The 230,686-nt window shown below is 60.4% G+C and carries 195 protein-coding genes, 1 tRNA gene and 5 pseudogenes (2 of these 201 only partly in view); 95 read left to right on the top strand and 106 right to left on the bottom strand.

Features of this window, described 5'->3' with window-relative positions; genetic code table 11:
• Positions 1-611: the 5' portion of a LysR family transcriptional regulator gene (locus ACOYXI_RS12410; protein WP_134787159.1), read on the bottom strand. Its footprint begins 262 nt before the window's first position; the window shows 611 of its 873 coding nt (coding positions 1-611); it begins with the start codon at positions 609-611; its stop codon lies beyond the left edge, outside the window.
• Between the two features lie 122 nt (positions 612-733).
• On the opposite strand from ACOYXI_RS12410, the gene ACOYXI_RS12415 reads away from it, so the two are divergent.
• The 3 genes from ACOYXI_RS12415 (at position 734) to ACOYXI_RS12425 (ending at position 3,440) form a co-directional block, all read left to right on the top strand.
• Complete coding sequence (locus ACOYXI_RS12415) at positions 734-1,174, top strand: PACE efflux transporter (RefSeq protein ID WP_202368821.1); 441 nt, start codon at positions 734-736, stop codon at positions 1,172-1,174.
• Between the two features lie 125 nt (positions 1,175-1,299).
• Complete coding sequence (locus ACOYXI_RS12420) at positions 1,300-2,724, top strand: MFS transporter (protein WP_461674897.1); 1,425 nt, start codon at positions 1,300-1,302, stop codon at positions 2,722-2,724.
• A gap of 155 nt (positions 2,725-2,879) precedes the next feature.
• Positions 2,880-3,440: a hypothetical protein gene (locus ACOYXI_RS12425; RefSeq protein WP_097086278.1), complete on the top strand. Its 561-nt coding sequence runs from the start codon at positions 2,880-2,882 to the stop codon at positions 3,438-3,440.
• A 126-nt stretch (positions 3,441-3,566) separates the two neighbouring features.
• On the opposite strand, the gene ACOYXI_RS12430 is transcribed toward ACOYXI_RS12425, so the two are convergent.
• From ACOYXI_RS12430 to ACOYXI_RS12440, 3 genes and pseudogenes are all read right to left on the bottom strand, one after another.
• Positions 3,567-4,106, bottom strand: a complete 540-nt coding sequence (locus tag ACOYXI_RS12430) for a methyl-accepting chemotaxis protein (protein ID WP_256214240.1) — start codon at positions 4,104-4,106, stop codon at positions 3,567-3,569.
• A 3-nt stretch (positions 4,107-4,109) separates the two neighbouring features.
• Positions 4,110-4,943 (bottom strand): annotated as a pseudogene (locus tag ACOYXI_RS12435) (PAS domain-containing protein); the annotation flags it as partial.
• A gap of 348 nt (positions 4,944-5,291) precedes the next feature.
• Positions 5,292-6,182, bottom strand: coding sequence for a LysR family transcriptional regulator (locus ACOYXI_RS12440; protein ID WP_139054347.1), 891 nt, complete (start codon positions 6,180-6,182; stop codon positions 5,292-5,294).
• A gap of 99 nt (positions 6,183-6,281) precedes the next feature.
• Between ACOYXI_RS12440 and gstA the strand changes: the two genes are divergently transcribed.
• On the top strand, positions 6,282-6,875 hold the full coding sequence (gene gstA / locus ACOYXI_RS12445; protein ID WP_461674898.1) for a glutathione transferase GstA: 594 nt from the start codon (positions 6,282-6,284) through the stop codon (positions 6,873-6,875).
• Positions 6,876-7,000: 125 nt separating this feature from the next.
• On the opposite strand, the gene ACOYXI_RS12450 is transcribed toward gstA, so the two are convergent.
• The 4 genes from ACOYXI_RS12450 to ACOYXI_RS12465 all read right to left on the bottom strand — a co-directional run bounded on the left by ACOYXI_RS12450 (position 7,001) and on the right by ACOYXI_RS12465 (position 10,553).
• Positions 7,001-8,014: an ABC transporter substrate-binding protein gene (locus ACOYXI_RS12450; protein WP_098965226.1), complete on the bottom strand. Its 1,014-nt coding sequence runs from the start codon at positions 8,012-8,014 to the stop codon at positions 7,001-7,003.
• Positions 8,011-8,538 (bottom strand): sigma-70 family RNA polymerase sigma factor, encoded by a 528-nt coding sequence (locus tag ACOYXI_RS12455; protein WP_461674899.1) that lies wholly within the window; start codon positions 8,536-8,538, stop codon positions 8,011-8,013. Before ACOYXI_RS12455 ends, ACOYXI_RS12450 begins: the two co-directional genes overlap by 4 nt.
• A gap of 124 nt (positions 8,539-8,662) precedes the next feature.
• Complete coding sequence (locus ACOYXI_RS12460) at positions 8,663-9,454, bottom strand: phosphate/phosphite/phosphonate ABC transporter substrate-binding protein (RefSeq protein WP_098965229.1); 792 nt, start codon at positions 9,452-9,454, stop codon at positions 8,663-8,665.
• 157 nt (positions 9,455-9,611) lie between these two features.
• Positions 9,612-10,553 carry a fatty acid desaturase gene (locus ACOYXI_RS12465; protein WP_461674900.1) on the bottom strand — a complete coding sequence of 314 codons (942 nt, stop codon included), beginning with the start codon at positions 10,551-10,553 and terminating at the stop codon, positions 9,612-9,614.
• 324 nt (positions 10,554-10,877) lie between these two features.
• On the opposite strand from ACOYXI_RS12465, the gene ACOYXI_RS12470 reads away from it, so the two are divergent.
• Positions 10,878-11,288 (top strand): GNAT family N-acetyltransferase, encoded by a 411-nt coding sequence (locus ACOYXI_RS12470; RefSeq protein WP_134787165.1) that lies wholly within the window; start codon positions 10,878-10,880, stop codon positions 11,286-11,288.
• 32 nt (positions 11,289-11,320) lie between these two features.
• On the opposite strand, the gene def is transcribed toward ACOYXI_RS12470, so the two are convergent.
• The 3 genes from def to ACOYXI_RS12485 all read right to left on the bottom strand — a co-directional run bounded on the left by def (position 11,321) and on the right by ACOYXI_RS12485 (position 13,168).
• On the bottom strand, positions 11,321-11,860 hold the full coding sequence (gene def, locus ACOYXI_RS12475; protein ID WP_003227403.1) for a peptide deformylase: 540 nt from the start codon (positions 11,858-11,860) through the stop codon (positions 11,321-11,323).
• 2 nt (positions 11,861-11,862) lie between these two features.
• Complete coding sequence (locus ACOYXI_RS12480; RefSeq protein WP_098965233.1) at positions 11,863-12,813, bottom strand: YihY/virulence factor BrkB family protein; 951 nt, start codon at positions 12,811-12,813, stop codon at positions 11,863-11,865.
• A gap of 163 nt (positions 12,814-12,976) precedes the next feature.
• On the bottom strand, positions 12,977-13,168 hold the full coding sequence (locus ACOYXI_RS12485) for a CsbD family protein (protein ID WP_027612573.1): 192 nt from the start codon (positions 13,166-13,168) through the stop codon (positions 12,977-12,979).
• Positions 13,169-13,365: 197 nt separating this feature from the next.
• On the opposite strand from ACOYXI_RS12485, the gene ACOYXI_RS12490 reads away from it, so the two are divergent.
• On the top strand, positions 13,366-13,743 hold the full coding sequence (locus tag ACOYXI_RS12490; protein WP_007969330.1) for a hypothetical protein: 378 nt from the start codon (positions 13,366-13,368) through the stop codon (positions 13,741-13,743).
• A 164-nt stretch (positions 13,744-13,907) separates the two neighbouring features.
• Here the strand turns inward: ACOYXI_RS12490 and fadD1 are convergent, their stop codons facing one another.
• Both fadD1 and fadD2 read right to left on the bottom strand, forming a co-directional pair.
• Positions 13,908-15,605 (bottom strand): long-chain-fatty-acid--CoA ligase FadD1, encoded by a 1,698-nt coding sequence (fadD1, locus tag ACOYXI_RS12495; RefSeq protein WP_003227414.1) that lies wholly within the window; start codon positions 15,603-15,605, stop codon positions 13,908-13,910.
• A 361-nt stretch (positions 15,606-15,966) separates the two neighbouring features.
• Complete coding sequence (gene fadD2 / locus ACOYXI_RS12500; RefSeq protein ID WP_210558840.1) at positions 15,967-17,655, bottom strand: long-chain-fatty-acid--CoA ligase; 1,689 nt, start codon at positions 17,653-17,655, stop codon at positions 15,967-15,969.
• A gap of 242 nt (positions 17,656-17,897) precedes the next feature.
• Here fadD2 and ACOYXI_RS12505 point away from each other — a divergent pair, with 242 nt between their 5' ends.
• Complete coding sequence (locus ACOYXI_RS12505; RefSeq protein WP_027612571.1) at positions 17,898-18,842, top strand: alpha/beta hydrolase; 945 nt, start codon at positions 17,898-17,900, stop codon at positions 18,840-18,842.
• A gap of 43 nt (positions 18,843-18,885) precedes the next feature.
• Positions 18,886-19,356, top strand: coding sequence for a MaoC family dehydratase (locus tag ACOYXI_RS12510; protein ID WP_003227420.1), 471 nt, complete (start codon positions 18,886-18,888; stop codon positions 19,354-19,356).
• Between the two features lie 128 nt (positions 19,357-19,484).
• Here the strand turns inward: ACOYXI_RS12510 and ACOYXI_RS12515 are convergent, their stop codons facing one another.
• Positions 19,485-19,952 carry a ferritin-like domain-containing protein gene (locus ACOYXI_RS12515; protein WP_003227422.1) on the bottom strand — a complete coding sequence of 156 codons (468 nt, stop codon included), beginning with the start codon at positions 19,950-19,952 and terminating at the stop codon, positions 19,485-19,487.
• A 206-nt stretch (positions 19,953-20,158) separates the two neighbouring features.
• Between ACOYXI_RS12515 and ACOYXI_RS12520 the strand changes: the two genes are divergently transcribed.
• Both ACOYXI_RS12520 and ACOYXI_RS12525 read left to right on the top strand, forming a co-directional pair.
• Entirely contained in the window at positions 20,159-20,395 is a 237-nt protein-coding gene (locus ACOYXI_RS12520; RefSeq protein ID WP_003227425.1) for a DUF3820 family protein, read from the top strand.
• Positions 20,396-20,422: 27 nt separating this feature from the next.
• Entirely contained in the window at positions 20,423-21,604 is a 1,182-nt protein-coding gene (locus ACOYXI_RS12525; RefSeq protein ID WP_461674901.1) for an aminotransferase class V-fold PLP-dependent enzyme, read from the top strand.
• A 5-nt stretch (positions 21,605-21,609) separates the two neighbouring features.
• Here ACOYXI_RS12525 and ACOYXI_RS12530 read toward each other — a convergent pair whose 3' ends face one another.
• The 4 genes from ACOYXI_RS12530 to zwf form a co-directional block, all read right to left on the bottom strand.
• Positions 21,610-22,335, bottom strand: coding sequence for an intradiol ring-cleavage dioxygenase (locus tag ACOYXI_RS12530; RefSeq protein WP_098965238.1), 726 nt, complete (start codon positions 22,333-22,335; stop codon positions 21,610-21,612).
• A gap of 175 nt (positions 22,336-22,510) precedes the next feature.
• Positions 22,511-23,176, bottom strand: a complete 666-nt coding sequence (locus tag ACOYXI_RS12535) for a bifunctional 4-hydroxy-2-oxoglutarate aldolase/2-dehydro-3-deoxy-phosphogluconate aldolase (protein ID WP_003227433.1) — start codon at positions 23,174-23,176, stop codon at positions 22,511-22,513.
• Positions 23,177-23,193: 17 nt separating this feature from the next.
• Positions 23,194-23,907, bottom strand: a complete 714-nt coding sequence (gene pgl, locus ACOYXI_RS12540; RefSeq protein WP_095137060.1) for a 6-phosphogluconolactonase — start codon at positions 23,905-23,907, stop codon at positions 23,194-23,196.
• On the bottom strand, positions 23,894-25,360 hold the full coding sequence (gene zwf, locus ACOYXI_RS12545) for a glucose-6-phosphate dehydrogenase (RefSeq protein ID WP_135296407.1): 1,467 nt from the start codon (positions 25,358-25,360) through the stop codon (positions 23,894-23,896). The genes pgl and zwf overlap by 14 nt, the downstream gene beginning before the upstream one ends.
• Before the next feature lie 226 nt (positions 25,361-25,586).
• Here zwf and ACOYXI_RS12550 point away from each other — a divergent pair, with 226 nt between their 5' ends.
• Positions 25,587-26,447, top strand: coding sequence for a MurR/RpiR family transcriptional regulator (locus ACOYXI_RS12550; RefSeq protein WP_169842436.1), 861 nt, complete (start codon positions 25,587-25,589; stop codon positions 26,445-26,447).
• A 208-nt stretch (positions 26,448-26,655) separates the two neighbouring features.
• On the opposite strand, the gene ACOYXI_RS12555 is transcribed toward ACOYXI_RS12550, so the two are convergent.
• The 11 genes from ACOYXI_RS12555 to edd form a co-directional block, all read right to left on the bottom strand.
• Complete coding sequence (locus ACOYXI_RS12555) at positions 26,656-27,510, bottom strand: D-hexose-6-phosphate mutarotase (protein WP_007969321.1); 855 nt, start codon at positions 27,508-27,510, stop codon at positions 26,656-26,658.
• Between the two features lie 287 nt (positions 27,511-27,797).
• A complete protein-coding gene (locus ACOYXI_RS12560) occupies positions 27,798-29,147 on the bottom strand; it encodes a carbohydrate porin (RefSeq protein WP_461674902.1) in 1,350 nt (449 codons plus the stop codon).
• 194 nt (positions 29,148-29,341) lie between these two features.
• Positions 29,342-30,502, bottom strand: coding sequence for an ABC transporter ATP-binding protein (locus ACOYXI_RS12565; RefSeq protein ID WP_097085915.1), 1,161 nt, complete (start codon positions 30,500-30,502; stop codon positions 29,342-29,344).
• A gap of 2 nt (positions 30,503-30,504) precedes the next feature.
• Positions 30,505-31,350 (bottom strand): carbohydrate ABC transporter permease, encoded by an 846-nt coding sequence (locus ACOYXI_RS12570; protein WP_007969317.1) that lies wholly within the window; start codon positions 31,348-31,350, stop codon positions 30,505-30,507.
• Entirely contained in the window at positions 31,343-32,251 is a 909-nt protein-coding gene (locus ACOYXI_RS12575) for a carbohydrate ABC transporter permease (RefSeq protein WP_007917874.1), read from the bottom strand. Before ACOYXI_RS12575 ends, ACOYXI_RS12570 begins: the two co-directional genes overlap by 8 nt.
• Before the next feature lie 140 nt (positions 32,252-32,391).
• Positions 32,392-33,693: an ABC transporter substrate-binding protein gene (locus tag ACOYXI_RS12580; RefSeq protein WP_027612563.1), complete on the bottom strand. Its 1,302-nt coding sequence runs from the start codon at positions 33,691-33,693 to the stop codon at positions 32,392-32,394.
• A gap of 118 nt (positions 33,694-33,811) precedes the next feature.
• A complete protein-coding gene (locus tag ACOYXI_RS12585) occupies positions 33,812-35,071 on the bottom strand; it encodes a D-mannose isomerase (RefSeq protein WP_461674903.1) in 1,260 nt (419 codons plus the stop codon).
• Positions 35,072-35,366: 295 nt separating this feature from the next.
• The gene (locus ACOYXI_RS12590) at positions 35,367-36,836 is read right to left on the bottom strand and encodes an ATP-binding protein (RefSeq protein WP_134787168.1); all 1,470 of its coding nucleotides are present in this window, start codon (positions 36,834-36,836) and stop codon (positions 35,367-35,369) included.
• Complete coding sequence (locus ACOYXI_RS12595; protein ID WP_007917879.1) at positions 36,826-37,557, bottom strand: response regulator; 732 nt, start codon at positions 37,555-37,557, stop codon at positions 36,826-36,828. Before ACOYXI_RS12595 ends, ACOYXI_RS12590 begins: the two co-directional genes overlap by 11 nt.
• A 214-nt stretch (positions 37,558-37,771) precedes the next feature.
• A complete protein-coding gene (locus ACOYXI_RS12600; protein ID WP_461674904.1) occupies positions 37,772-38,731 on the bottom strand; it encodes a glucokinase in 960 nt (319 codons plus the stop codon).
• The gene (edd, locus tag ACOYXI_RS12605) at positions 38,728-40,554 is read right to left on the bottom strand and encodes a phosphogluconate dehydratase (protein WP_461674905.1); all 1,827 of its coding nucleotides are present in this window, start codon (positions 40,552-40,554) and stop codon (positions 38,728-38,730) included. The genes ACOYXI_RS12600 and edd overlap by 4 nt, the downstream gene beginning before the upstream one ends.
• Positions 40,555-40,774: 220 nt before the next feature.
• On the opposite strand from edd, the gene gap reads away from it, so the two are divergent.
• The 9 genes and pseudogenes from gap (at position 40,775) to ACOYXI_RS12650 (ending at position 51,642) form a co-directional block, all read left to right on the top strand.
• Entirely contained in the window at positions 40,775-41,776 is a 1,002-nt protein-coding gene (gene gap, locus ACOYXI_RS12610) for a type I glyceraldehyde-3-phosphate dehydrogenase (RefSeq protein ID WP_095137054.1), read from the top strand.
• A 191-nt stretch (positions 41,777-41,967) separates the two neighbouring features.
• Positions 41,968-42,486 (top strand): RNA polymerase sigma factor, encoded by a 519-nt coding sequence (locus tag ACOYXI_RS12615; protein ID WP_027612557.1) that lies wholly within the window; start codon positions 41,968-41,970, stop codon positions 42,484-42,486.
• Positions 42,487-42,610: 124 nt separating this feature from the next.
• Entirely contained in the window at positions 42,611-43,576 is a 966-nt protein-coding gene (locus tag ACOYXI_RS12620) for a FecR family protein (RefSeq protein WP_134787170.1), read from the top strand.
• A gap of 122 nt (positions 43,577-43,698) precedes the next feature.
• Positions 43,699-46,284 carry a TonB-dependent receptor gene (locus ACOYXI_RS12625; RefSeq protein ID WP_461674906.1) on the top strand — a complete coding sequence of 862 codons (2,586 nt, stop codon included), beginning with the start codon at positions 43,699-43,701 and terminating at the stop codon, positions 46,282-46,284.
• Between the two features lie 112 nt (positions 46,285-46,396).
• The gene (locus ACOYXI_RS12630; protein WP_135296414.1) at positions 46,397-46,993 is read left to right on the top strand and encodes a biliverdin-producing heme oxygenase; all 597 of its coding nucleotides are present in this window, start codon (positions 46,397-46,399) and stop codon (positions 46,991-46,993) included.
• 163 nt (positions 46,994-47,156) lie between these two features.
• Entirely contained in the window at positions 47,157-47,552 is a 396-nt protein-coding gene (locus tag ACOYXI_RS12635) for a YbaN family protein (protein WP_097085930.1), read from the top strand.
• Positions 47,553-48,224: 672 nt separating this feature from the next.
• Positions 48,225-49,241, top strand: a pseudogene (locus ACOYXI_RS12640) (methyl-accepting chemotaxis protein); the annotation flags it as partial.
• A 330-nt stretch (positions 49,242-49,571) separates the two neighbouring features.
• A pseudogene (locus ACOYXI_RS12645) lies at positions 49,572-50,099 on the top strand (methyl-accepting chemotaxis protein); the annotation flags it as partial.
• A gap of 196 nt (positions 50,100-50,295) precedes the next feature.
• A complete protein-coding gene (locus ACOYXI_RS12650) occupies positions 50,296-51,642 on the top strand; it encodes a CoA transferase (protein WP_461674907.1) in 1,347 nt (448 codons plus the stop codon).
• Between the two features lie 120 nt (positions 51,643-51,762).
• Here ACOYXI_RS12650 and arcD (ACOYXI_RS12655) read toward each other — a convergent pair whose 3' ends face one another.
• Entirely contained in the window at positions 51,763-53,190 is a 1,428-nt protein-coding gene (gene arcD / locus ACOYXI_RS12655; protein ID WP_461674908.1) for an arginine-ornithine antiporter, read from the bottom strand.
• 588 nt (positions 53,191-53,778) lie between these two features.
• Here arcD (ACOYXI_RS12655) and arcD (ACOYXI_RS12660) point away from each other — a divergent pair.
• The 12 genes from arcD (ACOYXI_RS12660) (at position 53,779) to ACOYXI_RS12715 (ending at position 68,629) form a co-directional block, all read left to right on the top strand.
• Entirely contained in the window at positions 53,779-55,206 is a 1,428-nt protein-coding gene (arcD, locus tag ACOYXI_RS12660) for an arginine-ornithine antiporter (protein ID WP_047599542.1), read from the top strand.
• Positions 55,207-55,237: 31 nt separating this feature from the next.
• Positions 55,238-56,494 carry an arginine deiminase gene (gene arcA, locus ACOYXI_RS12665; protein WP_461674909.1) on the top strand — a complete coding sequence of 419 codons (1,257 nt, stop codon included), beginning with the start codon at positions 55,238-55,240 and terminating at the stop codon, positions 56,492-56,494.
• Positions 56,495-56,563: 69 nt separating this feature from the next.
• On the top strand, positions 56,564-57,574 hold the full coding sequence (locus ACOYXI_RS12670; RefSeq protein ID WP_003227481.1) for an ornithine carbamoyltransferase: 1,011 nt from the start codon (positions 56,564-56,566) through the stop codon (positions 57,572-57,574).
• Between the two features lie 192 nt (positions 57,575-57,766).
• On the top strand, positions 57,767-58,696 hold the full coding sequence (gene arcC / locus ACOYXI_RS12675; protein ID WP_461674910.1) for a carbamate kinase: 930 nt from the start codon (positions 57,767-57,769) through the stop codon (positions 58,694-58,696).
• A 62-nt stretch (positions 58,697-58,758) separates the two neighbouring features.
• Entirely contained in the window at positions 58,759-59,121 is a 363-nt protein-coding gene (locus ACOYXI_RS12680) for a DUF5064 family protein (RefSeq protein ID WP_041068604.1), read from the top strand.
• Between the two features lie 267 nt (positions 59,122-59,388).
• A complete protein-coding gene (locus ACOYXI_RS12685; protein WP_027612544.1) occupies positions 59,389-60,897 on the top strand; it encodes a sigma-54-dependent transcriptional regulator in 1,509 nt (502 codons plus the stop codon).
• Between the two features lie 439 nt (positions 60,898-61,336).
• A complete protein-coding gene (gcvH, locus tag ACOYXI_RS12690) occupies positions 61,337-61,720 on the top strand; it encodes a glycine cleavage system protein GcvH (protein WP_027612543.1) in 384 nt (127 codons plus the stop codon).
• A gap of 11 nt (positions 61,721-61,731) precedes the next feature.
• A complete protein-coding gene (gene gcvP / locus ACOYXI_RS12695) occupies positions 61,732-64,584 on the top strand; it encodes an aminomethyl-transferring glycine dehydrogenase (protein ID WP_461674911.1) in 2,853 nt (950 codons plus the stop codon).
• Between the two features lie 207 nt (positions 64,585-64,791).
• Positions 64,792-66,168, top strand: coding sequence for an L-serine ammonia-lyase (locus tag ACOYXI_RS12700; RefSeq protein ID WP_027612541.1), 1,377 nt, complete (start codon positions 64,792-64,794; stop codon positions 66,166-66,168).
• A 134-nt stretch (positions 66,169-66,302) separates the two neighbouring features.
• Complete coding sequence (gene gcvT / locus ACOYXI_RS12705; protein WP_461674912.1) at positions 66,303-67,427, top strand: glycine cleavage system aminomethyltransferase GcvT; 1,125 nt, start codon at positions 66,303-66,305, stop codon at positions 67,425-67,427.
• A 403-nt stretch (positions 67,428-67,830) separates the two neighbouring features.
• Positions 67,831-68,043 carry a cold-shock protein gene (locus ACOYXI_RS12710; protein ID WP_007934683.1) on the top strand — a complete coding sequence of 71 codons (213 nt, stop codon included), beginning with the start codon at positions 67,831-67,833 and terminating at the stop codon, positions 68,041-68,043.
• 97 nt (positions 68,044-68,140) lie between these two features.
• A complete protein-coding gene (locus tag ACOYXI_RS12715; protein WP_098965267.1) occupies positions 68,141-68,629 on the top strand; it encodes an RDD family protein in 489 nt (162 codons plus the stop codon).
• Positions 68,630-68,765: 136 nt separating this feature from the next.
• Here the strand turns inward: ACOYXI_RS12715 and nadA are convergent, their stop codons facing one another.
• The 19 genes from nadA to ACOYXI_RS12810 form a co-directional block, all read right to left on the bottom strand.
• Positions 68,766-69,824, bottom strand: coding sequence for a quinolinate synthase NadA (gene nadA, locus ACOYXI_RS12720; protein WP_003227499.1), 1,059 nt, complete (start codon positions 69,822-69,824; stop codon positions 68,766-68,768).
• 271 nt (positions 69,825-70,095) lie between these two features.
• Positions 70,096-70,171: transfer RNA gene (locus ACOYXI_RS12725), tRNA-Lys, on the bottom strand.
• Between the two features lie 62 nt (positions 70,172-70,233).
• The gene (gene queC, locus ACOYXI_RS12730) at positions 70,234-70,926 is read right to left on the bottom strand and encodes a 7-cyano-7-deazaguanine synthase QueC (protein WP_135296423.1); all 693 of its coding nucleotides are present in this window, start codon (positions 70,924-70,926) and stop codon (positions 70,234-70,236) included.
• Between the two features lies 1 nt (position 70,927).
• The gene (gene queE, locus ACOYXI_RS12735) at positions 70,928-71,575 is read right to left on the bottom strand and encodes a 7-carboxy-7-deazaguanine synthase QueE (RefSeq protein ID WP_282413507.1); all 648 of its coding nucleotides are present in this window, start codon (positions 71,573-71,575) and stop codon (positions 70,928-70,930) included.
• A gap of 166 nt (positions 71,576-71,741) precedes the next feature.
• Entirely contained in the window at positions 71,742-72,575 is an 834-nt protein-coding gene (gene ybgF / locus ACOYXI_RS12740; RefSeq protein ID WP_097085952.1) for a tol-pal system protein YbgF, read from the bottom strand.
• Positions 72,576-72,581: 6 nt separating this feature from the next.
• On the bottom strand, positions 72,582-73,079 hold the full coding sequence (gene pal / locus ACOYXI_RS12745) for a peptidoglycan-associated lipoprotein Pal (protein WP_003178634.1): 498 nt from the start codon (positions 73,077-73,079) through the stop codon (positions 72,582-72,584).
• A gap of 52 nt (positions 73,080-73,131) precedes the next feature.
• Positions 73,132-74,412, bottom strand: coding sequence for a Tol-Pal system beta propeller repeat protein TolB (gene tolB / locus ACOYXI_RS12750; RefSeq protein WP_164747834.1), 1,281 nt, complete (start codon positions 74,410-74,412; stop codon positions 73,132-73,134).
• Between the two features lie 17 nt (positions 74,413-74,429).
• Positions 74,430-75,506 (bottom strand): cell envelope integrity protein TolA, encoded by a 1,077-nt coding sequence (gene tolA, locus ACOYXI_RS12755; protein WP_139054324.1) that lies wholly within the window; start codon positions 75,504-75,506, stop codon positions 74,430-74,432.
• The gene (tolR, locus tag ACOYXI_RS12760) at positions 75,506-75,958 is read right to left on the bottom strand and encodes a protein TolR (protein ID WP_161794900.1); all 453 of its coding nucleotides are present in this window, start codon (positions 75,956-75,958) and stop codon (positions 75,506-75,508) included. Before tolR ends, tolA begins: the two co-directional genes overlap by 1 nt.
• 23 nt (positions 75,959-75,981) lie before the next feature.
• Positions 75,982-76,677, bottom strand: coding sequence for a protein TolQ (gene tolQ / locus ACOYXI_RS12765; protein ID WP_007912733.1), 696 nt, complete (start codon positions 76,675-76,677; stop codon positions 75,982-75,984).
• On the bottom strand, positions 76,667-77,134 hold the full coding sequence (gene ybgC, locus ACOYXI_RS12770; RefSeq protein ID WP_027612533.1) for a tol-pal system-associated acyl-CoA thioesterase: 468 nt from the start codon (positions 77,132-77,134) through the stop codon (positions 76,667-76,669). The genes tolQ and ybgC overlap by 11 nt, the downstream gene beginning before the upstream one ends.
• A 127-nt stretch (positions 77,135-77,261) precedes the next feature.
• Positions 77,262-78,323, bottom strand: coding sequence for a Holliday junction branch migration DNA helicase RuvB (ruvB, locus tag ACOYXI_RS12775; protein ID WP_003227521.1), 1,062 nt, complete (start codon positions 78,321-78,323; stop codon positions 77,262-77,264).
• The gene (gene ruvA / locus ACOYXI_RS12780; protein WP_003227522.1) at positions 78,324-78,932 is read right to left on the bottom strand and encodes a Holliday junction branch migration protein RuvA; all 609 of its coding nucleotides are present in this window, start codon (positions 78,930-78,932) and stop codon (positions 78,324-78,326) included.
• A 114-nt stretch (positions 78,933-79,046) separates the two neighbouring features.
• On the bottom strand, positions 79,047-79,574 hold the full coding sequence (gene ruvC / locus ACOYXI_RS12785; RefSeq protein ID WP_103303956.1) for a crossover junction endodeoxyribonuclease RuvC: 528 nt from the start codon (positions 79,572-79,574) through the stop codon (positions 79,047-79,049).
• A 158-nt stretch (positions 79,575-79,732) separates the two neighbouring features.
• Entirely contained in the window at positions 79,733-80,479 is a 747-nt protein-coding gene (locus ACOYXI_RS12790; protein ID WP_007912738.1) for a YebC/PmpR family DNA-binding transcriptional regulator, read from the bottom strand.
• Positions 80,480-80,606: 127 nt separating this feature from the next.
• The gene (gene aspS / locus ACOYXI_RS12795) at positions 80,607-82,382 is read right to left on the bottom strand and encodes an aspartate--tRNA ligase (protein WP_003227530.1); all 1,776 of its coding nucleotides are present in this window, start codon (positions 82,380-82,382) and stop codon (positions 80,607-80,609) included.
• 100 nt (positions 82,383-82,482) lie between these two features.
• Positions 82,483-82,704, bottom strand: coding sequence for an FmdB family zinc ribbon protein (locus ACOYXI_RS12800; protein ID WP_003227532.1), 222 nt, complete (start codon positions 82,702-82,704; stop codon positions 82,483-82,485).
• Between the two features lie 133 nt (positions 82,705-82,837).
• The gene (locus tag ACOYXI_RS12805) at positions 82,838-83,173 is read right to left on the bottom strand and encodes a ribbon-helix-helix domain-containing protein (RefSeq protein WP_027612532.1); all 336 of its coding nucleotides are present in this window, start codon (positions 83,171-83,173) and stop codon (positions 82,838-82,840) included.
• Between the two features lie 186 nt (positions 83,174-83,359).
• A complete protein-coding gene (locus tag ACOYXI_RS12810) occupies positions 83,360-83,830 on the bottom strand; it encodes a Dps family protein (protein WP_007912745.1) in 471 nt (156 codons plus the stop codon).
• Positions 83,831-84,140: 310 nt separating this feature from the next.
• On the opposite strand from ACOYXI_RS12810, the gene ACOYXI_RS12815 reads away from it, so the two are divergent.
• On the top strand, positions 84,141-84,743 hold the full coding sequence (locus ACOYXI_RS12815; RefSeq protein ID WP_134787184.1) for a cold-shock protein: 603 nt from the start codon (positions 84,141-84,143) through the stop codon (positions 84,741-84,743).
• A gap of 72 nt (positions 84,744-84,815) precedes the next feature.
• Here the strand turns inward: ACOYXI_RS12815 and ACOYXI_RS12820 are convergent, their stop codons facing one another.
• A complete protein-coding gene (locus tag ACOYXI_RS12820) occupies positions 84,816-85,022 on the bottom strand; it encodes a SlyX family protein (RefSeq protein WP_007962092.1) in 207 nt (68 codons plus the stop codon).
• Positions 85,023-85,025: 3 nt separating this feature from the next.
• Complete coding sequence (locus ACOYXI_RS12825) at positions 85,026-85,451, bottom strand: HIT family protein (RefSeq protein ID WP_027612530.1); 426 nt, start codon at positions 85,449-85,451, stop codon at positions 85,026-85,028.
• A gap of 897 nt (positions 85,452-86,348) precedes the next feature.
• On the opposite strand from ACOYXI_RS12825, the gene ACOYXI_RS12830 reads away from it, so the two are divergent.
• The gene (locus ACOYXI_RS12830; RefSeq protein WP_098965276.1) at positions 86,349-87,707 is read left to right on the top strand and encodes an OprD family porin; all 1,359 of its coding nucleotides are present in this window, start codon (positions 86,349-86,351) and stop codon (positions 87,705-87,707) included.
• Positions 87,708-87,951: 244 nt separating this feature from the next.
• On the opposite strand, the gene ACOYXI_RS12835 is transcribed toward ACOYXI_RS12830, so the two are convergent.
• The gene (locus ACOYXI_RS12835; RefSeq protein ID WP_027612528.1) at positions 87,952-88,794 is read right to left on the bottom strand and encodes a mechanosensitive ion channel family protein; all 843 of its coding nucleotides are present in this window, start codon (positions 88,792-88,794) and stop codon (positions 87,952-87,954) included.
• 150 nt (positions 88,795-88,944) lie between these two features.
• The gene (locus tag ACOYXI_RS12840) at positions 88,945-89,430 is read right to left on the bottom strand and encodes a YajQ family cyclic di-GMP-binding protein (RefSeq protein WP_003227548.1); all 486 of its coding nucleotides are present in this window, start codon (positions 89,428-89,430) and stop codon (positions 88,945-88,947) included.
• A gap of 140 nt (positions 89,431-89,570) precedes the next feature.
• Between ACOYXI_RS12840 and ACOYXI_RS12845 the strand changes: the two genes are divergently transcribed.
• The 3 genes from ACOYXI_RS12845 to ACOYXI_RS12855 are packed head-to-tail and all read left to right on the top strand — an operon-like array spanning position 89,571 to position 93,158.
• Entirely contained in the window at positions 89,571-90,488 is a 918-nt protein-coding gene (locus tag ACOYXI_RS12845; protein ID WP_461674913.1) for a putative 2-dehydropantoate 2-reductase, read from the top strand.
• 45 nt (positions 90,489-90,533) lie between these two features.
• A complete protein-coding gene (locus tag ACOYXI_RS12850) occupies positions 90,534-92,570 on the top strand; it encodes a sensor histidine kinase (protein WP_461674914.1) in 2,037 nt (678 codons plus the stop codon).
• A 3-nt stretch (positions 92,571-92,573) separates the two neighbouring features.
• Positions 92,574-93,158 carry a cob(I)yrinic acid a,c-diamide adenosyltransferase gene (locus ACOYXI_RS12855; protein ID WP_223007791.1) on the top strand — a complete coding sequence of 195 codons (585 nt, stop codon included), beginning with the start codon at positions 92,574-92,576 and terminating at the stop codon, positions 93,156-93,158.
• A gap of 123 nt (positions 93,159-93,281) precedes the next feature.
• Here ACOYXI_RS12855 and ACOYXI_RS12860 read toward each other — a convergent pair whose 3' ends face one another.
• The 4 genes from ACOYXI_RS12860 to secA all read right to left on the bottom strand — a co-directional run bounded on the left by ACOYXI_RS12860 (position 93,282) and on the right by secA (position 99,111).
• Entirely contained in the window at positions 93,282-94,226 is a 945-nt protein-coding gene (locus ACOYXI_RS12860; protein ID WP_098965280.1) for a Nudix family hydrolase, read from the bottom strand.
• Positions 94,223-94,855, bottom strand: a complete 633-nt coding sequence (locus ACOYXI_RS12865) for a glutathione S-transferase family protein (protein WP_098965281.1) — start codon at positions 94,853-94,855, stop codon at positions 94,223-94,225. Before ACOYXI_RS12865 ends, ACOYXI_RS12860 begins: the two co-directional genes overlap by 4 nt.
• A 180-nt stretch (positions 94,856-95,035) precedes the next feature.
• Positions 95,036-96,253 (bottom strand): bifunctional glutamate N-acetyltransferase/amino-acid acetyltransferase ArgJ, encoded by a 1,218-nt coding sequence (gene argJ / locus ACOYXI_RS12870; protein WP_096795097.1) that lies wholly within the window; start codon positions 96,251-96,253, stop codon positions 95,036-95,038.
• A gap of 122 nt (positions 96,254-96,375) precedes the next feature.
• A complete protein-coding gene (gene secA / locus ACOYXI_RS12875) occupies positions 96,376-99,111 on the bottom strand; it encodes a preprotein translocase subunit SecA (protein ID WP_027612522.1) in 2,736 nt (911 codons plus the stop codon).
• 307 nt (positions 99,112-99,418) lie between these two features.
• On the opposite strand from secA, the gene ACOYXI_RS12880 reads away from it, so the two are divergent.
• On the top strand, positions 99,419-99,892 hold the full coding sequence (locus ACOYXI_RS12880) for a DUF721 domain-containing protein (protein ID WP_027612521.1): 474 nt from the start codon (positions 99,419-99,421) through the stop codon (positions 99,890-99,892).
• Positions 99,893-100,000: 108 nt separating this feature from the next.
• Here ACOYXI_RS12880 and ACOYXI_RS12885 read toward each other — a convergent pair whose 3' ends face one another.
• Positions 100,001-101,488, bottom strand: coding sequence for a helicase HerA-like domain-containing protein (locus ACOYXI_RS12885; protein ID WP_096795099.1), 1,488 nt, complete (start codon positions 101,486-101,488; stop codon positions 100,001-100,003).
• 186 nt (positions 101,489-101,674) lie between these two features.
• Between ACOYXI_RS12885 and ACOYXI_RS12890 the strand changes: the two are divergent.
• The 5 genes and pseudogenes from ACOYXI_RS12890 to ACOYXI_RS12910 all read left to right on the top strand — a co-directional run.
• Positions 101,675-102,706 (top strand): annotated as a pseudogene (locus ACOYXI_RS12890) (HAMP domain-containing protein); the annotation flags it as partial.
• Positions 102,707-102,799: 93 nt separating this feature from the next.
• Positions 102,800-103,564, top strand: a complete 765-nt coding sequence (locus ACOYXI_RS12895; protein ID WP_371043227.1) for a methyl-accepting chemotaxis protein — start codon at positions 102,800-102,802, stop codon at positions 103,562-103,564.
• 285 nt (positions 103,565-103,849) lie between these two features.
• Positions 103,850-104,941 (top strand): glycosyltransferase family 4 protein, encoded by a 1,092-nt coding sequence (locus ACOYXI_RS12900; protein ID WP_210558887.1) that lies wholly within the window; start codon positions 103,850-103,852, stop codon positions 104,939-104,941.
• Positions 104,934-105,710 (top strand): DUF2334 domain-containing protein, encoded by a 777-nt coding sequence (locus ACOYXI_RS12905; protein ID WP_461674915.1) that lies wholly within the window; start codon positions 104,934-104,936, stop codon positions 105,708-105,710. The genes ACOYXI_RS12900 and ACOYXI_RS12905 overlap by 8 nt, the downstream gene beginning before the upstream one ends.
• A complete protein-coding gene (locus tag ACOYXI_RS12910) occupies positions 105,707-106,726 on the top strand; it encodes a lysylphosphatidylglycerol synthase transmembrane domain-containing protein (RefSeq protein ID WP_096795101.1) in 1,020 nt (339 codons plus the stop codon). Before ACOYXI_RS12905 ends, ACOYXI_RS12910 begins: the two co-directional genes overlap by 4 nt.
• Here the strand turns inward: ACOYXI_RS12910 and ACOYXI_RS12915 are convergent.
• Both ACOYXI_RS12915 and purU read right to left on the bottom strand, forming a co-directional pair.
• The gene (locus ACOYXI_RS12915) at positions 106,689-106,865 is read right to left on the bottom strand and encodes a hypothetical protein (protein WP_167797083.1); all 177 of its coding nucleotides are present in this window, start codon (positions 106,863-106,865) and stop codon (positions 106,689-106,691) included. The genes ACOYXI_RS12910 and ACOYXI_RS12915 overlap by 38 nt on opposite strands.
• A gap of 88 nt (positions 106,866-106,953) precedes the next feature.
• On the bottom strand, positions 106,954-107,802 hold the full coding sequence (purU, locus tag ACOYXI_RS12920) for a formyltetrahydrofolate deformylase (RefSeq protein WP_003227580.1): 849 nt from the start codon (positions 107,800-107,802) through the stop codon (positions 106,954-106,956).
• 338 nt (positions 107,803-108,140) lie between these two features.
• Here purU and mvaT point away from each other — a divergent pair, with 338 nt between their 5' ends.
• Positions 108,141-108,518 carry a histone-like nucleoid-structuring protein MvaT gene (mvaT, locus tag ACOYXI_RS12925; protein ID WP_003227581.1) on the top strand — a complete coding sequence of 126 codons (378 nt, stop codon included), beginning with the start codon at positions 108,141-108,143 and terminating at the stop codon, positions 108,516-108,518.
• A 102-nt stretch (positions 108,519-108,620) separates the two neighbouring features.
• On the opposite strand, the gene sbcB is transcribed toward mvaT, so the two are convergent.
• Positions 108,621-110,051: an exodeoxyribonuclease I gene (gene sbcB / locus ACOYXI_RS12930; RefSeq protein WP_134787192.1), complete on the bottom strand. Its 1,431-nt coding sequence runs from the start codon at positions 110,049-110,051 to the stop codon at positions 108,621-108,623.
• Between the two features lie 181 nt (positions 110,052-110,232).
• On the opposite strand from sbcB, the gene ACOYXI_RS12935 reads away from it, so the two are divergent.
• From ACOYXI_RS12935 to ACOYXI_RS12960, 6 genes are read left to right on the top strand one after another with little or no spacing between them, the layout of a single operon-like run.
• Positions 110,233-110,958: an RDD family protein gene (locus tag ACOYXI_RS12935; protein WP_098965287.1), complete on the top strand. Its 726-nt coding sequence runs from the start codon at positions 110,233-110,235 to the stop codon at positions 110,956-110,958.
• Positions 110,955-111,932 carry a stage II sporulation protein M gene (locus ACOYXI_RS12940; protein ID WP_210558823.1) on the top strand — a complete coding sequence of 326 codons (978 nt, stop codon included), beginning with the start codon at positions 110,955-110,957 and terminating at the stop codon, positions 111,930-111,932. The genes ACOYXI_RS12935 and ACOYXI_RS12940 overlap by 4 nt, the downstream gene beginning before the upstream one ends.
• The gene (locus ACOYXI_RS12945) at positions 111,919-113,463 is read left to right on the top strand and encodes a DUF4129 domain-containing protein (RefSeq protein WP_461674916.1); all 1,545 of its coding nucleotides are present in this window, start codon (positions 111,919-111,921) and stop codon (positions 113,461-113,463) included. The genes ACOYXI_RS12940 and ACOYXI_RS12945 overlap by 14 nt, the downstream gene beginning before the upstream one ends.
• Positions 113,460-114,623: a DUF4350 domain-containing protein gene (locus ACOYXI_RS12950; protein WP_461674917.1), complete on the top strand. Its 1,164-nt coding sequence runs from the start codon at positions 113,460-113,462 to the stop codon at positions 114,621-114,623. The genes ACOYXI_RS12945 and ACOYXI_RS12950 overlap by 4 nt, the downstream gene beginning before the upstream one ends.
• The gene (locus tag ACOYXI_RS12955; protein WP_443534157.1) at positions 114,620-115,621 is read left to right on the top strand and encodes an AAA family ATPase; all 1,002 of its coding nucleotides are present in this window, start codon (positions 114,620-114,622) and stop codon (positions 115,619-115,621) included. The genes ACOYXI_RS12950 and ACOYXI_RS12955 overlap by 4 nt, the downstream gene beginning before the upstream one ends.
• Positions 115,618-116,949, top strand: a complete 1,332-nt coding sequence (locus ACOYXI_RS12960; RefSeq protein WP_098965292.1) for a DUF58 domain-containing protein — start codon at positions 115,618-115,620, stop codon at positions 116,947-116,949. Before ACOYXI_RS12955 ends, ACOYXI_RS12960 begins: the two co-directional genes overlap by 4 nt.
• Here ACOYXI_RS12960 and ACOYXI_RS12965 read toward each other — a convergent pair.
• The 5 genes from ACOYXI_RS12965 to ACOYXI_RS12985 are packed head-to-tail and all read right to left on the bottom strand — an operon-like array spanning position 116,946 to position 132,538.
• Positions 116,946-121,283, bottom strand: coding sequence for an Ig-like domain-containing protein (locus ACOYXI_RS12965; RefSeq protein WP_461674918.1), 4,338 nt, complete (start codon positions 121,281-121,283; stop codon positions 116,946-116,948). The genes ACOYXI_RS12960 and ACOYXI_RS12965 overlap by 4 nt on opposite strands.
• Positions 121,276-125,352, bottom strand: a complete 4,077-nt coding sequence (locus tag ACOYXI_RS12970) for a Tc toxin subunit A-related protein (RefSeq protein WP_461674919.1) — start codon at positions 125,350-125,352, stop codon at positions 121,276-121,278. The genes ACOYXI_RS12965 and ACOYXI_RS12970 overlap by 8 nt, the downstream gene beginning before the upstream one ends.
• A gap of 46 nt (positions 125,353-125,398) precedes the next feature.
• On the bottom strand, positions 125,399-129,025 hold the full coding sequence (locus ACOYXI_RS12975) for a Tc toxin subunit A (RefSeq protein ID WP_461674920.1): 3,627 nt from the start codon (positions 129,023-129,025) through the stop codon (positions 125,399-125,401).
• Positions 129,022-129,759: a hypothetical protein gene (locus ACOYXI_RS12980; RefSeq protein WP_461674921.1), complete on the bottom strand. Its 738-nt coding sequence runs from the start codon at positions 129,757-129,759 to the stop codon at positions 129,022-129,024. Before ACOYXI_RS12980 ends, ACOYXI_RS12975 begins: the two co-directional genes overlap by 4 nt.
• A complete protein-coding gene (locus ACOYXI_RS12985; protein WP_461674922.1) occupies positions 129,644-132,538 on the bottom strand; it encodes a carboxypeptidase-like regulatory domain-containing protein in 2,895 nt (964 codons plus the stop codon). The genes ACOYXI_RS12980 and ACOYXI_RS12985 overlap by 116 nt, the downstream gene beginning before the upstream one ends.
• Positions 132,539-133,029: 491 nt before the next feature.
• On the opposite strand from ACOYXI_RS12985, the gene ACOYXI_RS12990 reads away from it, so the two are divergent.
• The gene (locus ACOYXI_RS12990; RefSeq protein WP_095137008.1) at positions 133,030-133,404 is read left to right on the top strand and encodes a DUF6124 family protein; all 375 of its coding nucleotides are present in this window, start codon (positions 133,030-133,032) and stop codon (positions 133,402-133,404) included.
• Between the two features lie 147 nt (positions 133,405-133,551).
• On the opposite strand, the gene ACOYXI_RS12995 is transcribed toward ACOYXI_RS12990, so the two are convergent.
• The 3 genes from ACOYXI_RS12995 to ACOYXI_RS13005 form a co-directional block, all read right to left on the bottom strand.
• Positions 133,552-133,911: a PilZ domain-containing protein gene (locus ACOYXI_RS12995; protein WP_443534145.1), complete on the bottom strand. Its 360-nt coding sequence runs from the start codon at positions 133,909-133,911 to the stop codon at positions 133,552-133,554.
• 228 nt (positions 133,912-134,139) lie between these two features.
• Positions 134,140-134,526, bottom strand: coding sequence for a tetratricopeptide repeat protein (locus ACOYXI_RS13000; protein WP_095137006.1), 387 nt, complete (start codon positions 134,524-134,526; stop codon positions 134,140-134,142).
• A 76-nt stretch (positions 134,527-134,602) separates the two neighbouring features.
• Positions 134,603-134,953, bottom strand: a complete 351-nt coding sequence (locus ACOYXI_RS13005) for a hypothetical protein (RefSeq protein WP_461674923.1) — start codon at positions 134,951-134,953, stop codon at positions 134,603-134,605.
• Positions 134,954-135,186: 233 nt separating this feature from the next.
• Between ACOYXI_RS13005 and pyk the strand changes: the two genes are divergently transcribed.
• Positions 135,187-136,638 carry a pyruvate kinase gene (gene pyk / locus ACOYXI_RS13010; protein WP_003227610.1) on the top strand — a complete coding sequence of 484 codons (1,452 nt, stop codon included), beginning with the start codon at positions 135,187-135,189 and terminating at the stop codon, positions 136,636-136,638.
• A 227-nt stretch (positions 136,639-136,865) separates the two neighbouring features.
• Positions 136,866-138,146: an NHL repeat-containing protein gene (locus ACOYXI_RS13015; RefSeq protein ID WP_461674924.1), complete on the top strand. Its 1,281-nt coding sequence runs from the start codon at positions 136,866-136,868 to the stop codon at positions 138,144-138,146.
• Between the two features lie 254 nt (positions 138,147-138,400).
• Here ACOYXI_RS13015 and ACOYXI_RS13020 read toward each other — a convergent pair whose 3' ends face one another.
• From ACOYXI_RS13020 to ACOYXI_RS13030, 3 genes are all read right to left on the bottom strand, one after another.
• Positions 138,401-139,150, bottom strand: a complete 750-nt coding sequence (locus ACOYXI_RS13020; protein ID WP_461674925.1) for an enoyl-CoA hydratase-related protein — start codon at positions 139,148-139,150, stop codon at positions 138,401-138,403.
• A 158-nt stretch (positions 139,151-139,308) separates the two neighbouring features.
• Complete coding sequence (locus ACOYXI_RS13025) at positions 139,309-140,244, bottom strand: iron-sulfur-binding ferredoxin reductase (protein ID WP_027612506.1); 936 nt, start codon at positions 140,242-140,244, stop codon at positions 139,309-139,311.
• Positions 140,237-141,343 (bottom strand): GGDEF domain-containing protein, encoded by a 1,107-nt coding sequence (locus ACOYXI_RS13030; RefSeq protein WP_135296442.1) that lies wholly within the window; start codon positions 141,341-141,343, stop codon positions 140,237-140,239. Before ACOYXI_RS13030 ends, ACOYXI_RS13025 begins: the two co-directional genes overlap by 8 nt.
• A gap of 522 nt (positions 141,344-141,865) precedes the next feature.
• On the opposite strand from ACOYXI_RS13030, the gene ACOYXI_RS13035 reads away from it, so the two are divergent.
• The 7 genes from ACOYXI_RS13035 to ACOYXI_RS13065 all read left to right on the top strand — a co-directional run bounded on the left by ACOYXI_RS13035 (position 141,866) and on the right by ACOYXI_RS13065 (position 158,405).
• Entirely contained in the window at positions 141,866-143,389 is a 1,524-nt protein-coding gene (locus ACOYXI_RS13035; RefSeq protein WP_027612504.1) for a fumarate hydratase, read from the top strand.
• Positions 143,390-143,579: 190 nt separating this feature from the next.
• Complete coding sequence (locus tag ACOYXI_RS13040) at positions 143,580-148,115, top strand: SpvB/TcaC N-terminal domain-containing protein (protein WP_461674926.1); 4,536 nt, start codon at positions 143,580-143,582, stop codon at positions 148,113-148,115.
• The gene (locus tag ACOYXI_RS13045; RefSeq protein ID WP_461674927.1) at positions 148,115-150,892 is read left to right on the top strand and encodes an RHS repeat domain-containing protein; all 2,778 of its coding nucleotides are present in this window, start codon (positions 148,115-148,117) and stop codon (positions 150,890-150,892) included. The genes ACOYXI_RS13040 and ACOYXI_RS13045 overlap by 1 nt, the downstream gene beginning before the upstream one ends.
• A gap of 26 nt (positions 150,893-150,918) precedes the next feature.
• Complete coding sequence (locus ACOYXI_RS13050) at positions 150,919-153,588, top strand: RHS repeat-associated core domain-containing protein (RefSeq protein WP_461674928.1); 2,670 nt, start codon at positions 150,919-150,921, stop codon at positions 153,586-153,588.
• A gap of 83 nt (positions 153,589-153,671) precedes the next feature.
• Positions 153,672-155,432, top strand: a complete 1,761-nt coding sequence (locus ACOYXI_RS13055; RefSeq protein WP_115984308.1) for an ATP-binding protein — start codon at positions 153,672-153,674, stop codon at positions 155,430-155,432.
• Positions 155,432-156,763, top strand: a complete 1,332-nt coding sequence (locus ACOYXI_RS13060; protein WP_139054299.1) for a sigma-54-dependent transcriptional regulator — start codon at positions 155,432-155,434, stop codon at positions 156,761-156,763. The genes ACOYXI_RS13055 and ACOYXI_RS13060 overlap by 1 nt, the downstream gene beginning before the upstream one ends.
• A 322-nt stretch (positions 156,764-157,085) precedes the next feature.
• Positions 157,086-158,405 carry an MFS transporter gene (locus tag ACOYXI_RS13065; RefSeq protein ID WP_098965312.1) on the top strand — a complete coding sequence of 440 codons (1,320 nt, stop codon included), beginning with the start codon at positions 157,086-157,088 and terminating at the stop codon, positions 158,403-158,405.
• A gap of 130 nt (positions 158,406-158,535) precedes the next feature.
• Here ACOYXI_RS13065 and ACOYXI_RS13070 read toward each other — a convergent pair whose 3' ends face one another.
• Positions 158,536-159,294: a COG4705 family protein gene (locus tag ACOYXI_RS13070; RefSeq protein WP_461674929.1), complete on the bottom strand. Its 759-nt coding sequence runs from the start codon at positions 159,292-159,294 to the stop codon at positions 158,536-158,538.
• Positions 159,295-159,637: 343 nt separating this feature from the next.
• On the opposite strand from ACOYXI_RS13070, the gene ACOYXI_RS13075 reads away from it, so the two are divergent.
• Entirely contained in the window at positions 159,638-160,000 is a 363-nt protein-coding gene (locus tag ACOYXI_RS13075; RefSeq protein ID WP_134787203.1) for a heme utilization protein, read from the top strand.
• 259 nt (positions 160,001-160,259) lie between these two features.
• Positions 160,260-160,889, top strand: a complete 630-nt coding sequence (locus ACOYXI_RS13080; protein WP_461674930.1) for a flavin reductase family protein — start codon at positions 160,260-160,262, stop codon at positions 160,887-160,889.
• Between the two features lie 6 nt (positions 160,890-160,895).
• On the opposite strand, the gene ACOYXI_RS13085 is transcribed toward ACOYXI_RS13080, so the two are convergent.
• Positions 160,896-161,138, bottom strand: a complete 243-nt coding sequence (locus ACOYXI_RS13085) for a hypothetical protein (RefSeq protein ID WP_103486312.1) — start codon at positions 161,136-161,138, stop codon at positions 160,896-160,898.
• Between the two features lie 43 nt (positions 161,139-161,181).
• On the bottom strand, positions 161,182-161,535 hold the full coding sequence (locus ACOYXI_RS13090) for an antibiotic biosynthesis monooxygenase family protein (protein ID WP_095136993.1): 354 nt from the start codon (positions 161,533-161,535) through the stop codon (positions 161,182-161,184).
• A 338-nt stretch (positions 161,536-161,873) separates the two neighbouring features.
• Here ACOYXI_RS13090 and ACOYXI_RS13095 point away from each other — a divergent pair, with 338 nt between their 5' ends.
• Complete coding sequence (locus tag ACOYXI_RS13095) at positions 161,874-162,803, top strand: AraC family transcriptional regulator (RefSeq protein WP_115984310.1); 930 nt, start codon at positions 161,874-161,876, stop codon at positions 162,801-162,803.
• Positions 162,804-162,928: 125 nt separating this feature from the next.
• Here ACOYXI_RS13095 and ACOYXI_RS13100 read toward each other — a convergent pair whose 3' ends face one another.
• From ACOYXI_RS13100 to ACOYXI_RS13125, 6 genes are all read right to left on the bottom strand, one after another.
• Positions 162,929-163,984 (bottom strand): ABC transporter ATP-binding protein, encoded by a 1,056-nt coding sequence (locus ACOYXI_RS13100; RefSeq protein ID WP_135296447.1) that lies wholly within the window; start codon positions 163,982-163,984, stop codon positions 162,929-162,931.
• Positions 163,985-163,997: 13 nt separating this feature from the next.
• Positions 163,998-164,846 (bottom strand): ABC transporter permease, encoded by an 849-nt coding sequence (locus ACOYXI_RS13105; RefSeq protein ID WP_096795112.1) that lies wholly within the window; start codon positions 164,844-164,846, stop codon positions 163,998-164,000.
• Positions 164,843-165,751: an ABC transporter permease gene (locus tag ACOYXI_RS13110; protein ID WP_025111659.1), complete on the bottom strand. Its 909-nt coding sequence runs from the start codon at positions 165,749-165,751 to the stop codon at positions 164,843-164,845. Before ACOYXI_RS13110 ends, ACOYXI_RS13105 begins: the two co-directional genes overlap by 4 nt.
• A gap of 243 nt (positions 165,752-165,994) precedes the next feature.
• Entirely contained in the window at positions 165,995-167,104 is a 1,110-nt protein-coding gene (locus ACOYXI_RS13115) for an ABC transporter substrate-binding protein (protein ID WP_461674931.1), read from the bottom strand.
• A 218-nt stretch (positions 167,105-167,322) separates the two neighbouring features.
• Positions 167,323-168,774, bottom strand: coding sequence for an aldehyde dehydrogenase family protein (locus ACOYXI_RS13120; RefSeq protein WP_461674932.1), 1,452 nt, complete (start codon positions 168,772-168,774; stop codon positions 167,323-167,325).
• Complete coding sequence (locus ACOYXI_RS13125) at positions 168,771-170,408, bottom strand: 5-guanidino-2-oxopentanoate decarboxylase (RefSeq protein WP_461674933.1); 1,638 nt, start codon at positions 170,406-170,408, stop codon at positions 168,771-168,773. Before ACOYXI_RS13125 ends, ACOYXI_RS13120 begins: the two co-directional genes overlap by 4 nt.
• 228 nt (positions 170,409-170,636) lie before the next feature.
• Between ACOYXI_RS13125 and ACOYXI_RS13130 the strand changes: the two genes are divergently transcribed.
• Positions 170,637-171,518 carry a LysR substrate-binding domain-containing protein gene (locus ACOYXI_RS13130; protein WP_139054292.1) on the top strand — a complete coding sequence of 294 codons (882 nt, stop codon included), beginning with the start codon at positions 170,637-170,639 and terminating at the stop codon, positions 171,516-171,518.
• Between the two features lie 124 nt (positions 171,519-171,642).
• On the opposite strand, the gene ACOYXI_RS13135 is transcribed toward ACOYXI_RS13130, so the two are convergent.
• The gene (locus ACOYXI_RS13135) at positions 171,643-172,257 is read right to left on the bottom strand and encodes an NAD(P)-dependent oxidoreductase (protein ID WP_210558451.1); all 615 of its coding nucleotides are present in this window, start codon (positions 172,255-172,257) and stop codon (positions 171,643-171,645) included.
• A 220-nt stretch (positions 172,258-172,477) separates the two neighbouring features.
• The gene (locus ACOYXI_RS13140; RefSeq protein WP_461674934.1) at positions 172,478-173,356 is read right to left on the bottom strand and encodes an MBL fold metallo-hydrolase; all 879 of its coding nucleotides are present in this window, start codon (positions 173,354-173,356) and stop codon (positions 172,478-172,480) included.
• A gap of 114 nt (positions 173,357-173,470) precedes the next feature.
• Between ACOYXI_RS13140 and ACOYXI_RS13145 the strand changes: the two genes are divergently transcribed.
• Both ACOYXI_RS13145 and ACOYXI_RS13150 read left to right on the top strand, forming a co-directional pair.
• Entirely contained in the window at positions 173,471-174,376 is a 906-nt protein-coding gene (locus ACOYXI_RS13145) for a LysR family transcriptional regulator (protein WP_209318218.1), read from the top strand.
• A gap of 200 nt (positions 174,377-174,576) precedes the next feature.
• A complete protein-coding gene (locus ACOYXI_RS13150) occupies positions 174,577-174,753 on the top strand; it encodes a hypothetical protein (RefSeq protein WP_007964044.1) in 177 nt (58 codons plus the stop codon).
• A 136-nt stretch (positions 174,754-174,889) separates the two neighbouring features.
• Here ACOYXI_RS13150 and ACOYXI_RS13155 read toward each other — a convergent pair whose 3' ends face one another.
• Positions 174,890-175,774, bottom strand: coding sequence for a helix-turn-helix domain-containing protein (locus tag ACOYXI_RS13155; protein ID WP_097086010.1), 885 nt, complete (start codon positions 175,772-175,774; stop codon positions 174,890-174,892).
• 177 nt (positions 175,775-175,951) lie between these two features.
• On the opposite strand from ACOYXI_RS13155, the gene pobA reads away from it, so the two are divergent.
• Positions 175,952-177,145, top strand: a complete 1,194-nt coding sequence (gene pobA, locus ACOYXI_RS13160) for a 4-hydroxybenzoate 3-monooxygenase (RefSeq protein ID WP_098965328.1) — start codon at positions 175,952-175,954, stop codon at positions 177,143-177,145.
• 79 nt (positions 177,146-177,224) lie between these two features.
• Positions 177,225-178,742 (top strand): MDR family MFS transporter, encoded by a 1,518-nt coding sequence (locus tag ACOYXI_RS13165; protein ID WP_461674935.1) that lies wholly within the window; start codon positions 177,225-177,227, stop codon positions 178,740-178,742.
• Positions 178,743-178,863: 121 nt separating this feature from the next.
• On the opposite strand, the gene ACOYXI_RS13170 is transcribed toward ACOYXI_RS13165, so the two are convergent.
• The 4 genes from ACOYXI_RS13170 to ACOYXI_RS13185 form a co-directional block, all read right to left on the bottom strand.
• Positions 178,864-179,712, bottom strand: a complete 849-nt coding sequence (locus ACOYXI_RS13170) for a cache domain-containing protein (protein ID WP_007964035.1) — start codon at positions 179,710-179,712, stop codon at positions 178,864-178,866.
• A 230-nt stretch (positions 179,713-179,942) separates the two neighbouring features.
• Positions 179,943-180,797 (bottom strand): ATPase, encoded by an 855-nt coding sequence (locus ACOYXI_RS13175; RefSeq protein ID WP_097086018.1) that lies wholly within the window; start codon positions 180,795-180,797, stop codon positions 179,943-179,945.
• A 116-nt stretch (positions 180,798-180,913) separates the two neighbouring features.
• On the bottom strand, positions 180,914-181,906 hold the full coding sequence (locus ACOYXI_RS13180; RefSeq protein ID WP_098965333.1) for an NAD-dependent epimerase/dehydratase family protein: 993 nt from the start codon (positions 181,904-181,906) through the stop codon (positions 180,914-180,916).
• Between the two features lie 53 nt (positions 181,907-181,959).
• Entirely contained in the window at positions 181,960-182,853 is an 894-nt protein-coding gene (locus ACOYXI_RS13185) for a LysR family transcriptional regulator ArgP (protein WP_095136979.1), read from the bottom strand.
• 96 nt (positions 182,854-182,949) lie between these two features.
• Between ACOYXI_RS13185 and ACOYXI_RS13190 the strand changes: the two genes are divergently transcribed.
• The 10 genes from ACOYXI_RS13190 (at position 182,950) to ACOYXI_RS13235 (ending at position 196,968) form a co-directional block, all read left to right on the top strand.
• A complete protein-coding gene (locus ACOYXI_RS13190) occupies positions 182,950-183,351 on the top strand; it encodes an ACT domain-containing protein (protein ID WP_098965335.1) in 402 nt (133 codons plus the stop codon).
• Between the two features lie 5 nt (positions 183,352-183,356).
• Positions 183,357-183,959 carry a LysE/ArgO family amino acid transporter gene (locus ACOYXI_RS13195; protein WP_134787215.1) on the top strand — a complete coding sequence of 201 codons (603 nt, stop codon included), beginning with the start codon at positions 183,357-183,359 and terminating at the stop codon, positions 183,957-183,959.
• A gap of 176 nt (positions 183,960-184,135) precedes the next feature.
• Complete coding sequence (locus ACOYXI_RS13200; protein WP_003227660.1) at positions 184,136-184,732, top strand: superoxide dismutase; 597 nt, start codon at positions 184,136-184,138, stop codon at positions 184,730-184,732.
• A gap of 320 nt (positions 184,733-185,052) precedes the next feature.
• Entirely contained in the window at positions 185,053-187,104 is a 2,052-nt protein-coding gene (locus ACOYXI_RS13205) for a putative bifunctional diguanylate cyclase/phosphodiesterase (protein WP_461674936.1), read from the top strand.
• A 139-nt stretch (positions 187,105-187,243) separates the two neighbouring features.
• Positions 187,244-188,587 (top strand): imelysin family protein, encoded by a 1,344-nt coding sequence (locus ACOYXI_RS13210; RefSeq protein WP_027612472.1) that lies wholly within the window; start codon positions 187,244-187,246, stop codon positions 188,585-188,587.
• 276 nt (positions 188,588-188,863) lie between these two features.
• Entirely contained in the window at positions 188,864-190,291 is a 1,428-nt protein-coding gene (locus ACOYXI_RS13215; protein WP_461674937.1) for a di-heme oxidoreductase family protein, read from the top strand.
• A gap of 26 nt (positions 190,292-190,317) precedes the next feature.
• Complete coding sequence (locus ACOYXI_RS13220) at positions 190,318-191,382, top strand: imelysin family protein (RefSeq protein ID WP_096795126.1); 1,065 nt, start codon at positions 190,318-190,320, stop codon at positions 191,380-191,382.
• 14 nt (positions 191,383-191,396) lie between these two features.
• On the top strand, positions 191,397-192,497 hold the full coding sequence (locus tag ACOYXI_RS13225; protein WP_135296454.1) for a DUF1513 domain-containing protein: 1,101 nt from the start codon (positions 191,397-191,399) through the stop codon (positions 192,495-192,497).
• 282 nt (positions 192,498-192,779) lie between these two features.
• The gene (locus ACOYXI_RS13230; RefSeq protein WP_097086027.1) at positions 192,780-193,928 is read left to right on the top strand and encodes an efflux RND transporter periplasmic adaptor subunit; all 1,149 of its coding nucleotides are present in this window, start codon (positions 192,780-192,782) and stop codon (positions 193,926-193,928) included.
• Between the two features lie 13 nt (positions 193,929-193,941).
• Positions 193,942-196,968: a multidrug efflux RND transporter permease subunit gene (locus ACOYXI_RS13235; RefSeq protein WP_225136153.1), complete on the top strand. Its 3,027-nt coding sequence runs from the start codon at positions 193,942-193,944 to the stop codon at positions 196,966-196,968.
• A 639-nt stretch (positions 196,969-197,607) separates the two neighbouring features.
• On the opposite strand, the gene ACOYXI_RS13240 is transcribed toward ACOYXI_RS13235, so the two are convergent.
• From ACOYXI_RS13240 to colR, 5 genes are all read right to left on the bottom strand, one after another.
• Positions 197,608-197,835, bottom strand: a complete 228-nt coding sequence (locus ACOYXI_RS13240) for a hypothetical protein (protein WP_025111684.1) — start codon at positions 197,833-197,835, stop codon at positions 197,608-197,610.
• A 2-nt stretch (positions 197,836-197,837) separates the two neighbouring features.
• Positions 197,838-198,551 carry a lipopolysaccharide kinase InaA family protein gene (locus ACOYXI_RS13245; protein ID WP_096795130.1) on the bottom strand — a complete coding sequence of 238 codons (714 nt, stop codon included), beginning with the start codon at positions 198,549-198,551 and terminating at the stop codon, positions 197,838-197,840.
• Positions 198,552-198,555: 4 nt separating this feature from the next.
• Complete coding sequence (locus ACOYXI_RS13250) at positions 198,556-199,224, bottom strand: class I SAM-dependent methyltransferase (RefSeq protein ID WP_098965345.1); 669 nt, start codon at positions 199,222-199,224, stop codon at positions 198,556-198,558.
• 141 nt (positions 199,225-199,365) lie between these two features.
• A complete protein-coding gene (locus ACOYXI_RS13255; protein WP_098965347.1) occupies positions 199,366-200,649 on the bottom strand; it encodes a sensor histidine kinase in 1,284 nt (427 codons plus the stop codon).
• The gene (gene colR, locus ACOYXI_RS13260; RefSeq protein ID WP_007964011.1) at positions 200,639-201,322 is read right to left on the bottom strand and encodes a two-component system response regulator ColR; all 684 of its coding nucleotides are present in this window, start codon (positions 201,320-201,322) and stop codon (positions 200,639-200,641) included. The genes ACOYXI_RS13255 and colR overlap by 11 nt, the downstream gene beginning before the upstream one ends.
• Before the next feature lie 203 nt (positions 201,323-201,525).
• On the opposite strand from colR, the gene ACOYXI_RS13265 reads away from it, so the two are divergent.
• Positions 201,526-203,475 (top strand): LTA synthase family protein, encoded by a 1,950-nt coding sequence (locus ACOYXI_RS13265; RefSeq protein WP_225136157.1) that lies wholly within the window; start codon positions 201,526-201,528, stop codon positions 203,473-203,475.
• Between the two features lie 259 nt (positions 203,476-203,734).
• On the opposite strand, the gene groL is transcribed toward ACOYXI_RS13265, so the two are convergent.
• From groL to ACOYXI_RS13285, 4 genes are all read right to left on the bottom strand, one after another.
• Positions 203,735-205,381 carry a chaperonin GroEL gene (groL, locus tag ACOYXI_RS13270; RefSeq protein ID WP_007964008.1) on the bottom strand — a complete coding sequence of 549 codons (1,647 nt, stop codon included), beginning with the start codon at positions 205,379-205,381 and terminating at the stop codon, positions 203,735-203,737.
• 51 nt (positions 205,382-205,432) lie between these two features.
• Complete coding sequence (locus ACOYXI_RS13275) at positions 205,433-205,726, bottom strand: co-chaperone GroES (RefSeq protein WP_007916610.1); 294 nt, start codon at positions 205,724-205,726, stop codon at positions 205,433-205,435.
• Positions 205,727-205,984: 258 nt separating this feature from the next.
• Entirely contained in the window at positions 205,985-206,461 is a 477-nt protein-coding gene (locus tag ACOYXI_RS13280; protein WP_096795133.1) for an FxsA family protein, read from the bottom strand.
• Between the two features lie 65 nt (positions 206,462-206,526).
• The gene (locus ACOYXI_RS13285) at positions 206,527-207,258 is read right to left on the bottom strand and encodes a HugZ family pyridoxamine 5'-phosphate oxidase (RefSeq protein ID WP_461674938.1); all 732 of its coding nucleotides are present in this window, start codon (positions 207,256-207,258) and stop codon (positions 206,527-206,529) included.
• A gap of 224 nt (positions 207,259-207,482) precedes the next feature.
• Here ACOYXI_RS13285 and ACOYXI_RS13290 point away from each other — a divergent pair.
• Positions 207,483-208,180 (top strand): annotated as a pseudogene (locus ACOYXI_RS13290) (SDR family oxidoreductase).
• A 143-nt stretch (positions 208,181-208,323) separates the two neighbouring features.
• Here ACOYXI_RS13290 and apbC read toward each other — a convergent pair.
• Positions 208,324-209,418, bottom strand: a complete 1,095-nt coding sequence (apbC, locus tag ACOYXI_RS13295; RefSeq protein ID WP_027612056.1) for an iron-sulfur cluster carrier protein ApbC — start codon at positions 209,416-209,418, stop codon at positions 208,324-208,326.
• A gap of 321 nt (positions 209,419-209,739) precedes the next feature.
• On the opposite strand from apbC, the gene metG reads away from it, so the two are divergent.
• The 8 genes from metG (at position 209,740) to ACOYXI_RS13335 (ending at position 216,776) form a co-directional block, all read left to right on the top strand.
• Entirely contained in the window at positions 209,740-211,791 is a 2,052-nt protein-coding gene (gene metG, locus ACOYXI_RS13300) for a methionine--tRNA ligase (protein ID WP_098965356.1), read from the top strand.
• Positions 211,792-211,923: 132 nt separating this feature from the next.
• Positions 211,924-212,493, top strand: a complete 570-nt coding sequence (locus tag ACOYXI_RS13305; RefSeq protein ID WP_103367379.1) for an electron transport complex protein RnfA — start codon at positions 211,924-211,926, stop codon at positions 212,491-212,493.
• Positions 212,490-213,704 carry an electron transport complex subunit RsxB gene (rsxB, locus tag ACOYXI_RS13310; RefSeq protein ID WP_461674939.1) on the top strand — a complete coding sequence of 405 codons (1,215 nt, stop codon included), beginning with the start codon at positions 212,490-212,492 and terminating at the stop codon, positions 213,702-213,704. The genes ACOYXI_RS13305 and rsxB overlap by 4 nt, the downstream gene beginning before the upstream one ends.
• Complete coding sequence (locus tag ACOYXI_RS13315) at positions 213,691-214,674, top strand: RnfABCDGE type electron transport complex subunit D (RefSeq protein ID WP_461674940.1); 984 nt, start codon at positions 213,691-213,693, stop codon at positions 214,672-214,674. The genes rsxB and ACOYXI_RS13315 overlap by 14 nt, the downstream gene beginning before the upstream one ends.
• Positions 214,671-215,276 carry an RnfABCDGE type electron transport complex subunit G gene (locus ACOYXI_RS13320; protein ID WP_098965363.1) on the top strand — a complete coding sequence of 202 codons (606 nt, stop codon included), beginning with the start codon at positions 214,671-214,673 and terminating at the stop codon, positions 215,274-215,276. Before ACOYXI_RS13315 ends, ACOYXI_RS13320 begins: the two co-directional genes overlap by 4 nt.
• The gene (locus ACOYXI_RS13325; RefSeq protein WP_461674941.1) at positions 215,273-215,854 is read left to right on the top strand and encodes an Rnf-Nqr domain containing protein; all 582 of its coding nucleotides are present in this window, start codon (positions 215,273-215,275) and stop codon (positions 215,852-215,854) included. Before ACOYXI_RS13320 ends, ACOYXI_RS13325 begins: the two co-directional genes overlap by 4 nt.
• Positions 215,851-216,489 carry an endonuclease III gene (nth, locus tag ACOYXI_RS13330; protein ID WP_003227707.1) on the top strand — a complete coding sequence of 213 codons (639 nt, stop codon included), beginning with the start codon at positions 215,851-215,853 and terminating at the stop codon, positions 216,487-216,489. The genes ACOYXI_RS13325 and nth overlap by 4 nt, the downstream gene beginning before the upstream one ends.
• A 107-nt stretch (positions 216,490-216,596) precedes the next feature.
• Positions 216,597-216,776, top strand: a complete 180-nt coding sequence (locus tag ACOYXI_RS13335) for a PA3496 family putative envelope integrity protein (protein WP_027612063.1) — start codon at positions 216,597-216,599, stop codon at positions 216,774-216,776.
• Between the two features lie 87 nt (positions 216,777-216,863).
• On the opposite strand, the gene ACOYXI_RS13340 is transcribed toward ACOYXI_RS13335, so the two are convergent.
• The gene (locus tag ACOYXI_RS13340) at positions 216,864-217,490 is read right to left on the bottom strand and encodes a response regulator transcription factor (protein ID WP_003227711.1); all 627 of its coding nucleotides are present in this window, start codon (positions 217,488-217,490) and stop codon (positions 216,864-216,866) included.
• 505 nt (positions 217,491-217,995) lie between these two features.
• On the opposite strand from ACOYXI_RS13340, the gene ACOYXI_RS13345 reads away from it, so the two are divergent.
• Positions 217,996-218,700 carry a hypothetical protein gene (locus ACOYXI_RS13345; protein WP_461674942.1) on the top strand — a complete coding sequence of 235 codons (705 nt, stop codon included), beginning with the start codon at positions 217,996-217,998 and terminating at the stop codon, positions 218,698-218,700.
• 150 nt (positions 218,701-218,850) lie between these two features.
• On the opposite strand, the gene ACOYXI_RS13350 is transcribed toward ACOYXI_RS13345, so the two are convergent.
• Both ACOYXI_RS13350 and ACOYXI_RS13355 read right to left on the bottom strand, forming a co-directional pair.
• The gene (locus tag ACOYXI_RS13350) at positions 218,851-220,068 is read right to left on the bottom strand and encodes an argininosuccinate synthase (protein ID WP_027612065.1); all 1,218 of its coding nucleotides are present in this window, start codon (positions 220,066-220,068) and stop codon (positions 218,851-218,853) included.
• Positions 220,069-220,197: 129 nt separating this feature from the next.
• Complete coding sequence (locus ACOYXI_RS13355; protein ID WP_098965368.1) at positions 220,198-221,106, bottom strand: flagellar protein MotY; 909 nt, start codon at positions 221,104-221,106, stop codon at positions 220,198-220,200.
• Positions 221,107-221,266: 160 nt separating this feature from the next.
• Here ACOYXI_RS13355 and pyrC point away from each other — a divergent pair, with 160 nt between their 5' ends.
• Complete coding sequence (gene pyrC, locus ACOYXI_RS13360) at positions 221,267-222,313, top strand: dihydroorotase (protein ID WP_095136952.1); 1,047 nt, start codon at positions 221,267-221,269, stop codon at positions 222,311-222,313.
• Positions 222,310-222,987: a ribonuclease T gene (gene rnt / locus ACOYXI_RS13365; RefSeq protein ID WP_007916667.1), complete on the top strand. Its 678-nt coding sequence runs from the start codon at positions 222,310-222,312 to the stop codon at positions 222,985-222,987. The genes pyrC and rnt overlap by 4 nt, the downstream gene beginning before the upstream one ends.
• Positions 222,988-223,060: 73 nt before the next feature.
• Here rnt and ACOYXI_RS13370 read toward each other — a convergent pair whose 3' ends face one another.
• A complete protein-coding gene (locus ACOYXI_RS13370; protein WP_007963972.1) occupies positions 223,061-223,663 on the bottom strand; it encodes a peroxiredoxin in 603 nt (200 codons plus the stop codon).
• Positions 223,664-223,976: 313 nt separating this feature from the next.
• Here ACOYXI_RS13370 and ACOYXI_RS13375 point away from each other — a divergent pair, with 313 nt between their 5' ends.
• Together ACOYXI_RS13375 and bfr are read left to right on the top strand one after the other, a co-directional pair.
• Complete coding sequence (locus ACOYXI_RS13375) at positions 223,977-224,195, top strand: bacterioferritin-associated ferredoxin (protein ID WP_003227725.1); 219 nt, start codon at positions 223,977-223,979, stop codon at positions 224,193-224,195.
• Positions 224,196-224,397: 202 nt separating this feature from the next.
• Entirely contained in the window at positions 224,398-224,871 is a 474-nt protein-coding gene (gene bfr, locus ACOYXI_RS13380) for a bacterioferritin (RefSeq protein ID WP_003227727.1), read from the top strand.
• Positions 224,872-225,003: 132 nt separating this feature from the next.
• Here the strand turns inward: bfr and grxD are convergent, their stop codons facing one another.
• The 3 genes from grxD to ACOYXI_RS13395 all read right to left on the bottom strand — a co-directional run bounded on the left by grxD (position 225,004) and on the right by ACOYXI_RS13395 (position 227,973).
• Positions 225,004-225,345 carry a Grx4 family monothiol glutaredoxin gene (gene grxD, locus ACOYXI_RS13385; RefSeq protein WP_003227729.1) on the bottom strand — a complete coding sequence of 114 codons (342 nt, stop codon included), beginning with the start codon at positions 225,343-225,345 and terminating at the stop codon, positions 225,004-225,006.
• A gap of 97 nt (positions 225,346-225,442) precedes the next feature.
• Positions 225,443-227,548: a molybdopterin oxidoreductase family protein gene (locus ACOYXI_RS13390; protein ID WP_461674943.1), complete on the bottom strand. Its 2,106-nt coding sequence runs from the start codon at positions 227,546-227,548 to the stop codon at positions 225,443-225,445.
• Between the two features lie 134 nt (positions 227,549-227,682).
• The gene (locus tag ACOYXI_RS13395) at positions 227,683-227,973 is read right to left on the bottom strand and encodes a hypothetical protein (protein ID WP_027612069.1); all 291 of its coding nucleotides are present in this window, start codon (positions 227,971-227,973) and stop codon (positions 227,683-227,685) included.
• Positions 227,974-228,376: 403 nt separating this feature from the next.
• Here ACOYXI_RS13395 and argF point away from each other — a divergent pair, with 403 nt between their 5' ends.
• Positions 228,377-229,297 (top strand): ornithine carbamoyltransferase, encoded by a 921-nt coding sequence (argF, locus tag ACOYXI_RS13400; protein WP_047296204.1) that lies wholly within the window; start codon positions 228,377-228,379, stop codon positions 229,295-229,297.
• The gene (locus ACOYXI_RS13405) at positions 229,294-230,403 is read left to right on the top strand and encodes an ABC transporter ATP-binding protein (protein WP_096795147.1); all 1,110 of its coding nucleotides are present in this window, start codon (positions 229,294-229,296) and stop codon (positions 230,401-230,403) included. The genes argF and ACOYXI_RS13405 overlap by 4 nt, the downstream gene beginning before the upstream one ends.
• A gap of 120 nt (positions 230,404-230,523) precedes the next feature.
• Here ACOYXI_RS13405 and ACOYXI_RS13410 read toward each other — a convergent pair whose 3' ends face one another.
• Positions 230,524-230,686: the 3' end of a PhzF family phenazine biosynthesis protein gene (locus ACOYXI_RS13410; RefSeq protein WP_461674944.1), read on the bottom strand. It continues 620 nt past the right edge of the window; only the last 163 of its 783 coding nucleotides appear in the window; the start codon falls outside the window, past its right edge; its stop codon occupies positions 230,524-230,526.

The following is a 230,686-nucleotide window of genomic DNA, read 5'->3' on the forward strand; positions in this document are numbered from 1 at the left end:
ATCGGCAAGTCGCGACTGGCGACGAAGATCTGCCGCACATGCACCAGGTCTTCGAGAAACAGATCCTGCCCCTGCAACAACGGACTGTCCGCCGCGAGCGTGGCGATCATCCGTTCGCTGCCGACAAACTGAAAACGCTCCAGCACGTTCATGCTCAACCCGGCAAACGCCAGACACACGCTGACGCGGCCACTGTGCAGCATCGCCAGCACATCGTCCTGCGGCGCGGTCAGTACCTCAATGTCGAGCAACGGATGACGCTCGGCAATCACCTTGATCGCGGCGAGCAAGCGGCGCCGGTCGATGTCCGCCACCACGCCAATCGACAGCTTGCTCTCCAGCCCCAGGGACAACTCCACCGCGTGCACCTGCAGTTGCTTAAGCTGCTCGGCAATCAGCCGCGCGTGGGGCACCAGTGACAGCGCCATCGCTGTCGGCTGCGGTTCGCGGTGGCTGCGATCGAACAAGGCATAGCCAAGCTCCGCCTCAAGGTTGCCGATGCCCATGCTGACCGCGGAAGGTACCCGGCCCAAAGCGCGGGCGGCTGCAGAGAAGGAGCCGCGCTCAATCACGGCGAGGAACAGTTCGATGCTGTCGCTGTTGAAATTCACTTCATCTACCTATCACCAAAACTGAAAGCTACTGACTTTTTCTGTCACGCCTATTGAAGCTATCTTTCGCCGTCTTCGCCAGTCTCGCTGGCCAACACGTTGCAAGAAAGAGGCAAATCCCCATGCAAGGCGTCAAACGCAAACTGGTCTACGTGTCGCTTTATGAAGTGATCGGCATGACCTTCTCCGCCCTCGGCCTGGCGCTGTTGTCCGGCACGTCGCCCGGCAGCACAGGCCCGCTGGCAGTGATCATTACTACCATCGCGGTGACCTGGAATTTCATCTACACCTCGCTGTTCGAGCACTGGGAAAGCCGCCAGAAGTCGCGCACCCGCACGGTCAAACGGCGAATCGCCCACGCCGTGGGTTTTCAACTGACGCTGATCGTGTTCCTGATTCCGCTGATCGCCTGGTGGATGAACATCAGTCTGGTGCAGGCATTCCTGCTGGATCTGGCACTGATCATCTTCATCCCGTGCTACACGTTTGCCTTCAACTGGCTGTTCGATCGCGTCTTCGGCTTGCCGGCCTCGGCGCTGCCCGATTCGACCGCTGCGGCATAAATCGTTAATTGGTAAGCAGTTATTGCAAGAAATCGGCGGTTCTCCGGGGCTAACCGCCGAAATTCACAATCCGCGAACTCCGATAGCAGGCTAATCTTTTCCATCAATAAAAAATGGATCCGCAGATGACTGCTCACGCCCCCGCCGCCGCGCAAAGCGACGGCATCGACCCGATACGCGCCGCCGAGATTTCCGCCCGCATCGACCGCCTGCCCTCCGTCGCCACCATCTGGCGACTGGTGGCGCTGTTGTCGATTGGTGGTTTCTTCGAACTCTACGATTTGTTCCAGACCGCCTACATCAGTCCGGGGCTGATCCGTGACGGGATCTTCGCCACCGGCAATCAGGGCGTGTTCGGCTTCTCCGATCAGGCAGCGTTCGCGTCGGCGACCTTCCTCGGCCTGTTCCTCGGCGCGAGCCTGCTCAGCCCGTTGGCCGATCGATTCGGCCGTCGCGCGATCTTCACCTTTGCGCTGGTCTGGTACACCGTGGCCACGGTGCTGATGGGCATTCAAAGCTCGGCGTTGGGGATCATCTGCATGCGCTTTCTGGTGGGCATCGGCCTCGGTATCGAGCTGGTGACCATCGACGCCTACCTCTCGGAACTGGTGCCCAAACGCATGCGCAGTTCGGCGTTTGCCTTCGCCTTTTTCGTGCAGTTTCTCTCGGTGCCGGCGGTGGCACTCATGTCCTGGTGGCTGGTGCCGCAGGCGCCGTTCGGTGTGTCCGGCTGGCGTTGGGTGGTGTTGGCGAGTGCGGTGTTTGCGCTGTTCATCTGGTGGCTGCGCAAGCGTCTGCCGGAGTCGCCACGCTGGCTGGCGCAGCATGGGCGTTTCGATGAAGCGAACAGGATTCTCGACGACATCGAAGCCCGCTGCGAGAAGGATCACCGCCAACCGCTGGATGCCCCCGAAGCCGTCGCGGTGGATGTCGAAGGCAAGGGTCGCTTCGCCGACATCTGGCAGCCGCCATATCGGCGCCGGGCATTGATGCTGATCGTGTTTCACGTGTTCCAGGCGATCGGTTTCTTCGGTTTCGGCAACTGGCTGCCAGCGCTGCTGTCCGGCCAGGGCGTGAGCGTCACCCACAGCCTGATGTACGCGTTCATCATTACCCTCGCCTACCCGCTCGGGCCGTTGCTGTTCGTGAAGTTTGCCAACCGTTTCGAGAACAAATGGCAGATCGTCGGCTCAGCCCTCGGCGCGATGACCTTCGGCACTCTGTTCGCGTTGCAGACCAGCGCCTTCGGCCTGATCTTCTGCGGGGTGATGATCACCTTCTGCAATGCCTGGCTGAGCTTCAGTTATCACTCTTACCAGAGCGAACTGTTCCCGACCAACATCCGCGCCCGGGCGGTGGGCTTCTGTTATTCGTTCAGTCGCTTGTCGACGGTGTTCAGCAGCCTGTTGATCGGGCTGTTCCTCGACAACTTCGGCACGCCCGGGGTGCTCGCGTTCATCGTCAGCAGCATGCTGATCGTGATGCTGACCATCGGCTGGTTCGGCCCGCGCACGCGCAATCTGGCGCTGGAAAACATTGCCCACCGCTGAGGCTACACGGTCATCCTCTGCCGCCCGACGGCAAGGGATGACCGCTTTGTTGCACATGCAAGATCACTAGCACGTTGAAACAAAAGAACTTTCTTTAAAGGCACGCTAATTGCTCGGATATGCCCGTCAGCAATTATCCAAAGGTCTCCATCATGATGTTGGTCAGTGCCAAACAGCAGCAGCTCATCCACCTGCCCAAGCGGCTGGCGGATGACGCGACCACGACCGCCGCTGCCGGTCTGCAAAGCGGCCTGCACGGCGCCATGCTGCAATCGCTGCAGAACCAGGCCCAGTCGCAGGCGACCGACGCGACCTCCAAGGTTGAGGATTCGGCCACGCAGATCGCCACCCAGCAAGTGGCCGCCGCCACGCGCATCAGCGATAACGTCGACGAAGCCTTCGCCAAGACCCGTGTCGGCCTGCAAACCACCGACGCCACAGCGGCCGGCACCACCACCGGGACCTCGGCCACCGACGCGTTCAAGGACTACATGAGCAAGTCGCCGGAACAGCGCCTGCGCGACAGTATCCTTCAGAGCATGGGCATCACCGAAGACGACATCAAAGCCATGCCGCCGGAGAAACAACTGGCCATCGGCAAAGAGATCGCCGAGCGTCTGCAGGACAAGATGAAGCTGGCGCAAGCGGAAAAAGACAACGTCAATGACGTCAAGGACAGCGACAAACTGGCGGACAAGTTTCTCGCGGCGCTGTGATCTGAAAGTTGCTTAGGAACCAATGTAGGAGTGAGCCTGCTCGCGATAGCGATACATCAGTTACTTATCCAGTGACTGACGCACCGCAATCGCGAGCAGGCTCACTCCTACCGTTGTTGATGGGTGTCAGTTCAGCTGCAACGTCGCATTGAACTGCCCGATCGCATCCACCACATGCCGCGATCCTTGCTGAATTTCGAGAATCACCTCCCCCGCCTCATTCGCCAGTTCCACACCCAGCCCGGTGCGGCTCAGGCTCGACTGCATGCTCGACACCGCGCTCAGCGACAGGTCATGGTTTTTGCGTACCACTTCGACAATCTCCAGGGTCGCCTGACTGGTGCGTGCCGCGAGACTGCGCACCTCGTCCGCCACCACCGCAAAACCGCGTCCGTGTTCACCGGCTCGCGCCGCTTCGATGGCCGCGTTGAGCGCCAGCAGGTTGGTCTGGTCGGCGATGCCGCGGATGGTCTGGACGATGGTGCCGATGATGTCCGACTGCTTGCTGACCGCATCGATGCTCAGCGCCGCCTCATTTAGGTCGCGGGAAATGTCCTGAATGATCTGCACCGTCTGCTGCACCACCTGTGAGCCCTTTTGCGCGCAGGCGTCGTTTTGTACCGAGGTGCTGTGGGCCGATTCCGCGGCGTTCTGCAAGGTAGTCATCTGCTGGGTGATGTCGCTGGCGAACTTCACCACTTTGTACAAACGGCCCTTGGTGTCGAACAGCGGGTTGTACGAGGCTTCGAGATAAACCATCTGTCCGGACTTGTTCTTGCGCTCGAAACGGTGCGAGTGATATTCGCCGCGATTGAGCGATGCCCAGAATGCCTTGTATTGCGCCGACTCGGATTCGGAACGGTGACAGAACATGCTGTGGTGATGGCCAACGATTTCGTTGAGCGAGTACTGCATGGTTTTCAGAAAGTTGTCGTTGGCGGTAATCGCGTTGCCGTCCGGGGTGAACTCGATCACCGCCATCGAACGGCTGATCGCCGCCAGCATGCTTTCTTCTTCGTGCTCTTTGTTGACCCGGGCGGTGATGTCCGAGGCCACTTTGATGACACTTTTGACTTGTTTGTCCGGGCCGTACACCGGCATGTAACTGGCTTCCAGCCAGATCTCCTTGCCGGACTTGTTCAAGCGCAGAAACGTGCCGCTGATCGGCTCACCCCGGGCCAGGTCGCGCCACAATTTGGCGTACTCCTCGCTGCGGTAAAACGCTTCTTCGCAAAAGATACGATGATGTTTGCCGCGCACTTCCTCGGCGCTATAACCCATGGTCTTGCAGAAGTTTTCGTTGGCATCCAGAACAATGCCTTCGGGGGTAAATTCGATCATCGCCATCGAACGGCTGATCGCTTCGAGCTTGGCGTTGGCTTCGGTCAAGGCGCAGCTGAAACGCTCGATTTCCTGCAGGTCAGCCTTGTGATGTAGGTTGAACATGGTTGTATCACCTTCCGCGCGGTCTTTTGATTTGATGAAAGTCAGGTCTTTCAGCATCCACCACTACGTTCCACAGAACAGGCACACGCATTCCTCCACGGGAGGAAGTTGTCAGGTGATAAATGATGTTTTAATCCGAGGGTCCATGCAGCAACGCTCTAATCAAGACATCCTTCTCTTGATAGCCCAGCAGCGGGCCAGCCCTAACGTGCAGAAAACTTCCATGTACAACTGCTCCTTGTTGGTTCAGTGTCCGGTGCCTTGGGTTGCGCACTCTGGCAGCGTTGAAATCACGGCTAACAGATGACGGTCGACATAGTTAGTTACAGCTAGCATAGCCAGCGCCATGCCGTGCGCAAGGCCACTAGTCGGCCAGTATCTGGCACTTTTTGCACAAGAAACGGTTCAGCGAGCTGTCGCGACTGCCGTCTCCGCCACCAGATCCAGCAATGCCTGCACCGTCGCTGACGGCGTCTGCCCCGAAGGCAGCACCAGCGAAAACACCCGTTCGATACGTGGCTGCAAGGCAATCACGCGCAAGCCCTGACGCTCGGCCGGCAAGGTCATTTCCGGCACCAGGGTCACGCCGAGATTTTCCCGCACCAACGTGAAGGCGCTGCTCCATTCGCGCACCTCGACCCGCACGTCCTGCAACTGCAACCCGGCTTCAGCGGCGAGGCTGCGGGCGTTGGTCGAGCAACCGCCGGTGGCCAGCACAAAGGGCAGCGCCGTCAGTTCTTGCAGGCTGACGCCCTGCTCGATCCCCCGCAGCGCCAAAGGGTGCCCTGCCGGCACGACCGCCACCCATTCATCACGGCCCAACGGCCCGGCATTGCGCTCGGGCGCCGGGTTGAGCACCACACCAACATCCACCAGACCGGCCGCCAGCAAGGTTTCCACCTCGTCGTCGCTGACCTCCAGCGCCACCACTTCGATCCCCGGATACAGCCGATTGAACTGGCGCAACAGCGGCGGCAGAAAACTCGCCAGCACCATGGGAAAACTCGCCAGACGAATTGTCCCGCGCAGCATCGGGCGCACGCTGTCGACGGTCTGGCGAATGGTCTCTAGGGCGCCGAGCATCAGCCGCGCCTGCTCGATCACCGGCAGGCCGATGGCGGTGGGCAAGGTCTGTCGGCTTTCGCGGCTGAACAGTTGCACGCCGAGGGTTTCCTCCATCAACGCCAAAGCCTGGCTCGCGCCGGACTGGGTCATGCCGACCCGCTCGGCCGCGCGGGTGATGTTGCCGTGATCGGCGACGGCGACCACCAGCCGCCAATGCATCAGGTTCATCATGGCAGTAGCTGTCCTTATGGCTGCTTTCTGAAAGATTAATTTTACCGAAGGTGCGGCGCACTATGACACTGGCGCCAAATCCCCACCAGAGAGCTGCCGATGAAGCTGTATTACGCCCCGCAAGCCTGTTCACTGGCGCCGCACATTGTGCTGCGCGAACTGAAACTGCCCTTCGTGCTGATCCGCGTCGACAATCGCAGCAAGCGCACGGCCAGCGGCGAAGACTTTCTCGCGATCAATCCCAAGGGCTACGTCGCGGCCCTGCAACTGGACGACGGCGCGGTGCTGACCGAAGGCCCGGTGATCCTGCAATATCTGGCGGATCTTCAACCACAGTCAGGGCTGGCGCCGGCGCCCGGCAGTTTCGAACGGCTGCGTTTGCAGGAGTGGCTGAATTTCATTTCGAGCGAGATCCACGGCAGCCTCGGCGCGCTGTTCGATGAGCGGTTGCCGGCCGAGGTGATCAAGGAGAAGTTGTTCAAGCGTTTTGCGGTGTTGGTCAGGGTGCTGGAGCAGCAGGAGTATCTGTTGCCGAGCGGCTTCAGCGTGGCGGATGTGTTGCTGTTTGTGGTGTTGCGTTGGGCCGGGTTGTTCGGGATCGAACTGGCGCAGTGGCCGGCACTGGCGCGGTTTCAGGCGCGCGTCGAGCAGCGGCCGACCGTGATCGCGGCGTTGGCGGCGGAAGCGGCGTAAGTCTTTAGATCATTCGCGAGCAAGCCCGCTCCCACACTGGATTTGTGGCGTGCACGATCCCCCTGTGGGAGCGGGCTTGCTCGCGAAGGCGTCCGTTCAAACAACGCAGATCAACCGGGAGAAACTCAAAGCCCCGCCGTCACCTTGCTCGCCACCTCACCCGGCACCCACGCCCTCCACACCTGCGGCTGATCGCGTAAAAATGCTTCGGCTACCTGCCGTGGTGGCTGGCGTTTTTCGCTCATCCCGGCCAGCGTCTGGTTCAGCAGATCAATCGGCAAATCGACTTTCTCGAAGAACGACACCAGCTCCGGGTATTGCGCCTTGAACGGCGCCGACACGCCAATCGCCAGGCTGGCCGGCATCGAGCGGGTGCCCTTGGGATTCGGGTTGTTGGCATCGGCCAGGGTTTTCCAGGCTTCAGCATCGAACGGTGGCTCTTCGAGCTTCACCAGTTTGAAGCGACCGAGCAGCGGCGTCGGCGACCAGTAATAGAACAGCACCGGTTTGCCGCGTTTGATCGACGACGCCACCTCGGCATCCAGCGCCGCGCCGGAGCCGGTGCGGAAGTTGACGTAGCTGTCGGTCAGCGCATAGGCCTTGAGCTTCTGGCTGTTGACGATCTCCGAAGTCCAGCCGGTCGGGCTGTTGAGGAAGCGTCCACGGCGCGGGTCTTCCGGGTCGCGGAACACGTCCTTGTAGCGCGGCAGGTCGGCCACCGATTTCAGCTCCGGTGCCAATGGTTTGATCCCGCGCTCGGGGTCGCCCTTGATCACGTATTCCGGCACCCACCAGCCCTCGGTCGCGCCCTTGACCGTGTCGCCAAGGCCGAACACCTTGCCTTCATTGGCGGCCTTGACCCACGCCGGACTGCGCCCGGCCCATTCCTCGCCGATCACCTGAATGTCGTTTTTCGCCAGCGCCGCTTCCAGGCTGACGGTGCTGCCCGGCAGCGTGTCGGTCGGGTAGCCATAACCTTTCTCGACGATCAGGCGCAGCACTTCGGTGATGAAACTGCCGCTTTCCCAGGTGATGTCACCGAAGTGGATCGGTGCGGTTTTTTCCGCCGCCGAAACAGCGCCGACGCTCAGGCTCAGCGCCAGTAACGAATGGCCGAGCAGGGTTTTGATTGATCTCATGCGGACCTCTTGTCTGTCAGGATTTGGTTGGCGCTGTGGCGGTCGCACAGGGCTTGGGAGCGGCTCATGTAAACGCTGACCGAACGCTGAGAGATGCCCAGTTCGGCGGCGATTTGCGGATAGGTCAGGCCATCGATCCGTGCCAGCAGGAAGGTCGAACGGACCTTGCCGGGCAGGCGTTGCAGGCTGTGATCGAGGCGCTTGAGGGTCTGGCTCAGTTGCGCGAGGTCTTCAGGCGAGATAGCGACCTCGACGTCGATCTGCTGCGCATGCCGGCGCTCCAGATCCGCCCGGCGCCAGCGCTGATAAAGCAAACACTGAGCAATCGTGGTGAGCATGGCGCGGGGTTCGCGAATCGCCGTGATACTGGGCGCCTGAAGCAATTGCGCGAAGGTTTCGGCGGCTATGTCTTCCGCGCCTGCGGAGTCGTGCAGATGTCGGCTCAGGTAAGTGCACAGCCAGCGGTAATGGGCGCGGAACAGAGCGTCGAGATGATTGCGGTGAGCGGTGTCGGCGCCGGACATAAGGGCTCCTGGGTAAGGGTCGCTGAATGTCCGGTGATCCGGTGGCGCGATCGTAGCAAGGCGCCTTATGCATTAATAATATTTATATTTCATTTTTATATTCTTTTTGGAGATATAAGGCTGTTCAGCGCAAGCGGCCGTAGCCCAGCTCTTCAGCCTCACGTTGATAGTCGAGCAAGATCTGATAATCGCTTTCGCTGGCGGGCAAAACTTCAGGCAAGCCGAGGATCTGCGCCACATCAGGCAATTCACGCAACGCCTGATTCATTACCCGGCGCAACTGTTCGATCTGCTCATCCGTAGCAGTCGCGGCGGTGATAAAAGGCAAGGTCGGGCTGAGCGCAGTGCGTGCCACAACTCGCAATCCAGTGACGTCTTCAGGCGCATGCCGAGCGAGGTACGCATAGGTCACGCTGTCGATCGCCGCCAGATCAGCGCGCCCCTCACGCACCCAACGCAGACTCTCGCGGTGCGCGCCACTGATGCCGAGCGCGCCGAAGAACTGCCCGTCGCGGTGCAGCGGCGCCAGACAATGGCGCAACAGGTTCATGCCGCTGTTGGAGTCGTCACTGTTGATCACCCCGCGACTGCCGCGAAAGTCCGCCAGGGTTTCGCGCGAATCGTCAGCACGGCTGAGGATCAGGCTGCAGTGATTGCCGGCAGTGGCGTCGGGCAATTCGTAGCGCGGGCGACCGACGATGCGTACTTGACCGCGCAGCAGGGTCATCAAGGGATAGCCGCAGGTCTGGGTCAGCAGCAGATCCGGCGATAACCAAAGCTCGGGGAGCGACAGGCTTGCGGCGTTCAGGCGGGAGTGGCCGAGATGTTCGAGAATGCGTGAGATCCAGCGTTCGTTGGCCAAGCGGATGGGCTCGGGGGCGGTGTACATCAGCAGTTCGAGATGGTGTTGGGTCATACACGTTATTTCCCTGCAAATACTTACCCCTGTGGGAGCGGCGGTGCGACGATTCGACTTGCTCGCGAAAGCGGTGTGTCAGACACCAGACATGTCACTGTTCTACCGCATTCGCGAGCAAGCTCGCTCCCACAGAGGTTTTGTGGTGTTTTTGAAGTCAGTGGAAAGGATGCTGCGGACTGTCGATCGGCCTGAATCCATGCTGCCGCCACAACTGCCCATAACCCTGCACCAGAAACCCGCCACTGCGCGCCACCCACTGCTCGCGGCGCATCCGGTAGGCCGCCGGCAAGTCGTACCACGCCAGCCCCGGCAGGTCGTGATGCACCAGATGGAAGTTCAGATTCAGAAACAGCCAGCGCCACGGCCAACCGGCCTCGTTGAGCACGGTGCGCTGCTCCGGTTGAGCGTGCGGGCGGTGTTCATAGTAGGAGCGGATCATCGCGATCGACAGTACCGGCACACTGATCAGCAGCAGGTAATGCCAGACCGGCAACACGCTGAAGCGCGCGATAAACCACAGCATTAACACGCTGAACGCACCGTGGGTCAGCCACATCAACCAGGTCTGACGCTCGCGGTTTTTCAGGCGTTGCAGTTCTTCGGCAGCCAGCGCGATCAATCCCAGCGGCGCACCAATGATGAAGCGGCCGATTACGGTTTTATTCAGCCAGTGCAGGCTGCGTTCAAACAGCGAACTGCCCTGCCAGCGTGCTGCCGTAAGGTAGCGACTTTCCGGATCAATGCCGGGCACGGTCAGGTCTTCATCGCGGTGATGCAGCAGGTGGCTGTCGCGGTAGAGCGTGTACGGATACCACACCGCAAAAGGTGCGTAGCCGAGGATTTTATTGAAAAGCACCGAGCGGGTCGGATGCCCATGCAGCAATTCATGCTGAACCGACAGCCACAGCACCAGCAGCGGAATCAGCAGCAATGTGCTCAAGCCGCGACCGAGCCACTGACTGTTGATGATGATCGCGAACCAGCCGCCATACACGCCGATCAGCAGCAGCCAGGTCGGCCATTCGGTGCGAGCGGTGAAGCGCTGGCGCAGGGTTTCGATCTGCTGGCGATGGTCGGCGTCGAAGTAATTCGGCATGGCGTGGCTCGGAACGGGAATCTTCCCCTTCTGTGCAACGAAGCCGAGCAATCTTGCAGATTATTTTTGCGCTGAAACGGGAGCCCGGGGGACGGGCTCCCGAAGGACGTGATCAATGACCGAAAATATCGACCTTCTTGGCTTTCTTCTCTGCACGCTTTTCAATCGCCGTCTTCACCGGTTTCTTCTTCGCGGCTTTCTTTGAATCCATACCTTTGGACATGATGCGTACTCCACTCACAGGGATGTAGGCTCAGGTATACACCTATCGCGCGGCGCGCGTTCTTTTATAATCGGCGCTTTGCCCGCCGCCAGTCCGATCCCATGCCCGATACCCGATACGTCCTGCTCGACGAGCCTTTGTGGCCGTTGATGAACAAGTTTTACCGCAGCCACCAATCGTCGATGAAGGCGGTGCGCGATGCCCAGTTATGGGTGGCCCGTCGAGAGGACATCGTTGCCGCATTGTGCTTGCGGCCGGTGGCGGGCGGGTACTGGTTGACCGGATTGTTTGTTGATCCGGGTTGCCGTGAGCAAGGGATCGCCGGAGAGTTGATCACGGCGGCGGTGAAGGATTTGCAGGAGCCGGTGTGGCTGTTCTGTCATCCGGACTTGCGCGGGTTTTACGAGCGGCGCGGTTTCAGTTTCGATCCCGCCCTGCCCTACGCACTGGCCGAGCGGTTGAGCCGGTATGCGCGGAGCAAGCCGATGATTGCGATGGAACTGGAACCATAAAAATCAATTGTGGGATAGAGGTGTTCTCAGGATCAGTCGTCAGCCGTTGGATCGAGATCCGGGAACATCACTTCGGTAAAGCCGAACTTGCTGAAATCGGTAATCCGCGACGGATACAAGCGGCCGATCAGATGATCGCACTCGTGCTGCACTACCCGCGCATGGAAGCCTGACGCCACGCGTACGATCGGCTCGCCCTTGGGATCAAAGCCTTCGTAGCGAATCTGCTGATAACGATCCACCGCACCGCGCAGGCCGGGCACCGACAGACAGCCCTCAAAGCCCTCCTCGGTCAGCGGACTCAGCGGCGTGATCAGCGGATTGATCAGGATCGTCTGCGGCACCGCTTCGGCGTCCGGATAACGTTCGCTGTGCTCGAAACCGAAGATCACCAATTGCAGGTCGACGCCGATCTGCGGCGCGGCGAGGCCGACGCCACCGACACTTTCCATGGTCTGGAACATGTCATCGATCAGTTGCCACAGCTCGGGGCTGTCGAACATTTCCGGCGGCACCGGTGGAGCAATGCGCAGCAGGCGTTCGTCGCCCATTTTGAGGATTTCACGGATCATGGTCAGGCTTCGTCAGTGTCCGGCTTGAGCGAGTGGTCGCGCCCCAGGCCAGAGACATGTTGTTTGGGATGTTCATCGAGTTCGCCGGGGACTTTCTCGCCCTCGTCCTTGCCCTCGCTGGACATGTGTTCGATCACCGCATTCATCTCGGCGCCGAGCAGCAGCACCGCCGAGGAAATGTAGAAATACAGCAACAGCACGATGATCGCCCCGATGCTGCCATACATCGCGTTGTAGTTGGCGAAGGTTTTGACGTAGAACGCAAAGCCCAGTGAGGCGATGATCCACACCACCACGGCAAGTACCGAGCCGGGGGTGATGAAACGGAATTCCTGTTTGACGTCGGGCATCACGTAATAGATCAGCGCCACGGCGACCATCATCAGGATCACGATCACCGGCCAGCGCGCAATCGTCCACACAGTGACGATGAAATCTTCCAACCCTACCTGCGCGGCAATCCAGCCCATCACTTGCGGCCCGAGCACCATCAGTGCGGCCGCCACCAGCAACATGCCGGCAATGCCGACGGTGTAGAACACCGACAGCGGAAAACGCTTCCAGATCGGCCGGCCCTCGACCACGTCGTAAGCGGCGTTCATCGCACTCATCATCAGCCGCACACCGGCAGACGCGGTGTACAGGGCGATGACGATACCGACCGAAAGCAAGCCGCCCTTGGACTGCTGCAACTGATCGATCACCGGGTTGACCTGTTCCAGCGCCTGCGGCGGCAACACCAGTTCCGACTGCAGGCGCAGCCAGGTGAAGAAGTCCGGCAGATGCAGGAAACCGATCAGCGCAATCAGGAACAGAATGAACGGGAACAGCGAGAACAGCATCTGGTAGGCCAGTGCCGAGGCGTAGGTCGACATCTCGTCGTCGACGAATTCAGTGACCGTGCGCACCATCACCCGGTGCAGTGGCAGACCTTTCATGTCTGGAAAAATCATTCGCGTCTCCTTTCGCCGCATTACAGGTTGAAGTCGTGGCGACTCAGGGGCCGTTTTCTACATCACGGTAGCCTACTTGGCGACCTTCGTGGATGGCTGTCGGGTTTTGACACAAAAACGGCCATCCTTGGATGGCCGCTCGTGTGTTTCGTTCAAGGCGGAATTACGCCTTGTCGACACCTTTCTTGATGGCGTCTTTGGCTTTGCCGACAGCTTGCTGGGCTTCACCTTTTTTCTCTTGCAGTTTGCCTTCGGCTTGCAGCTTGGTGTTGTCGGTGGCTTTGCCGACGCCTTGCTTGACGTTGCCGACTGCTTCGTTGGCCATGCCTTTTACTTTATCGCCAGTGCTACTCATGGTGTTTCTCCTTGGTGCATTGAAGGGGAAAAGTCAGTACGTAATGATTGACTGGCCGGGTTTGCCACGAGTTTCATTTATTTTTGCCCTTCATTTCGTCGTGCCCATGCAGGTTGGGCTTTATGTTTGCCCCGCAAGCCCCGAGAATGCGCACCTATGGGCGCCGTGCGCCAACGATCAGATCCCGCAGGAATGTTATGAAACTCGATAAAAAGCAGGCCATTGCCCGTCGCAACCAGGAACTGGGCGGCGCTGTGCTCGGCACCAACAACTGCCACTTCGCCGAATTGAACCGCAACCGCAACATCTGGTGGTTCGACCTGCCGGTGACGCGCCTCGCCGTCGGTCAGTACGAGTGGATTCACCTGCTGATGCACACCCCGGCCACCGACGAACTGCTGCACCTGAAAGTGCCGACGGTGTTCCTGCGGGAAAAGCTCGAAGGTCTGGTGATTCGCAACGAGGGCAAGCGCAAGGCGGCGTTGAGCCTGGAATTGAGTGCAGACAAGGATTCGTATCTGCAGGACATGCGTCCGGCGGGAACCAATGTGAATTTCGCGCCGTTCCGGCAGTAACCGAAAAGCTTCGCGAGCAAGCCCGCTCCCACATTTGACTGTATTCCAACTGGAGGAACGCGGTTGAATGTGGGAGCGGGCTTGCTCGCGAAGGCGGCATCACAGTCACTACAGATCCACCACCTACTCCAACAAAAAGCCCCGCATCTGCGGGGCTTTTTGCTTCAGGCGGCGGACTTGGCCTTGATCTTCTTCAGCTCTTCGTCACGCAACTCACGACGCAGGATCTTGCCGACGTTGGTCGTCGGCAGCGCATCGCGGAATTCCACCGAACGCGGCACCTTGTAACCGGTGACGTTGGCACGCATGTGCTCCATCACGGTTTCCTTGGTCAGGGTCACGCCCGGCTTGGCCACGATGAAGATCTTGATCGCCTCGCCCGACTTCTCGTCCGGCACGCCGATGGCCGCGCACTGCAATACGCCCGGCAGGGTCGCCAGTACGTCTTCCAGTTCGTTGGGGTAAACGTTGAAACCAGATACCAGGATCATGTCTTTCTTGCGATCGACAATGCGCATGTAGCCATCGGGCTGGATCAGCGCGATGTCGCCGGTCTTCAGCCAGCCTTCGCTGTCGAGGATCTCGTCGGTGGCTTCCTGACGCTGCCAGTAGCCCTTCATTACTTGCGGGCCCTTGACGCACAGCTCGCCGATTTCGCCCATGGGCTGCTCGACACCGGCATCATCGATGACTTTGCACAGGGTCGACGGCACCGGAATGCCGATGGTGCCGATCTGGATGTTCTGGATCGGGTTGACCGTGGCCACCGGGCTGGTTTCGGTCATACCGTAACCTTCGCAGATCGAGCAACCGGTCACCGCTTTCCAGCGCTCGGCGGCCGCCAGTTGCAGGGCCATGCCGCCGGACAGGGTGACTTTCAGGTTGGAGAAATCCAGCTTGCGGAAACCTTCGTTGTTGCACAACGCGACGAACAGCGTGTTGAGGCCGACGAAGCCGCTGAACTTCCACTTCGACAGTTCCTTGACCATCGCCGGCAGGTCGCGCGGGTTGCTGATCAGGATGTTGTGGTTGCCGATCAGCATCATCGCCATGCAATGAAAGGTGAACGCATAGATGTGGTAAAGCGGCAGCGGCGTGATCAGGATCTCGCAACCTTCATTGAGGTTGGACCCCATCAGCGCCTTGCACTGCAGCATGTTGGCGACGAGGTTGCGATGGGTCAGCATCGCGCCCTTGGCCACGCCGGTGGTGCCGCCGGTGTACTGCAACACCGCGACATCGCTGCTGTGCGGATTGGCTTCGGCCACAGGCTGGCCCTGGCCCTTGCTCAGCACGTCGTTGAACTTGACGGCTTTAGGCAGGTGATAGGCCGGGACCATCTTCTTCACGTACTTGATCACGCTGTTGATCAGCAGGCGCTTGACCGGCGGCAGCAGGTCGGCAACTTCGGTGACGATAACGTGTTTGACCCCGGTTTTCGGCACCACGGCTTCCGCCAGGTGCGCCATGTTGGCCAGGCAGACAAGCGCCTTGGCGCCGGAGTCGTTGAATTGGTGTTCCATTTCCCGCGCGGTGTACAGCGGGTTGGTGTTGACCACGATCAGCCCGGCGCGGATTGCACCAAAGACGGCGACCGGGTACTGCAGAACGTTGGGCAGTTGCACGGCGATTCGATCACCGGGCTGCAAGTCGGTATGCTGTTGCAGATACGCGGCAAACGCACCGGACAATTCGTACAGTTCACCGTAGGTGATTGTCTTGCCCAGGTTGCTGAAAGCCGGCTTGTTGGCGAAGCGTTGGCAGGATTGCTTCAACACTGCCTGAATATTCGGGTACTCGTCTGGATTGATGTCGGCAGCAATTCCAGCCGGGTATTTATCCTTCCAAAAGTCTTCGATCATGGAAGCCCACTCCTCAGCAACGCGAATTCTTCACCGCATTTGATGCGATTATTATTGGTGTGTGTTTTGTATTGGTGAATCTGGCTTTTCTACAGGCCGAGAAGTCACAAAGCGCGCCGAGAGTAGCAGCTTTGCCGAGGGCCGACTAGAGCCAAAAGCGGCCTCCATGGTCACTTTAGTGACTCAAGACTTTCCAGCAGTCATTTTAGAGCAAAAATCCTATACACCCCTGAAAGCCCCGGTTTTCCGGGCCTTCCCCCCCAAAAAGCATCGCGGGCAAGCCCGCTCTCACAAGGTTGATGGAGATCCCTGTGGGAGCGTGGCTTGCCCGCGATCCGCGCAACGCGCGGCCATTCACCGATCAGGCGATATCGCGCAACTCCCGCCGCAGAATCTTGCCGACCGGCGTCATCGGCAACGACTCACGCAGTACGATGTGTTTCGGCACTTTGTAAGCGGTGAAATTCTCTTTGCAGTACGCCTTCAGCTCTTCGAGGCTGACCCCGGTTTCCCGCGCCACCACAAACAGCTTCACCGCTTCGCCCGAACGCTCGTCCGGCACGCCGATCACCGCGCAGTTGGCGACTTTCGGGTGGGCCATGACCACATCTTCGATCTCGTTGGGGTACACGTTGAAACCGGAGACGATGATCATGTCCTTCTTGCGATCGACGATGCGTACGAAGCCGTCCGGGTCGATCACCGCGATATCACCGGACTTGAACCAGCCCTCGGCATCCAGCACTTCGGCGGTGGCCTCGGGTTTGTGCCAGTAGCCTTTCATGATCTGCGGGCCTTTGATACACAACTCGCCGCGCTCACCCATCGGCTGCTCGACACCCTCGTCATCGATGACCTTCAGCAGCGTACCCGGCACCGGCAGACCGACCGTGCCCAGACGCGACTTGTCGCCATACGGGTTAGTGCAGGCCACCGGCGACGTTTCGGTGAGGCCGTAACCCTCGGTGATGCGGCAACCGGTGATCTGCTCCCAGCGCTCGGCGGTGGCCTTGACCAGCGCGGTACCGCCGGAGTTGGTCAGCTTGAGGCTGGAGAAATCCAGGGTCTTGAAGTCCGGGTGCTCCATCAGCGCGACGAACAACGTATTCAGGCCGAGCAGCGCCGAGAAGCGCCAGTTCTTCAGTTCCTTGATGAAGCCTGCGATGTCTCGCGGATTGGTAATCAGCACGTTGTGGTTGCCGGAAACCATCATGCACATGCAATTCGCGGTGAAGGCATAGATGTGGTACAGCGGCAGCGGCGCGACCATCACCTCCTGCCCTTCGCGCAGCAGCGGCTGACCGTCAGGCCCCAATTGCGCAAGACACGCGCGCACCTGCTGCATGTTCGCCACGAGGTTGCCGTGGGTCAGCATCGCGCCCTTGGCCAGCCCGGTGGTGCCACCGGTGTATTGCAACACGGCGATGTCGTCGAGGCTGACTTTCAACGGCTTGATCCCCAGACCACGGCCCAGGCGCAGCGCACTCTTGAACGAGATCGCCTGCGGCAGCGAATAGTCCGGGACCATTTTCTTCACTTTGCTGACCACGGTGTTGATCAGCCAGCCCTTGGCGGTGGGCATCATGTCGCCCATCTTCGCTTCGATCAGGTATTGGATGTCAGTGTCCGGCAGCACTTCCTGAACCTTCTGCCCGAACATGTTCAGGTACACCAACGCGCGGGCACCGGAGTCCTTGAACTGGTGGCGCATCTCGCGCGCGGTGTACAGCGGGTTGGTGTTGACCACGATCAGCCCGGCGCGCAAGGCACCGAACACGGCAATCGGATATTGCAGCACGTTGGGCATCTGCACCGCGATGCGATCCCCCGGCACCAGATCGGTGTGGGCTTGCAGGTAACCGGCGAACGCCGCGCTGTAGCGCTCGAGTTCAGCGTAGGTCAGGGTCACGCCCATATTGCTGAAGGCCGGACGGTCCGCGAATTTCTTGCAGGAACGCTCAAACACCTCGATCACCGACTTGAACTCGCCCATGTCGATGTCCAGTGGTACGCCGGCGGGGCGTTTGTCATTCCAGAAATCAGGTTGCATTGTTCTTGTCCTCTTTACCTGAATCGATCCGGGAGCCGCTTTTCTGTGGTTTCGCGCTGATCCCTGAGGGCACAAAGCAAAAAGCGGAGCTTCACGGACACTAGCAGTTATGGCCATTGAGGCAAATATGGGCGATGGCGACATTGATCGTATGAATCTTCCTGCCGTGGCGTGAGCTGATCGGACGCGCTATACAATGCTACGACTGCGGGCCGATACCGCTCGATAAAAAAGGAATTGCCATGATCCACCGAGGCTTTTGGCTGGACGCGAGTGACCGCAGCCGCCTGTTCGTCAACCAGTGGTTGCCTGCCGCGCCCTTGAAAGCGCTGATCCTGCTGGCCCACGGCATGGCCGAACACAGCGCCCGCTACGAGCGGCTGGCGAATGCGTTCTGTGCTCAAGGCTATGGTGTGTACGCCCCGGATCTGCGCGGCCATGGCAAAACCGCCGAACACGGGACGCTCGGGCATTTCGCCGATGACGACGGCTGGTGCAAGGTGATCGGCGATCTGGCCAGCCTCAATCAGCACATCGGCCAGCAGCATCCCGACGTGCCAATCATCCTGCTCGGGCACAGCATGGGCAGCTACCTCGCTCAGGGTTACCTGCTGCATCACAGCGCCAGCCTGCATGGGGCGATTCTCAGCGGTTCGAACTTCCAGCCGGTGGCGCTTTACGGCGCGGCGCGACAAATCGCCCGTTTCGAAAAACTGCGTCAGGGCGGCAAGGGCCGCAGTGCGCTGATCGAGTGGTTGTCGTTCGGCTCGTTCAACAAAAAATTCAAACCGGCGCGCACGCCGTTCGACTGGCTGAGCCGCGACCCGGTCGAGGTCGATCTGTATGCCAACGACCCGTTGTGTGGCTTCCGCTGCACCAATCAATTGTGGATCGACTTGCTCGGCGGCTTGCAGCAGATCAGCAAAGCGTCCAATCTCGCCCAGATCGACCCGGGCCTGCCGCTGCTGGTGATCGGCGGTGAATGTGATCCGGTGAGCGAAGGCAAGCGTCTGACAGATCTGGCCGAAGCGTTGCGCTCGGCCGGCAGCCAGAACCTGCAACTGAAGATCTACCCGCAGGCGCGGCACGAATTGTTCAATGAAACCAATCGCGACGAAGTGATTGCCGATGTGCTGACCTGGATCGACCAGGCGCTGAGCCATCGCCGCCCCCATCGCAGCGAATAATTTTTTGTGGATTCACTTTAATCCGTCACAGGAATCAAGACCGATGACCCAGGTTACCAACATCCCTTACGAAGCCCTCGAAGTCGGCCAGACCGCCAGCTACAGCAAGACTGTCGAAGAGCGCGACATTCAGCTGTTCGCCGCGATGTCGGGCGACCACAACCCGGTGCACCTGGATGCCGAGTTCGCCGCCGCCAGCATGTTCAAGGAACGCATCGCCCACGGCATGTTCAGCGGTGCACTGATCAGCGCCGCCGTAGCGTGCGAGCTGCCTGGGCCGGGCACTATCTACATCGGTCAGCAGATGAGCTTTCAGAAGCCGGTGAAGATTGGCGACACCCTGACCGTGCGCCTGGAAATCCTCGAGAAGCTGCCGAAGTTTCGCGTGCGCATCGCCACTCGCGTGTTCAACCAGCGCGATGAGCTGGTGGTGGATGGCGAGGCCGAGATTCTGGCACCGCGCAAGCAGCAGACCGTGACCCTGCCGACTCTGCCGGCGATCAGCATCGGCTGATCATCAGGTACACAAAAAACAAAAGTGGGAGCGGGCTTGCTCGCGAAGCGGTTATGTCAGCAACATCATCGTTGCATGACACAGCGCATTCGCGAGCAAGCCCGCTCCCACAGTTTTACCAGCGTGGCTTACGAACGAGCGCGAGCCTGGTTACGCAGGGCTTTCACCTGGTCGTGGTTGCGTTGTACGCCGTGGTACTGACGCTCAACCAGGTCACGGATGCCGACCAGGCCGTGTTTGTTGATTTTCTCGATGGCTTCACGATAAGCCTTCAGGGCGTGGTCTTCACCGCGCTCGGCTTCGTTCAGCACAGCCTCTTCATCCTTGCCAGTGAACATGGCTTTGACGTCGACCCAGCGACGGTGCAGGTCACCGCTGACGCTGGTAGAGGTTTCCGGATCACCGCCCAGTTTACGCACTTCAGCCTGCAGTTCTGCGGCGGCAGTCGCGCAATCGGCAGAACGGGTCACGAACAGAGTCTTGAGTTCTGGGTGCTTGATGTCTTCAGCGCAAGTCTTGAACCCTTCCTGGCCGTCCTTGCAGGTTTCGATCAGGTCGTTGAGTACAGAGATGGCTTCTTTATTCATGTCAGTCATTTTTTCAATTCCTTGCGGTTGGTTGAAGATGCAAGGGTTATTGCAGTGTGCGTGCCAGCTTTCTTATAAAAAATAAATCCTTATATTTCAATAGCTTAAAGATATTTGAACTATCTGTATCACGGTTATTTGCATGATCTGTCATTTGGCCTGCATGCAGAATGCCTGTATTTTCCTGACTGATTGAATCCAGATGATCGCCACTGATGAATCCTGAAAAACTTGAGCTGTTGATCACCCGTGAAATGCCCTTCGGCAAGTACAAGGGCCGGATCATTGCCGACCTGCCGGGGCCTTACCTCAACTGGTTCGCCCGCGAGGGTTTTCCTCACGGCGAACTCGGCGGACTGCTGGCGCTGATGCAGGAAATCGACCATAACGGCCTGTCGGATCTGCTCGAACCACTACGCGCCAAACACGGCAAACCTGCCCCGCGCCACTGAAGCGCCCTCCTCCCTAGAGCCTCGACCATGCCTGATAACACCCGCCGTGCCCGTGACGAAGCGTTCTGGCAAACCTTCGCCGATCGTTACGAAGCGCAAACCGGCCCGCTGAACCTGGAGAACGGTTACTTCGGGCGCATGTCGCGCACAGTGATCGAGGACTATCAGCGCAATATCGAGATGATCAACACCAGCAACTCGGTGTACGTGCGCCAGCGTTTCGAACAGCACGACAGCCTGGAGATCCGTGCACAACTGGCCGAGACCATCGGTGTGCGCGCGCAGAGCGTGGCTTTCACGCGCAACGCCAGTGATGCGCTGCAATCGCTGATCCGCAATTACAATCGCCTGCTCCCCGGCGATCAGGTGCTGATCAGCGACCTGGAATACGACACGGTCAAGGGCGCGATGCGCTGGCTGTCACGCCATCGCGGCGTCGATGTGATCGAGATCAACCATGCGCATCCGGCCAGTTTCGACAGCCTGCTGGACAGTTACCGCGAAGCCTTCGTCCGCTATCCGAAACTCAAGCTGATGGCCCTGACCCATGTCACCCACCGCACCGGTCTGGTGATGCCGGTGCAGGCCATCGCCGAACTGGCGAAACAGCATGGCGTGGACATCATCCTCGACGGCGCTCACGCCCTTGGCCAGATCGAGTTCAATCTGGAAGCGATGGGCATCGCCTTCGCCGGTTTTAACCTGCACAAGTGGATTGGCGCGCCATTGACCCTGGGCTTTCTGTACATCGCCCCGCAGCGCCTGGCCGACATCGATCCGGACATGGGCGAAATGCACTTTCCGGCCACCGACATACGCGCCCGCACGCCGTACAGCACGCCGAACATTCCGGCGCTGATGTCACTGCCGTTGGCACTCGAGGAGCACCGTTCGCTCGGCGGCGCTGCGGCCAAAAGCGCCCGGCTCAATTACCTGCGCAACCTGTGGGTGAGTGCCGTGCGGCACCTGCCGGGGATCGAGGTGATGACCCCGGACGATCCGCGCCTGTATTGCGGAATCACCTCGATGCGTTTCACTCGCCACGCCGATCAACAGGCAATGGTCGAGCGCCTGCTCAACGAGTACAACCTGTTCACCGTGGTACGCAACGGCGCAGCGAGCGGGCCGAGCATTCGCATCACGCCGGGGCTGACCACCACGGCGGCTGACATGCAGTTGCTGACCCGTGCACTCAACGAGCTGCGTTGATCGGTTCACACGGTGTACTTGTCGAAGTCCTCGGGTTTGATCTGCGACGAGGCGGCAAAGGTGTCGATGCCGATGGTCAAATGGCCGAAAAAGCCGTCCTCGTGAGAGTCGCGGCCGATCGGCCACACGGTCAGGGTCGAATCTTCGCCGCGCATGTTGCTGTAGTAGCTGTCATCGGCATTGTTCAAGGGTGTCGAGGCTCGCCCGCGATAGTCACGGGCATTGAGCACCGCGCGTGACACCACTTCGGGGAAATACAGCTGACCGACCCAGGCCACGTTGCGCTCCTCCAGATATTCACTGCCGCTGACCATGCGCACCGCCACATGAATGTGCAGCGCCCGACCGGCATAGAACCCCGGATAGATGGTGGTGAAGCGCACCCGCCCCTGCTGATCGCAGAACTGGCTGCCACGCAGATAGGTGTCATCGTCGGTGCGCGGCACCGAGCCGATGGCATCGGAGTCGACCTCCAGATCCGGATTGATCCGGCTCCACCCCGAATAGGCGCCTCGTGCATTGCAGTGCCAGATGTCCACCAGTGCCCCGCTTACCGGCTGGCCGGTCATCGCGTCGACGATGCTCAGGCGCAGCAGCAAGGGTAGCCCTTCGGCGCCTTCGCTGATGTTGCGCCGCAGCAATTTGGGATTGCGAAAGTACGGCCCGGCGATCTGCTCGGGGGCCAACTGATAGATCGATGGTGACGGTGCGGTTGAAGTGTCTCGTTCCATGACGCGTTCTCTTTTCCATAAGATGAACGCAGATTAACGGCGCACGAGCCCCGCGGTGCGGTAACTATGTGTCGCGCCGTTTCCATGAGTATTTTTGCCGGGCAAAAAAAAACGGTGCACCGACCAAGCGCACCGTAAAGCCGTAGAACACACAACGAAGTGTCAGGTAAAACGTTTAGTCCAGCAGCGCCAGGGCCTCGGCGGTGCATTCCTGAATGCGCGCCCAGTCGCCGTTCTTGATCCATTCGGGATCGAGCATCCAGCTACCGCCCACGCACATGACGTTTTTCAGCGCCATGTAGCTCTTGATGTTGGCCGGGCCGACGCCACCGGTCGGGCAGAATTTCACTTCGCCGAACGGGCCGCCTAGCGCCTTGATCGCTGCCACGCCACCGCTGACTTCCGCCGGGAACAGCTTGAAGCGGCGATAGCCCAGGCCATAGCCTTCCATGATGCCAGAGGCGTTGCTGATGCCCGGCAGCAGCGGAATCGGGCTGTCGACGCTGGCTTCGAGCAGGTCACGGGTGATGCCCGGGGTGACGATGAATTGCGAACCCGCCGCTTCCGCTGCTGCAAGCATGTTGCGATCAAGCACGGTGCCGGCACCGGTCACCAGTTCCGGACGCTGCTCACGCAGGATCTGGATCGCCTTGAGCCCGAACTGCGAACGCAGGGTCACTTCCAGCGCGGTCAGGCCACCGGCGGCCAGAGCGTCGGCCAGTGGCAGCACGTCCTGTTCACGGGCGATGGTGATCACTGGCAGGATCCGCGCCTTGGCGCAGAGGCTGTCGATCAGGGCAACTTTGTCCGCCATGGAAACGGTCGGGGATGGATTTTTCATAGCGGCTGATCCTTGGCTCATGGGCACCAGTAAATCTCTAACGTAGGTTGCAGAAACGCGCGCACCGGCATGGCCGCGACGTCGTCGGATGCCAGTGCGGCATTCAGAGTGGTCAGTTTCGACTGACCGGAAATCGACAGAATCTTGTGCTTCGCCGAAGCCAGCAGCGCGCGGCTCATGGTCAGGCGTTGACGCGGCACACTCGGCGCCAGCATCGGCCAGCAGCGACGGCTGCCGTCAGCCTGCAAGGCTTCAGTCAGGTTCGGGCTGTCGGGGAACAGCGACGCGGTGTGACCGTCATCGCCCATGCCCAGCACCAGCACGTCGATCGGCGGCAATTCCGCGAGCAGACGGTCGGCCTGTTCCGCAGCCTGCTCGACGTTGGCCGCCGCGCTGTAGAGGCTGAGGAACTGCGCCTTGGCGGCCGGGCCTTTGAGCAGATACTGCTTGAGCAGGCCGGCGTTGCTGTCGGCGTGTTCGACCGGTACCCAGCGTTCGTCGGCGAGGGTCACGACGACCTTCGACCAATCCAGCTCCTGCTTGGCCAGGTGCTGAAAAAACGCCACTGGGCTGCGACCGCCTGAGACCACCAGCACCGCGTTGCCGCGTGCAGCGATGGCATCGCTCAACTGCTTGGCGACGTTCAGCGCCAGACCTTCGGCCAACAGCACCGGGCTCTTGAATTCGTGGGCATTCACGCCCGCGGGCAGTTTCACATCAGATATCGCCATACCACGACCTCCCGTCCCGCGTGATCAGTGCAATCGAGCTCATCGGCCCCCACGACCCGGCCGCATACGGCTTGGGCGCGTCACCGGACTTCTTCCAGCCGGCGATCAACTGGTCACACCACTTCCACGCGGCTTCGATTTCATCTTTACGGACAAACAGGTTCTGATTGCCGTTCATCACTTCCAGCAACAACCGCTCGTAGGCATCGGGGATCCGCGCGCTGCGCCAGGTGTCGGAGAAATTCAGTTGCAGCGGCCCGCTGCGCAGTTGCATGCCCTTGTCCAGACCCTGCTCCTTGGTCATCACCCGCAAGGAAATGCCTTCGTCCGGTTGCAGACGGATGATCAGTTTGTTGCTGATCTGCAGGCGCTGTTCCGGCGCGAAAATGTAGTGCGACGGTTCCTTGAAGTGGATGACGATCTGCGACAGTTTCTGCGGCATGCGCTTGCCGGTGCGCAGGTAGAACGGCACACCGGCCCAACGCCAGTTGCGGATGTCGGCACGCAGGGCGACGAAGGTTTCGGTGTCGCTCTGGGTGTTGGAATTCGGCTCTTCGAGGTAGCCCGGCACGGACTTGCCTTCGCTGTGCCCGGCGATGTACTGGCCGCGCACCACCTGAGTGGTCAGGCCTTCCGGGCTGATCGGTGCCAGCGCCTTGAGCACTTTTACCTTTTCGTCACGGATGCTGTCGGCGGACAGGTCGGCCGGCGGGTCCATGGCGATCAGGCACAGCAGCTGCAGCAGATGGTTCTGGATCATGTCGCGCAGCTGGCCGGCCTTGTCGAAGTAGCCCCAACGGCCCTCGATACCGACCTTCTCGGCCACGGTGATTTCCACGTGGGAGATGTAATTCTGGTTCCACTGGGTTTCGAACAGACTGTTGGCGAAACGCAGGGCGATCAGGTTCTGGACGGTCTCTTTGCCCAGGTAGTGGTCGATGCGGTAGGTGCGGTTCTCCGGGAAGAACTGGGCCACGGCGTCATTCACCTTGCGCGAGGATTCCAGATCGGAGCCGATCGGCTTTTCCAGGACCACACGGGTGTTTTCTGCCAGACCGACTTTCGCCAGGTTCTCGCAGATCGCGCCGTACACCGCTGCCGGTGTGGCGAAGTAGGCAATCATGCGTTGCGCGCTGCCGGTCGCTTCGGCCAGCGCCACATAGTCTTCAGCCTTGAGGAAGTCGACGTGCAGGTAGCTCAGGCGCGCCAGAAAGCGCTCGGCCACGGCCTCGTCCAGCTCTTTGCCGACGTAACGGCGCAATTCGGCGGCGATGAACGCCAGGTGCTGCTGCTCGGAACCGGGTTCACGGGCCAGCGCGATGATGCGCGTGTCTTCGTGCAACAGGTCGGCGCCATCGAGGTGATAAAGGGCAGGAAACAGCTTGCGCAGGGCCAGATCGCCCAGAGCGCCGAACAAGGCAAAGGTGCACGGTTCAACCGTAATCGAAGGCATGATGTTTGTTCTTTTATCAAGTTAAGCTACAAATACCTTTTTTCAAGGCATCACTCAAGGGAAAATGTAGTAATAACCACAACATTTTCGCAAAATACAGATTCCGAGTGGTGGTCGGTCGGAGCCACCAGTAGGATAGGCCACCGTTACGGGCCACATCAAAGGCCCAATTTGCATAGCCCGGCGCACCTTTGCGCAGGTGAATTAGGAATTCCATATGGACCGCGTGCGAAATTTACTGGAACAGATCCAGAGTCGCCTTGAAGAGCTGAACAAGGCCGAACGCAAAGTCGCCGAGGTGATCCTGCTCAACCCGCAGCAGGCCACCCGCTTCAGCATCGCCGCCCTCGCCCAGGCCGCATCGGTGAGCGAGCCGACGGTCAACCGCTTCTGCCGTTCGTTCGGTGTCAGCGGCTACCCTGAACTCAAGCTGCAACTGGCGCAAAGCCTGGCCAGTGGCGCGGCATATGTCAGCCGCGCGGTGGAGGCCGATGACAATCCCGAGGCGTACACGCAGAAGATTTTCGGCAGCGCCATCGCCTCGCTGGACAGCGCTTGCCAGGCGCTCGACCCGAACCTGATCAGCCGCGCCGTCGACCTGTTGATTCAGGCGCGGCAGATCCACTTCTTCGGTCTCGGTGCTTCGGCCCCGGTGGCGCTGGATGCGCAGCACAAGTTCTTCCGTTTCAACCTGGCGGTCACCGCGCATGCCGATGTGCTGATGCAGCGGATGATTGCTTCGGTGGCGCATACCGGTGAACTGTTCGTGATCATTTCCTACACCGGCCGCACCCGCGAACTGGTGGAAGTGGCGCGCATCGCCCGGGAAAACGGCGCTTCGGTGCTTGGCCTGACCGCCGAGAATTCACCGCTGGCCAAGGCCAGTACCCTGAGCCTGAACATTCCGCTGCCGGAAGACACCGACATCTATATGCCGATGACTTCGCGGATCATTCAGTTGACGGTGCTGGATGTGCTAGCGACCGGCATGACGCTGCGTCGCGGGGTGGATTTCCAGCCGCATCTGCGCAAGATCAAAGAGAGCTTGAATGCCAGCCGGTACCCGGTTGGGGATGAATTCAACTAAAGATCAGAAGCACCCTCACCCCAGCCCTCTCCCGGAGGGAGAGGGAGCCGACCGAGGTGTCTTGCGCGGTACATCGACCTGAAACACCGAGTCGATTATGGATTCACCGACATTCGTTCAGGTCGGTGAATCTCTCGAATATCCCCGATTCGGTCCCCTCTCCCTCCGGGAGAGGGCTAGGGTGAGGGTAGCGGTGAACTTGACGCACTCAAGCCGCCGCCCACGCCTGCAAACTCAAATGCGCCTTCTCCCCCGGCGCCAGATGCAGGCTATCGGTACCGCCCGCCGCCGCTTCGACACAGACAAACTCCGTCACTTCATCCCAGCTCACGCCCAACAGGGGGCGCGAGCCAGGATGCCAGACCACCGTGTCGCCGCTATCACCGGTATCGATGCACAACTCGCGCTGCCAGGCGTGATCCTTGAGCTGTAATTCGCCGTCGTGCTGGAACACCCGCTGACAGCCGCCATCGACGCGCAACTCGCCTTCCTGCTGACAGGACTGGCGACTCAGTTGGTCATAACCCTGCGCACCTTCGAGCCCAGACAGCGCTATCTCACCGACATCACCAATACGCCAGTAAGCGTGCAAAGCCTGGCTCAATTGGCACGGCATGTCGTCCTGATGCTCGGTGCTCAGGCGTAATTCCATGCGCTCACCGAGGTGCGCGTGCAGGTCAACCTGCCAATCGCACAGCTGCAATTGCCAATGCAGTCGCACGCCGTCTTCGGCGCTGCTGCTGTCGAGCAATTTCCAGTCGAGCAGCCGCGCCCAGCCATGAGATGGCCAGGCGTTTTCGCTCGGATGGCGGCCATACCACGGCCAGCACACCGGCACGCCGCCACGAATGGCGCCAACGTGCGGCCACTTCGCCGCACACCACAACCACGGTTTCTGCCCGCGCGGCTGAAAGTGCAGCAACTGCGCGCCCTGCCGACTGAACACCGCCTGACACAGCGGATGGTCGATCACCAGCACATCGCGCATCTGATAGCGCTCCCAGGCAAACACCGGTCGTTCGCGCAGGGATTTGAAGAAGCGTTGCAGCGGATGCTCATGCATTGGCCACGGTCCTGAAAATCATGGGGGTACTCAATTACCTTTGTGCTCAGTGAGAGTGAACCCTGTGGCGAGGGGATTTATCCCCGATGGGTTGCGAAGCAAACCCAAACCTGCAACCGTTTTCCCACTGACATATCGTATGCAATGGGTTCAGGGCCGCTTCGCGCCCCATCGGGGATAAATCCCCTCGCCACAGGTATAACATCGGACGTCTATCGCAAAAAAAAGCGGACAGCCTTGGCTGTCCGCAAATATGCGCACATAGAGAGGAGCTTATCGCAACAGCGTTAGAACGTAGACTGAATTTTCAGACCGGCGACCAAAGCGTTGTCCACTGCATCCACACCACCCGGGTGAGTGATGTACTGCAGGTTAGGACGTACGGTCAGCCAGTTGGTGACGTGGAAGCCGTAGTTGATCTCGTAGTTGTATTCGGTTTCACGAATCGGCGAGAACACCGGATTGTCGTAGTCCGAAACACCGTTGGACGCATTCAGGAACTCGGCGTTTTTCTTCACGTCATCGTTGACGTGGATACGCGCCGCACCAATGCCGACGTCATCTTTAGGACGCGCGTCGAACGGGCCCTTGTAGACAAACATCACCGACTGGTAGTTGTCGATGAAGTTGGTGTCCTTGTCGTGGAAGGTCGCGTTGGCGGCGATGTTCAGACCGCGCGAAGCATCACCGTTGTGGCTGGTGAGTTGCTGCTGCGCGACGAACCAGTAGCCGTGTTTGCTGCTGTGGGTCTTGTACGCGTCGCCAGTGGTTGCAGCGTCGAAGCCGTTGACGTCTTCACGGACGTCATTGGCGTTAGCCGTGCTCTTGTAGTAACCGACGCGGTATTCGCCCGGCAGGCTGTTGACCTTCGGCGACCAGACCAGTTCGACTGGCAGAACAGTCCCTTTGGTGCCGCTGCCGCTGAGCTTGAAGCCGTTGCCGTGTTCCAGTTGCGACGGGTTCTGGTTGTAAGCACCGATCTGCGCGTAGAGCTCGTCGTTGATGTTGTACTTCACACGGATCGCGGCCTGGCTGACGGGCCAGTTGTACCAGATGTTGGTCGCCCAGTTACCCACTTGCGAGCCGCAGAACGCCAGGTTCTGGAAGTCGCACGGGAAGGTGTTGAAGTCTTCGCCTTCACCGAAGTAACCGGCCTTGACGTCGAGCTTGTTATCGAAGAACTGGTGCTGAATCCACAACTGGGTCAGACGCACCATGTGGCCACGACCGTAGACTTCCTGCGACGACGACAGAGTGCCGGCACGCGGATCGCCAACGCGATCGTTGGAGATGTTTTGCCCGTTACGGTTGGTCAACTGGATCTTGGCCTGAGTGTTGTCCCAGCCCCAGAGTTTTTGCAGGTCCAGCGCCACGCCCAGACCGAACTGATCGCTGTAGCGACCGGTCTTGTCGTCGTTGTAGCCGCCATGCAGGTTGGCGCCCATTTCCCCAACGTAGTCAGCCTTGATGTCGATACCTTGCTCGATCAGCTTGGTCCGCTCGCCACCCCAGTCACCGGTCATCCATTTCGAGTCGGAGCTGAAGGCATCCGCCGCCATGGCGTTACCGGCCAGCACCAATGCCGCCGCAGCTGACACTTGGCAGATCAACCGGGCATTGACGTGTTTCTTTTTCATCCCTACATCCTCGTCTTTATTGTTATTAACTGTTTTTTTCCAACGCGGTTTACATAAATTGCGATGCTCGACAGGCCGAACACCACTTTTCCCCTGTGGGAGCGGGCTTGCTCGCGAAGGCGTCATGTCAGTCGCCATGTGTGCTGCCTGACACTCCGTTTTCGCGAGCAAGCCCGCTCCCACATTTTTGATCTTCAGCGCCCCTTGAACTGGGCGACGTTGGCGCCGTGCGCTTCGGTCTTCGGTTGCCCCGCAGTCCCCAGACGCTCGCCAGTCTTGGCATCGAACAACAACACTTTCGACGGATCGAATTGCAGGGTCAGGGTCTCGCCCACCTGCGGTGCCACGTCCGGCGCCAGGCGGCAGCAGACTTTGGTTTCATTCAGGTTGACGAACACCAGGGTGTCCGGACCGGTCGGCTCGGTGACCTGCACTTCCGCCTTGATGCTCGGCAGACCATTGCCCTCGCCGTTCGCCAGAACGATCTGTTCCGGGCGCAGGCCGAGGATCACTTCGCGATCTTCCAGCCCTGCATCCTGCATGCTCATCGGCAACTCGCAACGCGCCTGGCCGCTGTCAAGCAGTGCCAGCAGACGACCGTCCTTGCGTTGCAGGCGCAGCGGAATGAAGTTCATCGGCGGCGAACCGATGAAGCTTGCGACAAACAGGTTGGCCGGGTCGTTGTAGATCTCTTTCGGCGTGCCGAACTGCTGAATGATCCCGTCCTTCATCACCGCCACTTTGTCGCCCAGGGTCATCGCTTCGATCTGGTCGTGGGTCACGTAGACCGTGGTGGTTTTCAGGCGCTGGTGCATCAGTTTCATTTCGGTACGCATCTCGACGCGCAGCTTGGCGTCGAGGTTCGACAGCGGTTCGTCGAACAGATAGATCTTCGGCCTACGCGCCAACGCACGGCCCATCGCCACGCGCTGTTGCTGACCACCGGAGAGCTGGCCCGGCTTGCGGTTGAGCAAGTGTTCGATCTGCAGCAGCTTGGCCACGCGCGCGACTTCTTCGTCGATCGCCGACTGGCTCATCTTGCGGATCTTCAGACCGAACTCGATGTTCTCGCGCACGCTCATGGTCGGGTACAGCGCGTAGGACTGGAACACCATGGCGATGTCGCGATCCTTCGGGCTCATGCCGCTGACGTCCTGATCGCCGATCATGATCGCGCCACCGGTGATGGTCTCGAGGCCGGCGATGCAGTTCATCAGGGTCGATTTGCCGCAGCCCGACGGGCCGACCAGGATCAGGAACTCACCGTCCTTGATCGACAGTTCGATGTTCTTCAGGGTGTCCGGCAGGCCGGCACCGTAGGTCTTGTTGACGTTGCGAAGTTCGAGCGTTGCCATGATTACCCCTTGACTGCGCCGGCCGTCAGCCCGCGCACGAAATACTTGCCTGCGACCACATAGACCAGCAGGGTCGGCAGGCCGGCGATCATCGCCGCTGCCATATCCACGTTGTATTCCTTGGCGCCGGTGCTGGTGTTGACCAGGTTGTTCAGCGCCACCGTGATCGGTTGCGAATCACCGCTGGAGAACACCACACCGAACAGGAAGTCGTTCCAGATCTGGGTGAACTGCCAGATCAGGCAAACCATGATGATCGGGGTCGACATCGGCAGAATGATCTGCCGGAAAATCGTGAAGAAACCCGCGCCATCCAGCCGTGCAGCCTTGATCAGCGCATCGGGAATGCTCACGTAGTAGTTACGGAAAAACAGCGTGGTAAACGCCAGACCATAGACCACGTGAACGAAGACCAGGCCGGTGGTGGTGCTCGCCAGGCCCATCTTGCCGAGGGTGAACGAGGCTGGCAGCAGCACGGTCTGGAACGGCAGGAAGCAGCCGAACAGCAGCAGACCGAAGAACAGCTGCGAACCGCGGAAGCGCCAGAACGACAGCACGTAGCCGTTCAACGCGCCGATGGCAGTGGAGATGACCACGGCCGGCACGGTGATCTTGATCGAGTTCCAGAAGTAGCCGTCCACCGTGGCCCAGGCCTTGACCCAGCCGATGCCGCTGACCACGGTCGGCCAACTGAGCAGGTTGCCGGTGCTGATGTCTTCCGGGGTCTTGAAACTGGTCAGCAGCATCACCACCAGCGGAATCAGGTACAGCAGGACCGCGAGGATCAGCACCGCGTAGATCGCGACGCGACTCAGGCTGAAAGCGGGTTTGGCAGCGAGACTAGTCATTACGCTTGGTCCTCAGCTCGGAGTACAGGTAAGGCACGATGATCGCGAGAATCGCACCGAGCATCAGAATCGCACTGGCCGAGCCCATGCCCATCTGGCCGCGACTGAAGGTGAAGGAGTACATGAACATCGCCGGCAGGTCGGAGGAATAACCCGGGCCACCCGCCGTCATCGCCGCGACCAGGTCGAAGCTCTTGATCGCGATGTGCGCCAGAATCATCACCGCACTGAAGAACACCGGACGCAGGCTTGGCAGCACGACTTTCCAGTAGATGGTCGGCATGCTCGCGCCATCGATCTGCGCGGCACGAATGATCGACTGATCGACCCCACGCAGGCCGGCAAGGAACATTGCCATGATGAAGCCCGAGGCTTGCCACACAGCAGCGATCACCAGGCAGTACACCACGCGATCCGGGTCGATCAGCCAGTCCAGACGGAAGCCTTCCCAGCCCCAGTCACGCAATAATTTGTCCAAGCCCATGCCCGGGTTGAGCAGCCATTTCCACGCGGTACCGGTGACGATCATCGAGAGTGCCATCGGGTACAGGTAAATGGTGCGGATAAAGCCTTCGCGACGGATGCGCTGGTCGAGGAACACTGCCAGCAGCACACCGATCACCAGGGTGATGCCGATGAACATGCCACCGAACACTGCAAGGTTCTTGCTCGCCACCCACCAGCGATCGTTGTCGAACAGCCGCGCGTATTGCGCCAGGCCGGCCCACTTGTAGTTGGGCAGGAACGTCGAGGTGGTGAACGACAGCACGAACGTCCACAGGATGTAGCCATAGAAGCCCACCAGCACGATGAACATGCTCGGCGCCAGCACCAGTTTCGGTAGCCAGCGCTGCAGTGCATCGAACGGCGAGGCTTTGCTGAACACAGCAACAGAACTCATGGGGAAATCCAGAATAATTATGTACGAGGGCATTCCCCTTGTAGGAGTGAGCCTGCTCGCGATTGCGGTGTGTCAGTTGATGAATCCTTTACCTGACAGATCACTATCGCGAGCAGGCTCACTCCTACAGGGGCCAAGGATTACTTGGCCGACTGAACCGCCGCGCCCAGTTTCTTGGCCGCATCGGCCGGGTCGGCTTTCGGGTCGTTGATGTAGTTGGTCACGACATCAAAGAACGCGCCCTGCACCGCCAGCGTGGTCGCCATGTTGTGCGCCATGCTCGGCTGCAGGCCACCGGACTTGGCGTCTGCCAGGAAGTCCTTGGCAGCGGTCTGCGCGCAAGAGTCGAAACCGAGTTTGTCCATGTTGTTCAACATGTCGTTACGTACCGGGATCGAGCCTTTGTTGATGCTGAAGACTTTCTGGAAGTTTTCACCCAGCACGACTTTGGCGATGTCCTGCTGACCGGCCGCAGTGCCTTTGTCTTTCTGCTTGAACACCGCGAGGGAGTCGATGTTGTAGGTGAATGCCTTGTCGGTGCCAGGGAACGCTACGCACTCGTAGTCCTTGCCGGCGACTTTCTTGGCGGCGGTCCATTCGGACTTGGCCCAGTCACCCATGATCTGCATGCCGGCCTTGCCGTTGATGACCTTGGCCGCTTCCAGGTTCCAGTCCTGACCCTTGCCGTCCTGGTCCATGTAGGTCGCGACTTTCTTCAGCTCGGTCAGCGCCTTGACCATTTCCGGACCGGTCAGCGCTTTGTTGTCCAGATCGACCAGGGCTTTTTTGTAGCCATCAACGCCCATGACCGAGAGCACCACGGCTTCGAACACGGTGCTGTCCTGCCAAGGCTGACCGCCGTGGGCCAGCGGGATGAAGCCCGCAGCCTTGAGCTTGTCGCCGGCGGCGTAGAATTCTTCGAGGGTGGTCGGGTTCTTGGTGATGCCGGCCTTTTTGAAGACTTCCGGGTTGATCCACAGCCAGTTCACCCGGTGAATGTTCACCGGTACGGCCACGTAATCACCGTCGTACTTCACGGTATCGGAGACTTTCTTGTCGAGCAGGCTGTCCCACTTCTCTTCTTTGGCCACGTCCTTCAGGACGTCGGTGTCGAGCAGACCGGTGGAAGCCCACTCCTGGATGTCCGGGCCCTTGATCTGGGCGACACCCGGCGGGTTACCGGCAACGGCGCGGCTTTTCAGCACGGTCATGGCCGTGGCACCGCCACCGCCGGCGACAGCGCCGTCTTTCCAGGTGAAACCGTCTTTTTCAACTTGCGCCTTGAGCACATCGACAGCGGCTTTTTCGCCACCGGACGTCCACCAGTGCACGACTTCGACCGAACCTTTGGATTCGGCAGCGGAAACACTGAGAGGCAGAATTGCGAGCGGGAACAGGGAGGCGACAGAAATGACAGTAGCGAGGCGAGAAATCGCATTCATCTGAGATGTACCTTTCTTGTTGTTATGCATGCAAGTCTGGTGCTTGCGCTGCACAGGAGTTTAAACAGGGCGATTCCCTTCGCAGGTAACGAAGGGACGCGCAAATGTCACCACATGGTTACACAGGAACAGGCCGGGATATTTGCGCCAGAGCTGTCGCCATACTCGGTGACAAGGGTAGACGAGGGATCAATACCGCCTGCCAGGCATGATACAGATCGGGTTTGCCCGGCCAGATATCGGCGCTCGGACGGTTTTGCGGATCGAGTTCGTGATGCCAGCTGCCGTCGCAGCGATCGATGAAATGGCCTTCACAGAATTCCCAGAACCGCCGGTACCAGGTTTCGTATTGCGCATCACCGGTGCGTTTGAGCAAGGCGCTGGCCGCCGCGCTGGCCTCGGCATGGGTCCAATGCAAGCGATGACGCACCACGGCTTTGTTGCCCCAGTCGAGGGTGTAGACGATCCCCGGGGCGCCATCGACGTCCCAGCCGTGTCGGCAGTTCTGCTCGAAGAGTTTTTGCGCGTCGGTCGCCAGCCAGCCCGGCGTGAGCATCCCGGCCTGGACCCGCGCCGCTTCCAGATGCAACAGCAGCCGCGCCCACTCGAAACCGTGGCCCGGGGTGGTGCCGTAAGGGCGGAAGCCGTCAGCGGGATTGTCGTGGTTGTACTCGCGCAGCGGTTGCCAGTCGCGGTCGAAATGCTCGATGACCATGTAGCCGTTGGCGGCGGCGTGACCGTGGATCACCCGCTCGACGATGCGCTGCGCACGTACCAGCCAGCGCGGATCTTCAGTGACATCGGCCAGCGCGAGGAACGCTTCGGTGGCGTGCATGTTGCTGTTGGCGCCGCGATAGGCCTCTTCTTCGCGCCAGTCGCGATTGAAGAATTCGCGCATGGCGCCCTCTTCTTCGCTCCAGAAATAGGTGTCGATGATGTCGATCGCGTCATCCAGCAGCGCCTGGGCGCCGGGACGCTGCGCGACCACCGCCGAGCTGGCCGCGAGCGCGACAAAGGCATGCAGATAGGCGTTCTTGCCGGTGTTGCCATCGCGGTGTTCAGCGACCGCAAACCAGCCGCCGTGCAGCGCATCCCGCAACGGGCCGCGCAGGGCCGCGATGCCGTGATCGACCAGTTCGGCAAACCCCGGCAGCCCCTGAATATGGGCCATGGCGAAACTATGGGTCATGCGCGCGGTGTTCATGGTTTCGGCTTGCGCATGCGCCGGCAGATGGCCGCGTTCGTCGAGGTTGCCGAAACCTTCGGGCAGTTTTGCCGCTCTGGCGAATGCCAGCAGGCGCAGACCTTCGTCGGCGAGCCATTGCTGGTGGGCAGGGGCATTCAGCCAACTGCTGAAGTCTGGGTGAAAGGTGTCCATGAGTGGCCCTTTTTTGTTGTTATGACTGCGGGGAGTCTAAACAACGGGTCGGGGTGGGCTTGTAACGAAGGGGGCGGGGTTTGTCACCAGGCTGTGACAAAGAGCAACCCCTCACCCCAGCCCTCTCCCAGAGGTAGAGGGGGCCGACCGAGGGGTATTGAAGAGTTACGCCGACCTGAAAGTTTTTCAGCGAATCCATAATCGACACGGTGTTTCAGGTCGATGTATGACGCAAGACAACTCGGTCAGTCCCCTCTCCCTCCGGGAGAGGGCTAGGGTGAGGGGCTCTTTTGATCTAATCCGCCGAACGCGGCAACTGCAGGGTCACGCGCAACCCGCCCTCACGCAAATTCTGCAACGTCACCTCACCGCCATGGCTGTGAGCAATGTTGCGCGCAATGCCCAAACCGAGACCATAACCCTGCTGCTGCCCGGCCAAGCGAAAGTGCGGCTCGAACACCTGCTCCAGCCGCTGCTCCGGCACCCCTGGGCCTTCGTCGTCGACGTGCAGGACAAACGCGCGCTCATCGTCATCGATGTGCAGATGTGCGTTTTGTCCGTACTTCAATGCGTTGTCGATCAGGTTGCCGATGCAGCGCTTCAACGCCAGAGGTTTGCCTGGATACGCCGCCAGCGCCTTGCCCTGCTGGGTCACGCGGCCATTGCCGTTGGGCGCCAGGTACGGTTCCACCAGGCAGTCGAGCACATGATTGAGATCCACCGGCTCGATGTTCTCGTGGATGTCGGTGTCTTTCACGCACTGCAGCGCGCCTTTGACCAACAACTCCAGTTCATCCAGATCGCGACCGAACTTGGCCTGCAACTTCTCGTCTTCGAGCAGTTCGACTCGCAAGCGCAGGCGGGTAATCGGCGTGCGCAGGTCATGGGAAATCGCGCTGAACAACTGGCTGCGTTCGGTCAGGTAACGGCTGATGCGTTCGCGCATGGTGTTGAACGCACGGCCCACTTCCACCACTTCGCTGCCGCCGCCCTCGGCCACCGGCTCGACATCGGCACCCAGCGACAGATCCCGCGCCGCCCGCGCCAGACGCTTGAGCGGCCGGCTCTGCCAGTGCACCAGCAGGCCGATGAACAGCAGCAAAAAGCCGCTGGTGAGGACGATGAACCACACCTGCTGTGCCGGCAGGCCTTGCTCTTCGAGACTGGTGTAGGGTTCGGGCAGCAACGAGGCGATGTACAGCCATTCGCCCGGCGCCATTTGAATCTGCGTGACCAGCACCGGCGGATTCACCGGTTCCAGCGTCAGTGCGTAATGCGCCCACGAGCGCGGCAGCTCATCGAGTTTCAGCCCGGCATTGAAGATCCGCAGATCCTCGGGGCTGACGAAGGTTACCGAGATATCGGTATCGTGGCCCAGCGACTGGCGCAACACTTCGTCCACCGCTTGAATCACCGCAGCCTTGCGCGGGGTGATCGGCAGCACGTCCATACCCAGCGGCTTGTCGTTGAGCGTCACCACAAAACGGGTGCCGCCCATGCTGCGCAACTGGTCGAGTACCAGCGGCCGGTACGCCACCGGCAACGAGCGGAAATAGCTGACGCTGGCGGTCATCGAATGGGCCAGGCTGCGGGCGCTGGTGACCAGGCCTTCGAGCTGGGTGGCGCGCAGTTGCGAGACCCAGATCACGCTCGACAACGTCTGCGCAAACAACACCGCCAACAAGGTCAGCAGCAGCATCCGCCCAAGCAGCGAACGCGGCACCGGCACCTTGCTGGCGAGCCGGCGCAGCGACTCAGTGAGCATTGCCGGCAACCACATTGGCTGCCAGTTGGTAGCCGCTGCCGCGCACGGTGCGGATCAGTCGTGGCGGTTTTTCTGTATCGCGCAGACGTTGGCGCAAGCGGCTGACGGCCATGTCGACAATCCGGTCGAGCGGCATCAGGTCACGGCCACGGGTGGCGTTGCCGATGGTGTCGCGGTCGAGAATTTCCTGCGGATGATCGAGAAACAACTTCAGCAGCGCAAAGTCGGCACCGGAGAGAATCACCTCTTCGCCGTCGGTGTGGAACAGTCGATGACTGACCATGTCCAGCCGCCACTCGTCGAAGGCCAGTACGTCGCTACCGCTGCGTTCCTGACCGAACTGCGCGCGACGCAGCAGCGCCTTGATTCGGGCTTGCAGTTCGCGGGGGCTGAAAGGTTTGCCGAGGTAGTCGTCAGCGCCGAGCTCCAGCCCGATTACCCGGTCGGCTTCGTCGGAACTGGCGGTGAGCATGATGATCGGCACCTGCGCCTGGCGCGGATGCTGGCGCACCCACCGGCACAGGCTGAAACCGTCTTCATCGGGCAGCATCACATCGAGGATCACCAGATCGCTCGGCGCCTCGTTGAGTGCCTGGCGGAAACTGGCGCCATCGGCGGTGGCCCGCACCTGAAACCCGGCGCGGGTCAGGTAGGTTTCCAGCAACTCGCGTATTTCCTGGTCGTCATCGACCAACAATATCGACTTGTTGACTGAGCTCACTTCGAAGGCATCCTTGTTGTTGGAATTGGGGCGGATTATGCCTTAAGCATCGAACTTGCAAACACCACAGAACCACTGTGGGAACAAACCTGTGGTGAGGGGATTTATCCCCGATGGGTTGCGCAGCGACCCTGGAAAAACCGGGCCTGCTTCGCAGGCCATCGGGGATGAATCCCCTCGCCAAAAAGGCTCGCTCCCACAATTGGATTGCATTTCAGGTCGGGATTGCTTGTTCCAGTGCGACACCGGCACCCACCAACCCGGAATACGGCGCCGTCACCAGCCACACCGGAATGCCCTTGAAGTAATCGCTCATGCAGCCCTTGTCGGCGAAGCTGCGGGCGAAACCGCTGTTGACGAAGAAGTCGGCAAAGCGCGGAATCACCCCGCCTACGATGTACACGCCGCCACGACCACCGGTGGTCAGCACGTTGTTGCCCGCCACACGACCGAGCCAGCAGCAGAATTGTTCCAGCACTTCCAGCGCGATCGGATCGCCAGCCAGGCCGGCTGCGGTGATCGCTTCCGGCGTATCGAGTGTCGGCTCATACCCATCCACCGCGCAGATCGCCCGATACACCCGAGGCAAGCCGCCGCCGCTCAACGCAGTCTCGGCGCTGACGTGGCCGATCTCGTTGTGGATGTGCTGCCAGAGCTGGGTTTCACGCGGACTGCTCAGCGGCAGATCGACGTGTCCACCCTCCCCCGGCAACGCGGCAAACCGGCCTTCGCCGAGATCGAGCAAGGTGCCGACGCCCAAGCCGGTGCCCGGGCCGATCACCACCGCCGGGCGCAAAGGCTCCGGCGTGCCTTCGCAGACCACACGGAATTCGCCGGGCTGCAAGCGGGTCATGCCCAGCGCCATCGCCGAGAAGTCGTTGATCAGCAGCAACTGCTCGACCTGCAAGGTTTTGCAGAACGCCGTGCGGCTCAGGCGCCAGTGGTTGTTGGTGAATTTGAATTCATCACCACTCACCGGCCCCGCCACCGACAGGCACACCGAACCGATCGAACCCGGCGCCAGACCGAGGCCGCTCAGGTACAGGCTGATCGCCTCTTCCGGGCTGGCATGGTCGGCTGTCGCCAGCACCTGAACCGATTGCAGTTGCTGGTTTTTCCACAACGCGAACCGCGCGTTGGTGCCTCCGATATCACCGACCAAAGCCAGTTTCAATTAAGCGTCTCCAGGGCAGAAGTGAAGGCGCTGGCGCCCTGCTCCGCCGAGCTGAAGGCCAAACGCATGAAGCCAAACAGTTCGCGACCGCTGCCGATGTTGTTGCCCAACAGGCCTTTGGCAGGTCCGCGCGCTGCAAATTCGGCGGCGTCGACCTTGAGTTCCAAAGTGCCTTTGACGCCATCGACGCGGATGATATCGCCCTCTTGCACCCGCGCCAAAGCACCACCGACATAAGCTTCAGGACTGACGTGAATCGCCGCCGGGATTTTCCCCGACGCGCCGGACATGCGCCCGTCGGTGACCAGCGCGACTTTGAAGCCGCGATCCTGCAGCACGCCGAGGAACGGCGTCATCTTGTGCAGTTCCGGCATGCCATTGGAGCGCGGGCCCTGGAAGCGCATCACCGCGACAAAATCTTTCTCCAGCAAACCGGCCTTGAACGCATCGGCCAGATCCTGCTGATCCTGGAACACCATGGCCGGTGCTTCGACAATCTGATTTTCCAGCGCCACGGCGGAAACCTTCATCACCCCGCGACCGAGGTTGCCTTCCATCACCCGCAAGCCACCCTCGGCGGAGAATGCACGGGCAACCGGGCGCAGGATGTTTTCGTCGAGGCTTTCGATCGGGCCTTCGCGCCACACCAGCTCACCGTTATCGAGGAACGGCTCTTTGGTGTAGCGGCTCAAGCCATGGCCGAGCACGGTGTTGACGTCTTCGTGCAGCAGGCCCGCTTCAAGCAGCTCACGGATCAGGAACGACATACCGCCAGCGGCCTGGAAGTGGTTGATGTCGGCTTTGCCGTTCGGGTAGACGTGGCTCAGGGTCGGCACGACTTCGGAGAGGTCGGCCATGTCCTGCCAGGTCAATTGAATACCCGCGGCCATGGCGATGGCCGGCATGTGCAAGGTGTGGTTGGTCGAGCCGCCGGTGGCGTGCAGCGCGACGATCGAGTTGACCAGCGCCTTCTCGTCGACGATTTCGCCGATCGGCATGAAGTTGCCGTTCTGCTTGGTAAGGCGTGTGACCTGATGCGCGGCTTCGCGGGTCAGGGCATCACGCAGCGGAGTGTTCGGGTTGACGAAAGACGCGCCCGGCAAGTGCAGGCCCATGACTTCCATCAACAACTGGTTGGTGTTGGCGGTGCCATAGAAGGTGCAGGTGCCCGGGCTGTGGTAGGACTTCATCTCCGACTCCAGCAGCTCTTCGCGGGTCGCCTTGCCTTCGGCGTATTTCTGCCGAACGTCGGCTTTTTCCTTGTTGGAAATTCCCGAAACCATCGGCCCGCCCGGGACGAAGATCGTCGGCAGATGGCCGAAGCGCAGCGAGCCCATCATCAGGCCTGGAACGATCTTGTCGCAGATGCCGAGCATCAGCGCGCCGTCGAACATGTTGTGCGACAGCGCCACCGCCGTGGACATCGCGATCACTTCGCGGCTCGGCAGGCTCAGCTCCATGCCCGGCTCGCCCTGGGTCACGCCGTCGCACATTGCCGGCGTACCGCCGGCGAACTGGCCGACCGAGCCGATTTCGCGCAAGGCGTTTTTGATCTGCTGGGGAAAGACTTCGTACGGCTGGTGCGCCGAGAGCATGTCGTTATACGAAGAAACAATGGCGATGTTCGCCGAGTTCATCATCCGCAAGCTGTGCTTGTCTTCGCTGCCGCACCCGGCCACGCCGTGGGCGAAGTTGGCGCATTGCAGCTTGCCGCGCATCGGCCCGTCGGTAGCAGCACCGCGAATCAGTGCAAGGTAAGCCTGACGCGTGGCGCGGCTGCGGGCGATAAGCCGTTCGGTGACCTCAAGAACGCGGGGATGCATGTGTAGAACTCCAGGCTAACGGATGTGGCGACCTGATTGTCTATGCTGATCAAACGCCGTTGTTGTTGGAATGACAGACGGCTTTTTTGACCATTCGGACCAGTTGATTCAGGTCACTCGTTGTAGATAAAACAAAATATTGCCACTAAAAAGGCTTGTTTTCTATTTTTATGCGAATAATCTTGTAATTCCAACAACAAAACGACGGCGGCGCTGTTCAATGACTCTTCGAATCGCAATCAATGGTTTTGGCCGCATCGGCCGTAATGTCCTGCGCGCACTGTATACCCAAGGCTATCGACAGGATTTGCAGATCGTCGCCATCAACGATCTGGGCGACAGCGCCATCAATGCCCATCTGCTCAAATACGACACCGTTCACGGCACATTCGACGCCGAAGTGGCCCATGACAATGAGAGCCTGACGGTCAATGGCGACCGCATTGCGGTCAGCGCCATTCGCAACCCGGCCGAGCTGCCATGGGCGGCGGAAAAGATTGATGTGGTGTTCGAATGCACCGGTCTGTTCACCGACCGCGCCAAAGCGGCTGCGCATCTTACTGCCGGCGCGCGCAAAGTCATCATCTCGGCCCCGGCCAAAGGCGCCGACGCTACGGTGGTTTATGGTGTGAACCACGACATTCTGCGCCAGTCGCACCAGATCATCTCCAACGCTTCGTGCACCACCAACTGCCTGGCGCCAGTGGCGCAGGTGCTGCACCGCGAGCTGGGGATCGAAAGCGGCCTGATGACCACGATTCATGCCTACACCAACGACCAGAACCTGACCGACGTTTACCACACCGACCCGTACCGCGCGCGTTCGGCCACGCAGAACATGATCCCGAGCAAGACCGGCGCCGCTGAAGCGGTAGGCCTGGTGCTGCCGGAACTGGCGGGCAAACTGACCGGCATGGCGGTGCGCGTGCCGGTGATCAATGTGTCGCTGGTGGACCTGACCGTGCAGTTGAAGAAGGAAGCCACGGCCGACGAGGTCAACGCGCTGATGAAAGCCGCCAGCCAGCATTCGAAAATTTTGGGTTACAACACGTTGCCGCTGGTTTCCAGCGACTTCAACCACAACCCGCTGTCGTCGATCTTCGACGCCAATCACACCAAAGCCAGCGGCAAACTGCTGAAGGTGCTGGCCTGGTACGACAACGAATGGGGCTTTTCCAACCGCATGCTGGATAACTGCCTGGCGCTCTGCAACGCGGAATAATCCCCTCCTCCCATGTGGGAGCGGGCTTGCTCGCGAAGGCGTCGTGTCAGGCAATTGATGTATCGACTGACTCACCGCATTCGCGAGCAAGCCCGCTCCCACAGGTTTCTGATTTCAATCTGAAATCAACACTTGACCACTCGACTAGATGATAAGCATTATCATTCGCTCGAAATGGATCAGGTTTCCCCGTGAGTCAATCGCGCTTCAATCATGTCTTTCTCTCTCAGCGCACGTCCCTGCTGCGCACGATCGAGCGCATGGTCAACAACCACAGCACCGCCGAAGACCTGTTGCAGGAAACCTACCTGCGCGTGACGCGGGCGTTGAGCGAGCGCGCCATCGATCACCTTGAACCCTTCGTGTTCCAGACCGCGCGCAATCTGGCGCTGGATCACCTGCGTGCGCGCAAGATCCATTCGCGCACCATGGTCGATGACGTGCCACAGGACGTGGTGCACAGCGTCGCCGCCCCCGCCAGCAGCGCCGAAGACGCCGCCCACGCCGAACAATTGCTGGAGCGCCTGAACGTGAGCCTCAGTCAACTCAGCCCGCGTCAGCAGCAGATTTTCATCCTCAGCCGCCTGCACGGGCACAGCTACCAGGAAATCGCCGACGAATTGAATGTGTCCCTCAGCACCGTGCAGAAGGAACTCAAGCTGATCATGTCGATCTGCATCGGTGTCGCCGAGCGCTTGAATGGCGATTGAGGCCAAAGGCGTTTGCTGTCATCCACAGGATCGACTGCACTGATCATTGGGCTTTGCTACCCTTGCCCGACTTTTACGCTTCACTAAAAAAACAGCCGTGCACAGACACTGCCGAGGAAACACCGTGACGGACACCCACCGCTCGCCTTCGCCCGCAACGGCGCAGGACGCCGCCCGTGCAATGGACCAGGCTCTGGACTGGCTCATCGTGCTCGGCAGTGCGGACGAAGAGCAGACCCGGCAATTTCACGCATGGCTGGCGGCCGATCCGTTGAATGCCGAGGCGTTCGCCAAGGCTCAGGCGATCTGGGACGGGCCGCAAGTCGCCCTATGCGCGCAAAGCCTCGCGGCCAAACCGGCGAAAGTCACCGTCCTCAAGCGGTTGCGTCCGCACTGGAAACCGTTGGCCACCGCTGCGGTGCTGATTCTGGGCCTGTTCAGTTTCAGCAATCTGCCGATGCGCCTGCAGGCCGATCACCTGACCGTGGTCGGCGAGCGTCAGCGCCTGCAACTGGAGGATGGCTCCAAAGTGTTGCTCAACACCAACTCGGCATTCTCCAGCACCATCAATGACCGGCAGCGCGTGGCGCGGCTGTATCAGGGCGAAGCGTTTTTCGAAGTGGCTGCCAACCGTGGCCAGCCGCTGCAAATCGATGCCGGCCCGGTGCAGGCCAGCGTGCGCGACACCGCGTTCGCCGTGCGCTATCTGGACGGCGTCGCGCAGGTCAATGTGCAACGCGGTGATGTCGATCTGCGCGCCACGCACAACGACGCACGAGTGCGTTTGAGCGCCGGCGAAAGCATTCGCATCGGCCCCAACGGTTTCGATCGTCCGGCCAAGCTCGATGCCGCCACCGATCTGGCCTGGGTTCAGGGCCGACTGGTGTTCGAGAACTGCCCGTTGAATCAGGTACTGGCCGAATTGCGCCGCTACTACCCGGGCTGGATCATCAACACCAACGAGCAGTTGGCCGACGTCAACGTCACCGGCAACTACCGCCTCGACCAGCCGCTGGACGTGGTGCGTTCCCTCGCCCACATCACCTCGGCGCGCCTGCAGGAATTCCCCGCGCTGGTGATCCTGAACTAAATGAGAATTATTTTTACTCGATAGCCAAAGCCCGTTCGTCTCGTTATAGCCAATGCAATTGATTCGCATCTTCGGAGACGGATCAGCACCTATAAAGATTCGTGCGACACGGAGCGCTATCGATGTCCTCTCGCCTTACCCGCCAGACTGCTTCCCCTTCCCGCGTATTGTCGCTGCTGACGGCCGCCATCCTCATGGCCGGCACCGCACCGCTGATGGCTGCCAGCGAACAACCGGCGCGCAACATGGGTGATTATTCGTTCTCCATCGGCCAGCAACCGCTGGTGTCGGCGCTCAATGCCTTCACCAGTGTGACCGGCTGGCAGGTCGGCTTGCCGGCAGAACTGGGTCAAGGCGTGTCGTCGCCGGGCGTGCGCGGTTCGCTGCCGCCGGAAAAAGCCCTGGAGCGCCTGTTGGTGGGGACCAACCTGAGCTTCCGCAAGCTGAGCAACAACAACGTGGTGCTGGAAAAGCGCAATAACAGCGGCGCGCTCAATCTGGATCAGGTGACCATCAGCGCCACCCGCCAGGAACAGTCGGTCAACAGCGTGCCGGCCACCGTCACCGTGCAGACCCGCCAGGATCTGGATCGCAACAACGTCAACACCATCAAGGATCTGGTGCGCTACGAGCCGGGCGTGTCCGTCGGCGGCGCCGGCCAGCGTGGCGGTATCAGCGGCTATAACATCCGCGGCATCGACGGCGACCGCATCCTGACGCAGGTTGACGGCGTCGAAGTGCCGGACGGTTTCTTCAATGGCCCGTACGCCAAGACCCAGCGCAATTACGTCGACCCGGAAATCGTCAAACGCGTGGAAATCCTCCGTGGCCCGGCCTCGGTGCTGTACGGCAGCAACGCCATCGGCGGCGCCGTCAGCTACTACACCCTCGACCCGGACGACATCATCAAGCCCGGCAAAGACGTCGGCGCTCGCCTCAAAACCGGTTACAGCTCCGCCGATGAGAGCTGGCTGAAATCCGCCACCGTTGCCGGCCGTGCCGAGCAGTTCGACGGCTTGCTGCACTTCAGCCAGCGCGACGGTCACGAAACCGATTCCTACGGCAGCAACAACGGCACGGGCCTTGCGCGCACCGCCGCCAACCCGGAAGACGTCAAAGCGACCAACGTACTGGCGAAGATCGGCTGGAACTACAACGAAGATTCGCGTTTGGGCCTGACCTACGAGAAGTACAAGGACGATCGCGACACCGATCAGAAAAGCGCCTACGGCGGCCCGTACTTCAATGGCGCGCCGACCATTCCCAACAGTGTGCTGCCCGGCGGCATGTACCAGTGGCGTACCGGCAACGACACCATCACCCGCGAGCGTTTCGGCCTGGAGCACAGCTTCGCCCTCGACAGCCTGCTGGCCGATAACGTGAAGTGGAGCCTCAATCACCAGATCGCCAAGACTGACCAGAGTACCGAAGAGTTCTACTACCCGATGACCCGTAAAGTGCTGCGCACCCGCGACACGATCTACGAGGAAAAACAGTGGGTATTCGATGCGCAGCTGGACAAGGCCTTCGCCATCGGTGACACCGATCACGTGCTGACCTACGGCACCACGATCAAACAGCAGAAAGTCACCGGTTCGCGCAGCGGCGACGGCAAGTGCCTGGCAGTCGGGCGTGGTTGCACCGCCATCGGCGCCACCAGCGCGGCGGACGTGCTGAAAAAATCCAGCGACTTCCCGGACCCGACCATCAACACCTACAGCCTGTTCGCCCAGGATCAGATCAGCTGGAACCAGTGGACCTTCCTGCCGGGCCTGCGCTACGACCACACCCAGCTCAAGCCGCGCATTACTCAGGAATTCCTCAACACCGTGGCGGCCGATGGCAACGGCACGGTCAGCGACGCGAACAAGAGCTGGCACAAAGTCTCGCCCAAATTCGGCCTGACCTATGCCCTGACCGACAATTACACCTGGTACGGCCAGTACGCCGAAGGCTTCCGCACACCGACCGCGAAAGCGTTGTACGGGCGCTTCGAAAACAGCACCACCGGCTACAACGTGGCGCCGAACCCGAACCTGGAACCGGAAAAAAGCAAAAGCTATGAAACCGGCCTGCGCGGCAACTTCGAACAAGGCTCGTTCGACGTGGCGGTGTTCTATAACAAGTACCGCGATTTCATCAACGAAGACGCGGTCACTCCCGGTTACGACGAGCTGACCTTCCAGTCGAGCAACATCAAGCACGCGACCATCAAGGGCGCCGAAGTCAAAGGTCGCCTGAACCTCGATGCGTTCGGCGCGCCGCAGGGCCTCTACACCCAAGGCTCGATCGCCTATGCCTACGGTCGCAACAACGACAACGGCGAGCCACTCAACAGCGTCAATCCGCTGACTGGCGTATTCGGTCTGGGTTACGACCAGGACAATTACGGCGGCCTGCTGAGCTGGACCGTGGTGAAGAAAAAGGATCGCGTCGACGACAGCAACTTCAAGTCGCCGGATGGCGTCAGCAGCCAGTTCAAGACCCCTGGCTTCGGCATTCTCGATCTGGCCGGCTATTACAAAGTCACCGACGACGTCACCGTCAGCGGCGGCATCTACAACCTGACCGACAAGAAGTATTGGCTGTGGGATGACGTGCGCGGTTACGACAGCGTCGGCGAAGCCTCGGTGACGCAACCGGCCAACCTCGATCGGCTGACCCAACCGGGCCGCAACTTCGCGATCAATCTGGTCTGGGACATCTGATCCGGACGGCCCTGCGACGCGCATTGTTCAGCGCGTCGCAGGGCTTTTTTTTACGGTTTGGCACCTGCCCGTTCGTCTCGTTATCAAGCGCCTCTTTTATCAAGGACACCCCATGACCACATCGGAAAAAGCCCTGCGTTCACAACGCCTGAACCAGATCACCCACGAGCCGCACAGCAAGCTCGACGCCCTGGTCAAGGCCCACGCGCCGTTCGAAACCCGCGCCAACTTCGCGCGTTTCGTGGTCGCGCAGTACCTGTTCCAGTCGGAACTGGTCGATCTCTATAACAATGCCGAACTGACTGCCATCGTCCCGGATCTGCCGGCCCGTTGCCGCGCGGATGCGGCCAAGGCTGACCTGGCGGATCTCGACACCGACATCCCGGCACCGGTGGCCGGTGCGCTGAAAAACCCGAGCAAGGCCCGTGCATTGGGCTGGATTTTCGTCTCCGAAGGTTCGAAGCTCGGCGCTGCGTTCCTGATCAAACGTGCGGTGGCGCTGGAGCTGAGCGAAACCTTTGGTGCCCGTCACCTGGGTGAACCGGAAGGCGGCCGTGCCGAAGGCTGGAAAAGCTTCGTGCGCACCCTCGATTCCCTGCCGTTCACCGCCGAAGAGGAAGCCGAAGTCGAGCAAGGCGCAATCGACGCGTTCAACCGCTTCACCGTGCTGCTGGAACAGGCTTACGCCACAGAAGCCGAACCGGCCTGACCCAACACAAATCCCTACTGTGGGAGCGGGCTTGCTCGCGAAAGCGCTGTGTCAGCCACCTCATATGTCACTGACACACCGCTTTCGCGAGCAAGCCCGCTCCCACATGGGAACAGCGCGAGCCTGTAGAATCCCCGATTCGCCTCACTGCAACCCCGAGCCCATGCCGCAACCCGCCACCTCGAAACTCGCCCGTCTGCTGTTCGGCCTGCTGGCCTACGTCAGCCTCGGCATTGGCCTGATCGCCATCGTCGTGCCCGGCCTGCCGACCACCGAGTTCATCCTGCTCGCCGCCTGGGCCGCGACTCGCAGCTCGCCGCGCCTGAGCGCCTGGCTGGAAAACCATCGGCTGTTCGGGCCGATCCTGAGCAACTGGCGCAACGGCAAGATCATCGCGCGCAAAGCCAAGGTCAGCGCCACGATCAGCATGCTGCTGTGCGCGACGTTGATGCTGGTAATGCTCGATCACGGCTGGCCGGTGTACCTGGCGATTGCCGGGATGAGTCTGGGCAACCTGTGGATCTGGTCGCGCCCGGAAGCGCTCCCCTCCTCTTCCTGACCTCCCACTATGCTTTGTGGATGTGGCTTTTGTGGTGAGGGGATTTATCCCCGATTGGCTGCGCAGCAGCCACTAAATCAGGCATCCGCAGAGTTTCAGTTAAAACTGGTTGTCAGGTTTTGGGCCTGCTGCGCAGTCCATCGGGGCGGTGCGACGTTTCGCTAAATCCCCTCACCACAAAGCCTCATCACCAGCATTTCCTCAGCGTTCATCAGGCTGAAACTTCCCTGTAATTAATCGCCTTTTCAGCACATTCCCCTGCGCAAACGTTTAGCGCTGACCGTTCGTCGGCAAGCGCCTCATGCCCTCTCGCTGCGCGCCGATGAGCAATGCATGGCGCTGAATGGATTTGGCGAACCGGGTAGTTCATCCCGTGGCCACCTGCTCATTCATTCACGAGATCGCCCCATGTTCGACTCTCTCTCCATTCGCCTGAAAATCGTCCTGCTCTCCGGCCTGTGCCTGCTGGGTGTGGTTGCGCTGATCGTCGGCATGAACATTTACCAGACCAACCAGAACGACGATCTGGTCAGTGACTCCAGCAGCAAGATGCTCACCGCCAGTGTGCAGAACCTGTTGCAGGCCAAGGCGGCCGAACAAGCAGTGCGGGTGCAGAAGACCTTTGGCGAAAGTCTGACGGTGATCACCGCGCTGGCCGATCAGATCAAGGACATGCGCGCACTGGCCGCCAAGCGTTCGCTGGACGCCGGGGCCCTGCGTGAAGAGTTGAACCAGAGCCTGAAAACCGCGTTCGAGCGCAACGACAAGGTACTCGGCATCTGGCTCGCCTTCGAACCCAACGGCCTCGACGGCAAGGACAGCGAGTTCGTCAACGATGCCGCGCGTCAGTCCAATGAAGCCGGGCGTTTTGCAACTTACTGGAGCCGCGCTGCCGGCTCGGCGCTGAACACGATCATGGTCGAAGAAGACATGACCAAGACCACCCTCAGCGTCAGCGGCACGCCGTACAACAGCTGGTACACCTGCCCTCGTGACAACAAGCGTACTTGCCTGCTCGACCCGTATGCCGACACCGTGGGCGGCAAGGAAATGTTGATGACCACCATTTCCGTGCCGTTGATCGTCGACGGCAAGGCCATCGGCGTGGTCGGTGTCGACATCGCCCTCGATGCCCTGCAAGCGGCGGCGGTGGAGTCCCAACGCAACCTGTTCAACAACGCCGGGCACATGCTGATCGTTTCGGGCAGCGGCGTGCTCGCTGCTGACAGTTCCGATGCGACCAAGGTTGGTAAAAAGATCAGCGATACCCTCGGTGCCGATGGCAAGGATCTGCTGCAACTGGTCAGCAGCGGCACGCCGAAGATTCTCGAACAGGGCGAGCTGATTCGCGCGGTGTATCCGGTCGATCCGATTGGCAACTCGCGGGCCTGGGGTGTGGTCATCGACTTGCCGAAACAGGTGCTGCTGGCCGACTCGGTCAAGCTGCAAGCGGTACTCGACGATGCGCAGGAAACCGGTGTGCTCACTGCGTTGCTGGTGGCGGTGGTGGCCGGTCTGGTCGGTCTGCTGCTGATCTGGCTCACCGCCTCGGGCGTGACCCGGCCGATCAACAGCGTCGCCGAGATGCTGAAGAACATCGCCAGCGGTGAAGGCGATCTGACCCAGCGCCTGAACTACAGCAAAAAGGATGAGCTGGGCGAACTGGTGAACTGGTTCAACCGCTTCCTCGACAAGCTGCAACCGACCATCGCCCAGATCAAGCAGAGCATCACCGAAGCGCGTGGCACTGCTGATCAGTCTTCGGAAATCGCCCGCCAGACCAGCGAAGGCATGCAGGTGCAGTTCCGCGAAATCGATCAGGTCGCCACCGCCTCCAATGAAATGAGCGCCACCGCCCACGACGTCGCCAACAGCGCGTCGAACGCGGCCAACGCCGCCAAGGGCGCCGATCAGTCGGCCAGGGACGGCATGTCGATCATCGAGCGCAGCACCCGCGACATCAATCAACTGGCCGATGAAGTCAGCAAAGCGGTGACCGAAGTCGAAGCGCTGGCGGTCAACAGCGAGCAGATCGGTTCGGTGCTGGAAGTCATCCGCAGCATCGCCGAACAGACCAACCTGCTGGCGCTCAACGCCGCCATCGAAGCCGCCCGCGCCGGGGAAAGCGGTCGTGGTTTCGCGGTGGTGGCCGACGAGGTGCGCAACCTCGCCAAGCGCACTCAGGATTCGGTGGAAGAAATCCGCATCGTCATCGAACGCATCCAGACCGGCACCCGTGGCGTGGTCGCGACCATGCATTCGAGCCAGACCCAGGCGCACAACAACGCCGGGCAGATCCGGCAGGCGGTGGATGCGCTGGGCAAGATCAGCGATGCGGTGACGGTGATCAGCGACATGAACCTGCAGATCGCCAGCGCCGCCGAACAGCAGAGCGCCGTGGCCGAAGAGGTCAACCGCAACGTCTCGGCGATTCGCACCGTGACTGAAACCCTGACCGAGCAGGCCACCGAGTCGGCGGCGATCAGCAGCCAGCTCAATGCCCTGGCCAGTCAGCAGATGAAGCTGATGGATCAGTTCCGCGTCTGAAATCCACCACAGTCCCCTTGTGGGAGCGGGCTTGCTCGCGAATACGGTGTGTCAGTCACTTTATATGGCGCTGATACACCGCATTCGCGAGCAAGCCCGCTCCCACAGGGATTTGTGTTGACTCAGGAGATGAGGGTTTTCATCTAAGCCGAGATTTTTTTGCACTATCATCGCCCTCTCTCCCGGAGGGCCTTCGATGACTGATTTACTCACGTCCATTCAAGCCGCACTCGGCTTGCCCCACACGCCGATTCCGTTCACCGCCAGTGGCGCCCTGCCCTCGGCGTTCGCCGTCAGCGACCTGGCCTGCGCGAGCATCGGCGCTGCCGGTCAGGCCGTCAGCGAACTGCTCCGGCAACAGACCGGGCACTTGCCCGCCGTGGAAGTCGATCGGCGTCTGGCGTCGTTCTGGTTTGCCACCTCGTTGCGGCCGATCGGCTGGGAAGTCCCGCCGCTGTGGGATCCGATTGCTGGCGACTACGCAACCGAAGACGGCTGGATCCGCCTGCACACCAACGCCCCACATCACCGTGCTGCGGCTGAAAGCGTGCTCGGTGCCTGCGCCGATCGCGCTGCCATGGCGGCGAAAGTCGCGCAATGGCGCAGCGCCGATCTGGAACAAGCGGTGGTCGATGCCAAGGGCTGCGCCGCCGAAATGCGCAGTTGGGCGCAGTGGCAGCAGCATCCGCAAGGGATGGCAGTGAATGCCGAGCCGCTGGTGCATTTCATCGATTCGCAGGATGAAATCACCCACCCGTGGCAAAGCTCGGTGGCGCAACCGCTGGCCGGGCTCAAGGTGCTCGACCTGACCCGCGTGCTCGCCGGCCCCACCGCCAGCCGTTTTCTCGCAGGCCTCGGTGCCAACGTGCTGCGCATCGATCCGCCGAGCTGGAACGAGCCGGGTGTCATTCCCGACATGACTCTTGGCAAACGCTGTGCGCGGCTGGACCTGCAGCAACCGAGCGATCGCGCGGTGTTCGAAATCCTGTTGAAGGACGCCGACATTCTCCTGCACGGCTACCGTGCCGATGCCCTGGAACACCTCGGTTTCGGCGCCGAACGCCGTCGACAACTGGCGCCGGGGCTGATCGACGTCTGTCTCAATGCCTACGGCTGGAGCGGCCCATGGCGCAACCGGCGGGGTTTCGACAGCCTGGTGCAGATGAGCAGCGGCATCGCCGAGGCCGGACAGCGCTGGAAACAGGCTGACAAGCCGACGCCGCTGCCAGTGCAGGCGCTGGATCACGCGACCGGGTATCTGATGGCGGCGAGTGCGATCACATTGCTCACTGAACGTTCGCGCAGCGGTCGCGGCGGTTCTGCACGCTTGTCACTGGCGCGCACCGCCAAGTTGCTGATCGAGCACGGACCGGGAACGAGCGAAGCGTTGCGCGTCGAGGATAAACAGGATCAAGACTCGCGGGTGGAGCAGACCCCATGGGGGCCGGCGCACCGCTTGCTGGCACCGGTGACGATCAGCGGGACGCCGCTGCAGTGGGCGTTGCCGGCTACTGAATTGGGTTCGCATCGCGCGCAGTGGTGATGACCATTCGGGCCTCTTCGCGAGCAAGCCCACTCCCACAGGGGAATGCATTTCAAATGTGGGAGCGGGCTTGCTCGCGAAGAGGCCCGCACTGACACCACCGATGCACAATCAATCCACCTACAGCGACAACACCCCGCTGTACAAACCATACGCCGCCAGCCCTGCGCCGATCAGCACGCAGGCGAAAATGCCTTTCTCGACAGGGGTGAACAGCGGCTCGCCCTGCTCATGCTTGGCCTTGGCAAACAGCACCACCCCCGGTGCATACAGCAGCGCCGACAGCAGCAGGTATTTCACCCCGCCGGCATACAACAGCCACACCGCGTAGCACAGGGCGATGCCGCCAATCAGCAAGTCCTTGGTGCGTTCGGCCGAGGCATGTTCATAGGTTTCGCCGCGTCCGCTGAGCAGCACCGCGTACGCCGCCGACCACAGGTACGGCACCAGAATCATCGACGAAGCGAGGTAGATCAGGCTGGTGTAGGTGCCGGCGGAAAACAGTGTGATCAGCAGGAATATCTGAATCATCACGTTGGTCAGCCACAGCGCATTGACCGGCACATGGTTGGCGTTTTCCTTTTTCAGGAACGCCGGCATGGTCTTGTCCCGGGCCGTGGCGAAGAGGATTTCCGCGCACAGCAGCGCCCATGACAGCAATGCGCCAAGCAGCGACACCGCCAGACCGAGGCTGATCAACAATGCGCCCCACGGCCCGACGATGTGCTCCAGCACCGCCGCCAGCGACGGGTTCTGCAAAGTCGCGAGTTCGGGCTGGCTCATGATCCCCAGCGACAGCACGTTGACCAGTACCAGCAGCGCCAGCACACCGAGGAAGCCGATCACCGTGGCGCGCCCGACGTCGCTGCGTTTCTCCGCCCGCGCCGAATACACGCTGGCGCCCTCGATGCCGATGAACACGAACACCGTGACCAGCATCATGCTGCGCACCTGATCCATCACCCCGCCGAAGCTCGGGTTGCTGCGGCCCCAGATGTCGCGGGTGAAAATGTCGGCCTTGAACGCCACGGCGGCAATCACGATGAACATGATCAGCGGCACGATCTTGGCGACCGTGGTCACCTGATTGATGAACGCCGCCTCCTTGATCCCGCGCATCACCAGAAAATGCACCGCCCACAACAGCACCGACGCGCAGCCGATGGCGATCGGCGTATTGCCCTGACCGAATACCGGAAAGAAGTAACCGAGGGTGCTGAACAGCAACACGAAATAACCGACGTTGCCCAGCCACGCGCTGATCCAGTAGCCCCAGGCGGACGAGAACCCCATGTAGTCGCCAAACCCGGCCTTGGCGTAGGCATAGACCCCCGAGTCCAGCTCGGGCTTGCGGTTGGCCAGGGTCTGGAACACGAAGGCCAAGGTTAGCATGCCGATGGCGGTGATCCCCCAGCCGATCAGGATTGCCCCGGCATCGGCGCGGGCCGCCATGTTCTGCGGCAGGGAAAAAATCCCCCCGCCAATCATCGAACCCACCACCAAGGCGATCAACGCACCCAGTCGCAGCTTTTGCGTCGGTTGCGACATTCCAGTCTCCCTTTTCCTGACAACGGTTCTCGAAACCTGTTTATACCTGTGGCGAGGGGATTTATCCCCGATGGGCGGCATAGCCGCCCCAAAACCTGAGAACTCGTTCTGCCTGACACCGCGCCGAATGGATCTGGGGCGGCTACGCCACCCATCGGGGATAAATCCCCTCGCCACAAGGTGTGTCTATTTCTGGGTATTAACTAAACGGATAAAGCGTAAGTACGTTTTTTGAATAACGCCAATACCCCTCTTATATATAGCCAACAACGCTAACGCATAGCACGACTAATCGCTTTTGTGCGCGAATCCTGATTATTCGATTCTGTACTGAAAACAGATGTGAAAAATTTGCCAAAAGCTGAAAACCAACTAGCGTGATAATTCCAAAGTAATAAGAGAAATTCCCAACCACATCTGCCAAAAGCCTCTGGAATGGGCCTTTTCGGGCAGCAGCTTTATGCCATCAGCTCTTTCATAAGTCATTCATTAACAATGGAATGTGGCCATGCACTGATCTATGTCAGCTGATTGAACAGACAACAGATCTACGCTGTGAACTCTTCTCTCCTGCAATGGAGTCATGCAATGTCTGAAGCTCCCGGAAAACTACGACTCGGTGCACTGGTTGCCTTGGTAGTCGGCTCAATGATTGGTGGCGGGATATTCTCTTTGCCACAAAACATGGCTGCGAGCGCCGACGTCGGCGCGGTACTGATTGGCTGGGCCATCACCGCTGTCGGCATGCTCACCCTCGCTTTTGTCTTTCAAACCCTCGCCAATCGCAAGCCTGACCTGGACGGCGGTGTCTACGCCTACGCTAAGGCCGGATTCGGCGATTACATGGGTTTCTCGTCCGCCTGGGGTTACTGGATCAGTGCCTGGCTGGGCAACGTTGGCTACTTTGTTCTGTTGTTCAGCACCCTCGGGTATTTCTTTCCGATTTTCGGCGAAGGCAACACGGTAGCGGCGGTGATCGGCGCCTCGGTGCTGCTGTGGGCCGTGCACTTTCTGGTACTGCGCGGGATCAAGGAAGCGGCGTTCATCAACCTGGTGACCACCGTCGCCAAGGTCGTGCCGCTGCTGCTGTTCGTGCTGATCGCGGTATTCGCCTTCAAACTGGACATCTTCACCGCCGACATCTGGGGTGTGAAAAACCCGGATCTGGGCAGCGTAATGAACCAGGTGCGCAACATGATGCTGGTCACCGTGTGGGTGTTCATCGGCATCGAGGGCGCGAGCATCTTCTCGGCGCGGGCGGAAAAACGCTCGGACGTCGGCAAGGCCACCGTCATCGGTTTCATCACCGTGCTGCTGTTCCTGGTGCTGGTCAACGTGCTGTCGCTGGGCATCATGACCCAGCCGGAACTGGCCAAACTGCAGAACCCGTCGATGGCCGCCGTGCTTGAGCACGTGGTCGGTCACTGGGGCGCGGTGCTGATCAGCGTCGGTCTGATCATCTCGCTGCTGGGCGCGCTGCTGTCGTGGGTGCTGCTGTGTGCGGAGATCATGTTCGCCGCTGCCAAAGACCACACCATGCCGGAGTTCCTGCGCAAGGAAAACGCCAACCACGTACCGGTCAACGCCCTGTGGTTGACCAACGCGATGGTCCAGCTGTTCCTGATCATCACTCTGTTCTCGGCCAGCACTTACCTGTCGCTGATCTACCTCGCCACCTCGATGATTCTGGTGCCGTACCTGTGGTCGGCGGCCTATGCACTGTTGCTGGCGGTGCGCGGCGAAAGCTACGAAGGCTTCGCGGCCGAACGACGCAAGGATCTGATTATCGGCGGCATCGCGCTGATCTACGCGGTGTGGCTGCTGTATGCCGGCGGGGTCAAGTATCTGCTGCTCTCGGCCCTGCTCTACGCACCCGGCGCGATCCTGTTCGCCAAGGCCAAGCTGGAACTCAAACAACCGATTTTCACTAACGTCGAGAAGCTGATTTTCGCCGCAGTGGTCGTGGGTGCCCTGGTGGCTGCCTACGGTCTCTACGACGGCTTCCTGACCTTGTAACCCTTGATTTGTAATCTGGAGGATCACTGCAATGACCACGGAAAAAGTTAAGTACGGCGTCCATTCCGAAGCCGGCAAACTGCGCAAAGTCATGGTTTGCTCCCCAGGTCTGGCCCACCAGCGGCTGACCCCGAACAACTGCGATGAACTGCTGTTCGACGATGTACTGTGGGTCGCCCAGGCCAAGCGCGACCACTTCGACTTCGTGACCAAAATGCGTGAGCGCGGGATCGACGTGCTGGAAATGCACAACCTGCTGACCGACATCGTCGCCATCCCGGAGGCGCTGGACTGGATTCTCGATCGCAAGGTCACCGCCGACTCGGTGGGCCTGGGCCTGATCAGCGAAGTCAAATCCTGGCTGAAAAGCCTTGAGCCACGGCACATTGCCGAATACCTGATTGGCGGCGTATCCGCCGATGATCTGCCGGACAGCTTCGGTGGCAAGACCATCCAGATGTTCCGCGACTTCCTCGGCCACTCCAGCTTCATCCTGCCGCCGCTGCCGAACACCCAGTTCACCCGCGACACAACCTGCTGGATCTACGGTGGCGTGACGCTGAACCCGATGTACTGGCCGGCGCGACGTCAGGAAACCCTGCTGGCCACTGCCATCTACAAATTTCACCCGCAGTTCACCAACGCCGATTTCGAAATCTGGTACGGCGACCCGGACAAGGATCACGGCAGCTCGACCCTCGAGGGCGGCGATGTGATGCCGATCGGCAACGGCGTGGTGTTGATCGGCATGGGCGAGCGCTCTTCTCGCCAAGCCATCGGCCAACTGGCGCTGAACCTGTTCAAGAACAAAGCGGTGGAAAAAGTCATCGTCGCCGGCCTGCCGAAGTCCCGCGCCGCGATGCACTTGGACACCGTGTTCAGTTTCTGCGATCGCGACCTGGTGACGATTTTCCCGGAAGTGGTCAACCAGATCGTCGCCTTCACCCTGCGTCCTGACGAAAGCAAACAGGGCGGCATCGACATCCGCCGCGAAGAAGGCAGCTTCCTCGACACCGTGGCCAAAGCCCTCAACCTGCCGAAGCTGCGCGTGGTGGAAACCGGCGGCAACAGCTTCGCCGCCGAACGCGAGCAATGGGACGACGGCAACAACGTGGTGGCCGTGGAACCGGGCGTGGTCATCGGCTACGACCGCAACACCTACACCAACACCCTGCTGCGCAAGGCGGGCGTGGAGGTCATCACCATCAGCGCCGGCGAACTCGGCCGTGGTCGCGGCGGCGGCCACTGCATGACCTGCCCGATCATCCGCGACCCGATCGATTACTAAACCTCTGAGCCTTGGCCGCGACTTACAAAGCGCGGCCAGGGGGATAACCGACACCGAAGGAGATCCATCATGGCTTTTAACATCCACAACCGTAACCTGCTCAGCCTGGAACACCACACCCCACGTGAGCTGCGTTACCTGCTCGACCTGTCCCGCGATCTGAAACGCGCGAAATACACCGGCACCGAACAGCAACACCTCAAGGGCAACAACATCGCCCTGATCTTCGAAAAAACCTCGACCCGCACCCGTTGCGCGTTCGAAGTGGCGGCCTATGACCAAGGCGCCAATGTCACCTACATCGACCCGAACTCGTCGCAGATCGGCCACAAGGAAAGCATGAAAGACACGGCCCGCGTGCTGGGTCGCATGTACGACGCCATCGAGTACCGTGGCTTCAAACAGGAAATCGTCGAAGAGCTGGCGAAGTTCGCCGGGGTGCCGGTGTTCAACGGCCTGACCGATGAATATCACCCAACGCAAATGATCGCCGACGTGCTGACCATGCGTGAACACGCCGACAAGCCGATCCACGAAATCAGCTACGCCTACCTCGGCGACGCGCGCAACAACATGGGCAACTCGCTGCTGCTGGTCGGCGCCAAGCTCGGCATGGACGTGCGCATCTGCGCGCCGAAAGCCCTGTGGCCGCACGACGATCTGGTCGATCGCTGCAAGAAATACGCGGAAGAATCCGGCGCACGCATTACCCTGACCGAAGACCCGAAAGCCGCAGTCAAAGGCGTCGATTTCATCCACACCGACGTCTGGGTGTCGATGGGCGAGCCGGTTGAAGCCTGGGCCGAACGTATCCAGCAACTGCTGCCGTACCAGGTCAACAAAGAGCTGATGAAAGCCACCGGCAACCCGCGCACCAAGTTCATGCACTGCCTGCCGGCGTTTCACAACAGCGATACCAAGGTCGGCAAACAGATCGCCGAACAGTATCCGCACCTGGCCAACGGCATTGAAGTGACCGACGACGTGTTCGAGTCGCCGGCCTGCATCGCCTTCGAGCAAGCGGAAAACCGCATGCACACGATCAAGGCGATCCTGGTTTCGACCCTGGCTGATCTGTAACTGAAATAGCTCCCACTGAAGGAACCGAATCCCAATGTGGGAGCGGGCTTGCTCGCGAAAGCGGTGTGTCACTCAACAGAGATGTCGACTGATCCGCCGCCTTCGGGAGCAAGCCCCCTTCCACCAAGGCCCCCGGTTCCGGCAGTGCGACCGAGTCGTTTGCCATTCCTCTGTTTTAGAAGGACATGCACCATGCGTATCGTCGTAGCTCTGGGCGGTAACGCCCTGCTCCGTCGTGGCGAGCCGATGACCGCTGACAACCAGCGCGCCAACATCCGCATCGCCACCGAGCAAATCGCCAAGATCCATCCCGGCAATCAACTGGTCATCGCCCACGGCAATGGCCCGCAAGTCGGCCTGCTGTCGCTGCAGGCGGCGGCCTACACCTCCGTCACCCCTTACCCGCTGGACGTGCTCGGTGCCGAAACCGAAGGCATGATCGGCTACATCATCGAACAGGAACTGGGCAACCTGCTGGACTTCGAGGTGCCGTTCGCCACCCTGCTGACCCAGGTTGAAGTCGACGCCAAGGACCCGGCCTTCCAGAACCCGAGCAAACCGATCGGCCCGGTCTACGACAAGGCTGAAGCGGAAAAACTCGCTGCTGAAAAAGGCTGGGCCATCGCTGCGGACGGCGACAAGTTCCGCCGTGTGGTGGCCAGTCCACGGCCGAAACGCATCTTCGAGATCCGCCCGATCAAGTGGCTGTTGGACAAGGGCAGCATCGTGATTTGTGCGGGTGGCGGCGGCATTCCAACCATGTACGACGAGCACCGCAACCTCAAGGGCATCGAGGCGGTAATCGACAAGGATCTGTGCTCGTCGCTGCTCGCCGAGCAACTGGAAGCTGACTTGCTGGTGATCGCCACCGACGTCAACGCGGCGTTCATCGACTATGGCAAGCCGTCGCAGAAAGCCATCGCCGAAGCCCACCCGGATGAACTCGAACGCCTCGGTTTCGCCGCTGGCTCCATGGGACCGAAGGTGCAGGCAGCCTGCGAATTCGCGCGCCATACTGGCAAGGTCGCGGTGATCGGTTCGCTCGCGGATATCGAAGCGATCGTCCAGGGCATTGCCGGCACACGCGTCAGCACGGCGAAGCCGGGCATCAGCTATCGATAATTAGAAACTCAAGGGCAGGCCCAGGGTCTGCCCTTCTCCCATGCCTTGATCAGGAGAAACCCATGGCCATATTCAACCCCGGTCATTTGCACATCGAGCGACATGCGTTGACGCCAGATGACGTCAGTTACGACCTGTGTCTCGACTATGAAGTGTTCACCGATCCGCAAAAAGGCAAAGGGATACAGTTCACCCTGCACGGCAATATGCAGGGCAAGGACATGAAGGAAGCGTTTTTCCTGCCCAAGGAAGAGGCTTACAACTTCGCCCGCGACGTGACCCGGATTGCCGAGAAATATGGGATTCCAAAGGCTCACAGCCAGATCGGTTCGGTGCACAAACATTACGATCTGATGTTTGAGGACATCCGGCAGAAGTTGAATATGCAATCCGGGGATCCGGTTAATCCCGAGCATTTCGAGTAACCCCAAAAGCCCCCTCACCCTAACCCTCTCCCGGAGGGAGAGGGGACTGACCGAGTTGCTCGCTCAAGGTACACCGACCTGAAATAGCGAGCCGAACTCAAGTTTTGAAAAGCCCCCAATCTGCTCCCTTTCCCCCTCGCCCCTCTGGGGAGAGGGCTGGGGTGAGGGGGTAGATCTCCAGCACGACAACAATCTCAAGATTTCACCCCAGTCCCCCATCAAGGCATACTTGCCCCCCTCCGCATTCCAGAACACTGAACCGCCCCCATGCGTATCCACGTCAGCTTCATCGACCGCGTCGGCATCACCCAGGAAGTCCTGGCTATCCTCGGTGGGCGCAATCTCAATCTGGATGCGGTGGAGATGATTCCGCCCAACGTCTACATCGATGCACCGACCTTGAGCCCGCAAGTGCTCGAAGAGCTCAAAGATGCGTTGTTCCGGGTGCGCGGCGTGGAGGCCGTGGTGGTGGTCGACATCCTCCCTGGTCAGCGTCGGCACTTGCAGCTCGATGCGTTGCTCGCGGCGATGACCGATCCGGTACTTGCCCTTGATAGCGCCGGCAAAGTCCTGCTGGCCAACCCGGCACTGATTGCGCTGTACGGGCGTGAACCGGCAGGTGAAAGTGTCTCTGAGCTGTTCAACGACCCCGGTCTGCTGGAAACCCTGCTCGAACAAGGCTTCCGCCTGCCGCTGCGTGAGATCACCGTCAATGGCCAGACCCTGCTGCTGGACGCCACGCCGATCACCGACGCCGGTGCGCTGCTGACCCTGTATCAGCCAAACCGTATCGGCGAACAGCTCTCGGCGTTGCACCATGACCATGCCGAAGGTTTCGATGCATTGCTCGGCGAGTCTCCGGCGATCCGCACGCTGAAGGCCCGCGCGCAACGAGTCGCAGCCCTCGACGCACCGCTGCTGATTCAAGGCGAAACCGGCACCGGTAAAGAACTGGTGGCCCGCGCTTGCCACGCGATCAGTGCGCGGCACAGTGCGCCGTTTCTCGCGCTGAACTGCGCGGCGCTGCCGGAAAACCTCGCCGAGAGCGAACTGTTCGGCTACGCCCCCGGTGCCTTTACCGGCGCGCAACGTGGCGGCAAACCGGGGCTGATGGAACTGGCCAACCAGGGCACGGTGTTTCTCGACGAGATCGGCGAGATGTCGCCGTACTTGCAGGCCAAGTTATTGCGCTTTCTGAATGACGGCAGCTTCCGTCGGGTCGGCGGTGATCGCGAGGTGAAAGTCAACGTGCGGATCCTCAGCGCGACCCACCGCGACCTGGAAAAAATGGTCAGCGAAGGCCTGTTCCGCGAAGACCTGTTCTACCGTCTCAACGTGCTCAACGTCGAAGTGCCGCCGCTGCGTGAGCGAGGTCAGGACATTCTGCTGCTGGCGCGCTATTTCATGCAGCAGGCGTGTGCGCAGATTCAGCGTCCAGTCTGTCGCCTTGCGCCCGGTACCTATCCGGCGCTGCTCGGCAATCGTTGGCCGGGTAACGTGCGCCAGTTGCAGAACGTGATCTTCCGGGCCGCCGCGATCTGCGAGAGCAGTCTGGTCGACATCGGCGACCTCGACATCGCCGGCACCTCGGTGGCGCGGCAGACCGACAGCGACGTCGACAGCCTCGAACAAGCCGTCGAATCCTTCGAAAAATCGCTGCTGGAAAAACTCTACGTCAGCTACCCCTCAACCCGCCAACTGGCCAGCCGCCTGCAGACCTCGCACACCGCGATTGCCCATCGCCTGCGCAAGTACGGCATCCCCAATAAACCGTAAGCCGCACGCGGTCAAAAATGTGGGAGCGGGCTTGCTCGCGAATGCGGTGGGCCATTCAACAGTGATGTCGACTGACCTGACGCTTTCGCGAGCAAGCCCGCTCCCACAGGGGGTTCATGTGACGGATTCGAAATCCGTTCAAAACCGACCTCCATCTGTACTGAAAGCGCTACAGCGGAACGATATCGCTACACCCTCCTCCGATCGCCGCTGTGCAAGGCTTTGATCCGCTTCAGCTTTTCTCCCCGCCCCAAGCTGTAGCGATTTCGCTACAGAAGCCCCACACCCATCACAACCAGAAACATATAACTATTTGATTTATATAGATAAATACAATCTGGCCGCGTTCTTGCTAAGTAACCGCTCATAAAATCAGGGCTTTCATGCCCAAGCCTTCCACCGCGTCCACCAGACGAGTCTGGCCCCCTTAGGAGTTTCCATGAGCGAGTTGCGTTTTACTGAAGATCACGAATGGCTGCGCACCGAAGCTGACGGCAGCGTTACTGTCGGCATCACCGCTTTCGCGCAGAACGCTTTGGGCGACGTGGTGTTCGTGCAACTGCCTGAGCTGCAGGCTTACGAAAAAGGCGCTGAAGCCGCCACCGTGGAATCGGTGAAAGCCGCCAGCGGCGTGTACATGCCGCTCGACGGTGAAGTTGTGGAAGTGAACCCGGCACTGGACGGCAGCCCGGAACTGGTCAACGAAGATCCGCTGGGCGAAGGCTGGTTCTTCCGCTTCCAGCCAAGCGACGCCGCCGCTGTCGGCAAACTGCTCGATCAAGACGCCTACGACCGCCTGATCAAAGCCCAAGCCGAAGCCTGAGGAGTAACGACATGACCCAAGTAAACCTCGGCACTGCCAACGAATTCATCGCCCGTCACATCGGCCCACGCGCCGGTGACGAGCAAGCCATGCTCAACAGCCTCGGCTTCGACTCGCTCGAAGCGCTGAGCGCCAGCGTCATCCCGGAAAGCATCAAGGGCACCAGCGTGCTCGGCCTGGACGACGGCCTGAGCGAAGCCGATGCATTGGCGATGATCAAATCCATCGCCGGCAAAAACCAACTGTTCAAGACCTACATCGGCCAGGGCTACTACAACTGCCACACGCCGTCACCGATCCTGCGCAACCTGTTGGAAAACCCGGCCTGGTACACCGCTTACACCCCGTACCAGCCGGAAATTTCCCAGGGCCGTCTCGAAGCGCTGCTGAACTTCCAGACCCTGATCAGCGATCTCACCGGCCTGCCGATCGCCAACGCTTCCCTGCTCGACGAAGCCACCGCCGCTGCCGAAGCCATGACCTTCTGCAAACGCCTGAGCAAGAACAAGGGCAGCCATCAGTTCTTCGCCTCGATCCACAGCCACCCGCAAACCCTCGACGTGCTGCGCACCCGTGCCGAGCCGCTGGGCATCGAAGTGGTGGTTGGCGATGAGCGTGAACTGAGCGACGTCACGCCGTTCTTCGGCGCGCTGCTGCAATACCCGGCGAGCAATGGTGATGTGTTCGACTACCGCGAACTGACCGAGCGCTTCCACGCCGCCAACGCGCTGGTGGCGGTCGCTGCCGACCTGCTGGCCCTGACTTTGCTGACCGCTCCGGGCGAGTTCGGCGCCGACGTCGCTATCGGTTCCGCGCAACGCTTCGGCGTGCCGCTGGGCTTCGGTGGCCCGCACGCGGCCTATTTCTCTACCAAGGATGCGTTCAAGCGCGACATGCCGGGCCGTTTGGTTGGCGTTTCGGTTGACCGTTTCGGCAAGCCGGCGCTGCGTCTGGCGATGCAGACCCGCGAGCAACATATCCGCCGCGAGAAGGCCACCTCGAACATCTGCACCGCACAAGTGCTGCTGGCCAACATCGCCAGCATGTACGCCGTGTACCACGGCCCGAAAGGCCTGACCCGGATCGCCAACCGCGTGCATCACCTGACCGCGATCCTGGCCAAGGGCCTGAGCGCACTGGGCCGGACCGTCGAGCAGACCAGCTTCTTCGACACCCTGACCCTCGCCACCGGCGCACACACCGCCGCGCTGCACGACAAGGCGCATGCCGCACAGATCAACCTGCGGGTGATCGACGCTCAGCGTCTGGGCCTGTCAGTGGACGAAACCACCACTCAGGCTGACATCGAATCCCTGTGGGGCTTGTTCGCCGACGGCAAAACCCTGCCGGACTTCGCTGCGCTGGCCGCGTCGGTACAAAGCACCATCCCGGCGGCGCTGGTACGTCAGTCGCCGATCCTCAGCCACCCGGTGTTCAACCGCTATCACTCGGAAACCGAGCTGATGCGCTACCTGCGCAAACTGGCGGACAAGGACCTGGCACTGGATCGCACCATGATCCCGCTGGGCTCGTGCACCATGAAACTCAACGCCGCCAGCGAAATGATCCCGGTGACCTGGGCCGAATTCGGCGCCCTGCACCCGTTCGCCCCGGCCGCACAAAGCGCCGGCTACCAGCAACTGACCGATGAACTGGAAGCGATGCTCTGCGCGGCCACCGGTTACGACGCGATCTCGCTGCAACCGAACGCCGGTTCGCAAGGTGAATACGCTGGCCTGCTGGCGATTCGCGCTTACCACCAGAGCCGTGGCGACGAGCGCCGCGATATCTGCCTGATCCCGTCGTCGGCCCACGGCACCAACCCGGCCACCGCCAACATGGCCGGCATGCGCGTGGTGGTGACCGCGTGCGATGCTCGCGGCAACGTCGACATCGAAGACCTGCGCGCCAAAGCCATCGAGCACCGCGAACACCTCGCTGCGCTGATGATCACCTACCCGTCGACTCACGGCGTGTTCGAAGAAGGCATCCGCGAAATCTGTGGGATCATTCACGACAACGGCGGCCAGGTGTACATCGACGGCGCCAACATGAACGCGATGGTTGGCCTCTGCGCGCCGGGCAAGTTCGGCGGCGACGTGTCGCACCTGAACCTGCACAAAACCTTCTGCATCCCGCACGGCGGTGGCGGCCCGGGCGTCGGCCCGATTGGCGTCAAGTCGCACCTCACGCCGTTCCTGCCGGGTCACGGCCAGATGGAGCGCAAGGAAGGCGCGGTCTGCGCAGCGCCGTTTGGCAGCGCGAGCATTCTGCCGATCACCTGGATGTACATTCGGATGATGGGCGGCGCGGGTCTCAAGCGTGCTTCGCAACTGGCGATCCTCAACGCCAACTACATTTCCCGTCGTCTGGAAGAGCACTACCCGGTGCTGTACACCGGCAGCAACGGGCTGGTGGCGCACGAATGCATCCTCGACCTGCGTCCGCTGAAAGACAGCAGCGGCATCAGCGTCGATGACGTCGCCAAGCGCCTTATCGACTTCGGCTTCCACGCCCCGACCATGTCGTTCCCGGTCGCCGGCACGCTGATGATCGAGCCGACCGAAAGCGAATCCAAAGAAGAACTGGACCGCTTCTGCGACGCCATGATCCGCATCCGCGAGGAAATCCGCGCGGTGGAAAACGGCACGCTGGACAAGGACGACAACCCGCTGAAAAACGCTCCGCACACCGCGGCGGAGCTGGTTGGCGAGTGGACCCATCCGTACAGCCGCGAGCAGGCGGTATACCCGGTGGCGTCGTTGGTCGAAGGCAAATACTGGCCGCCGGTCGGTCGCGTCGACAACGTGTTCGGCGACCGCAACCTGGTCTGCGCCTGCCCGTCGATCGAAAGCTACGCTTAAACGGATGAGGGGCAGGTCACCTGCCCCGATTTTCAGCAACACCATAGATCCCAATGTGGGAGCGGGCTTGCTCGCGAATGCGGTGTATCAATCGCCATCAATGTTGCCTGACACACCGCATTCGCGAGCAAGCCCGCTCCCACAGGGGATTTGTGTCCAGCCTCGAGCTTGCGCCAATTCCTATAACAAGAAACCGGAGAACCACTCATGTCGTTAAGCGTGTTCGACCTGTTCAAGATTGGCATCGGCCCTTCCAGCTCCCACACCGTCGGCCCGATGCGTGCCGCTGCGCGCTTCGCCGAAGGCCTGCGCCGCGATGACCTGCTGTCGGCCACCAGCACCGTCAAAGTCGAGCTGTACGGCTCGCTCGGTGCTACCGGCAAGGGACACGGCAGCGACAAAGCCGTGCTGCTTGGCCTTGAAGGTGAACACCCGGACACCGTCGATACCGAAACCGTCGCCGCACGCCTGCAGGATATTCGCGGCAATGGCCGGCTGAATCTGCTCGGAGAACACAGCATTGCGTTCAACGAGAAAGAACACCTGGCGATGATTCGCAAGCCGCTGGCCTATCACCCCAACGGCATGATCTTTCGTGCCTTCGATGCGGCAGGTATTCAGATCCGCAGCCGCGAGTACTACTCGGTAGGCGGTGGTTTTGTGGTCGATGAAGACGCGGCCGGGGCCGACCGCATCGTTGAAGACGCCACCCCACTGACCTTCCCGTTCAAAAGTGCCAAGGATTTGCTCGGTCACTGCGCCACCTACGGGCTGTCGATCAGCCAGGTGATGCTGACCAATGAAAGTGCCTGGCGCCCTGAAGCGGAAACCCGCGCCGGTCTGCTGAAAATCTGGCAAGTGATGCAGGACTGCGTCGCCGCTGGCTGTCGCAACGAAGGCATTCTGCCGGGCGGGCTGAAGGTCAAACGCCGGGCGGCGGCATTGCATCGGCAACTGTGCAAGAACCCGGAATCAGCGCTGCGTGATCCGCTGTCGGTGCTGGACTGGGTCAACCTTTATGCACTGGCGGTCAACGAAGAAAACGCCAACGGTGGTCGTGTAGTCACCGCGCCGACCAACGGCGCGGCGGGCATCATCCCGGCGGTGCTGCATTACTACATGCGCTTTATCCCGGGTGCGAACGATGACGGCGTGGTGCGCTTTCTGCTGACCGCCGCCGCGATCGGCATTCTGTACAAGGAAAACGCTTCGATCTCCGGTGCCGAAGTCGGCTGTCAGGGTGAGGTCGGCGTGGCTTGCTCGATGGCCGCCGGCGCGTTGTGTGAAGTGCTCGGCGGCAGCGTGCAGCAAGTCGAGAACGCGGCGGAAATCGGCATGGAACACAACCTCGGCCTGACCTGCGACCCGATTGGCGGGCTGGTGCAGGTGCCGTGCATCGAGCGCAACGCGATGGGCTCGGTGAAAGCGATCAACGCGGTGCGCATGGCCATGCGCGGCGACGGGCAACACTTCGTCTCCCTCGACAAAGTCATCCGCACCATGCGCCAGACCGGCGCCGACATGAAAAGCAAATACAAAGAGACCGCCCGCGGCGGTCTGGCAGTCAACATCATCGAATGCTGATTTATGTCCTCGCCCTTTGGGAGAGGACCGCACTTAGCCCCCTCTCCCTCCGGGAGAGGGCTGGGGTGAGGGGCTTTTGATCTTGATCTAAATCTAGCCCCATGCCCCAAACTCAAACTTTCAAGGAGCCACGCATGTCCACCGAACAACTGTCGAAAACCCCGCTGCACGCTCTGCATATCGAATTCGGCGCCCGCATGGTGCCGTTCGCCGGCTACGACATGCCGGTGCAATACCCGCTGGGCGTGATGAAGGAACACCAACACACCCGTGAACAGGCCGGGCTGTTCGATGTCTCGCACATGGGCCAGATCCGCCTGACCGGCGCCAATGCCGCCAAGGCCCTGGAAACCCTGGTACCGGTGGACATCATCGACCTGCCAGTGGGCATCCAGCGCTATGCGATGTTCACCAACGACAACGGCGGCATCCTCGACGACCTGATGGTCGCCAACCTCGGTAACGACGAGCTGTTCCTGGTGGTCAACGCCGCGTGCAAGGATCAGGATCTGGCGCATCTGCAAAAACACATTGGCGATCAGTGCACCATTACGGAGCTGTTCGAAGCGCGCGCGCTGCTGGCGTTGCAAGGCCCGGCTGCGGTCACCGTGCTGGCGCGTCTTGCGCCAGAGGTGGCGAAGATGACGTTCATGCAGTTCAATCGCGTGCAGCTGCTGGGCGTGGATTGCTTCGTCAGCCGTTCGGGCTACACCGGTGAAGACGGTTTCGAAATCTCGGTGCCCGCCGCCGATGCAGAAAAACTCGCCCGCGCCCTGCTGGACGAACCGGAGGTTCAGGCCATCGGCCTCGGCGCCCGCGACTCGCTGCGCCTGGAAGCCGGCCTGTGCCTGTACGGGCACGACATGAACACCGAGACCACGCCGATCGAAGCCAGCCTGTTGTGGGCAATCTCCAAGCCACGCCGTGCCGATGGCGCGCGCGCCGGTGGTTTCCCGGGGGCAGAGACAGTTTTTGCTCAGCAGCAGAATGGCGTCGCGCGCAAACGCGTCGGTCTGCTGCCACAGGAACGTACGCCGGTGCGTGAAGGCGCAGAAATCGTCAACGACGCGGGCGAAATCATCGGCAGCGTGTGCAGCGGCGGCTTCGGTCCGACCCTGGGCGGGCCGTTGGCGATGGGTTACCTCGACGGCGCTTATGTCACCCTGGATACGCCAGTCTGGGCCATCGTTCGTGGGAAAAAGGTGCAAATGCTTGTAAGCAAAATGCCATTTGTTCCACAACGCTACTATCGTGGTTGATTGACTGTTTCTATAAGTAACGCGATTGCGTTATGCGTGCACTAATGTGTAACGCAATCGCCACAAAAAAGTGCATTTTCTAACATTTGATTCGATTATGAACTTTACTTATAACGTTCGAAAACTTTTGAACAAGCTAATCGTCTAAGCCGCACTAGCAGACTGACTAACTGCCAGCAGGGACAGTAAAACCGGGGCCTTCGCGGGGCTTGTTTTTTCTCACGTAGTTGGCGTAGAGTTTGTCCACTGTGTTTGCATGGGTCAGCTTGGAATCGTGACCTGGGCAGTAGCCTACAAGTTAGCTACATCCCGCTCGACGTCTTCTTACTCTCCTGCAACCAGCCCCAGTACTCTTTCATGAGAAAGAGGCTGTCATCAATTTATGCGTCAAAGGAAATAAGAAATGTCCCAACGTCAGAGCGGTACCGTCAAGTGGTTTAACGACGAGAAAGGTTTTGGTTTTATCACTCCAGAAAGCGGTCCGGATCTGTTCGTGCATTTCCGCGCTATTCAGGGCAACGGCTTCAAGAGCCTGAAAGAAGGCCAGAAAGTGACCTTCGTTGCTGTGCAAGGCCAGAAAGGCATGCAGGCTGATGAAGTACAAGCAGAAGGTTAATCTTCTGTAACGAAAAAGCCCCTGATATTGATATCAGGGGCTTTTTTGTGCGCGCGAATCCGTAAAATGGCGCTTCATTTCGTGCCCAGAGGCTGCCATGTCGAAAAACCTGCTCACTCCCCAGGGCGACTTTCCTGCTGTTGGCCTCGGCCGGCGCCTGGCCGCGATGTTCTATGACTTCCTGTTGTGCACTGCCCTGCTGATCGTCACCGGATTCGTCTACAAGTTGATCCAGGCAGCGATCATCGGTGAAGAACGCCTGCGCGTGCTGACCGACGCCGGAAAAATGGATGGCGATCCACTGTATTCCACGGTGCTGCTGCTGGTGCTGTTTGCTTTCTTCGCCAAGTTCTGGACCCACGGCGGGCAGACACTGGGCATGCAGGTGTGGGGCATACGCGTACAGAACGCCGATGGCAGCGCGATCAGCCTGTGGCAGGCGCTGCTGCGCTTCATGGTATCGATCGCTTCGTGGCTGTGCGCAGGGCTTGGATTCTTCTGGTCGCTGTACGACAAGCAGAAGCGCACCTGGCACGACATCTATTCCGATACCCGCGTGGTGCGGATTCCGAAGAAGAGCAAATAGTTTCCAGACACCAGATACCAATGTGGGAGCGGGCTTGCTCGCGAAGGCGGTGTATCAGTCACCTTTTGCATCGACTGATACACCGCCTTCGCGAGCAAGCCCGCTCCCACAGGTTTTGCGTGTTGCCTCAACGAGCTTAAGCGTTACCCGCCAGCTTCATCCGCGCCGCCTGGGTGAAATCCAGCATGCGCTTCAACGGGCGGATCGCCTGCGGAATCAGCGCCGGATCGACAAAGATCTCGTTCGTCCCTTCCTTCAGGCTCTTGAGCGTGCGCTCAAGGGTGTTCATGGCCATCCACGGGCAATGTGCGCAACTGCGGCACGCCGCGCCGTTACCGGCGGTTGGCGCCTCGATGAAGACCTTGTCCGGGCACAGCTGCTGCATCTTGTAGAAGATGCCACGGTCGGTGGCGACGATCAGAGTCTTGTTCGGCAGGCTTTGCGCGGCAGCGATCAACTGACTGGTGGAACCTACTGCATCCGCCAGTTCGATCACCGAGGTCGGCGACTCCGGATGCACCAGAATCGCGGCGTCCGGGTACAGCGCCTTCATGTCTTCGAGCTGCTTGGACTTGAACTCTTCGTGGACGATGCAGGCACCGTCCCACAGCAGCATGTCAGCGCCGGTCTTGCGCTGGATGTAGGTGCCCAGGTGCTTGTCCGGGCCCCAGATGATGGTCTCGCCGTTGTCCATCAGGCTTTCGACGATCTCCAGTGCGCAGCTCGACGTTACCACCCAGTCAGCACGGGCTTTGACCGCGGCCGAGGTGTTGGCGTACACCACCACCGTGCGCTCCGGGTGCTGATCGCAGAACGCCGAGAACTCGTCCACCGGGCAACCGAGGTCCAGCGAGCAGGTCGCGTCCAGGGTCGGCATCAGCACGCGTTTTTCCGGGTTGAGGATCTTCGCGGTCTCGCCCATGAACTTCACGCCGGCGACCACCACGGTCTTGGCCGGGTGAGCGTTGCCGAAGCGCGCCATTTCGAGGGAGTCAGACACACAGCCGCCGGTTTCTTCGGCCAGGGCCTGAATCACCGGATCGCAATAGAAGTGGGCCACCAGCACCGCGTCCTGAGCCTTGAGCTCGGCGGCGATGGCGGAACGGTAGTAGGCCTCTTCCTCGGCAGTCAGCGGTTTGGGCTGTTTGGCATCGAGGTGGGCTTGAACCAGAAGGCGTTCGGAAATCTGCGTCATGTTCGCAAGACCTGCAGGCGCTTTCGCGCGAAAGTCGAGTATACACCCGGCTCCGGACCACTTGAGGGTACCGCCGGGAGAGTGAGTATTATCAGGCACGGACAGCGTTGAAGCTGCGCAAGGCTACAGAATATCCCGTTGATACAAAAGATGATTCTGACCTGTGTCAGCGCAGGCAACGATCAAGGGAGAGGTGCCTGAATCGCAGGCAAAAAAAAACCCGGAAATCCTCACTTTCGTGGGCCTTCCGGATTTTCTAAACCGCCAAATATGGTGGGTCGTGTGGGATTCGAACCTACGACCAATTGGTTAAAAGCCAACTGCTCTACCAACTGAGCTAACGACCCGCTGTGTGGTGGCGCGTATAATACTGATTTTTAAGGACTATTCAACACCTTTTTGAAAAAAATCAAAAATAAGGTGTTGGATCGCTTACACCGGCCGCTGCGAAGCCTTCTGCACGCAGGCGGCAGCTGTCGCATTTGCCGCACGCGCGGCCGTCATCGTCCGCCTGATAGCAGGAAACAGTCAGGCCGTAATTCACGCCCAGCTTCACGCCCGCCTGGACGATCTGCGCCTTGCTCAGGTTCTGCAGCGGTGCCTGGATGCGGAAACCGTTGCCTTCCACACCCGCCTTGGTCGCCAGGTTGGCCATGCGCTCGAACGACTCGATGAACTCCGGACGGCAATCCGGGTAACCGGAATAGTCCACCGCGTTGACCCCGATAAAGATGTCACGCGCGCCAAGCACTTCAGCCCAGCCCAGTGCCAGCGACAGGAACACCGTGTTGCGCGCCGGTACGTAGGTCACCGGGATGCCCTCGCCCAGCTCTTCCGGGATGTCGATGCTGGTGTCGGTCAGCGCCGAGCCGCCCATGCCATTCAGGTTCAGGCCGATCACTTTGTGCTCGACCACACCCAGATCGCGAGCGACGCGCGCGGCGGCATGCAGCTCTGCATGGGAGCGCTGGCCGTAATCGAAACTCATGGTGTAACAGGCGAAACCTTCGGCTCGGGCCATTGCCACGACCGTGGCCGAATCCAGACCGCCCGACAGTAAAATCACTGCACGCTGTTCGGTGGTGTTCAGTTGTTCAGTCATCTCAGCGCCCCGGCTCGTCATTCCAAAGATACTTGTGCAGCTGTAATTGCAGACGCACCGGCAGGTTGTCTGCCACCACCCAGTCCGCCAGATCCCTGGCATTGAGGTCATGATGACTTGGGGAAAACAGCACTTCACCCGCACGTTGATCGAGACCGTACTGGATCAGTTTGGAAACCGCCCAGTCATAGTCGTTCCGCGAACAGATGACAAACTTCACCTGATCGTTGGGCGTCAACAGTTCGATGTTTTCGTAGCGGTTGCGGTGCGCCTCTTTGGAATCCGGTGTCTTCAAGTCGACCACGCGACTGACGCGCGAATCTACCGCCGAGATATCGAGTGCACCACTGGTTTCCAGTGACACTTCGTAACCGGCATCACACAATTGCTTGAGCAACGGGATGGCATTGGGCTGCGCCAGCGGTTCACCGCCGGTCACACAGACGTAGCGCGGGCGAAACCCGGCCACTTGTTCGAGGATATCGTCGAGGGTGCGGATCGTACCGCCGCTGAACGCATAGGCGCTGTCGCAGTATTGGCAACGCAATGGGCAACCGGTCAGGCGCACAAAAACCGTGGGCAGCCCGGCAGTCCGCGTTTCCCCCTGCAACGAGTAGAAAACTTCGGTAATTCTCAATGTGTCTTGCATAGTCGCCACGGGCGTAACAGCTAAACAGGCTGTCCGCCTCCGTCAGGCACTTCAGACAACCCCGCCAACGCGTAGATCACCAGAAGCGTGTTTCAGAAAAAGGGCGTGAATTCTAACGAAAAAACCCGCGACAAGCGCGGGTTTCTTCCAAACGGGTCAAACACACTTACATGCGTTGCAGATCGCGTTGGGCCAACTGAGCAGCGGAGGTCCCCGGGTATTGGGATACCACCTGTTGCAGAATGCCTTTGACCTTGTCGGTGTGACCGAGGCGGCGCTCTACATCAGCCAGCTTGTACAGCGAATCCGGCACTTTGGCGTGCTTGGGATAGAGCTGCGACACCTTGGCGAAAGCCTGACCTGCACCTTGCAGATCGCCCTTGGCCAGGTTCACTTCGCCCAACCAGTACTGGGCGTTGCCCGCGTATTGGCTGTTCGGGTATTTACGCAGGAATGCCGAGAAAGCCTGGCTGGCCTTGTCGAAATCCTTGGCTTTGATCAGGTCGAAAGCGGCATCGTAATACAGCTTTTCCTTGGCCGGATCACCCGGTTCGCTACTTGCAGCAGGTGCCTGGGCAGCAGCCCCGGCGCCAGCGGCAGCACCGGCAGCAGCACTTGCATCGCCACCGGCAGAAGAATTCTCAGGAGTCGCGGCAGGTGCAACACCGGATCCTATGCGCCGATCAAGATCCTGGTATCGCTCCAGGGATTCCTGTTTCATGCGCGCAACCTGATTCTGCAGTTCTTCGATCACACCTTGTTGGCGCGATATCTGATCCTGCATCTGTTGCAGTTGGTTGAACAGCATGCCCTGTGCCGAGGCAGGGGCCGAAGCCGCTCCCCCGGCATAGGCGCCGTTCGTACCGTAACCCGCAGGCGGATAACTGCTCCCGCTATTGTTATAACCGGAGTTGTCATCGACCACAGGAACCGCAGCCCACGCCGCAAGCGGCGCGAGGCTGAGAGCCAGAACAGTTACAGCACGACGGCACGTTCGCATATCGAATTACTTACGCAGTTCGACGCGACGGTTTTGAGCCCAGGACTGCTCGTCGTTGCCGGTAGCAACTGGACGCTCTTCGCCGTAGGAAACCAGTTCCAGCTGAGCTGGGGAAACACCTTGCAGTACCAGGTAGCGCTGAACGGCTTTCGCACGACGCTCGCCCAGTGCCATGTTGTACTCACGAGTACCACGTTCGTCGGTGTTGCCTTCCAGAACAACGCGAGCGCCGTTTGCTTTCAGGTCTTTGGCGTGAACGTCCAGAGCGCGCATGGCTTCTGGCTTCAGGTCCGAGCTGTCGTATTCGAAGTAGAAGGTGGTGATTGCGCGCAGAGCAGCTTCTTCGCTCAGGGAACCGTCAACGGCACCAGTGTTTGCGCCGTAACCAGCGTTTGGATCAACAGCGCCTTCACCGGCGTTGTCGCCGCCTTTGGACGAGCAACCTACAGCTACAGCCATGGCCAGAGCCAGCGCAGCAAATTTACCAAACTTCAGCATTTCCATCGTGAAACTCCTAATGAACCCCAGTGTGTTAAGTAAAACGTAAAGCGCCGCGTCAGTTCAGGTAAGGGGACCAGGACGGTTCTCTGACTTCGCCTTGTGCGGTAGGAAGCGGGAGCCTCACGCGTCCATTAATGGACACGAGCATCAAGACTCCCCGGCCCTGCTGGCGGGTGGCGTAGATTACCATGGTGCCGTTGGGCGCAACAGTAGGTGACTCGTCCAGAGTGCTATCAGTGAGGATCTTTACACTACCTCGCTGCAAATCCTGGGCCGCCACCTTGAAATTGGTGAAACCATCCTGGCGATGGATCATCACCAGCGTCTTTTCATCAGCCGACAGCTTCGGGTTGGCGTTGTAGTTGCCAATGAAGGTCACACGCTCGGCACCACCGCCGCTGGCGCTGGTTTTGTAGATCTGCGGCTTGCCGCCACGGTCCGAGGTGAAGTAGATGGTCGAACCATCCTTGCCCCAGTACGGTTCGGTGTTGATGCCAGGGCCTGCCGTCACGCGAGTGATCTGACGCGAACCCAAGTTCATCACATAGATATCCGGGTTGCCGTCTTTCGACAGTACGAAAGCCAGGCGATTGCCATCTGGCGACCAGGCTGGTGCGCCGTTCAGGCCTTCGAAGTTGGTGATCTGCTCACGGCGACCGGTGTCGATGTTCTGCATGAAGATCCGTGGACGCTTCTGCTCGAACGACACGTAGGCGATGCGCTTGCCATCCGGTGCGAAACGTGGCGACAGGATCGGCTCGCGCGATTGCAGCAGAGTTACCGCACGGGCACCGTCGTAGTCCGAACGCTGCAGGGTGTAGCGAGTGTTCTTCTCGGAGAAACGCTCGGCTGTCACGTACAGCAGACGGGTCGAAAACGCACCTTTGATACCGGTGAGTTTTTCGAACGACTGGTCAGAGATGAAGTGCGCCATGTCACGCAGTTGCTCGGTGGTACCAGAGACACTGCCGTCAGCCACTTTCTGCTCGGTGGCCACGTTGAACAGTGCCCATTGCACCTGCAGACGGCCGCCCGCAGGAGCAATGCTGCCGACCATCATGTATTGAGCACCCACCGCCTTCCAGTCACGGAAGATGATTTCGCTCGGCTGGCTTGGCTGGCTGATCATGTTTTGCTTTGGAATCGGCGAGTAGTAGCCCGAGTTCCGCAAATCGTTACCAATGATTTCGGCCATGTCGTCCGGCAGCACGGCACCGCCCTGCATACCGAACGGTACGACGGCGATCGGGGTGGCCCGATCGCTGCCGCTGGTGACCAGAATGTTCTTTTCATCAGCCATCGCGATCCCTGCCATGCAGCAGATCACGACCAGCATTCCTCGAAGAAGGTTTCTCACAAGGCTAGATCCTCAGGTGTGAATGTCATCTTGAATGAACGATACGGAGCGAAATCGCTCGGCTTCATTCCCTGCATTTCTGTCAAACGTCCAATATTCTTCACTGCCGCAACTGCCGACGCATCGAACGGACCATCGCCACTGGACTTGGCGACGCTGACCGAAGTCACCGTACCGTCCGGCAACATGCCGATTTGCAGCACGACCGTCATGCCTTTGCGTGCCGAAGGCGGACGCGCCCAACCTTCCGCTGCCCGCGCACGAATCAGGTCATCGAAACTGCCCGCGACTTCGTCACCCTGTTCATCGGCCATGGCCTGCTCACGCTGCGGCGTATCGGAAAGCAAATCTGCCAGGGCCTGAGCCTTTTTCTCTTCGGCGGATTTACGTGCCGCTTCCTGCGATTTTTTCTTCGCAGCATCGGCAGCAGCTTTCTTCTTCGCTTCGTCGGCGACTTTCTTCTTCGCCTCTTCAGCCTCAGCTTTTTTCTTGGCGTCTTCGGCGGCTTTCTTCTTCGCGTCTTCGACGATCTTCTTCTTGGCTTCTTCAGCGGCCGCTTTCTTGGCCTCTTCTTCAGCCGCCTTCTTGGCTTCTTCTTCGGCTTTCTTCTTGGCTATATCAGCCAATTGTTTCTCTTCTGCCTTCTTGGCCTCGGCTTTCTTCGCATCGTCGGCTTTCTTGGCTTCATCAGCCTTTTTCGCCTCGTCCGCTTTCTTCGCCTGATCGGCCTTCTTGGCTTCCTCGGCCTTTTGAGCCGCTTCTTCTTTCTTTTGTTCCGCAGCCTTCACCGCTTCCTGCTCGACCTTTTTCTGCTCCATCTGCTCGACTTCGGTCTGGCGCGCGGCGGATTTCTTCGCCTCACCCGCAATCTTCTGATTGGTCTGGGTGGTTGCCTGACTTTTCGATTTCAGTTGGTACAGGGTCGCCTGGACAATCGGCTTGGCCGGCGGCAACTCGGGTGTGAAGGCGAAACTGACGAACAGCATGCCGAACACCAGCACGTGCAGGACAATCGCCAGAACACTTGGCCAGAAGTAGCTTTCCGAGGCGGACGGCTCTCGCTGTTGCTGCATCAGGGGGCCTCGGTAATCAAACCAACATTACCGACCCCGGCTTTCTGCAACCCGCCCATGGCACCCATCACGGCGCCGTAGTCGACCGACTTGTCGCCTCGGATAAAGACCTGGGTACGCTTGCCGCCTTCGGTGCCGGCGCGAATGATCTTGGTCACCGCGTCAGTCATCTGCGGCAGGGTCATTGCCCTGTCCTGCTGCTTTTCGGTATCGACTTCGCTGCCAAGGTTCCAGTAGTAGGTCTTGTCAGCCTTGATCGAAATGGTCAGCACCTGAGTGTTGTTGTCCTGCGGCAAGGCTTCGCTGGAAACCTTGGGCAGATCCACTTTCACGCCCTGATTGAGCATCGGCGCGGTCACCATGAAGATAACCAGCAGCACCAGCATCACGTCGATGTATGGCACCACGTTCATCTCGGCGACCGGCTTGCGCTTGTTTCGGGCTCGAGCGATTAAAGCCATCGGGAAATACCTGCTTATTCTTCGCTGGTGTGCACTTTGCGGTGCAGGATCGCCTGGAATTCATCGGCGAAGGTGTAGTAGCGGCTCAGCAAGGTTTCGCTGCGGGCAGAGAAACGGTTGTAAGCGATAACGGCCGGGATCGCGGCGAACAGGCCGATCGCGGTGGCGATCAGGGCTTCGGCGATACCCGGGGCCACGGTGGCCAGGGTCGCCTGCTGGGCACTGGCCAGACCGCGGAAGGAGTTCATGATGCCCCACACGGTACCGAACAGACCGATGTACGGGCTGACCGAACCAACGGTGGCGAGAAACGGCAGGCTCTGCTCCAGCTTCTCTTCCTCACGGGAGATGGCAACGCGCATGGCACGGGCCACACCTTCCATCACCGCTTCCGGATCGACGCCTGGCTGCTGACGCAGACGGGAGAACTCCTTGAAACCGGCACGGAAGATCTGCTCCACACCCGAATCCGGATCCGGGTTGCTGCCGGCCTGACGGTACAGCTTGGACAGATCGATACCCGACCAGAAGCGCTCTTCAAAGCTCTCCAGGGCGCGTCGACCGGCGCGCAACAGATTGCTGCGCTGAAAGATCATGATCCATGAGGTCACCGATGCGGCCACCAGGGTCAACATTACCAACTGCACCACGATGCTGGCATTGCTGACCAGGCTCCACATGGAGGAATGGTCGACGACGTTAGCTTCCACGCTTTATCTCCTGCTTTGAGTGTGTACCCGTGCCGCCCGCGTCGGCAAAGGCCGCACGCAAGGATTCGGGCATGGCCCGGGGTTTCAAACTGTCGGTGCGCACGCAGGCCACCAGAAACTGCCCTTCACAGAGCAGCACATTATCCGTGGCCCGCCTGACCTGCTGTTTAAAGCGCAGGCTGGCACGGTTCAATTCGATTACATCAGCGCTTACCAGCAGTTCGTCGTCCAGTCGCGCCGGCGCGTGGTAGCGCGCTTCGCTGGAATGCACGACAAACAACAGGTCCTCCCCGGCCAGTTCCGACTGGGCAAAGCCCAGCGTCCGGAGCCGCTCGGTTCGAGCCCGTTCCATAAACTTGAGGTAATTAACGTAATACACGATGCCGCCCGCATCGGTGTCCTCGTAATAAACGCGACAACGATGTGCGAACGGCTCAAGCCCGTTTTGCGCGCGCATACTCTAGTGCTTACTCCTCGGGTTGCCAATCCGGCCAGGCAACTGTTTTTTCAGTGTTTAAGGCTTTACCGCAAAAGTACCGTCCTGTGACAGTACAAACGCTGAATAAATCGCCAATAAATGTGTATCAATCGTCCAAGGCATCGAGAAACTCGTCTGCCACGGGCATTTCACCCATTCGTGACGGAATGTTTAAACCGAAATGCAGGTACGCATGCCGTGTCACCACCCTGCCCCGTGGCGTACGCATGATGTAACCCTGTTGAATCAGGTACGGCTCCAGCACATCTTCGATGGTATGGCGCTCTTCACTGATCGCCGCCGCCAGACTGTCGATACCCACCGGGCCGCCATCGAACTTCTCGATCATGGTCAGCAGCAGGCGCCGGTCCTGATGGTCGAAACCGTGTTCATCGACGTCCAGCAGGTTCAACGCCAGATCGGCCACCGACTTGGTGATATGGCCCTTGGCGCGCACTTCGGCAAAATCGCGCACCCGACGCAGCAGACGATTGGCGATTCGCGGCGTACCACGGGCACGACGAGCGATTTCGAAAGAACCCTCCGGATCCAGTGGCAGACCGAGAATCGCCGCAGACCGACTGACAATCGTTGCCAGATCAGCTGTGCTGTAGAACTCAAGACGCTGGACGATACCGAAGCGGTCACGCAACGGGTTAGTCAGCATGCCGGCACGAGTAGTAGCGCCCACCAGCGTGAACGGTGGCAGATCCAGCTTGATCGAGCGCGCCGCCGGCCCTTCGCCGATCATGATGTCGAGCTGGAAGTCTTCCATCGCCGGGTACAGCACTTCTTCGACAATTGGCGACAGGCGATGGATTTCGTCGATGAACAGCACGTCGTGCGGTTCCAGATTGGTCAGCAGTGCCGCCAGATCTCCCGGACGCTCAAGCACCGGGCCGGACGTGCTCTTGATCGACACGCCCATTTCCTGGGCAATGATGTTGGCCAGCGTGGTTTTACCCAGACCCGGCGGGCCGAAGATCAGCGTGTGATCCAGCGATTCACTGCGACCACGCGCCGCCTGGATGAACAGTTCCATCTGCTCGCGCACGGTCGGCTGGCCAATGTAGTCGGCCAGACTGACCGGGCGAATGGCCCGATCCTGGACTTCTTCGCGCTCGCGCGGGCTGTGCGCGGCGGCGATCAGACGATCAGCTTCAATCACTTAAATCATTCCCTTCAGGGCGCGGCGGATCAGGTCTTCACTGCTCAAATTCTTGTCCTTGATGGCGGTAATCGCCTTGCTCGCTTCCTGCGGCTTGTAGCCCAGGGAAATCAGCGCACTGACCGCATCGTTTTCAGCGGTGTTGACCGGCGCCGGGCCGTCCGGCTGATTCGGCACCAGGGCGAACATGGCCGGCGAGGTTTCCCAGGCCTTGAAGCGATCCTTCAGTTCAACCAGCAGGCGCTCAGCGGTTTTCTTGCCGACCCCCGGGACCTTGGTCAGCGCCGAGGTGTCCTGGGATTGCACGCAGCGAATCAGTTCATCGACTTCCAGGCTCGACATCAAGGCCAAGGCCAGTTTCGGCCCGACACCATTGAGACGGATCAACTCACGAAAAAAGTCTCGCTCACGCTTGCCGGCGAAACCATAGAGTAACTGCGCGTCTTCGCGTACGACCAAATGGGTGTGCAGCGTCAGCGGTTCACCGACCGACGGCAGACGATAAAGGGTGGTCATGGGCACTTCCAGCTCATACCCGAGGCCGTTTACATCCAGAATCAGGTGCGGCGGCTGTTTCTCAGCCAGGGTGCCGCGCAAGCGTCCAATCACGTTTCAGATCCTTGAGCGTTGGCCAGCCGTGGGCTGGCGACAGATGGAAGGCGGGAATCGGGCCGACGACACAGGCGCGAAATCCGCATTCCGCAAAAATGATTGCTGATGCTATCAGAGACGCAGGCGCCCGCCACGACTGCGTGCGGTACCCAGGCCATGCGGCAGCAGACTGGAACGGGTGTGCGCGTGACAAATGGCGATAGCCAGGGCATCCGAGGCATCGATCTGCGGTTTGCTGGTCAGCTTGAGCATGTGCATGACCATCATCTGCACCTGTTCTTTATTGGCGGCGCCGGTGCCGACCACGGCTTGCTTGACCTGGGTGGCGGTGTACTCGGCAATCTCCAGGCACTCTTCAGCGCCAGCCACAATGGCGGCGCCGCGAGCCTGCCCAAGTTTGAGCGCCGAGTCGGCGTTTTTCGCCATGAACACTTTTTCGATGCCCATGGTCACCGGGCCATAGGTCTGAATGATTTCACGCACGCCGCGATAAACGATTTGCAGCCGCTCATGCAGCTCGCCGGCGCCGGTACGGATGCAGCCCGACGCCACGTAGATGCAGCCGCCGCGGCCTGTATCGCGAACAACCCCGTAACCGGTGATGCGCGAGCCGGGGTCGATACCCAGAATTAAAGTCATAACGCCTGCGGAGTCGGTAAAAACAAGAAATTCAAAACAGCGAATAACCAATGTGGGAGCGGGCTTGCTCGCGAAGGCGGTGTGTCATTCAGCATTGATGCTTGCTGATACGCCGCCTTCGCGAGCAAGCCCGCTCCCACATTGAAGCCTAGTCGCTCTTAACCGAGCTGAGCGGCCACATCTTCCGGAATGTCCGCGTTGGAGTAGACGTTCTGCACGTCATCCAGATCCTCGAGCATGTCGATCAGCTTGAGCACCTTCTCCGCGCCCTCCAGATCCAGTTCGGCACTGGTGGTCGGCTGCATGACGATTTCTGCGTCGTCACCCTTGAACCCGGCCGCTTCCAGCGCGTTACGCACCGCGTAGAAGCTGGTGAACGAGGTGAACACGTCGATCGAGCCGTCTTCATGGCTGACCACGTCGTCGGCATCCGCTTCCAGCGCCGCTTCGGTCAGCGCGTCTTCATCGACGCCCGGGGCAAAGCTGATCTGCCCCTTGCGCTCGAACAGATACGCAACCGAACCGTCGGTACCAAGGTTGCCGCCACATTTGCTGAACGCATGGCGCACGGCAGCTGCGGTACGGTTGCGGTTGTCGGTCATGCACTCGACCATCACCGCCACGCCGCCCGGGCCGTAACCTTCATAGGTCAGCTCTTCAACGTTGTCCGCTTCGGTCGCACCGGCGCCACGCGCAACGGCGCGGTCGATGATGTCGCGGCTCATGTTCGCACTGAGGGCCTTGTCCAGGGCCAGGCGCAGACGCGGGTTGGAACCCGGGTCGCCGCCGCCCTGACGGGCCGCAACGGTCAGCTCACGGATCCACTTGGTGAAGATCTTGCCTCTCTTGGCATCCTGACGTTCTTTGCGGTGCTTGATGTTCGCCCACTTGGAATGACCTGCCATAACTCGCTCCGAATTCTCTTGAAACGTTGCCCGCCCTGCTCACGCAGTGGCCAGCAAACAAAAAATCTCGACCTGCTCTCTATAGAAAGAAAAAAGGCGCATCCGAAGATGCGCCTTCAGGCCCGTCTTACTCAGCCTTTGGCGTTTCGCGCAAACGAATGTGCAGCTCGCGCAGTGCCTTGGCATCCACCACACCCGGGGCTTGCGTCATGACGTCCGCAGCGCTCTGGGTTTTCGGGAAGGCGATCACTTCACGGATCGACTGGGCGCCGGTCATCAGCATCACCAGACGGTCCAGACCGAAAGCCAGACCACCGTGCGGCGGTGCACCGTACTTCAGCGCGTCAAGCAGGAAGCCGAATTTCTCTTCCTGTTCCGCCTCATTGATACCCAGCAGACGGAACACCGCTTGCTGCATTTCCTTGCGGTGGATACGGATCGAACCGCCACCCAGCTCGGTGCCGTTCAGCACCATGTCGTACGCGCGGGACAGAGCGCCGGCCGGATTGGCTTCCAGCTCTTCTGGGGAGCACTTCGGCGCGGTGAACGGGTGGTGCAGCGCCGAGAAGCTGCCGTCGTCGTTCTCTTCGAACATCGGGAAGTCGACGACCCACATTGGCGCCCACTTGCAGGTCAGCAGGTCGAGGTCGTGGCCGAGCTTGATACGTAGCGCGCCCAGGGCTTCGCTGACGATCTTGGCCTTGTCGGCACCGAAGAACACGATGTCGCCGTCAACCGCACCGACGCGATCAAGGATCACGTTCAGGTTGGCTTCAGGGATGTTTTTCACGATCGGTGATTGCAGACCTTCAACACCGGCAGCGCGCTCGTTGACCTTGATGTACGCCAGGCCCTTGGCACCGTAGATGCCGACGAACTTGGTGTAGTCGTCGATCTGCTTGCGCGGCATGCTCGCCCCGCCTGGAACGCGCAGTGCAGCGATACGGCACTTCGGATCGTTGGCCGGGCCGCTGAACACCTTGAATTCGACTTCTTTGAGTTGATCGGCAACGTCGACCAGTTCCAGCGGGTTACGCAGGTCCGGCTTGTCGGAACCGTAACGGCGCATGGCTTCTTCAAAGGTCATGTGCGGGAATTCGCCGAATTCCAGATCCAGCACTTCCTTGAACAGGTTGCGGATCATGCCTTCGGTCAGGCCCATGATGTCTTTTTCGTCGAGGAAGCTGGTCTCGATGTCGATCTGAGTGAACTCAGGCTGACGGTCGGCACGCAGGTCTTCGTCGCGGAAGCATTTGGCGATCTGGTAGTAACGGTCGAAACCGGCAACCATCAGCAGTTGCTTGAACAGCTGAGGCGATTGCGGCAGCGCGAAGAACGAACCGGCGTGAGTACGGCTCGGCACCAGGTAGTCGCGGGCGCCTTCCGGGGTAGCACGGGTCAGAATCGGCGTTTCGACGTCGAGGAAGCCGTTCTCGTCGAGGAAGCGACGGATGCTGGTGGTCATGCGCGAACGCAGACGCAGCTTCTCGGCCATTTCCGGACGACGCAGGTCCAGGAAGCGGTAGCGCAGGCGGGTTTCTTCGCCGACGTCGGAGTATTCGTTGAGCGGGAACGGCGGGGTTTCCGACTCGTTCAGCACTTCCAGCTCGTAGCCCAACACTTCGATCATGCCCGACGCCATGTTGGCGTTGGTCGCACCGGCCGGACGCAGACGCACCTTACCGGTGATCTTCACGACGTATTCGCTGCGCACGCGATCGGCGGCGGCGAAGCTCTCGGCGCGATCCGGATCGAACACCACCTGAGCCAGACCATCACGATCACGGATATCGAGGAAAATCACCCCGCCGTGGTCGCGACGACGGTGAACCCATCCGCAAAGGGTAATTTCCTGGCCTTCCAGGCTTTCGTTCAGTTGGCCGCAATAATGGCTGCGCATCATGGTAGTGGTTTCGCTTCTCGTAATTCGAAATTCGGTGGAGATCCCGTCGCACTCAAGCACTGCAGAATCTCACGCGTGTCGTTCGACCTGGGCCTGAACCCTAGTCAGATTTGTCGCCACCGGCCAGATTCTTCTTGGCTCCGGTCTTGAAATCGGTTTCGTACCAACCGCTGCCGCTGAGGCGAAAACCCGGCATGGACAGCTGTTTCTTGAGCTCTGGCGCCTGACAGGCAGGGCAGTCGACCAGCGGTGCCTCGCTGATCTTTTGAATGGCTTCCAACTGATGACCACAGGAAGCACATTGATAATCGTACATCGGCATGGGGGTGTCTCGGCGATCAGATTGCCACCGCGCGCAGGGCTTTGCGGCGAAAGAGCGGGATTATATCCATTAAATGCGGGCTGTGCAGCCGTAAGACTGCACAGCCCGCCACGTCATTTCAAGTATTGCCCGTTCAGGGCATGACGGCCGCCGGGGTATCGCGCAGGCCATTCATCACGCACACCACCCGTACCAGACCACTGAAGTTTTTCACCCCGCCGTGGCGCAGGTGCACTTCGCGGTCCACATGTGACAGCAGCGTGCTGACCGAACAGCCGTTGTGCCCGGCCATGTCACCAAGAATGTTCCAGTAAACCTGCTCGAGCCTCAAGCAAGTGGCAAAGCCGTTCAAACGCACTGATCTGGCCAGCGGCCGGATCAGCTCAAAATCGAAATCGCTGACAAACGGATCGACCTTCATTTCCCGTTGCGAACCGACGTGCTCGCATCGCCTGTCTCCACCTACCATATCGCTGACACTCCTTCGTCATCGCTGCTTTTATAAAGACAACATCCTGTGCCTTCATAAAAACGCAGACGCAAAGTCAGCGCCAGACGACTAGTTGCCCAGCAGCGTAGGATAAGCCGACATGTTCAGTAAGATTTGAAACAGTATGCGGACATCCACACCTGCGGACGTCCGCGCACCGGACTATCAGGCCTCGAGCAACGCGCGCAACATCCACGCGGTTTTCTCATGCACCTGCATGCGCTGGGTCAGCAAGTCGGCCGTCGGCTCGTCACTGACCTTGTCCAACAGCGGGAAGATGCCGCGAGCGGTGCGAGTGACCGCTTCCTGGCCGTCGACCAACTGCTTGATCATGTCCTCGGCACTTGGCACCCCGACTTCTTCTTTAATAGAGGAGAGACGCGCGTAAGTCGCGTAGGCACCCGGCGCAGGAAAACCCAGAGCGCGGATACGCTCGGCGATCAGATCCACCGCCAGCGCCAGCTCGTTGTATTGCTCTTCGAACATCAGATGCAGGGTCCTGAACATCGGACCTGTGACGTTCCAGTGGAAGTTATGGGTTTTCAGATACAGCACGTAGGTGTCCGACAGCAGCCGCGACAGCCCCTCGACGATGGACTTGCGATCTTCTTCACTGATACCGATATCGATTGCCATGTTTACCCCCTAAGGCGATTGAATTCATCCAACAGGTGCAGACCCACTCTAGCAAGGCAGCCGCCACCTCGCAGCCGACAATCTTCACTCGCCATGCGACAAATCGACCGGGCACGTGCCGCTGGCCGGGGTAATTTGAGTAGCTGCAGGCTTTGCTGTTAAATAGGCAGTGTGTCGCTACGCCCCATTTTTCGGGGGTGTCGCGCATAGGCTGATGCCGGGCACGTGTCCAACGCCTCTTTATTGTTCCGAAGCGAACCGTGCGCCTTCAGCTCTTCCTTGTGAGCCGTCATAACGTGAGCCAATCAAAATGTTGAAAATCGTCCACCTGCTAATGGGCGCAGCGGCCTTGCTGCTGTCGTTCATACCTAGCTTGAAATCCGAAGCCGTTCCTTACCTGCAACAACCCGATGCACTTTACCTGGCCTTTTTCGGCCTGCTGAATCTGGTCATCGCTCCAGTGATTCCTTACTGGAACAAAGGCCCGCGCCAGCATCTGCAAAATCTGGTCAGCGCTCTTCTCGTGCTGACTGTCGTCCTGCAAACCCTGACCCTGATCGCACCGATGCCAGTCATCGCCGGTCAACCGGCGGTGTTGTTCAGCCTGGTGATCGCTCTGGTTGCCGTGGTTGTGCACTTGGCCGTGAGCTTCTACAAATCTTCACCGGCTGCCGCACCTGTCACCTATGACATGAGCAACCGCGATACCGGTACCGTCAAGTGGTTCAACACGTCCAAAGGCTTCGGCTTTATCTCCCGGGATTCCGGCGATGATATTTTCGTGCACTTTCGTGCAATCCGTGGCGAAGGCCACCGCGTACTGGTCGAAGGCCAGCGCGTTGAGTTCTCGGTGATGAACCGGGATAAAGGCCTGCAAGCCGAGGACGTGATCGCCGCCCTGCCGCGTCGCTGATCCAAGGCAATAAAAAACCGCGAACAGCCAGGCTGCTCGCGGTTTTTTTACGCCTGCATAAAGGTGTTGGCATCAGTAATGCGGTGGTGGCGCCTCTTCCTCGAAAGAATCGAACTGCCCGACCATCTCCTCCTGACGCTTGAGCAACGCCGCCATTTGCAGTTGCAAGCGCTCGATCACCCGCTGCTGCGCCACCAGTTCGTCGTTCAACGCCTGAATGGTGTCATCCTGAAAAGCCAGACGGCTTTCCAGATCGGTGACGCGTTCTTCAAGGTTCATGGTTCAACCCTCCAGAAACGTGAAGTGTTCGGTCAGCACCAGACGCAGCCGCTCACGAATGCTCGCGACCTGCTCGGCGCTGTAGGGTTTGGCCGGGTGTTTGCCCCAGACCGGCGCCGGCCATGCCGCATCGTCACGCTTGCGCACGATCACATGCATATGCAACTGGCTGACAACGTTGCCCAGCGTCGCGACGTTCAGCTTGTCGGCATCGAACAAGTCCTTGAGCAACTCGGCCAGCGCCGTGGTTTCCTGCCACAACTGCTGCTGGTCGGCGACATCCAACTGAAACAACTCGCTGATATCGTCGCGACGAGGCACCAGGATGAACCACGGGTAATTGGCATCGTTGGACAGCAGCAGCCGGCAGAGCGGGAAATCGCCGATGGTCAGGGTGTCCTGTTGAAGTCGTGAATCTAAAGCAAACACTGCGTGCACTCCCGGCTGATCTACACAATTCAGCTTAGCGGCCATCTAGACAGGCATGACGCCAAGCGACAGGCAGGCAGCATACCTGCGAATGCGCCGGGCTTCACGATGAGCGTGCCAGGACAGACATTGCTCAACGCTCCTGCATGCGACATTTTCGGGCGGCACGCACCATGACGGAACCGACTGCGCGGTGCAGCACAATGAAATGACCAGAAAAGCCCAAAGCGTTCATCCCCTGCTCCCGCTCAAACTGTATGAATCCGGAACAACTGGAAAAATTTTTGCACCAAAACCGCACAGCGCGTCTACGCTCAGTGCGTCGGGCATCCGCCGAATACTCACCGGCGGGGTGAACCGGTAACGTTTTTCGTTGTCGCGCGCACGAACCTGCTCGACAACACCAAGCAAGGGATGGCGTCAAGCCCTGATAAAGAAGGGCTTGAGGCCCAGTATTTATGAGGTTTTTACAGCGAGTGACGAGTGTTCAGAAAAATAACCGCATAGAGAAAGCGGTTTGTGCACGCTTGTTGCATTCGTACCCATATGGACTATAAGCGCACCACGGGAAGTGGGAGCCTTAGGCCCAACAAAAACAGTGGCAGGGTTGCCCGATGGAGATTCAAGTGTTTTGCCAGGGACTCTTTTTTAGCGATGCAAAAGGCTAGAAAAACAGCGAGAAAGTTGTCGATCCGATTGCATCGGTACTGTGAATTTGCGACATCTACAAAGCCATCTGCGACAGCGTCGTAAAGAAGGTGAAAGGTTGGATTAGCAAGTATCGCCAACATTGTCGGCGTGATATAAGTTTGCGCCGACACAAAAAGAAAGAGCCGCCCAGATAATAAAACAGGTGGGACGGCAGTACTCTTCTAAAAACCAAAGGAGCAAATCACGATGCGCGTGATGAAGTGGAGCATGATCGCCCTGGCTGTTGCAGCAGGCACCTCGCAGTTCGCAATGGCATCTTCGCAGGATGACGCCAAAGGGTTCCTGGAAGACCAGAGTCTGAAACTGAAGACTCGTATGGAATACATGAACCGCGATTACAAAAATGGTGCCGGTAACGTTGCAAAGAAAGACGGCACCCCGGGTTTTGAAAGCGGCTATCGCCAGGACACCGGTGTCAGCCAACTGCTGACCTACGAATCGGGCTTCACTCAAGGCACCGTAGGTTTCGGTCTCGACGCCATGGCCATGGGTTCGGTCAAGCTGGACGGTGGCTCGGGTCGTCGTGGTAACGGCCTGTTCGCGATTGATAGCGACGGCAACGAAGAGAAATCCCAAGGCAAGATCGGCGGCGCTGTCAAATTCCGCGTTTCCGACACTGTGCTGAAATACGGTCAGCAATTCGTTGCCAGCCCGGTCTTCGCCACTGACGACAGTCGTCTGTTGCCAGAAGTGGCTACCGGTACCTTGATCACTTCCAAAGAGATCAAAGGCCTGGAACTGAGCGCAGGTCGCTTCACCGCCCTGAGCAAGCAAACCGGCATGGGCCGCGACAGCATCGGCGGCCTGCCTGATGAGAACGGCAACGGTGGCAAGGGCCTGACCAGCATCAACATCTTCGGCGCCAGCTATGCCTTCACCGACAATTTCACCGGTGCATTGGCCGCTTCGGATGCCGACCAGTACTTCAAGAAGCAATACATCAATCTGAACTACACCCTGCCTATCGCCGAAGACCAGTCGCTGAACTTCGACTTCAACGGTTATAAAACCGAAGGCGAGAAGCGTGGCAACCTGGTCAGCGCCATTGGCGACGAAACCCCTGACAACGACACCCGTGGCGTAGACAACAAACTGTGGTCCCTGGCAGCAGCCTACAGCCTCGGCGCGCACAAGTTCACCATCGCTCACCAGCGCTCCAGCGGCGACAATGCCTACTACTATGGCGTTGACGGCAACAGCACCATCTTCGTTGCCAACTCCATTCAGATCTCCGACTTCGTGGGCCGTGAAGAACGCTCCTGGCAAGCTCGTTACGACCTGAACATGAAGACTTATGGCGTTCCTGGCCTGAGCTTCATGACCCGCTACGTGAAGGGTGACAACATCAAGACCAACGGTCTGGGTGAAGGTAAAGAAAACGAGTGGAACGCCGAGTCCAAGTACGTGATCCAGGAAGGTCCAGCCAAGGATCTGTCGTTCCGTCTGCGTTACGCCATGTACCGTTCGAACGGCGCGTACAGCGGCTACGCGTCTGACAACAACGACACCCGTCTGATCGTCGAGTACCCACTGAACATCCTCTAATCGGGATATGCAGCTGACGTACTGTAGAGCTTTGCTCTAACAAGAACCGCTCACCTGACTCAGGTGAGCGGTTTTTTTATGAATCAAGTTTGCCCTGCCTTCCTGTTTCTGACCGTACAAACAATAGTAGCTAGCTACTTATTAGCCAACGAACATCTAGATCAGACATAAAAAACCCAAGAGTGCGGACAGCTCTTGGGTTAGTCCACTCATTAACTGACCGCGAGGCCAAGTATCAGTGGTATTACTGAACAGCCGATTCCTGAACTACTCGAATAACCCGCTGTGGAAACGGAATATCAATACCGGCAGTTTTCAAACGGTCACGCGACTGTTCGTTAAACATGAACATCACGTCCCAATAGTCTGCAGTTTTAACCCACACACGCAGGGAAACAGTGATCGAACTGTCACCCAACGTCGAAATGACCGCTTGTGGCGCAGGGTCCTGCAATACGCGCTCATCCTTGGCCAGATCCAGCAGCACCTGACGGGCCTTTTGCAGATCAGCTTCGTAATCCACACCCACGTCAAACACCACTTTGCGGGTTGGCTGACGGTTGGTGTTGGTGATGATGCCGTTCGACAGATTGCCGTTCGGGACGATGATGGTCTTGTTGTCACCGGTACGCAGCACGGTGTGGAAAATCTGGATGCTGTCGACAGTACCCGCCACACCTTGCGCTTCGATCCAGTCACCGATACGGAACGGACGGAACAGCAGAATCAGCACGCCGCCGGCGAAGTTCGCCAGGCTGCCCTGCAACGCCAGACCGATGGCCAGGCCGGCAGCACCAATCGCGGCCACGAACGAGGTGGTTTCCACGCCGATCATCGAGGCGACGCTGACAATCAGCAGCACCTTGAGGATGATGTTCGCCAGGCTGCTGATGAAGCCTTGCAGCGCCAGGTCGGCATTGCGCAGGGCCAGCAGACCGCCGAGTTTTTGCGTGACCTTGTTGATCAGCCACCAGCCAATGGCCAGGGTAATCACCGCCAGCAGCACGCGGCTGCCGTATTCCATGATCATCGGAATCCACGCCTGGGACGCCTTGACCAGGTTGTCTACCTCAGCATTCAAATCCATCTTCCATCTCCTGATTTCCGGCTACCCGGGCTGTACACATATAAAAAGTGGGAGCGGGCTTGCTCGCGAAAGCGGTATGTCATTCAACAATGAGTTGCCTGACACAGCGCTTTCGCGAGCAAGCCCGCTCCCACAGCCATCTGACCGGACTTAGTCGCGGAAGTTGTTGAACTGCAGTGGCATGCCGAATTCCTTGGCGCGCAGAGCCGCGATGGCTTCCTGCAGGTCATCGCGCTTCTTGCCGGTCACCCGCACCTGCTCGCCCTGAATGGCGGCCTGCACCTTGAGCTTGGCGTCCTTGATGTGAGCGACGATCTTCTTCGCCAGCTCCTTGTCGATGCCTTCCTTGAGGATCGCGTCCTGCTTCATCAGCTTGCCCGAGGCGTAAGCGTCTTTTACTTCAAGGCACTGCACATCGATCTTGCGCTTGGTCAGGGCCAGCTTCAGGATCTCGATCATCGCTTCCAGCTGGAACCCGGCTTCAGCGGTCAGGTTGACGGTCAGGTCCTTTTCCTTGAACTCGAAGCTGCCCTTGCCTTTCAGGTCATAGCGACGATCGAGTTCCTTCACGGCGTTCTCGACCGCGTTGGTCAGCTCGTGTTTGTCCAGTTCGGATACCACGTCGAACGACGGCATGTAGTCTCTCCAATAAAAAGGCGCGCTCGATGAGGATGGAGCGCGCTTGGCTTGCGGTTAAAATCCGGCTCATTATAACGGGTCTTTTCCCACCGATACGGCGAGCCTTGCATGCCAGTACCTTACCGAGTGAAAAACTGATGTCCACCCCCTGGCACGTTCTCGGCGCCGGTAGCCTCGGCACCCTGTGGGCCACCCGTCTGGCGCGGGCCGGGCTGCCGGTGCGGCTGATCGTGCGTGATGCCGAGCGCTTGCGCAGCTATCAGGTGGCCGGCGGCCTGACGCTGGTCGAACACGGCGCAGCCACGACCTATGCCGTCCCCGCGCAAACGGCGGACGACCCGGAGCCGATCCGCCGCCTGCTGGTCGCCTGCAAAGCCTATGACGCCGAAAGCGCCGTCGCCCGCCTCGCCCCGCGCCTGAGCGCAGATGCCGAGCTGATCCTGCTGCAAAACGGCCTCGGCAGTCAGGACGCGGTCGCAGCGGTGGTTCCGCAGGCACGCTGCATCAGCGCCTCCAGCACCGAAGGCGCGTTCCGCGACGGCGACTGGCGCGTGGTGTTTGCCGGCCACGGTTTCACCTGGCTGGGTGATGCCAGCCATCCGGTAGCGCCAATCTGGCTGGACGATCTGGACGCAGCAAAAATACCCCACGAATGGAGCACTGACATCCTCACCCGGCTGTGGCGCAAACTGGCGCTCAATTGCGCGATCAATCCACTGACTGTGCTCCATGATTGCCGTAACGGCGGGCTGGAGCAGCATCAATGCGAAGTCGCCACGTTGTGTGCGGAGCTTGCCGAATTGCTGGAGCGTTGCGGTCAACCGGCAGCCGCGGTCAATCTGCAACAGGAAGTCGAGCGGGTGATCCACGCCACCGCAGCCAACTACTCGTCGATGTATCAGGACGTGGCGAACCAGCGCCGCACCGAAATCAGTTACCTGCTGGGCCACGCCTGCAAAGTCGCCACCCGTCACCAGTTGAACCTGCCACACCTCAATCAATTGCAGCAGCGTCTGATCGCTCATCTGCACAGCCTTGGATTGCCCAGCGACTGAGCAGCGGCTACGCTGCCCACTTGTTCCTTTGCTGCGATAAACCTGATGCCATTGCGCCAGCGCCTTGAAAACCTGCCGGTCGGCCAGAAACTGCTGGCCGCCCTGCTGGTGTTGTTGACCACCGTCCTGCTGGTCGCCAACCTGACCTTTATCAGCGCCGCCTATTACATCTCCCAGGAAAGCATGGCGCCGCAAGCTTTGCAGACCATCGGCCGGCTGATCTCCAACCCGAGCCTGGTCGCACAAGCCCTCGAGTCGCCACAAAGCGCCGAACGCCTGCTCAAGGAACTCGACAGCTATTCGCCGCTGCGCGCGGCGGCGTTGTATGACGGCAAGGGTGACCGCATCGCCCAGGTGCAGCGTGGCGACAAGCTCAATCTGCCGGAACGCTATCGGCACATCGAAGCCTGGCAACTCACCGAGTTTCGCAGCAATCAGTTGATCACTCTGCCCCGTCCCAGCACCGCGCCCGGGCACTTGCTGCTGGTCGCCAGCAGTGAACTGCCGATGGCGTTCTACACCGGCACCCTGACTGCCAGTCTCGGCATCCTGATTTTCAGTGTGCTGCTGTGGCTGGTGATTGCGCGGCAGATCAAACGCCTGATCACCCGCCCGATCCATGAGCTGGAAGAGCTCTCGCGTCAGGTCACTCGCGAAGAGAACTATGCCCTGCGTGCCTCACGCGGCAACCACGATGAAATCGGCAGCCTCGCCGAGGCGTTCAACACCATGCTCTCGCGCATCGAGGCTCGCGAACAGCAGCTCAAGCGGGCCCGCGATGACTCGCAGGCAGCTTACGATCAGGCTCAGGGGCTGGCCGAGGAAACCCGCCACACCAACCGCAAACTGGAACTGGAAGTCCAGGTTCGGAGCAAGATCGAGAAGAAGCTCACCGGCTTCCAGAACTACCTCAACAGCATCATCGACTCCATGCCCTCGGCGCTGATCGCTCTCGACGAACAGCTCTACGTGACCCAGTGGAACCAGGAGGCCAGCGCCCTTTCCGGAACGCGCCTGGATGAGGCGCTGAACCAACCGATCTTCCTCGCCTTCGAACCGCTCAAGCCGTTTCTGCCACAACTCAAGCAAACGGTCGAAGAGCACACCGTGGCGAAGATCGAACGGGTGACCTGGTTCAAGGATGACGAACCCAAGCACTACGCCCTGACCTTTTATCCGCTGATGGGCGGCGCCGGGCGCGGTGTGGTGATCCGTATCGACGACATCACCCAGCGCCTGTCGCTGGAAGAAATGATGGTGCAGTCGGAGAAGATGCTCTCGGTCGGTGGCCTCGCCGCCGGCATGGCCCATGAGATCAACAACCCGCTGGGCGCGATCCTGCACAACGTGCAGAACATTCGCCGGCGGCTGTCGGCGGATCTGCCGAAGAACCTCGAAACCGCCGAACAGCTCGGCATCGAACTGGACACCGTCAACCGTTACCTGCAAAGCCGCGAAGTACCGAAACTGCTCGACGGTATTCAGCAGGCCGGCGCCCGCGCGGCAAAAATCGTCACGCACATGCTCAGTTTCAGCCGGCGCAGCACCCGGCAAATGGCCCCGTGCGATCTGCCCGCGCTGATCGATCAAGCGGTGGAAATTGCCGGCAACGACTTCGATCTGGCGATCGGTTTCGACTTCAAGGGCCAGGCGATCATCCGCCAGTTCGACCCGGCGCTCGGCCCGGTTCCGGGCACCGCCAACGAACTGGAACAAGTGCTGCTCAACCTGCTGAAAAACGCCGCGCAAGCCATTCACCAGCGCGAAGACGACAGCGAGCCGGGGCGGATCATTTTGCGCACCAAACTGAACCCGCCATGGGCCGAGATCCAGGTCGAGGACAACGGCATCGGCATGAGCGAGAGCGTGCGCAAGCGCACCTTCGAGCCGTTCTTCACCACCAAGGAAATCGGCCAGGGCACAGGGCTGGGGCTGTCGGTGTCGTACTTCATCATCACCAACAACCACAAAGGCCAGATGGAAGTGCAATCCGCGCCGGGCCAGGGCACCTGCTTCACCTTGCGCCTGCCACTGACCCAACCGGCGGCCATCGCCGCCGAAACCAATCAACTACCGAGGTAACCCATGGGCTTTCGCTTGTCGAAGATCTACACCCGCACCGGCGACACCGGCGAAACCGGCCTGGGCGATGGCCGCCGCGTCCCCAAGGATCACCCGCGGATCGAAGCGATTGGCGAAGTCGACACACTGAACAGTCAGGTCGGTGTGCTGCTGGCCGGGTTGATCGCCGAGCGCGAGGCGTTCCCGGGATTGAATGAACTGATCGACGTGCTCGCCCCCTGTCAGCATCGGTTGTTTGACCTCGGCGGAGAGCTGGCGATGCCGGAATATCAGGCGCTGAACACGGCAGAAATCGAGCGCCTGGAAGCGGCGATCGATGTGTGGAACGAGGAATTGGGGCCGCTGGAGAATTTCATTCTGCCCGGTGGGTCGATGCTGATTGCCCAGGCCCACGTGTGCCGCAGTCTGGCGCGCAGTGCCGAGCGCCGTTGTCAGCATTTGAATGCAATTGAGCCGTTGGTCGGGGTTGGTTTGGCGTATATCAATCGGTTGTCGGATCTGTTGTTCGTCGCCGCAAGGTTGATTGCGCGGCGGCAGGGGATTGCGGAGATTTTGTGGCAGCCTGCTGCGAAACCTTCAGAAATCTAGCGCCTGAACGGACGCCTTCGCGAGCAAGCCCGCTCCCACAGTTGATTGCATTCATCCAGTTGGAATGCAGTCAACTGTGGGAGCGGGCTTGCTCGCGAAGAGGCCAGCAGCCTCACAACATAATCAAGCTTCTGGCCAGAATGCGCGAATCCCCGCCACACCCTGCGCCCCGACACTCCATGCCTTCTCGCGCTCCGCCGGGCCAACCCCGCCGAGCAAGAACACTGGCTTGCCAAAGCCCTCGATCAACGCCGCAGCCTGCTCCCAGCCCAACGGCTGCGCATCCGGATGGGTCAAGGTTGGTTGAACCGGCGACAGGGTGACGAAATCCACGCCCATCTGCTCGGCCAGCGCCAGTTCTTCAGCGTTATGGCAGGACGCCGCCAACCAGCGCTCGGCCGGCAACGGTCGCCCTGCTGCGGCGTATTTGCGCAGTTGCGCGGCGGTGATGTGCCAACCGGCCGACGGGAAATCGCCGAGCCATTCGAACGGCCCCTTGATCATCAACTGCGCCTTGCCGGCACACAGACCGGCTGCATCCACCGCCAGATCGCGGTATTTGGGGTCATAGCCGTTCGGCGCGCGCAACTGGATCAGTTTGATCCCGCCGGCAATCGCCTTCTGAATGCCGCGCAGCAAGGCCGGGGCTTCCAGATCGTCCGGGGTGATCAGGTATTCGCCGGGCAGACGCGCCGCGGCCACGATCGGCTGATTGGCCGCCGGGAACTCGTAGTTCAGCAGATCCTTGGCGGTCACCCAGGCCAGTGGCTGACCTTCGGCACCGTGCGGCTCACCGGTGAACTGAGACACTTCCCAGACATCCAGCAGTACCTGCTTGTCCGGGTAATCGTGGCGCACCTTGATCAGTGGACGAGCGGCGCCAACGACAATGCCCAGCTCTTCCTGCAGCTCGCGCGCCAAGGCGCTTTCGACCGATTCGTCAGCCTCGACCTTGCCGCCGGGAAATTCCCACAAGCCGCCCTGATGCTGGGTGTCGGCACGACGGGCGATGAGGATTTTGCCGCTGTCGTCACGAATGACGGCAGCCGCGACGTGTACACGTTTCACGGATTCAACTCCTCCAGTCCAGCCTTTTGCCACGCCTTGAAGGCGGGCCATTGGTAGACGGTTTCAACATAGGCTTCATCAACCGCCGGCAACTGCACCTGGTAAGTCCGCAGGCGCACGGCAATCGGGGCGAAGAACGCGTCAGCCAGGCTCACCCGGCCAAACAGATACGGCCCAGGCTCCGTGGCGGCAGCACGGCATTCAGCCCACAGCGCGAGCATGCGTTCGATATCGACCTTCACCTCTGGCGGCACCGGGTTGAGCGGGGCGTCGTGGCTCAGGTTGAACGGCATGTGATTGCGCATGGCGAAAAAGCCACTGTGCATCTGCGCGCAGGCGGACCGCGCCTGGGCACGGGCGAACAGGTCGGTTGGCCAGAGCTGTTCGGACGGGAACTGCTCGGCCAGGTATTCGGCGATCGCCAGAGAGTCGGCGATGGTGCCGCGAGAAGTTTGCAGCAGCGGCACCTTGGCGGTCGGCGAATGCTTGAGCAGCTTCTCGCGGGTGTCGGGCTTGCCGAGTTTGATCAGTTCTTCGCTGTAGGGTGCGCCGGTCAGCTCCAGCGCCAGAGCGGCGCGCAGGGACCAGGAGGAAAGCAGTTTGTCGCCGATGATCAGGTGCAGGGACATGGTGTGGCGCCTTTTCGTCAGTGGAAAGCTTCAAGACTTGTAGTGACTGGGCCGACGCTTTCGCGGGCAAGCCCGCTCCCACAGTAGTTTCGGTCGTGCACAAATCTCGTGTACACCACAGAACCCTGTGGGAGCGGGCTTGCCCGCGAAGAGGTCGGCAGCCCACCCTCACCCTTTGGATCAGGTGCGGTATTCGGCGTTGATCTTCACGTACTCATGCGACAGGTCGGTGGTCCAGATGGTTTCGCTGCAATCACCGCGACCCAGTTCGATACGGATGGTGATCTCTTCCTGCTGCATCACCGCCGAACCCTGTGCCTCAGTGTAGGTCGCTGCGCGTGCGCCACGGCTGGCGATGCACACGTCGCCGAGGAACACGTCGATCTTGCTCACATCCAGATTCGGCACGCCGGCACGGCCGACAGCGGCCAGAATACGGCCCCAGTTCGGGTCGGAAGCAAACAGCGCGGTCTTGATCAGCGGCGAGTGGGCCACGGTATAGCCGACGTCGAGGCATTCCTGATGATTGCCGCCGCCGTTGACTTCAACAGTGACGAACTTGGTCGCGCCCTCGCCGTCACGCACGATGGCCTGGGCCACGTCCATGCACACTTCGAACACCGCCTGTTTCAGCTTGTTGAACAGCTCGCCTTCGGCGCGAGTGATTTCCGGCAGTGCAGCCTTGCCGGTGGCAATCAGCATGCAGCAGTCGTTGGTCGAAGTGTCGCCGTCGATGGTGATGCGGTTGAAGGACTTGTTCGCGCCGTCGAGCATCAGGTTGTGCAGTACGTCGCGGGAAACTTTGGCATCGGTGGCGATGTAGCCGAGCATGGTCGCCATGTTCGGGCGAATCATGCCTGCACCTTTGCTGATGCCGGTGACGGTAATGGTCACGCCATCATGCTGGAACTGGCGGCTGGCACCCTTGGGCAGGGTGTCGGTGGTCATGATGCCGGTGGCGGCAGCTTCCCAGTTGTTTTCCGACAGATCATCCAGTGCGGCCTGCAGCGCGCCTTCGATCTTCTCGACCGGCAGCGGCTCACCGATCACGCCGGTGGAGTACGGCAGGATCTGGCTGGCATCGACACCGGTCAGCTCGGCCAGTTTCGCCGTGGTGCGCTCGGCAGCCGCCAGGCCCGGCTCACCGGTACCGGCGTTGGCATTGCCGGTGTTGGTCAGCAGGTAACGCACGTCGTTGTGCACGCGTTTTTTCGCCAGGATCACCGGCGCGGCGCAAAAGGCGTTCAACGTGAACACACCGGCCACGGTCGAACCTTCGGCGCAGCGCATCACTACCACATCCTTGCGCCCAGGGCGCTTGATGCCGGCCGAGGCAATACCGAGTTCAAAACCGGCAACCGGGTGCAACGTTGGCAAAGGACCAAGACCAACAGCCATGAATGCGCTCCTTACTCAATGATGTCAGCACCGCTCACAGGGATGGCGGTGGTGTAAATGGCAAAACGCCGCGACGGCAGGAGCCGGTCGCGGCGCGGGTATTTCAGCGATTGAAACGGGGGTTACTGGATCTGCCCGTGGCAATGCTTGAATTTCTTGCCCGAACCGCAGTAGCACAGTTCGTTGCGACCCAGCTTCTGCTCGTTGCGCACCGGCGCGGTGGCGAGGGCGACATCGACCTCTTCACCCAATACTTCCGGCTGCTCCAGACCAGGGGCCTCGGCGTGTTCGAACTGCATGCGCGCGGCCAGTGCTTCGGCTTCCTCACGCAGGCGTTGCTCTTCGGCTTCCGGATCTTCGCGGCGCACCTGAACGTGCGACAGCACACGGATCGAGTCGCGCTTGATCGAATCCAGCAGCTCGGAGAACAGCGTGAACGACTCGCGCTTGTATTCCTGCTTCGGGTTCTTCTGAGCGTAGCCACGCAGGTGGATGCCGTGACGCAGGTGATCCATGGTCGACAGGTGGTCTTTCCACAGATCGTCGAGCACGCGCAGAACGATTTGTTTCTCGAACGAGCGCAGTGCTTCGGCACCGGCCTGATCTTCTTTCTCGTTGTACGCTGCCATCAGCTCGACCATCAGCTTCTCGCGCAGGGTCTCTTCGTACAGGTGATCGTCTTCGTCGAGCCATTGCTGGATCGGCAGTTTCACCCCGAAGTCGCTGGCAATCGACGCTTCCAGACCGGCCACGTCCCACTGCTCTGGCAGCGATTGCGGCGGAATGTGCGCGCTGACGGTGGCGTTGAGCACGTCCTGACGGAAATCGGCGATGGTTTCACCGATGTTGTCGGCGGCCAGCAACGTATTACGCATGTGATAGATCACTTTACGCTGTTCGTTGTTGACGTCGTCGAACTCGAGCAGTTGCTTGCGGATGTCGAAGTTGCGACCTTCCACCTTGCGCTGCGCCTTCTCGATCGCGTTGGTCACCATGCGGTGCTCGATCGCTTCGCCCGGCTGCATGCCCAGGGCTTTCATGAAGTTCTTCACCCGATCGGAGGCGAAGATGCGCATCAGGCTGTCTTCCAGCGACAGGTAGAAGCGGCTGGAACCGGCATCACCCTGACGACCGGCACGGCCACGCAACTGGTTGTCGATACGACGGGATTCGTGACGCTCGGAGGCGATCACCTGCAGACCGCCGGACTCCAGCACCTGCTGGTGACGCTTCTGCCAGTCGGCCTTGATCTGGGCGATCTGCTCGGGGCTCGGGTTTTCCAGCGCCGCGACTTCCACTTCCCAGTTACCGCCCAACAGGATGTCGGTACCACGACCGGCCATGTTGGTGGCGATGGTCAGGGCGCCCGGACGACCGGCTTGCGCGATGATCTCGGCTTCTTTTTCGTGGAACTTGGCGTTCAGCACCTTGTGTTCGATGCCTTCCTTGTTGAGCAGGTTGGACACATGCTCGGAAGTTTCGATGGTCGCGGTGCCCACCAGGATCGGACGGCCCTGGGCCATACCTTCCTTGATGTCGTTGATGATCGCCGCGTATTTCTCTTCGGCGGTCAGGAACACCAGGTCGTTGAAATCTTTACGCGCCAACGGCTTGTTCGGCGGAATCACCATGACCTGCAGGCCATAGATCTGGTGGAATTCGAACGCTTCGGTGTCGGCGGTACCGGTCATGCCGGACAGCTTGGTGTACAGACGGAAGTAGTTCTGGAACGTGGTCGAGGCCAGGGTCTGGCTCTCGGCCTGAATGTTCAGACCTTCCTTGGCTTCGATGGCCTGGTGCAGGCCTTCGGACAGACGACGACCCGGCATGGTACGACCGGTGTGTTCGTCGACCAGTACGACCTGACCGTCCTGCACGATGTATTCGACGTTGCGGTGGAACAGCTTGTGCGCACGCAGACCCGAATAGACGTGGGTCAGCAGGCCCAGGTTATGCGCCGAGTACAGGCTCTCGCCTTCAGCCAGCAGGCCGACGCCGGTGAGCATTTCTTCGATGTACTGGTGACCGGCTTCGTTGAGTTCGACCTGACGGGTCTTCTCGTCGATGGTGTAGTGACCGGCCTTGGTGACCTGGCCTTCGACTTCTTCGACGTGCAGTTCCAGCTGCGGGATCAGTTTGTTGATCTCCATGTACAGCTTGGAACTGTCCTCGGCCTGACCGGAAATGATCAGCGGGGTACGGGCTTCGTCGATGAGGATGGAGTCGACTTCGTCGATCACGGCAAAATTGAGTTCGCGCTGGAATTTCTCTTCCATGCTGAACGCCATGTTGTCGCGCAGGTAGTCGAACCCGAATTCGTTGTTGGTACCGTAGGTGATGTCGGCAGCGTAGGCGGCGCGCTTCTCTTCCGGCGGCTGGAACGGCGTCACGACGCCGACGGTCAGGCCGAGGAATTCATACAGCGGACGCATCCAGTTGGCGTCACGGCGGGCCAGGTAGTCGTTCACGGTTACAACGTGCACGCCCTTGCCGGACAGCGCGTTGAGGTAAACGCCCAGGGTCGCTACGAGGGTTTTACCCTCACCGGTACGCATTTCGGCAATCATGCCTTCATGCAAGGTCATGCCGCCGATCAACTGGACGTCGAAGTGGCGCATGCCCATGACGCGCTTGCCGGCTTCACGGGCGACCGCAAAGGCTTCAGGCAACAGCTTGTCGAGGGATTCCCCTTTGGCGATACGGGCCTTGAACTCATTGGTCTTGGCGCGCAATTGATCGTCCGAAAGGGCCACCATTTGCTCTTCGAAGGCATTGACGAGCTGCACCGTCTTGAGCATGCGTTTGACTTCACGCTCGTTCTTGCTTCCAAAAAGTTTCTTTAACAAAGGCGCAAACATATCGGCAGGATCTTCCACACTAAAGGGATGGAGGGCGGCCCCGTGAGTCGCCCGTGCAGCCCTCATGGCCGCATGCGAACGAGCATTCTACCCGGAAACGGTGGTGAGGAAAGTGGCGATATTCCACGATGCTGGCACTGCGCTTTGACGGGGCTCACTTAAAATAAGGGCGTTTTGCTCAACTTCAACCCATCAAGGCAAGAAGTTAGTTGTTGATTTAATGGGTAAAGCAGGGACAAAAGCAATGGGCGAGTGGTTCCGTTGCTTTCTGCTAACATGGCGCTTCTGTTACTTCAGGTGTTCGATCATGGCGTTTCGCCCCCTTACAGCCAGAGCGCCCGCCGTTCTGCTACGCGAAGCCAAGCCGCTCAAAGCCATTCTTGGTCATGCCCAACGCCTCGCTCATCTGCAACGCCTGCTTGAAAGCCAGCTGCAACCTGCCGCCCGCGCACATTGTCATGTGGCCAAGTGGCGTGAAGGCGAACTGTCGCTGGTGGTCACCGACGGCCATTGGGCGACACGCCTGCGCTACCAGCAAAAACGCCTGCAACGGCAATTGCAGCTGTTCGAAGAGTTCGCCAACCTGACGCGAATCAAATTCAGCGTGCGACCCCCGATCGTCCAGCCTGGGGCTGTCGGGCACACGATGGACCTGTCGAGTAATGCGGCGGCGACCATTCAGTCCACGGCCGACGGGATCAGCGATCCGGGACTGCGCGCGGCGCTTGAGCGTCTGGCGGCGCACGCAAAGACAAAACCTGATATCAATTCAAAAAACTGACACTTATCCGATGTGAGAGCGGGCTTGCTCGCGAAAGCGGTCTGCCAGTCAACATTATTGTTGACTGGCAGACCGCTTTCGCGAGCAAGCCCGCTCCCACAGTTTGGATCAACGCCGTTTGCTGCCACCGAGCAACGACCCCATCAAGCCGCGCACCAGTTGTTTACCCAGATTGTTGGCCGCCTGACGCATGGCTGACTTCAACGCCTGCCCCGCCGCCGTGCCCAGAAACTCTCCGGCACGATCAGCCAGGCTCGGCTCTTCGGCTGCCGGCTTACCCGCTGGCGCATCCGCCTCCGGCGCCAGATCCTTGCGGCCCATCAGGATTTCATATGCCGACTCACGATCGATCGGTTTGTCATATCGGCCCTTGAACGGCGACCCGGCGATCAGCATCGTGCGTTCGGTTTCGCTCAACGGCCCGATCCGCGACTGTGGCGGCGCCACCAGCACCCGCTGGACCATCTCCGGCGTGCCTTTTTCCTGCAGCGTCCCGACCAGTGCTTCACCGATGCCCAGCTCGGTCAGTACCGACAAGGTGTCGAACGCCGGATTCGGCCGGAAGCCATCGGCTACCGCTCGCAGGGATTTCTGTTCCTTGGCAGTGAACGCACGCAAGCCGTGCTGAATCCGCAGGCCAAGTTGCGCGAGCACGTCATCCGGCAGGTCGCCCGGCGACTGGGTGACGAAATACACGCCGACACCTTTCGAGCGGATCAGCCGCACCACCTGTTCCAGACGCTCCTGCAACGCCTTGGGCGTATCGCCGAACAACAAATGCGCTTCATCGAAGAACAGCGCCAGCAGCGGTTTGTCGGCATCGCCGCGCTCCGGCAATTGCTCGAACAGCTCGGCCAGCAGCCACAGCAGGAACGTCGCGTAGACCTTCGGTGCCTCATGCACCAGACGGCTGGCATCGAGCAAATGAATCCGCCCACGACCATCGGCGGCCGGTTGCAGAATGTCTTCGAGTTGCAGCGCCGGTTCGCCGAACAACGCTTCAGCGCCCTGCTGCTCCAGGGTCGCCAGCCGGCGCAACAGTGCCTGGCTGGAACCGGTGGTCATCAGCGCCGCGTCTTCGCCGAGCAGCTGCGGGTTGTCCTTGAGGTGATTGAGCAGCGCCTTGAGGTCTTTCAGATCCAGCAGCAACAGGCCCTCGCGATCGGCCACTTTAAACGCCGCGTACAGCGCCGACTGCTGGCTGTCGGTCAGTTCCAGCAGGCTGCCGATCAGCAGCGGGCCCATTTCACTCAAAGTCGTGCGCAACGGATGACCGGACTCCCCGTGAATATCCCACAGCGTCACCGGATAAGCCTGCGGTTTGTGGTCGAGCCAGGGCATCCCGGCGATGCGCTCGGCGACTTTGCCCTGCGGATTGCCAGCAGCGCCCAGGCCGCACAGGTCGCCTTTGATGTCGGCGGCGAATACCGCGACCCCGGCGTCACTGAATGCTTCGGCAAGGCGTTGCAAAGTCACGGTCTTGCCGGTCCCGGTCGCACCGGCGATCAGCCCGTGGCGGTTGGCCAGGCGCATGGCCTGAGCAATCGGTTGCCCCGCCAGATCGGCGCCGATAACGAGTTGCGATGTGTCAGGCATTTTGTCACCTATGGTTAATCTTTAATCCGCTGTGGCCGATAGATAAGGGCGAGAACCTGACTGAAAAGTCGGTCGGACATTTCCCTAAGGAGAGTCGGAAATATCAGTTTGTTTCACCCTTGCCCATATTGCGCGTCTTTATAAAAGCACGCCCAGGACATTAAGACCTTAGCGGAACCCCAAGCCATGAACAAAAACCTGCGCTTCAGCCATAAAATTTTGCTTGCCGCCGCCCTCATCGTCATCGCCGCTTTCGCCTCGTTCACGCTGTACAACGACTGGCTGCAACGCAACGCGATCCGCGATGACCTGAACAACTATCTCAACGAGATGGGCGAAGTCACCGCCGATAACATCCAGACCTGGCTCAACGGGCGCATTCTGCTGGTCGAGAACGCCGCCCAGAATATTGCCATCAATCCGGACCCGGCCAACGTCGCCAGCCTGCTGGAACAGAAATCCCTGACCTCGACGTTTATGGCCACTTACCTGGGCGATGCCACCGGTCACTTCACCATCCGTCCGGACGTGAAGATGCCGGACGGTTTCGATCCTCGGGTGCGCCCTTGGTATAAAGGGGCCGAGAGCAGCAGCGCGTCGACCCTGACCGAACCGTACATCGACGCCGCCACCGGCCAGTTGATCATCTCCATCGCCACCGCCTCGAAAAAGGCCGGCCAGAGCGTTGGCGTGGTCGGCGGTGACCTGAGCCTGCAAACCCTGGTCGACACCCTCACCGCCCGGGACTTCTCCGGCATGGGCTACGCCTTCCTGGTCAGCGCCGACGGCAAGATCCTCGTGCACCCGGACAAGGCACTGGTGATGAAATCACTCAAAGAAGCCTATCCGCAGGACACCCCGCGCATCAGCAGCGACTTCAGTGAAATCACCGTCGATGGCAAGACCCGCATCGTCAGCTTCGCGCCGATCAAAGGCCTGCCGTCGGTCAACTGGTACATCGGGCTGTCGGTGGACAAGGACAAAGCCTTCTCGATGCTCAGTGAGTTCCGCACCTCGGCGGTGATTGCCACGGTGATTGCGGTGGTGATCATCATCGCGTTGCTGGGCATGCTGATTCGCCTGCTGATCCAGCCACTGCACGTCATGACCCGCGCCATGGAAGACATCGCCGACGGCGAAGGCGACCTGACCAAGCGCCTGACCATCGTCAATAACGATGAGTTTGGCGTGCTGGGTACCGCATTCAACCGTTTTGTCGAGCGTATTCACGGCTCGATCCGCGAAGTGTCGTCGGCCACCGGGCAGGTCAACGAGGTCGCGCTGCGCGTGGTCGCAGCGTCCAACTCGTCGATGTACAACTCCGACCAGCAGGCCTCGCGCACCAGCAGCGTCGCCGCCGCGATCAATCAACTGGGCGCCGCCGCCCAGGAGATCGCCCGCAACGCCGCGCAAGCCTCGAATCAGGCCAGTGACGCCCGCGGCCTCGCCGAAGACGGCCAGCAAGTGGTGGATCGCAGCATCAAGGCGATGAATCAACTGTCGAGCATGCTCAGCGCCTCCAGCAGCAACATCGAGTCGCTGAACAGCAAAACCGTGAACATCGGGCAGATCCTCGAAGTGATCACCAGCATCTCCCAGCAGACCAATCTGCTGGCGCTCAATGCCGCCATCGAAGCGGCGCGTGCCGGTGAGGCCGGACGCGGTTTTGCCGTGGTCGCCGACGAAGTGCGCAACCTGGCGCACCGCACTCAGGAATCGGCGCAGCAGGTGCAAACCATGATCGAGGAGCTGCAAGTCGGCGCCCGTGAATCGGTGAGCACCATGAGCGACAGCCAGCGCCACAGCCAGGACAGCGTGGAAATCGCCAACCTCGCCGGCGAACGCCTCAACAGCGTGACCCAGCGTATCGGCGAAATCGACGGGATGAACCAGTCGGTGGCAACAGCGACCGAGGAGCAGACCGCGGTGGTGGAATCCATCAACGTCGACATCACCGAGATCAATACGCTGAACCAGGAAGGCGTCGAGAACCTGCAGGCGACGTTGCGCGCCTGTTCGGATCTGGAGCAGCAGGCTTCGCGCCTGAAGCAGCTGGTCGGTAGCTTCCGCATCTAAGATCAAAAGCCTCCCCCCTCACCCCAACCCTCTCCCCCCAAGGGGCGAGGGGAAAGGGAGCCGATCTTCAAGCTTTTCAAGACCTGAGTTCGACTCCGACGTTCAGGTCGATGTATCAAGCCAAAACACCACGGTCAGTCCCCTCTCCCTCAGGGAGAGGGTTAGGGTGAGGGCCGTTTCAGCTCTACCGCGTATTCCCGACCGAACATCTATTCTGGATGGAGGTCAACCAAGGGAGTGGAACGCAGCGGAGGGTTGATCACTGTGCATATCGCCGACATCACCATGTTCTACGCCCCGGCCAGCGGCGGCGTACGCACCTATCTGGACGCCAAGCATCGTCGGCTGGGCGTCAAACCGGGCATTCGCCACAGCCTGCTGATCCCTGGCGCGCACTTGAGTGAACACGATGGCGTCTACACGGTGCCCGCACCTGCCCTGCCCTTCGGCAAGGGTTATCGCTTCCCCGTGCGTCTCGCCCCTTGGCGCAACGTCCTGCAGGATCTGCAGCCAGATCTGATCGAAGTCGGCGACCCGTACCTCACCGCGTGGGCGGCGCTGGATGCACGGCGCCAGCTGGATGTACCGGTGATCGGCTTTTATCACTCGGACCTGCCGCTACTGGTCGGCAATCGCATGGGCCATTGGGTCACGCCGAACGTCGAGGCGTACGTCACCAAGCTCTATGGCAACTTCGATCGAGTGCTGGCGCCCAGCCAGGTGATGGCCGACAAGCTCACTGGTCTGGGAGTGCGCAATGTATTCGTGCAGCCATTGGGCGTGGATCTGCAAACCTTTCACCCTGACGCCCGCGACAACGGCCTGCGCGCCGAACTGGGAATTGCCGAAGACACGCGCCTGCTGATCTTTGCCGGGCGCGGTTCCAAAGAGAAGAACCTGCCGGTGCTGCTCAAATGCATGCAGCGCCTCGGCCCTCGCTATCACCTGCTGCTGGTTGGCTCGTCGATGCCGGCCGTGGTCCCGGACAATGTCAGCGTGATCGACGGGTTCTGTCCCGCCGCCACCGTGGCCCGGTTGATGGCCAGCGCCGACGCCCTGATCCATGCCGGTGACCAGGAAACCTTTGGCCTGGTGATCCTTGAAGCCATGGCCTGCGGGATTCCGGTAGTCGCCGTGGCGGCCGGGGCGTTTGAAGAGATCGTCACCGAAGACTGCGGCTTGCTTTGTGCGCCGAACAACCCGCAAGCCATGGCCAATGCCGTGCGCGAGCTGTTCAGTCGCGGCTGCGTGAAACTCGGCCAACAGGCGCGGCAACACGTTGAACGGCGTTATTCCTGGGACAGTGTGGTCGACAGCTTGCTCGGTCACTATCACGCGGTGCTCGGTCACTCGCTGCCAAGGGTGGCCAATGGCTGATTCCTTGAATGACCGCGCAGTGCTGCTGGTGCTGCACGACGTGGCACCGTCGACGTGGGCGGATTATCGGCCATTTGTCGAGGCGGTCGACGCAATGGGCGGCGTGCCGATGACCTGGCTGGTCGTTCCGGATTTCCATGGCCACGACGCGCTTGAGGATCATCCCGCGTTTTACCGAATGCTCGGCGAGCGGCTGGCCCGTGGCGATGAACTGGCCTTGCACGGCTATTACCATGACGACCGCGAGCCAGCGCCAGCCACACCCCGCGACTGGTTCATGCGCCGAATCTACACCCACGAAGGGGAGTTTTATCGCCTGTCCCGCGAAGCCGCCCTGGCGCGACTGCGCGACGGCATCGAACTGTTCCGGCGCAATGGCTGGCCGTTGCACGGCTTCGTCGCCCCGGCCTGGTTGATGAGCGAGGGCACGCGCCAGGCCCTTCGCGAAACACCATTGAGCTACACCAGCGACCCGCAACATCTTTATCAATTACCGGATTTCACCGCCATCAACGCCCCGGGTCTGGTGTGGAGTGCGCGCAGCGCCTGGCGCCGGGGCCTGTCAAAAATCGTCAGCGAGCAACGCGAACAGCAGTGGCGCGACGCCGCGGTGATTCGTCTAGGCTTGCACCCGGTAGACATGCGCCACGCCTTCGCGCGTGATTACTGGCTACGAACCCTTGAACGGCTGCTGGCAGAAGGACGCACGCCCATGACCAAAATCGACTGGCTCACTGAGCAACGCGAGCGAATGGAGCGCGCTGCATGAGTCGCGGCATTGTGTTGTTGATCGGCCTGCTCGCTGCTGTACTGATCCCGGTGTTGCTCGGCGGCGGCGAGATCGGTGCGCGCCTGCAAAATTTCCCCCTGCAATGGCTGCTGATCATGTTCGGCATGATTCTGCTCTGCTGGGGCATCAACACCCTGCGTCTGCGCCTGCTGCTGGGTGATCAGCGCGATCAGGTAACGCCGCTGAAAAGTCTCGGCGTGGTCATGGCCGCCGAGTTCGCCTACTGCGCCACCCCCGGCGGCAGTGGCGGACCGCTGACGATCATGGCGTTGCTGGCGCGCTGCGGCGTACGCCCGGCCCGTGGCAGCGCAGTGTTTGCCATGGATCAGTTGAGCGATCTGCTGTTCTTTCTCTGCGCCCTGAGCGGCATCCTGATTTACGCGTTGTTTCAGCATCTCAGTGACCGCTTGGAGTGGTTGCTGATGGTCAGCGCCGTGTCGCTGTTCGGTGGGCTGTTCAGTTGCGTGCTGCTGGCGCGCTACCACCGCCGCCTGATCCTTCTGAGCGGACGCCTGCTTGCCCGCCTCAACGTGCAACCGGCCACGCGTCGGCGCTGGGCGCGCAAGCTGCTGCATTTTCTCGACGCGTTTATCGACACCCTCAAGTTGCCGTGGCAAACCCTGGTCAAGGTGTTCGCCCTGACCTGCATGCACTGGCTGCTACGCTACAGCGTGTTGTATCTGGCCCTGCGCGGACTGGGCGCGGATCTGCAGTGGGCCTGGAGTTTTCTGGTGCAGATGCTATCGCTGGGGGCTGGTCAAATGAGCCTGTTGCCCGGTGGTGCGGGCGCCGCAGAGCTGACCTCGGCGGCGCTGCTGGCGCCGATGGTCGGCAAATCCACTGCGGCGGCAGCGATTCTGATCTGGCGGGTGGTGACGTTCTATTTCTATCTGGTGGTGGGCGGCCCGGTGTTTCTATTGATGCTCGGGCGGCCGCTGCTCAAGAAGCTGTTGAAGATCAGGCAGGCTTCTCAGGTTCGTCCGCCTGCTCCTTGAGCTGCTCCCACAGCTCGGCGGCGCCGGGAAACTCGGTGCCGTCTTCCGGGCTCAGGTCATCCGGGTCGTAGCGGCTCAAACAGCCCTCCCCCAGGGTGGCAGGCGCTTTCGAAGTGGCTTTGTCCAATGGGTCGCTCACGGGCAGTTCCTCAAGGGCTGAAACGAAAAAAGGGCCTGGGACGATTGAACGCCCAGGCCCTTCTTTATTCAAGTACGCGCAGGTTCGATCAGAACACCACGGTCTTGTTGCCGTGCACCAGCACGCGGTCTTCGAGGTGATAACGCAAGCCTCGGGCCAACACCATCTTCTCGACGTCACGGCCGAAACGCACCATGTCTTCGATGCTGTCGCTGTGGCTGACACGCACCACGTCCTGCTCGATGATCGGACCGGCGTCCAGCTCTTCGGTCACGTAGTGGCAAGTCGCGCCGATCAGCTTCACGCCGCGCAGCGACGCCTGATGGTACGGCTTGGCGCCGACGAACGACGGCAGGAAGCTGTGGTGAATGTTGATCACCTTGTGCGCGTATTCGCGGCACAGCGCCGGCGGCAGGATCTGCATGTAGCGCGCCAGCACCACCACTTCGGCATCGTGCTGTTTGACCAGACGCGAGACTTCGGCGAACGCCGGCTCCTTGTCCTGCGGATTGACCGGGACATGGTAATAAGGAATGCCGTGCCACTCGACCATGCTGCGCAGGTCATTGTGGTTGGAAATCACGCAGGAGATTTCGCAATCGAGCTCGTCGCTGTGCCAGCGGTGCAGCAAGTCGGCCAGGCAGTGGGATTCGCGGCTGGCCATCAGCACCACGCGTTTCTTCTGCTCGGTGTCGGTGATGCGCCAGTCCATCGAGAACTCTTCGGCGATCGGCGCAAACTTCTCGCGCAGCACTTCAATACCGAACGGCAGCGAATCGGCGCGGATCTCGTGACGCATGAAGAACCAGCCGTTCTGATTATCCGAGTGGTGGCTCGCTTCGGTGATCCAGCCGTTGTGGGATGCCAGAAAGTTACTGACTTTGGCAACGATGCCAACGCGGTCAGGGCAGGAAATCACCAACCGAAAGGTGCGCATGGGGGGAAAACTCCAGAACTTCGCAAAGGCGGCCATTCTAGCGACTGTGCGCGGAAACTGCAGTATTGATGACCACATGTCCGCAGGCAGGCCCGATTAGCGACGCCTGAAGCCACGCGCGGCGAAACGATAGTCCTGCAGTGAAGCTGTTCGGCCAGATAATTGTGAATATTCGTGATGACTGCATCACATTATTTAAATGACCATTCAATTTACCGGTTATTCCTTGCAACTAATTCAAATAAAAAAACCGGTTAAATGTTTACTTGATGAAACAGCCTGACTATTATTGCGGCACTGTCCCCTGCCATTCAACACATCTGCATAAGGTAGTTACCATGTCCTTGATCAACGAATATCGCGCCACCGAAGAAGCAATCAAAGAGCTGCAAGCGCGTTTGAAGAACCTGTCGCAAGACGACAAACTGCAAGCCGAGCTGGAATTCGAAGGCAAACTGCGCACCCTGATGGGCGAATACTCCAAGTCCCTGCGCGACATCATCGCCCTGCTGGATCCGGAATCGAAAACCAAAGGCACCCGTGGCGCCGCAGTAAAAACTACCGGCACCAAGCGCGCGCGCAAAGTTAAACAATACAAAAACCCGCATAACGGCGAAGTCATCGAAACCAAAGGTGGCAACCACAAGACTCTGAAAGAGTGGAAAGCCAAGTGGGGCGGTGACGTGGTTGAAGGCTGGGCTACCCTGCTGGGCTAAGCCGCAACGCCTGTCGCAGACTGATTCTGCGGCCCATGAAAAACGCCAGCATACGCTGGCGTTTTTTATGCCCGGCATTTCATGGGCACACTATGTTCGATTTCAAAGATTCAAACGTTTGCGCAATGCCTGGACATAATTCTGCCACTCATTGAGCACTTGATTCTGTATCGGCGTAGCACTAAGCGCCCATTGCTGCGCGGCCTCGGCAAAAGATTGCAGGGTATTAGGCGCGCCCATTTGCGGCTCGGACAAACGCTGCTGACAGAATATTCTCCAGCGTTCTTGCTCCTCGAAATTCAACGTGTCGGGAAAGTTGCGTGCGCGATATCGAAAGAGTAATTCCGGCAGACGTTCATCATCGAACGGCCAGTGCTCTTGCGCTAATTGCGCCGGATCCGCCGTTCTCACTTGCTCGCATAGACGCCGATCGCGATCACCGATAAATCCATCGTACAACTGCTGTTCCGGATCTTCGCTGGGCGTGAAGTCTTCGCTGGCGTAAACCGCCGCGACTTTATCTTTCCAAACTTGTTGTGCGTCACTTAGCCGCAGTGCACGTGCCTGATACAGCGCCATGTCCAGGCCCAGACGCTGCTGATCGTCGGCACGCAACACCGACAACGGCGCCACCACCGGGCAGCGATTGATGTGAATCAGTTTCAGCGGCACCGGCAGTTCACCCTCGGCGAGGTCGTCGCGGCGGGTGTACAGGCGCCGGCGCAGGGTTTCGGCGTCCAGGTCCAGCAAGCCTTGCGGATCAAGGTGCAGGTCACAGACGATCAGCGCATTGCGATTACGCGGATGCCAGGCCAATGGCAGCACCACACCGACATAGTGCCGCGCCGCCGAGAAGCGTCCGGAGATATGCACCAGCGGTTGCAGCAGGCGAATCTGATCCATGACCTTCTGTTTGCTGCGCAGTTGAAACAGCCAGTCATACAACTTCGGCTGTTTCTCGCGGATCAACCGCGCCAGCGCAATGGTGGCGCGCACGTCCGAGAGCGCTTCGTGCGCATGCCCATGGTCGATGTGGTTGGCCGCTGTCAGGCGTTCGAGCTTGAGGGTGACCTTGCCTTCGTCGTCGGTCGGCCAGACCAGGCCATCCGGGCGCAACGCATACGCGGCGCGCACCACATCGATCAGGTCCCAGCGACTGTTGCCGCCCTGCCATTCGCGGGCATACGGGTCGAAGAAGTTGCGGTACAGGCTGTAGCGGGTCATCTCGTCGTCGAAACGCAAGGTGTTGTAACCCGCACCGCAAGTGCCGGGCGCCGCCAGTTGCGCGTGTACGCGGGTCATGAAGTCGGCTTCGCTCAAACCCTGTTCGGCGAGACAGCTCGGGGTGATACCGGTAATGGCGCACGCCGCCGGGTGCGGCAGGATGTCGTCGCTGGGCTGGCAGTAGAGGTTGACCGGTTCGTCGATTTCATTGAGGTCGTGGTCGGTGCGAATCCCGGCGACCTGCAGCGGACGGTCGTTGCGCGGATTGATGCCGGTGGTCTCGTAGTCGTACCAGAAGATTGAAGTCACGGGCGGTTCCTGAACTGAAGATCGGCAAAGTCTAGGCGTTGAACCGCGGTCGCGGCCAGCGCTGTGTCATTCAACCACCGCGCATCACACGATGTGCAATACATAGTTATGTCGTTTTCCCCCAAGAGGCTGCTAGCATCGGACCGACTTCGCATCCCGATCCGGCCCCATCAGGTAGCCCATGCTCGAGAACACAGCACTGCCACGGAAAGCACCGCTGAACCCGCCACTCGATACCCGCTATCAAGTGGAAACCCCGGAGGGCATCGACCTGCCGTTGCGCCCGGCCGGTCTGATGGTGCGCAGCCTCGCCTTCGGTATCGACCTGGGCATTCGCGGGGCCATCCTCGGCGTGCTGTTTCTGCTGCTGGCGTTTCTCGGCCAGCTCGGCATGGGTCTGGGTTCGCTGCTGCTGTTTGCCGTCAGCTGGTGGTACATGGTGCTGTTCGAAGTGTTGCGTCAGGGCCGTTCGCCGGGCAAGCAATGGATGGGCCTGCGGGTGATCCACGATGACGGCACACCGATCGGCTGGTCGGCCTCGCTGCTGCGCAACCTGCTGCGTTTTGTCGACCTGCTGCCGTTCGGTTATTTCCTCGGCGCCATCAGTTGCCTGCAACACCCGACCTTCAAGCGCCTGGGCGACATCGCAGCCGGCACCCTGGTGGTCTACAGCGAACGCGCCCTGCTCCGCCCGCAGTTACCTGACGCCCAGCCACGCAGCTCGCCCGTGCCGCTCAACCTCGGCGAACAACGCGCCTTGCTCGCCTTCGCCGAACGTCAGGCTGAACTGTCGCCGGCGCGGGTCAATGAGCTGGCCGCGCTGCTCGCCCAACCGCTGCACATCTCGGCGCCCAAAGCGGTCAGCGAACTCAACGGTATCGCCTGCGGCTTGTTGGGGCCGACATGAAGCAGAGTCTTTTCGAAACTCGCCACAAGGCCGAATGGGAGCGCTTCACCCTGGCCCTCGAACGCCTCGAACATGGCAAGGACACCTCGCAGGCAGCCAGTTTCCCCAAGGCTTATCGACGCCTCTGCCAGCATCTGGCGCTGGCACAGGCGCGTGGCTACAGCAGTTTTCTGATCGACTCGCTGCAACAACTGGTGTTGCGCGGCCACCAGCAGCTGTATCGGCACCGCAGTCGATTCGGCGCCAACCTCCTGGGTTTCATCCTCGCTGACTTTCCTCGACTGGTGCGTGCCGAATGGCCGTTTGTGCTGGCCGCTGGTCTGGTGTTTTTCGGCAGCCTGATCGGCTTTGCCTTGCTGGTGTATGCCTTTCCCGAACTGATCTACAACCTGATCCCCGCCGAACAGGTGCGCGACATGCAGAGCATGTACGACCCGGTGGCCGGGCACCTCGGGCGCTCGGCCGAACGGGCGGCCAGCGAAGACTGGGTGATGTTCGGCTATTACGTGATGCACAACATTGGCATCGCCTTTCAGACTTTCGCCAGCGGTTTGCTGCTGGGCGTCGGTAGCGCGTTCTTCCTGTTCTATAACGGCTTGATCATCGGCGCGGTGGCCGGGCACCTGACCGAAATCGGTTTTGGCCAGACGTTCTGGTCGTTCGTGATCGGCCACGGCGCCTTCGAGCTGAGCGCCATTGCCCTGGCGGGCGCGGCGGGGCTAAAGCTCGGCTGGGCAGTGATCGCACCGGGGCGGCTGACCCGTGGTGAAGCGCTGGTGCAGGCGGCGCGCAAAAGCGTGCTGCTGGTGTGTGGGGTCATGCTGTTCCTACTGATCGCAGCGTTCATCGAAGCGTATTGGTCGTCGAAGACCGGGGTCACACCGCCGATCAAATATGCGGTCGGTGCCGCATTGTGGCTCGCAGTAGCGGCCTATCTGCTGTTCGCCGGAAGGACACGCCATGCGCCTGAGTGATGCCACCGTGGCGATCCGTCCGCGCAGCACCTGGGAAGCCATGGACCTTGGCGTGCTCATGAGCCAGCAGCATCGACGCCTGCTGATGACCAGTTGGGCCATCGTCACCCTGCCGCTGTTCGCGGTGCTGACGTTGTTGCTATGGGATTCGCCGTCGCTGGCAGTATTCATTTTCTGGTGGCTGAAACCAGCCTACGAACGCCTGCCGCTGTACATCCTGTCCAAAGCCCTGTTCGGCGAAACACCGACACTGAAACAGGCCCTGCGCGAATTTCCTCGACTGCTCAAACCACAATGGCTGGCCAGCCTGACCTGGCGCCGGCTGAGCCTGAGTCGCAGCTTCCTGCTGCCGGTGGTGCAACTCGAAGGCCTCGACGGCACCGCTCGCCAGCAACGCTTGCAAGTGTTGCTGCAACGCAATGCCGGCGCCGCGCAATGGCTGACGATCATCGGCATGCATCTGGAGACCGCACTGTGGATCGGCCTGATGGTGCTGTTCTATATGCTGCTGCCACAGCAGATCGAAACCGACTGGGACTGGCAATCGCTGATCCTCGACGCCGATCACCATTGGCGTTGGCTGGAACACCTGACCAACGCCTTCTACGCCCTGGTGCTGGTGGTCTGGGAACCGATTTATGTCGCCTGCGGTTTCAGCCTGTATTTGAACCGGCGCACCGCACTGGAGGCGTGGGACATCGAGCTGGTGTTCCGCCGTTTGCGCCAGCGCCTGAACAGCAGCGCTCTGGGTTTGCTGCTGGCGGTCTGTCTGTGGCTGCCGGCGGTGCCACCGGTATGGGCGGATGCCCCGGCCAACGCCCCGGAGGCGCCACGCCTGTTGCACCAACCGCTGACCAGTCAGGCTGCGCACGACAGCATCAAGGCGCTGCTCGAACAACCACCGTTCAAGAACAAGGAAAGCGTGACTCGTTATCGCTTTGGGGACGACCCGGCAGCCCCGGCCGAAGCCAAACCCGGTGAGGCGCCGCAATGGCTGAAAACCCTGCTCGGCTGGCTCGACGGTCAACGCTTCAATGCCTTGGCGGTGTTGATCGAAGCGCTGTTGTGGGGTGCCTTGCTCGCGGCTCTCGGATGGCTGATCTGGCGCTATCGCGAATTCCTGAGCACCTTCGTCAGTCGCCGGCCGAAGCTGCCCGCCCGCATCAGGCCACCTGCACCGCAGCAAGCGTTAGGCCTGGACCTGAGCCCGCAAACCCTGCCCGATGATATCGCCGCCAGTGCCGAACAACTCTGGCAGACCCAGCCACGCGCCGCGCTGGGCCTGCTCTATCGCGGATTGCTCAGCCGTCTGCTGCACGATTTTGCCCTGACCTTGAAACCTGCCGACACCGAGCATCAGGTGCTGCTGCGGGTCGAGCAATTGCAGCGCCCTGAACTGCTGGCGTTCAGTCGCACCCTGACACAGCACTGGCAGAACATGGCCTACGGGCACCGCGTACCGGCGGCACATCTGCAACAGGAACTGTGTGACGGCTGGCGTGCCCTGTTCGGCTCGGGAGCGCGCGCTTGAACCGGCGCAACGCGTGGCTGCTCGGCGGGCTGATCGTCGCCCTGCTCGCGGCGTTGAGCATTTATCTGTACCTAAAGGCCCGGCCCTATCAGGAAGTGATCGATCACGGCCCCTCGCCCCAGGCGCAGGCCAATCCTTATCTGGCGGCAGAAATGTTTTTGCGTGAACGCGGGCTCAACGTCGGCCAGGCCGAAACGCTGGCGGTACTGCCGGAAATTGATCCGCGTCGGCACACGCTGCTGTTGTTCGGCGAACGCTCGCGCATGACCCCGCGTCAGGTCGATCAGGTGTTGAACTGGGCCCGCGCCAGTGGGCGCCTAGTGTTCGTGGCCGAAGCGCTGTGGGACAAACAGGCCAGACAAAGCGATGATCTGTTGCTGGATCGGGTGCAGTTGCACCAGTCACTGAGCAAGGACCTCAAGGAGCCGCCGGCGGAACTGGCCGATGATCCGTACCCGAACCTGACCAAACTCTATCTGGAAGACGAGGACGCGCCGGCCTACGCCGGTTTCGACACCGCGTTCCATCTGGAAGACCCGAAGAATCTCGCCCAGGCCTGGGCCAACAGCGCCAAGGCCACGCACATGATGCAAATGCCGTACGGCCTCGGCTCGATCACCGTGGTCACCGATGCCGAACTGTGGAAAACCCCGGCCATCAGCAAGCACGACAACGCCTGGCTGCTCTGGTACCTGAGCGCCGACACCGACGTCACGCTGATTTTCAACACCGCACACGACGGTCTGCTGACCTTGCTCTGGCGTTACTTCCCGCAAGCCATCGTCGCTCTGCTGGCACTGATCGGCCTCGGCCTGTGGCACGTTGCTGTGCGCCATGGACCACTGCAGGCACCCGCCCCGAGTGGCCGCCGGCAGTTGCAGGAACACCTGCGCGCCAGTGCCGATTTCATCCTGCGCCACAACGGTCAGCACACGCTGTTGCAAGCTTTGCAACAGGACGTGCTGCGCCGCGCCCGCCGCCGCTATCCCGGCTTCGACCAATTGAACGTGGCCGAGCAATGGCTGGTGCTGTCGCGCCTGACCCGCCAGCCAACCCGCGCCATCAGTCAAGCCCTGAGCCCGGTGCCGAAACAGCGCATAAGCAGCGCTGATTTCAGTCGCCAGGTAGCCCACCTGCAAACCTTGAGGAACACGCTATGAGTGAACAGATCGAGCCCGGCAGCGCCAGCCACGCCGCCCAGCAACGCCAGCGTGCCAGCCAGTTGGCGCAAGCGCTGCGCGGCGAATTGCAGAAGGCCCTGATCGGCCAGAACAGCGTGATCGACGATGTGCTGACCGCGCTGATCGCCGGCGGTCACGTGCTGCTTGAGGGCGTTCCGGGGCTGGGCAAGACCTTGCTGGTACGGGCGCTGGCGCGCTGCTTCGGCGGCGAGTTCGCGCGCATCCAGTTCACCCCGGACCTGATGCCCAGCGACGTCACCGGCCACGCGGTGTACGACCTGCACACCGAGCAGTTCAAGCTGCGCAAGGGGCCGCTGTTCACCAACCTGCTGCTGGCCGACGAGATCAACCGTGCCCCGGCAAAAACCCAGGCGGCGTTGCTCGAAGCGATGCAGGAACGTCAGGTCACCCTCGAAGGTCGAGCGCTGCCGATCGCCCAGCCGTTCATGGTGCTCGCCACCCAGAACCCGATCGAGCAGGAAGGCACTTATCCACTGCCGGAAGCCGAACTCGACCGCTTCATGCTCAAGGTGCGCATGGATTACCCGGAGGCCGAGCAGGAGTTGAGCATGGTGCGTCAGGTCAGCCGCTCGACCCGCGCCGACATGCTTGATGTGCAGCCGCTGCGCACGGTCCTGCAAGCCAAGGACGTGCAGGCCTTGCAACGCATCGCCAGCGACTTGCCGATTGACGATCAAGTGCTGGATTACGCGGTGCGGCTGGCGCGCAGCACCCGCTCCTGGCCCGGCCTGACCCTCGGCGCCGGACCGCGTGCCTCGATTGCGCTGGTGCGTTGCGCTCGCGCCCGCGCGTTGCTGCGCGGCGGCGAGTTCGTGATTCCCGATGACATCAAGGGTTGCGCGCTCTCGGTGCTGCGCCATCGGGTGCGAGTGGCGCCGGAGCTGGACATCGAAGGTCTGCAGGTCGATCAGGTGCTGCAGCAACTGCTCGACCAAGTGCCGGCGCCGCGCTTGTGAAACCGTCACGCCTGCTGCTGATCTGGCTCGCGATTCTGCTGGCCGTCGGCACGCTGCTGGGCACGCTGCAAGCCCTCGACATCGACGTACCCGCCACGCTGTTGTCGATCAACTGGGGCTTGCTCCTGGCCCTGCTGGTGCTGGCGATCATCGATGCGCTGCGCCTGAACAACCTGCCCTCGCCGCGCATCCAGCGGCAGATGCCCGGCAGCCTGGCACTCGGCCGTTGGAGCGAGGTGCGGCTGCAGCTCAGCCATGACTTCATCGAGCCGGTCGCGGTGGAGATTTTCGACCACGTGCCACAGGGCCTGAGCTTCGAAAACCTGCCGCTGGCGATTGAACTGCAACCCGGGCAATTCAGCGCGGTCGGCTACCGTCTGCGCCCGCTCAAGCGCGGGCACTTCAGCTTCGAGCATTGCGAAATCAACCTGCCCAGCCCGTTCGGTCTGTGGACAGGCAAACGCCTGCTCGCCGTGAGCGGCGAGATCCGCGTCTACCCGGACTTCGCAAAGCTCTACGGTGGGCAGTTGTTGGCGGTGGACAACTGGCTCAGCCAGCTCGGTGTGCGCCAGCGCCAGCGTCGCGGGCAGGGTCAGGAATTTCATCAGTTGCGCGAATTTCGCGAAGGCGACAGCCTGCGCCAGATCGACTGGAAAGCCACAGCCCGCCAGCGCACGCCGATTGCCCGCGAGTATGAAGACGAGCGTGATCAACAGATCATGTTCATGCTCGATTGCGGGCGGCAAATGCGCAGCCAGGATGGCGAGCTGTCGCATTTCGACCATGCGCTGAATGCGTGTCTGCTGCTGAGCCATGTCGCGCTGCGTCAGGGCGATGCCGTGGGGCTGAGCACCTTCGCCGTCGCGCAACCGCGTTTTCTCGCGCCGATCAAGGGTTCCAGTCAGCTCAAGGTCCTGCTCAACGCCGTTTATGATCTGGACAGCAGTCAGCGTCCTGCCGACTATTCAACCGCGACCAGCCAGCTGTTGGCCCGGCAGAAACGCCGGGCGCTGATCGTGCTGCTGACCAACCTGCGTGACGAGGACACCGAAGACCTGCTCGCCAGCGTCAAACGTCTGAGCCTGCAACATCAAGTGCTGGTGGTCAGCCTGCGCGAGGAAGCACTCGACCGCCTGCGCAATGCCCCGGTACAAACGCTGCCCGAAGCACTGGCCTATTGCGGCACGGTGGATTACCTCAATGCCCGGGCCGAGCTGCATGAGCAGTTGAATGCTCATGCAGTTCAGGTGCTGGATGTGCGCCCTGACGAATTGAGCATAAGGCTGGTCAATCGTTACCTGGAATGGAAGCGCGCAGGGGTTATTTAGGGTTGCCGGATTACCAGTACAGATGCAGAGGCCTTTTCAGGTTGACCAACGGGGTTTCGAACTTCCACTTTAAAGCTGACCACACCCGGCTCATGAGCCCAGTACTCCGCGATGATCTCTCCGTTGGCTCTTGTGTAGCTTAGCTTGAAGGCTTCGCCGTTCATGCTGAAATAGAACTCTCGCCCGGACAATGGCTGGCCGGAAACACTTGAAACCACGGTGCCTCTGAACTGCGCAACCGAGCCCGCGTCAATCGGATTTTTCAATTCGCGCAAATCCCTGATCGTGGCATGGTCAGGATGCGAAGCAGGATCCAACACTTTGATGTTCAGATTCAGGCTGCTTTCGACTTCCGCCAGGATGCTGGCCGTAAGCGTTATGTCACCGATTACCATGGGTACGGCCATCAGATACGCTTTGCCATCCACCTGCGTCACGGAAGGTGCAATGATCTGTGAACCAAGGCTCCAGGAAACGGACGCTTGCTCAAACGGCCCCCCGGAATGTCGACCTTTGACAAGGGCCCATATTGGTAATGTTTCTCCCTGATAGACGCTCAATGCATCCGAGTGTAACTCCACCAGTACCGGCTCATCTTCCATGACTTCGACCCACGACTGAGCAGAATCCCAGCCGCCCAAACCACCACGCACCATGGCCTCCAGAACACCACTACGCGATGGCAATTTAAACGTTGTCCGTGCTCTGCCTTGGGCGTCGCTCTGAGCACTGGCAATCGTTGCTCCCGGCAGATTCCACATGACTTCAATACCTGCGAGAGGCAGGCCGGTCAATGCCGAAATCACTGTAGCCATCGCCTCGACTTCCTCAGTGGGGTATCCCTGCGCAGGCACCACCACGACGTCGACAATTTCGCGGGGGACACTCAGCGAATACGAGATCGAGATGGACTCCGAATAAACCGCATCCCCCACCGTAGCCGTCAATACCGCCGCGCCCGGCGTCTGCGGTTTGAAGCGCACAGTGGCGACACCATAAAAGTCGGTCAGACTGGTGACCGTCCCCAGATCCGCGTTGCGCCAGGTCACCAATACCCCGGCGATACCTTGACCGGAAACGGACGACACCACTTTTACCTGCTCGACCAGTTCCTGCTCCCATTCCACCACTTGCTGAACGCTACTACTGGTGAGGAGTTTCCACACCTGCACCCCCGCCCCCAGCGACATCGCATTGGCCGGTGACAGGCTGGCGAGGCGCTCCGCTCCCAGGCGCAGCGCGAAGCCACCGTCCTTGAGGTCGGCGCAACGCAGGGAATAACGCAAACCGATTGCCGAGGGCAGGCGTGATGCGCCGAGCGCAGGTTCGAAACTCAGACCCAGTTCCGCAGGGCCGGTGCCGGTCAAGCCCAAGGTCAGTTCCTGGTCGAACAACGGGCTGCCATCCGGAAGCAGTACTTCGATGGCATGTGAGCCATTGCGGCGCGGAAAGTACGTGTGACTGCCCCATGGATGGTCATCATGCCCATCGAAACGCACCCGCACATCCTCCCAAGGGTTACGGGCAAGCGCCGTAAAGGACAGGGCACGTTGCTCTTCATAGCCATCGAACGGGCTGTGCACATTGGCCACGACGTTCTGCTGACCGTGACTGCTCGGCACCAGGCCAAACCCGGACCAGCCCAGTTCGTCGCTGACGACGCTGTCTGAACTGTCAGCGGATTTCCACTGCACCGCCACCTGCGCCACCGCTTGCCCGGTGAATGCCGAAACCACCCTGACCCAGCTCCAGGCTTTATCCTTGCCGATGACGGCGTCAACCGCTGACTCACGCCAGTCTTCGATTCGCAGCTTGTTGTGAGCGAGCTGCATCGGATTGGTGCTCATGGAGCGATCCAGGGCAGACAAGAAAAGCCCCACACTAAAGGCGCCGGAGACCTTGCTCGAGGTGAAATCCAGACTCCAGCCAACACCACCGTCACTGATTTTTTGAGCTTGATCGAGTGGCGGTTCAATGCTCGCTTCCAGGTCATCAGCCGGGGTGCCTTGCCACACCAGCGTTGCCTGCAAACCCACCAGCGGGCTCAAGGCATTGGGCAGATAGCGCAAGGTGTGCGTGGCCCCGATGCAAGGAAACATTCTCTGACTGGCGTTTGTCGCAGTCACCTGGTCCAGCATCAACGTCAGTTCATCCATAAGCTCTGTGGAGATCAGCCGACCGAACAACTCCCGGGGCGCGGTAAGCCCGGGGCTGCTCAAGGTCAGGCTGAACAGGCTGCTGGTACTCGACGCGACCTGCGAACTGAAGCGCCATTCCAGCCCCGATGGCTCAAGCATCAGCGGCTTGCCGATATCCGAGACGGTCAAGCCGATCCCCGGCGGCTCGCCACGCCATTGCAGCGTGATCATCTGTCCAATCAGCGAACTGCCGGGCGTGGGTTGTATCCGCAAGGTGTGCGGCTCACCGCGCCAGCACAGCAAGCCCAATTCGGTCAGGTCAACCTCATTGCCGTCAAACAGGATCTTGATCTTGCCTTTCCAGGGGCTGCTCTGCAGCGCCTTCACTGCAAACGGTCGCTCCACCGGCACCGCTTCGTCATGCGCCCGCACGCGAGCGGTCACCACCAGCTCACCGTCGCGGCTCGGTTGATACAACACGCTGGCCCAGCCACCGATCCCCGATCGGGTGGCAATCGTGCCTTCGGGAGTCTGCCAGTCCACCCGTGCATTGTTGACCGGATCGCCGTTGCCGCCGGTGACCACATGCACCACCTGCACCCGCAACAGAACACTTTCGCCTTCGTCCACCACGGGAAATTTGTTGGCCTCCTGAACGTCGCCAATGCGCACCAGATTGCGGGCCAGTGACATCGGTTTTCTGCTGGAAGGCAACAGCAGCTTCGAACACAGCAACTGCAAGTGGAAGCGACCGTCGAGTTTGTCCTGGCAGATCAACTCCCAGTTCAGGTCTGTTGTGCCTACAGGTATCGAGGCTTCCAGCTCCGGGCGCAGTTGCACGCCCAACTGTGCGGCGCTGTCGCCATCCCAACGCAGTGCCATCGTGGAACCACGTAACACTTCAGGCACCCGAACGCTCAGTTGATAGGTCGAGCCACGGTTGGGATAGCCGGTCTTCTGCGCCCAGGGCAAGGCGTTGCTGTCTACCACCGCCAGAACGTCCTTCCATGGATCGGTCGCCAGCACCTGAACGTCCAGCGTCGCGGTTTCCACCCCACTGGCATAGTAGGGGCTTGCCACCGAAGCCTGGATAGCACGTTTTCCAGCAGCCGTTGGCAGATACTCGAAATACGCCCAGCCCTCGGCGTCGGTCGGTGTCGTGCTCAGCACCCCCAGCCCTTCGGTGGTCCAGGTCACCGTGCGCCCGGCCAGAAACTGACCGGTGTACCAGGAGGCCACTCGTACCCCCAGACGCACCGATTGCGTCAACTCCAGCACCGGGAAATACGCGGCCTCCAGCACCTCACGGAACACCAGCCGGTGATGCCCCAGCGAGACTTGCATCGAATACGGCTCGGCGGTGTACTGGTTCACCAGCTGCACCGTGAACAGGTAAGGATCCTGATCACCGATCAGCGGGCACTGCAGGTTCCACGGCAAATCCAGCGGCTGATCGACGCCCCAGTCAGGCGTTGCGATAACCGCGCCTTGTGGATTGTCATCGCTCACCAATGCAGCTTTGGTGTGCAGCCAGGGGCTGTCGGGGTCGGATACGAACGCAAGCTGGTGCTGGAAGCTCCCGTCCGCGCCCAGGCAGAGGTGAACCAGCTTGCCGGATGACGATTGCTCCGCGTCCACCTTCACCGTCTGCATCCGCGCGGGCTCAAGTTCCACGCCCAGGCGAATGCGGGTAACCAAAACCAGAGAGTTATAGTCCTCGGGATCAGCATTACCCGGAGCGACCACTGTGACGCGAATCTTGTCCTGGCGCTGCAACGGCAGATCGAGCTCGGCGTTGTACTTGAGCGGTCTGAATTCCAGCGGCAACCCTTGAGTGATCCGTGCCTGGTCCTCTTCAAGGTTACGAGGGCTGCCGGGCGGCAACGGGATTTCTCTAAGGGTGGCTCCACTGTCATCAGTGAATATCATGCGGCCCGCTTCGGTATGCCGCGTTTCATACAGGAAACTCAGCACATACCTGGCTCCGGCGCTCGGCGTTACAGGTACGGTCATTTCCTGAAAGGCAGAGGCAAGGTTTGCTACTGAAAGCATCCTGATCTGTGTGCCTTCGTACGGCTCGCCCACGACCGTAACCCAGCGGCTGTTAACCGGCCCCTTTTCCCAATGGCTCAAGGCCTCACGGAAATCACCATTGAGCACCAGACTGTCATTAGCCTGAATGACGGGTTCAACCATGATGGCCTGCTCCTTTGATATTGCCTGACTGGCGGGACGTGATCGCCCGGGTGACCAGATCTTTGACAGCGAGGGTAAACGTCGGCTCACCGGCCTTGGCCGTGTAGCGGACGCGCAGAATGATGTCGGTGAGTGATTTGAGCATCGGCGCCTGCCGCTCGCTCTGCGGCCAGGGAAAGTGCAATTGCCAGCGCGAGATCGCGCCGGTGTTCTCGAACGGGTTGAGCAAGCCTTCGTCCGGTTTGCCGGCGTTCATGCCGGTGTCGGCGATCCCCACGGATAAACCGATCTGCTGGCCACTGCGCAGATTGAACAGCACCTCGACCGGCGCCACCTTGCCCGCCGGCTGATGCAGGTACTCGACCGAGCGCGCCGAGCCCTGGGTAGCGGTCATGCTGCCGACCTGCAGCAGCGTCGCCTGTACATCCTGATAAGGTCCGAGCAGTACGGGCAGGTCGACCTCGACCAGATTGAGCAGCCGGCAATACTCCCCCGGGTGATCGCGATCAAATGACAACTGCGTCAGCTGGAACTCCAGCACGCCCTTGTCGATCAACTCGGCCAGCGCCTTGGGCCAGTCGGAGAATCCCGCCTGCGGATCAACCTGGTCATCGAACAGCTGTCGCAACGAAATGGTCTTGACCCGCTCCAGACGGCGCTCATGGCTTTGCAGGTACAGGCGATCCATGCGCAGCAGGTACTCGCGCAAGTGTTCACCGGCAGTCAGTCCATGACGGTTGTCCAGCCAGACCTGCGGCAAGGCCTCAGCGGTTTCGTAATCGCCGGTTTCAGCACTCAATGACGACCGGGCACTCAGGCACAGACTGACCACCGCATCGTAAGCCTGATAGTGCAAGGCCTTGAGCTGGCCCAACAGCCAGCCGAACAATTCTGCGTTGGTCGCACGTTTCTTCAGGTAGTTGTAGAGCGCCAGTGCCTGACCGTTGGCCCGCAGGGTTTGCTCCAGACTCGTTCTGGCGGCATCGAGGGCAAATGTCTGCGCAGTGATCTGCTCGGCGATCGCCCCGACCTCGGCCAGTGCCTGATCTCGTTGCAACTCCCACTCTCTGCGGCGCAGGCGGTAGCTTTCGGTGATGGCTTGTTTATCCGCGTCGATCTGCAAAATCATCGCGCTGATTTCCAGACCAAAGACCATAGCATCCGCAGCTTTTTCCAATCGATGCCCACCGACAGCCGTGCCGCCAATGTTCGGCGCAGCCGCCAATGCCGCGCCTACAGACTTGATCGCGTGCAGCCCGGTGTTGATCCCTTTGACCATCGTCAGTTTGTCCATGATCTGATATTCGGCATCGCTGATGTGTTCGTCGTACCACGCCTTGTATCGATCAGCCCGTTGCTGGGCCATGGCCTGACTCTGGCCGAGGGCCGTGAGGCTGGCTTCAAGCTGGGCAATGGATTGCTCTTGAACCGCGCGGGCGTATTCGCCCAGCTCCTTGAGGTGCTCTTGCTGCAGTTCTTCCTGTTCCGCCCGGTCGCGCTGTTCCAGCAGACGCAATACCTGGCTGCCGTACTCCTGCAGTGTCTGCACGGCGCGCAACGCCGCCTCGTAGCTGACGCGCCAGCGAAAGGCCCCCACCACCAGACGTCCGCCCATCGGCCGTGGCATGCCCACCCCGCCAGCGGCCAGATCGCGCAACAATTGATTGGGATCGGTGGGCGGGCTGAACAGCGGAACGTCCAGTGGCTTGCCGTCCAGGGTCAGGTTGTTGCGCAAGTTGCTCAGGCGCTGCCCCGGCAAGTCGAACAGCTCAAGCAACTGCTCATTGATCGGCAGTTTGAACGACTCGTTCGCCAGCAGGCCCATCAACGGTGACGCTTCGGCGGCTGGAGGAATGTCAGCCAGGGAAAACTGCAGCTCCTGCTCGAACTGCTCAAGCGCCGGGCGGCTCGTGCTCTGGTTAAGCAAGGCCTCTACCGTCTGCGCTTGCCAACGGGTTACTGCCCGGGCGGAAGGCGGCTTGCCCATCAGAAACTGCGCCTGCACGTAACACAGTTTCGCCGCCACCAAGGCATCCCGAGTGAGCTGGCGGTAGTACCAGTCGCCCCACGCCACAAGGTTCTTCACATACTCGGTGAACACCAGAATCTGGTAGTGCTGGGGTGCGGCATAGGCAATCGCGTCCGGATCGGTCGGCAGCAAGGCTTCGACGCCCACATTCCCCACAGCGGCCAAAGGCCGGCAACGCCAGTATTCAGGCCTCGGTGGCGCATTCCCTGGTTTTTCGGGGTCTCGCGAATCTTGCGGATCGAACACGTAATGGGACCAGCTTTGCGCTTCCAGGTAGCGATCCTCGGCCCGCAGACGGGCCGCCACCAGATGCGGCAGATGAAAAAACAGCTCCCAGAAATTCAGACCGTTGGCCCCGTCGAACGCCCCGTTCGGCTCGGCGATCGGCCCCGAGGCTGGAGGCGGCTCCGTCAGGAACTGGGTCTCCCAGTCGAGTACGGCATCCACGGAAATATTGCTCAGTTGCACCAGCTCCGGGCCGAACAGCGAGTTCAAGCGCGCGCGCTGCAACATTCCGGGCTGCCTGAAACCGATGAACTGCGCCGCATCCAACGCGTTCTTTTCCAGAGTCGGCGGTACGAAACGGGTGATCTTGGTGAGTAAGACTGTAAAGGTCTTGCTGCCTTGGCCTGTGCCGCTCAAGGTAAATTCGGGCAGACCGGTAAATCCGCCTTTCGCGCGTTGCAGTTTCATCCACTCAGTAGCCCAACCACCCGCGACGGGCTGCTGGCCTTTGGTTTCTGTCGGGTCATCCCCGGCCGGATTGTTCAGCTTCAAGGTAAAATCGATCTCCGCGCCTCCAACCGGAGACCGCGCCCGGCACAGGCCTCTAACCCACAGAAAGTCGTCTGTTCCTACCTCCGAAAACACCGCCTGCAGCCCGTAATAAGCCGTCAGATCCCCCGAGGTCTCACTCTTGATCTCGACCACCGGCTGATTTTTCGGCGTCAGTGCATGCTGCAAGGTCAGGACATCTGTGAAGCGATGACTGGCCAGATATACAAGCCAGCTGCCGTCGTCTTCAGGCAACGGACGAAAGAACACATCACGGGTGGTGCTCACCCTCAGACCCGCCGGGCTGATAAGCAATACGGCCAGGCGACCCTTGGGGTGAATTGCATCGGAAAACGTTGTTGCAATCAGCCGGGAATCAAGGCTCCTGTCGCTGTTGTTGGTGTCCTGATCAGCGCTATACAAGCTCAGCGGTGCCGACCATTCTGCGTTCTGGCTCATGAACGCCAGGTTGATATCCAGTCTGGGGGCCAAATAGCCCTCGCTCCCCTTGATACCCACCGGATCGCGCCACTCAGCCCACACCAGACACAAGCGCCCGCCCCAAAACAGCGGCCGCATATCCAGAACCCTGTTTCCCACCGGAATGTCGACAGGTTGCCATTCACTCCATGCCGCCGGGTTGACCGGATTGCCGGAAGCGGTGAGCTCGATGTCGGCCTTGCGCCAGAAATACTGAAACGGCTGCACCCGCTGCCGGCCGACGAAATAGTAAGTGGCATCACTTGCCGAGTCGCCATCCAGACAGGCGCTGATGACATCCAGGTTGCAGGTCTGCTCGAATGCCTTGAGGTATTGCTGCGCGGCACGCTGCACCGAATCGCCGGTCAGCCGCGCCTGATTCAAGTCATTTTCCAGTGCCTTGAACAGGCGGGTCTTGCGCTGCCGCACAAAGGGGTTGATGAAGTTTTCCGGGTAGACCGAAATCAAGGACAGCGCCGCCCAGTCGGGGTAATTGCTGTACAGCTCCCAGAGTTTCAGGTCCTGCGCCGGAAAAGCCTTGTTTTTATAGCCCGGCTCAAGCTTGCGATACGCCGCATGAATGAATTGCTGCGCGCAACTGGTCGCCTCGGCGACCCACGAACTTTGCACCGGATAGTTATCCAGCGGGTCCATGCGCAACAGCTCGAACAGATCCTGCGGCGTTTTCACGAAGGCGTAGCGGGTCCTGGCAGCCTGACCGATGCAGTAATCGACCAGTGCTGCGCGGCGTTTTTCCAACAATGGAGCCAGATTGCGTTGAGTCATGGTCTTGTCCTGCATCCTGAGGTGAACGCTGCGTCAACCAACACGGTCATTGGTGAGTCAGTGCTTCGGTGAAGGTGATAGGGTCAAAAACTGTTTCTCTTTCGCTGGCATCGCAATGCGCGCTGAAAATGAACTTGCCGCCGGAGGAACTCGACACGTAAACCCGTGTAACACCCTCGAAGTTGGCGTAATTCTGCCCGGGGCGAATCACCACCGAGCCGCTACTGCCGCTCGCAGGTTCGGCGGACCAGCGCACCAGACGGTTGCGCCCGGGGTTTTGATAGGCGTCGCGCAGCGTGGCGTACAGCTCGACTTCCTGCCCCGCCGGAATCGGCTGCTGCGGCACCTGGGCAGTTAATGGTGCGGGGAAGGACAGCGTCACGGCGTCATCGGAGATATTGATAGTCGGAGCCTGTTGCGCGTCGATCAGGTCAAGCCAGAACAGTGGTGTTTCCTGCCCCATGACCTCGCCCGGCAGATACTCGACCGTCACCGTTCCATTGACTTCAGTGGGCTTGGCCACAATCGTGCCGAGGCTCACTTGCCAGTACACATTGACGCCACTCAGTGGCTTGTCATCGGCGTCCGTCAACGTCACGGTCAACAGGACTTTCTCGCCGGGTTTACCGGCCACCACCTCGGTCTTGTCCACAACACAGGTCATGGTGACCAGTGGTTGCGCCACCTCATCGGCAAAGGCAACCACCGACTCGCGGTTATCTGAAAGGCTCAGCAGCGCGCGCTCTGCGGCAATTCGATAAGCGTCCTTGTCTACGTCCTCCGGCAGATTTCCCACGAGAAAAATCGTCAGGGCGTCCATGCCGCTGTGCCGGGCCAACACGCGGATGCGCATCAGCAAATCGAGCTGGGGCAAAGTCTTGAGGATCTTCAGCGCAGGGTCGATGCGACTGACGCACTCACGCACTTCTTGCACGCTCCAGTCGAAAAACGCCGCCAGCCGCAACGCTGCCGCTTCCTGTGCCAGCCGCAGCGCATGGCCTGTCAGGGGCGTGGGCAATGCGTTGACCTGACGCAGGTAGTCGAGCAGTTTGCCGGCCGGTTGCTCGCTCAACTCGAAGGCCCGTCCCAGCGCGGTCAGGTAATACAGGGTACGGATCGACAGCAGGTGCCGATCGTCCTGAGCCATCCAGGCCTCGTGGCCGTATTGCAGAAAGTCTTCGAGCAACACCGCAGACAGTTCCAGCTTGCTCGCCACAGCACTGCGACGTCGCACATCCGCCAGCAAGCTCAGCAGCGGGTCGGGTTGCTCTGCGGTGCGTGCAGCGGGACTGAGTGCCTCAGTTGCATCGGCACGCGCGCTGACCTGCGACAACAACTGATAAACCGTGGACTGCGCCCAGGTCAGCATCAGCAACCCGCGTTCGGTATCAAGGCCGGTGTACACCGCCAGACACTCCCGGGCGACCGAGACCTGCGCCTCCCGCGCCTTCAACAGCACGCCGAGCATTCGCTCGACGAGAATGCCCCGCACACTGGCGTCGTTTTCGCCCAGCCCCTCCCTGATTGCCTGGTCGAACTTTAGCCGGGCAAGGCTCAGGTAGTCGGTCTCGGGTATTTGCAGGTCGATGACCAGACCCGTCGGGTCGACCAGTTCGGTCAACAACCGCAGCCAGTCCAGCCCCTCCAGCGAGGGAACGCCAGCCATCGACAGCCCGGCATTGTTGAACAGCGCGGCAGGCAGCAGGTTGCGGATCTGCTCGAACAACTGCTGCTCGGCCTGTGTGGCAACCGCCAGGGCCTGCAGCGGTGCCACTTGCTGCAGCATCCACAGCACAGGGAGTTCGCGATCCTTGCACCAGGACACGCAGGAGTGCAGGGCATACATCAGATTGAGTACGTCCGGTGTGGTTTCGCTATTGAGCCGTGCGTGCACCCGCGGCAAACCTGCCAGCCCGTCGACCCAGCTCTCGCCGCCCAACAGCGTCAGCATCAGCACGCCTTCGACCGGGGTGATCCCCAGCAACCGTGGCAACTTCACCAACCGGTAGAAACTCGATATGACTGCCGTGGTGCGCCTCAGCGTGCCGCTGAACCCGTGCGCCCGTTCGATCGCTACTGCCAGGTAGGCATAAGTCTGCAGATCGATGCCCAATCCGCTGCACAACTGGCTGATTGTCAGCTCCGCGACACCCTGCGCCGGCAGCGTCGCAAACGTTGCGCCGTCCAGCACCAGGGGCTGGCGATAATTGCCCTGGCCGTTGAAGGTGCGATCGAACAGTGACAGGGCATTGGCACGCCCGTAAATCGAGATTTCATCGATAAATGCCGCGAAATCCTCTGCCGAACAGCCATAGCGTTCACGCAGCGACTGAAACAGGCCCAGCGCATGCACCTGATGGGTAGAAATCCACCACGGATTTGCCGGTGTCGCATGACGGGCCTCTGCCCTGATCGCCGCCGTCAACAACGCATCCACCTGCTCGCTGGGCAGCTCCAGCCATCGATCCAGGCGCAACTTGCGATTCATTCGTTCGTAGCGGTCAATGATGGTCGGGTCTTGTGTCAAACGATGCAGAAAGGCTTCGCTGTCTTCCCTGTAATCAATGTCGAGCGCCGGAATGGTCGCGGCGTTTAGATAGACCGAGCCGGATCGCTGGCTCTCGTCAGCACCCGGTTGCACGCTGTCATACACGGTTACATTGGCCGAACGCGTCGGGGCGAATTCGCGAATCGACAGCAACGCCTCGATATCCCGGGTGTCCAGCCCCGTCCGCTCGCCAAAGAATTTCACCTGATTGAGATTTAGCCAATCGGTCCCAGGTGCTCCAAAGTTGCATTGGTAATATTCGTCCCTTGCGTCGGTATCGCCAGTTTTTATCGGAGCCTCTGTCAGCAATTCACGCTGATAAGGCCCCAGCCGCGACGCATGGGTAAAGGCGCGCCCGGCATCGTTGTCCCATGCCTCAGGCTGCAGGAAATAGGGATAGGCCAGATCCACCATGTGGGCGATATTACCCACCGACAAGCCATGTTCACGGGCGACAAAATCAAGCGTGACCCAATGCTGGTAGTACGGCAGACCGTTGGGATAACGGGTCTGTATCAGTGCCTCTTCGAGATCCGGAGCGCTATCGTTTTCCTCGATAAACGTTTCGAGCACCGGGACGATGATGTCCAGCGCCGACACTGCCTGATGCACGGCATTGAAGTCGACCAGCAGCTTTTTCAGATCCCGACGGCGCTCATGCAAATCGAGTTTTTCCTCGCCGCCAATGGCGTGGATTTTCTCCTCGATCCAGCGCAACAACTCGATCAGGTAAGCCACCGGAGATGCGATTGACTCCAAGGCCTGCGGTGGGCACAACCCATCGAAATGGGTCGAGAACAAACTCTCGTAGCTCGGCCCCGCGACCATCGACAACAGACCGCTGTCGGGGCGCGTGACCCGGGCCTGCGAACCGCGCAACGAATGTTCGATGAACTGGCGCCGGACAAACACCGCCAGACTGTTGGCCCTGCGTAAAAAGGCCCGCGCGTCGTCGGGATTCATCCGGTAGTGGCTGACCAGTCCCCGAACGCCTTGCTCAACCAACGGAAAAATCGAACCGCCATTTTCGAGGTAATTGCAAAAATCGGTATAGGTTTCGCGCTGTTCATCGCTGAACACTTGTCTCAGCAACTGCTGCACTGGACGGATCACAGGCTCGGTCATGGTCTTGCTCCCGGTGGAGTCGAAATCACCTCGAAACGCTTGCTTTCGACCCAGTCGGACTTGGTCGAGCCATCCGCAGCGTCGGTGATGGTCTGTTGGAATCGGCACCAGTGGCCGCCTGGACGCAAGGCGTGCGATGCCTCGCCGCGCCAGCCTTGATCGGTGACAGCAATGTCTTCGCTCAAGACTTGATCAGGGTCGTACCAGGTCACCACGCGCCCCACGCCCGTGCGGCCTTTACCGACGAAGCGCAGCGAATTTTCGACCCAGCGTCCCGGCGCCGGCTCATCAATCTCGGGCAGGTAAGTGCCGAGCTCCACTGGATGTGCAGCCGAGGGGGCAGACTCGAAACCATCGCACGAGGACACCGCCACCAGTTGCGCAGCGCCGACGGACTGCCCCGTTTCAAGCGTCAGCGACCAGGTACGATCCTCGAGCACCGGAGCGCTTACGCGTACCGAACCCTTGCTGCCCGTCAGCGTCACCAGCACTGTGTCACCGGGGTAGCCGAAGCCGGACACAACAACCCGGCGACCGACGTGCACACCTCGCCCGGGGCTTTCGATAACCGGCGCGGCGGGCACCACCTTGAAACTGCGCACAAGGCTTTCCTTCGACTCATGATCGTCGAAGAATTGCCGGGCCTTCACCTTGTAGTTGCCGACCGGCAACGTTACGTCGGCAAACCAATCGCCCTTGGCGTTTATCGAGCAGGATTTCGCTCGGACTTTCACGCCAGATCGTCACGTGGCCAAGGGGTTCGCCGGTGCCACGAAGCGTTGAGGTGCGCGCCAGCGATTGATGCTCCTGCGGCACCGTGATGACCGGCGGCACCAGCACGACAAAAAAACTGCGCACAGCACTGGGCAGAGAGGGTCTGCCCGCGATGGTTTGCACGGCATCGATCTGGTATTTGCGGAACTCGAGTTTTTTCAGTTCGATGAACCAGTCGCCATGAGCGGTCAGCCGTTTCGGCTCACCCAGATTCCGCCCGAATTGCGCGTCCCGCAGTTGCAATATGGCATCGTTATAACCGTCGATGCCGTGCACGGTCATGTCGTAGTGGGTGTCTGCGTTTTCCTCCGGCGCGGTGATGACCGGTTTCTCCGGGCTGACCGAGAACGTTTGCGAGGCTGGCGGCGACGGACGCCCGGCGACGGTCTGGATCACCGTCACGGTGTGCTGCTCGTCCGGAGCAAACCCGGCGTCGCGCTTGAAGGTCCATGTGCCACTGCTTCCATCAGGTTTGTGCTCGGTCGCACTGTCGCTGTACTTCAGGCTCAGTGTCGCGCCGGGCCAGCAGGTGCCGGAGATTTTCGGCGAGAGTCCATCGTCTTCGACGGCAGTGATGATGGGTGCCAGCAGCGGCACAGAGATGGTCATTTCCACCGGATCGGAGGCGAAAGCGTCTTTGGACTGCACCACCAGGACGATTCTGCTGGTATTCGGCTGCCAGGGTGTCGATGCCTCTGCCGTCCAGCCCTGGCCCGTCACGGGCGCGGGTGGTGCAATGGCGGCGCCGCTCTGCTTGTCCGTCACTTGCACTGTGGCGCCGGCTATCCCTCTGCCAGTGATACGCGGCTTGTAGTCGACAACGGTAAAAGCCAGCTCGGTCGGCGGTGGGAAACGGTCGATATTGATGACCAGCTCAACAGCGTCCGACACCGCCGCACCGAGCCTCTGCACCACACGCACGGTGCGGGTCGAACCCGGTGCCCACGCCTCGAAGGCACGGGTCAACCAGCCCTGATTCGTGACCTGCGTCGATGGAGCGAGCGCAGCGCCGGTCGCCTTGTCGGTGACCTCGACAGATGCCCCTGCAATACCTTCGCCGATGAATGTCGGAGTGTAGAGGTCATTGGTGTATCTCACAGCAGAGGGCGGTGGAAGCTTTGATGAGGCCTTGAAATGGTATTCCTGCGAGGGAATCCAGCCACCAGCATTGTCGTCAACCTTCTGCACGACCTTCAGATCGTAGTCGCCGATGGGCCAGTACTGTGAAGTCGTTCTCCAACTGCCTGCGGTCACGACAACGGCAGGTGGCGGCGTAGCTCCAGTCGGACCTCGGACAATCGTGATCTCGACCGTGGCGCCGGTAAAACCTGCGCCGGAAAACTCGATGGAGGTGAGGGACGGGTAGGTGAAGTTGATTGTGCTCGGTGTTGGGGGGCGGACTTTGAACGAACGGGCCACACTCACTTCCGAAGTGCCGCCAGGTACCGTTTGGCGCGCCACAACCGTAAAGCGGCCCGGCGGCATGTCGCGGGTGAACGTTGTAACCCTCCATCCTCCGTTGGCATCAGCAATGCCCTGGCCGACCTTGAATGAATGTTCGAAATCCTTGAGGACTTCGACGGTCGCACCTGGAACAGCTCTCCCCCCTTCTATCGGACCTCTCGGATCGGTCACCGCTGATTCGGATGGCGTCGTGATTGTCGGCTGCAGAAGCAAGGTGAAGAATTGCGCAGCGGTCCAATCATCCATGCCTCTGTGGCCAGCCGTGATATCGACGCGACCGCCGTCAGGGTAGTTGGACTGGTTAAATGATGCTTCCCACGTATCGTCAGGCTCGACGGTTGTAGTGGCGTGTAACACGGCGCCCCCCGGGGTCATCACATCGATGACTTTGCCTGGCGTGCCTCGGCCTTTGATCAGCAATCCGCTGGCCGACTTGAGTACCGCACTGTTTGCCGGAGAGTCGATACGTGGTGCCACGTACCTTGGCTTGAGGGTAACGGTATTGGACCTACCGGAGATCTGGTTGCCAATGATTTGTACGGCGTAGAAATCCAAAACGCCGGGCGGCAACACGATGGAGGTATTCCACCCCCCGTTGTTCTGGACAGGAGCAGTACCCACTGGAATTTCAGCATTGTTAAACTGCCACCTCAAATGAATTGTGCCGGGGACAAGCCCGTTTCTACCGGATACAGTGAACGGCTTCTCGACATCGATCGAGGTTCCGGAAGTGGGAACCTCGATAATCGGTTTCTGTGCTGGATAGATATCAAGGCCCCACCCTTCGTGGGGTTCAACATCGTTATTGGCTCCGTCATAGTCAACCCGGATTGCCAGCGACACGCCAAAATCAGGAGGACCGAGCGGGGAGTCGACATATTCCACATACTCGTGCCACCGGTTATCTTGCAGCATGCTGTCAGGTGAGTTCTTGCGCACCCATGTACCGGCCTGCAGGCCCAAATCTATGTTTGCCCTATCTTTATCGGCGCCCCGTGTGGTCATGTGGTAGCGCAAGGTCTTCACATAGATTCGGCCTGATTCGAACTTGTACCGGCACACCATTTGAGTTTGCAGCTGCGGCACGCGGGGGTGAGTCTGGTAAAGCGATGTTTCGACCGCATCCGCCCAGAACACCTCGGAAAACTGCGCTCCATCGCCCAGTTCCTTGAGTGATCCGTCTGCCAGTTTCGTGACCTGAGCGACAGTGGTCTGAACCTTTTCGGTATCAAGCCAGGCTCGTCCTTTCTCGTCGTCCTCGACGGTTTCGTTCATGTCGGCAATGCTCCGGGCAATGGGTCGCTCACGTTGTGGGATCAACATACGTGTGCTCATTGCACGCGACCACTGTCAGAACTGACAGTCCAAAAGATCCAATTCATCTAAAAAAACATTGCTTGATTACTAGAACAGCTAAGTCTTTCCACGCCCTACTTCGACACGCGCAGCAAACTACAACGCCTTGCGCCTTTGCCTACAGATCCGCCAGAATCCGCCGGCTTGTGCGCTTTGCCGATGCCCCGTAACGTGGTCCGTGCCGCTGCCAATCAGTGGTCGGGTTTAGTCGCCCGGGGGGTATACGAATGTGCACAAGCGTCATCAAGTCGGGTATTCCCTATCCCCGCACTCGATGGTGGCTGTTCGCAGGGCGCCCTCGGGCGCGCCGGTATTTCGTATGCCTCCCGGTCGACTAACCTGCTTGCAGCCGCCACCCTAATTCGTTTAGTCGCGAATCGGTCGTGGCCCTACTTAGAGGCAATACGATCATGTTCAAAGCAACCCCTAATCCGCCCGAAACAAATCCTGCCGATACCTCGCCCTACGAATCCGCCGATTCACGAAAGCTCCACGAAGCCGCCGAGCGCGCCCTCGACCACTACCTCAAACCCGAACCGCCCTCGCGCAATTCAGTGGATCGTGGCATGCAGATGTTCCGGGTCGCGCCTGACATCAACCCCGAAGCGATCGCCATCCAGACCTACGAAACCTTTTCGTCGGTGAGCATTCTGTTGCTGGATCTGGCGGACAGCCTGGAAGACAAACCACGGCATCTGGCGATGGCGATTTATCAGTTGAGCGAGATGGGGTTATTGCTGGCGGAGAAGACGCTGGACAGTGAGCGGGCGATTGCTGTGGGTTAGCCTTTGGAGAAGCGTTGTCCGGGCTGATGCCTTCGCGGGCAAGCCCGCTCCCACAGTGATTTGTGGTGTGCACAAATGCTTTGATCAACCCCGGACACTGTGGGAGCGGGCTTGCCCGCAATAGCAATTAGGCGAGCGTTGCCGAAGTCAGGCCGAGGCCGGCAATGGCTGGAAGCTGAAGTACTGACGCAGCGCCTCGACCAGTTGCCCATATTCCGGGGGCGGACGCTGCAGGCTGAACCCGGCGTCGTAATGCAGGGGCGTCGCGTCTTCGTGGCACCACAGGCAGCACGCCGTGAGGTCGATGACCTGCTGGCAGCCGTCGCTGAATGGCAGTTTGAGACGCAGACTGAAATCGACGCCAATCATCATCGGCAACTGGCTGATAAGCATCAGCCCGTCCTCAGACACGTTGCCCAGAAAACCGATGGGTTTGTCGGTGACGCTGTTGTACACCCGCAGGAAGTACGGCAACTGGTGCCGTTCAATTCGACGATCGGTAAACATGCGCAGTACGCCATGCAAGGCTCCATCACAGAGCCGCACCTTTGCTTCGGAACGTGCCTGCCCTGCAGACGCGCTCTCCCCGCTTCCGGTGTGACGGTCGCCAATACGCCATCACCTCAACCTCTACCAGTCGCAGGTGTTCCCCCGGCCCAAAATCAGGCTCTGAACCGGATCACTGGACTATAGCTCAGCTTGTACAGTCGGCCAGCGTTTGTATGACAACCAGCATCAGAAACGTTGCGGACTTGGTACTGCCGCTGCGCTGCGAGTCGGGTAATGTCCCAGGCTCTGCAGGGTTTCCAGGCGGGCGCGCGCACGGAAGGCGTATTCGCTGTTGGGGTACGAGGCGATGATGAACTGGTAGGTCTGCGCCGCGTCGATGTACATTTTTTGCCGTTCCAGGCACTGGCCGCGCATCATCGACACTTCCGGCCACACATACGGCCGGGCCCGGCTGGCGCGTTCAACCTTGGACAGTTCGAGCATCACCTGCTCGCAATTGCCCCGGTCGTAGGCGCTGTAGGCGTTGTTCAAATGATGGTTCATCGACCAACGGGTGCAGCCCGTGACGGCGAGGACGCTGAGGGCAAGGGCGGCAATGGGCAACAATCGCATGGGGAGGTTCTCCTGTCTTGAGCTCTGTATCGACCTTGCGCGAAAAATCTTCAATGCCGCCCTCGTCAGCGTGGTATCAGTGCGGGGCGTCCTCGGGCGGGTTGGCATCGCCCTTCGGTGTAGATGGGGTTGACTCCAGATGGATGGTCACTACTGGTGACCTTGGCGAAACCGCGCCGTCCGGGCTTCTTTCAACGACATAAAAACCGAATTTGCTCAGATCCAGGAACGTATTCCATCTCCCGTTGCTATTAATCAATTGGCCAAACAGCGGATTCAAGGGATCCCTGGTGCTGTAGGCGATCGAGAAATTTCCGGGTGTTCCTGTTCCCTCCACTCGAAAACGGACACCTGGCGTGTCGCCATCTTTTGGGCTTTCAATCACTGGCGGTTCCAGCGCCTGGCGTGTTTCTTTTTCAGCTGTCATGTCGTTAGCCTCGCAGCCCCGCCACCATTGGCGGGATTCAATCTGTATAGCGATCGAAAAACCGCGTGCCACCTGTAAGAAATACCAGTACCGACCAGCGGTAGCGGTTGCCGGTCACAGTCGTTGAAAAAAACCACGTTCAATAAAGAAAACAATAAGTAGTGCAAACGAACAATGACTACACCCCAAGAGCATAGTAGCCTCTGCTAGCGCTTGAACTCAGGAGTCTTTGCATGTCCGTCCGTCGTACCAAAATCGTCGCTACCCTTGGCCCGGCCAGTAACTCGCCGGAAGTTCTCGAACAGCTGATTCTGGCTGGTCTGGACGTTGCCCGTCTGAACTTCTCCCACGGCACCCCCGACGAGCACAAGGCTCGCGCGAAGCTGGTGCGTGACCTGGCGGCCAAGCACGGCCGTTTCGTCGCCCTGCTGGGTGACCTGCAAGGCCCGAAAATCCGTATCGCCAAATTTGCCAACAAGCGCATCGAGCTGAAGATCGGTGACAAGTTCACCTTTTCCACCAGCCATCCGCTGACCGAAGGCAACCAGCAAGTGGTCGGCATCGACTACCCGGATCTGGTGAAAGACTGCGGCGTGGGCGACGAGCTGCTGCTCGACGACGGCCGCGTAGTGATGCGCGTCGAAACCGCCACCGCTACCGAGCTGCACTGCGTCGTGACCATCGGCGGCCCGCTGTCCGACCACAAAGGCATCAACCGTCGCGGTGGCGGCCTGACCGCACCAGCCCTGACCGAAAAAGACAAGGCCGACATCAAGCTCGCCGCCGAAATGGAAGTCGACTACCTCGCGGTGTCCTTCCCGCGTGACGCGGCTGACATGAACTACGCCCGTCAACTGCGCGACGAAGCCGGCGGCACTGCCTGGCTGGTGGCGAAAATCGAACGCGCCGAAGCCGTGGCCGACGACGAAACCCTCGACGGCCTGATCAAGGCGTCTGACGCAGTGATGGTTGCCCGTGGCGACCTCGGTGTGGAAATCGGCGACGCCGAGCTGGTGGGCATTCAGAAGAAGATCATTCTGCACGCACGCCGCCACAACAAGGCGGTGATCGTTGCGACCCAGATGATGGAGTCGATGATCCAGAACCCGATGCCGACCCGCGCCGAAGTGTCCGACGTGGCCAACGCCGTGCTCGACTACACCGACGCCGTGATGCTCTCGGCCGAATCCGCTGCCGGTCTGTACCCGCTGGAAGCCGTGCAGGCGATGGCGCGCATCTGCGTCGGCGCTGAAAAGCACCCGACCAGCAAGACGTCCAGCCACCGTATCGGCAAGGAATTCGAGCGCTGCGACGAAAGCATCGCCCTGGCAACCATGTACACCGCCAACCACTTCCCGGGCGTGAAAGCGATCATCGCACTGACTGAAAGCGGCTACACCCCGCTGATCATGTCGCGTATCCGTTCCTCGGTGCCGATCTACGCGTTCACCCCGCACCGCGAAGCCCAGGCCCGCGCGGCGATGTTCCGTGGCGTGTACACCGTGCCGTTCGACCCGGCCTCGCTGGCCCCGAACGAAGTCAGCCAGAAGGCGATCGACGAACTGGTCAAGCGCGGCGTTGTGGAAAAAGGCGACTGGGTCATCCTGACCAAGGGCGACAGCTACCACACCACCGGTGGCACCAACGGCATGAAGATCCTGCACGTTGGCGACCCGCAGGTCTGAGTGATTCGCTGAAAACCAAAAGCCCCGGCATGCGAATGCCGGGGCTTTTTTATTATCGTTAACACCTGTCGGGCGAATCTACAACTGTCAGACCTGACAGTTGTGCCACTGACGCTGGAAGCTTTTAATCGAAACTCGTCCGATCATTAATCTTCAGAGTTTTTACGCTTTTCTATCGTGCAATGAACTGACGACCTGTTTTTCCGCAATTGCACGAGGTCGAAAAAATGATTAGTCAAAAAACTTACGGCGGGATGCTCGATACCGATTTCGGCGACAAAGGAATTGTGACGATAGTCAACGGAAATCCGGACTACGGAACTGTCCATATCCAAAAACTGATGGTAACTGATTCCTGGATTTATTTCGGCGGGCGTTCCGCCAGAGGCGATTCCGTCTACATCACCATGGGCCGCCTGGATCTAAAGGGCAATCCTGATCCGAAGTATGGCGAGAACGGTTTAGTCCAATACCTTCTTCCCGGGCTTGGTGCTCTTTCCTCATTTGCTTTGCAAACTGATGGCAGGGTTATTGTTCACGCCGATCATGCTTCGAGCACTTCCAACTTTTCCTATTTTTACCGACTGGAAGAAGATGGATCACTGGATAAAACGTTTGGGGAAGATGGCCTGTTTTGTCTGGAATTATTGAAGGACCGCGACTCGCCTTCCACGGAACAAAGTCAACTTCTGGAAAACTCTGCCGCTGGTCAGACGGATATGGTGATCTTGAGTGATGGCAAGATCCTCACGTTTCATCGCAACGGATGGATCATACGCCTGACGCCCGAGGGAAAACCGGACAAAACATTCTCCGCTAAAGGTTATATCTATATCAAAAACCCCCATAACCCAACGAGTCTATTGCGGAGCTTGCTGGTTGACGACAAGCAAGAGAAATATGTGGTTGGAGGCTTGACGCTCGCCGCATCAAGTCACCATGCCATGCTTGCCTGCTTTCATAAGAATGGCGAGCCCGATGAATCGTTTGGCCGGATGAAAAATGGCTTCGTGGTGTTCGATGTGCGTGCATCGGAATTCAATCAACTTGTGCGACAGAACAACGGACGGATTCTCGGGGTTGGTACAGCGGGCGCATTTCCAGATATTCAAGCGTTGTTGATCAGCTCCGAGCCCAATGGTGAACCGAACATTCAATTCAATCAGGGTCAACCATTGCTGACGTCCCTGGGCAAGGAAACACAATGGGAGGCCAGCGCCTTTCAAGAGAACGGCCGATCGGTCGTTGTGGGGTCGGCAGGTACTTTCAAACCCATGACTCACGAGCTTGTCGTAGCCCGCTTTAACAGCAACGGGACACCAGATACCAGCTTTGGCAATGGACAGGGTTATGTCAAACAGACGCTGCCATCCTTTGGAAAAGGAAGGTATATGGCGAGAGTTGCCCTGCAACCCGATGATGAAAAAATCCTCGTGAGCGCCATCCCGCTCGTCCCGGAAAACGAGGAACCTGGAAATCCGGTGATCTTGCGGTATTTACCCAACTGAAGTGCATTCCTCGCTGATAGCAGTTTAGGCAAACGTCCTATTGCACGGGAGTTAATGTCTTGCCTCATCAAAGCCCCGGCATGTGAGTGCCGGGGCTTTGTGCATTCTGAGCTAAAAGATGCAGCGTCTATTCTGCCCTCATCGCTGGCAAGCCAGCTCCCACAAGGCTCGCGGCGATCACAGATTTTGCATCCACCACAAAAACTGTGGGAGCTGGCTTGCCAGCGATGAGGGTAGCCCGGCCAGCGAAAATCTCAGTGCCGCTTGATAAACCCGGTCAACGCCGCCAATGCCTCCGGCGAGCGCAAGCGCTGGGTGAACAGTGCGCCCTCCTCCTCGATCACCTTACGGATCAATTCGCGATCCGGCGCTCGCATCAATTGCTTGCTGATGCGCACCGCTTCCGACGGCAACTCATCGAAACGCAACGCCATCTCCCGCGCCTTGCTCAGTGCTGCTTCGCCGCTGCCCAGCGCCTCGGCGGCAATGCCCCACTGCGCCGCCTGCTCACCGCTGAATCCTTCGCCGAGCAGCAACAGCTCCGCCGCTTTCGCGTGTCCGAGCAAACGCGGCAGGATCAGGCTGGAACCGAACTCCGGGCACAGTCCGAGGTTGACGAATGGCATGCGCAACCGCGCATCGCGGCTGACGTAGACCAGATCGCAATGCAGCAACAACGTGGTACCGATGCCCACCGCCGCGCCGGCCACGGCGGCGATCACCGGTTTGCGGCATTCGAGCAGGTTGAGCATGAAGTGGAACACCGGGCTGTCGAGGTCGCTCGGCGGTTGCTGGATGAAGTCGGCGATGTCGTTGCCGGCGGTGAAGCACTCGGCACCGCCGGTGATCAGCACGGCGTTGATTTCAGGATCGTTGTCGGCCTGCTTCAGGGCCTCGGCAAGGCGACTGTACATCGCACGGGTCAGGGCGTTTTTCTTGTCCGGACGGTTGAGGCGCAGGGTGAGCAAACCGCGTTCGCGTTCCAGCAGGATGGCTTCGGTCATGGCGTGTCTCAACATGGCTGGTTTAAGAGGTTCTCTGTGGCGAGGGGATTCATCCCCGATTGAGTGCGCAGCACTCACAAAATCCTGGGGCCGCTACGCAGCCCATCGGGGATAAATCCCCTCACCACAGGAGTTCACCTTCACACGAGATTCAGCGCTTAACTGCGGGACAGAAACACATCGGCCAGCAGTTGATTGCGCGGCAGTCCGGCCAGGTACAGACGCTTGGCAAACGCATCGACGCTGGCAGTCGAGCCGCAGACTAAGGCCAGGGTTTGCCGGGAAACAAGGCGCAGTTGCGCCAAAGCGGCGGCTGACTCGGCCGCCGTCCACAGCTCGATGCTGAGGTTTTCGCGCTGCGCAGCAAGCGCCGCCAGGGGTTTGGCCAGATAGTGCTCGCGCGCGTCATGGGCCAGGTGAATGACGCGGATGGCGCCCTGATGATCCTGGCGCAAGGCTTCGCGCAGCACGCCGAACAATGGGCCCAGCCCGGTGCCGGCCGCCAGCAGCCACAGCGGGCGCGAGTGCCAGTCCGGGTCGTAATGCAGCGCGCCGCCACGCAGTTCGCCGAGGCGGATCGGGTCGCCGATCTGCAGGCGCCGCGCCGCATCGCTGAATTCGCCGGGCTGGCGACAGTCGAGGTGAAATTCGAGAAAACGGTCTTCCTGCGGCAGGCTCGCCAGCGAATACGGCCGGGCGATATGGTTGATCCACAGCACCAGATGCTGCCCGGCGCTGTAGCGCAGTGGTCGCTGCGGGGTCAGGCGCAAACGCAGGACGTTATCGCTGAGCCAGTCCAGCGCCTCGACCACCGCCGGGCGCCCGTCGGTGACGGGGTCGAAGGTGTGTACCTGCAAATCTTCCGTGACCTGACACTGACAAGCCAGCCGCCAGCCTTGCTGGCGCTGTTCGGCGCTCAAGGCATCCGGGCGACTGTCGGCGGGCAAGCCGCTCACGCACTGCACCAGACAGGCATGGCAACTGCCGGCGCGGCAGCTGTAAGGCACCGCGACGCCGTGCTGATTCAGCGCGTCGAGCAAATTGCTGCCCGCCGCCACCGGCCATTGCCGATCACCGACGCGAAGTTCAGGCATCCACATTCTCCCATGCCGCTGCACAACGATTGCGCCCGTCGCGCTTGGCCCGGTACAGCGCCTGATCGGCACGCTGCAAGGCGTCGTCCAGATCATCGCCCAGCCCCAGCAAGGTCATGCCTGCCGACAGACTCAGGCTGCGCACATTCAGGCCCACCAGTTCGACGTCGGTGAAGGCGATGCGCAGACGTTCACAACAGGCCGTCAGGCGTTCGGCATCGCAGTCGGGCAGCAACACCACGAACTCCTCGCCACCGTAACGCGCCAGCACGTCGCCGTCACGCAGGCAGGCACCCGCCACGCCAGCGAACGCCTGCAACACCTGATCGCCCGCGGCATGGCCGTGCAGGTCGTTGATGCGTTTGAAGTGATCGAGGTCGATCAGCGCCAGACCATGCACCACGCCTGGCTCCATCTCCGCCAGTTCCCGTGAGGCCAGGCGCAGAAAATGCCGGCGATTGAACAGCCCGGTCAGCTCATCGGTGGCCACCAGATCTTCGAGCTGGCGCATCATCCCGCGCAGGGTGTCCTGATGCGCCTGCAAGGCAAACCGGCGCTGGCGCATGCGTTGCCGTGAAACCTGGACGAAGCGTGCATAAATCACCAGCCACGCCAGCACCATCGCCAGAATGCACACCTGCAACGCCGCCAGCGCCGGATCCGGCAGACGGAAGTGGTAGCCGTCCCAGAGGGTGATCGCACAGAAACTGAAGAACACCAGCAGCGCGCAACGAATGAACGCGCGCCGGGTTAAATGAAACAGGCCGAACAGCAGGATCAGCACGTAGAACACCAGAAACGCGCCGCGTGCTTCATCCAGATGGGCGATCAGCCAGGTCTGCCAGCCGAGCCCGAGCAGCACTTGCGCTTCGGTCAGGCTGGGGTCGGCAAAGCGCTGGTTGCGCCCGGACCAGAACAGCGTAAACAACGTCGCCTGGCAGATCACCACCAGCGCGCTGCCGATGGCCACGCTGTTCAATGATTGCGGGTAATGCCCGGTGAAAAACGCCAGCCACAGCAGCAGCAAAGCCAATCCATAGGTGGCTGCGGCGAGGGCAAAGCGCTTGAGCAAAAGACGTTGAATGGCGTTATGGGTCAATCGTTGACTCACCGTGCGATAGGAGGCTGACCGAGTGTCCTACTCTACAGACCGGATGCCACTTTAGAGGGGCGGTCGATAAATGACCACCGATTTTCGGGCTCGAAAATTGACGTCAAAAGTGTGGCCTCAAAAGCCCCTCACCCTAGCCCTCTCCCCGAGGGAGAGGGAACTGACCGCATTGTTTATTTGAGATACGCCGACCTGATACATCATGCCGAACTCAGGTTTTGAATTCGCCACAAATCGGCTCCCTCCCCCCCCTCGCCCCCTTGGGGGAGAGGGCTGGGGTGAGGGGGTGGGTATTGAAGTGCAAACCCGATGTTCGATATTCGCCCAACCATGCGACCAACGAATGACTGCCGACGCGTGTATGCCCCGAAGAGGCGCGGTATACTGCCGCGCCTTTTTAGCGTCGCGCCAGCAGCCCCGGCGTGCCTTGAAAGGTGCTTGCGACCGACCGATGCACCCAAGCCGCAGGCACCTTATTGAATGTTCCCGTCTTTTAGAGGAGCGCGACTCATGACCGTGATCAAGCAAGACGACCTGATTCAGAGCGTTGCCGACGCCCTGCAGTTCATTTCCTATTACCACCCCGTGGATTTCATCCAGGCGATGCACGAAGCCTACCTGCGCGAAGAATCGCCAGCGGCCCGTGACTCGATCGCGCAGATCCTGATCAACTCGCGCATGTGCGCCACCGGCCACCGGCCGATCTGCCAGGACACCGGCATCGTGACCGTGTTCGTGCGTGTGGGCATGGACGTACGTTGGGATGGCGCGACCATGAGCCTGGACGACATGATCAACGAAGGCGTGCGCCGCGCCTACAACCTGCCGGAAAACGTCCTGCGTGCCTCGATCCTCGCCGACCCGGCGGGCGCTCGCAAAAACACCAAGGACAACACCCCGGCAGTCATCCACTACTCCATCGTCCCGGGCAACACCGTGGAAGTGGACGTGGCGGCCAAGGGCGGCGGTTCCGAGAACAAGTCGAAAATGGCCATGCTCAACCCGTCCGACTCGATCGTTGACTGGGTGCTCAAGACCGTTCCGACCATGGGCGCTGGCTGGTGCCCACCGGGCATGCTGGGCATCGGCATCGGCGGCACCGCCGAGAAAGCCGCGGTCATGGCCAAGGAAGTGTTGATGGAATCCATCGACATCCACGAACTGAAAGCCCGTGGCCCACAGAACCGCATCGAAGAGATCCGTCTGGAGCTGTTCGAGAAGGTCAACCAACTGGGCATCGGCGCCCAGGGCCTCGGTGGCCTGACCACCGTGCTCGACGTGAAGATCATGGACTACCCGACCCACGCCGCCTCGCTGCCGGTGTGCATGATCCCGAACTGCGCCGCCACCCGTCACGCGCACTTCGTGCTCGACGGTTCTGGCCCGGCCTCGCTGGAAGCGCCATCGCTGGACGCCTACCCGGAAATCGTCTGGGAAGCCGGCCCGTCGGCCCGTCGCGTCAACCTCGACACCCTGACCCCGGAAGAAGTGCAGAGCTGGAAGCCGGGCGAAACCGTCCTGCTCAACGGCAAGATGCTCACCGGTCGCGACGCGGCGCACAAGCGCATGGTCGAGATGCTGAACAAGGGTGAAACCCTGCCGGTAGATCTGAAAGGCCGCTTCATCTACTACGTCGGCCCGGTTGATCCGGTCGGTGACGAAGTGGTTGGCCCGGCTGGCCCGACCACCGCGACGCGGATGGACAAGTTCACCCGTCAGATCCTTGAGCAGACCGGCCTGCTGGGCATGATCGGCAAGTCCGAACGTGGCCCGACCGCGATCGAAGCTATCAAGGACAACAAGGCCGTGTACCTGATGGCCGTGGGCGGCGCCGCTTACCTGGTGGCCCAGGCCATCAAGAAGTCCAAGGTGCTGGCCTTCGCCGAGCTGGGCATGGAAGCGATCTACGAGTTCGAGGTCAAGGACATGCCGGTCACCGTCGCGGTGGACAGCAACGGTGAGTCGGTACACATCACCGGCCCGGCGATCTGGCAACAGAAGATCGCCGAAAGCCTGGCGGTAGAAGTGCAGTAAGCGTTTCGCAGCTGTAAAAAGGCCGGCCCGTCATATGACGGGCCGGCCTTTTTTGTGCCCGCCTGTCCGTGCGGGGCACCCTGCACATTAATGGCTCTTTGGCACCTGTCAGATCTGACAGGTTACGAGATCTCCACTTGTTGGTAGCGTCTGTCCACGCACGTGCTTCGCGTGTGAAATGGATCCGACCATGGCTGATCAAGAGCTGAGCATCATCACCCCGTCCATCGCCAGCAGCGCCTCGATCACCACGATCGGCAAAAGCTGGGGGGCGGTTGGCGCCACTGGCGCGGCTTCATTTGAACTGCCACTGCCCCTGTCCGCCGGACGTGGCTGGGATCCGCAACTGTCGCTGACCTACAGCAGTCAGGCCGGCAACGGGCCGTTTGGCGTCGGCTGGAACCTGGGTATTGGACAGATCAGCCGTCGTACCCAAAAAGGCGTGCCGCGGTATAGCGATCTCGATGAAATCATCGGTGATGACGGTGAAGTGTGGCATCCCGAACTGAACAGTGATGGCACACCGAAGTCGCGTCCCGAAGACAGCTACAACGCAATTTCCGTCGGCGCTCATCACGTGGTGCGCTTCTGGCCCCGGGTAGAGAGAGATTTTACCCTGCGCGAACGCTGGCAGCCCGTCACTGCAGACGGTAAACCTGAGGGGCCGCCCTTCTGGCTGATCCACGGCGCAGACGGCTCCCTGCAGGTATACGGCAAGACCAGCGCCTCGCGCCGCGCCGATCCGGACGATCCACTGCGCGTCGGCAGCTGGCTGCTGTGCGAAAGCATGAACCCGCAGGGCGAGCACATCTGCTTCGACTATCTGGCCGATGATCAGGACCCCGACCCGACTCACGACTACCGCGCCCAGCGCTACTTGCGCGCGATTTTCTATGGCAACGTCACAGCCAGCCAGCATTTGTATAGCTGGACCGTGGAGGATCCGGCCGAACTGGATTGGCATTTCCATCTGCTGTTCGATTACGGCGAGCGCACCCGTTCACTGACAGAGGCCCCGGTGTACGGTGGCGACAGCCTGGCAGTCTGGGATAAACGCCGGGATCCGTTTTCCACCTTCGGTCAGGGTTTCGAACTGGGCACGCGGCGGCTGTGCCGGCAAATCCTGATGTTCCATAACTTCTCGCGGCCTGCCGGTGAGGATCCGCTGCTGGTGCGGCGGCTGCTGCTGGAATACCCGTCGCCCGCTGATCCGTGGACTTACAACCGGATCACCGCCGCCCACTATCAGGCCTTCGATGCCAGCGGTGCGCTGGAGACGACGCCGCCGGTGGAGTTTGATTACTCACCCTTCGAGATCAATAAAACCCCGTCACGGATGTTCGCCGAAGACACCATGCCGGGCCTTGAGGATGGACAGTTTTACCAGTGCGTCGATCTGTACGGCGAAGGTGTACCGGGATTTCTCTGCCGCTACGATCAGTGCTGGTATTACCGCGAACCGCTGCGCGCAACGTCGGGGTCAGACGCCATCACCTACGCTTCCTGGACCGAGCTTGAGCAGATCCCGGTGGCCAGGCACGACGCCGCCCAGCAGTTCTTGCTCGACCTGACCGGTAACGGGCGGCTGGACTGGATCGCGGCCTTACCGGGCAGCAGCGGGTATCGCACGTTGAATGCTGACCGCAGCTGGGCGCCGTTCATCGCGTTTACCGGCATGCCGCTGGAGTTTTTTCACACCCTTTCGCAGCTCGGCGACCTGGGAGGCAACGGCCTCAACTCGCTGGCAATGATCGGTCCGCGCGCGGTGCGCTTGTATGCCAACCAACGGGAACAGGGTTTTTCCGGCGCCGAAGACGTGCCTCGCAAAGACGATGAGGACAGTTTGCCGCTGTTCGGCAACGCCCCCACAGAACTCGTATTTCTGGGCAACATGCTCGGCAGTGACATGAGCGAGCTGTGCCGGATCCGGTACAACGAAATCAAATGCTGGCCCAATCTGGGGCATGGCAAATTCGGCGAAGGCCGGGTCATCAGTGCCCTGCCCTTCCGGTATGACCAATTCAACGCAGAGCACATCCGGATCGCCGATATCGACGGCTCCGGCGCGCCGGCCTTGCTGTGCCTGAAACCTTCAGGCTTCGAGATCTACCTCAATCGTGGGGGCAATGGCCTGGAACAGACGCCTGTCTTCGTGCCGTGGCCGGAAGGCGTGAGCTACGACCGCCTGTGCCAGGTCAGTTTCGCCGACCTGCAAGGCCTGGGTTGTGCCAGCCTGATCCTGACGGTACCGCACATGAACCCCGAGCACTGGCGCTACGACTTTGTCGCGGCCAAGCCTTACTTGCTGACCGCTACCAACAACAATATGGGCTGCGCCACGCAGGTGGTCTATCGCAGCTCTGCACAGGAATGGCTGGATGAAAAGCAGCAGTGGCTTACCGATCATCCCGACGAAACGCCGGTGTGCCATCTACCGTTCGCGGTTCAAGTCGTCGCCCGGCAACGTCAGCTGGATGAAATAACCGGCAATTGCCTGACGCAATCATGCTTCTATCGCGAAGGCGTCTACGACAGCATCGATCGTGAGTTTCGGGGTTTCGGTTACCGGGAACAGACCGACAGCGAACGGGCCACAGGCGATGAAGAACTCGGGTTCACAGCACCGGTGCGCATCTGTACCTGGTACCTGACCGGGCAGGCGATGGATCGGCCAAGACATGGCTACTTCGACGGTGACAGTGAGGCCGTTGACTTGCGACCAACCGTCTTCAGCCGCTATCACGACAGTGATGAATGCGATGAACCGGTCACGCCAGACAACGAAGACGTACGCTATAAAATCGCACGCGCGCTGGTCGGCGCCGTCGCCCGCATCGAAACCTGGACCGGCACTGACGAGCCAGCCAATGCACGGCTCTACGCCGTAGAAGAATTTCGTTACCTGGTGCGTGATGTCCGGCCCGCCAACTTGCGAGAGCCGGCGAGCGTGCTGCTGGTACAGACCCTGGAAAAAATCAGCTATCAGTACGATGGTTTCATTGACGACCCGTTGTGCCGTCATGAAGTCTTGCTCGCCAGCAGCGAATACGGCCACGCCACTCACAGCCTGACCATCAGTTACGCGCGACGGCGCCTGCCCGGCGATCCTCCGCCTTTCAGCGACCCCGACGAACAACAGTGGTGGCGGGACGCGCATGACATGGCGCAGCGGTTTTTTTATCTCAACGAAACGCGCGCGCGCTCGATTGATCTGGACGAGAAGCTCTGTGAATGGCGACTGGGCCTGCCTTGGCAGCAACGCAGCAATGCCCTGGTACTGCCCAAAGGTGATTTGCCATCGGGCCTCAACCCGCAACAGCTGACATGGGAATTACTTAACGAGCATGTAAGCTCGCCCGAGTGGAATGCCCTGCGGGTGCTGACCGGGCAAACCATGCAGCGCTATATCAACAAAGAGGACGGCAGTCTGCTGCCCGACGGCTCGGCGCAATTCGAAGCACTGAAAGGGCCGCTGGAAATGGCAAGCTTCGACAAGACGGCCCTCGCCGCCTACGACATTCTGCCGCCACCGTTCGATATCCTTCAGGAGCTGGCGAAAATCGGTTACACACTGATGCCGCTACTGTTCGATGACACGGCGGTAAACGCGGACGCAGAAAGCCTCTGGTCCGCGCATTACACCTACGCGAAGTACGCCGATGCCAAGGGTTTCTTCCGGGTACTTGAATACCGCGAAACCCTGAGCCACGGCTGGACCAAGGCGCGGTACGACGAGTATTGGCTGCTGGTCATCAGCGTCGAACTGCCGGATGGCTGCATCACCCGCTGCGAATACGATTACCACGCCCTGCAACCGGTGCGCATCATCGATGCCAACGAGAATATTCAGGAAGCGCTTTACGAGCCTTCCGGCCAACCCTTGGCGACCAGTTTTCACGGCACCGAAAACGCTGTCGCCGCCGGTTTCCGCCCGCTCAGCGAATACGTGCGCCCGGTAGATCCAAGTCCGGACGCTGCCATTGCCGACCCGCAAGCGGCCGTGCAAAAAGCTGCCAGCACCTTGCGCAAGGATTTGTTCAGTTGGATGGGACAGTTGCCTGCGGTGGTCAACGCAACGCCACAGCTGCTTGAGCAATGGCTGGCCAGCGGCGATGTGTTGCCGAGCCTGCACATCCGCGCCAGCGCGCGACGGCGGCTGGCGCAATTGACGTCGCCGACTCCCGCCGAACAGGCCCTGCGCGAACTCATCAGCACGATTGCACGCAAACCGGTGCACAGCGTGGCGCTGAGTGCCGACCGTTACCCGAATGATCCGATTGCGGCATTGGTGCAGATCATCATCAGCTACGTGGACGGCTTTGGCCGCGCGTTGCAAACCCTGCAACGGGTCGAGCCAGGAATCGCCTGTGCGGTCGCTGCCGATGGGTCGCTGATCGTCGATCGCGGGCAGCTGCGCGAGGAACACGCCGATCCGCGCTGGCGGGTCAGCGCGCGGGTCGAGTACAACAACAAGGGGCTGGCGGTACGGCAGTTCCGGCCGTTTTTTGCCGACACCCATGGCTACGTCAATGATCAATCCCTGCGGCGGTACGGCTACTTCGATCAACTGTTCTATGACCCGCTCGGGCGTCTGGTCAAGCTGATCAACGCCAAGGGCTATTTTTCCCGCGAGACCTATCATCCGTGGTATCAGGCCAGCGAAGACTTCAACGACACCGATGAATCCGCTGTGCCGGAATCGACATCACCATGGACGCTGCACTGATGAGCGCCAACCTCCATCGGCGTACACCGTCGCTCGTCGTGATCGACAGTCGCGGCTTGCCACTGCGTCAGATTGCCTATCTGCGCGTGCTGGTCGAAGACCCTGCCGAAGCCTTGGTGATTCGCCAACAGCACGACATTGCCGGGCGTCTGGTGGCGCAGTTCGATCCACGCCTGAGCGCTCCGAGCGTTACCAGCATTCATGATCTCAACGGCCAGCCACTCAAGATCAGCAGCGTCGATGCCGGCTGGCGCCTGAGCCTGCCCGGGCTGGCCGGACAAGCCTTGCAGCGCTGGGACGCGGGCGGCGTGCACTGGAGCAGCCGCTACGATGAGTTGCTGCGCCTGCTGGCGATCAGCAACAGCGTCGACCCGCTCAGCGACACCTTCACCTATGCCGATGCCAGTGCCCCGGCCGATCACAACCAGCGCGGCCGATTACTGGAACAGGTCGACCCGTCCGGCAGCCTGCACCTGGACAGCTACAGCCTGGCCGGACAGCCACTGCGCGAAAGCCGCACCTTTGCCGACGCCCGGGTGTTTGTCAGCCAGCGCATTTTCAACCCGTTGGGCGCGATGCTGGAGCAGACTGACGCCGGCGGCCACCGCCAGCAATCGCGCTACGACGTCGCCGGTCAGCTCAAGCAGTTGCAACTGCTGCTGGCCGGCGACCACGACTGGCAGGACGTGTTGCTCGACTCGCACTTCAACGCCGTCGGACAAATCATCGAACAACAGACCGGCAATGGCATTGCCTGCTACTGGGACTACGAACCAACCACTGGGCGCCTGCAGCGGCAATGGGCGCAAAAGGGGGCGCAGCCGCCCCTGCAGGACATGAGCTATGAGTACGATCCGGTCGGCAACCCGACACGCATCCTCGACCACGTGTTCACGCCCAGCCACTTCGCCAACCAGCGGGTCGACGGCGAACGTGCGTTCCGTTACGACTCGCTGTATCGGCTGACCAGCGCCAGCGGTTACGACGACGTGGCCCCCAGCGACCTCCCCGGCCGACCGCAACCGAGCGACCCCAACGACCGACGCAATTACCTGCAGACCTACCGCTACGATAACGGCGGCAACCTGACGCAACTGTGCCATGTGCGCGACGGTGCCTGTCAGACCCGTCAGATGTGTATCGACCCTGCAAGCAATCGCGGTGTGCGCTGGAAAGAGGGTGATCCCGCACCGGATTTCGATCAGCTATTCGACCGCCACGGCAACCTGATGGCCCTGCAACCGGGACAGGCACTGCGCTGGGACGCCCGCGATCAACTGGCCTCGGTGACCCTGGTTCAACGCGAAAACGGCCTGGATGACGCCGAGTTCTATCACTACAGCCAGGGCGCGCGCGTCTACAAACGCCATGACACCTACAGCGGTTCCAACCGGCATTTCCACGAAGTGCGCTACCTGCCCGGACTGGAGATCCGCAGCAAGGACAACGGTGAGGAGCTGCACGTCATCAGCCTCGCCGCCGGCGCAGGCCATGTCAGTTGCCTGCATTGGCTCAGCGGCAAACCGCCGGGCATTGCCGACAACCAGTTGCGTTACACCCTCGATGATCACCTGAGCTCATGCGTGATGGAACTGGACCAGCAGGCACGTCTGATCAGTCACGAAGGCTATTACCCGTTCGGCGCGACCGCGTGGATGAGCGCCGACTCGGCTGTCGAGGTTGACTACAAGACACTGCGTTATTCAGGCAAGGAAATGGATGTCAGCGGTTTGTATTACTACGGTGCGCGGTATTACGCGCCGTGGTTGCAACGCTGGGTCAGTGCAGATCCGGCGGGAGATGTGGACGGGCTGAACCGGTATGCGTACGTCGGCAACAATCCGCTGCGCTATGTGGATCCTGACGGAAACAACAGAGCGGAAAGTGTGATCATGCTGTATTCAGCATTTCTTTCGAGCGTCCAGGGCCACTCCACGCAGGTTGTGGGGCAAATTCACAACATTCTCCATGAGGAAGGTGTGGCAATGAATCTGGCACTGAACATGGTAGGCGAAGTCGTGAGAGGGGTCGTCGGCTATGAGGGCGGTGCCGCAGGCGGCGATCTGCTTGACCTGGTCATTCCCAATATGCCTGACACCACACCCTACACCACGACCGGAGGGGTGATTGGCGGCAATATTGGCGGCGACTCCGCCACGGCCATGATTGATCCGATAGCCAACAGCGCCGGGATCGGAATGGGTCCACTGATTCCGCAGACCTCGCGGATCTCGGTCAACGCGATTGATCATGGGCTGGGCATCAGAGATGCCGTCAAGGAAATCAGCTCCTGGCGAGACGTGAAGGATGAGCTGATTCATCCAGGCCTTGATGCGGTACTCAACCCCTCCTTCATGATGGGCCGGCTCATGGCTTCGTGGATATCGATCATTCCCGCAGCACTGAATATGTTTGCCCGGGCAATAGAGGCAGAAGACATCAAAAACCGCCTTGATCCGGTAAAGATCCAGAAAATAGACAAAATGCTCGAGGACTGGAAATCGGCGGTAGAACAACGTGCCGGCTGGGCTGAAAATGCATTCGATGCACTGGGCACGGACATTGTGTACCCGGCCGACTCGCTGCCAAATACCAACCATATGACATCGGCAGAGACCCTGGCCCCCATCTCTCGCTCAGACTTGCGCCGGTTGACCAATTTTACTCTTTCCAACATCAAGCGCTCTCAAGACATGATGACGTCGTACAAAGAGATGGGGACTACCGACAATCAGTTCTTGCTGGCGCAGCGCCGAACCCGGAAAAAGGCAGCCTGAATGATCCGCTTCACGGAAGTGCGGGCATGAATCCTTCAGTGCATTGGCGTACTCCTGCTCTGTCGGCTCACGATCCCAGAGGGCTGCCGGTCAGAAACGTGGCTTATTTGCGGGCGGTGGTGGGCGCCGAAGTCGAATGCCAGATCAACCGTCAACGCCACGACTCCAACGGCCGCCTGATCGAACAATGGGACCCGCGCCTCCCCGTGCCCTGCCTGACCACGGCTTACCGTCTGGACGGCGACCCACTGAAAATCGACAGCGTCGATTCCGGCTGGCGCGTAAACCTGCCCGGTCTGGCCGGTGAGGTGTTGCAACGCCACGACCAACGCGGCAAGCAATGGCGCAATCGCTACGATCCGATGATGCGGTTGATCGCGGTCACTGAAAATGCGCAAGTCGATGTCGAGCGTTATCTCTATGCCGACCACAATGCCGACCCCGGGCATAACCTGCGCGGTGAACTGAGCGAAAGCGCCGACCCGGGCGCCACGGAGGTGGTCGACGGCTACAGCCTGCAGGGCAAGGCAGTGAGTGAAACCCGTACGCTGTCTGGCGAGACGGCGGCTTTCATCACTCGTACGGATTTCGACGCGCACGGCAATGTGGTGCAAGTCACCGACGCCGGTGGTCACCGGCAACGCTCGAGCTACGATGTCGCCGGCCAGTTACATCAGGTATCGCTGTGGATAGCCGGGGCTGACGCGGCACAACCGGTGGTCGACGCTGCCACGTACAACGCCTCCGGCCATCTGCTCGAACAACGAGCCGGCAATGGTGTGCGCAGCCGCCGCGTGTACGATCCCGCTGACGGTCGCCTGCTGAATCAGCTGGCCTGCAAGGATCAGGAAAAACCGCTGCAGGACTTGCACTACACCTATGACCCGGTCGGCAATGTCGTGCGTATCGAGGATCGCACCCTGGCCACGGTGTATTTCGCCAATCAACGCGTCGATGGTGATCGTCATTTTGTCTACGACTCGCTCTATCGGCTGAGCGAAAGTCGCGGCTTCGAAGGCCAGATCCCGCAACAGTCGCCAGGTTTGCCGCAACCGATCGAACCCATCGACCCAGGGCGGCGCTTCAACTACAGCGAGCAGTATCACTACGACGCGGGAAATAACCTCGTTGAACTGGTGCATGTGCGCAAAGGCCACAACTTCACGCAACAGATGAAAATCGCCCCTGACAGCAATCGGGGGCTGCGCTGCCAACCCGCTGACCCCGAACCGGTGTTCGGCGACTACTTTGACCGCCACGGCAACCAGCTGAAACTGCAGCACGGCGGCCTGCCACTGGAGTGGGACAGCTACGATCAACTGGCCCGCGTCACCCTGCTGCAACACAGCAACGGCCTGCCCGACGACGATGAAATCTATCGCTACAGCCAGGGTCAGCGCGTTTACAAATGCACGCGGAGGCATACGCCGTCGATCACCGATCGCCGCGAGGTACGTTACCTGCCAGGTCTGGAAATCCACAGCCGCAGCGACGGCCAGCAACTGCATGTCATCGTGCTGCCCGGCGCCCGTTGCCTGCATTGGCTCAGCGGTCAACCGGCGGATATCGAAGCCGATCAACTGCGCTTCAGCCTCGACGATCACCTCGGATCCTGCTCGCTGGAACTGGACCGCCACGCCGGCGTGATCAGCCTGGAGCATTATTACGCCTTCGGCGGCACGGCCTGGTGGGCAGCCCGCTCAGCCGTGGAAGCGGATTACAAAACGATCCGTTACTCGGGCAAGGAAATGGATGCCAGCGGTTTGTACTACTACGGCGCGCGGTATTACGCGCCATGGCTGCAACGCTGGATCAGTGCTGATCCGGCCCGGGACGTGGACGGACTGAACCTGTACGCTTTTGTCGGCAACAACCCGGCGATCCATGTCGACCGGACGGGCACCTACAAGGTTATTTTCGATCTGGCCAAACGAGCGGTCGGCCTGCTCGACAAAGCCGAAACAGCGGCCGATCAATTACACAACCTGAGTCGCGAGTTCGACGATTTGATCCCCGAAGGCGCAGACATCGAAGATCTGCGCAAAACCATGACGTTCGGCAAATTTCTCAAGTCCCGCCAGGGCATCAAATCGGCTCTTTACGGTGCGGGGAAAGGGCTCGCCATCGGTGGACTTATAGGCACGGCGCTACCAGGAGTTGGCAATGCCATCGGCAGTGGTGTGGGGACGCTGGCGGGCATGGTCGTTTTCCCGTTGCTGCGCTATTACTTTTTCAAGAAAGGCTTGAAACTCGCGCAAACGCTGCGCACCCAGGAACTCAAGAATGGCCTGCAAACCCTCGGTGATACCGTCACCCGCGTGGTTGATGGCACCACTGATGTGCTCAATGGCGGCACGGAGGTGGTGGAAAGCATCAAAAACATGACCAATATCCTCAACGCATATCACAAGCGGACACTGGCGCTGTTCCACAACCAGTTGGAGACCCTTGCCCTTGACAAACAACGCGAGGTCATCAAACTCATAAGAAGCGGACTCGACCCGTTCGACGCCATCAGCAAGGTGCTGGAGACGGCACAAGCGGTCATGGATGACGCCCCCGACATCGGCGCAGACGTGAACAATCGCCTGCAACAACTGCAGAGCAAAGTCACTGAGAATTCAAGGCTTAAACCCATCCCCAAGCCGCGGACGAAATACATCCAGCGGGTCTCTGCCGGCGAAACGTACGTGTGACGTCAAAGGCCGTCCGAACAGTGCGCCGAGCCACTTCGGCGCATGCTATCGTGCCCGCCCGTCCCTCTATCCATTAGCCCAGCATGCTGCCGACTTCCCGTACCCTGCGTTTGTCGTTGTACACCCTGCTGATCATTGCCGGCGCGGCCATCGCTGCGACCCTTGCCATCCGCCACGCCGAACGTCAGGCGCTGGAGGAAGACGCCACCCGCGCCAGCCAGCAATTGGCGCTGTATGCCAACTCGTTGCACACCCTGATCGACCGCTATCGCGCCCTGCCCGCCGTGCTGGCGCTGGACCCGCAATTGCGCAGCGCGCTGGCCGGGCCGGTGGGTGCTGAACAACAAAACGCGCTGAATCTGAAGCTGGAGCAGATCAACGGCGCGGCGCAGTCCTCGACCCTTGAACTGCTCGATCACACTGGCCTCGCGGTGGCCGCCAGCAACTGGCGCCTGCCGAGCAGTTACGTCGGCCACAACTACGGATTCCGGCCGTACTTCAGCCAGACCCGCACGCAGGGCAGCGGACGCTTTTATGCGGTGGGCGTGACCAGCGGCATTCCCGGTTATTTTCTTTCCAGCGCGGTGCTCGGCGACAATGCCGAGTTCCTCGGCGCGATGGTGGTCAAGCTGGAGTTTCCCGAGCTTGAGCGCGAATGGAGCCAGGGCAGCGACACGCTGCTGGTCAGCGATGCACGCGGGATCATCTTCATCGCCAACCAGCCCGGCTGGCGCTATCGCTCGTTGCGGCCACTGGACAGCCGCGACATGGCCGAGATCAAGCGCACGCGGCAGTACGACAAACAATCGCTGATCCCGCTGACGCATTTGTCGCTGCGCCACTTCGACGACAACAGCGATCTGCGTCGGGTCGAAGGCCCGGACGGAACGGCGGACTACTTGTGGGAATCACTGCCGCTGGCCGCCGAAGGCTGGACCCTGCACTTGTTGCGCCGCCCGCAAGTGGCTTTCGAAGATTTGCGCAACGCCGGGCTGGCCGCCGCAGGAGTGTGGCTGGCGCTGGTGTTCCTGCTGTTGTTCCTCAATCAGCGCTGGCGCCTGTCGAAAGTCCGTCAGCGCAATCGCGAGGAACTCGAACAACTGGTCGAAGAACGCACCCGCGATCTGCGCACCGCCCAGGACGGTCTGGTGCAATCGGCCAAGCTCGCCGCACTGGGGCAGATGTCCGCCGCACTGGCCCACGAAATCAATCAACCGCTGACCGCGCAACGGATGCAACTGGCGACGCTGCGCCTGCTGCTCGAACATGGCCGCGTCGATGATGCGTACAAGGCGCTCAAACCGGTGGACGACATGCTCACGCGCATGGCATCGCTCACCGGCCATCTGAAAACCTTCGCCCGCAAGAGCCCCAGCGGCCTGCGCGAACGGCTGGATCTGGCGACCGTGGTCGATCAGTCGCTGCAACTGCTCGATGCGCGCCTACGCGACGAACAGGTCAGTCTGGTGCTGCACCTGACGCGTCCGGCGTGGGTGCGTGGTGATGCAATACGCCTCGAACAGGTGCTGATCAATCTGCTGCGCAATGCCCTCGATGCAATGCAGGGCAAACCGTGCAAGCGCCTGGAAATTCGCCTGGAGGTGGACGAACAACTGTGGCGCCTGAGCGTGATCGACAATGGCGGCGGGATTGCCGAACAGCACCTGAATCAGGTGTTCGACCCGTTCTTCACCACCAAACCGGTGGGTGACGGACTCGGCCTCGGGCTGGCGGTATCCTTTGCCATCGTGCATGAATCCGGCGGGCGTCTGAGCGTTGAAAATGGCGAGGCCGGCGCGGTGTTCAGCCTGACCCTGCCGATCGATCTGGAGGCACACATCTGATGCTCAACTCAGTGATGGTGGTCGATGACGAGAGCAGCATTCGCAGCGCCGTCGAGCAATGGCTGAGCCTGTCGGGGTTCGCGGTGCAGCTGTTCAGCCGCGCCGAAGATTGCCTCGCCGCGCTGCCGGCGCACTTTCCCGGGGTGATCCTCAGCGATGTGCGCATGCCCGGGCTCAGTGGTCTGCAGTTGCTGGCGGAAGTGCAGAAACGTGATGCCGATCTGCCGGTGATTCTGCTGACCGGTCACGGCGATGTGCCGATGGCGGTCGAAGCCATGCGTGACGGCGCCTACGACTTCCTCGAAAAACCGTTCAGCCCGGAAACCCTGCTCGGCAGCCTGCGCCGGGCGCTCGACAAGCGGCGGCTGGTCCTGGAAAACCGCGCCCTGCACGAGCAGGCCGACCACCGCGCCAGACTCGATGCAACGCTGCTCGGCGTGTCCCGTGGCATGCAGACTTTGCGTCGACAGGTGCTGGATCTGGCGGCGCTGCCGGTCAACGTGTTGATCCGCGGTGAAACCGGCAGCGGCAAGGAACTGATCGCCCGCTGCCTGCATGATTTCGGCCCGCGCGCGGACAAGCCCTTCGTGGCGCTGAACTGCGCGGCGATCCCCGAGCAGTTGTTCGAAGCCGAGTTGTTCGGCCATGAAAGTGGCGCGTTCACCGGCGCGTCCGGCAAGCGCATCGGCAAGCTGGAATACGCCGACGGCGGCACGCTGTTTCTCGATGAGATCGAAAGCATGCCGCTGGCTCAGCAAGTGAAGCTGCTGCGGGTGTTGCAGGAGCAGAAGCTGGAACGCCTGGGCTCGAACCAGAGCATTCGCGTCGATCTGCGGATCGTCGCCGCGACCAAGCCTGATCTGCTGGACGAGGCCCGGGCCGGACGTTTTCGCGAAGACCTGGCGTATCGCCTGAACGTCGCCGAGCTGCGCCTTCCGCCGCTGCGCGATCGCCGCGAAGACATTCCGCTGCTGTTCGAATCGTTCGCCTTCAGCGCCGCCCAGCGTCTGGGCCGCACTTTCCCGCCGTTGAGCGGGGCGCAATTGAGTCACCTGCTCAGCCACGACTGGCCGGGCAACGTGCGTGAACTGGCGAATGTGGCCGAGCGCCAGGTGCTGGGGCTGGATGAGCCGGTGCAGGGCATCGATCCGGGCCAGTCCCTCGCCGCTCAGCAGGAAGCCTTTGAAGCGCAATGCCTGCGCGCGGCGCTGACCCGGCACAAGGGCGATGTGAAAGCGGTGCTGGAAGAGTTGCAACTGCCGCGCCGGACCTTCAATGAAAAGCTGCAGCGGCATGGGTTGAGCCGGGAGATGTTTGTTCCGGGCAGCTGAGTTTTGCAGTGTTTGATCGGGCCTCTTCGCGAGCAAGCCACGCTCCCACAGGGTTTTGTGCTGAACACAAAATGTGTGAACACCACCGACCACTGTGGGAGCGGGCTTGCCCGCGAAGAGGCCCGCAAAGGCAACATTTATCCATCCGCCTGAATGAGCAATTTTCCGCTCACCACAATCCAGCCATAAGCGGATTTCCGCTCATAAAATCCTGCCGCCCCCTCTAAACCGGCCCTCCCCCCGTTGGCACAGCTCCTGCTATAGCCCAGACAGGCTGCGTTCCAACGCGCTCCACAAAAACAATTAAACGAAGGATCCTTCAATGGATAACTCCAACGCCCTGCCCCTTGGGTCGGCTGCCGCGCCCGCCAAAGAAAGAACCACCGCCAGCCGGATCAAATCGATCTTCAGCGGCTCGGTCGGCAACATGGTCGAGTGGTACGACTGGTACGTCTACGCCGCTTTCTCGCTGTACTTCGCCAAGACCTTCTTCCCCGCCGGTTCCACCACCGCGCAACTGATGAACACCGCCGCGATCTTCGCCGTGGGCTTCCTGATGCGTCCGATCGGTGGCTGGCTGATGGGCCTGTACGCCGACAAGGTCGGTCGCAAGAAAGCCCTGATGGCCTCGGTCTACCTGATGTGCTTCGGCTCCTTGCTGATCGCTCTCAGCCCGAACTACGAAACCATCGGCATCGGCGCGCCGATCCTGCTGGTCTTCGCGCGCTTGCTGCAAGGCCTGTCAGTCGGCGGCGAGTACGGCACCTCGGCCACCTACCTGTCAGAGATGGCGACCAAGGAACGTCGCGGCTTCTTCTCCAGCTTCCAGTACGTGACCCTGATCTCCGGCCAGCTCATCGCGCTGGGCGTGCTGATCGTGCTGCAGAACATGCTGACCACTGAACAGCTGTACGCGTGGGGCTGGCGTATTCCGTTCGCCATCGGCGCACTGTGCGCGATCGTCGCGCTGTACCTGCGTCGCGGCATGGAAGAGACCGAGTCGTTCACCAAGAAAGAGAAGTCCAAGGAAAGCGCGATGCGCACCTTGATGCGCCACCCGAAAGAACTGCTGACCGTGGTCGGCCTGACCATGGGCGGTACGCTGGCGTTCTACACCTACACCACCTACATGCAGAAATACCTGGTGAATACCGTCGGCATGAGCATCTCCGACTCGACCACCATTTCTGCCGCCACGCTGTTCCTGTTCATGTGCCTGCAACCGATCATCGGTGGCCTGTCGGATAAAATCGGTCGGCGCCCGATCCTGATCGCCTTCGGCGTACTCGGGACGATCTTCACCGTGCCGATCCTGATGACCCTGCACACCATCCAGACCTGGTGGGGCGCGTTCTTCCTGATCATGGCGGCACTGATCATCGTCAGCGGCTACACCTCGATCAACGCCGTGGTGAAAGCCGAACTGTTCCCGACCGAAATCCGCGCGCTGGGCGTCGGTCTGCCGTACGCACTGACCGTGTCGATCTTCGGTGGTACCGCCGAATACATCGCGCTGTGGTTCAAGAGCATCGGCATGGAAACCGGTTACTACTGGTACGTGACCGCGTGCATCGCGGTGTCGCTGCTGGTGTACATCACCATGAAAGACACGCAGAAACACTCGCGGATCGTGACTGACTGAGGAATGAGTCAGTTCAGCCATTGTGATGGTGGCTGTTATGGCCTCATCGCGAGCAGGCTCACTCCTACATTGATTGGTGTACGCCGCCCTTTGTAGGAGTGAGCCTGCTCGCGATTGGGGCGACTCGGTATCAGGACAATTCAGCAACTACCGTTGGCTTGCCATAACGCTTCTGCGCATACGACGCGCCGACAATCATCACCAGCAGAATCCCCGCCAGCACCGCCGACGAGCCGATGGTGCCGAAGTCCAGGCCGCCCTTTTCATGGGACTTGGTCATCAGGTCGCCCAGGGTCGCACCGAACGGCCGGGTCAGCACGAACGCCACCCAGAACAACAGCACCGACGAAATCTTCGTGAAGTATTTGAGTGCCACGACCACGGCAATGGTCGAGCCGATCAGCAGCGCGCCACCGGCAAAACCCAGGCCCGAATCATCGGCCAGGTAGTCACCGAGCGCCGTGCCCAGGGTGTTGGAAAACAGAATCGCCATCCAGTAGAACATCTCGCCGCGGAAAGTCTGCACCTTGCTGACGTTCAGAGAATCGCCGCTCAGGCGCCAGGCGGTGAAGATCGCCAGCAGAATCGCAATCAGGATCATCGACCCGGTGGCGTAGCCCAGTTCAAGGGTACGATCCATGAAGTCGGACATGGTGGTGCCGGCGGTGCTGGTCGACAGAATCACGATCCAGTACAGCAGCGGCTTGTAGGTCTTGGCCATCAGTTGGCTGATCAGCATCAGCACGAACACGCTGATCAGGATCAGCGAGCTGAGGGCGTACCCGACGTTGAGGGTCATCGACAGCAAGTCCCCCGCGGTTTCCCCCAGGGTCGTCGCGCAGATTTTCATGACCCAGAACGCCAGGGTGATTTGAGGCAGTTTGTTCATCGCAAGCAAAGCTCCAGTGTGGGACGGCCGGTTCTTGGTTTTCTGGCCGTGGGCAGACTGGCGTCGCACCGGTGAAAAACCGGTCGGCAACAGATGAAAAATCCGTCATATCGCGAAAAACAGCGATTAATCCCCCATTAATGCTGCCCCGGCATCCTGCCACTACCTGATCGATGACCCGCGCGGCGTTAGCTCCCGACAGTGGAAGCCCATTCAATGCGTCGCCCTTAATATCAAGTTAATCGATTGTTTTTAGCATTTATTTGCGCTTTTTTATCAATTTAGTTGGCGTAGCATTAAACCCATGCAAGACACACCCGCCAACGAATCTGGAGTCACTCACATGAAAACCAAACTGATCCTCGCTTTCGCCTTGTCCGTAATGGCCGCCAACACCTTTGCTGCCGACGGTTTTGATCGCACTGGCTCGGCCGTCGCTGCCGATGGTTACGACCGCACTGGCTCGGCCGTCGCTGCCGATGGTTACGACCGCACTGGCTCGGCTGTCGCTGCCGATGGTTATGACCGCACTGGCTCGGCCGTCGCTGCCGATGGTTACGACCGCACTGGCTCGGCAACTGTCGCCGAGGATGGCTACGACCGCACCGGTTCGGCGACCTTTGCTGAAGACGGCTACGACCGCACCGGTTCGGCTGCCTTCGCCGCTGACGGCTACGACCGCACCCAATCCGCTTCGATCAGCTGATTGCAGTTGTAAAGCGCACAGCCCGGCTTCGGCCGGGCTTAGTCATTTCTGGGGCATGGCAAATATCCCCTGTGGGAGCGGGCTTGCTCGCGAAAGCGCCGGGTCAGTCAACCACTGTGGCAACTGAAAGATTGCATTCGCGAGCAACCCCGCTGCCACAAAGGGGATTGCATCACTGGAATATCTTTGTGTGACTGGAAAATGCTGTTTCAGACTTGCACTATTGCCTTCTACAAACGCCCTCCAGGAACCTCCAGCCATGTCCGATGACATCCACTTCTACGAACCCGCCAACGGCCACGGCTTGCCCCACGATCCGTTCAACGCCATCGTCGGCCCGCGCCCCATCGGCTGGATTTCTTCGCAGGATGCCCACGGCCAGCTGAATCTGGCGCCCTACAGCTTCTTCAATGCGTTCAACTACATTCCGCCGATCATTGGTTTTTCCAGCATCGGGCGTAAAGACAGCCTGAACAACATCGAGCAGACCGGCGAGTTCGCCTGGAACCTCGCCACCCGGCCGCTGGCCGAGCAGATGAACAAGAGCTGCGCGATGGTCGCGCCTGAGGTCAACGAGTTTGAACTGGCGGGGCTGACGCCCGTGGCGTCGAAGGTGATTGCGGTGCCACGGGTAGCCGAAAGCCCGGTGTCCTTCGAGTGCAAGGTCACGCAGATCATCCAGTTGCAGCGCGCCGATGGCGAAACCGTGCCGAGCTGGCTGATTCTCGGCGAAGTGGTCGCCGTGCATATCGCCAAATGGCTGTTGAAGGACGGGATCTACGACACCGCCGCGGCAGAACCCATTCTGCGCGGCGGCGGGCCGGCGGACTATTTCCAGTTGGGGCCTGAAGCCCTGTTCAAGATGTGGCGCCCGGGTGCGGGCAAGTAAGCGCAGTTACCAGATCAACTCGGCGTCATCGGTGACACCCTTTAGGCGGTCCAGCTCCTGGGTCGCCGCGTCATCGGCAGCGATGGCGCCGGGGAAAACCTGATCACCCAGCAGTTTGTGGAAGCGTGGCGCACCGCCATCGACCAGGGCCTTGACCGCGATTGCCGCGTGGTAACCCTTGTTGCCGCCCAACTCGACGGGGACGACTGCGGAGACTGCTTCGAAGTGTTCAAACTCTTTACGTGCCATGGCACACATCCTGGCTCAGATGAATAAGCCGGACATTAAACCCTCAACCGGCGAGTTTGTGTATCGGTGCCGGGCATTGTCCGAGCGCCTGCGCCGCCGACACCTCTTTGAAGGTGTGGAAATCCAGGCTGTTGACCACCAGATCCTGAACCAACTCGGCAAAGATCTGCATCGACGGGCTGTTGAAATACGCGGTCATTGCCTGTTGATGGCTCCAGAAACCGGAGACCAGCCACAGGTCCGGATCGCATTGCGAATGCTGCAAGGCGAAGTTCAGGCAACCGGGGGCGTTGCGTGACGGTTCGATCAAGGCACTGAGGCGTACACCCAGTTCGGCGGAGCGTCCGGCGCGCGCTCGAACGAAGGCCATATGACTGACGGGAATCTGCTTGGACATGTTCAACCCTCCCAGGGAGTCGCGTGGCAGCCGGGGGACGGGCTGCGACAGGATCAAAGGTTAAGGGCCGGGCGCAAGGTGCCGTTAGTCGATTCCTGCCGCTGCGTTGCACAATCCTGCGAGACTGCACACAAAGCTCGTAACAACCTGCAAAACAGCGTCACACCACTGTCATACGGCGTTTCAAGCAAGTTTTCCGCCCTGCATCCTGCTATGACTGGGCACGCCGGCAATGCAATGCAGAATCAGGCAAGCATTTGACAGGATGTGTCTACCGCTGACGCTTGCACAAACATATGCTCTGCCCCATTCCAGATTCCTTGCCGAGGATGCCGTGCATGACGTCATTCGATCGTTTCCAGTCTCCGCCCGATGCCGACATGGAAAAACAGCGTGCAGAACTCGCGGCGATCATCCGCCGCAATACCACGGACGACGGCAGTTATCAGACCGCCATCGGCTCGCTGTTCATGTCGCGCCATACCCAGTCCCATGACTTCGCCCCAGTGCTCGCGCAACCGGCGCTGTGCATCATGGCTCAGGGCCGCAAAGAGGTGCGCCTGGCCGATGAGTATTTCAATTACGACCCGCTGAATTACCTGGTGGTCTCGGTCTCCATGCCGCTCAGCGGACGGGTGGTGAATGTCTCGCCGGAGGATCCGATTCTCGCCGTGCGCCTGGACATCGACCCCGCGGAAATCACTGCACTGATCGCCGACGCTGGGCCGATGGGCGTGCCGACCCGACCGACCGGGCGCGGCCTGTATGTGGAAAAGATCGACAGCGCGATGCTCGACGCGGTGTTGCGTCTGGCGCGACTGCTGGATGCGCCGAAAGACATCGCCATGCTCGCGCCGCTGATTCGCCGGGAGATTCTTTATCGCCTGCTGCGCAGTCCGCAGGGCCATCGCTTGTATGAAATCGCGATTGCCAACAGCCAGAGCCACCGCATCAGCCAGGCGATCAAATGGCTCAACGGCAACTTCGAACAGCCGCTGCGCATCGATGATCTGGCGAAAGAAGTCAACCTCAGCGTTTCGACCCTGCATCACCGTTTCAAGGCGATGACCGCGATGAGTCCGTTGCAGTATCAGAAGCAATTGCGCCTGCAGGAAGCGCGGCGCCTGATGCTGGCCGAAGGGCTGGAAGCGTCGGCGGCGGGCTATCGCGTGGGTTACGAAAGCCCGTCGCAGTTCAGCCGCGAGTACAGCCGCTTGTTTGGTGCACCGCCGTTAAGGGATCTGGCGCGGTTGCGGCAGTCGGTCTGATCCGGCATCTGCGGTGAGGCTTATGGCCCTATCGCGAGCAGGCTCACTCCTACAGTTGGAATGCGTTCCCCTGTAGGAGTGAGCCTGCTCGCGATGGCATCGGCAAGATCACCATCAAATCCTGATCAAGCCCCCAACACCCGACACGCCTCGCTCGGCAACGTCACCGACACCGGATGCCCGATCCCCAAACCGATCCCCTGACACGGCGTACTCAACGCGGTGAACGTCACCCCGGAACACTCCACCGTGGTCTCGATGGTCGCGCCGATATCGCGCACGAACGTCACCTTGCCGAGCAAGCGATTACCCGCCGTGGCTTGTGGCGCGGACAGTTGCAGATCCTCCGGACGAATCAGCATCTTCACCTTCTGCCCCACTTCGATGCTGCTGCAGATCGGCACTTGCAGCGCATCACCGCCCGGCAAACTGACCTTGCCGTCACCCAGCGCCGTGGCCGGAAAAATGTTGCCCGAACCGATGAAGTCGGCAACGAACTCGTTGGCCGGATGCCGATAGATTTCGATCGGTGTGCCCACCTGCTGCACCTTGTGCTCGCCCAGCACCACGACGATGTCGGCCATGGTCATGGCTTCGCGCTGATCGTGGGTGACCATGATCGTGGTGATGTTCAAACGCTGCTGCAACTGGCGGATTTCCACCTGCATCGACTCGCGCAGCTTGGCGTCCAGCGCCGACAACGGTTCGTCGAGCAAAAGAATTTTCGGCCGCGAGGCGATGGCCCGGGCAATCGCCACCCGCTGCCGTTGCCCGCCGGAGAGTTTCGCCACCGGCCGGTCGATCATTGCTTGCAGCTGAATCAACTCTAGCAATTCCACCACCCGCGCCTGCTGCTCGGCCTTGCTCACGCCGCGCAGTTTCAGCGGGTAGGCGATGTTCTCGCCGACGGTCATGTGCGGGAACAGCGCCAGCGACTGGAACACCATGCCGAAGTTGCGCAGGTGCGCCGGGGTGTGGCCGATGTTCTCGCCGTCGAGGCGAATCTCGCCGCCGGTCAGGGTTTCCAGCCCGGCGATCATCCGCAGCAAGGTGGTTTTGCCGCAGCCCGACGGGCCGAGAAAACACACCAGTTGGCCTTCCGGCAAATGCAGATTGACGTCCTGTACCGCGCAAGCCGAGCCGTAGAATTTCTCGACGTTTTCCAGAATCAGACCAGTCATGTTGCACCTCAAATCAAAAGGAAACGCCGCCCTCGCCCACCAGCTTCTCCAGCGCCCAGATCAGGACGAAGTCGATCAGCACGATCAGCACGGCAAACGAGAACACGGTAGGGTCGAGCGATGACACGGTGCGGCTGTACATCCAGATCGGCACGGTCATGACGTCGATGGTGTAGAGGAAATAGGTCACGGTGAATTCGTTGAACGAGACGATGAACGCCAGCAGCATCCCCGCCAGAATCCCCGACTTCATCAACGGCACCACCACGTCGACAATCGCCCGCAGCGGTGAAGCGCCGAGCATCCGCGCCGCCTCTTCGACTTCGCTGCCGATGGAGAGCATCGCGGCGGTGCAGTTTTTCACCACGAACGGCAGCGCCAGAATCACGTGGGCAATCACCAGCCGCGAGGTGGTCAGGTGAAACGGCAGGCTGTCGAACACCAGCAGCAACGCCAGTCCCAACACCACCATCGGAAACACCAGCGGCAACGACATCAGTTGCAGCGCCACGGCTTTGCCACGGAACTCGCAACGGGTCAGCGCATAGGCGGCGGGCACCGCGATCAGCGTGGCGAAAACCATGGTCAGGCACGACACCAGCAGGCTGGTAGCCATGGCCTGACCGAGGCTCAGCACGTCGCTGGCGTCTGGCGAGACGAAGGTGTGCCAGGCCGCCTTGTACCACTGCAGGCTGTAGCTGCTCGGCGGGAAGTCGAGGTTCGACGCACCGCTGAACGACATGACGATCATGGTCAGGATCGGCAACACCGCCAGCAGCAGAATGAACCCGGAGAGGATCCCGGCGAACTTGCCGGTGTCGCCAGGCAGCAGCGCCATGCGCTTGTTGGTCAGGGTACTCATTGCGAAGCCTCCAGCAGACGCCGACGACGGCCGGTGATGTATTCGGACAGGGTCATGATCGCCAGCGTAGTGACGATCAGCACCACCCCGGCAGCGGACGCGGCAGGCCAGTTCATCAGCGGCGCGATCTGGTCGTGCACCATCACCGCAAGCATCGGCACACGGCGGCCACCGAGCAGCAACGGCACGACAAAACTGCTGGCGTTGTAGGCGAACACCAGCGTCGCCCCGGTGATGATCCCCGGCAGACTCATCGGCAACACCACCTGACGAAACACCTGAAAACGGCTGGCACCCAGGGTTGCGGCGGCCTCTTCGTAAGTACGGGCGACACCGCGCATGGCGCTGGCAATCGGCAGCACGGCCAATGGGAACGCGGTCTGCACGAGGCCCATCAGCACGCCGTTCTGGTTGTACAGCAGCATGATCGGGCGCTTGATCAGGCCCAGGCCCATCAGTGTCTGGTTGAGCATCCCGCCCGGGCCGAGAATCACCAGCCAGCCGTAGCTTTGCAGCAGGAGGTTGACCAGCAGCGGCAACAGCACCGCCGCGAGAAAAATCCGCCGCACGAACGGCGAGGTCAGCCGTGACATGGTGTACGCCACCGGGATCGCCAGCAGCACCGCGATCACTGCACTGATCAGCGCCAGACGCAGGGTCAGCAGCAGGGATTTCAGATAGTAGGGTTCGAGCAATTGCGCGTAGCTGGCGAGGCTGAACCCGCTCCATTCCGCGCCTTTAGTGCCGACGCTCATGCGCAGCACCAGCAGGCTGGCCGCGATCAGCACACCGAGAAACAGCATCGACGGCGTGAGGAAAAACCACGCCCGGGCGGTCGGTGAAATACCGCGCGCCGGGCGCACGTCAGCGGCGCCAACCGGTTGGGTCAGGGATTGATGTTCCATAGCAATGATCTCGTCAATGGAAAGCTAATCTCGCAAACACCTCAATCTCCTGTGAGAGTCATTTTTTGTGGTGAGGGGATTTATCCCCGACCGGCTGCGAAGCAGTCGCAAAACCATCGTGCGCGGTACATTTGATGCACCGTATTTGCTGATCTTGGGGCAGCTACGCTGCCCATCGGGGATAAATCCCCTCACCACAGGACTCGCTCCCACAGGGGGCCCGTGGTGTTCGGGAGGCCGGCGTCAGGAAGAAAAAATTTCCGTATAGCGACGAATCCATTGGTCATGCACGGTCGCGAGGAAGGCGTTGTCGTGCATGATCGCCTTCTCGGCAATCTGCTCCGGCGTGAGGATGTACGGGCTCTTGCGCGCTTCGGCGGAGATGATCGCCTTGGCGTTGACCGGGCCGTTGAAGATGTCTTCGGCCATTTTGCCCTGCACCAGCGGGTCGAGAGAGTGGTCGATGAAGGCGTAGGCCAGGTCGGTGTCGCCCGGACGGTTCTTCGGCATCACCGAGAGCATCAGGTCAGTGTAGAAACCTTCCTTCATGCCGAACGTGGCACCGAGGCCGTAGTTCGGATCGCGGATCTGCTTGGGGAAAAATGCCGGGGCGTACAGCCCACCCATGTCCAACGACCCGGTGCGGAACAGTTCGGCGATCTGGTTCGGATTCTCGCCGAGGGTGACCACACGCTCCTTCAGCTCGGCGAGTTTCTTGAAGCCCGGTTCGATGTTGTGTTCGTCACCGCCGGCCAGTTTCGCGGCGATGATGATCAGGTCCATCGCCTCGGTCCAGTTCGGCGGCGGCAGGAAAATGTTCGGCGCCAGATCGGCATCCCACAGCGCGGCATAACTGTCCGGTGCCTGTTTGAGGGTGCGAGTGCTGTAGACCAGACTGTTGCACCACAGCAGGTAACCGATGCCGTGCCCGTTGGCGCCGGTGCGGTATTTTTCCGGTACATCGATCAGGTTGGGAATCCGGTTCAGGTCGGGTTTTTCCAGCAGCCCGGCGGCGGCCAGACCTTCGGCGCCGACCCCGGCCAGGGTGATGATGTCGTACTGCGGACGATCACCGCCGGCCTTGAGTTTGGCGACCATTTCCGAGGTGCTGCCGGTGCGGTCGGCGATGACCTTGGCGCCGGTCTTGGCCTCGAAGGTGGCGGCGATGTTGCGCAGTGCGGCGAGGCCGGTGTCATCCGACCAGGTCAGCAAGCGCAGGGTCTTGCCGGCGAACCGCGTGTCGCTGGCGCTGGCGCTGGCCCGGATGAAGGGCATGCTCAGGGCCGCCGCCGCTACCGAGGCGACGCCCACGGTTTTAATGAATTGACGCCTGTTCAGATCGTGCTCGCCCATGACGGACTCCCTTTGTTCTTTTAAGTATGAGGTTGGTCGCAACCGTTGCATCCGCGCGGCCGGATCCGCTGCAGGCCTTGTATTAAAAGGCCTGCAGCGCTGCCGACGGGTTCATCCTGAGGTCGTGCAATACACCTGACTATCGATAAAAACTCATCGAAGCCATGACACCGACGCATGCCTCGTTGCGAGGCATGCGCTCACCTTTTTTCGGGCGTTCAAAGCGCCCGGATCACGTGTTTGATTTCCTGAAACGCGGCCAGGCCCCACGGCCCCAATTCACGGCCGATGCTGCTCTGCTTGTAGCCGCCCCACGCCGTCTGCGGGAAGATCACTTGCGGCGCGTTGAGCCATACAAGCCCCGCCTGCAGGGCGTTGGCGACGCGGTCGGCAGTCTCGGCGTTACGCGTCACCACACTGGCGACCAGCCCGAACTGGCTGTCGTTGGCCAGGGCAATCGCCTCGGCTTCGCTGCTGAAACTGCGCACGCAGAGCACCGGGCCGAAAATCTCTTCACACCACAACGCACTGTCGAGGGGCACATCGGTGAACACCGTCGGCTGCAAAAAATAGCCGCGCGGCAGATGCGCCGGACGATTGCCGCCGCACACCAGCTTCGCCCCGGCACTCAAACCGCGGTCGATGTGGCCGAGCACGCGCTGGTATTGCGCCTGATTGACCAGCGCGGCCATCTCCACGTCCGGGTCGAACGGATCGGCCACGCGAATCGCTTGTGCGCGCTTTTGCAGACGCTCAAGAAACTCATCGGCCAGCTCATCGGCGACCAGCACCCGGCTGGTGGCCGAGCACATCTGCCCGGCGTTGAAGAAACCGCCGCCGCAGGCCAGTTCCACCGCCAGTTCCAAATCGGCATCTTCAAGCACCAACAGCGAAGATTTGCCGCCCAGTTCCAGGCTCACGCCCTTCACCGTTTCGGCGGCGCGCTGCATCACCTGCACGCCGACGGCGTTGCTGCCTGTGAAAGAGATCTTGGCGATGCGCGGGTCCGCCGACAGCGGTGCACCGACCGCCAGACCGGTGCCGCAAACCAGGTTGAACACACCGTCGGGCAAGCCGGACTCGGCAATGATCGCCGCCAGTTCCAGCTCCGGCAGCGGCGTGACTTCCGACGGTTTGAGCACCACGCAGCAACCGGCGGCCAAGGCAGGCGCAAGTTTCCACGCGGTGGTGACCATCGGGAAATTCCACGGCACGATCAGCCCGACCACACCGCACGGTTCACGACGCAGACGCGCGCTGAAGTCATCGCTGGGCAGCGCCACGTTGCTGTCGAGTTGTGCGTCGAGGCCTTCGGCCAATTCGGCGTAATACTCGAACGTGGCGATCACATCATCGACATCGATCGCCGCTTCGAATTGCGGTTTGCCGTTGTTGCTCGACTGCAACTTCATCAAGTGGTCACGACCGTTGCGCACGCCGTTGGCGATGTTGCGCAGAATCGCGCCACGCTCGGCGCCAGTGGTTTTCGACCAGCGCTTGAACGCTTCAGTGGCGGCGCTGACGGCCAGATCAACCGCGCGTTCATCGCCGCCATTGACCGTGGTCAGCAGCGCTTCGGTGGCCGGGTTGATCACCCGCAGATGCTCACGTCCGGCCGACCATTGACCGTTGATGTACAGGCCATCGAGTGTGGTTGGGAAATTGATCATTGGGCCACCGCCTGCATCCACTGGGTCTGGTCGATTTCGATCAGGGTCGGGCCCTGACGATCGGTGGCAGCACGCAGCGCGCCGCGCAATTGTTCGACCGAGCTGATCGCCTCGGCGGCGCAGCCCAGGGCCTTGGCCACGCCGATGAAATCCGGGGTGTAGATATCGACGCCGACCGGTTCGATGGCGCGGTTGACCATGTATTTTTTGATCTCTTCGTAACCCTGGTTATTCCACAGCAGGATGATCACCGGCGTACGCGCTTCAACCGCGCTGGCCAGTTCCGGCAGGGTGAACTGCAAGCCGCCGTCGCCGATCAGGCACACCACTGGCGGACGAGCGCCGTCCTCAATGCCGCCACCGAGCCACGCGCCAATCGCCGCCGGCAGGGCGTAACCGAGGGTGCCGTAACCGGTGGACGAGTTGAACCAGCGCCGTGGACGTTCCGGGTTGAACGTGAGGTTGCCGGTGTACACCGGTTGCGTGGAGTCGCCAACGAACACTGCGTCCGGCAATTCGTGCAGCACGGTTTCCAGAAAACGGGTCTGGGCCAGGGTTGGCGCATCCCAGGTCGCGGCCAGTTCATCGCGCAGACGCGCTGCCCGCACCTGGCCCCAATCGTTACGCCGCTCGGCCAGCGCCTGCTGCGACAGTGCGCCGAGCAGCGCTTGTGCGGCGTTGCGCGAGTCGGCGACCAAGGCCACGTGCGGCGGATAGTTGCGCACGGTCTGATCGGCGTCGATGTCGATGCGCAGCAACTTGCCGGGGATTTCAAAGCCGCCGGCGAAGGTCACGTCGTAATCGGTTTCGGCCAGTTCAGTGCCGATCGCCAGCACCACGTCGGCATCGGCGACCAGTGCGCGAGTGGCGACCAGGCTTTGCGTCGAGCCGATCAGCAGCGGATGGCTGGAGGGCAACATGCCTTTGGCGTTGATGGTCAGCGCCACCGGGGCGTCGAGCAGCTCGGCCAGCTCAGTCAGTTCGGCGGCGGCATCGATGGCGCCGCCACCGGCGAGAATCAGCGGACGCCGAGCGCCGGCCAGCAACTCAGTCATGCGCCGTACTGCAGCCGGTGCAGCCCCGGCGCGGTCGATGTGCACCGGAACGCTGGCGAGCAGCTCATCAGCCTCTTCTACCAAAACATCCAGCGGAATCTCGATGTGCACCGGACGCGGACGCCCGGCCTGAAACAGTGCGAAAGCACGGGCCAGCACGCCGGGCAATTCCGCCGCCGACATCAGGGTGTGGGAGAACGCCGCGACGCCGCCGACCAGCGCGCTCTGGTTCGGCAACTCGTGGAGCTTGCCGCGACCGCCACCCAACTGGCTGCGGGTCTGCACGCTGGAGATCACCAGCATCGGGATCGAGTCGGCGTAGGCCTGGCCCAGCGCGGTGGTGATGTTGGTCATGCCCGGGCCGGTAATGATGAAGCACACACCCGGTTTGCCGCTGGTGCGCGCATAGCCGTCAGCCATGAAACCGGCGCCCTGCTCGTGCCGTGGAGTGACGTGGTTGATGCTCGAACGGGCCAGCCCGCGATACAGTTCCACGGTGTGCACCCCGGGAATGCCGAACACCTGCTCGACCCCGTAATCCTCGAGTAACTTGACCAGTACTTCGCCACACGTCGCCATGTCGATTGCCCTTCTTGTTCGTTTGAGACACCGAGCTCCTGGTGAGAGCGGGCTTGCTCGCGAAGGCGGTGTGTCAGCCAACATCAATGGGGATGACACACCGCATTCGCGAGCAAGCCCGCTCCCACAAGAGTCCGTGGAATGGGTTCATTGAACGGGCGGCAGGTAGCGACAACAATCGATTAAAAGTCATACTAGCCATGTCCTCACGTCATACCTTGGATCCACATGAAACGACTGCCTCCCCTGCCCGCCCTGCACACGTTTCTGATTACTGCGCAGTGCTGCAACTTCACCCGGGCGGCCGAGCAGTTGCACATCACTCAGGGCGCGGTGAGCCGGCAGATTGCCGGGCTGGAAGCTCATCTGGGGTATGAGTTGTTCATCCGTCTGGCCCGAGGCCTGGAACTGACCGCCGAAGGACGCGAATGGCTGCCACGGGTGGAAAAGATCTTCGGCCTGATCAGCGAGGCCACCGAGCAGATCGGGCGCAAGCGGCAAACCCTGCAACTCAAGGCGCCCAGCTGCGTGATGCGCTGGCTGGTGCCGCGCCTGCTGCAATGGCAAAAGGAACGCCCGGACGTGCCGGTCAAACTGACCACCACGCTGGCCCATGGCGTCGACTTTCAGCGCGAGCAATTCGATGCGGCGGTGATCTACGGCACGCCGCCGGACAACTCCTCGACCGCGCTGCATCTGTTCGATGAGCAACTGACACCGGTCTGCTCGCCAGCATTATTGAAAGGCCCACCGGCGCTGAGCGAACTGGCCGACCTGCAACAGCATCTGCTGCTGCATCCGACCCGCGACACCCAGGACTGGACGGTGTGGCTGACCGCCGCCGAATTGCAATTGAGCAACGTCAACATGGGGCAGCATTTCGAGACGCTGGATCAGGCGATGTCGATGGCGTCGCATGGGACGGGGGTGGCGATTGGCGACTGGTCGCTGATCGGCGATGACCTGCGCGCCGGACGGCTGGTGATGCCGTTTGATCTGAAGGTGAAGACGGGGCTGGGCTACTACGTGGTGATGCCGCAGGGTGGGGAAGCGTCGCCGCAGTTGGAGGAATTGATGATCTGGCTGGTGGAGCAGGCGCATACCCGCTGAAGTACACAGATCCCTCCTGTGGGAGCGGGCTTGCTCGCGAATGCAGTGTGTCAATCACTTCAAATGTCGCTGACACACCGCCTTCGCGAGCAAGCCCGCTCCCACATTTGGTCTGCGTCGTTGCTTAATACCCGACGGTAAACCGCTGACGCGAATGCTTCGGCGTTTCCACTTCGTCAATCAGCGCAATCGCGTAATCGGCGAAGGTGATCCAGCTGCGACCTTCAGCACTGAACAGCAAATGGTCCTTGCCAACGCGGAAGGTACCGGTGCGCTCACCTTCGACGAACTCTGCCGATGGCGAGAGGAAAGTCCAGTCCAGATCCTTCTCCTGACGCAAGGCATCAAGAAACGCCGCGCCAGCACTGGCCTCGGTTTTGTACTCAGCGGGGAAACCGGCGCTGTCGATCACTCGGGTGTCGTCCGGCAGCAACAGCGAACCGGCACCGCCGACCACCAGCAGACGCTTCACGCCCGCCTGCTTCACCGGGCCGACCAGAGCGCTGGCCGATACCGTGGCGAAGTGCGCGGCGCTGATCACCACGTCGTGACCGGCGACTGCGGCTTGCAGCGCCGCCGAATCCAGCACATCGACATTCTTGCTGACCACACCGGCACGCGAGCCGATCTTCGAGGTGTCGCGGGCGATGGCAGTGACGCTATGCCCGCGACGCAGGGCTTCTTCCAGCAGTTGGCTACCGGCACGGCCGGTGGCACCAATGATTGCGATCTTGCTCATGACATTCTCCAGTTGGCTTGAGAGTTTCAACGACGGCATAAATCTAATCTTGAAGCGGTATTCCCTGTGGCGAGGGAGCTTGCTCTCGCTGGAGGGCGAAGCACTCCCCGCCTGTTTCAGATACAACGTATTGGCAGGTTTTGCGCCTGCTGCGCAGGCGGGCGGGAGCAAGCTCCCTCGCCACAAAAGTCCTTTCGACCTCTGTTTCAGATCAATCGGGTTACCACTTCATCTCGCCCTTGGCGACTTTGGCACTCAGTTCCAGCGAACTTTCTTCGCCGAGTTTCGGGTAGCGCTTCTGCATGGCCTTGATCAGTGCGGCGGAATCCTTGGCCTTGGCGGTTTCTTCATCGAAAGCCTTAATGTAGTCGGCGGTGAATTTCACGCTGGCCAAAGAGCGGCTGCTCTCGCCCAGGTAGTGACCCGGCACCACGGTTTTCGGCTTCAGGGTTTCGATCGAGTGCAGGGTTTGCAGCCAGTCGGCGTGGGATTGCGCGGTCTGGGTATCGGCCATCCACACATGAATGTTCTCGGCGACCACGACGCCACCGACCACAGCCTTGAGCGACGGAATCCACACGAAGCTGCGATCCGGTTGTTTGCCTTCAAGACCGACCACCTGCAACTTCTGCCCTTCGAGCATCAGGCTGTCGCCCTTGAGCACGCCCGGCACGATGGTTTTGGCCGGTACGTCGGCGCCCATTTTCGGGCCCCAGAAGGCGAGTTTGCCGGCGACGGTTTTGTTGATGTGGTCCACGGTCGGCTGCGAGGCCAGCACTTCGGCGTCGGGGAAGGCCTGGGTCAGGGTGTCGAGGCCGAAGTAGTAATCCGGGTCACCGTGGCTGATGTAAATGGTGGTCAGGTGCTTGCCGCTGGCGCGGATCTTCTCCACCACCTGCTCGGCCTGGGCCTTGCCGAATTGCGCATCGACCAGAATCGCGTCTTTCTCGCCGCTGACCAGCACCGAGGTCACCGGAAAAATCGCGTTGGTGCCTGGGTTGTAGACATCCAGGGTCAGATTGGCGGCAGCGGCGTGGGTCGCGAAACCGAGGGTGGCGGTGGCCAGCAAAACGCGCTTGAGGGTAGTGAAGCCGATCATCTGTTGCTCCGTGGTCCGAATGCCGTGTTTGGCGATGGGACAGAGCTTAGTTGCCTGACTCGGTACAAAAAATGCGATGCTTGGACATAGTTTGTTTCTGAAAGCGGGCAAATCATGGATCGTCTTCAAGCAATGCGGGTGTTTGTCACAGTGGTCGATCTGGGCAGCCAGTCGGCGGCGGCCGATCATCTGGACCTGTCACGGCCAGTGGTGTCGCGTTATCTGGCGGAGCTGGAAGACTGGGTCGGCGCGCGCCTGATGCACCGCACCACACGCAAATTGAGCCTGACTGCCGCCGGCAGCGAAATCCTGCCGCGCTGTCGGCAGATGCTCGAACTCTCGACCGACATGCAGGCCGCCGTCAGCGAACCCGACGAGGCACCGCGCGGACTGCTGCGTATCAGCGTCAGCACCTCGTTCGGCCAGGCGCAACTGGCCGATGCGATGGCGGCGTACGTCAAACGTTACCCCGGGGTCAGCATCGATCTGCAGATGCTCGACCGCACGGTGAATCTGGTGGATGAGCGCATCGATCTGGCGATCCGCACCAGCAATGACCTCGATCCGAACCTGATCGCCCGGCGCCTGACCGTGTGCCGCTCGGTGGTCTGCGCCGCACCGGCTTATTTGCGCGACAACCCGCCACCGCAACGGGTCGAGGACCTGAGCCGACACAACTGCCTCACCCACTCCTACTTCGGCAAGAGCCTGTGGCATTTCGAGGAGGACGGCGAGCCCGTGTCGGTGCCGGTGCAGGGCAACATCAGCGCCAACGAGGCCAGCACCCTGCTGCGTGCCACCCTGGCCGGTGCCGGCGTGGCGATGCTGCCGACCTATCAGGCCGGGGTTCATGTGCATGCCGGGGAACTGGTGCGCCTGCTGCCGGGTGCCGAGCCACGGCAGATGAACATCTACGCGGTGTACGCCTCACGCAAGCATATGCCGGCGGCGCTGCGCAGCATGCTGGATTTTCTCGTCGAACGATTCCCGGAAAATCCCGAATGGGATATGGGCCTGTAAATCCGATGCCCCTGTGGGAGCGGGCTTGCTCGCGAAGGCGGTGTATCAGTCTGGATTGTCATCGACTGACACCACGCCTTCGCGAGCAAGCCCGCTCCCACAGGGGGATGTCACATAGGCCGAATCCGTGGCTGGCAACTCTATGCCGCTGACCTATGCTGAAAGTAATACCGCAGGGTATGCGTTCAGAGGTCTACGCCATGAACATCAGAACAAGAAGGTACTTCGCGATTTTCATCACCTGCGCTGCCACGCTGGCGCTGTACGGCACCGCGGCCTGGCGGGTCGAGCAACTGCGACAACTGCCGCGCGAATACGCCAGCTGCAATTTCGAGCGCTGTATTCCGCATAACGCGACGCTCAATGCGTTGCGCTGATTGACCTGAGTTGCAGTGCGATCCTGTGGGAGGGGGCTTGCTCCCGAATGCGGTGTGTCATTCAGCATTGATGCAAACTGATAGACCGCTTTCGGGAGCAAGCCCCCTCCCACAGGATATCGCCAGGTTTACAGGATCACTGCTCGGCCTTCAGCCGGTCGCGGAAGGCCTTTGGCGATATCCCCACCCTGCGCCGGAACAGGCGCGTGAAGTTGGTCGGATCGGAAAACCCTAACAACTCCGACATCTCGTAAATGGTCATGCTGGTGTAGGTCAGCAAACGTTTGGCTTCCAGTAACTGGCGTTCGTGCATGATCTGCAGCGCTGGCTGCCCAGCCAGTTCCCGGCAGGTGCCGTTGAGGTGTGATACCGAAATCCCCAGACGATGGGCCAGGTCTTCGACCTTCACATGCTGGCGGTACGTCTCCTCCACCAATTGAATGAACCCGTTGAGGTATTCGCGCTGGCGTTGCGGCCGCTGGCTGGCGTTATGGCGCACGAGTGCCTGACGGCTGACCCAGACCATGATCACGCTGACCAGCGAATGCATGAGCATTTCCCGCGCGGGTTGATGGCCGTTGTACTCGGCCTGCAACGCTGAAAACAGACTGTTCAGGTACTCCGCGTCCTTGCCCGCCGGGTAGTGCTCGGCCTGGGCCAGTGCGTGCACCGAGTTGCCCAGTTGCGCCTGCAGGTGATTGATCAGCGGATTGGCGAGGGTGACGACAAATCCTTCGACGTCCTCGGAAAAGCGAAAGCCATGCACCGACAACGGTGGCAGGACTTGAATCGCGGGTTGGTTGAGCTGCGTGCGTTGACCTTCGATTTCAAGCTCTGCCTGACCTTTGAAGACGAAGAGCAACTGGCACAAATCGGCGTGGCGGTGGGGTTTGATTTCCCATTGATGTTCGCGGCTGCGTTTGGAAATGGTTTCACAGTGCAGCAAGTCAGGGGTCGGCCAGTCCAGGCTTTCACCGTAGAGCTTGAACACCGGAATCGAAGGCAGGTCAGGCTTGTTCATCACTTCAATCCAGGCCTCGAGGTTGCGGGCGATAATCGCACCGATTGGCAGAATGTACAGGTATCGGCTCAGTTTTCACCTTCAATTGACAGACCCGCAAGGGAAAAATGCAAGCACTCGATCCATAAAAATCATTCACCGGCGCCTGTCGCGTGAAGCTTGCGAGTCATAAAAACAATGAAAACGCTGAAAACCCAAGTCGCCATCATTGGCGCCGGTCCGTCCGGATTGCTCCTCGGTCAGTTGCTGCACAACGCCGGCATCGACACCCTGATTCTCGAACGCCAGACACCCGACTATGTCCTCGGACGAATTCGCGCCGGCGTGCTTGAACAAGGCATGGTAGAGCTGTTGCGCCAGGCCGGCGTAGGCGCGCGCATGGATGCCGAAGGGCTGGTGCACGCCGGCTTCGATCTGGCACTGGATGGGCGTCTGGCACACATCGATCTGCAGGCTTTGACCGGCGGCAAAACCGTCATGGTTTACGGTCAGACCGAAGTCACGCGCGACCTGATGGCCGCTCGTCGGGAGGCTGGCGCACTGTCGTTTTATGAAGTGAGCCATGTCGTTCCTCACGGCATGAAAAGCGACGAGGCTTTTGTCACCTTCGAAAAGGATGGCGAAACCTGGCGCGTCGATTGCGATTACATCGCCGGTTGCGATGGTTTTCACGGCGTGGCCCGGCAGTCGATTCCCGAGGCCTGCCTGAAGATCTTCGAGCGGGTCTATCCGTTCGGCTGGCTGGGGATTCTCGCCGACACCCCGCCGGTGCACGAAGAGCTGGTCTACGCCCGGCACGAACGCGGCTTCGCCCTGTGCAGCATGCGTTCGGCCACCCGTACCCGTTATTACCTGCAAGTGCCGGCCGAGGAGAACGTTGCCGACTGGTCCGACGAGCGCTTTTGGGCTGAGCTGAAAACACGTCTGCCCGCCGCGCTTGCCGAGAAACTGGTGACTGGCCCGTCGATTGAAAAAAGCATCGCGCCGCTGCGCAGTTTTGTCGTCGAGCCGATGCAGTACGGGCGGATGTTTCTCCTCGGCGATGCCGCGCACATTGTGCCGCCCACCGGCGCAAAGGGCTTGAATCTGGCCGCCAGCGATGTCAGTACGCTGTTTAACATTCTGCTGAAGGTTTATCGCGAAGGGCGCACCGATCTGCTGGAGAAATACTCGGAAATCTGCCTGCGCCGGGTATGGAAAGCCGAACGTTTCTCCTGGTGGATGACCTCGATGCTGCACCGCTTCGACGAGCACGATGATTTCAGCCAGCGCATCAGCGCCTCGGAACTGGACTACTTTGTCAGTTCAGAAGCCGGTCGAAAAACCATTGCAGAAAATTACGTCGGGCTTCCGTACGAGGCTATCGAATAGCTTGCTACCGACTTACACTGGCGAGCATCCACCCGCGCGCAATGGCCGTGCGGGTCCATCACTGCCCGCAGGCTCGCCCGTGACCAATCTCAATCACCCTGAAACGCCCAAACCGGCCATTCGCAGCGTGCTGGTCGCGTTGATGATGGCGATTTTTCTCGGCGCGCTGGACCAGACCATCGTCGCCGTCTCGATGCCCGCCATCTCCGCACAGTTCAAGGACGTCAGCCTGCTGGCCTGGGTGATTTCCGGGTACATGGTGGCAATGACCGTGGCGGTGCCGATCTACGGCAAACTCGGCGATTTGTACGGGCGACGCAAACTGATGCTGTTCGGCATGGGCCTGTTCACCCTCGCCTCGCTGTTCTGCGGCATGGCGCAAAGCATGGAACAACTGGTGCTGGCGCGGATTCTCCAGGGCATCGGCGCCGGCGGAATGATTTCGGTCAGTCAGGCGATCATCGGCGACATCGTCCCGCCGCGCGAACGCGGGCGTTATCAGGGTTATTTCAGCAGCATGTACGCGGTGGCCAGCGTCGCCGGGCCAGTGCTCGGCGGCTACATGACCGAATACCTGTCGTGGCGCTGGGTGTTCCTGATCAATCTGCCACTGGGGCTGGGCGCCTGGTGGGTTGCCAATCGCAATCTGCGCGGGCTGCCGATTCCGCAGCGCAAACCGATCATCGACTACCTCGGCACGCTGTTGATGATCATCGGTTTGACCGCGCTGCTGCTGGCCATCACCCAGGTCGGTCAGGGTCATTCGTGGCGCAGCAGTGAAGTGCTCGGTTTGTTCGCCTGCGCGGTGCTGGTGCTGGCGGTGTTCGTCTGGCATGAACGCCGGGCGCGTGAGCCGCTGCTGCCGATGCACTTGTTCACCAACCGCAACGCGTTGCTGTGCTGGTGCACGATTTTCTTCACCAGTTTTCAGGCGATCTCGCTGATCGTGCTGATGCCGCTGCGCTTTCAGAGCGTCACCGGCGCTGGGGCGGATGCGGCGGCATTGCACTTGCTGCCGCTGGCGATGGGCCTGCCGATCGGCGCTTATTTCGCCGGACGCCGTACTTCGGTGACCGGTCGCTACAAACCACAGATTCTGACCGGCGCGCTGCTGATGCCGATCTCGATTCTCGGCATGGCGTTCAGCCCACCCGATGCGACGCTGGTCAGCAGCCTGTTCATGCTGCTCAGCGGGATTGCCGGCGGCATGCAGTTCCCGACTTCACTGGTGGGTACGCAGAACTCGGTGGAGCAACGCGACATCGGCGTCGCCACCAGCACCACTAACCTGTTCCGTTCGCTGGGCGGCGCAGTGGGTGTGGCGTTGATGTCGGCGCTGTTGCTGGCGTTGTTGCAGGATTCGAGTTTCGCCCATCTGGCGAGCAACTCGCTGATCAGCGAGGGCCATTCGGGCAACGTGCTGCTCGACGGTCTGAACGCCGCACCGGGTGATGCACAAAACGCCCTGCGTGCCGAGCTTTCGGTGACGTTCCGGCATTTGCTTTGGGTGAGTACGGCGGTATCGCTGCTGGGGCTGGCAGCGGCGATTGCGATGCCGAACAACCTGCTGCGCGGGCGCGAGCACGGCGCCAAATAACAGCAACACCTTGATCCCCTGTAGGAGTGAGCCTGCTCGCGATGAGGGTGTGTCAGTCGACATTATTGTTGAATGACACACCTTCATCGCGAGCAGGCTCACTCCTACAAAGGCAGTTCACTCAGGGGCTGTAGTAACCCACCGCCACCAGAAAATGTCCGACCTTCTTCAGGTAGGCATGCTTGTCCTCGACCTTGCCGGTCACCGGGTTTTTCCAGCGGTATTCGTATTCGCCGTCATCCTGCTTGGCGATCAGCGCCAGAATCGGCTCGCCCACCGGTTTGCCTTCCGGGTCCTTGATCTTGCTGAAATCGGTGTTGATCAAGCGCAGGTTGGTTCCGTGGGCAACGTAGCGTTGGGTGTCCAGATCGACCACGAACACATACAGGTCATCCTGCAGATAACCACCCTTGAGCGAGTTGATGGCCGTCAGGGTGCCCTTCTCGTTTTTTCCCAGATCGGTTGCAGCCTTGTCGAGAAGTGCCTTGGCCTGCTCGGCTGAAGCGCGCGGCAGGTAATAACCGACGGCCAGAATGCGCTGACCGATGCGCTGGTAATACACATGTTTGCGCTCGACCTTGCCGTCGGCCCAGTTCTGCCAGCGGTATTCGGCCTGTTGAATGCCGTTGCCTTCCGGCACCAGCAAGGCGTCCTTGAAGGCTTTCTGCAAATCCGGCGCAAGCACTTCGCTGACGTCACGGCCGATCAAGGCTGAGGACGGCCCGCCGCTGGCGAGCATCACACCTTTGGTGTCGACCACGAACACGTAGCGATCCTTGTCGACGAACTCGCCCTGACGGCTGAACGCGGCGAAGGCCTTGTCGCCATTGTCGTGGTAATAGGCCAGCGCCTTTTCCAGCAAAGCAATGGCAGCCTTGCTGTCGTCCTTTTGTGTAGTGGCGGCGTTGACCTGCCCTGCCCCCACAAAAAGCATCACCCCGAGCCACGCCACTTTATGCAAAAACCCCATAACGCATCCCTCGTTCTTGTTGGTGTTTCAAGAGCGTAGACGGCTTGGGGTCGGACGGAGCGCCGAATCCTGTAGCGAGGGGATTTATCCCCGATGGGCTGCGCAGCAGCCCTGATGGAGAGAACACATATTTTCTGACACACCGAGCTGATGGTTTGGGAGCTGCTGCGCAGCCCCATCGGGGATGAATCCCCTCACCACAAAGGTCCCTGGCTACAGTTCATCAGGCCCTATGGCCGGGCATTGATCTGCTGCTGCAGGTTCTGGATCTGCGCCTGCAGGGTGTTGAGGTTGCGGGTCATCTGCCCGCGGAATGCGTCGAACTCGGCGGTATTGCCGCCACCCTGCGCAGCGGCCGGACGGTTGTCCTGCTCACTCTTGAGAACGACGATTTCCTGCTCCAGACGCTCGATCGCCGCGCTCGGATTGCCTTGCTTTTTCAGCGCGGTGATATCAGCGCCGAGGCTTTTCAGCTGCGCGTCATAACTCTTGAGCTGCGCATCGACCTTGCCGGTGTCGGCCGGGGCGCTTTTCAGGGTCGCCAGTTCGGCGCTCAAGGCTTTGACCTGAGCCTGCAACTGGCTATTGGCGTTCTGTTGTTCGGTGGTCTGCGCGGTCATCTGCGCCAGACGCTTGTCCAGATCGCTGGCCTGACCGACCACGCCTTGCTGCTGTTTGCTCTGATCCAGCAACTGGGTTTCCAGCTGTTTGATCTGCAGCTTCAAGGCTTCGCTGTCACTGTTGACGTTGCTCTGGCTGGCGACGACCTTGCCGGAAATGTCCTGCAGGCGCCCCGCCGCTTCCTCGCTGATGCGCGCAAAGCTTTCCTGGGTCGCGACCAATTGCTGCTCCATCAGCGAAATCTGCTGAAAGCTCCACCAGGCCAAACCGATGAAGGCGAAGAACAACGCGCCGACCAGTGCCCACAACGGCCCGGTACTCGCGGCCTTGACCTTGACCACCGGCGGCGTGCGCGAGTGCACCGAGGTGCGGGCGGAGGGCGGAATGTCATCGTCGTCAAAGGTGTCGGCCCGCAGGCTCGGTACATCGTCGAAATCGTCGTTGGCATCGTTACGCATGGACATTGAGGCAACCTTTGTGGAACGCGGTGATGGCTAAATGCTGCGAAGTATAACCGCCGCAGCCGCAGGGATTGACCCTCAAGCGGCAGTGCGGTTCATTGCCGGCCGGGCGACTTGTATCAACGGATGTCCTGAGCTTTCCACCAGCCACAGAACTCGTCGAGGGCCGACCACAGGCTGACTTTCGGATCGTAGTCCAGATAATGCCGGGCGCGACTGATGTCGAGGGTGAAATTTTTCTTCATGACTTGCATGCCCAATCGCGACAGGGTCGGCTCCGGGCGTCCCGGCCAGAGTTTGCACACGCCTTCGTTGAGCGCAGCAACGCTGTAGGCCAGACCGTACGAGCGGTATTTGCTGACCTGTGGCACTTCCATTTTGCGCATCACATAATTGACCACATCCCACAGCGGCACCGGCGCGCCATTGCTGATGTTGTAGGCCTTGCCCAACGCGGAACCGGCCGCCAGCAGGCTGCTGAGCAGCGCTTCGTTGAGGTTCTGCACGCTGGTGAAATCGACCTTGTTCAGGCCGTCGCCAATGATCGCCAGACGCCCCTTGCGCTGCATGTTCAGCAGGCGCGGGAAAATGCTCATGTCGCCGGCGCCAGTGACGAAACGCGGGCGCAGGGCAATGGTTTCCAGACCGAATTCCTGCGCGCCAAAGACCTTTTGCTCGGCCAGGTATTTGGTCGCCGCGTAGTGATGTTTGAAGCGCTTGGGCACTTGCTCTTCGGTCAGGCCGAGGTGATCGCGGCCATCGAAATAGATCGACGGCGACGACAGATGCACCAGCCGCCGCACGCGCTGCTTGAGGCAGGCTTCGACGACGTTTTCGGTGACCTGCACGTTGCCCTGATGAAAGTCCTGATAGCGCCCCCACAAGCCGACGGCACCGGCACAGTGCACCACGGCTTCGACGTCGGCGCAGAGGTCGCGCACCAGATCCGCATCGGTGAGATCGCCCGGGACGAACTCGGCGCCACGGCGCACCAGATGCTCGACGCTTTCGGCCCGGCGACCGTTGACCCGCACGTCCAGGCCCTGCTCCAAAGCGAAACGCGCAAAGCGTCCGCCAATGAAGCCGCTTGCGCCGGTGACCAGAATTTTCATGTAACGCTCCGATGTCTTTCGTTTACCTGATACGTCTTTCTTGACGCTGACCATCAGCCCAAGGGCACCAGCCAGCGCGGTGAAGAACGTAGCAATTGCTCGGTCAGCAAGGCCAGCAGCTGACCGCCATTGCGCCAATGATGCCAGTACAACGGCACATCGATCGGTTTATCTGGCAACAGTTCGCGCAATACGCCGCGTTGCAGTTGATCGCGCACTTGCAGTTCCGGCACCAGGCCCCAACCAAACCCGGCTTCGGTCAGACGCACAAAACCTTCGGAGGACGGGCACAAATGATGCTCGAAACCACCATCGACACCGAGCGATGCGAGGTAGCGATGCTGGAGAAAATCGTCCGGGCCGAACACCAGCGCCGGGGTGCGCGGCAGCTGCTCGGCGCGCACCCCGTCGGGGAAATGCCGCTCGATAAACGCCGGACTGGCCAGCGCCCGATAGCGCATCGCCCCGAGCAACACGCTGCGCGCGCCGGCTACCGGGCGTTCGCTGGCGCAAACACACGCCGCCACTTCCCCGGCACGCATGCGCTTGAGGCCGACGGTCTGATCTTCCACCACCAGATCCAGCAATAAATGCTGCTCGGCGCAGAAATCGCCCACGGCCTCGGCCCACCAGGTGGCGAGGCTGTCGGCGTTGATAGCGATGCGCAGACGCTCCGGCAGGCCTTCTTCGTCGAGCGCCGGCACCAGGGTCTGCAGGTCACGTTCGAGCAGGCGCACCTGCTGCACATGGTTGAGCAGCCGCCGGCCAATCTCGGTCGGCGATGGCGGCGTGCCGCGTACCAGCACCGGTTGGCCGACCCGCGCTTCCAGCAATTTGATCCGCTGGGAGATCGCCGATTGCGACAAACCCAGCACCTGCGCGGCGCGCTCGAATCCAGCCTGCTCGACCACGGCGGCCAGAGCGGAAAGCAATTTGTAGTCGAACATCAGTTTTCCTAATGAGCGATCAGCACTATTGGTTTTTCTTATACCGCTTTCGACCGGAGAATAGCCAGCAAGCACTCTTTATCAAGGAACACGGCAATGGCTGGCGAAACCTCACTCACAACTCTGCTGCGCAGCATGAGCCCGCAGCTCAATGCCGGCGAATACGTGTTCTGCACCCTGCGTGACGGCCAGTTGCCGAGCGGTGTGGAGATTGTCGGCAGCTTCCGCGAGCAGGAAGGCCTGACCGTGATCCTCGAACGCTCTCAGGCTGAACACGCCGGGTTCGCTTTTGATTATGTGGCGGCGTGGATCACCCTCAATGTGCATTCGGCGCTCGAAGCCGTTGGCCTGACCGCCGCGTTCGCCAGCGCGCTGGGCAAGGCCGGAATCAGTTGCAACGTGATCGCCGGTTATTACCACGACCATTTGTTTGTCGGTCAGGCCGACGCCGAGCGCGCCATGCACGTGCTGCGCGATCTGGCAGCCAACGCGGAGTAAATCTTATGTGGCAAAGCTATGTGAACGGCCTGCTGGTGGCCTTGGGGCTGATCATGGCGATCGGCACCCAGAACGCTTTTGTGCTGGCGCAGAGTCTGCGCCGCGAACATCACCTGCCGGTGGCGGCGTTGTGTGTGGCGTGCGATGCGCTCCTGGTGGCGGCCGGGGTGTTTGGTCTAGCCACCGTGCTGGCACAGAACCCGACATTGCTCGCGGTGGCACGCTGGGGCGGCGCAATTTTTCTGATCTGGTACGGCAGCCAGGCGCTGCGCCGGGCGTTCTCGAAACAGAGTCTGGATCAGGGTGAAAACCACACCGTACGCTCGTTGCGCGCGGTGATGCTCAGCGCGCTGGCAGTGACACTGCTCAACCCGCACGTTTATCTGGACACGGTGTTGCTGATCGGCTCGCTGGGGGCGCAGCAGTCGGTGCCGGGCGCTTATGTCGTGGGCGCCGCGAGCGCGTCGCTGCTGTGGTTTTTCACCCTCGCCCTCGGTGCCGCATGGCTCGCGCCGTGGCTGGCTCGGCCGAGTACCTGGCGAATTCTCGATCTTCTAGTGGCAGTGATGATGTTCACGGTGGCAGGGCAATTGATATTGGCGCAGTGATTTATTCCAAACAGCTCTGGAACCTCTATCCCACACAGTTGTTGCGTGGTTAAGCCTTGACCCCGGTGCTATGATCCGAACCCTGCGCCGCAAAGAGTAAAAACTCGTCGGTGCATTTCTGGCCGCCCGTGATCGGCCTTGCGCTCACCGCAACAGACCTGATTAGGAGAATCATCATGGCTTTCGAATTGCCGCCGCTGCCTTACGCACACGATGCCCTGCAGCCGCACATTTCCAAGGAAACCCTGGAATTTCACCACGACAAGCACCACAACACCTATGTCGTGAACCTGAACAACCTGGTGCCAGGCACCGAGTTCGAAGGCAAGACCCTGGAAGAGATCGTCAAGACTTCCTCGGGCGGCATCTTCAACAACGCCGCTCAGGTCTGGAACCACACTTTCTACTGGAACTGCCTGGCGCCAAACGCCGGCGGTCAACCAACCGGCGCACTGGCTGAAGCCATCAACGCGGCTTTCGGTTCGTTCGACAAGTTCAAGGAAGAGTTCAGCAAAACCTCGATCGGCACCTTCGGTTCCGGCTGGGGCTGGCTGGTGAAAAAGGCTGACGGTTCCCTGGCCCTGGCCAGCACCATCGGCGCCGGCAACCCGCTGACCAGCGGCGACACCCCGCTACTGACCTGCGACGTCTGGGAACACGCTTACTACATCGACTACCGCAACCTGCGTCCGAAGTACGTTGAGGCGTTCTGGAACCTGGTCAACTGGAAGTTCGTCGCTGAGCAGTTCGAAGGCAAAACCTTCACCGCTTAAGCTGCGCGCCAGACAAAAAACCCGGCTACGGCCGGGTTTTTTTATGCCTGCTTTTTTTCACGATGAACGATGGCTCCGGCCGCTTGCCGGTGCAGCACAGCGGGCTACCATCAAATCAGCGAAAATTTGTTCCAGACTGCTCAAGTTGAGGGCCGAAACTACCGACACAGTACAAATAGAGCTGAGACTCCAGACAGCAGCATTTCGGCCAAGGCCACGGGCAAATGTTCCGGGGCTTGATTGTCCCTTTGACTGCCAACACGGGATTGCCAATACTCATGGCAACTTGACGCTACCCGCACGGAACAAGGAATAACCCTTTGAAGCTGGAACTCAAGAACAGCTTGTCGGTGAAGTTGCTCCGGGTCGTGCTCCTTTCGGCATTGATCGTCGGCGTGGTCTTGAGCTGCGCCCAGATTGTTTTCGATGCCTATAAAACCCGCCAGGCGGTGGCCGGCGACGCTCAGCGCATCCTCGACATGTTCCGTGATCCCTCGACTCAGGCGGTCTACAGCCTGGACCGGGAAATGGGCATGCAGGTGATCGAAGGCCTGTTCCAGGACGACGCCGTGCGCCAGGCTTCCATCGGCCATCCCAACGAGGCGATGCTCGCGCAGAAGTCCCGTGAATTGCAGCACTCCAACAGCCGTTGGCTGACTGATCTGATACTCGGTCAGGAACGCACCTTCACCACTCAATTGGTCGGTCGCGGTCCCTACAGCGAGTATTACGGCGACCTGAGCATCACCCTCGACACCGCCACCTATGGCGAGAGTTTCATCGTCAGTTCGGTGATTATTTTCATTTCCGGCGTGTTGCGCGCCCTGGCCATGGGCCTGGTGTTGTATCTGGTTTATCACTGGCTGCTGACCAAGCCGCTGTCGCGGATCATCGAGCACCTGACCGAAATCAATCCCGATCGCCCCAGCGAGCACAAGATTCCACAGCTCAAGGGTCACGAAAAAAATGAACTCGGCATCTGGATCAACACCGCCAACCAGTTGCTCGAATCGATAGAACGCAACACCCATCTGCGCCACGAAGCGGAAAACAGCCTGCTGCGCATGGCCCAGTACGACTTCCTCACCGGCCTGCCGAACCGCCAGCAATTGCAGCAGCAACTGGACAAGATTCTGGTCGACGCCGGCAAGCTGCAACGCCGGGTCGCGGTGTTGTGTGTGGGGCTGGATGATTTCAAAGGAATCAACGAGCAGTTCAGCTACCAGACCGGCGACCAGTTGCTGCTGGCGCTGGCCGACCGCCTGCGCGCCCACAGCGGTCGCCTCGGCGCCCTCGCCCGTCTGGGTGGCGACCAGTTCGCGCTGGTGCAGGCCGATATCGAACAACCTTATGAAGCGGCAGAGCTGGCGCAGAGCATCCTCGATGATCTGGAAGCGGCGTTCGCCCTCGACCATCAGGAAATCCGCCTGCGCGCGACCATCGGCATCACCCTGTTCCCCGAGGACGGCGACAGCACCGAGAAGCTGTTGCAGAAGGCCGAGCAGACCATGACGCTGGCCAAGACCCGCTCGCGCAACCGCTATCAGTTCTACATCGCCAGTGTCGACAGCGAGATGCGCCGGCGTCGCGAACTGGAAAAAGACCTGCGCGACGCACTGATTCGCGACCAGTTCTACCTCGTCTATCAGCCGCAGATCAGCTACCGCGATCACCGCGTGGTCGGGGTAGAAGCGCTGATTCGCTGGCAGCATCCGGAACACGGTCTGGTGCCGCCGGACCTGTTCATTCCGCTGGCCGAACAGAACGGCACGATCATCGCCATCGGCGAATGGGTGCTGGATCAGGCCTGCAAGCAATTGCGCGAATGGCACGATCAGGGCTTCGTCGATCTGCGCATGGCGGTCAACCTGTCCACCGTGCAACTGCACCACGCCGAGTTGCCGCGAGTGGTCAACAACCTACTGCAGATCTACCGCCTGCCGCCGCGCAGCCTGGAGCTGGAAGTCACCGAAACCGGCCTGATGGAAGACATCAGCACCGCCACCCAACACCTGCTGAGCCTGCGCCGCTCCGGGGCGCTGATCGCCATCGACGACTTCGGCACCGGCTACTCATCACTGAGTTATCTGAAAAGCCTGCCGCTGGACAAGATCAAGATCGACAAGAGCTTCGTTCAGGATCTGCTGGATGACGACGATGATGCGACCATCGTTCGCGCGATCATTCAACTGGGCAAGAGCCTGGGCATGCAGGTGATTGCCGAAGGCGTTGAAACCGCCGAGCAAGAGTCCTACATCATCTCCGAAGGCTGCCACGAAGGTCAGGGTTACCACTACAGCAAGCCGCTGCCTGCCCGGGAGCTGACGGCCTACCTCAAACAGGCGCAGCGTAGCAACGCGGCGATCCTTTGATGCCGCGCATAACAACCGGCTAAATAAGAAATATTTCCAGCCACAGCCCTTTACACATAATGCGAAAGATTTGCATTATGTCGCAGCTTTGCGCACCCCCGCGCCCTGTCCATTCCATTACCGAAGCAGGATGTTCGCCATGATTCGTATGCCTCTGGCTACCGCCAGTCTGCTGGCCATCGCTATTTCCCTCGCCGGTTGCGGCGAAGGCAAAGACAAGGCTGCCGCCCCGGCCGCGCCGACGCCAGCCGCCAGCACCGCTGCCGCGCCAGCACCTGCCGCTGCCGGTAAAGTCGATGAAGCCGCCGCCAAGGCTGTGGTCGCGCACTACGCCGACATGGTCTTCGCCGTCTACAGCGATGCCGAATCCACTGCGAAAACCCTGCAAACCGCGGTCGACGCGTTCCTCGCCAAACCGAACGCCGACACCCTGAAAGCCGCCAAGGCTGCCTGGGTCGCTGCGCGCGTGCCTTACCTGCAGAGCGAAGTGTTTCGCTTCGGCAACACCATCATCGACGACTGGGAAGGTCAGGTGAACGCCTGGCCGCTGGACGAAGGCTTGATCGACTACGTCGACAAATCCTACGAGCACGCGCTGGGCAACCCGGGCGCCACCGCCAACATCATCGCCAACACTGAAGTGCAGGTCGGCGAAGACAAGGTCGATGTCAAAGACATCACCCCGGAAAAACTCGCCAGCCTCAACGAGCTGGGCGGTTCCGAAGCCAACGTTGCCACTGGCTACCACGCCATCGAATTCCTGCTCTGGGGCCAGGACCTGAACGGCACCGGCCCGGGCGCCGGCAACCGTCCAGCCTCGGACTACCTGGAAGGCGCTGGCGCCACCGGTGGTCACAATGATCGTCGCCGTGCCTACCTCAAAGCCGTGACCCAACTGCTGGTCAGCGACCTGGAAGAAATGGTCGGCAACTGGAAGCCGAACGTGGCCGACAACTACCGCGCTACCCTGGAAGCCGAGCCGGCTGAAAGCGGCCTGCGCAAAATGCTCTTCGGCATGGGCAGTCTGTCCCTGGGCGAACTGGCGGGCGAGCGCATGAAGGTTTCCCTGGAAGCCAACTCCCCGGAAGACGAACAGGATTGCTTCAGCGACAACACCCACAACTCGCACTTCTACGATGCCAAAGGCATTCGTAACGTGTACCTGGGCGAGTACACCCGGGTTGATGGCACCAAGATGACCGGCGCCAGCCTGTCGTCGCTGGTGGCCAAGGCCGACCCGGCTGCCGACACCGCGCTGAAAGCCGATCTGGCCGCTACCGAAGCGAAAATCCAGGTCATGGTCGATCACGCCAACAAGGGTGAGCACTACGACCAGTTGATCGCTGCGGGCAACACCGCCGGCAACCAGATCGTGCGTGACGCCATCGCCGCACTGGTCAAGCAGACCGGTTCGATCGAAGCCGCTGCCGGCAAGCTGGGCATCAGCGACCTGAACCCGGACAACGCTGATCACGAGTTCTGATCAACGCTGACTGCACAAGAAGGCGACCTCCGGGTCGCCTTTTTCATGCCTGCCGTACACAAAACCCTGTGGGAGCGGGCTTGCTCGCGAAAGCGCTGGGTCAGGACACAGATGAATTGACTGACACACCGCTTTCGCGGGCAAGCCCGCTCCCACAGGGGACTGCGTTTCTCCAAATCACTGCGCCATATCAAGCAAACGATAATTCCTCTTATTCAAACTCACTCGCCCTGTTAGACTTTGCGCCTTTGTTTTCGCCCGTCCGCAGGATGTCTGATGCCCTCGCTGCCGCTTCGCTTGTCCGCACTGTTTCTGGCCCTGGGCCTGAGTGCCTGCGATGACGCCCCGCGTTTTACCAAGGCTGAGCCGGGTGAAGCGCGTTCGGGCGGAGCGGCGACTGTGCGCAAGACCGATCAGAATGCGTTCTCCCTGCCTTCGGCCAATCTGCCGCCGTCGCGCCGGGTCGACTTCAGTGTCGGCAACAGCTTTTTCCGCAGTCCGTGGGTGATCGCCCCGTCGACCACCACCGCCCGCGATGGCCTCGGCCCGCTGTTCAATACCAATGCTTGCCAGAACTGCCACATCAAGGATGGTCGTGGACATCCGCCAACGCCGGATGCGGCGAACGCGGTGTCGATGCTGGTGCGTCTGTCGATTCCCGATTCGCCGGCCTATGCCAAAGTCATCGAGCAAGTCGGCGTGGTGCCCGAGCCGGTCTACGGCGGCCAGTTCCAGGACATGGCCGTGCCCGGGGTCACCCCGGAAGGCAAGGTGCGCGTCGAGTACACCCCGGTGCCGATCCGTTTCAAGGACGGCACCGAAGTCGAGCTGCGCAAACCGGTTCTGCAATTCACTCAGTTGGGCTACGGCCCGATGCACCCGGACACGCGTTTCTCGGCCCGCGTCGCACCGCCGATGATCGGCCTCGGCCTGCTCGAAGCCATTCCCGAAGAAGCGATCCTCGCCAACGCCGCCGCGCAGGCCAAAGAGAACAACGGCATTAAGGGTCGCGTAAATCGGGTCTGGGACGATGAGTTACAGAAAACCGTGGCCGGCCGTTTTGGCTGGAAAGCCGGACAACCGAATCTCAATCAGCAGAATGTCCACGCGTTTTCCGGGGACATGGGCCTGACCACCAGCCTGAGACCCTTCGATGACTGCACCGACGCGCAAACCGCGTGCAAGCAGGCGCCGAATGGCAATGGCCCGGACGGCGAGCCGGAAGTCAGCGACAACATCCTGCGTCTGGTGCTGTTCTACACACGCAACCTCGCAGTGCCGGCACGTCGTGGCGTCAACGACGAACAAGTGCTGGCCGGCAAGAACCTGTTCTTCCAGGCTGGCTGCCAGTCCTGCCACACACCGAAATACACCACCGCCGCCAACGCCGCCGAACCTGAACTGGCCAATCAAGTGATTCGCCCGTACAGCGATCTGCTGCTGCACGACATGGGCGACGGTCTGGCCGACAACCGCACTGAATTCCAGGCCTCCGGCCGCGACTGGCGCACCCCGCCGTTGTGGGGCATCGGCCTGACGCAGGCGGTCAGTGGCCACACCCAGTTCTTGCATGACGGCCGCGCCCGCAATCTGCTCGAAGCCGTGCTCTGGCATGGCGGCGAAGCACAGCAGGCGCAGCAACAGGTTTTGTCTTTCAACGCCGAGCAGCGTGCCGCGCTGCTGGCGTTCTTGAACTCACTTTAAACACTTAAAAGAATCGGGAGCCCGACATGTTCCGTCCCAAGTTGTTGTTCACCAGCCTCGCCGCACTCGCCCTCGGCGCCTGCTCGCCGCAGGACCCGCAAGCGGTCACGTCGGCGGCCATCGCCAAATCGGTGATCCTGCCGACCTACACCCGTTGGGTCGAAGCCGACAAGCAACTGGCGGTCAGCGCCCTCGCCTACTGCCAGGGCAAGGAAACCCTGGAAACCGCCCGCGCCGACTTCCTGCACGCGCAGAAAGCCTGGGCCGAGCTGCAACCGCTGCTGATCGGCCCATTGGCCGAGGGCAACCGTTCGTGGCAGGTGCAGTTCTGGCCGGACAAGAAAAACCTCGTCGGCCGTCAGGTCGAGCAACTGGTCGTCGCCCAGCCGCAAATCGACGCCGCCGCTCTGGCCAAATCCAGCGTGGTGGTGCAGGGCCTGTCGGCTTACGAGTACATCCTGTTCGATGAAAAGCCTGACGTCGCCAACGCCGAGCAGAAAGCCAAGTACTGCCCACTGTTGATCGCCATCGGCGAGCGCCAGAAGCAACTGGCCGAAGAGATTCTGCAGAGCTGGAACAACACCGACGGCATGCTCGCGCAAATGAGCAAGTTCCCCAACCAGCGCTACGCCGACTCCCACGAAGCGATCGCCGATCTGCTGCGTGTGCAGGTCACCGCCCTCGACACCCTGAAGAAAAAACTCGGCACACCAATGGGCCGTCAGAGCAAAGGCGTGCCGCAACCGTTCCAGGCTGATGCGTGGCGCAGCCAGTCGTCGCTGACCGCGCTGGAAGCCAGCCTCGCTGCAGCCAAAACCGTCTGGGAAGGCGTCGACAACAAAGGCCTGCGCGGTCTGCTGCCGGCCGAGCAGAAACCGTTGGCGGACAAGATCGACGCCGCTTACGCCGCGTCGCTGAAACTGTTCGACAGCAGCCAGCGCTCGCTGACCGAAATGCTCCAGGACGACGCCGGTCGTCAACAACTCAACGATCTCTACGACAGCCTCAACGTCGTCCATCGCCTGCACGAAGGCGAACTGGCCAAGGCGCTGGGCATCCAACTGGGCTTCAACGCCAACGACGGTGACTGATGAGGGCAAGTGCCATGCTGCGACGCCAGGCTCTGACTTTAGGTAGTTTGCTGCTGGGAGCAGTGACACTGGGCGGCTGGACGCTGTTCAAGCGCAAGGATCAGAGCCCGTTGTTGCTCTCGGCGCGCGACGACACCGACGGCAAGCATTACGCCGTCGGTTATCGGCTGGACGGTACGCAGGTGTTCGCCACCGAGGTCGGCCAGCGCTGCCACGACATCATCAACCACCCGACGCTGCCGATCGCGCTGTTCGTCGCCCGCCGCCCGGGCACCGAGAGCTACCTGATCGATCTGCGCGACGGGACGTTGCTGCAAACCGTGACGTCGCAGCCGAACCGGCATTTCTACGGTCACGCCGTGGTGCACAAGGACGGCGAATACCTGTACGCCACCGAGAACGACACCACGGATCCGGGGCGTGGCCTGCTCGGGGTGTACAAGTTCGAAGGCGAGCGGCTGGTGCACAGCGGCGAGATTTCCACCCATGGCCTCGGCCCGCATCAGGTGTCGTGGATGCCCGATGGCGAAACCCTGGTGGTGGCCAACGGCGGGATCCGCACCGAGGCCGAAAGCCGCGTCGACATGAACCTCAACGCCATGGAACCGAGCCTGGTGCTGATGCAGCGCGATGGCACCCTGCTGAGCAAGGAAACCCTTGCGCAGCAGATGAACAGCGTGCGTCACCTGGGCATTGCCAGCGACGGCACCATCGTCGCCGGCCAGCAGTTCATGGGCGCCTCGCATGAGCGCTCCGAGCTGTTGGCGATCAAGCGTCCGGGCCAGCCCTTCGTGGCATTCCCGGTGCCAGAGCATCAGTTGCAGTCGATGGGTCATTACACCGCCAGCGTCGCAGTGCACAGCGATCTGCGGCTGGTGGCGCTGACCGCGCCGCGTGGCAATCGCTTCTTCATCTGGGACCTGGACAGCGGCGAAGTGCGTCTCGACGCGCCGCTGCCCGATTGCGCCGGTGTTGGTGCGGTGAAGGATGGCTTCGTCGTGACCTCGGGTCAGGGCCGTTGCCGCTACTACGATTGCCGCCAGGATGAGCTGCTGGCCAAACCGCTGGAATTGCCGGCGGGGCTCTGGGACAACCATCTGCACTTGATCGCATAACCCACCTGTTCTGAGTACGACTCATAACCTGTGGCGAGGGGATTTATCCCCGATCGGCTGCGCAGCAGTCGCAAAACCATCGCACACGGTTCAATTGACAGACCGCGGTTTCAGGTTTTGGGGCGGCTTCGCCACCCATCGGGGATGAATCCCCTCACCACAGGTTCAGTGTTTAGACTTCCTCACTCCGTCCTCACTGTAATAACTGCCAGTTGGAATCCCCACCTGACTCGGAGTAATGTGCCCGCCTGTCTCACCTGATTTATCCAAGGAACTGGAAATATGCTGCGTCGCCGCATGCTGATCATGTTGGGTGTTGTCTTGCTGGTCGTCCTGGTATTGGGCGGGTACAAAGCCTTTTCGATCTACACCATGATCCAGGGCTTCTCCAAACCAAAACCGCCGATCAGCGTCGCCGTGGCCCGCGCCAGCGAACAGCCGTGGCAGATGCGTTTGCCCACCGTCGGCTCGCTGAAGGCCTTGCAAGGCGTCGAGCTGAGTCTTGAAGTCGCCGGCACCGTCACCGAACTCAAATTCGAATCCGGACAGAAGGTCAAGGCCGGGCAACCGCTGCTGCAGCTCGACAGCGCGGTCGAGACCGCCCTGCTGGAAACCGCCAAGGCTGACCTGGGACTGGCGCAACTGGATTTCGGTCGCGGCAGCCAACTGGTCGACAGCCGCGCGATCTCCAAAGGCGAGTACGACCGTCTCTCCGCCGTGTTGCAAAAGAACAAGGCCACGGTCAATCAGCTCAACGCTTCGCTGGCGAAAAAACGCATCCTTGCGCCATTCAGCGGCACCATCGGCATCCGTCAGGTGGATGTCGGCGACTACCTCGCCAGCGGCACCAAAATCGCCACCCTGCAGGATCTGAGCAGCCTCTACGCCGACTTCTATGTGCCCGAGCAATCGGTGCCAAAACTGGCCATCGGGCAACCGGTGCAGATCGGTGTCGCAGCCTATCCCGGGCAGAACTTCCCCGGCGCCATCAGTGCGATCAACCCGATTGTCGAGAGCACCACACGCAATATTCTGGTGCGCGCGACCCTGGCCAACCCCGACGGCAAATTGCTGCCGGGGATGTTCGCCAGCCTCAACGTGTTGCTGCCCGATCCGCAGAAACACATCGTGGTGCCGGAAAGCGCGATCACCTACACCCTCTACGGCAACTCGCTGTACGTGGTCGGGCAAAAGAAGGCCGAGGACGGCAGCGTTGAAAAAGACGACAAGGGCCAACCGGTACTGATCGCCGAACGCCGCTTCATCGAGACCGGTGAGCGCCGCGATGGCCTGGTGATGATCAACAAGGGCGTGCAGAGCGGCGAACAAGTGGTGACTGCCGGCCAGATCAAACTGGACAACGGCGCACACATTGCCATCAGCGACGACAAGACCCTCGGCGAGCAGAACAGTCCGCCTCGCGCCGACTGATCAAGGAATCCCCATGGCTTTTACCGATCCGTTCATCCGCCGCCCGGTGCTCGCCACCGTGGTCAGCCTGCTGATTGTGCTGCTGGGTTTCCAGGCCTGGAGCAAGCTGCCGCTGCGCCAGTACCCGCAAATGGAAAACGCCCTGATCACGGTGACCACCGCCTACCCCGGGGCCAACGCCGAGACCATTCAGGGCTACATCACTCAACCGATGCAACAGAGCCTGGCGAGCGCCGAAGGCATCGACTACATGACCTCGGTCAGCCGGCAGAACTTCTCGGTGATCTCGATCTACGCGCGCATCGGGTCCAACACCGACCGTTTGTTCACCGAACTGCTGGCCAAGGCCAATGAGGTGAAGAACAAACTGCCGCAGGACGCCGAAGACCCGGTGCTGAGCAAGGAATCGGCCGACGCCTCGGCGCTGATGTACATCAGTTTCTTCAGCAAGGACTTGAGCAACCCGCAGATCACCGACTACCTGTCGCGGGTGATCCAGCCGAAACTGGCGACCCTGCCGGGCATGGCCGAGGCGGAGATTCTCGGTAATCAGGTATTCGCCATGCGCCTGTGGCTCGACCCGGTGAAGCTCGCCGGTTTCGGCCTCAGCGCCAGCGACGTGACCAACGCGGTGCGCCAGTACAACTTCCTCTCCGCCGCCGGCGAGGTGAAGGGCGAGTACGTGGTCACCAGCATCAACGCCAACACCGAACTGAAATCCGCTGAAGCCTTCGCGGCGATTCCGCTCAAGGTCAGTGGCGACAGCCGCGTACTGCTCAGTGATGTCGCGCGGGTCGAGATGGGCGCGGAAAACTACGATTCGATCAGTTCGTTCGGCGGCACGCCGTCGGTGTACATCGGCATCAAGGCCACGCCGGGCGCCAACCCGCTGGACGTGATCCGGGAAGTGCGCAAGCTGATGCCGGAGCTGGAAGCGCAATTGCCGCCCAACCTCAAAAGCGAGATTGCCTACGACGCCACCCAGTTCATCCAGGCCTCGATCGATGAAGTGGTGAAAACCCTGTTCGAAGCGGTGCTGATCGTGATTGTGGTGGTGTTCCTGTTCCTCGGCGCGTTGCGCTCGGTGGTGATCCCGGTGGTGACCATCCCGCTGTCGATGATCGGCGTGATGTTCTTCATGCAGATGATGGGCTACTCGATCAACCTGCTGACCCTGCTGGCGATGGTGCTGGCCATCGGTCTGGTGGTGGATGACGCGATTGTGGTGGTGGAGAACATCCACCGGCATATCGAGGAAGGCAAGACGCCGCTGGAGGCCGCGCTGGAAGGTGCGCGGGAAATCGCCATGCCGGTGGTGTCGATGACCATCACCCTGGCGGCGGTGTATGCGCCGATCGGCTTCCTCACCGGGCTGACCGGGGCCTTGTTCAAGGAGTTCGCCCTGACCCTGGCCGGCGCCGTGGTGATCTCCGGGATCGTCGCCCTGACCCTGTCGCCGATGATGTGCGCCCTGCTGTTACGCCACGAAGAAAACCCCAGTGGCCTGGCACACCGCCTCGACCGCATTTTCGACAGCCTCAAACGCCGCTACCAGAGCATGCTCCACGGCACATTGAACACACGGCCGGTGGTGCTGGTGTTCGCGGTGATCGTGTTGTGCCTGATCCCGGTGTTTCTCAAGTTCACCAAGTCGGAACTGGCACCGGATGAGGACCAAGGCATCATCTTCATGATGGCCACCGCCCCACAGCCGACCAACCTTGATTACCTGAGCACCTATACCGACGAATTCATCAAGATCTTCAAGGAGTTTCCGGAGTACTACTCCTCGTTCCAGATCAACGGCTACAACGGCGTGCAGGCGGGCATCGGCGGCTTCCTGCTCAAGCCATGGAACGAGCGCAGTCGCACGCAGATGCAGATCCTGCCCGAGGTGCAAGGCAAACTGGCGAGTATCCCCGGCCTGCAGATTTTCGGTTTCAACCTGCCCTCCCTGCCTGGCACCGGTGAAGGTTTGCCGTTCGAATTCGTGGTCAATACCGCCAACGACTACGAATTGCTGCTGCAAGTGGCCGACCGGATCAAGAAACGTGCGATGGAGTCGGGCAAGTTCGCCTTCGTCGACCTCGACCTGGCGTTCGACAAGCCGGAAGTGGTCGTCGATATCGACCGTGCCAAAGCCGCGCAGATGGGCGTGTCGATGCAGGATCTGGGCGGCACCCTGGCGACGCTGCTGGGTGAGGCGGAAATCAACCGTTTCACCATCGAAGGCCGCAGTTACAAAGTGATTGCCCAGGTCGAGCGACCGTACCGCGAAAACCCCGGCTGGCTGAACAACTACTACGTGAAGAACACCCAGGGCGAGCTGCTACCGCTGTCGACCCTGATCAAGGTCAGCGACCGGGCGCGACCGCGCCAGCTCAACCAGTTCCAGCAGCTCAACGCGGCGAAGATTTCCGGATTCCCGCTGGTCAGCATGGGCGAAGCCATCGACACCGTGCTGCAGATCGCCCGGGAGGAAGCGCCAGCCGGGTTTGCCTTCGACTATGGCGGCGCCTCGCGCCAGTACGTGCAGGAAGGCAGCGCTCTGTGGGTAACCTTCGCCCTGGCGCTGGCGATCATTTTCCTGGTGCTGGCGGCGCAGTTCGAGAGCTTCCGTGATCCGCTGGTGATTCTGGTGACGGTGCCGCTGTCGATCTGTGGTGCGTTGATTCCGCTGTTCCTTGGCTGGTCGAGCATGAACATCTACACCCAGGTCGGACTGGTGACCCTGATCGGGCTGATCAGCAAGCACGGGATCCTGATCGTCGAGTTCGCCAACCAGCTGCGCAAGGACAAGGGCCTGACCGCGCGCGAAGCGGTCGAGGAAGCGGCGGCAATCCGCTTGCGCCCGGTGTTGATGACCACGGCGGCGATGGTGTTCGGCATGGTGCCGTTGATTCTGGCGACCGGTGCGGGCGCCGTGAGCCGGTTTGATATCGGCACCGTGATTGCAACGGGGATGTCGATCGGCACCCTGTTTACCCTGTTTGTGCTGCCGTGCATCTACACCCTATTGGCGAAACCCGATCCGAAATAACAGCGATTTACCCTTGTGGGAGCGGGCTTGCTCGCGAAAGCGTCAGGTCAGTCAACAGCAATGCTGAATGTGCCGGCCCCTTCGTGAGCAAGCCCACTCCCACCCTTGATCGCGGCCAGCCCCCCCAATCCTTCATCCACCACAGTCCCCTGTGGCAGCGGGCTTGCTCGCGAAAGCGTCAGGTCAGTCAACAGCCATGCTGAATGTGCCGGCCCCTTCGTGAGCAAGCCCACTCCCACCCTTGATCGCGGCAAGCCCCCCAATCCTTCATCCACCACAGTCCCCTGTGGGAGCGGGCTTGCTCGCGAAAGCGTCGGGTCAGTCAACAGCAATGCTGAATGTGCCGGCCCCTTCGTGAGCAAGCCCACTCCCACCCTTGATCGCGGCAAGCCCCCCCAATCCTTCATCCACCACAGTCCCCTGTGGGAGCGGGCTTGCTCGCGAAAGCGCCAGGTCAGTCAACAGCAATGCTGAATGTGCCGGCCCCTTCGTGAGCAAGCCCACTCCCACCCTTGATCGCGGCCAGCCACAAACCTGCCATCCATCGCCGATCCCACAGGGGAATGGTGTGATCCCTGGAACACGCGCAATAAAAAAGGCCTCGCATCTGCGAGGCCTTTCATTTTGGCTTCAATCGGTTCAACTCTGTGGCCTCATCCCTTGAGAAAGTCCGAACATGAACAACAACAGATCATGGTCAGGTTTAGTGGCCACGGAGGCTTTCGCCACCCGTGGTACTGCGCAGTGAGCATCGCCTGTGGTAGCACCGATCACCTGCATGCGGGGCTGCTCCCAGGCCGCCACCGCCAATGAAGCAACTGCCAAGGCTCCAACCAAAAACAAACCTCGTGCAATTTCGAGTTTCATCGCTATAAACCTTTGATAGCGCTGCCAAACGCCGTCTCATAAAAGTAGACGAGTTTTTTCCAGTCCGTGTCGCTGAACGACGAATGGCGACGCAATTGCTTCATGTCATGGGAGGCCGCGCGATAAGCGGTCAGACGCTGACGGCATTTCTCCAGATCGATCAATGCCACTTCGACCTGAGCCGAATCACCTTCGCCGGTCACCCGTACAAAAACGTGTTTGATGTAGATACAGCTGTGCTGCCAACGGCCCTTGTGCATGCGCGCGAGGTTTTCGGCCAGGTCTTTGAGGACGCGCTCGTAAACCGCTTCGCCATATTGGGCACGGCCACCGGCGGCTTCCCACTTCTCGAGTTCGTCGAAACCGTCCAGCGACTTGGTCACCAGCAGCGCACGCCACTTGTGTTGCGGATCGGGCTGCGCACCGCAGAAGACGATTTGCGGGACGCGTACGCCGAGGCGGCTGACACCGGTCAGGGCATCCAGCTCTCGCAAGACTGTCGGCCGGCCGAAGGGATGCAGCCAACTGCGATAGATATGTCCGGTCTGGCGCTTGGCATACAGTAACTGGCCGTCACGGCCCACGACTCGTTGCACACCACTTTCCCCGCCACGGCGCACGTTGGGTTCTTCCACCCATTCACCGCGCTGGTTCCAGTAGTAGTCGAAGCGATCTTGGGGAGCGACTTCCGTTTCTGCTGCTATTTGCACCGCCATCCTGTTACCTCTTGCGTAATACGTAAACCCGCCACATGGCATAGAGCGGAATGAAGTCCAGTTGTTCCTGAATGCGAAAACCTGCCTCTTCGAACTCTTTTTCTACTGTCACAGCCGGTAACACAAACCGGTTTTGGTAACCTTCCTGCCCGCGCCGCTGTTCAGCGCGTTTGCGTTTCCAGGCCTTGAAATTACCGTCCACCCACAACGAAATGATCACGCTGTCACGGGTGACACGCTCGAATTCGCGCAAAATCGTCCGTCGATGTTCGGCTTCACCGATGTGATGCAGCAAACGCATGCAGAAAATGCTGTCGACGGCGTTATCCGGCAAGGCAATGTCGAACGCTGACGTGTGCAAAGGTTGTACCCGTTTCACCACATCAGCCGGCTGCGCCTGCATCGCGGTCTTGATCATAGACTCGGAATTGTCCGCGCCAATGATCACCCGATTGGGTTTTTCCGCCAGCAACGGCCAGAAACGCCCTGCACCACACGGCAGATCCAGAACCAGCCCCGGCTCGCCCGCCAGCGTCAACGCCTTGCGGGCCAGTTGCTCGTCCCGCCAATGTGACAACCGACGACCGAGACCGTCCTGATGCTTGCGCAAATATTTTTGTGCATGCTGGTCATCATACTTTTCGGAAAAATCGAGCTTGATCGGTCTGCTCATTTTCAGGACTCCTGAATAACTGATGCCCCTACCATAGGTAGTGGCATGTCAGCGTCAGGTCGTCCCTTTGTGAAAATTACGTCAGGTAAACCGGCAAACTATTACAGGGTTTTACAGGGAGAAAGCAATAGCGCGGGGCCATCAGCGACCGTCAGCACGGCCCAGCGTCACCTCAAAGCGGCAACCATTGGGCTGCATGGTGCTCAATGTCACCTCCCAGCCCTGGTTCTCGCAGATCCGCTGCACCAGCGACAAGCCCAGGCCCAGGCCTTCGCCGCGCTTCTCATTGCCGCGCACGAAGGGCTGGAACATGGCCTCACGTTTTTCCTCGGGAATGCCGACGCCCGAGTCTTCGACGACGAAGCCGTTGTCGTTGAGCGTCAGGCGGATGAAGCCCTGCTCGGTGTAGTGGCAGGCGTTGCGCAACAAATTGCCCATGACCGCGCTGAGCAGAGTCGCGTTGAAGCGAGTGTCCGGCGGATTGCCCGGCTCGAACATCAGCCGCAGCCCTTTCGATTCGATCGGTTCACGCCAGATACTCAACAGGCCATCGGCCACCTGACTGATGTTCTGCTGCGGCGCCGAACCGGCGTCTTCACGCTGGGCGCGGGCGAGCATCAGGAAGGTCTGCACCAGTTCGCGCATTTCTTCGCTGGCGCGGGCGATGCGCTCGACCTGGGCACGACCGCGTTGATCCAGCCCCGGATTTTCCAGCAGCAGTTCACAGGAACTGGCGAGCACCATTAACGGCGTGCGCAGTTCGTGGCTGACGTCACTGGTGAACAGCCGCTCGCGGGTCAGCGCCTGACGCAGACGACCAAGCGTTGCATCGAACGCCACCGCCAGTTCGCCGACTTCGTCAGCCGCATAGTCCGGCGCCAGTGGCGGCGCCAGACCGAGCAACTGATCGCGATGCCGTACTTGCCGTGCCAGGCGCACCACCGGCGCCATGACCTTGCGCGCCAGCACCCAGCCGAGGAATACGGCCAGCGCCAGACTGAGCACAAAGCCCACCAGCACCACGGCAAACAGCACGCGCTCGCGCTCTTCGAAATCGCTTTGATCCTGCAGCAGCACGTAGCGGCGACCGTCGACGATCTCGACCATCGCGTGATACGACAGCTGCTCGCGGAACACTTCGTGGAACCCCGCATCGAGGTGACGCAGATCCTTGGGCAGCTCGAAATCACCCGGTCCGCCGCTGAAATAGAACAACTGGTCCGGTTCCGGGCGATGGCTCCAGTCCGAGACGTTGTCCATCAGCAGCAGACGCTGCAGGTCGCCGCCCAGCCCCGCCGAAATCAGTTTTTCCTCCACCAGGTGCACGGTCGCCACGATGCCCATGGCGAAGGCCCCGGCCACCAGCGCACTCATCAGCGCAAAGGCGATGATGATCCGCTGGGAAAGGCTTTGCTTAAACTCCATCACGCCCCTCGGCCAGGCGGTAACCCACGCCGTGCACGGTTTGCAGCAACGGCTTGGCGAATGGCTTGTCGATCACCTGACGCAATTGGTGGACGTGGCTGCGCAGGCTGTCGCTGTCCGGGCAGTCATCGCCCCACAGCGCTTCTTCGAGAATTTCCCGGCGCAGGACATGCGGACTCTTTTGCATCAAGACTGCCAGCAGCTTGAGGCCGACCGGGTTGAGCTTGAGCAGCTTGCCCTCGCGGGTCACTTCCAGCGTGTCGAGGTCGTAGGTCAGGTCACCGACCTGCAGCGCGCGACGGCCGCCGCCCTGGGTGCGACGCATCACGGCTTCGATGCGTGCCGCCAGTTCCGACAGGGCGAACGGTTTGACCAGATAATCGTCGGCCCCGGACTTGAAGCCCTGCAGCCGGTCGTCCAGTTGATCGCGGGCGGTGAGCATGATCACCGGCGTATCGCGTCGGGCGTCTTCACGCAGGCGCTTGCACAGGGTGTAGCCGTCGATCCCCGGCAGCATGATATCGAGCACGATCAGGTCGTAATGCTCGGTGGCAGCCAGATGCAGGCCCGACAAGCCGTCCTGGGCGCAATCGACGGTATAGCCTTTGAGCCCCAGGTAATCGGCCAGGTTGGCCAGGATATCGCGGTTGTCTTCGACCAATAGAATTCGCATTGGCATCTCCTCCGTACACAGTTACGGCCGTCATGGCCCGCGCAGCTTAAGGCCAACGCCGTTTCAGGGCTAGGGCCGGCAGGCACGCCGATCCATTTGCCTAACCAAATTAAATATTTAACAAAGTTTTCACTATGGATTCACAACCTGATTACAGTGGCGCCGTGACACTCGCGCGCCATTGATATAAGGAAAACGAGACAATGGACCCTTTCAAGACTGCGCCCATGCGCTTTCTGCTGCTCATCACCGGCGCCTGGCTGGTCATCTTTCTTCTGACTCGAGCGGTACTGCTGCTGACTCATCTGGATGAGGCCGGCGGCTTCGCCCTGTCGGTATTTGGCATCGGCGCGCTCTACGACCTGGGTTTCCTGGCCTATGCGGCATTGCCGATGGGCTTGTACCTGCTGCTCTGCCCGCCGGGCCTGTGGCGGCGTCGTGGACATCGCGGGTTCCTGCGCGCCCTGCTGACCATCAGCCTGTTCGCCATGCTGTTCGTGGCGGTGGCTGAATGGCTGTTCTGGGACGAGTTCGGCGTGCGCTTCAACTTCATCGCCGTCGATTACCTGGTGTATTCCGACGAAGTGCTGAACAACGTCCTCGAGTCGTACCCGATCGGCAAACTGCTGAGCCTCCTCGCAGTGCTGGCCGTGGTGATCAGCTTTGCCTTGGGCAAGCCGTTCAATGCTGCCATGAATGCCCCGCTGCCAGCGCTGCGCGGGCGTCTGCTCAGTGCCTTGGGCCTGTTGATCGTCGCGGGTCTGAGCCTGCAACTGCTCAGCCAGGACGCCCCACGTGCCCAGGGCGGCAACGCCTACCAGAACGAACTGGCCAGCAACGGCCCGTATCAGTTCTTCGCCGCGTTCCGTAACAATGAACTCGACTACACCCAGTTCTACAAGAGCCTGCCGGCGGAAAAAGTCGCCAGCCAGATCCGCGCCGAGCTGAGCGAAAGCGACGCGCGTTTCATCGGCAAGGATCCACAGGACATTCGCCGGGTGATCGACAACCCGGGCACCCCGCGCAAGCCGAACATTGTACTGGTGACCATCGAGAGCCTCAGCGCCAAGTACCTGGGCAGCAATGGCGACGGTCGCAACCTGACGCCAAACCTCGACGCGTTGCGCAAGCAGAGCCTGTACTTCAATAACTTCTACGCCACCGGCACCCGCACCGACCGCGGTCTGGAAGCGATCACCCTGGCCATCCCGCCGACGCCAGGCCGCTCGATCGTCAAGCGCATCGGCCGTGAAAGCGGTTTCGCCAGCCTTGGCCAGCAGTTGAGCGCGGTGGGTTACGACAGCGTGTTCGTCTACGGCGGACGCGGCTACTTCGACAACATGAACGCGTTCTTCAGCGGCAACGGCTATCGTGTGGTCGATCAGAGCAGCGTCGATGAAGCCGAGATCCACTTCAAGAACGCCTGGGGCATGGCCGACGAAGATCTGTACCGCCAGACCCTGAAACTGGCGGATGCCGACTACGCCAAACAGCAGCCGTTTCTGCTGCAACTGATGACCACCTCCAACCATCGCCCTTACACCTACCCCGACAACCGGATCGACATCAAATCCGGCAACGGCCGTGACGGCGCGGTGAAGTACACCGACTATGCGATTGGTCAGTTCCTGGAGCAGGCGCGGCAGAAGCCGTGGTTCGACAATACGATCTTCATCTTCGTCGCCGACCACACCGCGGGCAGCGCCGGCAAGGAAGACTTGCCGATCAGCAACTATCAGATTCCGCTGTTCATCTACGCGCCGAAAATGATCGAAGCCCGCGAAAGCGCGCAACTGGCCAGCCAGATCGATCTGGCTCCGACGCTGCTGGGCTTGCTCAACCTGGATTACACCTCGACGTTCTTCGGTCGCAACCTGCTGCAGGACAACCCGCTGCCACCGCGCGTGGTGGTCGGCAACTACCAGCATCTGGGTCTGTTTGATGGCAAGGATCTGGCGATCCTCAGCCCGCGCCAAGGCTTGCGCCGGCATGACGACGCGCTGACCGAGAGCCGCGAGTCGCGGGTCAGCAGTGACGATCCGCTGGTCAGCCGGGCGATTGCGTATTACCAGGCGGCCAGTTATGGCTTCAAACAGCAGTTGCTGAGCTGGAAGCCGGCGAAGGACAGCACTGTCCAGGTCAGCGAACAGTAACCGTCAATAGAAACGCCCCGGGCTGATGCACCGGGGCGTTTTTTTTGCGCAACCGGTTATCACAGGAAATACAGATCCCAATGTGGGAGCGAGCCTGCTCGCGAATGCTGTGCATGCGTCACAGCTGTAGTGACGGGGTGATTGCTTTCGCGAGCAGGCTCGCTCCCACAGGGGACGGTGTGAAGCTTGAAATCCAGGCAATAAAAAACCCCGCCTGCTCAGCGCAGGCGGGGTTTTTCGTTACAGGGGTAAGGCTGGCTTACATCATGCCGCCCATGCCACCCATGCCGCCCATGTCTGGCATACCGCCGCCAGCCGAGCCTTCTTTCTTCGGTGCATCAGCAACAGCCGCTTCGGTGGTCAGGATCAGACCGCCGATCGAGGCTGCAGCTTGCAGAGCGGAACGGGTTACCTTGGTTGGGTCCAGGATGCCCATTTCGATCATGTCGCCGTATTCGCCCGAAGCAGCGTTGTAACCGAAGTTACCTTTGCCGTTCTTCACTTCGTTGACGACTACGCTTGGCTCGTCACCGGAGTTGGCAGCGATCTGGCGCAGCGGCGCTTCAACAGCGCGACGCAGTACAGCGATACCGACGTTCTGGTCAGCGTTGTCGCCGGTCAGTTCGGTCAGGGCTTCCAGAGCACGGATCAGCGCAACGCCACCGCCAGGTACCACGCCTTCTTCAACGGCTGCACGGGTTGCGTGCAGGGCGTCTTCAACGCGGGCCTTCTTCTCTTTCATTTCAACTTCGGAACCAGCGCCAACCTTGATCACTGCAACGCCGCCGGACAGCTTGGCCAGACGCTCTTGCAGTTTTTCACGGTCGTAGTCCGAGGAAGTCTCGGCAACCTGGGCGCGGATCTGAGCGATACGGGCTTCGATGTCGCCTTGTACGCCAGCACCGTCAACGATGATGGTGTTTTCCTTGGACAGGGTCACGCGCTTGGCGTTACCCAGGTGCTCCAGGGTGGTGCTTTCCAGGCTCAGGCCGATCTCTTCGGAGATCACGGTACCGCCGGTCAGAACGGCGATGTCCTGCAGCATGGCCTTGCGACGGTCGCCGAAGCCTGGAGCCTTGACGGCTGCAACCTTGACGATGCCACGCATGTTGTTCACGACCAGAGTCGCCAGGGCTTCGCCTTCAACGTCTTCGGCAACGATCAGCAGTGGACGGCCGGCTTTGGCAACGGCTTCCAGCACTGGCAGCATTTCGCGGATGTTCGAGATCTTTTTGTCGACCAGCAGGATCAGCGGGCCGTCGAGCTCGGCAACCATGGTGTCCGGCTTGTTGACGAAGTACGGGGACAGGTAGCCACGGTCGAACTGCATGCCTTCTACAACCGACAGTTCGTTTTCCAGGCCCGAGCCTTCTTCAACGGTGATCACGCCTTCTTTACCGACTTTTTCCATGGCTTCGGCAATGATGTCGCCGATGGAGTTGTCGGAGTTGGCGGAGATGGTACCTACCTGAGCGATAGCCTTGGTGTCAGCGCATGGCTTGGACAGGGCTTTCAGCTCTTTGACGATCGCGATGGTCGCTTTGTCGATACCGCGCTTCAGGTCCATCGGGTTCATGCCGGCAGCGACGGCTTTCAGGCCTTCGTTGACGATCGATTGAGCCAGAACGGTAGCGGTGGTAGTACCGTCACCAGCGTCATCGTTGGCACGGGAGGCAACGTCTTTGACCAGCTGCGCGCCCATGTTTTCGAAGCGATCTTCGAGTTCGATTTCCTTGGCGACGGAAACGCCGTCCTTGGTGATGGTCGGAGCGCCGAAGCTCTTCTCGAGAATCACGTTACGGCCTTTCGGGCCCAGGGTCGCTTTTACCGCGTCAGCCAGAACGTTGACGCCTTTGAGCATCTTGGAGCGAGCGGCATCGCCGAACTTAACTTCTTTAGCAGCCATGATCGATATTCCTTAAATACTTTGTAGTAACGGGAAAATGAACGGGGGGTATCAGCCTTCGATAACAGCGAGGATTTCGTTCTCGCTCATTACCAGCAGGTCTTCGCCGTCGACTTTCACAGTGTTGCTGCCGGAGTAAGGACCGAACACAACCTTGTCGCCTTCCTTCACGGACAGTGCACGCACTTCACCGTTTTCCAGAGCCTTGCCCGGGCCTACAGCGAGAATCACACCGTGGTTGGCTTTTTCAGCAGCCGAACCTGGCAGGACGATACCGCCAGCGGTTTTCTTTTCTTCTTCGCTGCGACGGATGACGACGCGGTCATGCAGAGGACGAAGCTTCATTGTCGATCTCTCCTAATTGTGGTTTTCATCGGCCGGTGTAGTCCCGGCGGGTTTAACAAATCCGGCCTGCGCCGGTTGCGGTTCGTCGAGCAAACCGCGGAAGTCTGTCCGGCTTGAATGCCGGAAACCTTTCGGTGACCGATACATAAGGGCGCATAAGCTTATTACAAGGGCGGGGGCAGAAAATTTTTCATCAATTGCCCCTTGAATGCCGCGCATAAACAAACGGCACCCGAAGGTGCCGTGTCGAAGCAGGGGTTACTTGCTGTCGCGATGTTCGAACTCGCCTTCGATCACATCACCCTCGCGGCCCAGAGGCTGGCGCGGTGCAGGACCGCCACGGGGTTGCAGGTCGTCGGCGAAGGCCCGCTGACGGATCGCCTGTTCTTCGGCGCGCTGACGCATTTTATTGGCCAGCAGACGACGGGTGAACGGCAGCAGCATCACCAGACCGACCACGTCGCTGATGAAGCCCGGCAGGATCAACAGGCCACCGGCCAAGGCGAGCATCAAGCCTTCAAGCATGGTCTGTGCGGGCAACTCACCGCGATTCAGGCTTTCACGGGCACGCAGTGCCGTGGCCAGACCGGCGACGCGCAGTACGAACACACCAAACATCGAGCCGAGAATGATCAGCAGCAGGGCCGGGAAAAACCCGATCGCCCCTGCCACTTTGACGAATACGAACAGCTCCAGCACCGGAAACAGCAGAAAGAGCAACAAAAAAGGGCGCATCAAAGATTCCTCAACGCAAGAAATGCCTTGCAGTAAGCCTTAGATGACGTCGCCCTTTCGTGAATTCAAGCGTCGGCCACCGCATTTTTTGGCCAGACCTCGGCGTGAGCCAGAGAAACCAAGGCTTCGCGCACTTGTATCGGCGTATGACAAAGCGCTGGAAACGGCAGCCAATACAGTGCCTGACCGATGCGCAAGTGCATGCCTTCGCTGTCGATTCCGGCCAGTTGCGCCGGTACGGTTTTCGGCAACCCGCTGAGCTCCACGTAGTGGGCGATGGCTTTGGCGTGATCGCTGTTCATGTGCTCGACCATGCTGATTTCCGCCTTGCCGGCAAACGGGTTGGCCAGGGTCAGCTGATCGATCCAGTGAATCGCGCCGAAACCGCCGATGTAGCGATGACGCACCGGGTTGAGCACCCAGAAATCAAAATCGTGGGCCTTGTGATAGTTCTGCGAGTCGGGGAAATACCGGTAGTAACGTTCGGCGGCGGCTTCGATGGCAGCCGGGTCTTCGAGCTTCTGCGCTTCGGCCAGATAGGTCAGGCGACCAACGGCCTGCACGTCGTCGGCCTCGCGCTCGCCCACCAGCAGCGAACATTTCGGGTCCTTCTGCAGGTTGTGGGTGTGCTGGGCGATGCGGCTGATCAGGATCAGCGGGCGGCCCTGCTCATCCAGGCAATACGGCACCACTGAGCCAAACGGGAAACCGGGCATCGATTTGGAGTGGGTGGACAATACGCCACGGTATTCCTTGAGAAGCAATTCTCGGGCATTCTTGGCCGCTTCAACGCTCAATTTATGACTCCTTAAATAGAATCCGTCGAAAAAACGGACAGGCGCCTGGGGATAAGTCCCGGTCACGCCATCGGGCAATGCTCATGTGCAATCCGGCCATAACCGGTACGGATTGAGCGTCGCCAATAACAAAAACCACTCAGACCGGCTATCGGGGCATGCGAATGCAACTCAACGACAAAGTAATCATTATCACCGGCGGTTGCCAGGGTTTGGGCCGTTCCATGGCCGAGTATTTCGCCGGCAAAGGCGCGAAGCTGGCCTTGGTGGATCTCAATCAGGAAAAACTCGACGATGCGGTGGCCGCCTGCAAGGCCAAGGGCGTCAGGCGCGCAGCTATCTGTGCAACGTGGCCAATGAAGAACAGGTTGAGCACATGGTCGCGCAGGTTGCCGAAGATTTCGGCGCGATCCATGGCCTGATCAACAACGCCGGGATCCTGCGTGATGGTCTGCTGCTCAAGGTCAAGGACGGCGAAATGACCAAGATGAGTCTGGCCCAGTGGCAGGCGGTAATCGACGTCAACCTGACCGGCGTGTTCCTGTGCACCCGCGAAGTGGCGGCGAAAATGGTCGAGCTGAAGAACAGCGGCGCGATCATCAATATTTCTTCGATCTCCCGTGCCGGTAACGTCGGCCAGACCAACTACTCTGCCGCCAAGGCTGGCGTGGCCGCAGCCACTGTGACCTGGGCCAAGGAACTGGCGCGTTATGGCATTCGCGTGGCAGGCATTGCGCCGGGCTTCATCGAAACCGAGATGACCTTGGGCATGAAGCCGGAAGCGTTGGAGAAGATGACCTCGGGAATCCCGCTCAAGCGCATGGGCAAACCGGAAGAGATCGCCCATTCGGCGGCGTACATCTTCGAGAACGACTACTACACCGGGCGGATTCTGGAGATGGATGGCGGCTTGCGGATCTGACTGGCAATACAAAAACCAGTGTGGGAGCGGGCTTGCTCGCGAAGGCGGTGGGTCAGACAACATTTTCGTCGACTGACACACCGCCTTCGTCGGAACGCCGCCCGGAGCAAGCCCGCTCCCACAGTTGATTGTGTTTCAGGCTATCAATCGTCGCTGATGCTGATGTTAGGCATCGCCGGCGTCGCCGCTTCCTGCAACACAATGCGCGCGCCGACGTGGCGGGCCAGTTCCTGATAGACCATCGCGATCTGGCTGTCCGGTTCGGCGATCACCGTTGGCTTGCCGCCATCGGCCTGCTCGCGGATCAGCATCGACAGCGGCAGCGAGGCCAGCAGTTCGACGCCATATTGGGTCGCCAGCTTTTCGCCACCGCCCTCACCGAACAGATGCTCGGCATGTCCGCAGTTCGAGCAGATGTGCACGGCCATGTTTTCCACCACGCCCAGCACCGGAATGTTGACCTTGCGGAACATTTCCACGCCTTTGCGCGCGTCCAGCAACGCCAGATCCTGCGGGGTAGTGACGATCACCGCACCGGCCACCGGGACTTTCTGCGCCAGGGTCAACTGGATGTCGCCGGTACCTGGCGGCATGTCGATCACCAGATAATCCAGATCGCCCCACGCGGTTTGCGTGACCAGTTGCAGCAGTGCGCCGGAGACCATCGGCCCGCGCCAGACCATCGGCGTGTTGTCGTCGGTCAGGAACGCCATCGACATGACTTCGACACCGTGGGCCTTGAGCGGCACGAACCACTTCTGATCCTTGACCTCGGGGCGGGTGCGCTCGGGGATGCCGAACATGATGCCCTGGCTCGGGCCATAGATGTCGGCGTCGAGAATCCCCACCTTGGCGCCTTCACGGGCCAGCGCCAGCGCGAGGTTGGCCGCCGTGGTCGACTTGCCCACACCACCCTTGCCCGAAGCCACGGCGACCACGTTCTTGACGTTGGCCAGCCCCGGGATCTGCGCCTGGGCCTTGTGCGCGGCGATCACGCTGTTGACCTCGACCTTGGCGATCGTCACCCCATCAAGATTTTCGATGGCCAGCTGCAGCAACTGTGCCCAGCCGCTCTTGAACAGACCGGCGGCGTAACCGATTTCCAGCTGCACGTTGACGCGATCACCGACGATCTCGATGTGCTTCACGCAACCGGCGCTGACCGGGTCCTGGTTCAGGTAGGGGTCGGTGTATTGGCTGAGGACGGCTTCCACCGCTGCGCGAGTGACGGCACTCATGGGCAACTCCGATAACAAGACTGGGAAAAGATGGCGGGTATCGTACGCTGGACGCAGATTTGTGGCGAACTGATTACTTGAGCAAGTCAGCACCTGTGGCGAGGGGATTTATCCCCGATCGGCTGCGCAGCAGTCGCAGAACCATCACCCGCGGTGTACCTGATAGGCCCTGATATCGGGTTTGGGGGCGGCTTCGCCACCCATCGGGGATGAATCCCCTCGCTACAAATGCTCTCAAAGTACCCAGCGGCACAGGGTGAAAAATATGCGCCAGCGCTTTATAGTGGCCGACCTCCGTTTCATCAAGTAGCGAAGCCCCACATGTCCGAACCACGCAAGATCCTCGTCACCAGCGCCCTGCCCTACGCCAACGGTTCGATTCACCTTGGCCATATGCTGGAATACATCCAGACCGATATGTGGGTGCGCTTCCAGAAGCATCGCGGCAATCAATGCATCTATGTCTGTGCCGACGACGCCCACGGTTCGGCGATCATGCTGCGCGCGGAAAAGGAAGGCATCACCCCGGAACAACTGATCGCCAACGTGCAGGCTGAACACAGCGCCGACTTTGCCGAGTTCCTGGTCGACTTCGACAACTTCCACTCCACTCACGCCGAAGAAAACCGTGAGCTGTCGAGCCAGATCTATCTGAAGCTGCGTGACGCCGGGCACATTGCCCAGCGCTCGATCACCCAGTATTTCGATCCGGAAAAGAAAATGTTCCTGGCCGACCGCTTCATCAAGGGCACCTGCCCGAAATGCGGCACCGAAGACCAATACGGCGACAACTGCGAAAAATGCGGTGCGACCTACGCGCCAACCGATCTGAAGGATCCGAAGTCGGCGATCTCCGGCGCCACTCCGGTGCTCAAGGATTCCCAGCATTTCTTCTTCAAACTGCCAGACTTCCAGCAGATGCTGCAGACCTGGACCCGCAGCGGCACCTTGCAGGACGCCGTGGCCAACAAGATCGCCGAGTGGCTGGACGCCGGCCTGCAGCAGTGGGACATCTCCCGCGATGCGCCGTACTTCGGTTTCGAGATCCCGGGCGAGCCGGGCAAGTATTTCTATGTATGGCTGGACGCGCCGATCGGCTACATGGCCAGCTTCAAGAACCTCTGCAACCGCACGCCGGAGCTGGACTTCGACGCGTTCTGGGGCAAGGACTCCACCGCCGAGCTGTACCACTTCATCGGCAAGGACATCGTCAACTTCCACGCCCTGTTCTGGCCTGCCATGCTCGAAGGCGCCGGTTTCCGCAAGCCGACCGGGATCAACGTGCACGGCTACCTGACCGTCAACGGCCAGAAGATGTCAAAGTCCCGTGGCACGTTCATCAAGGCGCGTACCTACCTGGATCACCTGTCGCCGGAATACCTGCGTTACTACTACGCGGCCAAATTGGGCCGTGGTGTCGATGACCTCGACCTGAACCTCGAAGACTTCGTGCAGAAGGTCAACTCCGACCTGGTCGGCAAAGTGGTCAACATCGCCAGCCGTTGCGCCGGTTTCATCCACAAGGGCAACGGCGGCCTGCTGGTCGACAACAATGCCGCGCCAGAGCTGACCGAAGCCTTCCTCGCCGCGGCGCCAAGCATTGCCGACGCCTATGAAGCGCGCGACTTCGCCCGCGCCATGCGTGAAACCATGGCCCTGGCCGACCGCGCCAACGCCTGGATCGCCGACAAGGCCCCATGGTCGTTGAACAAGCAGGAAGGCAAGCAGGATGAAGTCCAGGCGATCTGCGCCACCGGCATCAACCTGTTCCGCCAGCTGGTGATCTTCCTCAAACCGGTGCTGCCGCTGCTGGCCGCCGACGCCGAGGCATTCCTCAACGTCGCCCCGCTGACCTGGAACGACCACACCACGCTGCTGGCCAACCATCAGCTCAATGAATTCAAGCCGTTGATGACCCGCATCGACCCGGTGAAAGTGCAAGCCATGACCGACGCCTCGAAAGAAGACCTGACCGCCAGCCAGACCGACACCGGCGCTGCCGCGCCTGCGGGCAACGGCGAACTGGCCAAGGATCCGCTGTCGCCGGAAATCGACTTCGACACCTTTGCTGCTGTCGACCTGCGCGTGGCTTTGATCGTCAAGGCTGAACACGTAGAAGGTGCGGACAAGCTGCTGCGCCTGACGCTGGACATCGGTGACGAGCAGCGCAACGTATTTTCCGGGATCAAGAGCGCTTACCCGGACCCGTCGAAACTCGACGGTCGCCTGACCATGATGATCGCCAACCTCAAGCCGCGGAAAATGAAGTTCGGTATTTCCGAAGGCATGGTGATGGCCGCCGGCCCTGGCGGTGAAGAAATCTACCTGCTGAGCCCGGACAGCGGCGCCAAGCCGGGTCAACGCATCAAGTAAGACCCAGCGCTGAAACGATCCCACAGGCATGTTCTGCAGGCCTGTGGGATTTTTCATATCTGGCCCACCCATCGCGGGTGCCGGATAATGCCTAACCTTAAGTGACACCCGCCCGTTGCTGCCGGCAGAACCATGACCGAACTTGCGCTTACGCTGATCAGTGCCGCCCTGCTCAACAACTTCGTGTTGCACTGGCCGCTGGGTGTCGATCCGCTGCTGGCCGGCAGTCGGCGCCAGGTGCATGCGCTGGGGTTGGCGACGGCGTGCCTGATGCTGAGCGTCGGCTTCATCGGGTACGTGCTCTGGCACTGGCTACTGGTGCCGCTGCAATTGCAGGCACTGCAGCTGTTTGTATTCTTGCCGCTCAGCGTGCTGCTGATCGCGCCGCTGCTGAAGCTGTTGGCTCGTGCGCTGCCAGACTGGCCGTTCGACGGACTGTGGCCGCTATTGCTGGGTAATGCCGGCGTACTGGGGCTGGCCTTGATCAACGCGCAAAATGATCGCGGCCTGCTGCAAGCAACAGCGCTGAGCATCGGCGCCGGGCTGGGTTTCTGGCTGGTGCTGAGCCTGTTCAGCGACTTGCGTGAACGCACGGCGGACAACGACATTCCCCTGCCCTTTCGCGGCTTGCCGATCGACCTGATCGGCGCCGGACTGATCGCAGTGATTTTTCTCGGATTCAGTGGACTGATCAAAACATGAGTCTGATTCAACTCATCGATGCCCTCCTGCCGCAGACCCAATGCGGCAAATGCGGCCACCCCGGGTGCAAGCCGTATGCGCAAGGCATCGTCGATGGCGAACCGATCAACAAGTGCCCGCCCGGCGGTGACGAAACCGTCGCCGCCCTGGCTGAACTGTTGAACGTGCCGGTGCTGGAACTGGACGTCAGCCGTGGCTCGGCACCGCCACAAGTGGCGTACATCCGCGAGGCCGAGTGCATCGGCTGCACCAAGTGCATCCAGGCCTGCCCGATCGACGCCATCGTCGGCGCGGCGAAACTGATGCACACCGTACTGATCGACGAATGCACCGGTTGCGACCTGTGCGTGGCGCCGTGCCCGGTGGACTGCATCGAAATGCATCCGCTGCCGCTCGGCACCTTGCCTGTGGTCGGTGGTCTGGCGTTGAGCCTTGAAGAGCAGCGCGCACGCGCGGCCAAACGCGATCATGCGCGCCAGCGTTTTGAACGCCGCAACGCCCGCCTGCAGCGCGAAGAACAGCAGAAACAGGCTGAGCGCCAAGCCCGGGCGCAGCGTGCAGCGCAACCGGCGGTGGTTACTCTCGATCCGGTGCAGGCCGCTCTGGAACGGGTGCGCGCGCAGAAAGCCGCAACCGCCGACGCGGCATTGAAAAAAGCCAAGATCGATGTCGCCATGAGCCGCGCGCAATTGCACAAATCGCTGAAAGCCTTCGGCCATCCGCCGACCTTCGACCAGCAATCGCAACTGATCGTGTTGCAACAGCAGTTTGAAGCCGCCGAACAGGCGTTGGCGAAACTCGAAAGCAGCGCCGCCACCGCTCCAGCCGCTGCGGCCCCGGTTCCGGCGAAAGACGCCGACCTGAAACGGGCGAAAATCCAGCTGGCCATGCGGCGCGCCGAATTGAAAAAGGCCCAGACCGCCGAAGCGCCAGCCGAGCAAATTGCCACGCTGGAACAGGCACTGCGTGATGCCGAGCAAGCCCTTCACGCCGCCGAGACGGCGAGCGAGCAGCCTGCGCCTGACCTGGTGCGGGTGGAAAAGCGCCCAATCGACAATCAGCTCCGCCAGTTGAAAACCGAACTGGCCTACGCCCGCGCCGACCTGAACAAACTCGAACGCCGCGCCGACACGCCGGGCAAAGTCCTCGACAAGGCCCGCGCTCGCCTGCAGGCCGCCGAGCGTCAGGTGCAAGATCATGTCGCCCCGTGAAGCACCGGATGATCGCCTGCAACAGGCGATGAAGCGGGTGCTGCTGGCCACGCTGCCGGGGCTGTTGGCGTTGTTCTGGTTCTACGGCTGGGGCGTGTTGATCAACCTGATCCTGGCGGCGAGCACCGCGCTGCTGATCGAGGCCGGCGTCGCCCGCCTGCGCCGACAACCACTGCAACCAACGCTCAGCGATGGCAGCGCACTGGTCAGCGCGACACTGCTGGCCGCCGCCCTGCCACCCTATTGCCCATGGTGGCTGACAGTTACGGCGGTGGCTTCGGGCCTGCTGTTCGGCAAACATTTATACGGTGGCATCGGCAAGAATCCGTTCAATCCGGCCATGCTCGGTTTCGCCCTGGCGATGCTGCTGTTCCCGCAGCCAATGACCCATTGGCCGGCGCATGGCATGAGTCTGCAGGCCGCTTTTGCACAGGTCCTGAATCTGGGTCAGACCCCGGATGCCTGGGTTCAAGCCACCGCGCTGGACAGCCTGCGCATCAACAAAAGTCTGACCATGGATGAATTGTTCGCTGCCAACCCGGCATTCGGCCGTTTCGGTGGACGCGACGTGGAGTGGATCAATCTGGCGTTTCTCGCCGGTGGACTGTTTTTATTGCAGCGCCGGGTGATTGCCTGGCAAGCGCCAGTTGGCATGCTGACCAGCCTGTTTGTCGTCAGCCTGCTCTGCTGGAACGGTTCGGGTTCCGATTCCCACGGCTCACCGCTGTTTCATCTGCTGAGCGGTGCAACCATGCTCGGTGCCTTTTTCATCATTACCGAACCGGTGTCGGGCGCCAAAAGTTCTCTGGCCCGGCTGCTGTTCGGCGTGGGTGTCGGCTTGCTCACTTACCTGATCCGAACTTGGGGCGGCTACCCGGACGGTGTCGCGTTTGCCGTGTTGCTGATGAATCTGTGTGTACCGGCTCTGGAACGTTTTGCCGCTGCCCGCCAGACGCAGGTGCAATCATGAGCCGCGCAGCTGCTTTCGTGGCGCTTGTGCTGCTGGCCGGTGCCGGTCTCGGCCTGACCTATGTCGTGCAGCGCGCCAGTGCGCCGCAGATTGCCAGCGAGCAACGCCTGCTCGACAGCCGCAAGTTGCTGGATCTACTCGCGACCGATGCCTACGACAATCAGCCGCTGGAGCAGCCGCTGGCGCTGACTGATACAACGTTGAGCCACAGCACGCTGCTGGCGGGTTACCGCGCAAGCAAATCCGGTCAGCCAGTGGCAGTGTTGTTGCGTACCCAGACCGAGGGCTATGCCGGCGCTATCGAACTGCTGATCGCCATCGATGCCAACGGCAGACTGCTGGGGGTAAAAACCCTGCGGCACAACGAAACCCCGGCGCTCGGCGGACTTATCGGCGACTGGCCGAACCACTGGCTGGCGACTTTTACCGGTAAATCACGCAACGCACCTGACGACGCAGGCTGGGCGCTGAAAAAAGATCAGGGACAGTTCGATCAACTGGCCGGGGCAACCGTCACTTCCCGGGCCACCGTCAATGCCATTCATGACGCCCTGCGTTACTTTGATGAGCACCGCGCAACCTTGCTGGGGAGCGGATCATGATCCGGCCAACGAATCTGACAAACACGTTGATGCTGATGCTGCTGCTTGGCACCAGCGCGACATTGGCTGGCGCGCTGGGCATGCTGTTGATGTCGAGCGTTGTGGTGGTGGTTTACGGCGCATGCATCGGCCCGCTGCGCTCACGGTTGTCTGGCAACAACCTGATGCTGGCCAGTCTGCTGCTGGCCGCCACCCTGACCAGTTGCGCCAATATCCTCGCGCAGCGCTGGGCGTTGCAGTGGCAACAGTCCATCGGAATCTATGCCGGGCTGATCGCCTTGCAATGCGTAGTGCTGGAATACAACGGATTCTTTCGTCAGGCATTTGGCCTGCGCCTGACGTTTTTTGGCCTGTCGAGCGGGCTGCTACTGGCGCTGGCGGTACTGCGTGAACTGTTCGGTCAAGGCCACATCGGCGGCGGCCTGTCGGAACACTGGCAAGGCCTGGTTCTGTTCAGCGACGGGCTGCACTTGCTCACCCTGGTTCCCGGCGCCCTCATCCTGCTCGGACTACTGCTCGCCGCCCGCCAGGCCTGGACCCGCTCGACCGCTCTCTCCAAGGAAACACATCACCCATGAATGCCGCCAAACGTCTGGAAATTTTCCGCAGACTTCATGAAGACAATCCCGAGCCGAAGACCGAGCTGGCCTATTCCTCACCGTTCGAGTTGTTGATCGCGGTCATTCTTTCGGCGCAGTCAACCGACGTCGGCGTCAACAAGGCTACGGCCAAACTGTTCCCGGTGGCCAATACCCCGGCGGCGATCCACGCGCTGGGCGTCGAAGGGCTGTCCGAATACATCAAGACCATCGGCCTCTATAACAGCAAAGCGAAAAACGTGATCGAGACCTGTCGCATGCTGGTCGAGTTGCACAATGGCGAAGTCCCGCAGACGCGTGAAGAACTGGAAGCGCTGCCCGGCGTCGGTCGCAAGACGGCCAACGTGGTCCTCAATACCGCTTTTCGCCAGTTGACCATGGCGGTCGACACGCACATTTTTCGCGTGAGCAACCGCACCGGCATTGCCCCGGGTAAAAATGTGGTTGAAGTGGAAAAGAAGCTGATGAAGTTTGTGCCAAAAGACTACCTGCTGGATTCCCACCACTGGCTGATTCTGCACGGTCGCTATGTGTGCCTGGCGCGCAAGCCACGCTGTGGCAGCTGCCGCATCGAAGATTTGTGTGAGTACAAACACAAAACCTCGGACGATTGATTGGCTATTGGAATAATTGATTCTTCGATTGAAAAAATCTTTTTTACCCGCAGCAGGAATATCGATATAAGGGGCGCCAAAGGCAGTCTTAGCCTGGAGTTCACCTTATGACTGACAGCAAAGAACAACTGGACGTAGATGAAGATTTTACCGTTGTGGATACCGACGACGCCGAACCGGTGGTCGAGGTCGCCAAGACCAATCTGAGTAAACGTCGCACCATCGATAACCTGCTTGAGGAGCGCCGACTGCAAAAGCAATTGGCCGATTACGATTTTGATCTGTGACACTTGAAAGCCTCCCGAACCGGAGGCTTTTTACTTTCTGCTGAATCCGACACTGAGCGGCCCATGCCCCATCGGTATTTCTGATCATCAGACCAGTCCGTTGCGTTGTGCCAATTCAATCAGGTCCACCAGCGAGCGGGCATTGAGCTTCAATAACAGACGCGTCTTGTAAGTGCTGACCGTCTTGTTGCTGAGAAACATGCCGTCGGCGATTTCCTTGTTGGTCTTGCCACGCGCCAATTGCTGCAACACCATCATTTCCCGCCCGGAGAGGCGATCCACCATATCGGCCTCACTGGCATTACCAAGACTGGTACGCACGGTGTGCAGAGCCTGGTTTGGAAAATAGCTGTAGCCGGACAGTACCGCTTTGATCGCACTGAGCAACTCAGTCAAATCCTGTTGCTTACATACATAACCCGCAGCACCTGACTGCATGCAGCGCATTGAAAAATGACCCGGTGCCTGGGAGGTCAACACCAGTACTTTCAACGGCATGGGTGTCGAGTTCAGACGCGCAATAACTTCAAGACCGTCGAGTTTCGGTATTCCAATATCCAGAATAACGATATCCGGCATCTGTTCACGCGCAAGTTGCAAAGCATCCACACCATTATCCGTTTCTGCAATGACTTCGTAGCCATGACGCTCCATCAGCATACGCACAGCAAGACGAATGACGGGATGATCATCCACGATCAGCACTTTATTCATGGGCAAGTCCAGTTTCGCTGTTCGAATTTTTAGAGCACGCACAATAGCCCAGTCACTTCTGACATGGCACAAGAGAGTTTCATTGCAATCCCAGCAAAAGACATTCCCTACAGCAAATAAAGATTATTCCTACAAAAAAACCCATACTGCCGACTTTCAAATGGGATGACGTATCTTCTGGCCTTCACATCGACGCAAAAAACATGTCGTCCTGAAAGCCACGCGAACTCTACTTTCGAGGCAGACGGCTCAGCGAGCGGCTGAAAAAACGCGATAATCCATTGACTGCACATCGCTACACAGCGCCAGCCCCGGCAGCTTATAAGTTGAAAAAAACAACGTAAAACCAATCAAAAACACTTTGATAAATCAACATCTGAAACAAGATACTTCTATCCAAGCGTTATCATTTAATATAAAAATTATCTCGACCAGCAAGTTGCAACACCCCATAAAAAACAACTCAACATACGTATTGGAAATACATAATTAATGAGCACATTCCATGATAAAAATCAGAAGAAAAATAACCAACCCCATGACTGTAATTGCGATATTTGCATTTATTTCCGAATCATCGGCTGCCATTTCCTTACCCTTTCTTGATAACGCCGAAAGAGAAGTCTACATCTGGTTCCTGATCAGCTTTCCGTTTTACTTGCTATTGCTATTCTTTTTAACGCTGAACTTCAACTACCGTTCGCTCTATGCGCCCTCGGACTTCGATAAGGACGACAGTTTTCTAAAAAGTTTCGAGGAGTTGAAACAGCCCGAGCTCCACTCCTGTTCGCCTCCAGCAAGAGCGTCTGTGGTAGGTGAAGTATCAGCTGCCAACGGATTGGAGTGGACGTTGTCTGTACATAGCGTTGACCTCAGGCAACTCCCTCCTTGCAGCGCTGACAAATCCTGCCCGGAGCGACCGTGGATTGAGCACAACATTCAGCTGCCTAAATCCATCGGCACATTGTGCGCCATAGACGTACGTCGGTTGAGTAGCGCACAGGCGTTCAATGCGCTGGCAGAACACTTTCCGCATCTTGGCAAACACTCAGCCAAGGCAGTGGTATTTTTGACCGACTCTGCGTGCGACGTTTTGCTCAAGCAAATTATCCCGACCCTTATCAAACAGTCGAAAAAAAGCGGAGGCGCCAAACTTCTCGTTGCTTACAACGTAAGCACACAAACCACCACGGTTTTGAGAGGAGCATGAGCGTAGAGTAGATGCCTGAAGTGGACATTCAAGAAAATGCTGGAGTTGGCGGCAATGACCAAAGCTCTGGATTAACGTCAGACAAACACAGAAAAGAAAATGGCGGCATTGTCATTGAGACAAGCCGCCATTTTTACAGCCCTGCAAGGCTTAGAACAGCTTGCGGCCTTTGTTGGCAGCGATGCGCATGCGCAGCGCGTTGAGCTTGATGAAGCCCGCCGCGTCGGCCTGGTTGTAGGCGCCGCCGTCTTCTTCGAAGGTCGCGATATTGGCGTCGAACAGCGAATCGTCGGACTTGCGGCCGGTAACGATCACGTTACCCTTGTACAGTTTCAGGCGAACCACACCGTTCACGTTGACCTGCGAAGCATCGATCATCTGTTGCAGCATCAGACGCTCCGGGCTCCACCAGTAACCGGTGTAGATCAGGCTGGCGTATTTCGGCATCAGCTCGTCTTTGAGGTGAGCGACTTCGCGGTCCAGGGTGATCGATTCAATGGCGCGGTGCGCGCGCAGCATGATCGTGCCGCCCGGGGTTTCGTAGCAGCCACGGGACTTCATGCCCACGTAACGGTTTTCAACGATGTCGAGACGACCGATACCGTGAGCGCCACCGATCTTGTTCAGCGTTGCCAGTACGGTGGCCGGAGTCATTTCGACGCCGTCCAGCGCGACGATGTCGCCGTTGCGGTAGGTCAGTTCCAGGTATTGCGGGGTGTCGGGAGCCTTCTCCGGGGAGACGGTCCAGCGCCACATGTCTTCTTCGTGCTCGGTCCAGGTGTCTTCCAGCACGCCGCCTTCATAGGAGATGTGCAGCAGGTTGGCGTCCATCGAGTACGGGGACTTCTTCTTGCCGTGACGCTCGATCGGGATCGCGTGCTTCTCGGCGTAATCCATCAGCTTTTCGCGCGACAGCAGGTCCCACTCGCGCCAAGGGGCAATCACTTTCACGCCAGGCTTGAGTGCGTAGGCACCCAGTTCGAAACGCACCTGGTCGTTGCCCTTGCCGGTGGCACCATGGGAAATGGCGTCGGCGCCGGTTTCGTTGGCGATTTCGATCAGGCGTTTGGCGATCAGCGGACGTGCGATGGAAGTACCCAGCAGGTACTCGCCTTCGTAAACGGTGTTGGCGCGGAACATCGGGAACACGAAATCACGCACGAATTCTTCGCGCAGGTCGTCGATGTAGATTTCTTTGACGCCCATGGCCTGAGCCTTGGCGCGAGCCGGCTCGACCTCTTCGCCCTGACCCAGGTCAGCAGTGAAGGTCACCACTTCACAGTTATAAGTATCCTGCAGCCACTTGAGGATCACCGAAGTGTCCAGGCCGCCGGAATACGCCAGAACGACCTTGTTTACGTCCGCCATGCCATCACTCCACGGGGTTCTACGGAAAGCCGAGGAGTCTACCGCTCAAATCCGATAATTTACAGAGGCGCGACAGCTTAAGACGACAAAGCGACAGAATCTGTCGACAGCGCGACGATGACCGGCGGGTCAGGAAGTCGCCGCAGCGTTGGCAGGTGTGCTGGCTTGCGGTGCTGGCGCGGTAGTCGGCGCCACTCGTGCAAGCTTCACGCTGACCCGGCGATTCTTCGCCCGGTTGGCCGCATTGTTGTTCGGCACCAGCGGGTATTGCTCGCCGTGGAAACGCACGGTGATCTGCGATTCGGCGATGCCGTTGGCCTTGAAAAAGTCGACCACCGCCAGCGCGCGACGACGCGACAGCTCACGGTTGGTCAGACGGTTGCCGCTGTTGTCGGAATAGCCATCCAGTTCGATGTGATTGACCGTCGGATCGGCCTTCATGAACTCGAGCATCACCTGCAGCCTGGCCTTGGCGGCGGCATCCAGATCGGTGCCTTCGCCAGGGAAGCCGATCTGCGATTGCTTCACCTGATCGAAATTCTGCGGCAGCAACTTCGCCACACACGTCTGGTAATCATTGAACGCTTTGCTGAACTTCACCGGCAGCAGACGCACTTCCGAAACCCGGCCATCGCCGGACGCACGGCGCACCACCGGACTGCGACCGTCCAGCAAACCGCTGATCAGCCCGCCGGCCTGGGATTGCGAACTGTTGAACAGCACGTTGCCGGTACCGATCCTGACGCTGCCCAGATTGATGTCGTTGCGCCCCGGCTGCCATGGCGCTGCCGCGGCAAGCAACGTCGCCGAACCGCCGCCGAGCATGGCGTTGTAGGCATTGAGGCGGAATATCGCCTGCTCGCCGGCTTTGCGCACGAACTGGCCCGAGCCGAAATCGGTGATCGGCTGGGTCAGGCGGCACTCGAACTTGTCGCCCTCGACCGTCCACTCAATGTTCTCCAGACGCGTCTGGTAGGTCAGCGCCATCGCGGGGAGGCTGGCAAACACACTGAGCAAGGCTAAATATCGCTGGCGCACGGGAGGCTCCATTGGCTTCTGTAACACAAAGACCGATTCACACTATGTTTACGGCATACCTACGGGATATCGGAAGGTTCCTGCAAAACTTGATAGCGGGTGCCTGCAAGAGTCTTTTCCGGTAGCATTCCCCTCAGTTTGACCCGCCTGGAATCCCCTCATGTCCGACCGCCTGACCCTGCTGCGTCCCGACGACTGGCACATTCATCTTCGCGATGGTGCCGTGTTGACCAATACCGTTGCCGATGTTGCGCGCACCTTTGGCCGCGCCATCATCATGCCCAACCTGGTACCACCGGTGCGCAACGCCGCTGAAGCCGACGGCTATCGCCAGCGGATTCTCGCTGCCCGCCCGGCCGGCAGTCGCTTCGAACCGCTGATGGTGCTGTACCTCACCGACCGCACCCAGCCCGAAGAAATTCGTGAGGCCAAGGCCAGCGGTTTCGTGCACGCCGCCAAACTGTACCCGGCCGGCGCCACCACCAACTCCGATTCCGGCGTGACCAGCATCGACAAGATCTTCCCGGCGCTGGAAGCCATGGCCGAAGTCGGCATGCCGCTGCTGATCCACGGCGAAGTCACCCGTGGCGATGTCGATGTCTTCGACCGCGAAAAGATTTTCATCGATGAGCACATGCGCCGTGTCGTCGAGCGTTTCCCGACGCTCAAAGTGGTGTTCGAACACATCACCACCGGCGACGCGGTGCAGTTCGTCAATGAGGCTTCGGCCAACGTCGGCGCCACCATCACCGCGCATCACCTGCTGTACAACCGCAACCACATGCTGGTGGGCGGGATTCGGCCGCACTTCTATTGCCTGCCGATCCTCAAGCGCAATACCCATCAGGAAGCCCTGCTCGACGCCGCCACCAGCGGCAGCGCGAAGTTCTTCCTCGGCACCGACTCGGCGCCGCACGCCCAGCATGCCAAGGAAGCCGCCTGCGGCTGCGCCGGCTGCTACACCGCGTACGCCGCCATCGAGTTGTATGCCGAAGCGTTCGAACAGCGCAACGCGTTGGACAAGCTCGAAGCGTTCGCCAGCCTCAACGGCCCACGCTTCTACGGCCTGCCGACCAACACCGATCGCATCACCCTGGTTCGCGAAGAATGGACCGCCCCGACCAGCCTGCCATTCGGCGAGCTGAACGTTATCCCGCTGCGCGCCGGTGAAAAACTGCGCTGGCGCCTGCTGGAGGAACACGCGTGAGTGAAGACCATTTCGACGACGAACTGGACGGTCAAAGTGGCGGCGGCGGTTCCCGTCACCCAATGGCAGCGCGTTTTCGCGGTTACCTGCCGGTTGTCGTCGACGTAGAGACCGGTGGCTTCAATTCGGCCACCGACGCTCTGCTGGAGATTGCCGCGACCACCATCGCCATGGACGAAAAGGGTTTCGTTTACCCGGACCACACCTACTTCTTCCGTGTCGAACCTTTCGAAGGCGCCAACATCGAAGCGGCAGCGCTGGAATTCACCGGGATCAAGCTCGATCACCCGCTGCGCATGGCGGTCAGCGAAGAAACTGCGCTGACCGACATCTTCCGTGGCATCCGCAAGGCGCTGAAGGCCAACGGCTGCAAGCGCGCGATTTTGGTCGGCCACAACAGCAGCTTCGACCTCGGCTTCCTGAATGCTGCGGTTGCGCGTCTGGACATGAAGCGCAATCCGTTCCACCCGTTCTCCAGCTTCGACACCGCGACACTGGCCGGTCTGGCTTACGGTCAAACCGTGCTGGCCAAAGCCTGTCAGGCAGCGGACATCGACTTCGACGGCCGTGAAGCGCATTCGGCGCGTTACGACACCGAGAAGACTGCCGAGCTGTTCTGCGGCATCGTCAACCGCTGGAAACAGATGGGCGGCTGGGAAGACTTCGACGACTGATCCTCGTCGGGTATTTCCCGCGCATAAAAAACCGGCCACATGGGCCGGTTTTTTTGTACCGCGACGTTGCGCCTTACAGGGCAGCAGCGTTCTCGGTCAGGTAAGCCGCAACGCCTTCTGGCGAAGCGTTCATGCCTTTGTCGCCTTTTTTCCAGTTGGCAGGGCAGACTTCGCCGTGCTCTTCGTGGAATTGCAGCGCGTCGACCAGACGGATCAGCTCTTCCATGTTACGGCCCAGCGGCAGGTCGTTGATGATCTGCGAGCGAACAACACCCTTGTCGTCGATCAGGAACGCGCCACGGAAAGCCACGCCGCCTTCGGACTCAACGTCGTAGGCCTTGGCGATTTCGTGCTTCATGTCGGCAGCCATGGTGTATTTCACCTGGCCGATGCCGCCATTGTTGACCGGAGTGTTGCGCCAGGCGTTGTGGGTGAAGTGCGAGTCGATCGACACGGCAACCACTTCCACGTTGCGCGCCTTGAAGTCGGCCATGCGGTTGTCCAGAGCGATCAGCTCGGACGGGCAGACGAAGGTGAAGTCCAGTGGGTAGAAGAACACCAGGCCGTATTTGCCTTTGATGGCCGAGGACAGGGTGAAGCTGTCAACGATCTCGCCATTGCCGAGTACGGCCGGGACGGTGAAGTCTGGGGCTTGTTTGCCTACGAGTACGCTCATGGATATCTCCTGGTGAATAACTTGAAGTTCAGGGCCCGGGCCAGCCTGCCACCTTGAGGCGACAGCCCTGTGACACGAACCCTCTTCGCAAGGGCCGACCATCATACACTGCGTTTTTCGCCTGTCCTTAACGGTTTTTTGCCCAAGGCGGATAACGGACCAGCATTTTCGGGGCCAGGCAATTCGCCATTAATCACCGTTCGTCAGTGACCGGCCTTTCGATCGAAAACCATTCAGAAAGCACTTTGACAATCATTCTCGTTAACATTAAGATCCATCGCAATTGAGTCACAACCAGCGACGGTTCTCACTTATGTATGTTTGTCTCTGCACTGGCGTCACCGACGGACAAATCCGCGAAGCGATCTATGAAGGTTGCTGCAGCTACAAAGAAGTCCGCCAGGCCACCGGCGTCGCCAGCCAATGCGGCAAATGTGCGTGCCTTGCCAAGGAAGTGGTTCGCGAAACCCTGACCAAGCTGCAAACCGCTCAGGCTGCGATCCCCTACCCTGTAGAATTTACGGCGGCATAATTACCCCCCCATTTCAAAAAACCGGGCATATGTCCGGTTTTTTTATGCCCGCAAATCAAGCGCTTAGGCGTTAGACGCGGAACACAAACATTCTTATTCAGATTTAATTTCATTTATTATTCAATAACTTAGGTTTGACACTTATAAGTACCAAGCTCAAACTCCGCCTTATATACAGCTAATACAGGGCAGGACTCCCATCATGAAAGGCGACATTACAGTCATCCAGCATCTCAACAAGATCCTTGCCAATGAACTGGTCGCGATCAATCAGTACTTCCTGCATGCACGCATGTATGAAGATTGGGGCCTGAACAAGCTGGGCAAGCACGAGTACCACGAATCCATCGACGAGATGAAACACGCGGACAAGCTGATCAAGCGCATTCTGTTCCTCGAAGGCCTGCCGAACGTGCAGGATCTGGGCAAGCTGCACATCGGCGAGCACACCCAGGAGATGCTGGAATGTGACCTGCGTATCGAGAAGACCGGCCACGCCGATCTGAAAGCCGCCATCGCCCATTGCGAATCGGTTGGCGACTTTGGCAGCCGTGAACTGCTCGAAGACATTCTCGAATCCGAAGAAGAGCATATCGACTGGCTGGAAACCCAACTGGGCCTGATCGATAAAGTCGGTCTTGAGAACTATCTGCAATCGCAGATGGGCGAAGAGTAAATAAGCGCCCGCTGAATTCGCGACACTAAAAAGCCCCGCCCTCTTTCGAGATGCGGGGCTTTTTATTGGCAAATCCCGGATCAGATGCAGATCCCTGTGGGAGCGAGCTTGCTCGCTCCCACAAAAGCCGGATCAGGCTTCGGACTTGGCCGCAGCAGCCTTGGCCGATGCTTCCTTGACCAGAGTCTGCAGCTCACCGTTGGCGAACATTTCAGCCATGATGTCGCTACCGCCGACCAGCTCACCGCCGACCCACAGTTGCGGGAAAGTCGGCCAGTTGGCGTACTTTGGCAGGTTGGCGCGGATTTCCGGGTTCTGCAGGATGTCGACGTAGGCGAACTTCTCGCCACAGCCCATTACAGCCTGCGCAGCTTTCGCGGAGAAGCCACACTGCGGGGCATTCGGCGAGCCTTTCATGTAAAGCAGAATGGTGTTGTTGGCAATCTGCTCTTTAATCGTTTCGATGATATCCATGGAGCACCTCGGCTGAACTTTCCGACTCATGGGTCGGCACGGTGACGCATTGTAACGGAATCCCGAGCGCCATGCTCGGTCTCCCCGACGGTCACGTTCAGGCCGCCGCCACCGTCACCGGTACGCCATTGAGCGCGGCGTTACCCGACAACTCGTCGAGCTGGCATTCATCGGTCAGGTCGTTGGCACTCGATCCCGGCTGCCCACTGGCGATTGCCATTTGCACGCCCGGCCGAGCATGTCCCCAACCGTGCGGCAGGCTGACCACGCCCTTCATCATGTCCAGACTGCCGAGCACCTCGACCTCGATCTGCCCTACCCGCGAGCTGACGCGAACTAACTGACCATCGTTGAGCCCACGGCTGGCGAGGTCATCCGGGTGCATCAGCAATTGATGCCGTGGCTTGCCCTTCACCAGACGATGATAGTTATGCATCCACGAATTGTTGCTGCGCACATGGCGCCGGCCGATCATCAGCAGCTCATCGGCCGCCGGCGCCTGCAAGGCCGCAAAGCGTGCGAGATCGGCGAGAATTTCCGGCGGCGCAGCCTGCACCCGTTGATTCGGCGTCTTGAGGCGTGCAACCAGATTAGGCTTCAACGCCCCAAGATCAATCCCGTGCGGATGATCGAACAATGTCGCCAATGACAGCTTTTGCTCGGACGCATCGCCATACAGGCCCATGCGCAGCCCCATGTCGATCATCTTCGCCGGCGGCATCGTCGGTTTCAGCTCCTTGCCGGTCTTCTCGGCAAACGCCTTGGCTAGACCGACAAAGATCTCCCAGTCGTGTAATGCGCCCTCGGGCTTGGCGAGAATCGCCCGGTTGAAGCGGGTGACGTTGCGTACCGCGAATAGATTGAAAGTAGTGTCGTAATGATCGTTCTCCAGCGCCGAGGTCGACGGCAGAATCAGATCGGCGTAACGCGTGGTTTCGTTAATGTACAGGTCGATGCTGAGCATGAACTCCAGACCATCGAGCGCCTGCTCCAGTTGCCGGCCGTTCGGCGTCGACAACACCGGATTGCCGGCCACGGTGATCAGTGCGCGAATCTGCCCTTCGCCTTCGGTGAGCATCTCTTCGGCCAGCGCCGACACCGGCAACTCGCCGCCGTACTCGGGTCGCCCGGAGACCCGGCTTTGCCATTTGTTGAAATGCCCGCCCGAGGTCGATGCCACCAGATCCACCGCTGGCTCTGTGCACAAGGCACCGCCGACGCGATCGAGATTGCCAGTCACCAGATTGATCAACTGCACGACCCAATGGCATAGCGTGCCGAAGGCCTGAGTGGAAACGCCCATCCGGCCGTAGCAAACAGCGCTTGGTGCAGCGGCGAAGTTCCGGGCCAGTTGGCGGATCTGTTCAGCGGGAACGGCGCACAGCGGGCTCATGGCTTCGGCAGTGAAGGTTGCGACGGCTGCGCGCACTTCATCAAGGCCATCAACCGGCAAGTGGCTGTCACGGGTCAGCCCTTCGCTGAAAAGCGTATTGAGTAAGCCAAACAACAGCGCCGCGTCGCCACCCGGCCGCACAAACAAGTGCTGATCGGCGATAGCTGCCGTTTCGCTGCGCCGGGGATCGACCACCACCACTTTGCCGCCGCGCGCCTGAATCGCCTTCAGGCGTTTCTCGACATCCGGCACGGTCATGATGCTGCCGTTGGATGCCAGCGGGTTGCCGCCGAGGATCAGCATGAAATCGGTGTGATCGATGTCCGGGATCGGCAGCAGCAAGCCATGGCCGTACATCAGGTAACTGCTCAGGTGATGCGGCAACTGATCGACCGAAGTCGCCGAGAAGCGATTGCGCGTCTTCAGCAGGCCGAGAAAGTAGTTGCTGTGGGTCATCAGCCCATAGTTGTGCACGCTCGGGTTGCCCTGGTAGACCGCCACCGCATTCTGCCCGTGACGCTCTTGAATCGCCGCCAGACGCTCGGCCACCAGCGCAAAGGCCTCGTCCCACTCGATCGGCAGCCATTCGCTGCCGACCCGGCGCATCGGCTGGCGCAGGCGGTCGGGATCGTTCTGGATGTCTTGCAGGGCTACGGCCTTGGGGCAGATGTGCCCGCGACTGAACGTGTCGAGCGCGTCGCCCTTGATCGAGGTGATCGCGACGTTGCCATCGGTTTCGGTGGTCTCGATGGTCAGGCCGCAGATGGCTTCGCACAGGTGGCAGGCACGGTGATGGAGAGTCTTGGTCATGGCCAGTCTCTGTCTTGTTCTGGGCAGGCAATCAGGCCCGCGGGAACAAAACTATGGCCCCGGCGCAGATCCTGCGCCAGCGACGTTCGTCTTGTGAATCGACGGTTATCAGGCGAGCCGATACACCGCCATGCTCAGTTCGACGGCAGCTGCGGCGGCGCGGCCAACTGAATTTCCTGAATGGTTTCGATCTGCTCGTGGGCAACGTGCACGCCGGTGAGTTCGCCGATCAACCGCCAGTGCTCGTCGAGCCCGGCACTGATGGTCGCCATGCGATCGATCATGTGGCGGCCGGCGGTCTTGACCACTTCGTCCTCGCTGCGCAGCAGCTCGAAAGACATCGAAGTGACCGACGCGGTGAGATGGGTCAGTGAGCGAGCTGTGTGGCCCAGCAGTTCCATTAACAGTTTTTCTTTCGATTCCATGCGGAAGCTTCCTGCGTCGCTCGAAACTTATTTATAACCCAGCACTTTGCTTTAGCAAATGTTTCAGTCTGAGCATCCGACCAAGTGATGGCATGGCGCCACGGTCGTAAACCGACCTGGTCGACGTGATCCCCGCCACGCCGCATTGCCAAGCCCCGCGAGGCCGGTGTACAAAGAGGCTTGCTGCTGTCCTGAACCCGGCTTCACATGCGTACTGCAACATCCCGTGCGCCCTCCGAATCCCGCAAAAACCGTAGCCTATTGGCGTAACGCGACATTTAGTGTCAATATCGCGCCTTCCCCAATTTCGTCGCCCCGTGCGGCTTACGCCGCAGGTCTCGCCCGTTGTTCCGTTAAACAAGGCTTTGAGCATCTGCGGTCTGTAGCAAAAAGGTAGTCAATGATGAGCGCAAGGCACTTTCTCTCCCTGATGGATTGCACGCCCGAAGAGCTGGTCAGCGTGATCCGTCGAGGCGTTGAGCTCAAGGACCTGCGTAACCGCGGCGTACTGTTCGAGCCGCTGAAAAACCGCGTCCTGGGGATGATCTTCGAGAAGTCCTCGACCCGTACCCGGATTTCCTTCGAGGCCGGCATGATCCAGCTCGGTGGCCAGGCGATCTTCCTGTCGCCACGCGACACCCAGCTGGGCCGTGGCGAGCCAATCGGCGACTGCGCCATCGTCATGTCGAGCATGCTCGACGCGGTGATGATCCGTACCTTTGCCCACAGCACCCTGACCGAATTCGCCGCCAACTCGCGCGTGCCGGTGATCAACGGCCTGTCCGATGACCTGCACCCGTGCCAGTTGCTGGCCGACATGCAGACCTTCCTTGAGCACCGTGGCTCGATCCAGGGCAAGACCGTGGCCTGGATCGGCGACGGCAACAACATGTGCAACAGCTATATAGAAGCGGCGATCCAGTTCGACTTCCAGTTGCGCGTTGCCTGCCCGCAGGGCTACGAGCCTAATCCGGAATTTGTCGCCCGCGCCGGCGATCGCGTGACTATCGTCCGTGATCCGCAGGATGCCGTGCGCGGTGCGCATCTGGTGAGCACCGATGTCTGGACTTCGATGGGTCAGGAAGAGGAAACTGCCAAGCGCCTGAAGTTGTTCGCTCCGTTTCAGGTGACCCGCGCCCTGCTCGATCTGGCGGCCGAAGATGTGCTGTTCATGCACTGCCTGCCGGCGCACCGCGGTGAAGAAATCAGCCTCGACCTGCTTGATGACCCGCGCTCCGTCGCTTGGGATCAGGCAGAAAACCGTCTCCACGCACAGAAGGCCCTGCTCGAGTTCCTCGTCGAACCGGCATATCACCACGCATGAGCCATGAATTACTGTTGAACCTGCGCAACCTCGCTTGCGGCTATCAAGATCAACGCGTGGTGCAGAACCTCAATCTGCACCTCAACGCCGGTGACATCGGCTGCCTGCTCGGCTCGTCCGGCTGCGGCAAGACCACCACCCTGCGCGCGATTGCCGGTTTCGAACCGGTGCATGAAGGGGAAATCACGCTGGGTGGCGAAACCATTTCCAGCGCCGGTTTCACCCTGGCACCAGAGAAACGCCGGATCGGCATGGTGTTTCAGGATTACGCGCTGTTCCCGCACCTGAGTGTTGCAGACAACATCGCCTTCGGTATCCGCAAGCACCCGAACAAGGAGCGCGTCACCGAGGAGCTGCTGGAACTGGTCAATCTGAAGAACCTCGGCAAGCGCTTCCCGCACGAGCTCTCCGGCGGCCAGCAGCAACGCGTCGCCCTCGCCCGCGCCTTGGCGCCGGAGCCGCAACTGCTGCTGCTCGACGAGCCGTTCTCCAACCTCGATGGCGAACTGCGCCGCAAGCTCAGCCACGAAGTGCGCGACATCCTCAAGGCCCGTGGCACCAGCGCGATTCTGGTGACTCACGATCAGGAAGAAGCCTTCGCCGTCAGCGATCATGTTGGTGTATTCAAGGAAGGTCGCCTGGAGCAATGGGATACGCCCTACAACCTTTACCATGAGCCGGCGACGCCGTTTGTCGCCAGCTTCATCGGTCAGGGTTATTTCATTCGCGGCCAGCTCGGCAGCCCGGAGTCGGTGCAGACCGAACTCGGCGAACTGCGCGGCAACCGCGCCTACACCTGGCCGGTGGGCGGTGCGGTGGATGTATTGCTGCGTCCGGATGACATCGTTTATGCGCCGGACAGCGGGTTGAAAGCGCGGATCGTCGGCAAGACGTTCCTGGGTGCCTCGACCCTGTATCGCCTGCAACTGCCGACCGGTGCGCAGCTGGAATCGATCTTCCCGAGCCATGCCGACCATCAGGTGGGGGCGGAGGTGGGGATTCGGGTCGCCGCCGAACACCTTGTCCTGTTCCAGGCCAGCGGCAGTACCGCGGCACAAATCCCGGCGGTGGAAAACGGCGTCCGCCGCTACAGCGCTGCACTCTGATCCGCCCCGGATCAAAACTGTGGGAGCGGGCTTGCTCGCGAATGCGCTGGGTCAGTCAACGAAGAGGTCGTCTGACACAGCGCATTCGCGAGCAAGCCCGCTCCCACAATTGGTTTAGGGTCAGCCCAAAATCAACGTGCCGCTGGCCACCAGCGTCGCATTCCCGCCGATCTTCACCCGCTCCCCCTCCAGCCGACAGAACAACTCCCCGCCCCGCGCCGAACGCTGGCACGCGGTCAAACTGGATTTGCCCAAACGTTTCGACCAATACGGAATCAGGCTG

It is taken from the genome of Pseudomonas sp. G3-19 (assembly GCF_054855875.1).

Excerpts from the sequence above, each read along its gene's own strand:
- ACOYXI_RS12555 (WP_007969321.1), bottom strand. The coding sequence starts at position 27,510 with ATGCATGAGCATCCGCTGCAACGCTTCTTCAAATCCCTGCGCGAACGA.
- ACOYXI_RS13075 (WP_134787203.1), top strand. The coding sequence starts at position 159,638 with ATGAAAACCAAACTGATCCTCGCTTTCGCCTTGTCCGTAATGGCCGCC.
- ACOYXI_RS13150 (WP_007964044.1), top strand. The coding sequence starts at position 174,577 with ATGAACATCAGAACAAGAAGGTACTTCGCGATTTTCATCACCTGCGCT.
- ACOYXI_RS13095 (WP_115984310.1), top strand. The coding sequence starts at position 161,874 with ATGACGTCATTCGATCGTTTCCAGTCTCCGCCCGATGCCGACATGGAA.
- pal (WP_003178634.1), bottom strand. The coding sequence starts at position 73,079 with ATGGAAATGCTGAAGTTTGGTAAATTTGCTGCGCTGGCTCTGGCCATG.
- ACOYXI_RS12505 (WP_027612571.1), top strand. The coding sequence starts at position 17,898 with ATGATCCACCGAGGCTTTTGGCTGGACGCGAGTGACCGCAGCCGCCTG.
- ACOYXI_RS12510 (WP_003227420.1), top strand. The coding sequence starts at position 18,886 with ATGACCCAGGTTACCAACATCCCTTACGAAGCCCTCGAAGTCGGCCAG.
- ACOYXI_RS12855 (WP_223007791.1), top strand. The coding sequence starts at position 92,574 with ATGGGCTTTCGCTTGTCGAAGATCTACACCCGCACCGGCGACACCGGC.
- ACOYXI_RS13345 (WP_461674942.1), top strand. The coding sequence starts at position 217,996 with ATGATAAAAATCAGAAGAAAAATAACCAACCCCATGACTGTAATTGCG.
- ACOYXI_RS12415 (WP_202368821.1), top strand. The coding sequence starts at position 734 with ATGCAAGGCGTCAAACGCAAACTGGTCTACGTGTCGCTTTATGAAGTG.
- ACOYXI_RS12840 (WP_003227548.1), bottom strand. The coding sequence starts at position 89,430 with ATGCCGTCGTTCGACGTGGTATCCGAACTGGACAAACACGAGCTGACC.
- ACOYXI_RS12810 (WP_007912745.1), bottom strand. The coding sequence starts at position 83,830 with ATGGCAATCGATATCGGTATCAGTGAAGAAGATCGCAAGTCCATCGTC.
- ACOYXI_RS12450 (WP_098965226.1), bottom strand. The coding sequence starts at position 8,014 with ATGAGATCAATCAAAACCCTGCTCGGCCATTCGTTACTGGCGCTGAGC.
- ACOYXI_RS12970 (WP_461674919.1), bottom strand. The coding sequence starts at position 125,352 with ATGACTCAACGCAATCTGGCTCCATTGTTGGAAAAACGCCGCGCAGCA.
- ACOYXI_RS13100 (WP_135296447.1), bottom strand. The coding sequence starts at position 163,984 with ATGACTGGTCTGATTCTGGAAAACGTCGAGAAATTCTACGGCTCGGCT.
- ACOYXI_RS13195 (WP_134787215.1), top strand. The coding sequence starts at position 183,357 with ATGTGGCAAAGCTATGTGAACGGCCTGCTGGTGGCCTTGGGGCTGATC.
- rsxB (WP_461674939.1), top strand. The coding sequence starts at position 212,490 with ATGAGTCTGATTCAACTCATCGATGCCCTCCTGCCGCAGACCCAATGC.
- ACOYXI_RS13175 (WP_097086018.1), bottom strand. The coding sequence starts at position 180,797 with ATGTCCATGCGTAACGATGCCAACGACGATTTCGACGATGTACCGAGC.
- ACOYXI_RS12975 (WP_461674920.1), bottom strand. The coding sequence starts at position 129,025 with ATGACCGAGCCTGTGATCCGTCCAGTGCAGCAGTTGCTGAGACAAGTG.
- ACOYXI_RS12635 (WP_097085930.1), top strand. The coding sequence starts at position 47,157 with ATGCCGCAACCCGCCACCTCGAAACTCGCCCGTCTGCTGTTCGGCCTG.
- bfr (WP_003227727.1), top strand. The coding sequence starts at position 224,398 with ATGAAAGGCGACATTACAGTCATCCAGCATCTCAACAAGATCCTTGCC.
- edd (WP_461674905.1), bottom strand. The coding sequence starts at position 40,554 with ATGCATCCCCGCGTTCTTGAGGTCACCGAACGGCTTATCGCCCGCAGC.
- nadA (WP_003227499.1), bottom strand. The coding sequence starts at position 69,824 with ATGACGCAGATTTCCGAACGCCTTCTGGTTCAAGCCCACCTCGATGCC.
- grxD (WP_003227729.1), bottom strand. The coding sequence starts at position 225,345 with ATGGATATCATCGAAACGATTAAAGAGCAGATTGCCAACAACACCATT.
- ACOYXI_RS12830 (WP_098965276.1), top strand. The coding sequence starts at position 86,349 with ATGCGCGTGATGAAGTGGAGCATGATCGCCCTGGCTGTTGCAGCAGGC.
- ACOYXI_RS13225 (WP_135296454.1), top strand. The coding sequence starts at position 191,397 with ATGCTGCGACGCCAGGCTCTGACTTTAGGTAGTTTGCTGCTGGGAGCA.
- ACOYXI_RS12585 (WP_461674903.1), bottom strand. The coding sequence starts at position 35,071 with ATGGACACCTTTCACCCAGACTTCAGCAGTTGGCTGAATGCCCCTGCC.
- ACOYXI_RS13235 (WP_225136153.1), top strand. The coding sequence starts at position 193,942 with ATGGCTTTTACCGATCCGTTCATCCGCCGCCCGGTGCTCGCCACCGTG.
- groL (WP_007964008.1), bottom strand. The coding sequence starts at position 205,381 with ATGGCTGCTAAAGAAGTTAAGTTCGGCGATGCCGCTCGCTCCAAGATG.
- ACOYXI_RS13255 (WP_098965347.1), bottom strand. The coding sequence starts at position 200,649 with ATGGAGTTTAAGCAAAGCCTTTCCCAGCGGATCATCATCGCCTTTGCG.
- ACOYXI_RS13220 (WP_096795126.1), top strand. The coding sequence starts at position 190,318 with ATGTTCCGTCCCAAGTTGTTGTTCACCAGCCTCGCCGCACTCGCCCTC.
- ACOYXI_RS12715 (WP_098965267.1), top strand. The coding sequence starts at position 68,141 with ATGTCGAAAAACCTGCTCACTCCCCAGGGCGACTTTCCTGCTGTTGGC.
- ACOYXI_RS12440 (WP_139054347.1), bottom strand. The coding sequence starts at position 6,182 with ATGATGAACCTGATGCATTGGCGGCTGGTGGTCGCCGTCGCCGATCAC.
- ACOYXI_RS12895 (WP_371043227.1), top strand. The coding sequence starts at position 102,800 with ATGTACAACTCCGACCAGCAGGCCTCGCGCACCAGCAGCGTCGCCGCC.
- ACOYXI_RS13405 (WP_096795147.1), top strand. The coding sequence starts at position 229,294 with ATGAGCCATGAATTACTGTTGAACCTGCGCAACCTCGCTTGCGGCTAT.
- pgl (WP_095137060.1), bottom strand. The coding sequence starts at position 23,907 with ATGGCGATATCTGATGTGAAACTGCCCGCGGGCGTGAATGCCCACGAA.
- ACOYXI_RS12865 (WP_098965281.1), bottom strand. The coding sequence starts at position 94,855 with ATGTCCCTGCACCTGATCATCGGCGACAAACTGCTTTCCTCCTGGTCC.
- ACOYXI_RS13080 (WP_461674930.1), top strand. The coding sequence starts at position 160,260 with ATGTCCGATGACATCCACTTCTACGAACCCGCCAACGGCCACGGCTTG.
- gcvT (WP_461674912.1), top strand. The coding sequence starts at position 66,303 with ATGTCCACCGAACAACTGTCGAAAACCCCGCTGCACGCTCTGCATATC.
- ACOYXI_RS12590 (WP_134787168.1), bottom strand. The coding sequence starts at position 36,836 with ATGCTCACTGAGTCGCTGCGCCGGCTCGCCAGCAAGGTGCCGGTGCCG.
- ACOYXI_RS13230 (WP_097086027.1), top strand. The coding sequence starts at position 192,780 with ATGCTGCGTCGCCGCATGCTGATCATGTTGGGTGTTGTCTTGCTGGTC.
- ACOYXI_RS13025 (WP_027612506.1), bottom strand. The coding sequence starts at position 140,244 with ATGCCTGAACTTCGCGTCGGTGATCGGCAATGGCCGGTGGCGGCGGGC.
- secA (WP_027612522.1), bottom strand. The coding sequence starts at position 99,111 with ATGTTTGCGCCTTTGTTAAAGAAACTTTTTGGAAGCAAGAACGAGCGT.
- ACOYXI_RS12845 (WP_461674913.1), top strand. The coding sequence starts at position 89,571 with ATGTCCACCCCCTGGCACGTTCTCGGCGCCGGTAGCCTCGGCACCCTG.
- ACOYXI_RS13065 (WP_098965312.1), top strand. The coding sequence starts at position 157,086 with ATGGATAACTCCAACGCCCTGCCCCTTGGGTCGGCTGCCGCGCCCGCC.
- ACOYXI_RS12490 (WP_007969330.1), top strand. The coding sequence starts at position 13,366 with ATGAAACTCGATAAAAAGCAGGCCATTGCCCGTCGCAACCAGGAACTG.
- ACOYXI_RS12465 (WP_461674900.1), bottom strand. The coding sequence starts at position 10,553 with ATGCCGAATTACTTCGACGCCGACCATCGCCAGCAGATCGAAACCCTG.
- ACOYXI_RS13180 (WP_098965333.1), bottom strand. The coding sequence starts at position 181,906 with ATGAAAATTCTGGTCACCGGCGCAAGCGGCTTCATTGGCGGACGCTTT.
- ACOYXI_RS12455 (WP_461674899.1), bottom strand. The coding sequence starts at position 8,538 with ATGTCCGGCGCCGACACCGCTCACCGCAATCATCTCGACGCTCTGTTC.
- ACOYXI_RS12965 (WP_461674918.1), bottom strand. The coding sequence starts at position 121,283 with ATGGTTGAACCCGTCATTCAGGCTAATGACAGTCTGGTGCTCAATGGT.
- ACOYXI_RS12900 (WP_210558887.1), top strand. The coding sequence starts at position 103,850 with ATGTTCTACGCCCCGGCCAGCGGCGGCGTACGCACCTATCTGGACGCC.
- ACOYXI_RS13370 (WP_007963972.1), bottom strand. The coding sequence starts at position 223,663 with ATGAGCGTACTCGTAGGCAAACAAGCCCCAGACTTCACCGTCCCGGCC.
- ACOYXI_RS12850 (WP_461674914.1), top strand. The coding sequence starts at position 90,534 with ATGCCATTGCGCCAGCGCCTTGAAAACCTGCCGGTCGGCCAGAAACTG.
- ACOYXI_RS13115 (WP_461674931.1), bottom strand. The coding sequence starts at position 167,104 with ATGGGCGAGCACGATCTGAACAGGCGTCAATTCATTAAAACCGTGGGC.
- ACOYXI_RS13210 (WP_027612472.1), top strand. The coding sequence starts at position 187,244 with ATGATTCGTATGCCTCTGGCTACCGCCAGTCTGCTGGCCATCGCTATT.
- queE (WP_282413507.1), bottom strand. The coding sequence starts at position 71,575 with ATGCAAGACACATTGAGAATTACCGAAGTTTTCTACTCGTTGCAGGGG.
- ACOYXI_RS13015 (WP_461674924.1), top strand. The coding sequence starts at position 136,866 with ATGATTAGTCAAAAAACTTACGGCGGGATGCTCGATACCGATTTCGGC.
- ACOYXI_RS12625 (WP_461674906.1), top strand. The coding sequence starts at position 43,699 with ATGTCCTCTCGCCTTACCCGCCAGACTGCTTCCCCTTCCCGCGTATTG.
- ACOYXI_RS12515 (WP_003227422.1), bottom strand. The coding sequence starts at position 19,952 with ATGACTGACATGAATAAAGAAGCCATCTCTGTACTCAACGACCTGATC.
- aspS (WP_003227530.1), bottom strand. The coding sequence starts at position 82,382 with ATGATGCGCAGCCATTATTGCGGCCAACTGAACGAAAGCCTGGAAGGC.
- ACOYXI_RS12880 (WP_027612521.1), top strand. The coding sequence starts at position 99,419 with ATGGCGTTTCGCCCCCTTACAGCCAGAGCGCCCGCCGTTCTGCTACGC.
- ACOYXI_RS12945 (WP_461674916.1), top strand. The coding sequence starts at position 111,919 with ATGCGCCTGAGTGATGCCACCGTGGCGATCCGTCCGCGCAGCACCTGG.
- ACOYXI_RS12420 (WP_461674897.1), top strand. The coding sequence starts at position 1,300 with ATGACTGCTCACGCCCCCGCCGCCGCGCAAAGCGACGGCATCGACCCG.
- def (WP_003227403.1), bottom strand. The coding sequence starts at position 11,860 with ATGATCCGTGAAATCCTCAAAATGGGCGACGAACGCCTGCTGCGCATT.
- arcD (WP_047599542.1), top strand. The coding sequence starts at position 53,779 with ATGTCTGAAGCTCCCGGAAAACTACGACTCGGTGCACTGGTTGCCTTG.
- ACOYXI_RS13130 (WP_139054292.1), top strand. The coding sequence starts at position 170,637 with ATGAAACGACTGCCTCCCCTGCCCGCCCTGCACACGTTTCTGATTACT.
- ACOYXI_RS12800 (WP_003227532.1), bottom strand. The coding sequence starts at position 82,704 with ATGCCGATGTACGATTATCAATGTGCTTCCTGTGGTCATCAGTTGGAA.
- zwf (WP_135296407.1), bottom strand. The coding sequence starts at position 25,360 with ATGCCTTCGATTACGGTTGAACCGTGCACCTTTGCCTTGTTCGGCGCT.
- fadD1 (WP_003227414.1), bottom strand. The coding sequence starts at position 15,605 with ATGATCGAAGACTTTTGGAAGGATAAATACCCGGCTGGAATTGCTGCC.
- queC (WP_135296423.1), bottom strand. The coding sequence starts at position 70,926 with ATGACTGAACAACTGAACACCACCGAACAGCGTGCAGTGATTTTACTG.
- ACOYXI_RS13350 (WP_027612065.1), bottom strand. The coding sequence starts at position 220,068 with ATGGCGGACGTAAACAAGGTCGTTCTGGCGTATTCCGGCGGCCTGGAC.
- ACOYXI_RS12835 (WP_027612528.1), bottom strand. The coding sequence starts at position 88,794 with ATGGATTTGAATGCTGAGGTAGACAACCTGGTCAAGGCGTCCCAGGCG.
- ACOYXI_RS12995 (WP_443534145.1), bottom strand. The coding sequence starts at position 133,911 with ATGTTTACCGATCGTCGAATTGAACGGCACCAGTTGCCGTACTTCCTG.
- ACOYXI_RS13325 (WP_461674941.1), top strand. The coding sequence starts at position 215,273 with ATGATCCGGCCAACGAATCTGACAAACACGTTGATGCTGATGCTGCTG.
- ACOYXI_RS13050 (WP_461674928.1), top strand. The coding sequence starts at position 150,919 with ATGAATCCTTCAGTGCATTGGCGTACTCCTGCTCTGTCGGCTCACGAT.
- ACOYXI_RS13135 (WP_210558451.1), bottom strand. The coding sequence starts at position 172,257 with ATGAGCAAGATCGCAATCATTGGTGCCACCGGCCGTGCCGGTAGCCAA.
- ACOYXI_RS12480 (WP_098965233.1), bottom strand. The coding sequence starts at position 12,813 with ATGATTTTTCCAGACATGAAAGGTCTGCCACTGCACCGGGTGATGGTG.
- gstA (WP_461674898.1), top strand. The coding sequence starts at position 6,282 with ATGAAGCTGTATTACGCCCCGCAAGCCTGTTCACTGGCGCCGCACATT.
- ACOYXI_RS13090 (WP_095136993.1), bottom strand. The coding sequence starts at position 161,535 with ATGTCCAAGCAGATTCCCGTCAGTCATATGGCCTTCGTTCGAGCGCGC.
- ACOYXI_RS13265 (WP_225136157.1), top strand. The coding sequence starts at position 201,526 with ATGGACCCTTTCAAGACTGCGCCCATGCGCTTTCTGCTGCTCATCACC.
- purU (WP_003227580.1), bottom strand. The coding sequence starts at position 107,802 with ATGCGCACCTTTCGGTTGGTGATTTCCTGCCCTGACCGCGTTGGCATC.
- tolB (WP_164747834.1), bottom strand. The coding sequence starts at position 74,412 with ATGCTGGTCGTGATCTGCTGCATGGCAGGGATCGCGATGGCTGATGAA.
- ACOYXI_RS12560 (WP_461674902.1), bottom strand. The coding sequence starts at position 29,147 with ATGAAAAAGAAACACGTCAATGCCCGGTTGATCTGCCAAGTGTCAGCT.
- ACOYXI_RS12530 (WP_098965238.1), bottom strand. The coding sequence starts at position 22,335 with ATGGAACGAGACACTTCAACCGCACCGTCACCATCGATCTATCAGTTG.
- ACOYXI_RS12535 (WP_003227433.1), bottom strand. The coding sequence starts at position 23,176 with ATGAAAAATCCATCCCCGACCGTTTCCATGGCGGACAAAGTTGCCCTG.
- ACOYXI_RS13085 (WP_103486312.1), bottom strand. The coding sequence starts at position 161,138 with ATGGCACGTAAAGAGTTTGAACACTTCGAAGCAGTCTCCGCAGTCGTC.
- ACOYXI_RS12680 (WP_041068604.1), top strand. The coding sequence starts at position 58,759 with ATGGCCATATTCAACCCCGGTCATTTGCACATCGAGCGACATGCGTTG.
- ACOYXI_RS13190 (WP_098965335.1), top strand. The coding sequence starts at position 182,950 with ATGGCTGGCGAAACCTCACTCACAACTCTGCTGCGCAGCATGAGCCCG.
- ACOYXI_RS13200 (WP_003227660.1), top strand. The coding sequence starts at position 184,136 with ATGGCTTTCGAATTGCCGCCGCTGCCTTACGCACACGATGCCCTGCAG.
- ACOYXI_RS13340 (WP_003227711.1), bottom strand. The coding sequence starts at position 217,490 with ATGAATAAAGTGCTGATCGTGGATGATCATCCCGTCATTCGTCTTGCT.
- gap (WP_095137054.1), top strand. The coding sequence starts at position 40,775 with ATGACTCTTCGAATCGCAATCAATGGTTTTGGCCGCATCGGCCGTAAT.
- ACOYXI_RS12685 (WP_027612544.1), top strand. The coding sequence starts at position 59,389 with ATGCGTATCCACGTCAGCTTCATCGACCGCGTCGGCATCACCCAGGAA.
- arcA (WP_461674909.1), top strand. The coding sequence starts at position 55,238 with ATGACCACGGAAAAAGTTAAGTACGGCGTCCATTCCGAAGCCGGCAAA.
- ybgC (WP_027612533.1), bottom strand. The coding sequence starts at position 77,134 with ATGCGCGCGCAAAACGGGCTTGAGCCGTTCGCACATCGTTGTCGCGTT.
- ACOYXI_RS12430 (WP_256214240.1), bottom strand. The coding sequence starts at position 4,106 with ATGACTACCTTGCAGAACGCCGCGGAATCGGCCCACAGCACCTCGGTA.
- ACOYXI_RS13240 (WP_025111684.1), bottom strand. The coding sequence starts at position 197,835 with ATGAAACTCGAAATTGCACGAGGTTTGTTTTTGGTTGGAGCCTTGGCA.
- ACOYXI_RS13335 (WP_027612063.1), top strand. The coding sequence starts at position 216,597 with ATGACTGACAGCAAAGAACAACTGGACGTAGATGAAGATTTTACCGTT.
- ACOYXI_RS13055 (WP_115984308.1), top strand. The coding sequence starts at position 153,672 with ATGCTGCCGACTTCCCGTACCCTGCGTTTGTCGTTGTACACCCTGCTG.
- ACOYXI_RS12910 (WP_096795101.1), top strand. The coding sequence starts at position 105,707 with ATGAGTCGCGGCATTGTGTTGTTGATCGGCCTGCTCGCTGCTGTACTG.
- ACOYXI_RS13170 (WP_007964035.1), bottom strand. The coding sequence starts at position 179,712 with ATGGGGTTTTTGCATAAAGTGGCGTGGCTCGGGGTGATGCTTTTTGTG.
- pobA (WP_098965328.1), top strand. The coding sequence starts at position 175,952 with ATGAAAACGCTGAAAACCCAAGTCGCCATCATTGGCGCCGGTCCGTCC.
- ACOYXI_RS12470 (WP_134787165.1), top strand. The coding sequence starts at position 10,878 with ATGCCCGATACCCGATACGTCCTGCTCGACGAGCCTTTGTGGCCGTTG.
- ACOYXI_RS12520 (WP_003227425.1), top strand. The coding sequence starts at position 20,159 with ATGAATCCTGAAAAACTTGAGCTGTTGATCACCCGTGAAATGCCCTTC.
- ACOYXI_RS12460 (WP_098965229.1), bottom strand. The coding sequence starts at position 9,454 with ATGACCCAACACCATCTCGAACTGCTGATGTACACCGCCCCCGAGCCC.
- ACOYXI_RS13185 (WP_095136979.1), bottom strand. The coding sequence starts at position 182,853 with ATGTTCGACTACAAATTGCTTTCCGCTCTGGCCGCCGTGGTCGAGCAG.
- ACOYXI_RS12820 (WP_007962092.1), bottom strand. The coding sequence starts at position 85,022 with ATGAACCTTGAAGAACGCGTCACCGATCTGGAAAGCCGTCTGGCTTTT.
- ACOYXI_RS12805 (WP_027612532.1), bottom strand. The coding sequence starts at position 83,173 with ATGGTAGGTGGAGACAGGCGATGCGAGCACGTCGGTTCGCAACGGGAA.
- ACOYXI_RS13305 (WP_103367379.1), top strand. The coding sequence starts at position 211,924 with ATGACCGAACTTGCGCTTACGCTGATCAGTGCCGCCCTGCTCAACAAC.
- ACOYXI_RS12425 (WP_097086278.1), top strand. The coding sequence starts at position 2,880 with ATGTTGGTCAGTGCCAAACAGCAGCAGCTCATCCACCTGCCCAAGCGG.
- ACOYXI_RS13315 (WP_461674940.1), top strand. The coding sequence starts at position 213,691 with ATGTCGCCCCGTGAAGCACCGGATGATCGCCTGCAACAGGCGATGAAG.
- ACOYXI_RS13395 (WP_027612069.1), bottom strand. The coding sequence starts at position 227,973 with ATGGAATCGAAAGAAAAACTGTTAATGGAACTGCTGGGCCACACAGCT.
- gcvH (WP_027612543.1), top strand. The coding sequence starts at position 61,337 with ATGAGCGAGTTGCGTTTTACTGAAGATCACGAATGGCTGCGCACCGAA.
- metG (WP_098965356.1), top strand. The coding sequence starts at position 209,740 with ATGTCCGAACCACGCAAGATCCTCGTCACCAGCGCCCTGCCCTACGCC.
- ACOYXI_RS13005 (WP_461674923.1), bottom strand. The coding sequence starts at position 134,953 with ATGACAGCTGAAAAAGAAACACGCCAGGCGCTGGAACCGCCAGTGATT.
- apbC (WP_027612056.1), bottom strand. The coding sequence starts at position 209,418 with ATGAGTGCCGTCACTCGCGCAGCGGTGGAAGCCGTCCTCAGCCAATAC.
- ACOYXI_RS13105 (WP_096795112.1), bottom strand. The coding sequence starts at position 164,846 with ATGAGTACCCTGACCAACAAGCGCATGGCGCTGCTGCCTGGCGACACC.
- ACOYXI_RS13280 (WP_096795133.1), bottom strand. The coding sequence starts at position 206,461 with ATGCGCCCTTTTTTGTTGCTCTTTCTGCTGTTTCCGGTGCTGGAGCTG.
- gcvP (WP_461674911.1), top strand. The coding sequence starts at position 61,732 with ATGACCCAAGTAAACCTCGGCACTGCCAACGAATTCATCGCCCGTCAC.
- ACOYXI_RS13140 (WP_461674934.1), bottom strand. The coding sequence starts at position 173,356 with ATGATCGGCTTCACTACCCTCAAGCGCGTTTTGCTGGCCACCGCCACC.
- ybgF (WP_097085952.1), bottom strand. The coding sequence starts at position 72,575 with ATGCGAACGTGCCGTCGTGCTGTAACTGTTCTGGCTCTCAGCCTCGCG.
- arcD (WP_461674908.1), bottom strand. The coding sequence starts at position 53,190 with ATGTCGCAACCGACGCAAAAGCTGCGACTGGGTGCGTTGATCGCCTTG.
- ACOYXI_RS12650 (WP_461674907.1), top strand. The coding sequence starts at position 50,296 with ATGACTGATTTACTCACGTCCATTCAAGCCGCACTCGGCTTGCCCCAC.
- ACOYXI_RS12790 (WP_007912738.1), bottom strand. The coding sequence starts at position 80,479 with ATGGCAGGTCATTCCAAGTGGGCGAACATCAAGCACCGCAAAGAACGT.
- argJ (WP_096795097.1), bottom strand. The coding sequence starts at position 96,253 with ATGGCTGTTGGTCTTGGTCCTTTGCCAACGTTGCACCCGGTTGCCGGT.
- ACOYXI_RS13320 (WP_098965363.1), top strand. The coding sequence starts at position 214,671 with ATGAGCCGCGCAGCTGCTTTCGTGGCGCTTGTGCTGCTGGCCGGTGCC.
- ACOYXI_RS13000 (WP_095137006.1), bottom strand. The coding sequence starts at position 134,526 with ATGCGATTGTTGCCCATTGCCGCCCTTGCCCTCAGCGTCCTCGCCGTC.
- ACOYXI_RS13375 (WP_003227725.1), top strand. The coding sequence starts at position 223,977 with ATGTATGTTTGTCTCTGCACTGGCGTCACCGACGGACAAATCCGCGAA.
- pyk (WP_003227610.1), top strand. The coding sequence starts at position 135,187 with ATGTCCGTCCGTCGTACCAAAATCGTCGCTACCCTTGGCCCGGCCAGT.
- ACOYXI_RS13275 (WP_007916610.1), bottom strand. The coding sequence starts at position 205,726 with ATGAAGCTTCGTCCTCTGCATGACCGCGTCGTCATCCGTCGCAGCGAA.
- nth (WP_003227707.1), top strand. The coding sequence starts at position 215,851 with ATGAATGCCGCCAAACGTCTGGAAATTTTCCGCAGACTTCATGAAGAC.
- ACOYXI_RS12710 (WP_007934683.1), top strand. The coding sequence starts at position 67,831 with ATGTCCCAACGTCAGAGCGGTACCGTCAAGTGGTTTAACGACGAGAAA.
- ACOYXI_RS12905 (WP_461674915.1), top strand. The coding sequence starts at position 104,934 with ATGGCTGATTCCTTGAATGACCGCGCAGTGCTGCTGGTGCTGCACGAC.
- ACOYXI_RS12670 (WP_003227481.1), top strand. The coding sequence starts at position 56,564 with ATGGCTTTTAACATCCACAACCGTAACCTGCTCAGCCTGGAACACCAC.
- ACOYXI_RS13390 (WP_461674943.1), bottom strand. The coding sequence starts at position 227,548 with ATGACCAAGACTCTCCATCACCGTGCCTGCCACCTGTGCGAAGCCATC.
- ACOYXI_RS13245 (WP_096795130.1), bottom strand. The coding sequence starts at position 198,551 with ATGGCGGTGCAAATAGCAGCAGAAACGGAAGTCGCTCCCCAAGATCGC.
- ACOYXI_RS12580 (WP_027612563.1), bottom strand. The coding sequence starts at position 33,693 with ATGAATGCGATTTCTCGCCTCGCTACTGTCATTTCTGTCGCCTCCCTG.
- ACOYXI_RS13040 (WP_461674926.1), top strand. The coding sequence starts at position 143,580 with ATGGCTGATCAAGAGCTGAGCATCATCACCCCGTCCATCGCCAGCAGC.
- ACOYXI_RS13125 (WP_461674933.1), bottom strand. The coding sequence starts at position 170,408 with ATGGCGACGTGTGGCGAAGTACTGGTCAAGTTACTCGAGGATTACGGG.
- ACOYXI_RS12485 (WP_027612573.1), bottom strand. The coding sequence starts at position 13,168 with ATGAGTAGCACTGGCGATAAAGTAAAAGGCATGGCCAACGAAGCAGTC.
- ACOYXI_RS12885 (WP_096795099.1), bottom strand. The coding sequence starts at position 101,488 with ATGCCTGACACATCGCAACTCGTTATCGGCGCCGATCTGGCGGGGCAA.
- arcC (WP_461674910.1), top strand. The coding sequence starts at position 57,767 with ATGCGTATCGTCGTAGCTCTGGGCGGTAACGCCCTGCTCCGTCGTGGC.
- mvaT (WP_003227581.1), top strand. The coding sequence starts at position 108,141 with ATGTCCTTGATCAACGAATATCGCGCCACCGAAGAAGCAATCAAAGAG.
- ACOYXI_RS13250 (WP_098965345.1), bottom strand. The coding sequence starts at position 199,224 with ATGAGCAGACCGATCAAGCTCGATTTTTCCGAAAAGTATGATGACCAG.
- argF (WP_047296204.1), top strand. The coding sequence starts at position 228,377 with ATGAGCGCAAGGCACTTTCTCTCCCTGATGGATTGCACGCCCGAAGAG.
- tolA (WP_139054324.1), bottom strand. The coding sequence starts at position 75,506 with ATGCAGCAACAGCGAGAGCCGTCCGCCTCGGAAAGCTACTTCTGGCCA.
- ACOYXI_RS13145 (WP_209318218.1), top strand. The coding sequence starts at position 173,471 with ATGGATCGTCTTCAAGCAATGCGGGTGTTTGTCACAGTGGTCGATCTG.
- ACOYXI_RS13215 (WP_461674937.1), top strand. The coding sequence starts at position 188,864 with ATGCCCTCGCTGCCGCTTCGCTTGTCCGCACTGTTTCTGGCCCTGGGC.
- ACOYXI_RS12575 (WP_007917874.1), bottom strand. The coding sequence starts at position 32,251 with ATGAGTTCTGTTGCTGTGTTCAGCAAAGCCTCGCCGTTCGATGCACTG.
- colR (WP_007964011.1), bottom strand. The coding sequence starts at position 201,322 with ATGCGAATTCTATTGGTCGAAGACAACCGCGATATCCTGGCCAACCTG.
- ACOYXI_RS12565 (WP_097085915.1), bottom strand. The coding sequence starts at position 30,502 with ATGGCAACGCTCGAACTTCGCAACGTCAACAAGACCTACGGTGCCGGC.
- ACOYXI_RS13070 (WP_461674929.1), bottom strand. The coding sequence starts at position 159,294 with ATGAACAAACTGCCTCAAATCACCCTGGCGTTCTGGGTCATGAAAATC.
- ACOYXI_RS12985 (WP_461674922.1), bottom strand. The coding sequence starts at position 132,538 with ATGAACGAAACCGTCGAGGACGACGAGAAAGGACGAGCCTGGCTTGAT.
- ACOYXI_RS13045 (WP_461674927.1), top strand. The coding sequence starts at position 148,115 with ATGAGCGCCAACCTCCATCGGCGTACACCGTCGCTCGTCGTGATCGAC.
- ACOYXI_RS12815 (WP_134787184.1), top strand. The coding sequence starts at position 84,141 with ATGTTGAAAATCGTCCACCTGCTAATGGGCGCAGCGGCCTTGCTGCTG.
- ACOYXI_RS13120 (WP_461674932.1), bottom strand. The coding sequence starts at position 168,774 with ATGATCAATTTCCCAACCACACTCGATGGCCTGTACATCAACGGTCAA.
- ACOYXI_RS13155 (WP_097086010.1), bottom strand. The coding sequence starts at position 175,774 with ATGAACAAGCCTGACCTGCCTTCGATTCCGGTGTTCAAGCTCTACGGT.
- ACOYXI_RS12940 (WP_210558823.1), top strand. The coding sequence starts at position 110,955 with ATGAAGCAGAGTCTTTTCGAAACTCGCCACAAGGCCGAATGGGAGCGC.
- ACOYXI_RS12700 (WP_027612541.1), top strand. The coding sequence starts at position 64,792 with ATGTCGTTAAGCGTGTTCGACCTGTTCAAGATTGGCATCGGCCCTTCC.
- ACOYXI_RS13060 (WP_139054299.1), top strand. The coding sequence starts at position 155,432 with ATGCTCAACTCAGTGATGGTGGTCGATGACGAGAGCAGCATTCGCAGC.
- ACOYXI_RS13110 (WP_025111659.1), bottom strand. The coding sequence starts at position 165,751 with ATGGAACATCAATCCCTGACCCAACCGGTTGGCGCCGCTGACGTGCGC.
- ACOYXI_RS12570 (WP_007969317.1), bottom strand. The coding sequence starts at position 31,350 with ATGACTAGTCTCGCTGCCAAACCCGCTTTCAGCCTGAGTCGCGTCGCG.
- fadD2 (WP_210558840.1), bottom strand. The coding sequence starts at position 17,655 with ATGCAACCTGATTTCTGGAATGACAAACGCCCCGCCGGCGTACCACTG.
- ACOYXI_RS12525 (WP_461674901.1), top strand. The coding sequence starts at position 20,423 with ATGCCTGATAACACCCGCCGTGCCCGTGACGAAGCGTTCTGGCAAACC.
- ACOYXI_RS12990 (WP_095137008.1), top strand. The coding sequence starts at position 133,030 with ATGTTCAAAGCAACCCCTAATCCGCCCGAAACAAATCCTGCCGATACC.
- ACOYXI_RS13035 (WP_027612504.1), top strand. The coding sequence starts at position 141,866 with ATGACCGTGATCAAGCAAGACGACCTGATTCAGAGCGTTGCCGACGCC.
- ACOYXI_RS12630 (WP_135296414.1), top strand. The coding sequence starts at position 46,397 with ATGACCACATCGGAAAAAGCCCTGCGTTCACAACGCCTGAACCAGATC.
- pyrC (WP_095136952.1), top strand. The coding sequence starts at position 221,267 with ATGTCCGACCGCCTGACCCTGCTGCGTCCCGACGACTGGCACATTCAT.
- ACOYXI_RS13020 (WP_461674925.1), bottom strand. The coding sequence starts at position 139,150 with ATGACCGAAGCCATCCTGCTGGAACGCGAACGCGGTTTGCTCACCCTG.
- ACOYXI_RS12955 (WP_443534157.1), top strand. The coding sequence starts at position 114,620 with ATGAGTGAACAGATCGAGCCCGGCAGCGCCAGCCACGCCGCCCAGCAA.
- ruvC (WP_103303956.1), bottom strand. The coding sequence starts at position 79,574 with ATGACTTTAATTCTGGGTATCGACCCCGGCTCGCGCATCACCGGTTAC.
- ACOYXI_RS12935 (WP_098965287.1), top strand. The coding sequence starts at position 110,233 with ATGCTCGAGAACACAGCACTGCCACGGAAAGCACCGCTGAACCCGCCA.